The organism is Halonotius aquaticus (genome assembly GCF_003605575.1).
In the GTDB taxonomy this organism is placed as follows: Archaea; Halobacteriota; Halobacteria; order Halobacteriales; family Haloferacaceae; genus Halonotius; species Halonotius aquaticus.
On sequence record NZ_QKNY01000018.1, the window covers coordinates 1 to 223,769 of the forward strand.

231 protein-coding genes, 4 tRNA genes and 2 pseudogenes (1 of these 237 running past the window's edge) are annotated in these 223,769 nt (G+C 62.0%); 100 read left to right on the plus strand and 137 right to left on the minus strand.

Going from position 1 to position 223,769, the window contains the following annotated elements; all coding sequences use genetic code 11:
* The 6 genes from DM826_RS09540 to DM826_RS09565 all read left to right on the plus strand — a co-directional run.
* Positions 1–618 (plus strand): FGGY-family carbohydrate kinase (locus DM826_RS09540; protein ID WP_267899976.1); only part of this gene is annotated, 618 nt, incomplete at its 5' end.
* A 2-nt stretch (positions 619–620) separates the two neighbouring features.
* The gene (locus DM826_RS09545) at positions 621–1,634 is read left to right on the plus strand and encodes a hypothetical protein (protein ID WP_233735761.1); all 1,014 of its coding nucleotides are present in this window, start codon (positions 621–623) and stop codon (positions 1,632–1,634) included.
* 199 nt (positions 1,635–1,833) lie between these two features.
* Positions 1,834–2,997, plus strand: a complete 1,164-nt coding sequence (locus DM826_RS09550; RefSeq protein WP_120103165.1) for a Cdc6/Cdc18 family protein — start codon at positions 1,834–1,836, stop codon at positions 2,995–2,997.
* Between the two features lie 205 nt (positions 2,998–3,202).
* Positions 3,203–5,863: an extracellular solute-binding protein gene (locus tag DM826_RS09555; RefSeq protein WP_165853295.1), complete on the plus strand. Its 2,661-nt coding sequence runs from the start codon at positions 3,203–3,205 to the stop codon at positions 5,861–5,863.
* A 47-nt stretch (positions 5,864–5,910) separates the two neighbouring features.
* The gene (locus DM826_RS09560) at positions 5,911–6,207 is read left to right on the plus strand and encodes an HPr family phosphocarrier protein (protein WP_120103167.1); all 297 of its coding nucleotides are present in this window, start codon (positions 5,911–5,913) and stop codon (positions 6,205–6,207) included.
* A gap of 71 nt (positions 6,208–6,278) precedes the next feature.
* The gene (locus DM826_RS09565; RefSeq protein WP_120103168.1) at positions 6,279–6,953 is read left to right on the plus strand and encodes a phosphoglycolate phosphatase; all 675 of its coding nucleotides are present in this window, start codon (positions 6,279–6,281) and stop codon (positions 6,951–6,953) included.
* A 46-nt stretch (positions 6,954–6,999) separates the two neighbouring features.
* On the opposite strand, the gene DM826_RS13075 is transcribed toward DM826_RS09565, so the two are convergent.
* A complete protein-coding gene (locus DM826_RS13075) occupies positions 7,000–7,176 on the minus strand; it encodes an HEWD family protein (protein ID WP_165853296.1) in 177 nt (58 codons plus the stop codon).
* 227 nt (positions 7,177–7,403) lie between these two features.
* Between DM826_RS13075 and DM826_RS09570 the strand changes: the two genes are divergently transcribed.
* A complete protein-coding gene (locus tag DM826_RS09570) occupies positions 7,404–7,559 on the plus strand; it encodes a rubrerythrin-like domain-containing protein (RefSeq protein WP_120103169.1) in 156 nt (51 codons plus the stop codon).
* A gap of 20 nt (positions 7,560–7,579) precedes the next feature.
* Here the strand turns inward: DM826_RS09570 and DM826_RS09575 are convergent, their stop codons facing one another.
* The 3 genes from DM826_RS09575 to DM826_RS09585 form a co-directional block, all read right to left on the minus strand.
* Positions 7,580–7,804: a hypothetical protein gene (locus DM826_RS09575; protein WP_120103170.1), complete on the minus strand. Its 225-nt coding sequence runs from the start codon at positions 7,802–7,804 to the stop codon at positions 7,580–7,582.
* Between the two features lie 156 nt (positions 7,805–7,960).
* On the minus strand, positions 7,961–8,494 hold the full coding sequence (locus DM826_RS09580; RefSeq protein WP_120103171.1) for a DUF5815 family protein: 534 nt from the start codon (positions 8,492–8,494) through the stop codon (positions 7,961–7,963).
* Positions 8,495–8,548: 54 nt separating this feature from the next.
* Positions 8,549–9,160, minus strand: coding sequence for a DUF6149 family protein (locus tag DM826_RS09585; protein WP_120103172.1), 612 nt, complete (start codon positions 9,158–9,160; stop codon positions 8,549–8,551).
* A gap of 227 nt (positions 9,161–9,387) precedes the next feature.
* Between DM826_RS09585 and DM826_RS09590 the strand changes: the two genes are divergently transcribed.
* From DM826_RS09590 to mptA, 5 genes are all read left to right on the plus strand, one after another.
* The gene (locus DM826_RS09590; RefSeq protein WP_120103173.1) at positions 9,388–10,632 is read left to right on the plus strand and encodes an NAD(P)/FAD-dependent oxidoreductase; all 1,245 of its coding nucleotides are present in this window, start codon (positions 9,388–9,390) and stop codon (positions 10,630–10,632) included.
* A gap of 80 nt (positions 10,633–10,712) precedes the next feature.
* Positions 10,713–11,126: a DUF7124 domain-containing protein gene (locus DM826_RS09595; RefSeq protein ID WP_120103174.1), complete on the plus strand. Its 414-nt coding sequence runs from the start codon at positions 10,713–10,715 to the stop codon at positions 11,124–11,126.
* Positions 11,127–11,200: 74 nt separating this feature from the next.
* Positions 11,201–12,271, plus strand: a complete 1,071-nt coding sequence (locus tag DM826_RS09600) for a S1C family serine protease (RefSeq protein ID WP_120103175.1) — start codon at positions 11,201–11,203, stop codon at positions 12,269–12,271.
* Positions 12,272–12,342: 71 nt separating this feature from the next.
* Positions 12,343–13,374 (plus strand): sodium:calcium antiporter, encoded by a 1,032-nt coding sequence (locus tag DM826_RS09605; protein ID WP_120103176.1) that lies wholly within the window; start codon positions 12,343–12,345, stop codon positions 13,372–13,374.
* Positions 13,375–13,469: 95 nt separating this feature from the next.
* On the plus strand, positions 13,470–14,402 hold the full coding sequence (mptA, locus tag DM826_RS09610) for a GTP cyclohydrolase MptA (protein ID WP_120103177.1): 933 nt from the start codon (positions 13,470–13,472) through the stop codon (positions 14,400–14,402).
* A 6-nt stretch (positions 14,403–14,408) separates the two neighbouring features.
* Here the strand turns inward: mptA and DM826_RS09615 are convergent, their stop codons facing one another.
* From DM826_RS09615 to DM826_RS09645, 7 genes are all read right to left on the minus strand, one after another.
* The gene (locus DM826_RS09615) at positions 14,409–15,224 is read right to left on the minus strand and encodes a TrmB family transcriptional regulator (protein WP_120103178.1); all 816 of its coding nucleotides are present in this window, start codon (positions 15,222–15,224) and stop codon (positions 14,409–14,411) included.
* Between the two features lie 71 nt (positions 15,225–15,295).
* Positions 15,296–16,012 (minus strand): ABC transporter ATP-binding protein, encoded by a 717-nt coding sequence (locus DM826_RS09620; RefSeq protein ID WP_120103179.1) that lies wholly within the window; start codon positions 16,010–16,012, stop codon positions 15,296–15,298.
* Positions 16,013–16,014: 2 nt separating this feature from the next.
* Complete coding sequence (locus DM826_RS09625) at positions 16,015–16,806, minus strand: ABC transporter ATP-binding protein (RefSeq protein ID WP_120103180.1); 792 nt, start codon at positions 16,804–16,806, stop codon at positions 16,015–16,017.
* Entirely contained in the window at positions 16,799–17,851 is a 1,053-nt protein-coding gene (locus tag DM826_RS09630; RefSeq protein WP_120103181.1) for a branched-chain amino acid ABC transporter permease, read from the minus strand. Before DM826_RS09630 ends, DM826_RS09625 begins: the two co-directional genes overlap by 8 nt.
* Positions 17,841–18,734, minus strand: a complete 894-nt coding sequence (locus DM826_RS09635; RefSeq protein WP_120103182.1) for a branched-chain amino acid ABC transporter permease — start codon at positions 18,732–18,734, stop codon at positions 17,841–17,843. The genes DM826_RS09630 and DM826_RS09635 overlap by 11 nt, the downstream gene beginning before the upstream one ends.
* A 5-nt stretch (positions 18,735–18,739) precedes the next feature.
* Positions 18,740–20,014 (minus strand): amino acid ABC transporter substrate-binding protein, encoded by a 1,275-nt coding sequence (locus tag DM826_RS09640; protein WP_120103795.1) that lies wholly within the window; start codon positions 20,012–20,014, stop codon positions 18,740–18,742.
* A 144-nt stretch (positions 20,015–20,158) separates the two neighbouring features.
* Positions 20,159–21,829, minus strand: coding sequence for a DUF255 domain-containing protein (locus tag DM826_RS09645; RefSeq protein WP_120103183.1), 1,671 nt, complete (start codon positions 21,827–21,829; stop codon positions 20,159–20,161).
* Positions 21,830–21,909: 80 nt separating this feature from the next.
* Between DM826_RS09645 and DM826_RS09650 the strand changes: the two genes are divergently transcribed.
* The 4 genes from DM826_RS09650 to DM826_RS09665 all read left to right on the plus strand — a co-directional run bounded on the left by DM826_RS09650 (position 21,910) and on the right by DM826_RS09665 (position 23,646).
* A complete protein-coding gene (locus DM826_RS09650; RefSeq protein WP_120103184.1) occupies positions 21,910–22,527 on the plus strand; it encodes an FxsA family protein in 618 nt (205 codons plus the stop codon).
* A gap of 107 nt (positions 22,528–22,634) precedes the next feature.
* Positions 22,635–22,708: transfer RNA gene (locus tag DM826_RS09655), tRNA-Ile, on the plus strand.
* 246 nt (positions 22,709–22,954) lie between these two features.
* Positions 22,955–23,224, plus strand: a complete 270-nt coding sequence (locus DM826_RS09660) for an AbrB/MazE/SpoVT family DNA-binding domain-containing protein (protein ID WP_120103185.1) — start codon at positions 22,955–22,957, stop codon at positions 23,222–23,224.
* Complete coding sequence (locus DM826_RS09665) at positions 23,221–23,646, plus strand: type II toxin-antitoxin system VapC family toxin (protein ID WP_120103186.1); 426 nt, start codon at positions 23,221–23,223, stop codon at positions 23,644–23,646. The genes DM826_RS09660 and DM826_RS09665 overlap by 4 nt, the downstream gene beginning before the upstream one ends.
* 6 nt (positions 23,647–23,652) lie before the next feature.
* On the opposite strand, the gene DM826_RS09670 is transcribed toward DM826_RS09665, so the two are convergent.
* Together DM826_RS09670 and DM826_RS09675 are read right to left on the minus strand one after the other, a co-directional pair.
* Entirely contained in the window at positions 23,653–24,237 is a 585-nt protein-coding gene (locus DM826_RS09670; protein WP_120103187.1) for an LURP-one-related/scramblase family protein, read from the minus strand.
* 145 nt (positions 24,238–24,382) lie between these two features.
* Positions 24,383–24,616 carry a hypothetical protein gene (locus DM826_RS09675; RefSeq protein WP_120103188.1) on the minus strand — a complete coding sequence of 78 codons (234 nt, stop codon included), beginning with the start codon at positions 24,614–24,616 and terminating at the stop codon, positions 24,383–24,385.
* 102 nt (positions 24,617–24,718) lie between these two features.
* On the opposite strand from DM826_RS09675, the gene DM826_RS09680 reads away from it, so the two are divergent.
* Positions 24,719–25,366, plus strand: a complete 648-nt coding sequence (locus DM826_RS09680) for a hypothetical protein (RefSeq protein WP_120103189.1) — start codon at positions 24,719–24,721, stop codon at positions 25,364–25,366.
* A 115-nt stretch (positions 25,367–25,481) separates the two neighbouring features.
* Here DM826_RS09680 and DM826_RS09685 read toward each other — a convergent pair whose 3' ends face one another.
* From DM826_RS09685 to DM826_RS09695, 3 genes are all read right to left on the minus strand, one after another.
* On the minus strand, positions 25,482–26,447 hold the full coding sequence (locus DM826_RS09685) for a phosphotransferase family protein (protein ID WP_233735762.1): 966 nt from the start codon (positions 26,445–26,447) through the stop codon (positions 25,482–25,484).
* Positions 26,444–27,118, minus strand: coding sequence for an HAD family hydrolase (locus DM826_RS09690; RefSeq protein WP_120103190.1), 675 nt, complete (start codon positions 27,116–27,118; stop codon positions 26,444–26,446). Before DM826_RS09690 ends, DM826_RS09685 begins: the two co-directional genes overlap by 4 nt.
* An 89-nt stretch (positions 27,119–27,207) precedes the next feature.
* Complete coding sequence (locus DM826_RS09695) at positions 27,208–28,284, minus strand: AI-2E family transporter (RefSeq protein WP_120103191.1); 1,077 nt, start codon at positions 28,282–28,284, stop codon at positions 27,208–27,210.
* A gap of 286 nt (positions 28,285–28,570) precedes the next feature.
* Between DM826_RS09695 and DM826_RS09700 the strand changes: the two genes are divergently transcribed.
* Positions 28,571–30,172, plus strand: a complete 1,602-nt coding sequence (locus DM826_RS09700) for a hypothetical protein (protein WP_120103192.1) — start codon at positions 28,571–28,573, stop codon at positions 30,170–30,172.
* 19 nt (positions 30,173–30,191) lie between these two features.
* Here the strand turns inward: DM826_RS09700 and DM826_RS09705 are convergent, their stop codons facing one another.
* Both DM826_RS09705 and DM826_RS09710 read right to left on the minus strand, forming a co-directional pair.
* Positions 30,192–31,235, minus strand: coding sequence for a lysylphosphatidylglycerol synthase transmembrane domain-containing protein (locus DM826_RS09705; RefSeq protein ID WP_120103193.1), 1,044 nt, complete (start codon positions 31,233–31,235; stop codon positions 30,192–30,194).
* 112 nt (positions 31,236–31,347) lie between these two features.
* Positions 31,348–32,721, minus strand: coding sequence for a sulfatase (locus DM826_RS09710; RefSeq protein ID WP_120103194.1), 1,374 nt, complete (start codon positions 32,719–32,721; stop codon positions 31,348–31,350).
* A 137-nt stretch (positions 32,722–32,858) separates the two neighbouring features.
* On the opposite strand from DM826_RS09710, the gene DM826_RS09715 reads away from it, so the two are divergent.
* The 3 genes from DM826_RS09715 to DM826_RS09725 all read left to right on the plus strand — a co-directional run bounded on the left by DM826_RS09715 (position 32,859) and on the right by DM826_RS09725 (position 35,847).
* Positions 32,859–33,827: a glycosyltransferase gene (locus tag DM826_RS09715; RefSeq protein WP_120103195.1), complete on the plus strand. Its 969-nt coding sequence runs from the start codon at positions 32,859–32,861 to the stop codon at positions 33,825–33,827.
* Positions 33,828–33,955: 128 nt separating this feature from the next.
* On the plus strand, positions 33,956–35,029 hold the full coding sequence (locus DM826_RS09720; RefSeq protein WP_120103196.1) for a glycosyltransferase: 1,074 nt from the start codon (positions 33,956–33,958) through the stop codon (positions 35,027–35,029).
* A 137-nt stretch (positions 35,030–35,166) separates the two neighbouring features.
* The gene (locus tag DM826_RS09725) at positions 35,167–35,847 is read left to right on the plus strand and encodes a hypothetical protein (RefSeq protein WP_120103197.1); all 681 of its coding nucleotides are present in this window, start codon (positions 35,167–35,169) and stop codon (positions 35,845–35,847) included.
* A 5-nt stretch (positions 35,848–35,852) separates the two neighbouring features.
* On the opposite strand, the gene DM826_RS09730 is transcribed toward DM826_RS09725, so the two are convergent.
* A complete protein-coding gene (locus DM826_RS09730; protein WP_120103797.1) occupies positions 35,853–36,350 on the minus strand; it encodes a metal-dependent hydrolase in 498 nt (165 codons plus the stop codon).
* Between the two features lie 116 nt (positions 36,351–36,466).
* Between DM826_RS09730 and DM826_RS09735 the strand changes: the two genes are divergently transcribed.
* Complete coding sequence (locus DM826_RS09735) at positions 36,467–36,883, plus strand: hypothetical protein (RefSeq protein ID WP_233735764.1); 417 nt, start codon at positions 36,467–36,469, stop codon at positions 36,881–36,883.
* Between the two features lie 48 nt (positions 36,884–36,931).
* Here the strand turns inward: DM826_RS09735 and DM826_RS09740 are convergent, their stop codons facing one another.
* The gene (locus DM826_RS09740; RefSeq protein ID WP_120103198.1) at positions 36,932–37,285 is read right to left on the minus strand and encodes a winged helix-turn-helix transcriptional regulator; all 354 of its coding nucleotides are present in this window, start codon (positions 37,283–37,285) and stop codon (positions 36,932–36,934) included.
* Positions 37,286–37,445: 160 nt separating this feature from the next.
* Here DM826_RS09740 and DM826_RS09745 point away from each other — a divergent pair, with 160 nt between their 5' ends.
* A complete protein-coding gene (locus DM826_RS09745; RefSeq protein WP_120103199.1) occupies positions 37,446–37,904 on the plus strand; it encodes a DoxX family protein in 459 nt (152 codons plus the stop codon).
* Positions 37,905–37,907: 3 nt separating this feature from the next.
* Here the strand turns inward: DM826_RS09745 and DM826_RS09750 are convergent, their stop codons facing one another.
* The 5 genes from DM826_RS09750 to DM826_RS09770 all read right to left on the minus strand — a co-directional run bounded on the left by DM826_RS09750 (position 37,908) and on the right by DM826_RS09770 (position 44,133).
* Entirely contained in the window at positions 37,908–38,342 is a 435-nt protein-coding gene (locus DM826_RS09750; protein WP_120103200.1) for a VOC family protein, read from the minus strand.
* Positions 38,343–38,403: 61 nt separating this feature from the next.
* Positions 38,404–39,933 carry a heme-binding protein gene (locus tag DM826_RS09755; protein WP_120103201.1) on the minus strand — a complete coding sequence of 510 codons (1,530 nt, stop codon included), beginning with the start codon at positions 39,931–39,933 and terminating at the stop codon, positions 38,404–38,406.
* Between the two features lie 74 nt (positions 39,934–40,007).
* Positions 40,008–41,378 carry a DNA cytosine methyltransferase gene (locus tag DM826_RS09760; RefSeq protein ID WP_120103202.1) on the minus strand — a complete coding sequence of 457 codons (1,371 nt, stop codon included), beginning with the start codon at positions 41,376–41,378 and terminating at the stop codon, positions 40,008–40,010.
* A gap of 43 nt (positions 41,379–41,421) precedes the next feature.
* On the minus strand, positions 41,422–42,270 hold the full coding sequence (locus tag DM826_RS09765) for a TdeIII family type II restriction endonuclease (protein ID WP_120103203.1): 849 nt from the start codon (positions 42,268–42,270) through the stop codon (positions 41,422–41,424).
* A 66-nt stretch (positions 42,271–42,336) separates the two neighbouring features.
* Positions 42,337–44,133, minus strand: a complete 1,797-nt coding sequence (locus tag DM826_RS09770) for a site-2 protease family protein (RefSeq protein ID WP_120103204.1) — start codon at positions 44,131–44,133, stop codon at positions 42,337–42,339.
* Between the two features lie 126 nt (positions 44,134–44,259).
* On the opposite strand from DM826_RS09770, the gene DM826_RS09775 reads away from it, so the two are divergent.
* Entirely contained in the window at positions 44,260–44,487 is a 228-nt protein-coding gene (locus DM826_RS09775; RefSeq protein WP_120103205.1) for a hypothetical protein, read from the plus strand.
* Between the two features lie 4 nt (positions 44,488–44,491).
* Here the strand turns inward: DM826_RS09775 and DM826_RS09780 are convergent, their stop codons facing one another.
* Genes DM826_RS09780 through DM826_RS09790 form a run of 3 tightly spaced genes read right to left on the minus strand, consistent with a single transcriptional unit; the run spans position 44,492 to position 46,872 of the window.
* Positions 44,492–45,070, minus strand: a complete 579-nt coding sequence (locus DM826_RS09780; protein WP_120103206.1) for a DUF192 domain-containing protein — start codon at positions 45,068–45,070, stop codon at positions 44,492–44,494.
* Between the two features lie 48 nt (positions 45,071–45,118).
* Positions 45,119–46,105 carry a 5,10-methylenetetrahydromethanopterin reductase gene (locus tag DM826_RS09785; protein ID WP_120103207.1) on the minus strand — a complete coding sequence of 329 codons (987 nt, stop codon included), beginning with the start codon at positions 46,103–46,105 and terminating at the stop codon, positions 45,119–45,121.
* Entirely contained in the window at positions 46,105–46,872 is a 768-nt protein-coding gene (locus DM826_RS09790; RefSeq protein WP_120103208.1) for a coenzyme F420-0:L-glutamate ligase, read from the minus strand. The genes DM826_RS09785 and DM826_RS09790 overlap by 1 nt, the downstream gene beginning before the upstream one ends.
* Positions 46,873–47,040: 168 nt before the next feature.
* Between DM826_RS09790 and DM826_RS09795 the strand changes: the two genes are divergently transcribed.
* Together DM826_RS09795 and DM826_RS09800 are read left to right on the plus strand one after the other, a co-directional pair.
* Complete coding sequence (locus tag DM826_RS09795; protein WP_120103798.1) at positions 47,041–48,282, plus strand: translation initiation factor 2; 1,242 nt, start codon at positions 47,041–47,043, stop codon at positions 48,280–48,282.
* Positions 48,283–48,443: 161 nt separating this feature from the next.
* The gene (locus tag DM826_RS09800) at positions 48,444–48,659 is read left to right on the plus strand and encodes a YgaP family membrane protein (protein ID WP_120103209.1); all 216 of its coding nucleotides are present in this window, start codon (positions 48,444–48,446) and stop codon (positions 48,657–48,659) included.
* Positions 48,660–48,664: 5 nt separating this feature from the next.
* Here the strand turns inward: DM826_RS09800 and DM826_RS09805 are convergent, their stop codons facing one another.
* The 9 genes from DM826_RS09805 to DM826_RS09845 form a co-directional block, all read right to left on the minus strand.
* Complete coding sequence (locus DM826_RS09805) at positions 48,665–48,913, minus strand: hypothetical protein (protein ID WP_120103210.1); 249 nt, start codon at positions 48,911–48,913, stop codon at positions 48,665–48,667.
* A gap of 288 nt (positions 48,914–49,201) precedes the next feature.
* Positions 49,202–49,918, minus strand: a complete 717-nt coding sequence (locus DM826_RS09810; RefSeq protein ID WP_120103211.1) for an urease accessory protein UreF — start codon at positions 49,916–49,918, stop codon at positions 49,202–49,204.
* On the minus strand, positions 49,915–50,604 hold the full coding sequence (gene ureE, locus DM826_RS09815) for an urease accessory protein UreE (protein WP_120103212.1): 690 nt from the start codon (positions 50,602–50,604) through the stop codon (positions 49,915–49,917). The genes DM826_RS09810 and ureE overlap by 4 nt, the downstream gene beginning before the upstream one ends.
* Entirely contained in the window at positions 50,601–51,491 is an 891-nt protein-coding gene (locus tag DM826_RS09820) for an urease accessory protein UreD (protein ID WP_120103799.1), read from the minus strand. Before DM826_RS09820 ends, ureE begins: the two co-directional genes overlap by 4 nt.
* Before the next feature lie 89 nt (positions 51,492–51,580).
* Positions 51,581–52,201 (minus strand): urease accessory protein UreG, encoded by a 621-nt coding sequence (gene ureG, locus DM826_RS09825; protein ID WP_120103213.1) that lies wholly within the window; start codon positions 52,199–52,201, stop codon positions 51,581–51,583.
* A complete protein-coding gene (locus tag DM826_RS09830) occupies positions 52,201–52,527 on the minus strand; it encodes an urease subunit gamma (protein ID WP_120103214.1) in 327 nt (108 codons plus the stop codon). Before DM826_RS09830 ends, ureG begins: the two co-directional genes overlap by 1 nt.
* Positions 52,524–54,236 (minus strand): urease subunit alpha, encoded by a 1,713-nt coding sequence (gene ureC, locus DM826_RS09835; RefSeq protein WP_120103215.1) that lies wholly within the window; start codon positions 54,234–54,236, stop codon positions 52,524–52,526. The genes DM826_RS09830 and ureC overlap by 4 nt, the downstream gene beginning before the upstream one ends.
* Positions 54,233–54,616, minus strand: coding sequence for an urease subunit beta (locus DM826_RS09840; protein WP_120103216.1), 384 nt, complete (start codon positions 54,614–54,616; stop codon positions 54,233–54,235). Before DM826_RS09840 ends, ureC begins: the two co-directional genes overlap by 4 nt.
* 373 nt (positions 54,617–54,989) lie before the next feature.
* On the minus strand, positions 54,990–55,760 hold the full coding sequence (locus tag DM826_RS09845; protein WP_120103217.1) for a hypothetical protein: 771 nt from the start codon (positions 55,758–55,760) through the stop codon (positions 54,990–54,992).
* 520 nt (positions 55,761–56,280) lie between these two features.
* On the opposite strand from DM826_RS09845, the gene DM826_RS09850 reads away from it, so the two are divergent.
* The 5 genes from DM826_RS09850 to DM826_RS09870 are packed head-to-tail and all read left to right on the plus strand — an operon-like array spanning position 56,281 to position 61,167.
* The gene (locus DM826_RS09850; protein WP_120103218.1) at positions 56,281–57,564 is read left to right on the plus strand and encodes an urea ABC transporter substrate-binding protein; all 1,284 of its coding nucleotides are present in this window, start codon (positions 56,281–56,283) and stop codon (positions 57,562–57,564) included.
* 3 nt (positions 57,565–57,567) lie between these two features.
* A complete protein-coding gene (gene urtB / locus DM826_RS09855; RefSeq protein ID WP_233735769.1) occupies positions 57,568–58,521 on the plus strand; it encodes an urea ABC transporter, permease protein UrtB in 954 nt (317 codons plus the stop codon).
* Complete coding sequence (gene urtC, locus DM826_RS09860; RefSeq protein WP_120103220.1) at positions 58,518–59,702, plus strand: urea ABC transporter, permease protein UrtC; 1,185 nt, start codon at positions 58,518–58,520, stop codon at positions 59,700–59,702. The genes urtB and urtC overlap by 4 nt, the downstream gene beginning before the upstream one ends.
* Positions 59,699–60,472 (plus strand): ABC transporter ATP-binding protein, encoded by a 774-nt coding sequence (locus DM826_RS09865; RefSeq protein WP_120103221.1) that lies wholly within the window; start codon positions 59,699–59,701, stop codon positions 60,470–60,472. Before urtC ends, DM826_RS09865 begins: the two co-directional genes overlap by 4 nt.
* Positions 60,469–61,167 carry an ABC transporter ATP-binding protein gene (locus tag DM826_RS09870; protein WP_120103222.1) on the plus strand — a complete coding sequence of 233 codons (699 nt, stop codon included), beginning with the start codon at positions 60,469–60,471 and terminating at the stop codon, positions 61,165–61,167. Before DM826_RS09865 ends, DM826_RS09870 begins: the two co-directional genes overlap by 4 nt.
* A gap of 21 nt (positions 61,168–61,188) precedes the next feature.
* Here the strand turns inward: DM826_RS09870 and DM826_RS09875 are convergent, their stop codons facing one another.
* The 6 genes from DM826_RS09875 to DM826_RS09900 all read right to left on the minus strand — a co-directional run bounded on the left by DM826_RS09875 (position 61,189) and on the right by DM826_RS09900 (position 69,235).
* Positions 61,189–62,010 (minus strand): ABC transporter permease, encoded by an 822-nt coding sequence (locus tag DM826_RS09875; RefSeq protein WP_120103223.1) that lies wholly within the window; start codon positions 62,008–62,010, stop codon positions 61,189–61,191.
* Positions 62,007–62,864, minus strand: coding sequence for an ABC transporter ATP-binding protein (locus DM826_RS09880; protein ID WP_120103224.1), 858 nt, complete (start codon positions 62,862–62,864; stop codon positions 62,007–62,009). The genes DM826_RS09875 and DM826_RS09880 overlap by 4 nt, the downstream gene beginning before the upstream one ends.
* A gap of 77 nt (positions 62,865–62,941) precedes the next feature.
* The gene (locus tag DM826_RS09885) at positions 62,942–64,855 is read right to left on the minus strand and encodes a NosD domain-containing protein (RefSeq protein ID WP_120103225.1); all 1,914 of its coding nucleotides are present in this window, start codon (positions 64,853–64,855) and stop codon (positions 62,942–62,944) included.
* Positions 64,856–65,466: 611 nt separating this feature from the next.
* Complete coding sequence (locus DM826_RS09890; RefSeq protein ID WP_120103800.1) at positions 65,467–65,979, minus strand: CNNM domain-containing protein; 513 nt, start codon at positions 65,977–65,979, stop codon at positions 65,467–65,469.
* 562 nt (positions 65,980–66,541) lie between these two features.
* Positions 66,542–68,968 (minus strand): heavy metal translocating P-type ATPase, encoded by a 2,427-nt coding sequence (locus tag DM826_RS09895; RefSeq protein WP_120103226.1) that lies wholly within the window; start codon positions 68,966–68,968, stop codon positions 66,542–66,544.
* A gap of 81 nt (positions 68,969–69,049) precedes the next feature.
* Complete coding sequence (locus DM826_RS09900; protein ID WP_120103227.1) at positions 69,050–69,235, minus strand: cytochrome-ba3 oxidase subunit; 186 nt, start codon at positions 69,233–69,235, stop codon at positions 69,050–69,052.
* Positions 69,236–69,337: 102 nt separating this feature from the next.
* Here DM826_RS09900 and DM826_RS09905 point away from each other — a divergent pair, with 102 nt between their 5' ends.
* The 5 genes from DM826_RS09905 to DM826_RS09925 are packed head-to-tail and all read left to right on the plus strand — an operon-like array spanning position 69,338 to position 72,696.
* The gene (locus tag DM826_RS09905; RefSeq protein WP_120103228.1) at positions 69,338–69,493 is read left to right on the plus strand and encodes a cytochrome oxidase; all 156 of its coding nucleotides are present in this window, start codon (positions 69,338–69,340) and stop codon (positions 69,491–69,493) included.
* Positions 69,494–69,496: 3 nt separating this feature from the next.
* Positions 69,497–70,000 carry a cytochrome c oxidase subunit II gene (locus tag DM826_RS09910; protein WP_120103229.1) on the plus strand — a complete coding sequence of 168 codons (504 nt, stop codon included), beginning with the start codon at positions 69,497–69,499 and terminating at the stop codon, positions 69,998–70,000.
* Positions 70,000–71,787: a b(o/a)3-type cytochrome-c oxidase subunit 1 gene (locus DM826_RS09915; protein ID WP_120103230.1), complete on the plus strand. Its 1,788-nt coding sequence runs from the start codon at positions 70,000–70,002 to the stop codon at positions 71,785–71,787. Before DM826_RS09910 ends, DM826_RS09915 begins: the two co-directional genes overlap by 1 nt.
* A complete protein-coding gene (locus DM826_RS09920) occupies positions 71,784–72,002 on the plus strand; it encodes a hypothetical protein (RefSeq protein WP_120103231.1) in 219 nt (72 codons plus the stop codon). Before DM826_RS09915 ends, DM826_RS09920 begins: the two co-directional genes overlap by 4 nt.
* Before the next feature lie 28 nt (positions 72,003–72,030).
* Positions 72,031–72,696 carry a DUF7546 family protein gene (locus DM826_RS09925; protein ID WP_120103232.1) on the plus strand — a complete coding sequence of 222 codons (666 nt, stop codon included), beginning with the start codon at positions 72,031–72,033 and terminating at the stop codon, positions 72,694–72,696.
* A 2-nt stretch (positions 72,697–72,698) separates the two neighbouring features.
* On the opposite strand, the gene DM826_RS09930 is transcribed toward DM826_RS09925, so the two are convergent.
* Positions 72,699–73,319, minus strand: a complete 621-nt coding sequence (locus DM826_RS09930; RefSeq protein WP_120103233.1) for a nitrous oxide reductase accessory protein NosL — start codon at positions 73,317–73,319, stop codon at positions 72,699–72,701.
* 157 nt (positions 73,320–73,476) lie between these two features.
* Between DM826_RS09930 and DM826_RS09935 the strand changes: the two genes are divergently transcribed.
* The 3 genes from DM826_RS09935 (at position 73,477) to DM826_RS09945 (ending at position 76,251) form a co-directional block, all read left to right on the plus strand.
* Complete coding sequence (locus DM826_RS09935) at positions 73,477–74,169, plus strand: SCO family protein (protein WP_120103234.1); 693 nt, start codon at positions 73,477–73,479, stop codon at positions 74,167–74,169.
* A gap of 8 nt (positions 74,170–74,177) precedes the next feature.
* Positions 74,178–75,002, plus strand: coding sequence for a sulfite exporter TauE/SafE family protein (locus tag DM826_RS09940; protein WP_394338553.1), 825 nt, complete (start codon positions 74,178–74,180; stop codon positions 75,000–75,002).
* Positions 75,003–75,213: 211 nt separating this feature from the next.
* Positions 75,214–76,251 (plus strand): two-component system sensor histidine kinase NtrB, encoded by a 1,038-nt coding sequence (locus DM826_RS09945; RefSeq protein WP_120103235.1) that lies wholly within the window; start codon positions 75,214–75,216, stop codon positions 76,249–76,251.
* 5 nt (positions 76,252–76,256) lie between these two features.
* On the opposite strand, the gene engB is transcribed toward DM826_RS09945, so the two are convergent.
* Complete coding sequence (gene engB, locus DM826_RS09950; protein ID WP_120103236.1) at positions 76,257–76,883, minus strand: GTP-binding protein EngB; 627 nt, start codon at positions 76,881–76,883, stop codon at positions 76,257–76,259.
* A gap of 90 nt (positions 76,884–76,973) precedes the next feature.
* On the opposite strand from engB, the gene DM826_RS09955 reads away from it, so the two are divergent.
* Positions 76,974–77,684: a 5-formyltetrahydrofolate cyclo-ligase gene (locus tag DM826_RS09955; protein WP_120103237.1), complete on the plus strand. Its 711-nt coding sequence runs from the start codon at positions 76,974–76,976 to the stop codon at positions 77,682–77,684.
* Between the two features lie 15 nt (positions 77,685–77,699).
* On the opposite strand, the gene DM826_RS09960 is transcribed toward DM826_RS09955, so the two are convergent.
* Positions 77,700–78,671, minus strand: coding sequence for an NOG1 family protein (locus DM826_RS09960; protein ID WP_120103238.1), 972 nt, complete (start codon positions 78,669–78,671; stop codon positions 77,700–77,702).
* A 117-nt stretch (positions 78,672–78,788) separates the two neighbouring features.
* Between DM826_RS09960 and DM826_RS09965 the strand changes: the two genes are divergently transcribed.
* The 4 genes from DM826_RS09965 (at position 78,789) to DM826_RS09980 (ending at position 82,741) form a co-directional block, all read left to right on the plus strand.
* Complete coding sequence (locus DM826_RS09965) at positions 78,789–79,241, plus strand: peroxiredoxin (RefSeq protein WP_120103239.1); 453 nt, start codon at positions 78,789–78,791, stop codon at positions 79,239–79,241.
* Between the two features lie 260 nt (positions 79,242–79,501).
* Entirely contained in the window at positions 79,502–80,776 is a 1,275-nt protein-coding gene (locus DM826_RS09970; protein WP_120103240.1) for a HEAT repeat domain-containing protein, read from the plus strand.
* 143 nt (positions 80,777–80,919) lie between these two features.
* A complete protein-coding gene (locus tag DM826_RS09975) occupies positions 80,920–81,369 on the plus strand; it encodes a Mut7-C RNAse domain-containing protein (protein ID WP_120103241.1) in 450 nt (149 codons plus the stop codon).
* Between the two features lie 97 nt (positions 81,370–81,466).
* On the plus strand, positions 81,467–82,741 hold the full coding sequence (locus DM826_RS09980) for a HEAT repeat domain-containing protein (RefSeq protein WP_120103242.1): 1,275 nt from the start codon (positions 81,467–81,469) through the stop codon (positions 82,739–82,741).
* Here the strand turns inward: DM826_RS09980 and DM826_RS09985 are convergent.
* The 8 genes from DM826_RS09985 to DM826_RS10020 form a co-directional block, all read right to left on the minus strand.
* Entirely contained in the window at positions 82,731–82,937 is a 207-nt protein-coding gene (locus DM826_RS09985) for a hypothetical protein (protein WP_120103243.1), read from the minus strand. The two genes, DM826_RS09980 and DM826_RS09985, sit on opposite strands and share 11 nt — an antisense overlap.
* Positions 82,938–83,045: 108 nt before the next feature.
* Entirely contained in the window at positions 83,046–84,344 is a 1,299-nt protein-coding gene (gene hisS, locus DM826_RS09990; RefSeq protein ID WP_120103244.1) for a histidine--tRNA ligase, read from the minus strand.
* Positions 84,345–84,442: 98 nt separating this feature from the next.
* A complete protein-coding gene (locus DM826_RS09995) occupies positions 84,443–84,838 on the minus strand; it encodes a universal stress protein (protein WP_120103245.1) in 396 nt (131 codons plus the stop codon).
* 109 nt (positions 84,839–84,947) lie between these two features.
* The gene (locus DM826_RS10000; RefSeq protein WP_120103246.1) at positions 84,948–85,829 is read right to left on the minus strand and encodes a DMT family transporter; all 882 of its coding nucleotides are present in this window, start codon (positions 85,827–85,829) and stop codon (positions 84,948–84,950) included.
* Positions 85,830–85,914: 85 nt separating this feature from the next.
* Positions 85,915–86,505: a DUF7411 family protein gene (locus DM826_RS10005; protein ID WP_120103248.1), complete on the minus strand. Its 591-nt coding sequence runs from the start codon at positions 86,503–86,505 to the stop codon at positions 85,915–85,917.
* Between the two features lies 1 nt (position 86,506).
* Positions 86,507–86,863, minus strand: a complete 357-nt coding sequence (locus DM826_RS10010; protein WP_120103250.1) for a DNA-binding protein — start codon at positions 86,861–86,863, stop codon at positions 86,507–86,509.
* 48 nt (positions 86,864–86,911) lie between these two features.
* A complete protein-coding gene (locus DM826_RS10015) occupies positions 86,912–87,367 on the minus strand; it encodes a 30S ribosomal protein S19e (protein WP_120103252.1) in 456 nt (151 codons plus the stop codon).
* Between the two features lie 112 nt (positions 87,368–87,479).
* Positions 87,480–88,520, minus strand: coding sequence for a lysylphosphatidylglycerol synthase transmembrane domain-containing protein (locus tag DM826_RS10020; RefSeq protein ID WP_165853297.1), 1,041 nt, complete (start codon positions 88,518–88,520; stop codon positions 87,480–87,482).
* A 108-nt stretch (positions 88,521–88,628) separates the two neighbouring features.
* Between DM826_RS10020 and thiL the strand changes: the two genes are divergently transcribed.
* Entirely contained in the window at positions 88,629–89,507 is an 879-nt protein-coding gene (thiL, locus tag DM826_RS10025; protein WP_120103256.1) for a thiamine-phosphate kinase, read from the plus strand.
* A 15-nt stretch (positions 89,508–89,522) separates the two neighbouring features.
* Here the strand turns inward: thiL and DM826_RS10030 are convergent, their stop codons facing one another.
* The 7 genes from DM826_RS10030 to DM826_RS10060 form a co-directional block, all read right to left on the minus strand.
* Positions 89,523–91,463, minus strand: a complete 1,941-nt coding sequence (locus DM826_RS10030; RefSeq protein ID WP_120103258.1) for a PAS domain S-box protein — start codon at positions 91,461–91,463, stop codon at positions 89,523–89,525.
* Positions 91,464–91,609: 146 nt separating this feature from the next.
* Positions 91,610–92,638, minus strand: coding sequence for a metal ABC transporter permease (locus DM826_RS10035; RefSeq protein ID WP_120103260.1), 1,029 nt, complete (start codon positions 92,636–92,638; stop codon positions 91,610–91,612).
* Positions 92,638–93,375: a metal ABC transporter ATP-binding protein gene (locus tag DM826_RS10040; protein ID WP_120103262.1), complete on the minus strand. Its 738-nt coding sequence runs from the start codon at positions 93,373–93,375 to the stop codon at positions 92,638–92,640. The genes DM826_RS10035 and DM826_RS10040 overlap by 1 nt, the downstream gene beginning before the upstream one ends.
* Entirely contained in the window at positions 93,375–94,481 is a 1,107-nt protein-coding gene (locus tag DM826_RS10045; protein ID WP_120103264.1) for a metal ABC transporter substrate-binding protein, read from the minus strand. The genes DM826_RS10040 and DM826_RS10045 overlap by 1 nt, the downstream gene beginning before the upstream one ends.
* Before the next feature lie 211 nt (positions 94,482–94,692).
* Complete coding sequence (locus DM826_RS10050) at positions 94,693–96,618, minus strand: PAS domain-containing protein (RefSeq protein WP_165853298.1); 1,926 nt, start codon at positions 96,616–96,618, stop codon at positions 94,693–94,695.
* 166 nt (positions 96,619–96,784) lie between these two features.
* Positions 96,785–97,921: a site-2 protease family protein gene (locus DM826_RS10055; protein ID WP_120103802.1), complete on the minus strand. Its 1,137-nt coding sequence runs from the start codon at positions 97,919–97,921 to the stop codon at positions 96,785–96,787.
* 81 nt (positions 97,922–98,002) lie between these two features.
* On the minus strand, positions 98,003–98,821 hold the full coding sequence (locus DM826_RS10060; protein WP_120103269.1) for a molybdopterin synthase: 819 nt from the start codon (positions 98,819–98,821) through the stop codon (positions 98,003–98,005).
* Between the two features lie 129 nt (positions 98,822–98,950).
* Here DM826_RS10060 and DM826_RS10065 point away from each other — a divergent pair, with 129 nt between their 5' ends.
* The 4 genes from DM826_RS10065 (at position 98,951) to DM826_RS10080 (ending at position 102,272) form a co-directional block, all read left to right on the plus strand.
* Complete coding sequence (locus DM826_RS10065) at positions 98,951–99,505, plus strand: hypothetical protein (protein ID WP_120103272.1); 555 nt, start codon at positions 98,951–98,953, stop codon at positions 99,503–99,505.
* A 78-nt stretch (positions 99,506–99,583) separates the two neighbouring features.
* Positions 99,584–100,303 carry a UMP kinase gene (gene pyrH, locus DM826_RS10070; protein ID WP_120103273.1) on the plus strand — a complete coding sequence of 240 codons (720 nt, stop codon included), beginning with the start codon at positions 99,584–99,586 and terminating at the stop codon, positions 100,301–100,303.
* The gene (gene lysS, locus DM826_RS10075; RefSeq protein ID WP_120103275.1) at positions 100,300–101,970 is read left to right on the plus strand and encodes a lysine--tRNA ligase; all 1,671 of its coding nucleotides are present in this window, start codon (positions 100,300–100,302) and stop codon (positions 101,968–101,970) included. The genes pyrH and lysS overlap by 4 nt, the downstream gene beginning before the upstream one ends.
* A 65-nt stretch (positions 101,971–102,035) precedes the next feature.
* Positions 102,036–102,272 (plus strand): DUF7573 domain-containing protein, encoded by a 237-nt coding sequence (locus DM826_RS10080; protein WP_120103276.1) that lies wholly within the window; start codon positions 102,036–102,038, stop codon positions 102,270–102,272.
* Positions 102,273–102,286: 14 nt separating this feature from the next.
* Here DM826_RS10080 and mutL read toward each other — a convergent pair whose 3' ends face one another.
* Together mutL and mutS are read right to left on the minus strand one after the other, a co-directional pair.
* Positions 102,287–103,954 (minus strand): DNA mismatch repair endonuclease MutL, encoded by a 1,668-nt coding sequence (mutL, locus tag DM826_RS10085; protein ID WP_120103278.1) that lies wholly within the window; start codon positions 103,952–103,954, stop codon positions 102,287–102,289.
* A gap of 59 nt (positions 103,955–104,013) precedes the next feature.
* On the minus strand, positions 104,014–106,683 hold the full coding sequence (gene mutS, locus DM826_RS10090; RefSeq protein WP_120103280.1) for a DNA mismatch repair protein MutS: 2,670 nt from the start codon (positions 106,681–106,683) through the stop codon (positions 104,014–104,016).
* Between the two features lie 178 nt (positions 106,684–106,861).
* Between mutS and yciH the strand changes: the two genes are divergently transcribed.
* The 3 genes from yciH (at position 106,862) to DM826_RS10105 (ending at position 111,047) form a co-directional block, all read left to right on the plus strand.
* On the plus strand, positions 106,862–107,155 hold the full coding sequence (gene yciH / locus DM826_RS10095; RefSeq protein WP_120084435.1) for a stress response translation initiation inhibitor YciH: 294 nt from the start codon (positions 106,862–106,864) through the stop codon (positions 107,153–107,155).
* A gap of 97 nt (positions 107,156–107,252) precedes the next feature.
* On the plus strand, positions 107,253–109,058 hold the full coding sequence (locus DM826_RS10100; protein ID WP_133304671.1) for a COG1361 family protein: 1,806 nt from the start codon (positions 107,253–107,255) through the stop codon (positions 109,056–109,058).
* Between the two features lie 69 nt (positions 109,059–109,127).
* Positions 109,128–111,047, plus strand: a complete 1,920-nt coding sequence (locus DM826_RS10105; protein WP_120103283.1) for a hypothetical protein — start codon at positions 109,128–109,130, stop codon at positions 111,045–111,047.
* Here the strand turns inward: DM826_RS10105 and DM826_RS10110 are convergent.
* Positions 111,044–111,397 carry a rhodanese-like domain-containing protein gene (locus DM826_RS10110; protein ID WP_120103286.1) on the minus strand — a complete coding sequence of 118 codons (354 nt, stop codon included), beginning with the start codon at positions 111,395–111,397 and terminating at the stop codon, positions 111,044–111,046. The genes DM826_RS10105 and DM826_RS10110 overlap by 4 nt on opposite strands.
* 74 nt (positions 111,398–111,471) lie before the next feature.
* Entirely contained in the window at positions 111,472–111,750 is a 279-nt protein-coding gene (locus DM826_RS10115) for a hypothetical protein (RefSeq protein ID WP_120103288.1), read from the minus strand.
* A gap of 103 nt (positions 111,751–111,853) precedes the next feature.
* Here DM826_RS10115 and DM826_RS10120 point away from each other — a divergent pair, with 103 nt between their 5' ends.
* A complete protein-coding gene (locus tag DM826_RS10120; RefSeq protein WP_120103290.1) occupies positions 111,854–113,275 on the plus strand; it encodes an FAD-dependent oxidoreductase in 1,422 nt (473 codons plus the stop codon).
* 72 nt (positions 113,276–113,347) lie between these two features.
* Entirely contained in the window at positions 113,348–113,860 is a 513-nt protein-coding gene (locus DM826_RS10125) for a universal stress protein (protein ID WP_120103292.1), read from the plus strand.
* On the opposite strand, the gene DM826_RS10130 is transcribed toward DM826_RS10125, so the two are convergent.
* Positions 113,857–114,456, minus strand: a complete 600-nt coding sequence (locus DM826_RS10130) for an NUDIX hydrolase (protein WP_120103294.1) — start codon at positions 114,454–114,456, stop codon at positions 113,857–113,859. The two genes, DM826_RS10125 and DM826_RS10130, sit on opposite strands and share 4 nt — an antisense overlap.
* Entirely contained in the window at positions 114,453–114,863 is a 411-nt protein-coding gene (locus DM826_RS10135; RefSeq protein WP_120103296.1) for a hypothetical protein, read from the minus strand. The genes DM826_RS10130 and DM826_RS10135 overlap by 4 nt, the downstream gene beginning before the upstream one ends.
* A gap of 104 nt (positions 114,864–114,967) precedes the next feature.
* On the opposite strand from DM826_RS10135, the gene DM826_RS10140 reads away from it, so the two are divergent.
* Positions 114,968–115,924, plus strand: coding sequence for a DUF5787 family protein (locus DM826_RS10140; protein ID WP_120103297.1), 957 nt, complete (start codon positions 114,968–114,970; stop codon positions 115,922–115,924).
* Between the two features lie 37 nt (positions 115,925–115,961).
* On the opposite strand, the gene DM826_RS13080 is transcribed toward DM826_RS10140, so the two are convergent.
* Entirely contained in the window at positions 115,962–116,132 is a 171-nt protein-coding gene (locus tag DM826_RS13080; protein ID WP_165853299.1) for a hypothetical protein, read from the minus strand.
* 123 nt (positions 116,133–116,255) lie between these two features.
* Here DM826_RS13080 and DM826_RS10145 point away from each other — a divergent pair, with 123 nt between their 5' ends.
* On the plus strand, positions 116,256–116,999 hold the full coding sequence (locus DM826_RS10145) for an SDR family oxidoreductase (protein ID WP_120103299.1): 744 nt from the start codon (positions 116,256–116,258) through the stop codon (positions 116,997–116,999).
* A gap of 49 nt (positions 117,000–117,048) precedes the next feature.
* A complete protein-coding gene (locus DM826_RS10150; RefSeq protein ID WP_120103301.1) occupies positions 117,049–118,068 on the plus strand; it encodes a hypothetical protein in 1,020 nt (339 codons plus the stop codon).
* A gap of 18 nt (positions 118,069–118,086) precedes the next feature.
* Here the strand turns inward: DM826_RS10150 and DM826_RS10155 are convergent, their stop codons facing one another.
* Both DM826_RS10155 and DM826_RS10160 read right to left on the minus strand, forming a co-directional pair.
* Positions 118,087–118,971 (minus strand): MBL fold metallo-hydrolase, encoded by an 885-nt coding sequence (locus tag DM826_RS10155; protein WP_120103803.1) that lies wholly within the window; start codon positions 118,969–118,971, stop codon positions 118,087–118,089.
* Between the two features lie 15 nt (positions 118,972–118,986).
* Positions 118,987–120,444 (minus strand): ATP-binding protein, encoded by a 1,458-nt coding sequence (locus tag DM826_RS10160; protein WP_120103303.1) that lies wholly within the window; start codon positions 120,442–120,444, stop codon positions 118,987–118,989.
* Between the two features lie 438 nt (positions 120,445–120,882).
* Between DM826_RS10160 and mobA the strand changes: the two genes are divergently transcribed.
* Positions 120,883–121,572 (plus strand): molybdenum cofactor guanylyltransferase, encoded by a 690-nt coding sequence (mobA, locus tag DM826_RS10165; RefSeq protein ID WP_120103306.1) that lies wholly within the window; start codon positions 120,883–120,885, stop codon positions 121,570–121,572.
* A gap of 5 nt (positions 121,573–121,577) precedes the next feature.
* Here mobA and DM826_RS10170 read toward each other — a convergent pair whose 3' ends face one another.
* From DM826_RS10170 to DM826_RS10190, 5 genes are all read right to left on the minus strand, one after another.
* Positions 121,578–122,066: a DUF4870 domain-containing protein gene (locus DM826_RS10170; RefSeq protein ID WP_120103308.1), complete on the minus strand. Its 489-nt coding sequence runs from the start codon at positions 122,064–122,066 to the stop codon at positions 121,578–121,580.
* Between the two features lie 24 nt (positions 122,067–122,090).
* Positions 122,091–122,681 (minus strand): helix-turn-helix domain-containing protein, encoded by a 591-nt coding sequence (locus DM826_RS10175; protein ID WP_120103804.1) that lies wholly within the window; start codon positions 122,679–122,681, stop codon positions 122,091–122,093.
* Between the two features lie 75 nt (positions 122,682–122,756).
* The gene (locus DM826_RS10180; protein ID WP_120103310.1) at positions 122,757–123,149 is read right to left on the minus strand and encodes an ArsR/SmtB family transcription factor; all 393 of its coding nucleotides are present in this window, start codon (positions 123,147–123,149) and stop codon (positions 122,757–122,759) included.
* A 164-nt stretch (positions 123,150–123,313) separates the two neighbouring features.
* The gene (locus DM826_RS10185; protein WP_120103312.1) at positions 123,314–124,228 is read right to left on the minus strand and encodes an MBL fold metallo-hydrolase; all 915 of its coding nucleotides are present in this window, start codon (positions 124,226–124,228) and stop codon (positions 123,314–123,316) included.
* A complete protein-coding gene (locus DM826_RS10190; RefSeq protein WP_120103315.1) occupies positions 124,228–124,797 on the minus strand; it encodes a cysteine hydrolase family protein in 570 nt (189 codons plus the stop codon). The genes DM826_RS10185 and DM826_RS10190 overlap by 1 nt, the downstream gene beginning before the upstream one ends.
* A 93-nt stretch (positions 124,798–124,890) precedes the next feature.
* Between DM826_RS10190 and DM826_RS10195 the strand changes: the two genes are divergently transcribed.
* Positions 124,891–126,762: an ATP-binding protein gene (locus DM826_RS10195; RefSeq protein WP_120103319.1), complete on the plus strand. Its 1,872-nt coding sequence runs from the start codon at positions 124,891–124,893 to the stop codon at positions 126,760–126,762.
* 72 nt (positions 126,763–126,834) lie between these two features.
* Entirely contained in the window at positions 126,835–127,692 is an 858-nt protein-coding gene (locus DM826_RS10200; protein WP_120103321.1) for an NAD(+)/NADH kinase, read from the plus strand.
* 40 nt (positions 127,693–127,732) lie between these two features.
* On the opposite strand, the gene carB is transcribed toward DM826_RS10200, so the two are convergent.
* The 5 genes from carB to DM826_RS10225 form a co-directional block, all read right to left on the minus strand.
* Positions 127,733–130,948 (minus strand): carbamoyl-phosphate synthase large subunit, encoded by a 3,216-nt coding sequence (carB, locus tag DM826_RS10205; RefSeq protein ID WP_120103324.1) that lies wholly within the window; start codon positions 130,946–130,948, stop codon positions 127,733–127,735.
* A 230-nt stretch (positions 130,949–131,178) separates the two neighbouring features.
* The gene (locus DM826_RS10210; RefSeq protein WP_120103326.1) at positions 131,179–131,619 is read right to left on the minus strand and encodes a type II toxin-antitoxin system VapC family toxin; all 441 of its coding nucleotides are present in this window, start codon (positions 131,617–131,619) and stop codon (positions 131,179–131,181) included.
* On the minus strand, positions 131,616–131,891 hold the full coding sequence (locus DM826_RS10215; protein ID WP_120103328.1) for a hypothetical protein: 276 nt from the start codon (positions 131,889–131,891) through the stop codon (positions 131,616–131,618). Before DM826_RS10215 ends, DM826_RS10210 begins: the two co-directional genes overlap by 4 nt.
* A 102-nt stretch (positions 131,892–131,993) precedes the next feature.
* Complete coding sequence (locus DM826_RS10220; RefSeq protein WP_120103329.1) at positions 131,994–132,953, minus strand: DUF368 domain-containing protein; 960 nt, start codon at positions 132,951–132,953, stop codon at positions 131,994–131,996.
* A 27-nt stretch (positions 132,954–132,980) separates the two neighbouring features.
* Entirely contained in the window at positions 132,981–135,974 is a 2,994-nt protein-coding gene (locus DM826_RS10225; protein WP_120103330.1) for an oligosaccharyl transferase, archaeosortase A system-associated, read from the minus strand.
* Between the two features lie 294 nt (positions 135,975–136,268).
* Here DM826_RS10225 and DM826_RS10230 point away from each other — a divergent pair, with 294 nt between their 5' ends.
* The 5 genes and pseudogenes from DM826_RS10230 to DM826_RS10245 all read left to right on the plus strand — a co-directional run bounded on the left by DM826_RS10230 (position 136,269) and on the right by DM826_RS10245 (position 141,464).
* Positions 136,269–137,843 carry an alkaline phosphatase family protein gene (locus DM826_RS10230; RefSeq protein WP_120103331.1) on the plus strand — a complete coding sequence of 525 codons (1,575 nt, stop codon included), beginning with the start codon at positions 136,269–136,271 and terminating at the stop codon, positions 137,841–137,843.
* Between the two features lie 85 nt (positions 137,844–137,928).
* Positions 137,929–138,627 carry a glycosyltransferase family 2 protein gene (locus tag DM826_RS10235; RefSeq protein WP_120103333.1) on the plus strand — a complete coding sequence of 233 codons (699 nt, stop codon included), beginning with the start codon at positions 137,929–137,931 and terminating at the stop codon, positions 138,625–138,627.
* The gene (locus DM826_RS10240) at positions 138,624–140,075 is read left to right on the plus strand and encodes a sulfatase (RefSeq protein ID WP_120103334.1); all 1,452 of its coding nucleotides are present in this window, start codon (positions 138,624–138,626) and stop codon (positions 140,073–140,075) included. Before DM826_RS10235 ends, DM826_RS10240 begins: the two co-directional genes overlap by 4 nt.
* Before the next feature lie 147 nt (positions 140,076–140,222).
* Positions 140,223–140,305 (plus strand): annotated as a pseudogene (locus DM826_RS13385) (IS5/IS1182 family transposase); the annotation flags it as partial.
* A 463-nt stretch (positions 140,306–140,768) separates the two neighbouring features.
* Positions 140,769–141,464: a TVP38/TMEM64 family protein gene (locus DM826_RS10245; protein WP_120103335.1), complete on the plus strand. Its 696-nt coding sequence runs from the start codon at positions 140,769–140,771 to the stop codon at positions 141,462–141,464.
* On the opposite strand, the gene DM826_RS10250 is transcribed toward DM826_RS10245, so the two are convergent.
* Positions 141,456–142,433 (minus strand): lysylphosphatidylglycerol synthase transmembrane domain-containing protein, encoded by a 978-nt coding sequence (locus DM826_RS10250; RefSeq protein WP_120103336.1) that lies wholly within the window; start codon positions 142,431–142,433, stop codon positions 141,456–141,458. The two genes, DM826_RS10245 and DM826_RS10250, sit on opposite strands and share 9 nt — an antisense overlap.
* Positions 142,430–143,068 carry a PHP domain-containing protein gene (locus DM826_RS10255; protein ID WP_120103337.1) on the minus strand — a complete coding sequence of 213 codons (639 nt, stop codon included), beginning with the start codon at positions 143,066–143,068 and terminating at the stop codon, positions 142,430–142,432. Before DM826_RS10255 ends, DM826_RS10250 begins: the two co-directional genes overlap by 4 nt.
* A gap of 403 nt (positions 143,069–143,471) precedes the next feature.
* On the opposite strand from DM826_RS10255, the gene DM826_RS10265 reads away from it, so the two are divergent.
* The 3 genes from DM826_RS10265 to DM826_RS10275 are packed head-to-tail and all read left to right on the plus strand — an operon-like array spanning position 143,472 to position 146,007.
* Entirely contained in the window at positions 143,472–144,005 is a 534-nt protein-coding gene (locus DM826_RS10265) for a methyltransferase domain-containing protein (RefSeq protein WP_120103338.1), read from the plus strand.
* A gap of 2 nt (positions 144,006–144,007) precedes the next feature.
* Positions 144,008–145,045: a glycosyltransferase family 4 protein gene (locus DM826_RS10270; protein ID WP_120103339.1), complete on the plus strand. Its 1,038-nt coding sequence runs from the start codon at positions 144,008–144,010 to the stop codon at positions 145,043–145,045.
* A 41-nt stretch (positions 145,046–145,086) separates the two neighbouring features.
* Positions 145,087–146,007: a glycosyltransferase family 2 protein gene (locus DM826_RS10275; protein ID WP_120103340.1), complete on the plus strand. Its 921-nt coding sequence runs from the start codon at positions 145,087–145,089 to the stop codon at positions 146,005–146,007.
* 15 nt (positions 146,008–146,022) lie between these two features.
* Here DM826_RS10275 and DM826_RS10280 read toward each other — a convergent pair whose 3' ends face one another.
* Positions 146,023–147,195: a sulfatase family protein gene (locus DM826_RS10280; protein ID WP_233735773.1), complete on the minus strand. Its 1,173-nt coding sequence runs from the start codon at positions 147,193–147,195 to the stop codon at positions 146,023–146,025.
* 265 nt (positions 147,196–147,460) lie between these two features.
* Between DM826_RS10280 and DM826_RS10285 the strand changes: the two genes are divergently transcribed.
* The 3 genes from DM826_RS10285 to DM826_RS10295 all read left to right on the plus strand — a co-directional run bounded on the left by DM826_RS10285 (position 147,461) and on the right by DM826_RS10295 (position 151,933).
* Positions 147,461–148,870 (plus strand): sulfatase-like hydrolase/transferase, encoded by a 1,410-nt coding sequence (locus tag DM826_RS10285; protein ID WP_120103341.1) that lies wholly within the window; start codon positions 147,461–147,463, stop codon positions 148,868–148,870.
* Between the two features lie 56 nt (positions 148,871–148,926).
* The gene (locus DM826_RS10290) at positions 148,927–150,321 is read left to right on the plus strand and encodes a sulfatase-like hydrolase/transferase (RefSeq protein ID WP_120103342.1); all 1,395 of its coding nucleotides are present in this window, start codon (positions 148,927–148,929) and stop codon (positions 150,319–150,321) included.
* Positions 150,322–150,490: 169 nt separating this feature from the next.
* Positions 150,491–151,933 carry a lipopolysaccharide biosynthesis protein gene (locus DM826_RS10295; RefSeq protein WP_120103343.1) on the plus strand — a complete coding sequence of 481 codons (1,443 nt, stop codon included), beginning with the start codon at positions 150,491–150,493 and terminating at the stop codon, positions 151,931–151,933.
* Positions 151,934–151,962: 29 nt separating this feature from the next.
* Here DM826_RS10295 and DM826_RS10300 read toward each other — a convergent pair whose 3' ends face one another.
* Positions 151,963–153,009 (minus strand): glycosyltransferase family 4 protein, encoded by a 1,047-nt coding sequence (locus DM826_RS10300; protein WP_120103344.1) that lies wholly within the window; start codon positions 153,007–153,009, stop codon positions 151,963–151,965.
* Positions 153,010–153,011: 2 nt separating this feature from the next.
* Positions 153,012–154,169: a glycosyltransferase gene (locus tag DM826_RS10305; protein WP_120103345.1), complete on the minus strand. Its 1,158-nt coding sequence runs from the start codon at positions 154,167–154,169 to the stop codon at positions 153,012–153,014.
* Between the two features lie 91 nt (positions 154,170–154,260).
* Between DM826_RS10305 and DM826_RS10310 the strand changes: the two are divergent.
* Positions 154,261–154,979 (plus strand): annotated as a pseudogene (locus DM826_RS10310) (ABC transporter ATP-binding protein); the annotation flags it as partial.
* A 72-nt stretch (positions 154,980–155,051) separates the two neighbouring features.
* Positions 155,052–155,975, plus strand: a complete 924-nt coding sequence (locus tag DM826_RS10315) for an NAD-dependent epimerase/dehydratase family protein (RefSeq protein ID WP_120103346.1) — start codon at positions 155,052–155,054, stop codon at positions 155,973–155,975.
* A 25-nt stretch (positions 155,976–156,000) separates the two neighbouring features.
* Here DM826_RS10315 and DM826_RS10320 read toward each other — a convergent pair whose 3' ends face one another.
* From DM826_RS10320 to DM826_RS10335, 4 genes are all read right to left on the minus strand, one after another.
* A complete protein-coding gene (locus DM826_RS10320; protein WP_120103347.1) occupies positions 156,001–157,410 on the minus strand; it encodes a class II fumarate hydratase in 1,410 nt (469 codons plus the stop codon).
* Positions 157,411–157,478: 68 nt separating this feature from the next.
* Complete coding sequence (locus DM826_RS10325) at positions 157,479–157,742, minus strand: BolA/IbaG family iron-sulfur metabolism protein (RefSeq protein ID WP_120103348.1); 264 nt, start codon at positions 157,740–157,742, stop codon at positions 157,479–157,481.
* Between the two features lie 46 nt (positions 157,743–157,788).
* On the minus strand, positions 157,789–158,769 hold the full coding sequence (gene fen / locus DM826_RS10330; RefSeq protein ID WP_120103349.1) for a flap endonuclease-1: 981 nt from the start codon (positions 158,767–158,769) through the stop codon (positions 157,789–157,791).
* 56 nt (positions 158,770–158,825) lie between these two features.
* Complete coding sequence (locus tag DM826_RS10335) at positions 158,826–159,467, minus strand: GNAT family N-acetyltransferase (RefSeq protein ID WP_120103350.1); 642 nt, start codon at positions 159,465–159,467, stop codon at positions 158,826–158,828.
* Positions 159,468–159,528: 61 nt separating this feature from the next.
* Here DM826_RS10335 and DM826_RS10340 point away from each other — a divergent pair, with 61 nt between their 5' ends.
* Both DM826_RS10340 and DM826_RS10345 read left to right on the plus strand, forming a co-directional pair.
* Complete coding sequence (locus DM826_RS10340; protein ID WP_120103351.1) at positions 159,529–160,140, plus strand: class I SAM-dependent methyltransferase; 612 nt, start codon at positions 159,529–159,531, stop codon at positions 160,138–160,140.
* Between the two features lie 30 nt (positions 160,141–160,170).
* Positions 160,171–160,572, plus strand: a complete 402-nt coding sequence (locus DM826_RS10345) for a DUF3054 domain-containing protein (RefSeq protein ID WP_120103352.1) — start codon at positions 160,171–160,173, stop codon at positions 160,570–160,572.
* 16 nt (positions 160,573–160,588) lie between these two features.
* Here the strand turns inward: DM826_RS10345 and DM826_RS10350 are convergent, their stop codons facing one another.
* The gene (locus tag DM826_RS10350) at positions 160,589–162,196 is read right to left on the minus strand and encodes a hypothetical protein (protein ID WP_120103353.1); all 1,608 of its coding nucleotides are present in this window, start codon (positions 162,194–162,196) and stop codon (positions 160,589–160,591) included.
* Complete coding sequence (locus DM826_RS10355) at positions 162,197–163,018, minus strand: ABC transporter ATP-binding protein (protein WP_120103354.1); 822 nt, start codon at positions 163,016–163,018, stop codon at positions 162,197–162,199.
* A 261-nt stretch (positions 163,019–163,279) separates the two neighbouring features.
* Between DM826_RS10355 and DM826_RS10360 the strand changes: the two genes are divergently transcribed.
* Positions 163,280–163,495, plus strand: a complete 216-nt coding sequence (locus DM826_RS10360) for a hypothetical protein (RefSeq protein WP_120103355.1) — start codon at positions 163,280–163,282, stop codon at positions 163,493–163,495.
* Between the two features lie 55 nt (positions 163,496–163,550).
* Positions 163,551–164,549, plus strand: coding sequence for an ornithine cyclodeaminase family protein (locus tag DM826_RS10365; RefSeq protein ID WP_120103356.1), 999 nt, complete (start codon positions 163,551–163,553; stop codon positions 164,547–164,549).
* Positions 164,550–164,565: 16 nt separating this feature from the next.
* On the opposite strand, the gene DM826_RS10370 is transcribed toward DM826_RS10365, so the two are convergent.
* Positions 164,566–165,633, minus strand: a complete 1,068-nt coding sequence (locus DM826_RS10370; RefSeq protein WP_120103357.1) for an mRNA surveillance protein pelota — start codon at positions 165,631–165,633, stop codon at positions 164,566–164,568.
* 122 nt (positions 165,634–165,755) lie between these two features.
* Between DM826_RS10370 and DM826_RS12870 the strand changes: the two genes are divergently transcribed.
* Entirely contained in the window at positions 165,756–166,664 is a 909-nt protein-coding gene (locus DM826_RS12870) for a hypothetical protein (protein ID WP_133304672.1), read from the plus strand.
* Between the two features lie 42 nt (positions 166,665–166,706).
* On the opposite strand, the gene DM826_RS10380 is transcribed toward DM826_RS12870, so the two are convergent.
* The 4 genes from DM826_RS10380 to DM826_RS10395 form a co-directional block, all read right to left on the minus strand.
* The gene (locus DM826_RS10380) at positions 166,707–167,780 is read right to left on the minus strand and encodes a guanosine monophosphate reductase (protein WP_120103359.1); all 1,074 of its coding nucleotides are present in this window, start codon (positions 167,778–167,780) and stop codon (positions 166,707–166,709) included.
* 247 nt (positions 167,781–168,027) lie between these two features.
* Positions 168,028–169,023 (minus strand): phosphoribosylformylglycinamidine cyclo-ligase, encoded by a 996-nt coding sequence (gene purM, locus DM826_RS10385; protein ID WP_120103360.1) that lies wholly within the window; start codon positions 169,021–169,023, stop codon positions 168,028–168,030.
* Positions 169,024–169,074: 51 nt separating this feature from the next.
* A complete protein-coding gene (locus tag DM826_RS10390) occupies positions 169,075–169,725 on the minus strand; it encodes a zinc metalloprotease (RefSeq protein ID WP_120103361.1) in 651 nt (216 codons plus the stop codon).
* Positions 169,722–171,422, minus strand: coding sequence for a TraB/GumN family protein (locus DM826_RS10395; protein WP_120103362.1), 1,701 nt, complete (start codon positions 171,420–171,422; stop codon positions 169,722–169,724). Before DM826_RS10395 ends, DM826_RS10390 begins: the two co-directional genes overlap by 4 nt.
* Before the next feature lie 128 nt (positions 171,423–171,550).
* Between DM826_RS10395 and DM826_RS10400 the strand changes: the two genes are divergently transcribed.
* On the plus strand, positions 171,551–172,051 hold the full coding sequence (locus tag DM826_RS10400; protein ID WP_120103363.1) for a bifunctional nuclease family protein: 501 nt from the start codon (positions 171,551–171,553) through the stop codon (positions 172,049–172,051).
* Here DM826_RS10400 and DM826_RS10405 read toward each other — a convergent pair whose 3' ends face one another.
* Positions 172,052–173,194 (minus strand): S1C family serine protease, encoded by a 1,143-nt coding sequence (locus DM826_RS10405; RefSeq protein WP_120103364.1) that lies wholly within the window; start codon positions 173,192–173,194, stop codon positions 172,052–172,054.
* A 100-nt stretch (positions 173,195–173,294) separates the two neighbouring features.
* Between DM826_RS10405 and DM826_RS10410 the strand changes: the two genes are divergently transcribed.
* Together DM826_RS10410 and cobT are read left to right on the plus strand one after the other, a co-directional pair.
* Positions 173,295–173,756 carry a hypothetical protein gene (locus DM826_RS10410; protein WP_120103365.1) on the plus strand — a complete coding sequence of 154 codons (462 nt, stop codon included), beginning with the start codon at positions 173,295–173,297 and terminating at the stop codon, positions 173,754–173,756.
* Complete coding sequence (gene cobT, locus DM826_RS10415) at positions 173,749–174,813, plus strand: nicotinate-nucleotide--dimethylbenzimidazole phosphoribosyltransferase (protein ID WP_120103366.1); 1,065 nt, start codon at positions 173,749–173,751, stop codon at positions 174,811–174,813. Before DM826_RS10410 ends, cobT begins: the two co-directional genes overlap by 8 nt.
* 18 nt (positions 174,814–174,831) lie before the next feature.
* Here cobT and DM826_RS10420 read toward each other — a convergent pair whose 3' ends face one another.
* Complete coding sequence (locus DM826_RS10420) at positions 174,832–175,242, minus strand: hypothetical protein (protein WP_120103367.1); 411 nt, start codon at positions 175,240–175,242, stop codon at positions 174,832–174,834.
* Between the two features lie 212 nt (positions 175,243–175,454).
* Between DM826_RS10420 and gpmI the strand changes: the two genes are divergently transcribed.
* The 3 genes from gpmI (at position 175,455) to DM826_RS10435 (ending at position 178,267) form a co-directional block, all read left to right on the plus strand.
* A complete protein-coding gene (gene gpmI, locus DM826_RS10425) occupies positions 175,455–176,975 on the plus strand; it encodes a 2,3-bisphosphoglycerate-independent phosphoglycerate mutase (RefSeq protein WP_120103805.1) in 1,521 nt (506 codons plus the stop codon).
* A gap of 71 nt (positions 176,976–177,046) precedes the next feature.
* A complete protein-coding gene (locus tag DM826_RS10430) occupies positions 177,047–177,775 on the plus strand; it encodes a type I 3-dehydroquinate dehydratase (protein WP_120103368.1) in 729 nt (242 codons plus the stop codon).
* Positions 177,776–177,799: 24 nt separating this feature from the next.
* Entirely contained in the window at positions 177,800–178,267 is a 468-nt protein-coding gene (locus tag DM826_RS10435) for a zinc ribbon domain-containing protein (protein WP_120103369.1), read from the plus strand.
* Between the two features lie 39 nt (positions 178,268–178,306).
* On the opposite strand, the gene DM826_RS10440 is transcribed toward DM826_RS10435, so the two are convergent.
* The 4 genes from DM826_RS10440 to DM826_RS10455 all read right to left on the minus strand — a co-directional run bounded on the left by DM826_RS10440 (position 178,307) and on the right by DM826_RS10455 (position 181,503).
* On the minus strand, positions 178,307–179,503 hold the full coding sequence (locus DM826_RS10440) for a cation:proton antiporter (protein WP_120103370.1): 1,197 nt from the start codon (positions 179,501–179,503) through the stop codon (positions 178,307–178,309).
* Between the two features lie 84 nt (positions 179,504–179,587).
* Positions 179,588–180,073 (minus strand): cation:proton antiporter regulatory subunit, encoded by a 486-nt coding sequence (locus DM826_RS10445; RefSeq protein WP_120103371.1) that lies wholly within the window; start codon positions 180,071–180,073, stop codon positions 179,588–179,590.
* A gap of 73 nt (positions 180,074–180,146) precedes the next feature.
* Positions 180,147–181,316, minus strand: coding sequence for a 3-dehydroquinate synthase II (locus DM826_RS10450; RefSeq protein WP_120103372.1), 1,170 nt, complete (start codon positions 181,314–181,316; stop codon positions 180,147–180,149).
* Positions 181,317–181,429: 113 nt separating this feature from the next.
* Positions 181,430–181,503: transfer RNA gene (locus DM826_RS10455), tRNA-Lys, on the minus strand.
* A 57-nt stretch (positions 181,504–181,560) separates the two neighbouring features.
* Between DM826_RS10455 and DM826_RS10460 the strand changes: the two genes are divergently transcribed.
* Positions 181,561–183,105, plus strand: a complete 1,545-nt coding sequence (locus DM826_RS10460; protein WP_394338550.1) for a DHH family phosphoesterase — start codon at positions 181,561–181,563, stop codon at positions 183,103–183,105.
* On the opposite strand, the gene DM826_RS10465 is transcribed toward DM826_RS10460, so the two are convergent.
* A complete protein-coding gene (locus DM826_RS10465; RefSeq protein ID WP_120103374.1) occupies positions 183,102–183,392 on the minus strand; it encodes a PRC-barrel domain-containing protein in 291 nt (96 codons plus the stop codon). The two genes, DM826_RS10460 and DM826_RS10465, sit on opposite strands and share 4 nt — an antisense overlap.
* Before the next feature lie 114 nt (positions 183,393–183,506).
* A complete protein-coding gene (locus tag DM826_RS10470) occupies positions 183,507–184,310 on the minus strand; it encodes a helix-turn-helix transcriptional regulator (RefSeq protein ID WP_120103375.1) in 804 nt (267 codons plus the stop codon).
* Between the two features lie 354 nt (positions 184,311–184,664).
* Between DM826_RS10470 and DM826_RS10475 the strand changes: the two genes are divergently transcribed.
* The 6 genes from DM826_RS10475 to DM826_RS10500 all read left to right on the plus strand — a co-directional run bounded on the left by DM826_RS10475 (position 184,665) and on the right by DM826_RS10500 (position 189,645).
* Positions 184,665–185,267 carry an FAD-dependent oxidoreductase gene (locus DM826_RS10475; RefSeq protein ID WP_120103376.1) on the plus strand — a complete coding sequence of 201 codons (603 nt, stop codon included), beginning with the start codon at positions 184,665–184,667 and terminating at the stop codon, positions 185,265–185,267.
* A 77-nt stretch (positions 185,268–185,344) separates the two neighbouring features.
* Positions 185,345–186,832 (plus strand): 4-alpha-glucanotransferase, encoded by a 1,488-nt coding sequence (gene malQ, locus DM826_RS10480; RefSeq protein WP_120103377.1) that lies wholly within the window; start codon positions 185,345–185,347, stop codon positions 186,830–186,832.
* Positions 186,833–186,889: 57 nt separating this feature from the next.
* A complete protein-coding gene (locus DM826_RS10485) occupies positions 186,890–187,804 on the plus strand; it encodes a DNA-3-methyladenine glycosylase family protein (RefSeq protein ID WP_120103378.1) in 915 nt (304 codons plus the stop codon).
* A 74-nt stretch (positions 187,805–187,878) separates the two neighbouring features.
* Positions 187,879–188,283, plus strand: a complete 405-nt coding sequence (locus DM826_RS10490) for a DUF555 domain-containing protein (RefSeq protein WP_120103379.1) — start codon at positions 187,879–187,881, stop codon at positions 188,281–188,283.
* A 49-nt stretch (positions 188,284–188,332) separates the two neighbouring features.
* A complete protein-coding gene (locus DM826_RS12875) occupies positions 188,333–188,671 on the plus strand; it encodes a hypothetical protein (protein ID WP_133304673.1) in 339 nt (112 codons plus the stop codon).
* 59 nt (positions 188,672–188,730) lie between these two features.
* Positions 188,731–189,645 carry an HFX_2341 family transcriptional regulator gene (locus DM826_RS10500; RefSeq protein ID WP_120103381.1) on the plus strand — a complete coding sequence of 305 codons (915 nt, stop codon included), beginning with the start codon at positions 188,731–188,733 and terminating at the stop codon, positions 189,643–189,645.
* Here DM826_RS10500 and DM826_RS13305 read toward each other — a convergent pair.
* The 3 genes from DM826_RS13305 to DM826_RS10510 form a co-directional block, all read right to left on the minus strand.
* Positions 189,642–189,770 (minus strand): hypothetical protein, encoded by a 129-nt coding sequence (locus tag DM826_RS13305; RefSeq protein WP_267899979.1) that lies wholly within the window; start codon positions 189,768–189,770, stop codon positions 189,642–189,644. The two genes, DM826_RS10500 and DM826_RS13305, sit on opposite strands and share 4 nt — an antisense overlap.
* Positions 189,771–189,825: 55 nt before the next feature.
* Positions 189,826–191,325, minus strand: coding sequence for a molybdopterin-dependent oxidoreductase (locus DM826_RS10505; RefSeq protein WP_120103382.1), 1,500 nt, complete (start codon positions 191,323–191,325; stop codon positions 189,826–189,828).
* 77 nt (positions 191,326–191,402) lie between these two features.
* Entirely contained in the window at positions 191,403–191,729 is a 327-nt protein-coding gene (locus tag DM826_RS10510) for a hypothetical protein (protein ID WP_120103383.1), read from the minus strand.
* A 284-nt stretch (positions 191,730–192,013) separates the two neighbouring features.
* Between DM826_RS10510 and DM826_RS10515 the strand changes: the two genes are divergently transcribed.
* Together DM826_RS10515 and DM826_RS10520 are read left to right on the plus strand one after the other, a co-directional pair.
* Positions 192,014–192,289 carry a winged helix-turn-helix domain-containing protein gene (locus DM826_RS10515; protein ID WP_120103384.1) on the plus strand — a complete coding sequence of 92 codons (276 nt, stop codon included), beginning with the start codon at positions 192,014–192,016 and terminating at the stop codon, positions 192,287–192,289.
* 2 nt (positions 192,290–192,291) lie between these two features.
* Complete coding sequence (locus tag DM826_RS10520) at positions 192,292–192,591, plus strand: hypothetical protein (protein WP_120103385.1); 300 nt, start codon at positions 192,292–192,294, stop codon at positions 192,589–192,591.
* Positions 192,592–192,620: 29 nt separating this feature from the next.
* Here the strand turns inward: DM826_RS10520 and DM826_RS10525 are convergent.
* The 22 genes from DM826_RS10525 to purK all read right to left on the minus strand — a co-directional run bounded on the left by DM826_RS10525 (position 192,621) and on the right by purK (position 211,685).
* Positions 192,621–192,691 (minus strand) — tRNA-Pro (locus DM826_RS10525).
* Positions 192,692–192,764: 73 nt separating this feature from the next.
* A complete protein-coding gene (locus DM826_RS10530; RefSeq protein WP_120103386.1) occupies positions 192,765–193,124 on the minus strand; it encodes a hypothetical protein in 360 nt (119 codons plus the stop codon).
* Positions 193,114–193,488: a MarR family transcriptional regulator gene (locus tag DM826_RS10535; protein WP_120103387.1), complete on the minus strand. Its 375-nt coding sequence runs from the start codon at positions 193,486–193,488 to the stop codon at positions 193,114–193,116. Before DM826_RS10535 ends, DM826_RS10530 begins: the two co-directional genes overlap by 11 nt.
* Before the next feature lie 54 nt (positions 193,489–193,542).
* Positions 193,543–194,496 (minus strand): RNA-guided pseudouridylation complex pseudouridine synthase subunit Cbf5, encoded by a 954-nt coding sequence (locus DM826_RS10540; protein WP_120103388.1) that lies wholly within the window; start codon positions 194,494–194,496, stop codon positions 193,543–193,545.
* A gap of 11 nt (positions 194,497–194,507) precedes the next feature.
* Entirely contained in the window at positions 194,508–195,086 is a 579-nt protein-coding gene (cmk, locus tag DM826_RS10545) for a (d)CMP kinase (RefSeq protein WP_120103389.1), read from the minus strand.
* A 96-nt stretch (positions 195,087–195,182) separates the two neighbouring features.
* Positions 195,183–196,067: a DUF106 domain-containing protein gene (locus tag DM826_RS10550; RefSeq protein WP_120103390.1), complete on the minus strand. Its 885-nt coding sequence runs from the start codon at positions 196,065–196,067 to the stop codon at positions 195,183–195,185.
* 60 nt (positions 196,068–196,127) lie between these two features.
* Positions 196,128–196,745 (minus strand): adenylate kinase, encoded by a 618-nt coding sequence (locus DM826_RS10555; protein ID WP_120103391.1) that lies wholly within the window; start codon positions 196,743–196,745, stop codon positions 196,128–196,130.
* A gap of 67 nt (positions 196,746–196,812) precedes the next feature.
* Complete coding sequence (locus DM826_RS10560; protein WP_120103392.1) at positions 196,813–197,601, minus strand: CBS domain-containing protein; 789 nt, start codon at positions 197,599–197,601, stop codon at positions 196,813–196,815.
* A 40-nt stretch (positions 197,602–197,641) separates the two neighbouring features.
* Positions 197,642–199,096, minus strand: coding sequence for a DHH family phosphoesterase (locus DM826_RS10565; protein WP_120103393.1), 1,455 nt, complete (start codon positions 199,094–199,096; stop codon positions 197,642–197,644).
* Between the two features lie 57 nt (positions 199,097–199,153).
* Complete coding sequence (locus tag DM826_RS10570) at positions 199,154–200,683, minus strand: NADH-quinone oxidoreductase subunit N (protein ID WP_120103394.1); 1,530 nt, start codon at positions 200,681–200,683, stop codon at positions 199,154–199,156.
* Positions 200,680–202,209: a complex I subunit 4 family protein gene (locus DM826_RS10575; protein ID WP_120103395.1), complete on the minus strand. Its 1,530-nt coding sequence runs from the start codon at positions 202,207–202,209 to the stop codon at positions 200,680–200,682. Before DM826_RS10575 ends, DM826_RS10570 begins: the two co-directional genes overlap by 4 nt.
* Positions 202,209–204,239 carry an NADH-quinone oxidoreductase subunit L gene (gene nuoL, locus DM826_RS10580; protein WP_120103396.1) on the minus strand — a complete coding sequence of 677 codons (2,031 nt, stop codon included), beginning with the start codon at positions 204,237–204,239 and terminating at the stop codon, positions 202,209–202,211. Before nuoL ends, DM826_RS10575 begins: the two co-directional genes overlap by 1 nt.
* Positions 204,240–204,242: 3 nt before the next feature.
* Positions 204,243–204,545, minus strand: coding sequence for an NADH-quinone oxidoreductase subunit NuoK (nuoK, locus tag DM826_RS10585; protein ID WP_120103397.1), 303 nt, complete (start codon positions 204,543–204,545; stop codon positions 204,243–204,245).
* Positions 204,546–204,923 carry a hypothetical protein gene (locus tag DM826_RS10590; RefSeq protein ID WP_120103398.1) on the minus strand — a complete coding sequence of 126 codons (378 nt, stop codon included), beginning with the start codon at positions 204,921–204,923 and terminating at the stop codon, positions 204,546–204,548.
* On the minus strand, positions 204,920–205,186 hold the full coding sequence (locus DM826_RS10595; protein WP_120103399.1) for an NADH-quinone oxidoreductase subunit J: 267 nt from the start codon (positions 205,184–205,186) through the stop codon (positions 204,920–204,922). The genes DM826_RS10590 and DM826_RS10595 overlap by 4 nt, the downstream gene beginning before the upstream one ends.
* 141 nt (positions 205,187–205,327) lie before the next feature.
* Positions 205,328–205,789 carry a NuoI/complex I 23 kDa subunit family protein gene (locus DM826_RS10600; protein WP_120103400.1) on the minus strand — a complete coding sequence of 154 codons (462 nt, stop codon included), beginning with the start codon at positions 205,787–205,789 and terminating at the stop codon, positions 205,328–205,330.
* Entirely contained in the window at positions 205,786–206,859 is a 1,074-nt protein-coding gene (locus DM826_RS10605; protein ID WP_120103401.1) for a complex I subunit 1/NuoH family protein, read from the minus strand. Before DM826_RS10605 ends, DM826_RS10600 begins: the two co-directional genes overlap by 4 nt.
* On the minus strand, positions 206,859–208,517 hold the full coding sequence (locus DM826_RS10610; RefSeq protein ID WP_120103402.1) for an NADH-quinone oxidoreductase subunit D: 1,659 nt from the start codon (positions 208,515–208,517) through the stop codon (positions 206,859–206,861). Before DM826_RS10610 ends, DM826_RS10605 begins: the two co-directional genes overlap by 1 nt.
* On the minus strand, positions 208,514–209,218 hold the full coding sequence (locus tag DM826_RS10615; RefSeq protein ID WP_120103403.1) for an NADH-quinone oxidoreductase subunit B: 705 nt from the start codon (positions 209,216–209,218) through the stop codon (positions 208,514–208,516). The genes DM826_RS10610 and DM826_RS10615 overlap by 4 nt, the downstream gene beginning before the upstream one ends.
* Entirely contained in the window at positions 209,215–209,628 is a 414-nt protein-coding gene (locus DM826_RS10620) for an NADH-quinone oxidoreductase subunit A (protein ID WP_120103404.1), read from the minus strand. The genes DM826_RS10615 and DM826_RS10620 overlap by 4 nt, the downstream gene beginning before the upstream one ends.
* A 109-nt stretch (positions 209,629–209,737) precedes the next feature.
* Positions 209,738–210,361: a 5-(carboxyamino)imidazole ribonucleotide mutase gene (gene purE, locus DM826_RS10625; RefSeq protein WP_120103405.1), complete on the minus strand. Its 624-nt coding sequence runs from the start codon at positions 210,359–210,361 to the stop codon at positions 209,738–209,740.
* Positions 210,362–210,404: 43 nt separating this feature from the next.
* A complete protein-coding gene (purK, locus tag DM826_RS10630) occupies positions 210,405–211,685 on the minus strand; it encodes a 5-(carboxyamino)imidazole ribonucleotide synthase (RefSeq protein ID WP_321167530.1) in 1,281 nt (426 codons plus the stop codon).
* Here purK and DM826_RS10635 point away from each other — a divergent pair.
* Complete coding sequence (locus DM826_RS10635; protein WP_233735775.1) at positions 211,671–213,314, plus strand: phospholipase D-like domain-containing protein; 1,644 nt, start codon at positions 211,671–211,673, stop codon at positions 213,312–213,314. The two genes, purK and DM826_RS10635, sit on opposite strands and share 15 nt — an antisense overlap.
* A gap of 20 nt (positions 213,315–213,334) precedes the next feature.
* On the opposite strand, the gene DM826_RS10640 is transcribed toward DM826_RS10635, so the two are convergent.
* Complete coding sequence (locus tag DM826_RS10640) at positions 213,335–215,233, minus strand: DHH family phosphoesterase (protein ID WP_120103408.1); 1,899 nt, start codon at positions 215,231–215,233, stop codon at positions 213,335–213,337.
* Between the two features lie 97 nt (positions 215,234–215,330).
* Between DM826_RS10640 and DM826_RS10645 the strand changes: the two genes are divergently transcribed.
* From DM826_RS10645 to DM826_RS10660, 4 genes are all read left to right on the plus strand, one after another.
* Positions 215,331–215,849: a Mov34/MPN/PAD-1 family protein gene (locus tag DM826_RS10645; protein WP_120103806.1), complete on the plus strand. Its 519-nt coding sequence runs from the start codon at positions 215,331–215,333 to the stop codon at positions 215,847–215,849.
* Positions 215,846–216,283 carry an adenylyltransferase/cytidyltransferase family protein gene (locus tag DM826_RS10650; protein ID WP_120103409.1) on the plus strand — a complete coding sequence of 146 codons (438 nt, stop codon included), beginning with the start codon at positions 215,846–215,848 and terminating at the stop codon, positions 216,281–216,283. The genes DM826_RS10645 and DM826_RS10650 overlap by 4 nt, the downstream gene beginning before the upstream one ends.
* A 77-nt stretch (positions 216,284–216,360) precedes the next feature.
* A complete protein-coding gene (locus DM826_RS10655; protein WP_120103410.1) occupies positions 216,361–216,540 on the plus strand; it encodes a DUF5786 family protein in 180 nt (59 codons plus the stop codon).
* An 83-nt stretch (positions 216,541–216,623) separates the two neighbouring features.
* A complete protein-coding gene (locus DM826_RS10660) occupies positions 216,624–217,040 on the plus strand; it encodes a DUF5830 family protein (protein WP_267899981.1) in 417 nt (138 codons plus the stop codon).
* 20 nt (positions 217,041–217,060) lie between these two features.
* Here the strand turns inward: DM826_RS10660 and DM826_RS10665 are convergent, their stop codons facing one another.
* Positions 217,061–218,260, minus strand: coding sequence for a DUF7115 domain-containing protein (locus tag DM826_RS10665; protein ID WP_120103411.1), 1,200 nt, complete (start codon positions 218,258–218,260; stop codon positions 217,061–217,063).
* Positions 218,261–218,433: 173 nt separating this feature from the next.
* Here DM826_RS10665 and DM826_RS10670 point away from each other — a divergent pair.
* Positions 218,434–218,584: transfer RNA gene (locus DM826_RS10670), tRNA-Met, on the plus strand.
* Positions 218,585–218,656: 72 nt separating this feature from the next.
* Here DM826_RS10670 and DM826_RS10675 read toward each other — a convergent pair.
* The 6 genes from DM826_RS10675 to DM826_RS10705 form a co-directional block, all read right to left on the minus strand.
* The gene (locus tag DM826_RS10675; RefSeq protein ID WP_120103412.1) at positions 218,657–218,839 is read right to left on the minus strand and encodes a hypothetical protein; all 183 of its coding nucleotides are present in this window, start codon (positions 218,837–218,839) and stop codon (positions 218,657–218,659) included.
* Positions 218,840–219,575: 736 nt separating this feature from the next.
* Positions 219,576–219,866: an ArsR/SmtB family transcription factor gene (locus DM826_RS10685; RefSeq protein ID WP_120103414.1), complete on the minus strand. Its 291-nt coding sequence runs from the start codon at positions 219,864–219,866 to the stop codon at positions 219,576–219,578.
* A 68-nt stretch (positions 219,867–219,934) separates the two neighbouring features.
* Complete coding sequence (locus DM826_RS13245; RefSeq protein ID WP_233735776.1) at positions 219,935–220,243, minus strand: alpha/beta hydrolase family protein; 309 nt, start codon at positions 220,241–220,243, stop codon at positions 219,935–219,937.
* 1,196 nt (positions 220,244–221,439) lie between these two features.
* Positions 221,440–222,342, minus strand: a complete 903-nt coding sequence (locus tag DM826_RS13180) for a hypothetical protein (RefSeq protein WP_205738832.1) — start codon at positions 222,340–222,342, stop codon at positions 221,440–221,442.
* A gap of 1 nt (position 222,343) precedes the next feature.
* Complete coding sequence (locus DM826_RS10700) at positions 222,344–222,580, minus strand: hypothetical protein (protein WP_120103416.1); 237 nt, start codon at positions 222,578–222,580, stop codon at positions 222,344–222,346.
* 194 nt (positions 222,581–222,774) lie between these two features.
* Positions 222,775–223,365: a DUF1684 domain-containing protein gene (locus DM826_RS10705; protein WP_120103417.1), complete on the minus strand. Its 591-nt coding sequence runs from the start codon at positions 223,363–223,365 to the stop codon at positions 222,775–222,777.
* Positions 223,366–223,483: 118 nt separating this feature from the next.
* On the opposite strand from DM826_RS10705, the gene DM826_RS10710 reads away from it, so the two are divergent.
* Positions 223,484–223,769: the 5' portion of a transcriptional regulator gene (locus tag DM826_RS10710; RefSeq protein WP_120103418.1), read on the plus strand. The gene runs 5 nt beyond the window's last position; only the first 286 of its 291 coding nucleotides appear in the window; it begins with the start codon at positions 223,484–223,486; its stop codon lies off the right edge, out of view.

Sequence of the window (223,769 nt, forward strand, 5' to 3'; positions counted from 1 at the left end):
GACGTGCAGTACGCCCTCGAAGGCTCGATCTTCATTACCGGTGCCGCGATCGAGTGGCTCGAAGACATGACGCTCATCGAGGACGCTGCCGAGTCCGAAGAACTCGCACGCAGCGTTGATTCAACGGATGGCGTCTATGTCGTTCCTGCGTTCACTGGTCTCGGTGCCCCCCACTGGGATCAGCGCGCACGCGGGACGATCGTCGGCATGACCCGTGGTACCCGACGCGAACACATCGTTCGCGCCACGCTCGAATCCATCGCCTACCAGACCAAAGACGTCGCCGAAGCGATGGTGTCGGATGCGGACATCGACCTGTCGAGTCTGCGTGTCGACGGCGGTGCAGTCAAGAACAACTTCCTCTGTCAGCTACAGGCCAACATCATCGGCACGGAGATCGTCCGCCCGGTCGTCGACGAGACGACCGCTCTCGGTGCCGCCTACGCCGCCGGCCTCGCCGTCGGCTACTGGGACACGGTTGACGAACTCCGCGACAACTGGCAGGTCGACCGACGCTTCCCACAAGACCCCGACGCAGACATCGAGGTCAACTACGGACGCTGGAAGGACGCCGTCGAACGGTCTGAAGACTGGGCCCGAGACGAGGGAGGTGACTAACGATGGCATTCTCACTTGGAATGCTGACTGATCCGACGTGGCTAATCGCCTCATTCGCTGGCGGTGCCTTCGGTGCTGCAATCGGCGCGCTCCCAGCATTCATTTTCACCGGCTTCATGGTGATCGCTGGACAGGCAACAGCATCCCTCGGTCTCGATGGTGCTGGTGAAGGTACTGCACTGACTGCCTCCGGATTTACCGGTGTGCTTGGTTTCGGTCCTGTCTTCGGCCCACACATCAGCTTCGCCGCTGGTGCGGCCGCAGCCGCATACGCAGCCAAGCAGGGCTACATTGATGACGGTAAGAACATCCTATGGGCTGCCGGTACCCAGAAGACCGACGTACTACTCGTCGGTGGTATCTTCGGCATTCTGGGACTTGCCTCACAGCAGATCCTCAACGGGATCGGCTTCCCGACAGACAACATTGCACTAACGGTGTTCCTCTCTGCACTTATTCACCGTATTGCATTCGGTTACAGCGTCATCGGTGAGATTACTGGTGACGGAATGTTCGATGTCGGTCCGTGGGAGCGAGATGAGGATGAAGCCCCTGGCATCTGGCTGCCGTGGCAGTACAAATGGAGCGGTGTTGCCTTCATTGGCATCATCGGCGGGCTTCTTGGAGCGTTCGCATACCAAGCAACTGGCAGCGGGCTGATCGGCTTCGGTATCAGTGCGGCCAGCCTTGTCTTCCTGCAGTGCGGCGTCGATAACATTCCGGTCACACACCACATCACCCTGCCGGGTGCCGTTGGTGCAATCGGTGCATCAGGTGGTGTTGCTTCCGGGAGCCCGACGCTCGTGCTTATATTCGGCGGCCTCTTCGGTCTCTTCGGTGCCCTCATGGGCGAGATCTGTAACCGTGTCTTCTACATGCACGGTGAGACGCACGTTGACCCGCCGGCGTTCGGTATCGCAGCTTCAGGGTTGCTAGCGACGGTACTCGCCATCGCAGGTGTGTTCGGGACGGCGTTCTGGAACTACCCGAACTCGCTCCTCGGCGTACTCTACTAACGAGATACGTCTGAAGCAACCTCCGCCAACCACTCCTTGCTCACCCCGTTGGTGAGCCGGAGTCGCTGACACCCGTCGCTCGACGACGGCTGTTTGGTGATGCGGTTTTCGCTTTTTCACTCATTCCAACGCACGGATCATCCACACTGTAGTACTGACCACGAACCACACCGAGCACTGACCACGCCGGGAGCACACCATGGAACTACACGACCGAATCGCCCGTCGACAGCGTGCCGACGACGCCGACCCGGAGTACGACGCGATCAGCCCGCTGGGCCATCCCAGCGAGCCGGTCGGCCGGGGCGCCGTCATCGAGCAGCTACTGGACATCCTCAGCCCCATCTTCGAGGCCGATCGGCCGGCCGACAGCTACATCTGGGGGCCGAAAGGCGCGGGCAAATCCGCGATCGTCCGCGCGCTGTTTGCCGAATGTAGCCGCCAGCACGGCGAGCGGTCGACACAGATGTACACCTCGACGCGAGCGGCCCCGACAACCGAACTCCGATTCCTGTATGTTGACAGCCGACGGGCCCAATCGACGTTCGCGCTCTTACACACGGTCGTTGCGGCACTCTCCGCGGAAACGGTGCCAAAACAGGGGGTCGGCAGCGCGGCGATGCGTGACCGCCTTGCGACCCAACTGACACAGCGAGATCGACAGGTTGTCGTCGCCGTCGATCACGTCGGCGACCCCGAGACACTCGACTGTGAGACAGTCTTCGAGCAGTTCGCGCCGTTTCGATCGTCGGTGAGCTGTCTGGCGATCGGCCGCGAGAAGCCGGGGGCTACCGCGATCAGCGACCGATCGACGATCAAGCGAATCCACGTCGAGCCCTACACCCAACACACGCTGATCGAAGTGTTGACCAGCCGAGTCACCGACGCTCAACTGCGAGCGGCGACGACGACCGAGCTGCTCACCGAGGTGGCGACATGGGCCAACGGCGATGCCCACGACGCGCTTGCGGCGTTGTTCGGCGCGGCGGTGACCGCTGGTGCGGATACCGACACCCGGATCGACGACGAGGCGTTGGCGACCGGGATGGCGGCGGTGCCCCAGCCGTGTGTCGCACTCGGCCGAGTCATGTCGCTGCCGACGAGTCGGCAACGCATCGTCGGGCGGTTGATCGGGCTGCCGGAGGCCGCACGCAGCTCGGTGAAGGCAGCCGCCGAAGCGATCAGCAGCGACGGACTTGATCTTTCGCGGGCGACGATCGAACGCGTGCTGTATGAGCTTGCGGAGGCTGGGATCATCCGTCGAGTGAAAGCCGAACAGCCCTCCGAGACCGGCCGCCCGCCGTCGCGCTTAGAGCCGCGGTTCCCGACGCTCGTCTTCGAGCAGTTGACCGAGACAGTCTAATCCCGGCCCGCAGGCGACACGCCGAGACGACTGTCGCAGTCGGTGCGGGTGGCACATCGGTCGAGATGAGTCGGGCGATTGGACATAATAATCCGATACACACATTTATGTGGCCCATACTGTAATGGTCGTAAGTATGAGTCTACGGTGGATCACGTCTCGTCGGGGTCAGAGGGTCGACACCGGCATACGAGCCGGAAACGGGGTGCGTATCGGCCTCTGTGCGGCCGCACTCGGGCTCGCGTGGCTCGCGCGCGACCCGACAGCCGGCCTCGCGACTGCCGGCCTGTTCAGTTTTATTCCGGCGTTTTGGCGATCTGAACACGATGAGACAGCCGACGAGAACGCGACGACCGACGAACAATCGGGCTCGACCGCTGAGACGGAGCCAACGGCTGCCGAGGACACAGCGACAGCCACAACGGCGGCATCGACCACCGAGACCGGCGTCACAATCGAGGGACAGCCGCCGGGCGTGACCACCGACGGCGGCGAGGTTGTGCCGAATCAAGGCGACGACAGCGAGTCAGTCGACGAGTGGAAGGCATTTTGCGAACAGCTGACCGACGCGATGGCCGAGGGTGCTGATGGGGATCTGACCGTCCGGGTCGATCCGGACGACGCACCGGCGGAGGCGACCGAAACCGCCGAGATGTTCAACGAGTTGGTCAATGAGTTCAGCGAAACGGTACAGACGGTCGATGACTTCAGCGATCAGGTGACCGGCGCGACAAATCGCGTCACCGGGCGGGTCGAGGAGGTCAAATCCGCCAGCAAGGATATGAGCGGTGAGGTCAACGCGATCGCAGACGACGCCAGCAAGCAGAACACCCAACTGGAGGAGCTCTCCGATGAGATCCGATCGCTGTCAGCAGCTACCCAGGAGGTTGCCTCCTCGGCCAGTGAGGTCGCCGAAGCGTCCGAACAGGCCGCCGAACGCGGCGAGAAGGGCCGGGAGCTGGCAACGGACGCGCTGGCCGAACTCGACGATATCGACACCCGAACGACCCGGATGTTGGAGGCCACCCAAGAGCTCGACAGCCGGATCGACGAGATCGAAGAGATCGCGGAATTCATCGGCGATGTCGCCAGCCAGACGAACATCCTCGCGCTCAACGCCTCGATCGAGGCCGCCCGCGCGGGCGAGGCCGGCGAAGGGTTCGCCGTCGTCGCCGACGAGGTCAAAAGTCTCGCCGAGGACGCCGAGGAGGCCGCCGGCGACATCGAAAGCTCGGTGAGTACGATCCGCGAGCAGGCCGATACCACCGTCGAGGAGATGCATGAAACCCGCGAGCGGATCGATTCGGGTGTCGATACGATCGAAGGCGCGGTCGAAAACTTCCAACAGATCGCCGACGATGTCGAGGAGACAAACGTCGGCGTCCAGGAGATCAGCGAGGCGACCGACCAGCAGGCCAACTCACTGCAGGAGGCGGCGGCGATGGTCGACGACGTGAGTGCGATCGCCGACGATACGGCCAGTCGAACCGAAAACGCCGCCTCAGCCGCCCAACAGCAGACGACAGCCTTAGCTGAGGTGTCAACCGCGGCGACGACGCTGGATGAACGCAGTAGTTCGCTCAACCAGCTCACAACCAACTACGAGTTCGGCGGCGTGAGCTCACAGCTGGCCGCCGACAGCGACGTGACCGTCTTCGAGTTCTGGCACGCGATGGGCGGCGACAAGGGGCTGCTGTTGGAGAACCTGATCCGGGAGTTCGAGGAACAGGCCGACGGGATCCGGATCGAGGCGACCAACAAGGGCAGCTACCGTGGCAACCTGGAGTCGACGCTGAACGCCGCCGAGCGCGGCGACACGCCGACACTGTCACAGATCTACGAGATCGGCACCGCAAAAGCCGTCGACAGCGGTGCCTTCGAGCCGGTCGAAAACGTGTTGCCAAGCCGAACACAGCTTCGTAACTACCTCGATCCGGTCTTGAGCTACTACCGCACCGACGGCACACTGTACTCGATGCCGTTCAACTCCTCGGTACCGATCTTGGCGATCAATCAGGATGCCTTCGAGGCCGCCGGACTCGACCCGAACAACCCACCCGAAACCTTCGCGGAGGTCACCGCGGCCGCCGAGAAACTGGTCGATGCCGGCGTCACCGACACCGGGATCACCTTCGCCAACTACGGCTGGTTCGTCGAGCAGTGGTTTGCCAGCGCGGGCCAGGAGATCGTCAACAAACAGAACGGCCGCGCGGGGACGCCTGATACAGCCTTCTACGACAGCGAGGCCGGCGTCGAGCTCTACGACTGGTGGACAGGCCTCGACGAGCGTGGGCTCTATCATAACCCCGGAATCGAGGCCCGCGGAAAGGCCAAAGAGGCCTTCCATGATGGCACCGCGGCGATGTTGGTTGGTTCCTCCTCGTCGTGTGGCTCGATCATCGAGGGCGCGGAGTTCGAGACGAATGTCAGCGGAATGCCCGCGGCCGGCGAGCGCGTCGGGCTCATCGTCGGCGGCGCGTCGCTGTGGGTCTCCGAGGATGCAACTCGCGACCAACAGGAGGCCGCCGGCGAGTTCCTCGCGTGGATGACCGCGCCGGAACAGCAGGCACGCTGGCACCAAGAGACCGGGTACCTGCCGGTACACGAGCAGGGCGTCGAGAAGCTGCGCAACGACGGCTGGTTCCGCGAGAATCCGGGCCACGAGGTCGGGATCCAAGAGCTGCTCGGCAGCCCCGACACGCCAGCGACCAACGGCGCGCGGATCGGGCCGTTCGATACGGTGCGGACGCTTGTCGCCGAGGCCTACGAGGATATCAAGAACGGCGACACCGAAGAAGAGCTCGCCACCCTCAGCAATACGGTCGAACAACAGCTTGCAAACTACGCCGCCGAGCAAGGTCGATAACGGCGGCGACCACCCACTACTAAGCCACAGGCAGCCGCAGGAAACGTATGGAACGAACAGTAACGGTTGTCCCGGAGGATGGACTGCACGCACGACCGGCAACCACGTTCGTCGAAGCCGCAGGCAACTTCGACGCCGAGATTACGGTCGAAGCAGCCGCTGACACCCGACCACCCGTCGCCGCCGACAGTATTCTCGGTGTCACCGGGCTTGGCGTCCGCCGCGGCGACGACGTAACGCTGCACGCCGAAGGGCCGGAGGCCGAACCCGCACTCGACGCGCTGGAAAACGTTATCACGACGCCAGCGGGTGAATCCGATTTTGCCGGCGATGCCACCGCGTGAGCGAATGTGAGCCCACGCAGGTGAAACGGGGGCGGCGGAGCGGTTTTTTATCCGGGTCGCCGAGAGGCGGTATGGTACCGCCGCTGGCACTCGATATCGACGGCACACTGACGACTCGCAGCGACCAGATCGACCCACGGGTCTTTGAGGTGTTGCCGGCGTGGGAGGCACCGATCGTAGTGGCAACCGGCAAATCATTTCCCTACCCGGTTGCGCTCTGCCACTTTTTGGGGATTCCGGAACAGGTCGTCGCCGAAAACGGCGGCGTTGTGTGTGCCGACGGGCAGGTCTCGTTTCAGGGCGACCGCGACCGCGCCGAACAAGCGATCGAAGCGTTTCGAGACCGCGGCGGCGACCTTGGCTGGGATGCCGCTGATACAACAAACCGGTGGCGGGAGAGCGAACTCGCCGCCCACATCGACGCCGACGAGGAGTTGCTCCGAGCAGTCGCCGAGGAGTTTGGGCTGGAGGTCATCGATACCGGCTACGCCTATCATCTGAAGACGCCAGGTGTTGAGAAAGGCGATGGCTTGGCTGCTGTTGCCGATATACTCGGGCTGGACGCCGGGTCGTTCGTGGCGATCGGCGACAGCGAAAATGATGTCTCGCTGTTTGGGGCCGCCGGCGACTCCTATGCGGTTGGCAACGCCGACAAGCGCGCGAAAGCGGCCGCCGAGACGGTGATCGACGGCGAATACTTCGACGGAACGCTTGGCGTCCTTGAGTCACTTCAAGCAGAGGCGTAGGCTGGTCGCGTCCGACTGCGGCACACAGGGTGGCGGCAGCGCGTGATTACTCTGACTCCGCAAACGGGACAAACGAGCCGTTGATGTCCCATTCGTGGATGCAGTAGATGCTCCCGACGCTGTCGGTGGCGACCTGCCACGATTCGGTGTCAGCATCCCACTGTTCTGTCCGCCCACACCGTTCACAGACGCGCTCCGTGGGGTGGCGGAGACTAATCGACATACCTAACGGGGAGTCGTCCACCGAGTTAACGCTTTCTCAGTCGGCGACAGCCACGTCGACAGCGATCCTCCAGCCGGCTATCGGTGTAAATGCTCAAATAAGAAATTACACATTCAAATTTATTGGGCTAAAATAAGACAAAATAGAATTAATATACCCTAAAGTATGGCTATTCATCCCCACAAACCCGCCGTGAGTGTTATATACACAATCATCATTGTATCTGTATGGCACTCCACTTCCCCACGCTCCACTCGGCAGCAGATACCGGGAGCCGATTTGAATGCACAGACTGCGGCACGCGGCTCGAAGAAACGGACGGCAGCCGACGGTGTCCAACCTGTGGGGCAACCGTCAGAAACATCGCTGTCCCACGAAACTGACCCGTTTGCGGAGCCAGCGGTCAGTCCTCGCTGATCGTATACCGGTAGGGCTGTTGAGCGATCACCGTGACCTCACCGGTTTTCGCCCGGCGGCCGAGCACCGTCGCCAGCTGGTGTGGGCTCTCAAACGTTGTCTCACCGTCATCAGCTTCAAGCGCCGCAAGAATCTCACGCGCCGTCAACGGCTCATCGGCGGCCGCAAGCACACCTTCAACACGGTCGAAATCGCTCGGTGTGGTCTGCATACACACACTTACGGTGCGATCGGTTTCAATCTGTGTGTGACGACTGTCAGACATCCGGCTGGATGGCCGATAAGAGCGCCAAGCTAGCTGTTTCGACGAAATAAGTTCGTAACAATAAAGAAACCAATAGGCGGCGTGTGACCGTCGAGCGAGCGACTACGGGGTGAACGTCTCCTCTTCGAGGTTTCGTTCCTCGCGGTACTGCTCGACAAACTCGGCCACGTCAAACTCGTGCATCTTCGCCTCAAACTCGGTGAGCGCGCTGGTGTCGTCGGCGTGGCTGACCGCATGCTCCATCAACTCGATGACGAGTTCGACGATGCGTTCATGCAGCGTTCGGGAGTCAAAGTCGGTGATCCACAGCAGCGCGAAGCCGACATCCGGCTCCTCGGTGGCGTCGTAGGAGACGACCTGTTCGGGAAACTCCTCAAGGACAATCCCAAGCAGGTGTGGGGTTCCAAACTCCGGCATCTCCTCGCTGGTGGTTTCGATCGCCTCCTGGAGTACCGCGACCAGAAACTCCGGGAGGAACCGATCCGGCGGATGAACGTCCATCACCACAGCATGGGTTGCGCCACAGTCACAGTCGTACTCGCGCATCCCGAGATCGAGATCGGTGACGGCAACTGACTCACCGCAGGGGAGGTCGAGCTGCTCGCCGCGGTCGCCCGGGACGCGTGGGGTAGCCATGGATGGTGTTCGGGTGAGGAGTGATTAAATCCCGTGTTATCGAATCGATCGCGCTTAGCTGTCGGCGCGCTCGGCGTCGTCGACAGCATCGCTCAGTCCGGGGGCGTTGCTCGGATCGGCGTCGGCAGGCTCAGCGGTGCCATGGCCAACGTGGAGTTCACCGTCACCGTCCTCGACGTATACGTCGTCGGCGAAGCCGGCGATGGCGTTCTCGTAGGCCGGCTGATCGCGTTTCTCTGGCGTTTCGGGGGCGTCAGGAATCCCACCGGCCGGCCGGAACTCGCCGAGTGGGTCGTCAACGCTGATCCCGTAGCGTTTGAAAAACTCCTCGTAGCGGCGGAAGTGCTGTTCGAACTCCTCGGCAGGGATCTCCATCATCTCCGTCCAGCCGTGGTTGAAGAAATCGAAGTTGGCCTGAATGTGGGTGATCTCACGCGCTTTGGCCTCCGAGAGCCCGGCTTCGAGCGCGGCGACGTAGGTGTCCATCGTCGCATCAAAGAAGCCATCGAGGTGGTCGCGGCGGGCCTCGCGGGCCGCTTCGTCGGCTTTCCCGAGGAAGATGTCCGTGTGCATATCGACGAGCTTGTCGTTGGCGATGTCGCCGATCACCGGTGCGGTCAGGGCGTTTTTTGCGGCCCAGTGACGGAGGTTTTGGCGGATTTTCATCGTAGCCACTGTTGGGGATGGACAGGCTTGAAGGCCACGGCACGGCGGTTACATCGTCAGCGTCGACAATCGGGGGCACCGGCGGCGGGATGAAATCGGGCGGAAACCCGCCCACAGGAGCGACGAGAAACACGTATTTGTCCGGTCGCAGCTCCCCGGTATGGACGGTTGTCAACGGTTCCGCGTCGATAGCAACCTCCTTTACCCCGGATCACGAACGCGGGGATATGACAGCATCGTACGTCGTTATCGGTGACGGGATCGCGGGCAGCTCCGCCGCGGAGACACTCCGGGAAGAGGCCCCGGACGCCGAGATCACCGTCATCACCGAAGAGGGCGAGGCCCTCTACAACCGGATCCTCATCAAGGAGTACGCCAAGGGCAAACTCCCCGAGGCCCCCATTTCGATCCACGACGAGAGCTGGTATGTCGACCGCGATATCGACCTCCGGCTCAACACCGTCGTCACCAACATCGATCCCGACGGCCACACCGTCTCGACCCACGAGGGCGAGACGATCGGCTATGACAAGCTGCTGGTCGCCACCGGCGGCACCCCAACCCAGCTCCCGGTCGACAACAGCGACGCCGACGGGATTCATCACTTCTGGACGTTCCAAGACGCCCGGAACATCCGTGAGCATATCGAGGACGCCGACTCGGCGACCATCGTCGGTGCGGGGCTGCTCGGTGTCGACCTTGCGGCGATCTGTGGCGAACAGGAGGTCGAAGCCAACTATCTCATGCGCGGTGACTGTTGGTGGCGGTATGCACTCACCGAGGAGGGCGCGGAGATCATGCACGACGCGATGCGGGAACGCGGCGTTACCCCCGTCTTCCAGAGCGGCGTCGATCACTTCGAGACCGACGACGAGGGCCACGTTGAGGCGACGATCGACCCCAACGGCGAGCGGTTCGAGTCGGATTTCGTCGGCATCGCTATCGGCCTCAACTTCAACGTCGAACTGCTCCAAGATCTCGATATCGAACAGGACGACGGCGTCGTCGTCGACGAGTATATGCGCACCAGTCTCGACGACGTGTTCGCCGCCGGCGATCTGACGCGGTACTATGATACAATTCTCGGCGAGTACGCACAGAATGGCTCGTGGGGGTCGGCCAAAGAGCAGGGCACCATCGCCGCGAAAAATATGATCACCCCCGAAAGCGATGCGTTTCGCTGGGTCTCCTCATATTCGATCACACACTTCGATTTCCCCTTCCTCTCGTTTGGCCACCCGACGATCGGCGACGAGTACGTCTCACGATCCTACGGCGACAACGAGTGGCGGCGCGTCGCCATCAAGGATGGCAAGGTCGTCGGCGGCGTGCTAATCGGCGATCTTGCCCCCCAGAGCGGCTACAAGGAACTCATGCGCGAGGAGATCCCGGTCGGCGACCAGACGGAAACGCTGCTCAACGAGGAGTTCGAGGCCGACGACATCGCACCGGTACAGGAACAACAGCAGTAGCGACCACGTCGGCGAGTCACGTCCGGCACCGACAGCCGGTGAAGCGAAGCGGTTTTCGGCACCCGTAGGTTACCGCAGGTATGGACGGAGGCAGCGGCGAGATGACCCTCGCATTCGAGCTTGCGGCCCTGCAATCGCTGGCGGATCCAGGGGTTGTAGTGACTGACGCCCGACAGTGGACAGAATATGTCGGCGTCGTCAGCGAGAAGCCGACCTACGTCGTGACAAATTTTACCCGGAAACACCGGGTGCGACAGGACTTCTTTTCGGGGCCCCGCGGTGTCGGTGAAAGTCTTGAAAACGTCGCCGAGCAGTTCGACACCCCTCGGCACGTCTTCGTCGGGACAGACGAAGACGACGCAGCCATCGCCGAGGAGGCTGGCTGGGAGTACCTGCCCTTAGAGGAGGCCGCCGAGGCCGCCGGGTGGGAACTCGCCGCGGAGTCGGCTGACGAGGATCACTTCGAGGGCGAGACGAGAGACGACTGGCCCTAACGGTCGACAGCAACGGGCAGCCGATCGGCACGACCAGAAAATATTCACATACCACCAGCCGATTTCAATCCAGTATGAGTTCTCAGCCAACGCGGAGAGAGATCATTCTCACAGGCGGAGCCGCAACACTCGCCGGGCTCGCTGGCTGTGGCTCACCGCTGTCAACGTCGGCACCAGAGCCGGCTACGGGCGGCGACAGCGAGACACAACCGGACGCACAGCCCGATGACTACACTGAAATCTATGAGGCGACGATCGACTCGGTTGTTCTCGTTGAGACCGACGGCCAAGGAACCGGGTTCATGTACGACGACCAGCACATCGTCACCAACGCCCACGTCGTCGGCACCGCACAGTCGGCGAGGCTTAGATTTACTGAAGGCCGGTGGAGCACCGCCAGAGTCGTCGGCAGCGACCCCCACAGCGATCTTGCGGTTCTCGCTGTCGACGATGTGCCCGAGGCAGCAAGCCCGCTGTCGTTTGCCGACGATGACCCCGAGGTGGGCCAACGGGTGCTGGCGATCGGCAACCCATACAACCTCAACGGGACGATGACAAACGGGATTATCAGCGGCGTCAACCGCTCAATTCCCTCTCCGGCCGGCTTCGAGATCCCGGATGCGATCCAAACCGACGCCCCGGTCAATCCGGGCAACAGCGGCGGCCCGCTGGTCGATCTCGACGGCGATGTCGTCGCCGTCATCAACTCCGGTGGCGGCGACAACATCGGCTTCGGCATCTCGGCCGCGCTCACCCAGCGTGTCATCCCCGAGTTGCTCACCACCGGCGACTACGAGCACGCCTACATGGGCGTCTCCTTCGAGGACGTGACGCCAACGGTCGCCCGGGTCAACGATCTGCCAGCCTCTCGTGGGCTACTCGTCGTTGGCGTCGCGCCCGGCGGCCCAAGCGACGGTCGACTGCAACCAAGCAGCGAGATCTCGATCGTCGACGGCGAGCGTGTCCCCGTCGGCGGCGACGTGATCCGCGCGGTCGACGACACCACAATCGAAACGAGCGAGGCGTTAGGGAGCTATCTCGCCTTGGAGACCAACCCCGGTGAGACGGTCGATGTGACGGTGTTGCGGGATGGCCGTGAACAAACCGTGCAGATCGAACTTGGAACACGCCCGACTGGGGTGTAGGGAGCCACCCAGCACGCGGCGCACCCGCTGAGTAAACAGTATTAACACCCCCGACACGGAAGCCGAGGGTAATGCTCGGTGGCCTGTTGCCCGCGTCGCCGGCCGTCGCCGTCGGGATGATCGTCGTCACAACCGCGGTCATCTGGGTCGGCAGCGGCTGGCTGGAATCATCCGCCGAACAGCTGTCGGCACACTATGGGCTGCCGCCGGTCGTCCAGGGGTCGATCGTCGTCGCCGTCGGCTCAAGCTTTCCGGAGCTCTCCAGTGTCGTCTTCACCGCACTCGCTGGCGTGTTCGATATGGGCGTCGGCGGGATCGTCGGGTCGGCCATCTTCAACATTCTTGTGATCCCCGCGTTGGCCGGGCTGGCGGCGACCGGAAACCTCGAAACAAACCGCGAACTCGTCTACAAGGAGGCCCAATTCTACATGATCGCCGTCTCAGCGTTGGTGATCACCTTTGCACTTGGCGTGATCTACATTCCGGCCCCCGAGACACCGCCGCTTGTCGGGCAGATCACCCGCCCGCTGGCGATGCTGCCGCTGTTGCTGTATGGGCTGTATCTCTTCATTCAGTGGCAGGATGTCAGCGAGTACACCGGCGACGTCGAGCTCAGCGATGCGATCGGTCGGCAGTGGGCGACGCTGGCCGGTGGGTTGCTGTTGATTCTTGTCGGCGTCGAACAGCTTGTGAGTGCTGTTGAGATCCTTACGCATACCTTCGGTATCCCGGAGTTTCTCGCCGGCGTGACGATCATCGCCGCGGTGACGAGCCTACCGGATACGCTGGTCAGCGTGCGGGCCGCCCGCGAGGGCAGAGGGCTGACCAGCCTTGGCAACGTCTTGGGCTCAAACACGTTTGATCTGCTCGTGGCGATCCCGATCGGCGTCTTGCTCATCGGCACCGTCTCGATCAACTTCGCCGTCGCCGTCCCGATGTTTGGCGTACTCACGCTGGCGACCGTGCTGTTGTTCGGATTCCTCCGCACCGATCTCTCGTTGACAACGCCGGAGGCGTACGCGCTGCTTGTCGCCTATGGGCTCTTCGTCGTGTGGGTGATCGCCGAAACCATCGGCGTCATCAACCTCGTTGCGGCGACGTAGGTGGTGGGCGGCACACGGTGGTCGTCGCTGACGGTTGTGTCCGACCCACTCAGGGCACCGAAAGTCCTAATCAGGCGACACGCCTATCAGGGTTGATGAGTCACCAGCTGCCCGATGTCCAGGCCACCCAGCCGGATGTGGCCGTCGGGCTCAGTCAGGTTGGCGTAACGGGTGTCGAAAAACTGGTCAAACTTGCACGCGAGGACAAACGGCCGATCGTCCTCATGGCCGAGTTCGAGGTCTTTGTCGATCTCCCCGGCGGTCGCAAAGGGATCGATATGAGCCGCAACATGGAGGTAATCGACGAGATCTTAGAGGAGACGACCGAGGCTGAGGCCTACCGGGTCGAGGATGTCTGTGGGGAGGCCGCCGAACGCCTGCTGTCGAAACACGACTACACCTCAACGGCGACCGTCGAGATGACCGCCGACCTCGTGACCAAAGAGGAAACGCCGGCCAGCGGCAAGCCGACCCAAAACACCGCGACGATCATCGCCAGTGCGACCGCCACCGACGACGGCACACACGAGGAGATCGGCGCAGAGGTTACGGGGATGACCGTCTGTCCCTGCTCACAGGGGATGTCCGAATCACGCGCCCGCGAGAAGCTCCAAGAGCTCGACGTCGAACGCGAGGTCATCGATGAGTTCCTCGATACCGTCCCTCAGCCCGGCCACTCACAGCGCGGTCACGCGACGCTGACGATCACCAGCGAGGGCAGCCCCGACGTCGACCTTGGCGACATCATCGACATCGCCCGCGATGCGATGAGCGCGCGGATCTACAACATGGCGAAACGGCCAGACGAGGATCATATGACCTTTGCCGCCCACTCTGACGCCAAGTTCGTCGAGGACTGCGTTCGCTCCCTCGCTGAAGGCGCCGTCGAGCAGTTCGACCAGCTCTCTGACGACGCTGTCGTCTACATCCGGCAGTCGAACGATGAATCGATCCACCAACACAACGCCCACGCCGAACGCGAGGTCACAATCGGGCAACTCCGCGCCGAACTGAACGGTACCGCCTAAGACTTCTCAGTGCTGTTTTGGCAGTTGGAGCGGATCAGCATGCTCCCACCGCGGCTGGAAGACCTCGCGGACGTCGGCCGCGAAGCTCCGATCCTTGAGGTCGATCATCGCAAACGCCTGCTGTGGATCCAGCGGGTTCGGCACCTCCAAGCAGACCTCAACGCCGTCGATCAGCGTAAACGTCCCCTCGATTGTGTCGTGGGTGCGAACCGCGTAGTTGTCGTGGTCACTCAATCGTGCGTCGTATGTCTCGATCGTGTCGTCGGGAAGGTTGGCGACAACCGCCGGGGTCACCAGTAGTTTCACGTCGACACCGCGCGCTAAGGCAGCTTCCAAGCCATCGACGATGCGGCCACTTGCGTTTCGAAGGTCAAGGCCGGCTGCCGGTGTGCCGCCGACAATGTGTAACGAGTCGTCAGCGGCATCGATCCGCTCGACGAGCAGCTCCAGTGTCTCCTCGGGGCCGACCGCAGCCGTCCAAAACTGGCCGTTGACCGGGGCAGTCGCCTCCAGATCGTTCGTCAGCGTCTCGACGGTTTCGGCGTACTGCTCGGCCTGTTCGTCAAGTTCCCGCTGTTTGGCCTCCAGTAAGCGGTCTAACCCGACATCGGGCTCGACGGCAACGTACTTTTTTGGCCGGCTGGCGGCCTGACTCCGAACGAGTCGGTGTTGCTCAAGCCCGTTGAGCACGTCGTAGATCCGGCCCATCGGCACCTCGCTTGTGCGTGACAACTCCTTTGCGGTTGTCGGGCCACTGCGGAGCAGCGCACGATACGCTCGGGCTTCATACTCCGACAGCCCGAGATCGCGGAGACTCGCCATACATCGGTGTCGTTGCGTGGTGATAAAAACGCACCGGCGGTTTATTTGGGTCGTGCGGAGCAGATGGAAGGTCAGCCGCCGAGGTAGAGTCGGCCGACCTCCTCATCGTTGAGCAGTTCCTCGCCGGAGCCGGTGTATTTGATCTCACCACTGGCCAACACAAAGCCACGATCAGCGACCGACAGCCCCTTTTGGGCGTTCTGTTCGACCAGCAGGATCGTTGTGCCCAACTCGTTGAGCTGTTCGATCCGCTCGAAGACATCGTCGATGAACTTCGGTTCGAGCCCGATCGATGGCTCATCCAGCAGCATGACCTCGGGGTCGACCATCAACGCCCGGGCGAGTTCGAGAAGTCGTCGCTGCCCACCCGACAGCGTCCCCGCCTGCTGGTCGCGGATGTCGCCGAGGATCGGGAACTCATCGTAGAGCTCCTCGGCGCGGGCGAGCGCGCGGTCGTCGTCCTCGAAAACGTAGCCACCCATGAGCATGTTTTCGTGGACACTCATCCCGGGGAAGACGCTGGCGTCCTGGAGGACGTAGCTCATCCCGTTGGCGAGATTCTCCTGGGGGGATCGCCCGGTGATCTCTCGATCACGGAGCGTGATCGTCCCATCCATTACGTCGGCGAAGCCATAGATGCTCTTCATCAGCGTCGACTTCCCAGACCCGTTGGGACCGATGAGACAGGCGATCTGGCCGTCCTCGATCTCGATGTTGACATCGTGGAGGACAGTCGTGTTGCCGTAGCCGGCAACGACATGTTCCATTTCGAGGATGGGTTCGGCCATGCTTATTCCCTCCCAAGATAGGCGTCGATGACGTGTTGGTTATTTTGGATCTCGTCTGGTGTGCCGGTGGCGATCCGCTCGCCGTGAGCCAACACGTAGATCCGATCGGCGATCTCCATGACGAAATCCATGTTGTGCTCGATGAGGAAGATCGTCGCCTCCTCCTCGTCGTTGGCGGTTCGGATGTAGTCGATCAGATTCTCCAGCATCGTCGGGTTGATCCCGCCGGCTGGCTCGTCCATCAACAACAGATCGGGTTCAGCCATCAACTCCATGGCGAACTCGATGAGTTTCTGTTGGCCGAAGCTCAACCGACCGGCACGGGTGTCAGCGAGCCCGCCGAGATCGACGTACTCAAGCAGTTCGTTCGTTCGCTCCATCAGCGAATCGTCCGGCCGCCGGAGCAGCCCTCCGATGTCGGCACCGCCCTCTTGGGCGGCCAACAGCAGGTTCTTCCGGACGCTCATCCCGCCGAAGATCCGGGTCTCCTGGAACATCCGGCCGAGGCCGGCCCGAGCGATCTTGTACTCCGGCCAGTCGGTGACATCCTCGCCCTGCAGGGTGACCCGGCCCTCATCGGCGGTGAGCGTGCCGGTGATGCAGTTGAACAGCGTCGATTTTCCGGCCCCGTTGGGGCCGATGAGTCCGACGATCTCGCCTTCGTGTACCTCAACATCGACCTCGTTGACAGCGGTGAGGCCGCCGAACCGCTTGGTGATCCCCTCAGTTCGGAGGACAGTGTCGTCAGCGGTAGCTGTCGCCGCGTGATCGTCGGTCTCAGGTGTGTTACTCATCGGTCGTCACCTCCTCGTCGTCAGTGGCGGCCATCCCGCCGCGTTCGTAGTAGTCCATCTCATTCGCATACGCTCGGAGGGTGCCAACGACCCCTTTCGGGAAGCGGATCACGGTCACGATGATCGCGACACCGAGCAAGACGAGTTGCCAGCCGACAAAGCTGGATTCGACGTACTCGATGATCGTATGCAGCCCGAAGGCCCCGATGACCGGGCCGGCAACGGTGCCGGTGCCACCCATCAACGCCATCGCGATCAACTCGACATTCCACGCGCCGTTGTAGGCGGTCTGTGGATCAAGGAACGTGTTGAACAGCCCGTAGGCACCACCGGCAAGGCCGGTGAACAGCGCGGCCAGCATCCACGCCGCCGTCTTGTAGTAGGTCGTGTTGAACCCCATCGCGGTTGCCTTCCCCTCATCGTCGCGGATCGCATTGAGGATGAAGCCAAACCGCGTCTGGGTGAGATAGTAGACGACCGCCATCTCCACCACGAGGACGGCGAGGAAGAAGTAGTAGAACACGATCCCCGGCGGCACGTCGAAGAGGATCTTCCCGCTGGCACCGCCGGTGATATCAAGATTGCGGGTGACCTGCTGGATCGCCAGCAGAATCCCGAGGGTGGCGATCGCAAAGTAGTGGCCGCGCAGTCGCAGCACGATGAGCCCGTTGATCGCCGCAAAAACGAGAACGGCCACAACGGCGCCGACCATCGCGATCGGGAACGAGACGGCGGCATCCTTGACCAGGATCGCCGTCGCATAGCCACCGATCCCGAAGAAGGCCATATTCCCGAAGCTGGGGTAGCCGGTTTGTCCACCGACGATATCCCACGACAGCGCGAGGATCGCAAACAGGAACATCTCCGAGAGGACGGTCATCATATAGCCCTCGCGCAGCCCAAACACCGGCGGCAACGCGCCGACAACCGCGCCGGCACCGATAAGCTTCCAGCCGTGGGCCCCGCAGAGATCGAACAGCCGATCAAGTCGCTTGGGCGGCAGGATCGACCGCAGCAGGCCACTGGTATCAGGATCAGTGCTCATTGTCAGCCCCCGTGCCGAACAGTCCCTTTGGTTTGACCACAAGCAGGACGATCAGCAGCGTGAAGCTCACCGCGAGCGTCCACTGCGAAGAGACCAACCCGGCGGTCAACTCTTCGACGACACCGAGCAACAGCCCGCCGGTGAGCGCGCCAGGGATCGAGCCGACACCGCCGAAGACGACGATGACGAAGCTCTTCAGCGTGTAGATCAGTCCCATCTGCGGCTGAATGTTGAGGATCGTCGCGATGAACGCCCCGGCGCCGCCGGCAACTGCCGAGGAGATACCGAACGTCACCGCACGCGTGTGCTCGACATCGATCCCGACAAGCGCGGCAGCCTCGGGATTCTGTGAGACCGCACGGATCGCCCGTCCGGTTCTGGTTCGCTGCAAGAACAGATACAGGATCCCCGTTAGGACGATCGCGCCAGCGAAGGCGACCAGCTTCATCTTCGGGACGACGAGTCCGCCGACGACCATCGACGGATCGGCGAAAGCGACCTGGATCGATCGGGGGTTGGCCGTCCACGCCTGAATCGCCAGTTGTTGGATCGCGATACTGATCCCGAAGGTGACCAACAGCGTCAGGAAGATGTCGGTGCCGATGACACGCGACACCAGCGTTCGCTGCAGCGCGTAGCCGACGATAAACAGGACGCCGACGACAACCGGGATCGTCGCCAAAAACAGCAGCACCGACCCCTCGGCGGTGCCGGTGGCGATACTCAACAGCCAGTAGGCGGTGTAGCCGCCGAGCATCACCATCTCGCCGTGTGCGAGATTGATGATGTCGACAACGCCCCAGATGAGCGCGAAGCCGACAGCTACGGCCGCAAACAGCGCGCCGACGAGCAGGCCGTTGACCACGAACTGCGCGATGGCCATCTGTCTTATCGCTCGCTCCAGTCCGGCATTGGGTAGAGGGGATCGGACTGTGCGACCGAGGACGGATAGACCGTCTGGAGGCCCGGCTCAGGCTGCCATTGCCGGATCAGCATGTTCTTGGCGATGACGCCGCTGTCGTCGAAGCTCACGTCGCCATACACCGTCGAGAATGGGTCACTATCCCGGATCGCGTTGCGGACGGCGGTCGGGGTGAGTTCGTCGACCGACTGGAAGGCGTTGACAAACGTCATGATGACCGCCTCACCGGCCGCGCTGTGGTAGTCCGGCGTGTAATCGTAGTTGTCCTCGATGGCCGCCACGAAGTCCTGCGTGCCGCCGTAGACCGGATCCTCGAAGTCGGCGTTAATGTCCCAAGAGGTCGGCCCGTAGATGTAGTCGCCGTTGGGTCCGACCTCGCCTTTGAACGAGTCGTTGAGGCTGCCGACCGTCCCCATCGCGGCGTCAACGTTGACGCCTTGGGACTCCATCTGGTTGGCAAGGATGATGTTGTGTTTTTGGTGGGCACACAGCAGCAACACATCGGCACCCTGATCGCGGACACGACCGAGGTTCGTCGAGAGATCTGAGGTTCCCGAGGGGAACGTCTGGTCGACGACGAGCTCCAGATCGGTCTGCTCGATCTTGTTGCGCGCACCCTCCGCGGTCGACTGGCTGAAGGTGCCGTCCTCGGCGAGGATCGCGATCGACTCCGGTGTCGGGCTCTGGGCGAGCGCCATATCGATGTAGCTCTTGGCGTACTTGTTTGCCGTCGGCAACAGCCCGAAGATCCACTCGTTGCCCTGACTGAAAATCTCGGGGCTCGCACCGCCACCCTCGACCATCGGCTTCTCGTTTTCGGCGGCCACCGCACTCGCCGGCAGCGTCACCGAACTGGAGTACGGTCCCAGCAGGTAGTCGATCCCCTCGCGGTCGATCAACTCCTGATAGATGCTCCGCGACGTGGAGGCATCGGTGCTGTCGTCCCGAAGCACCATCTCAAGTTCGTAGGTGTTGCCGTCGCCGGCCTCAACGCCACCGCTTTCGTTGATCCGATCGATCGTCTCCTGATAGGCGTCCTTATACAGCCGACCGAGGTCGGCGTTGTCGCCCGTGAGGCTCATCGAGCCGCCGAGAGTGATGGTGTCGCCGCTGCCGCCGCTGTCGCCACCACCATCGCCGTTAGAACTGTTGCCGGCACAGCCGGCCAGTCCAGTGAGCCCCAGTGCGCCTGTCCCTCCCGCAACCTTCAGAAACGTGCGTCGGTTGTGATTGTCAGTCATAGGTTCTTCCATAGGAGTGCCGTAGCGAGACACATCCCATAAGGGAGAATCATGAAGGTCTCCGGATAAAAGTAATGATTATCTATGTAAGTTATATATCGCTATACGGCTCGGTGTTTTCGGTGTGGTGACATGAGCCAGCGGCTATGTTGCCGGCGGCTCAATTGATTCGCTGACCTGTGTCATCAGTTCCTCGGGGGTCGACGCCGTCATGTCGCTGCCGCGGACACGTGCGGTTCCGGGCTCCACGTCCGCAGCGTCAGGGACAACCACCGCTTCGTGGTCGGCGATCCGGAGCGCCGCACGGTGGAGATCCGAACCGGCTGGATCGCCAACGTCGACAACGAGATCGCCGCCGGTGAGGCGGGCGGCGACACTACCGTAGTGAGCAACCTGCACGCCGATCCGATCCCACGCGCCGGCGAAGGCCTCGACGGCGTCGGTGGCGGCCTCGCGGTAGCGATCCTCGCCGGTGATCGCCGCGAGATCCAACAACCCCTCGGCGAACTCCATGCCCGTGTCGATGGGTCGCAGCGGGCGGTCACAGAGCCCGTGGCCACTGGCGGGGCCATCCCGGAATGCCGCGCCGTCACCCAGTGTTTCGAGGGCGTTGTCGGCGACAGCCCTTGCGACCGCGGTGTAGTCGTCATCACCGAGCACCTGTCGGGCGGTGCTCCACGCCGTGACAACGCGAGCAGCATCCTCAAGCAGGTCGGTGTCGCCGACCGCATCATCGGTGCGATAATGGGTGACGACGCCGCTGTCGGTGTCGATGAGATCCGATTCGACGGCATCGAGAACCCGCTCGGCGTACTCGCGGGCGTGGTCGTCATCGGTGTAGGCGGCGTAGGTCAGCAGGGCGTCGGCGGCGAGTGCGTTGCCGCCGGCGAAGACTGTCAGGTCGGTTCGGGGGCCCGGCTGATCGGCACGCTCGTCGGCGTCGGCGCTGTAGTAGCTTGCGCCCTGTCCAGGGCCTTGGCTGCCGCCGACAGCGACGCCCGTCCACAGTGTGTCGGTGAGATAGTCGATTGTGGCCCCGGCGGGTTCACGGTAGGCGTCCTCGCCGGTGTACAGATAGCCGTTGGCGAAGGCGCGGACGAGCGCGGCGTTCGTCTCAAGGACTTTCTCGTGGCGAACGTCCGACCAGTCGCGTTCGGTGGCAAACCGGAAGAAACCGCCATCGACGGTGTCATAGAGGTGTTGGGCGATAGCGTCGAGGGTCTGGCGAGCCTGTTGGGGTTCGCGTTTGAGTGCGAACTCGATGGTTCGGGGGAGCGGAAACTTGGCGTCGGTGCCCCAGCCGCCGTGGTGTGGATCGAACTGTTCGGTGAGTTGGCCGGCAATATGTTCCTCAATTCGGGTATCGAGGTCGTCGGCTGGTGTCGGCTCGTCGGCGACGGCGCGGGGCACCCGACCCGCGTCGGCGCCTTTCTCGTCCCACACCTGGCGGATGCGGTCGACGATACTCCGCATCCCATCGGGCCCGAGATAGGTCGCACCCGTCAGGAGCTCGCCGGTTGGGGTGAGAAAGGCGGTTGTCGGGAAACCGCCCATGTTGTAGCGTTCCCGGACGCGTGGATTGCGGTCGACATCGACCCGAATCGGCACGAAGCTATCGTTGATGTTGGCAGCGATCCGTGGCTCACTGTAGGTGCGGGCGTCCATCTCGTGGCAGGCCCCACACCATGTCGCCGACAACGACAGCAGGATCGGGGTCTCGGTTGCGTCCGCCTCGGCAAACGCGTCGGCACCCCACGCTCGCCACTCAACCCGTGTAGACTCCGCGGCTGCCGCGGCCGCCGTCGAATCATGCATACCAGTGTTCGGGTGGGCCGCCGCCTAAGGCCTTCGTCCGCGACGAAAGACGTTATCACCGATGGCCCGCAACTGGTGGTATGCGCACGCGCTCCCTGCTCGCGCTGTTGCTGTTGATCCCGCTGGTCGACGCCTTCGTCCTCGTCGCCATCGTCGGCTCAGGGTGGCTCACGCCGCTCCAAACGGTCGCGTTAGTCGTCCTGACGGGGCTGATCGGCATGATCCTCGTTCGCGCGGAGGGCCGCAACACGCTGGTGCGGTTCCAACAGAAGGCCGCCGCCGGGTCGGCACCGACCGACGAACTGCTCGACGGCGGGCTGTTGATCGCGGCGGGGGCGTTTTTGCTCACGCCGGGACTGGTCACCGACCTCATTGGGTTTCTGCTCGTGTTGCCGCCGACACGGTACCCGATCCGGATCGCGCTCAAACGCTGGGTGGTCGTCCCCTACATCGACAACAAGACCGACGGGTTCGCCACCGGCAACGTCTGGACGTTCGGCTTTCCGGACGGCGATGGTGACAGCGACCCGTTCGGCTCCGGCGGGTTCGACGTTGGTGGCTCCGGCCCCGGAGCGGGCGGCGGCGCAGGTGACACCGGTAGCGACGATCCACTGGGTGCCAGCGGGTCGGCGACAGACGACGAGGAGTACGTCGATGTCGACTTTGAGGTCAACGACGACAACAACCGAGAGTCGTAGTCGACCCGCACCGAGACGCAAACTGTGTTCTCCGAAACCGACTGACGGAACCGCGGTGGCGAAAGGAAACTGTTAAACAGAGTCCCCCGCTACGAGCAGTTGCGTTGGGGCCGATAGCTCAGTCAGGTTGAGCGCTCGGCTGATAACCGGGAGGTCCACGGTTCAAATCCGTGTCGGCCCATTCGTTTTCCACTCGATTATAAGCCGAGTAGAGACGTTTGCGTAAGGATCTGAAGCCACCGATATCGACTGTTCCACACATCTCTGCGTGCGCTTCGTGTGGATGAGTTCAACTGTTTCCCGAACACGGGTCTCCGCCGTCTACGATTCGTCGTCGCCGGAGTCGTCAAGAGCCGACAAGGATTGGGCTGATCCACACCCGTGAGTAATGTAGATTTATGTGTGTAAGGATTACATATACAGTAAGATGAGTGTTTCAGAGAGCGCCACCCTCACGAGCAAAGGACAGGTGACGATCCCAAAGCGGATTCGGGATGAACTCGGCCTTGAAGCAGGGGCGGAAGTTGAGTTCATCCTCGATGACGACGGGTCACTCCGCGTCCAACCGAAGGAGCCGCCGATGGAGCGGTTGCGTGCGATTCAAGACCAGCTGTCGACTCACGAGATCGACATCGATCAGCTGCGCCGAGAATCGAAACAGGCCTGGGAGTCACAGCTCACCGAGGAGGAGTCGTGATCTTTCTGGATTCGTGGGTCTGGCTTGAATACGTCTTCAGTGGTGAGAAAACCGAGGCGGCGGAAGCCGTTATCCAGCGGGCGAACACGGTCGATACCGGCGGGCTCATCGCCCCAACGGTCATCGCCGAAGTCTCCTACCGTGTTCGGCGTGTCGAAGACAACGCAACCGCCGCCGAAACCGTCAACGCGATCCACGATTTCGAGCATATCGAGAGTCTGCCGCTGGTCGACGAGATCGCCGAGTACGCCGCCGAGCTCCGGGCGAAGTATTACGACCCCGGCGAGCGGGAGCTGTCGTACGCGGATGCGATCCACCTCGCCACCGCGATCATTCACGATGAGTGTGACGCCCTCTATTCCGGTGATCCGGATTTTGGCGGTATCGACGATCTCGATGGGATCGAGACGGTCGTGCTGTGATCGTGGTCAGTTGCCCTGAATCGCGTCGATCACCATCGCCGCCGCGAGGATCGGCTCTTTCGGCACGCGGCTGGCATCGTCGATGGTCACCTCGTAGGTATCCTTGAGGAGCGTGAACTGGCCGTCGATCGAGCCGACGTGACCGCCCTGTGGATCGGTGATCTCGTATTTGTGTAGGATCAACTCACCGAACGGGAGCAGATTCCGGGCCAGCGTCACCCCTGCACCGCGGGAGTCGATCTCGGCTAACGCCTCCCGCGTGTCGGGATCGCGGATCGTCCACGTATCCTGGAGCAGCGAGAAATCGTTGTCGAGGATCACAACCGGCTCGTCGGTGGCAGCATCCGAAAGGACGTAGTCACCGGCGATGTCGATGATGCCGCTGGCGGTGACGGTGAACACCTCCGTGCCGTCGCCGTCGACAAACGGAAACTTCTCTTTGAGCTTGAACAGCTCCTGTTTGCCGCGCAGAACCGTCTGTCCGGCGGCGTCGACGGCTTTGTACTTGTTCCGGAACACGCCCTGGATGACGGTGTAGGTGTCGTCCGCAAGCGCGATGCCACTGATGTCGTAGCGGTCTTGGAGGGCCATTGGTCGCTCCTACGTCTGTGGCAACTTGAAACCACTCGCCGCCACTGCACGGTGGACGATTTGGGTTGCTCTATCTTATAGCAAATAAAACGCACAGCGCGTCGTGCTCACGGAGTTCCTGTCGAAAAGGTGGGTAGCGACCAGCTCACCCCGTCGTCGCCGTTTCGGTGCCCTCCGACAGTGCCGCCTGCTCGTGGGTGTGGTGATAAAAGTACACGCACGGATCGCCGTCCTGTGATGTTGGCTCGAAACAGACCCGCTGATATCGCTCGTTGTCGAGGAGATTCACCATCAAACTGCCACTGTGAGCGCTCACGGATGCATACGGGCGGCCACAGGCCGGGCACCGCGCCGGCGCGTCCCCCGGAACATCGTTCATGGTTTTGCATGCCGACACGGACGCTAAACGGTTTCGCCGCGCGCGGTCGTCACCCCCACGCCAGCAGATACGGTTACATAGCTCGCCGACCTCTCTCACCGTATGTCTACGACACGACGACGCTACCTCCGGTATGCGGGCGGGAGCGCCATCCCTGCCGCACTTGCTGGCTGCATCGGCACCGTTCCCGACGACGGGCCGGACACCCCGATTGACAACGAGACAGACAACGCGACCGACGGCGACAACGAAACCCGTCCCACAGGCACTGGCGGCCCGGGAGTCACCATCAGCGCGACCGACGACGATCCCGACCTCCCGATCCGACCAGCCGTCGCGGTCGTCCGCGAGGCTGCCACAGCCGACCATCCCCCACAGCTCCGAACGACGCTCACCAACACAAGCGATGCGGCTGTCAGCGTCGGCGAGGGCCGAGCCGTCCACTTCGAGTACGTGACCGCCGACGGCGGACTCCTGACGCTCTTGCCGCCCGCGGGCGATGACGGCTACCCCGCCGAGGCCGACTGCTGGCGGCTCACCGAGGGGATCGTCACGACCGAGGAGTACCGCACGATCGAGATCGCAGGCGGCGGTTCGAGCAGCCGACCCGTCGACCTGTATGCGACGACCGAGGCCGACGGCTGTCTCCCGGTCGGTGAGTACCGCTTCGAAACGACGATCTCGCTCACCGGCGACGACGCCGAGACCGACGACTCAGCGACGTGGGGGTTTTCGATCGTGGTAGAGTAGCCACGGTGAAACCAGTCCTGAGTCTGTCTTCCGATTGCTCGCAGCAACCACACGGTGCGGTGATGGCCACATCCACCGGAGACAATCGTTCCTGTATCCGGCTTTCACCGTCGTCTTAGGCGGTCGCCAACACCGAATGCAGCGCGTCCCGGTGGAACGCGATCGCCGCCTCGCGGTCAACCGGTGGATACTGTGGGTTCGTCACCCGACCCTCAGAGTCGACCGCACTGGCGGCGATCGCGGCGGCGCGATGGGCGGGACTAATCGACGGGTACTCTCGAACCGACGCATACCCCTCCCTGAACGCCGCCCGCAGCGGTTCGAGATCGTCGACGTACCAGTCGGCGACGAGGTATTCAACTTTGGCGACCGACAACGCGGGCGGGGCCGCCAGCGGGGCCTCCCAGTCGACGACAGCCGTCACTGCGCCGTCGGCGACTAAGACGTTGCCAGGCCGAAAATCCCACGGGAACAGCCGCGGCGTGCGGTCGGTCGCCGGCGATGACGCAAGCAGCCCTCGAAGGTCGGGGGTGAGATCATCAAATGCCGACGGCAGCCGACTGATAGCGCGGCTGCCGTAGCCCGCAACCCACCCCGCACAGTCCTGCTGGCTCGCGGTTAGCCCCGCCTCGCCGCGTTCAAGCCGACCGCAAGCATCGAATCGAAAGGCCTCATGCAGGCGGGCGAGTGCGCGCCCAAACCAGCGAGCGAGATCACACCGCATCGCGTGGTCAACCGTTGAAAACGACGCATGGAGGTCGCTGCCGGCCACGTAGGCGGTGAGCAGATAGGCAACCCCTTCGTGGCTACCCGCCGCCAACACGGGCGGCACCGGCACGAACGTACGCTGTCGGATCTCTTCGAGTAGTGCCGCCTCGGTACGGAGCCACATCGGCTCTGTCGACAGTTGTACGACGACCGGCCCGCGGGTCGGGAACCGCGCGACAGCCGTCTCCTTGCGGTTGCCACGGGTGATCAATTCGAGGGCTGTCGGCGACTCGCTGAGTGCTCCGAGCGCGAGTTCGGCCGCGGCCCGAACTGAGTCATCGCCAAACGTCTGTGCCACCAGCGGGTCGCTCACGACTCACCCCGCAGGACCGCTGGCAACTCCGCGAGCGAGTCGATCACATACTCCGGGTCGTAGTCGCCACGCTCGTCGTCGCCGCACAGCCACGCGACCGGCAGCCCGGCGTTTTGGGCACCAGCCACATCATAGGCCAACGAGTTGCCGACGTACAGCGTTCGCTCCGCAGCAACGTCAAGGTCGGAAACAGCCTGCTCGAATGGCTCGGCGTGGGGCTTCGAGCGAGCAAGCTCCGCCGCGTAGACGGCTGTCTCGAAGCGATCGACGATCCCCAACGCATCGAGTTTTGTCTGCTGGCGAGCTTTCGGCCCATTGGTGATAACGCCGATCGGCCCGATAGCCGATGCCGCGTCAAGTGCATCGGTCGCACCTGGGCGGAGCCCGACGGCGCGGTCGTCGATCACCGAGCGGAGCGCGCGGGCGACAGCGAGCGTGTCGAGATCGGGACGGCCGTGTTGGGCGGCCACACGAGCAAACCCTGCCGCGAAGTAGCCGACCGGATCGTCGTGATCCGGCGGGCCAGATAGCGCGGCCCAGAGGGCTGCTGGCTCGCCGACGAGCGGTTCGCCAGCCCGGTCGAAGGCCTGCTCATACATCGCGTGGGTGTCCTGTGTATTCTGACACAGCGTGCCGTCAAGATCGAAGCAGACCGCGTCAAACGGTGCCACAGGTGATGGTGGTGCGAGCGGAACAAAAACCTCGCGTCGACACCACAGCACGTAGTGGGGCGTCGACACCAAAACTGGGTAGTCGCGTGTTACCTTGGATCAGCACCGAGCAGCCGCGGCAGTGCCGTATCGGCAAACGTGAGCGCGATCACCAACACCATCGGGGCAAAAAACAGGCCATAAAATCCCAACACGACCGGGCCGAAGATATACGCCAGCATGAGCAATCCGACATGCGTTCGGTCGCCGCTCAGATACGGTCGGAGGACGATATCCGGGATGGTATCGACGACAACAACCGCAAGCAGGAGGAAGCCGACGAGATACGCCAACAGCGGGTACTGTCCATCGAGGACAACCGGGACAGCCGCGAAGAGCGTCAGCGGGACGTAGACGATCTTCATCCCGATCACCGGGATCAGACTCGCAATCCCCGTCAGCGCGCCGGATAAGACAGGGTAGGGCACCTCGACCGCACTGGGTGCCACGGCGTTGTATCCCATGAAGACGATAGCCCCGATCAGCGAGATCACGATCACGTTCAGCAGGTTGCCGAACAACACCGCCTCCAGCTCGTCATCAGCGGCCTCGAAAAACTCGCGGGCAAGATCGTCGTCATCGAACCGGAGCAGCCACGCCCGAAACGTCGACCCCTCGATGAGCAGGTAGTAGGTGACGACAGCGATAATAAAGAGGTTCAACAGCAGCCCGCTGACGAGGCTCGTCGCGAACGACGCGTGGTCGACGCCGAACTGGATGAACGGCTCCAGTTGCCCGGCTTGATACGCACTGATGAGCCCGTTGAACGTCAGGGCAGGAAGTTCGTTGACCCCCTCAAACCACGCCACGCTGTCGGGCACCGATTCAATCACGGGGTAGGTTTGGACGAAGTTCCGCACTTCGAAGACGAGTAGGACGATCGTATAACTGATCAACAGTACGAAGGGCACCACGAGCAGTGAGATCGTCGTGAGCGCCCGAAGCTGTCGCGGCATCCCGAACCGATTCAAGAGCTGTACGCGACTGAGCTTGTGATAGAACCCACGCGAGGAGTAGTACAGAAACACGGCGATCGTGAAGGCGGCAATGAACCGAGAGATGAGATAGCCGATGATCGCGGCCACCCCGATCCCGAAGGCGGCGACAACGACGCGTTTCTCATTCATATCTGGGTGCTATCGGTGATCCTACATAAACAGCGTGTCATCGCGCCGATATCGACACCGTGGTGGTGTGCAACCAGTCGCGATCAGCGTGAAACGACTCGACACCAGGTGTTCGCAGCCATCGGATACAACGCCACCAGGTGGGAAACCGAACGATATCGACCATCAATGCAGCAAGAATTATGCCACGACCTGCCGTTCGCTTGCCATAGTAGCCAATGACGGACGTCTCACAGCGACCATCTGCCACCTGCGTCGTGGCGACCCTCAAGAGGAGCAGCATGCGATGACCGACGAGCAGGCACGCACCGTCGAATTGGTCACCCAGTCGCTCAGCCCGGAGACAGCGGCGACGTTCCGCGAGCGACTTGAGGAACAAGCCGAGTGGCTTCGCACCGCCATCAACGACGGACAGTTTGACAACGCCGACTTCGCGGTCGGGCTTGAACTGGAAGCCTACGCGGTGACCGGCGACGAGGCTGTCAGTGACGGTGGACAGCCCACAGCCGTCGATGACGTGGGTGCCGGCGACACCTCCCACCCGCACCTTGCTCGCCTCCCGGCGACCGTCTTCGAGGAACCGGCAGCCAACAAAGAACTCGGCCTCCATAATATCGAAATCAACACCGATCCAACGCTGCTCAGCGAGGCCGGCCTCGCTGCCCAAGCCGATGAGATCCGCGAGCGAACCGCGGCGGCGCGGGCGGCCGCAGACGACCACGAGAAAGAGATCGTTCTCGATGCGATGTGGACGGTACCGCCGGCGGAGGGGGCTGCCGCCTACCTCTCGGCGACTGAAGAGCGCGATAGCGTCGTGTTTGCCGACAACATGCGGCAGTACCCTCGCTATGTCGCCATCGACAACGATGCCCTCGCCCACGCCGACGGCGAGATCCCGTTTTCGGCCCCCGGCGTCGAGGCCACCTTTCCCTCAATCCTCTTCGAATCGCTGGCAACCTCAATCCAGCCACACCTACAGATTCCCTCGGCCGAGGAGTTCCCGGCCTACTACAACACCGCGATCCGAACCCTCGGGCCGGTGCTTGCGTTGTCGACAAACTCGCCGTTTTTGCCGGCCGAGTTCTACGACGGGAGCGATCCGGCAGCCGTCGTCGACGAGACACCACACGAACTCCGGATCGCAGTCTTCGAGCAGTCGGTCAATCAGACCTCCCACGCGAAAGTCAGGGTGCCGCAAGATATCGAGGCCACGACCGATATCGTCGATCGCGTCCTGGCGGACGACCCCTACGCACCGTTCCTCCGGGAGTGGCTGGCCGACGACGACCGCGAGACGCTCGCGGATCGGCTCTGGGAGTTCACCCACAAACGCGGTACCTACTGGCGGTGGCTGCGCTGTGTGGTCGGCGGCGACCACATCGACGACGCCAACGACACCCACTCGCTGCGCATCGAGTACCGTCCGATCCCAACCCAGCCGACGGTGACCGACATCGTCGGGCTACAGGCGCTTGTCGTCGGCGGGGTTCGCGGCCTCGTTGCCGCCGATCACCCGCTGACGACACTACCCTGGGCGGCCGCCGAGGAGAGCTTCTATGCGGCGATGGCCGACGGGATCGACGCCGAGTTGGCGTGGGTGACCGCCGACGGCGAGCAGACCGCCGACAGCGATGAAATCTTCGCGGAGCTGTTCGAGTACGCCCGCCACGGCTTGGAGATCAGCGGGCTATCCAGCGAGGCCATCGACGACTACCTCGCGCCGATCGAAGCGCGGGTGGATGCTGGTCTGACGCCGAGTGCGTGGAAGAAACAGCAGGTTCGGGAGCGACTCGCAGACGGCGATGGCTTCGAGAACGCAATCGAAGGCATGCAACACGAGTACATCCGGCGAAGCCGCAGCACCGACTCGTTTGCGGAATGGCTGTAATCGACCGGAGAAATCCAATCTACAACTCGGCGTCCTGTGGTGGCTCGACATCACCCTCGCGATCGAGCGTGAGCAGCGTCAGAAAGCCGACAAGCAGTCCCGGCCAGTATGTCGTCAGCCGGAACAACACCGCCGCCGTCAACGCTGTCGCTAGGTCAACCGAGTAAAACAGCGTCATGAGCCACGAGAAGGCGGCCTCGTAGGTGCCGCTCCCGCCGGGCGTCGGCGACAGCGTGGCGATCGTCGAGAGGTTGACGATGAAATACAGCGGAACGAAGGTTGGCTCAAGATCCATCGCGAGAAAGACGACATACAGCGAGATGATCTGGGCGACGATCGCAAGATGTGAGCCGGCGATGGTCGTCAGCAGAAACGTCCGATCCCGGCCAGCCCGCTCGAAGAGAGCCTCGGTTCGGCGCACGCGATCCTGCAACGACTGCAGGACGCCCTCACCCCAACTCACTCGGCGTTCGATCGCCGAAAGGAGGCCCAATGCTGCCCGACCGAGGGTTCCATCGGGCGACCACAGGAGGTAGGCCAGGCCGCCGCCAACCAGCAGAATCAGCAGGGCGATCCAGCCAACATCGAACAGAAAGCCATGCAGGGAACCAAACAGGTAGAGGTAGACAACCCCGCCGATCGTGAAGGTGAAAAACGGCACCGCGTTCACCATATCCGAGGAGACGACCGCCGCCAGCGCGCCCTCATACTCCGTGTCGGTTGTATCGGCGATGATGTAGGCCATCACTGGCTCGCCGCCGAACTGTCCCAGCGGCGTAATCGAGTTGAGGAAGTGGCCGCTAAAGAACAGCCGAACCGTTTTCGCGGCGGTGGCGGTGATCCCCAGTTGCCCGAAAAACCGGTGCCAGACCCACGCCCAAACGAACAGCGACGAGAGGCCAACCGCGACAGCGATCCCAAAGGTCGAGCGGTCGACACGAGCGATCGCACGTAGGAACTCGCGGGTGTCAGCGAAATATAACAGCCCGGCAAACAACAGCAGGGTGACAGCATACCAGCCGAGTTCCTGCCACGACCAGTCGGGACGGCCCGGGAGCGACATCGATCAGGCGACCTCCCCAGAGGGGGTTGGCGTGGCGACCACAGTGTGGAGGGCGGTGGCAAGCATTCGGTGGCTGGGCAAACACAGGGGAGCCACTTAGATTAGACGGACATCACCGATAGCCTAAGGCTTCGAGTCGCTGTTGGATCTCCTCGTCGGCCTCGGAGGCTGCCGCATCAGGCGGGCCCCCTTCGGCTGTGCTGTCGGCTCCGGCGTCGATGTCGTCGATAGCTGCCCGCAGTGTATCGGGGAGCGCCACGGCCGCACCCGTCTCGCGGTCGAGGGCCTGATACCGCGCGTCGCCGTGCTCGCTGACAGATTTGCGGACGGTGATGCCATCGCGGATGAGATACCGGTGTTTTCGGTAGTATTCGTCCCACGCGTCACTTGGAATGAAGCCCGTGAAGTTCTCCGGGAACTGACAGCCGCCGCGAGCCGTGTCGGCGAATATCTCGTCGGGTTCCGGCGCAAGGCCGGCGTAGTACGGCACAAGCTCGTGAAGCCGCCGGAGTTCAAACAGCTGGTCGTGACGGGTGCCCGCAAGGTCGGGATGATCGACGAAGAGAACCGTCTCGATAACGGGATCGATCGTCGTGAACTGGTGGCCGAACAAGCCGTCGTCCTCGCCGAGGGCTTGGCCGTGATCAGAGAGGACGACGACGACGGTGTCATCAGCAACGCCATTGGCCGCAAGGCTGTCGGTGATTCGGCCAACCAGGTCGTCGGTGTAGTCGACAGAGGCGTTGTAGATCCGCCGGAGCGCATCGAAGTCGGGGTCGTCCATCGTAAACAGATCCTTCTGTCGCTGGGGAATGTCAGCGGTATCGCCCACGCCGTGTGTGTCGAGATACTCGGCTGGCGGGTGGTACGGTTCGTGGGGCTCCATCAGATTGACATAGCAGAAAAAGGGATCGTCGGCGGGTTGGGCGTCAAGATAGGATTCAACCGCGGCGACCGTCTCCTCGGATTTACAGGAGTCGTCGACGCCGAACAGCCGGAAAGCCCGATCGAGTTGCCGGCCGATCACACGTTTCGGCAGCGTCCCAAGCGAGTCGTACAGTTTCGTCGAGAGTTTTGAGAGTCGCTGGCTGATAGTGTTGTCGGCGGTGCCGAGGAAGTTTTCGACGAAATCGAAGTCGTCGGTCATCCCCTTATGTGGGGTGATCCAGATGTTGGAGGTGATCGCGGCGGTGTCGTAGCCGGCGTCGGCGAATTCCGAAATGAACGTCTCGTGGCTTCCATCGAAGTAGCTCCGGGCGTGGGTTGTGCCGTGTTCCCACGGGTAGCGCCCGGTGAACATCGAGGCGTGGGAGGGGAGCGTCCACGGAGCCTGGGTGACGGCGTCATCGAAGACGACAGCGTCGTCGGCGAGGGCCCCGAGATTGGCGGTGAACTCGATGTCGTCGTTGTAGGCAGAGAGCCGATCCTTCCGCAGGGAATCCAACACGAGGAAGACGACATTCTTCGGCCCCGTGATCTCGGTCATACACCCGGCTACGCCCAGCGGGTAATTAGTAACTCTGATCCGCGATCGAGGGAGCCACAGCTGTTGTTGCTGACGACGGATGGCGTGGACTCTCACGGGCGGCTTATATGCGCGGAGCGGATTGACACAGCCAGCGAATGATCGAGAAGGTCGCAATCGTCTACTGGTGTGACGGCGCGGGCCACGCAGCCCGGAGCATCCCGGTCGCCAAGGAGTTCCGATCACGGGGGATCGAGGTGGCGATCGGTGGCGGCGGCCCCGGCGAGCGGTTCGTTGATCTCAACGGCTTCGAGCAGCCGGAGTTCACCACCGTTACTGTCGAAGGAAACACCCCGAAAGCGTTCCTCGAACACACGCTGTTTGATCTGGTTCCTTCCTCGGTGCGACGACTGCGAGAGGTCACGGCGTGGCTCCGCGAGGAAGAGCCAGACGTGTTGATCACCGACGACGTGTTTGCCGGCCTCGCCGCCGCTCGCCTCGGGATCGACTTCTACCGGATCGACCATCTGACGACCGATCTCTTCGGGACGGTCTGGGGGCCACCGCTGGCGTTTTACAATCAGGTCTCCCTCAAATTTGCCGAGGGCATTATCGTCACCTCGCTGTGGCCGGATGATCCCGCACCCGAGGGGACGACCCGGGTCGGACCGCTGGCACAGGAGGGCGACCCCGAGGAGGCGGTCGAACCGTACGACGTACTCCTTAATCCCGGCAGCCACGGCGACCACTTTGGGGAACTCCGGGAGCGACTGGAAGTGAAGGGGTACGACGTGCGCACCGTCGGCGACGACGATTGGGAGACCAAGCCGACGATGACGCCGTACACCGCCGCCGCCGATGTCGTCGTCTGTACCGGCTTTTCATCGATCGCCGACACGGTCGTCGCCGGCACGCCGTGTGTGATCTATCCGTTCCTGCCGTTTCAGAAGGCCCTCGCCGAACGCGCCGAGGCCAAGCATCTCACCGGGATCTCGATGGCGACGACTGTCGACCGCGTGATCGACCGCGTTGAAGAATACGTCGGAAGCGATGTCGCACCCGACTACGACAACGGTGCGCCCGCATTTGTCGACACGGTGTTGGCCGGCCTCGACGACCCAACGTGAGCCGATACCGCAGACCACCCGCAATCACCGATCGACCCGGATAGCCGTCTATCACGGTCGATCAGCGGGGATACCGCAAGATGCCGGCAGATTGAAACCGGATGACAACAATGAGCCGATAACGCGCTATGCATATCGGCTTTTTTACGGATAGCTATTTTCCGGGGATCGATGGCGTCACCTACACGATCAAGACCTGGCGCGAGCGGCTGGAAGCCCGCGGCCACGAGGTCTCGATCATCTACCCCGACAGCAGCCACGAGCCGGGGCCAAACGAATACCCGGTGCCGTCGCTGCCGAACCCGTTCTATGCCCCCTACCGACTGCCGATCGGTCGGCGGCTGTCGACGCTGCCCGATCTTGATGTCGTCCACTGCCACGGCCCGGCAACGACAGGGCTGTTGGGCCGGCGGTATGCGGCAAAACACGATCTTCGATCCGTCTACACTCACCACACCCCGATCGAGGACTACCTCATCCGCGCGCTCAAATTCGACGGGCTCGCACAGGTGGTCGGACAGGGCTACGTTGCCTACGAAACCCAGTTTCTCCGGTCGTTCGACTGTGTCACCGCCTCAACCTCAAAGATCAGGCGCGATGTCGACCACGAGAAGCTCCCGGTCGGCATCGAGCTAGACACCTTTAGACCGCAATCCGAGTCGCTGTTTACCGATTCCCGGCCGATCATCGGCTACAGCGGCCGGATGACAGAAAAGAAAAACGTCGACGAGATCCTCCGGGTCGCCGCCGAAACACCGGACTACCGCTACGTGTTGGTCGGCGAGGGGCCAGCACGACCGGAGCTCAAACAGCAGGCCCCCGACAACGTCGAGTTTCGTGATTTCCTCCCCCGAGAGCAGTTGCCGACCTTCTACAGTTCGCTGGATGTCTTCGTGACCGCCTCAACCTGTGACACGCTGGGGCTATCGACGCTGGAAGCCAACGCCTGTGGAACGCCTGTGGCCGCCGCCAACGTCCAGCCGTTCCGGGAGACAATCGGCCCCGACAACGGCGCGCGCTTCGAGTATGGTGAGCTCGATGAGATGCAGGCAGCGATCGAGGACTGTCTCACCACCGACCGTCAGACGCGGGCCGCAGTCGAGCGGTTCGCGGTCGATCGGACGATCGATGATCTGGAAGCGATCTATCGCGGCGAGCCTGTCGCTGTCGATGACCGCCAGCGAGTCCCATCGTCGATCTGACCGCGCGAGGCGGCGGGACAGTGAACAACACTTAATTTGATTCCCGAGTCGACATAGGGTATGCACACGCTCGCCCGCGCCGCGTCGCCCGCCGGCTGCGACCCGGCCTCATCGCGCCGCCGGCCGCTGATCGCCGGATGATCTTCGGTGCCTTGGTGACCGTCAGCCTCCGGGCGGTCGCCACAGCGGTCGCCTCAGCCCGCAACATCGTGGTGACGACGACCGCACTCGACACCGTCGACCCCGAGGAGCCGGTGACGATCCTCGCGCCGGTTGTTGCCGTGCTCGGCGCGATCGGTGCCGTCTTCAAACCCGGCGCGGCTCTCGCCGACAGCTACCTATTTCGGTGGATTCGAAGCCTGCTACCGCACGCTGAGCAGGTCGCAACCGATCGGGGCTTCTACACCACATACACGATCCGCCCAGAAGCGGAGGCCGTCGGCACCTGGCAGGGCTCGCTGGACGAGCTTGAGGCGACGCTTCGAGAGAACGGCTATCATTTCGGGCTCCTGGCGTCGCACAAACAGTTACCTGATGGGCGGCGAGAGGTCAGTAGCTGGGTCGATGTCGGCGGGCCGGTCTGTTCAGGGCTGCTCGGCGTGCTCGAACTCCAGTTGCGAACGTGGCAGACCCACATTACGGTCTTTGAGTGTACTGACGGCGACGGCTATCTCGTAACAGCCCACCACGAGCGAGCGGCGTATTCGGCGCTGACCGCCTACTGGCATCTCCGCGGCCGGGATCTCAACGTCGAGAAGGGTCGTCGGATCGTTGCCGAGCAGTTGGCCGACGAGGCACGCTTCGAACCGGTCGGCTGACCACACTACGCGTCGGGAGAACCACGATAATATCGCAGATAACACGCCGACGCCGCGAGGCCGGCAGCAACGACGACCGGCCATCGATCCGTCGAGAGAAACAGCCCATCGAAAACGGGTCGATAGGTCGTCAACGGCCACAGCACAAATTTCATGCGGCCGGCTGGAAACGCCAACAGCGAGTCGAGAACGAGATGTGAACTCGCACCCACGGCGAGCGGTCCGAACACGCGCCGTCGATCGGTGCGGCGGACGACGGCGACACCGATCAGCACCGACACCAGTGTGCCACCGACCGTGTGGAGCGCACCCCAATCGAAGGGCAACCCCAGCCAGGCCTCCAGCTGCCACGATGGAACGAGGAGTCGGATCTTGGTGAGATCCGGGATGAACGCACCCATCATAGCGACGGTCACGTACGGTGGCGTCAACCACTGATACCGGACAGACAACCCCACCGCAAGCGTGTAGGCGGCCAGCGCATGGGTCAGCAGATCCGGCATTGAATGACAGTTTTCGTCGTCGTGTTTTGTCGTTGTGGTTTTGTTTTCGGTGTCGACGGCTCCCACAATCAGTGTAGCTCGGTAGATACAAATGGACAGCCCACAACACCAGAGACGTGTCGAACCCGCCACGCGATCCTGACCGGCCTGCGGCCGCCGTCGACGAGGCCGCCGATCCCGCCGACAATACGCCGACGGTCACGTGTAGTCAGTGCGATCGTACGTGGGCCCTTGAGTACGAGCTTGACGCGCTGTATGCCGGCAACCAAGCCTTCGAGCAGTTCGCCCTCGACCACAAGCGGCATACAGGCCATTTCCCCGACGACGTAACCCCCTGGATTGCCGACTGCGATCGGTGTCCCGCGACTGAACAGTATCTCGACGAGGAGCCGGCCCGGCGGTGGGCCGAGACTCATGCCCGCCACACCACCCATCCGGTGTCGCTGACTCACAAGCCAAGCGACGTGGCCGTAACCGTTGCTGCAGACGAAACGCAGGACACGGCACCGACAGCCGAACACGACGTAGAGTAGTCGGCGTCGGCATCGCCGGCTATGTTGTTGTCGACGACGCCTAACCAGCTAGTCGCTGGTCGCAGCCTCAGCCGTCTCCTTGGCCAGCCAGTCGTCGGCCCACGACTCGATTTCGTCGAAGACAGGACACAGTGACTGCCCTTTCGCTGTCAGGCTGTAGTAGGTTGCCACGGGGGCGTCCTCCTCCAGTCGGCGGTCGACAAAGCCAGTCTCTTGGAGGTCATCAAGCACCCGCGAGAGGGTTCGGGAGTTGGCGTCTGTTGAGCGTTTCAACTCGTTAAACCGTTTTTCACCCTCTTGGAGGTCATGGAGGATCACAAGCCGCCACGGCGAGCCGATCTGTTCGATCGATTCGACGACCGGACAGGGGTCGGTCGCCTCGACTGTCGAGTGCGTTGCCATTAGGTGTGTGCTGGCACCGGATCAGCAAAACCGTTCCGCCGGTCGCACCGCCGTGGCTGTGTGGAGGCAACGAGGCGTATGCCGGTATCACAGCCGTTACCCGGTTGCTGTCGTGTCCGGGAATCGATATATAGGTTGCAGCCGTACAACTGGTTGCAAAATGTTAGTAACTGAAGCTGCGGAACTGGCGATCGGACTCACACCACTCCAACTTGGCGGCGACGGGCCGCTAACCGGCGAGCTGTTTCTGCTTGGCCGACTCCTGTTCGGCGGCGTCCTCGCGTTCAACGGGCTGAACCACTTCCTCGATGCTGAGTCGATGGCGGGCTACGCTGGCGCGAAAGGCGTACCTGCACCCGGACTTGCGGTGCCGGCGACCGGCGGGCTCCTCCTGTTTGGCGGCCTCGGCGTCGCCGCAGGCGTCCTTCCGACGTTGGCGGCTGGCGCGCTGGTCGTCTTCCTCCTCGTCACAACGCCCGTAATGCACGACTTCTGGGCGGCACCCGAAGAGCAGAAACAAAACGAGATGATCAACTTTCTGAAAAACGTCGCCATGACCGGCGCGGCCCTCGCACTGCTGGCGATCAGCACGACCGCCTGGCCGTACTCCCTCGCCTAACGCTCACGACGAATCGGCGTTCGGATTGAGCACTTCGATCAGCGTGCCAGCAGGGTCACGCAGGAAGCAGATTTTCGTCCCCGTCGCGGTCGTCTGCGGCGGGCTCAACGTCTCGACTGACGCCGGTAGCGAGTCGTAAAAGTCGTCCACGTCGTCGACCTCGACACCGAGATGTGTCGCGCCCGCGTCGTTGAGGGCAGCCGGGGAACGGTCGTCACCGGCTGGGTCGTAGGCGACGAGTTCGAGCCGCACCGAGCCAAGGTCGAGGTGGACGAATTCCGCGCTTGCGTTTTCGATGTCGACACCGGTGGCGAAGGCATCGCCGTCGACGCTGAACTCGGCGAGGCGGTCACAGTCGAAGACGGACTGATAGAATTCAGTTGCGGCATCGAGGTCGGCGACGGTGATACCGACGTGATGGGCGGTTAGATCGGCCATGGTACTGCTCGGCCGTCATCGCATCAAAACGCTTCGAAGACGATCAGCGACAGTTCTTGGCTTACGCGAGGAAGACGTGTCGCGGGCGGTCGGCCAACACGTCTCGACCCCACTCAACGGTATCCTGGAAATCATCCGACCGGAAGAAGCCCATGGCGTCCTCCTGGGACTCCCACTGGCTGGCGATGAACATGTCGTTTTCGTCCTCCTCGTTGATCATTAGATCCGTCTCAAGGTGGCCGTCCATCTCGGCGAGAACGCCGCCGACGGTCTCGAATTTGTCGACAAAGTCTTCTCGGGAGTCGGGTTTGACCGTGTAGAACATGCCCATGGTGCCGAAGCCGGATTCCTCGCCGGCGCGTTCGACAATCCCCGGTAGCTCCGAGAGGAAGCCGGCGGCGGTGTCGGCCGCGCTGGCGGTGTCCCAGATCGAGACTACGGCCGATCGATCGCGGTCGGCGGCCTCGTAGACCGCGGTTTTGACGTGGGTGCCGTAATGTTCGAAGTTGCCGCGGAGCCCCTCAACCTCCTCGAAGAGTTCCTCGGTGTCGGCCTCCGAGTACAGCACCGTCGCGTACACGTCCTCGCCGTGGGGTTGGCCGGCGTAGATATCCATATCCGCGAGCTGGCCGCGGATCTCCTCGTCGTCAGCGTCGTCGTCGCCATCGTGGTGCCCGTCACCCTCGTGATGGCCGTCGTCGCCGTGGTGGCCGCCGGCATCGCCGTGATGGCCACCATCGCTGTCGCCGTGGTGGTGGCCCTCACCGTGACCCTCGCCGTGGTGGTGGCCACCGTGGTCGTCGTGCTCAGCAGTCGGCACCGCCTCGCCGTTGAGGTAGGCCAATAGATCCTCGGGTGGGAACCGCCGGCCGATGTAGAAGCCGGGGAACTCGCCGTACTTCGAGGTCGCCTCGTCGAACCGCATCTCGTAGACGATATCCTTGATTTTGACGGGATCCTCGGCGAACAGCGTGACGCCCCACTCGTGGTCGTCGAAGCCGATCGAGGAGGCAATGATCTGGTCGATGTCGCCGGCGTATTGCTTGCCGGTCGCGCCGTGGCCGCTCATCATCTCGGCGCGCTCCTCGAAGGGAAGGGTGTACCAGTTGTGCTCCTCGCCGCGGCGTTTGCTCATCGGGTAGAAACAGGCGTACTCGTCGTCGGGGATCTCGGGTTTGAGCTTGCCCTCGATATACTGCCGGAGGCCCTCGTTGATCTCATCGCCTTTGAAGTAGTCATCGGAGACATACCCCGAGACCTCCGTAACTGACACGTAGGAGGTTGGCTGGGTGGTAAACTCGGCGAGAGCAGTGCGTTCGAACTGGCGTTCAGCCTTCGAAAGCAGATCAAGCGTCGGGCGAAGATGGACGATCATGAGGTCGGCCTTGTGGCCGATGATCGAGAACACCGCCGAGGTACCCTCGCCGTCGGGGCTGTCGGCGGCCGACTCGTGGCTCGCCAGATACTCACGCCCGGCGCGGGCCGCCCGCTCGCGTTTCTGCTCGGGCGCGTTTCGCCAGGCGTCCCAATCGATCTGCCGGAAGTCATGCAGCATATACCAGCCTTCGTCGGTTTGCGGGACTTCGACCATGCCTGCGGTTCGCGCTACGCGGGTATGGAACTTACGTGTCTTTTCACCAGGTGGCAACCGACAACCAGGGAGAATCAGTCGACAACGGTCGCTTCGCTGTCCGAGGCGGCGAGTTCCTGGAGATGCGAACCGAGGTGTTGAGCCAGCAGTGGTGGGACGGCGTTACCGATCTGGGTGGCGATCTCATCGAACGATCCGATGTATTCGAAGGTATCAGGGAAGCTCTGGATACGAGCGCCTTCGCGGAGCGACAGCCCGCGATTTTCGGTCGGGTGGAGCTTATCGCGTGGCACAAAATCAGTCGTCAGAATCGTATTCGACTGCCCGTCGGGATCGAGCCGCATGTATCGCGGCCGAATCCCGGATTTCGTGTTGAGGTCGTAGCCGAGGGTGTCGCCGTCCTCGTCGGTGCGGAGCCAGCCGTCGTCGTGAAGCCGCGTGAGTGCCGACTGTACCGCCGCGTCGGCGGCGTCGAGATGGTCGGCGATAAGCTCGTCTGGCACTGCCCCAACTGACTTCCCGCTCATACGGAACTCTTTCCGAGAGCGATGACGGGCGATAAATTCGAGGACAGCCTGCTCGGTGTCGCTGAATCGATGGGCGAGCAGTTCCCAGACCTGACGATACCGGTCGCCGAACCGACTAGAGCGGTACATCTCACCGGGGTTCAGCTCGGCGACGATGTGTTGGGTATCCGCGTCGCTGGCTGGCTCCTTGGCGACGTGATTCCACGTCGTGTCGGCTCCATCACGAATCTGTTGGAGATAGGCGTTGTCGGGGAACTCGGACAGCGGCGGCAGGTCGACCTCGCCGGTCTCAGTTGGCTCCGGTAAATCCGTCAGCGCGTCGGCAACGGTCGTCCAGCTTTGTACCGGCTCGCCGGTGAGTGTCTGTTGGCCGTCGCTGTGTTCGGTGTAGGGGCCCTCGGGCAAGGACGGCTCGGCTGGGAGGTCGGTTCGGACGCCACAGTAGATCACCCGCTCGCGTGTCTGTGGCACGCCGAAATCGGCGGCATTCAGCGTCTCCCAAGCGACCGTGTAGCCGGCAGCGTCGTATTCGGATTCGATGGCGTCGAGAAAGGCGTCGCTGATCGTCGTCATCCCGGCGACGTTCTCCATCAACACATACCGCGGCTGGAGCTGTTCGACCGCCTGAATAAACGAAAACACGAGTTGGTTTCGCTCGTCGTCAAGGCTGCGTTCGCCGCGAGCGTCGCTGAACCCCTTGCAGGGTGGGCTCCCGAAGACAATGTCAACGTCCTCGTCGTGGAGTTCGGCGGGCAAACCGTCGCTGAGGTCGTGGGTGATCGCTGTCGCCGCGTGGTTGGCCTCGAAGGTCGCCAGCGCGTCGTCGGCGATATCGACGCCGTAGTCGACATCGATGCCGGCCGCTTCGAGTCCAGCACTAAAACCTCCGGCCCCACAGAACAGATCGACGGCGTGCATGTCGTATGCGGTGTTACAGACGCCCGTATTTAGCCTCCCGGGACTACAGCGTCTTGTCGCCGGCCAAGGCCTGCAGCTTCTCGATGTTGTCCTCGGATTCCTCTAAGAGGAAGTTGAACAGGCCATCCATCGTACCCGGGCCGCCGAGTGCATCCCAAAAGTCCTCGGCGATCAGCATGCCGTCGCTGGCTTGCACGTCGAAAAACGCCTGTGGCGGCCACCACTCGTAGTCAGCCAGGCTGCCGTAGGGGTTGAACGGAAACACATACCGACAGATCGGCGTCGGCTCCTCGCGGTGGCTGTAGGCCGCGACGGTCTTCAGCATCTGGCGTTTCGACTCCATCGTCTGATCGCGGTTGGGTTTCGGCGTCTTGATCTCCGCGGCAAGCGGTCGCCCGTTCTCGAAGTCTTCGACCCATAGATCCCAGGTGATCTTCCCGATCGATTTGCGGTCGGTGTCGGCGGCGGCACCATCAGTAATCTCCGCCTGCTCCTGTTGCCAGTCCGGTTCTCTGTCGCCGTCAGCCAGCTCGGCGATGATCGTCTCGATTCGGTTCTCCGCTGCATGGCTAAGGTGGAGATCGGTACAGGCGTGCTGTGTTGCTGCCGAACCAACCGCATCGTTCGTCTCCGCAACCGCCTGCCCGAAGGCCTCGTACATCTGCTGGCCGAGTTTCTGGGTGAAGCTCCGCTCAAAGTTTGCCAACACCCAAAACAGCGGCGACGGCATCATGATCGCCTTGAACGCCTCGTTGCGCTTGAATTCATCCCAGTCGAACTGTTCGGCCTTTTCCAATGGTCGCTCGAAGAAGCCGTTTGTTACCGCACGAAGCTCCTCTTTTGTGGCCGCATCAAGTTCGTGGTCGCCGATGTGGTCGAAACGCTGCTCCATCGAGTAGGCATTGCCGGGTAGCGGTAAAACAATTCGTCGCGAAAAAGCGGGGTGCCAGCGGGCTATTCAGTTCAACAGCCGCGGGCCAAACACCATCAACACCAGGCTAATGAGCATCATCAGCCCGACCCCGGTTGTCACAACCCGCGTGAGCGTGGGCTTCGCCGTCGTCGGCAACCGCGAGACGATCGCCTCCGTTGAGGTGCGGAGGATGTGGCCGCCATCAAGCGGGAACGCCGGGATGCAGTTGAACAATGCGAGGTTGATATTGATCCAACCAGTCCAAAACAGTAGATTTGCCAGCAGGAACACGCCGCCGTCGCCGAGGGCGGCCAGCGGGCCGACAGCCTCGTAGAAGGCCATGTTGCCGTCGACAAAGCCGGCGAAATTGTAGTTCAGGGTCGGATCGACGACCGCCGCGAACGGCAGGATCAACAGGAACAACAGGACGACAGCGACCCCATCGGCGATCTCACCGCCGAGAATCGAGAGATACGTGCTCGCGGGATACGGCTGAATGCCAAAGCTGTCGACGCCGATGCCACTCAGCCCTGTCGCGTCGGTGATCCCGATGTAGGTGCCTGTCGGCTCCTCGGGGTGTTCAGCCAACTCGATCGTGTAGGTGTCGGCCTCGCCGTCAGCGTAGGCGACAACCTCGATCGTCTCGCCGACAGTCGTGTCGTCGAGTGCCGTTTCAAGATCACCAAATGTAACGGTGCGCTCGCCGGCAACCTGCGTCAGGATGAGCCGGTTACCTGCTTCGGCGGGGGTCGTCGACAGCGGCCCCTCAGGGGCGACACTGCCGAGGACGCCGACCGGGCCGGTGAGGCGTTTGGTCTCACCGGTTTCGCCATCCTCGGCAGCGATCTCGACAACCGGGGAGTCGGCGTCAGCGGCCGCCGCGTGGATCTCGGCGTTGGTCTGGACGGCCGTCCCGGCGACCGCGGTGATCGTATCGTCGGTGGTGAGCTGTGGGCTCTCACCGGTCGCAAACGGCGAGTCGGCGATCATGCGAGTCACAAGCGGCCGTTGTTCGACGGTTGTTTCGGTGCCGTCGGCGAGGGTCGCTGAAACGGTGGGCGACCCGGCAGCCGCCAACGCGTCATCGAGGGCGGCGTTGGAGTCGACCGGCTGATCGTCGATCATCACGATCTGGTCGCCGGCGGCGATGTCGGCGTCGGCAGCCGCGCTGTTCGGATACACGCCACCGACACTCGCGCCGTCGGCGACGGCGATCGCACCGACGACCGGGCCGAACAGCAGCGCGAAGGCGAGAACCGTGATAATGAGGTTGTTGAGAATCCCGGCTGCGTACATCCGCGTTCGGGGGCCGCGGGCGGCGGCGTCGACGCTGTCCTCGTCGGGTTCGACGAACGCGCCGACCGGGAGGAAGGCGAGCAGCGCGACCCCCATCGAGTCGATCTCGATGTCCTCAACGCGGCAGAGCAAGCCGTGGCCGCCCTCGTGGACAACCATGCCGACCAGCAGCCCGAAGACGATCTCCGGGGCGACAGACAGCGGTAGAAAGTCGTTGACGCCGGGGATCACAAGGACATTTTGCGGGCTCTGGAGAGTGCTTTCCATTGGCGGGGACTCGATGATCTGGGCACTCTGATAGATCAACAGCACGAAGGTGCCAACCATGATGACGAGGGCGGCCCCGACGCCAACGTTGCCGATCGCGCGCCAGAACCGCTTTGGCCGCGCCAGTCGGGTCAGAAACCGACGACCGCGTTTGGTATGGATCGTCAGCAGCGGCCCGCTGACCGAGATAGCATCGGGAAGTAGTCCCCGGCGGTCGGCTGCAAGCACCACCGCGGTATAGATGACGACGCCCGCAAGAACCCACGACAGCGTACTCATTGGCTGGTATTAGAGACCGGTACGGAAAGGTAATTCGGGTCACCACGACGACTGGTGGGTGCGACGACCGCCGCCAGCGCGATCAACACCTGAACACACATATACCGGGATCACAAAGGGTGAGGCATGAACGCATTCGGCGGCTTCATCCTACGGCTGTTGGGTAACCTCATCGAGATGCCGGTCGTCTTCGTCGAGCAGGTGATCAACGGCGATCCGATTGCGGCGATCCTGATCGCCTTCGGCAGTCTGTTTGTGCTTGGGGCGGTCGGCGGCTTCGGCTATGTTGTCGCTGGCGCGCTGGGCGTTCCGCTGCCAAATCTCGGCCGTGGGCCGTCTGATCCGGTTGAATAGCGCGTTATCGCTCAAACACAAGTCGATCGCCGACTGCGACGTTGTTGTCGGCTGTCCAGTTGCGGTTGACCTCGAAAACATACTGTCCGCGCCCTGGATACGTCTGCTCCGCGCCGTTTTCGTCCGGCCCCGGTTCGGGGGCGTTGTGAATCTCCGTGATCTCGCCGTCAGCGGTAGCATAGATGATGTCGAGCCCGAAGCTCATATCTCGCATGACGTACGTGTGATCGCCGACCGACTCGTAGGTGAATAGCATTCCGCCAGCAGATGGCATCGACTCGGCCGCACTCAATCCGAGGCGTCGCTTATCACGCGTATCGGCCACAGCAGCCACGACCGCCCCGCGAACGCCGCCGTCCGCGCCGCGGACGACAACCGGTATTGTTTCGTAGGCAGCGTATGGACCGGTCGGCCAGTCGGGATCAAGTGCGTCAGCAGCGGCTTGTTCCTCGGTGGTAAAGTCGGGGATCCCGCTGGTAGTGTCGTTGATGGCAGTCTCGTCGGCGGTGCGATCGGTCTGACAGCCAGCAAGCGCCAGCGGCAGGCTTCCAGCAAGCAGGGCCCCCAGTCGTCGCCGGTGCATGGCGATGTCTCAACTGGTGGCCACTTAGAAGTTCGCCGCGACGGGGGCTCAGTTCGTCGCCTGCTCGTAGGCCTCGGCTGCGAGTTCGACAGCGTCCTCCAAGTCGGGGCCGAGTGGCGACCCAACAACGATGCTGTCGGCGTGGTCGGTGACCGCGGCCATCTGTGCGGCCACGTCGTCGACCGTGCCGGCCATACAGAAGGCGTCGATCATCGCCGGCGTCACCAGCTCGAAGGCCGCCGAGAACTCACCCGCGCTGATCTTTGTGCCGATCGCCTCGGCCGTCTCGCCGTCGATATCGTGGCGGTCAAGGACGGGCGGGGCCGCACCCGCGGTGATGTAGGCGACCGGTGGGCGGGCCGCCTCGCGGGCGGCGTCGCGCTCGGCGGCGACACTGACACTGGCGTAGGCCGCGAGGTCGAACTCGCCGCGATGGTCAGGGCGGTCGGCCTTGCCCTGTTCAGCTTGGTCGCGTGCCCACGCGAGATCGGCTTCGTGAGAGCCGTTGAACAGCAGCCCGTCGGCGTGTTTCGCGGCCATCTGGCACATGTGCGGCCCCTCGCCGCCGACATAGACCGGGAGGTCGGCCCCGCTCGGTGGCGCGTAGTTGAGTCCGGCGTCGTCGGCCGCGAAGGTACCGTCGTTGTCGACGCGCTCGCCAGCCCACAGCTTCTGGGCGGTTTTGAACGCCTCAAGCACGGGGCGCAGCCCGCGGTCGTCGGCGAAGCCGAGGTTCCGGGCGGTTGATGGATCGCCGGGGCCGATGCCGAACACGCCGCGACCGCCGGTGGCCTCGTCGACAGTGGCGACCTTCGAGGCCAGCGTAACGGGGTGGATCTCGAAGGGGTTGGCGACGCCCGGCCCCAGTCGAACGTCGTCGGTTTCCACGCCGATGCGGTGGAGCGCGGCGAATGGGTCGCGGTTGTTGTAGTGTGAGGAGACAAACACCGTGTCGTAGCCGGCGGCCTCGGCCTGCACGCCGAGGTCGGTGATCCGATCGATCGGGTGCTCCGGCGTGAGTTCGATCCCGAACATCAGGCCTCACCTCCTGCCTGGTACGACCAGCCGCGCAACGCCTGTCGAACGTAGTCACCCTCGATTTCCCGAAAGTGGTTGTCGCTGCCGGGGAGGTCGCCAAACTCGAAGTCGCGGGCGACGACCGCCGGCGTCCCGCCCGCTCCCTCGCCGGCGACGAGGTTGGCGGCGGCGGCGAGTTCGTCGATCACATTTTGCACTGTGACTCCCATCTCACGACCGTCGCGGTCGCGTTGCCCGCGCCAGTCACGGCTTGCCGGCAGGCCATCCCAGCCGATGGCGACGCCGCGTTGGCCGTAGCGGAACGGTCGCCCGCAGGTGTCGGTGATGACAACGCTGTCGGTCGGCAGGCCGTCAGCGATCCGAGCCGCGCTTTCGGAGGGTCGTTTTGGCAACAGCAGCAGATCACCGTCGGGGACGTTCGAGCGGTCGATGCCGGCGTTGACGCCGATATGGCCGAACCGGGTTTCGGTGAGGAGAAACGGGGCTTCCATCAGGAGGTCGACGCTTTCTTCGAGGACGGCTTGGGCAAAGCGGGGATCCTTCTCCTCGCCGGTGATCGCTGCGAGACGGTCGGCGATTTCGCGGGCTCGCGGGCCGGCCGGGAAGTCAGCAAGATCGGCGATACGGCCCTCAGCCTTCGAGACGACCGTGCTGGCGACACAGACCACATCGTCTGCTCGGAGGTCAGCCCGGTCGGCGATGATCGCCGCGAGATCGTCGCCCGGTTCGATCTCGGGGATGTCGGCGACGGTAAACAGTTCCATACATTCCGGTAGGGATGCGGGCTAAAAAGGCCGGCCATAGGGGTCGAACGAACCGGTGTTGCGGGGAGCGGTGGTGCCGACAGTTGCGGTTGTCCGCGTCGCTACCGCCGACCTGTCGAAACCCCGAGAGATGGAAAGCATAGTATGGTGGGGCCCCAAGCATGGCTGATGACACACGTCGTCACCACCTTCCTCAAACATCGTGGTGCGGTGCTGTTGACCCAACGGGCAGCCGACGCCGACACTGATCCCAGCCGATGGGATGGGCTGTCCGCGCCTTCTGCGGGCGGTTCGGCGGCCGCCGCAACAGAAGCCCGCAGCCTCGTCCGCGAGGCGACCGGCAACCCGGAAGTGCCGTTGGCCTCCGCAGGCGAGCCGGTGACCGTCAGCCGCGACGGCGAGGAACGCACCCACTACCCGTTCTGTTTCACCGCCCCGAGCCGCGACCTCGCGGGGCTTGCCGACGTTGCCGACACCGAGTGGACGACGCCAACCGCGATCGTCGACCGCGAAACCGTCCCCGGGCTCTGGGAGGCCTACCAGCAGATCGCCCCCTCGCCGGAGACGATCGCCGCCGACACCGCCCATGGCTCGGCCGCATTGTCGATCCGTGCCCTGGAAGTGCTTCGTGATCGCGCCGCTGTCGTCGACGACTGGGACGCGCTGGCCGAGGTCGCCGCCGACCTGCAAGCCGCCCAGCCGAGCATGGCGGTGCTCGCCAACCGCGTCAACCGCGTGATGAACGGTGCCGAGCAGTCGCCGGCGGCCGTCCACGATCGCGCCATCGAGGAGATCGACGCCGCTCTCGACGCCGACGCCGCCGCGGCCGCAACCGCCGCCGACCGGCTCTCCGGGCCGATCGCAACGCTGTCGTGGTCGGGAACGGTCAAAGACGCACTACTCGAACTCGACGCACCGGTCACTATCGGCGAGGCCCGGCCAAACCGCGAGGGGATCAATCTCGCGGAAACCCTCGCCGACGACGGTGTCGACGTGACAGTGACGACCGATGCCGCGCTGGCGTCAGTGCTCGCCCGCGAGGAGTTCGGAGCCGTCCTCGTCGGGGCCGATACGATCCTCCCGACCGGTGATGTCGTCAACAAGGCCGGGACACGCGGGCTGGCACTCGCGGCGGAGGCAGCCGATATCCCGGTGTATGTGGTCACCGCCCGCGATAAAGTTTCGAAGGACGACACGTTCCATCCCGAGGAGGGGCCAGCCACCGATATCTACGATGGCGAGGCCGAGTTGAACGTGGCGAATCCACAGTTCGATCTCACACCGGGTGATCTCATCGAGGGTGTGCTCACCGAGGATGGCCTGCTGGATCAACGCGGGATCGAACTCGTCGCCGCCCAACATCGCTCAAACGCCGAGTGGCGTCCAGCGGCGTCGACAACGAGCCACTGAGATAGGTTACTGTAGCAGTGGGCACATCACACAGCATCGAGCGAGGGTGACAAACTGTGCGGTACGTGTCTGCCCTGCTGGCGCGGGTGGTGAAGAACCTAGCTCGTACTATTGTTTGGCTAACACACAACCGTTTTACCAGCAGGGAACGAAGTATATGTATGGAACAAAACGTCGGTGGCTTTGATCGGACGGCCCGCCTCGTGGGCGGCCCCATTGTCGCGCTTGTTGGGATCTTGGCACTACTACAGTTCGTTCCCGTTGGTACCGCTGTCGGGGCCGCACTCCTTGCGGTCGGACTCGTTGTCTTCGGAACCGGAGTGACACAGTTCTGCCTGCTGCACCGGCTGTTAGGCATCAACACCTGCCAGCGGTAGGCCAATTAGACTGTTCGCGCCGTCGACCGATCGGTGACCCGTTTGGTGAGCCACGCGGCGACACCGACGAGTCCCGAAAAGAGGATCGTCCCAAAGATGGCTGGATTGATGCTTTTGAGCCCTGATAGGCCGCCAAGCGAGACGTAGAGGATCGCCGCAAGGACGACCGCCGAAAGGCCGACCAGCGCGATCCCGATGGCGTTAAACAGAAGCTCCATGCGACTGTTCGGTGTTTGTGACTGGTGATCGGTCATATCCACGCATAGCTGTGTCACATATAAAATCGGTACTTGGATTCCCAAAATCTGAAACTCACTCAGACAGGGCTCACTCACCGAGGATGATGGTAGCGTACCGCTGGTTGCTGGCGATTTGATCGCAGATTAGGGTAGTAACGGTGGCTCAGGAAAATCCCTCGTCACACGGGGCTCGGTGGGGGTAACTATCATCATCGCCACCATCGGAACTTTGCTGTGGGACAGTAAGAACCCACGCTTCTATGATCGATACGAAACAAAAGATGGCAGTGTGACTGGCGACCGTTAACTCATGAAGAGCCGCCGATCCGCGCGTTCGTGGGCCATCCCTCGCACGTCGGCCAGCGGCGCGAACGAGCACATCGCCGTGAGGTCGGCGTCGTAATACTGCTCGCAGACCTCCTCGATCACCGGGAACAGCGTCGATAGCTGCGCTTGGATCGCGGTATGGCCGAACCGACCGAGCCGCTGGGCCGCGCCGAGCAGTCCAGTGACCGAGCCGTAGGCACTCACCAGTGCGGCCTCCCGACAGCCGAGGCCAGCCTGCTGACAGACGACGCCGAGCACGACTGGGTAGTGACCCTCAGCGAGACCATCCTCACAGGCAGCCGTGTACTCGCCGAGGAATCCAGTGGTCTCGGTCGCAGCGAACGGGCCGTCGTCGATCTCATCGAGGAGTTCCAGTAGCTTGCCGCCGGCCTTCATCGAGCTATCGCGGAACTCAGCCGGCAGCGTCGCCGCGCCGAGGCGTTCGTCAGCCGCGAGCACACCGACGAGGTCGTCGGCCGCTGCCGAGCGGTGGGCATGACCGAGCGCGACAATCTCGGCGGGGCCAATAACCCCTCGAAGATAGCCTTCGATGAGCTCGCCGAGCTCGTCGGCCGTCTCGATGTCGTCCTCGTTGAGGTACTGTTCGACGCCGTAGGAGGCGGTGTAGGTACCGACCGGCAGCATCGAATCCGAGAGCCGCAACGCTGTCAGCAACGCCTCAGAGGAGGTCATTGCGGTTCACCCTCCGGGGGCGCAGTCGCCGATTCGGCGTGATCGTGATCATGTTCATGCTCGTGGTCGTGGCCATGGTCGTGGCTGTGTTCATGTTCGTGATCGTGCGTGTGGCTGTGGTCGTCATCGCGGTCGGGGGCGTCGTCACCGTGTGCATGGTCGTGGTCGACGCCGTGCCCACCTGCGGCGGTGTCGTCGCCACCGCCGTCGATGAACCGTTGGGCGTCGACGGTCTCGTAACGTGTCATCGCTGAATCTGGAATGTAGGGGCCCAACACGTCCTCGATGATCGCGCGGTCGGCGTCGACCGGAATGTAGAGTGTCGCGCCGTCGACGGCGATATCCCAGTGTTGATTGCCGATCCGGTGGCCGAGTTCGACCGCCGTCGACACCGCTGCCTCGGCGGCCGGGAGCTCGATGACGAACGTCTCACGCTCCTCAAACGCGACGACGACAGCGCGGTCGTCGTTGCACAGCAGCACGTCGCCAGCGACGAGTTCCGGCTGATCGACGAGCACGCCGAGATCGGTGCCCGCATCCGTCGTCACGCGGAGTCGGGATCGTTTGCGCTCGGTGTCGTCAAGCACGACCGTCTCCAGCGTGCCGGCTGCCTCGTGGGCGTCGACCTCGGCAGCGAGGTCTGGATCGTCGGCAACATTGCCGACGACGCTGTCGACGCGTTTCATCGGCCGCGACCCTCCAGTGGCGCGCCGGTACCGAGCAGTGTTTCGCGGGCTTCGTCCCACGCAGCCTCGACGGCGGCGGTCACGTCCGCGCTCCGGTCGCCGAGGGCGCGGACGGTCACACCGGCGTCGTCTTTGAGGACTGACGCACCGGCAGCGACCTCGTGGTCGGTCAGCCGGTCATGGATGGCGTCGGCAAGTGCGTCGGCATCGGCCGATGGTGCAAAGACGTACAGCGTGCCGACGACAGCGTGCTCGCCGACGGTCGCCGGATCGCGTGGATCGCGTTCGTCCGGTCGCAGGTCGACCGCGTCAGCACACACGAGCGAGTCATCGACGCGGGCTTCCAGCCGACTGTGGAAGTGGTCGAAGCTGAACGGCTCGTGGTCGGTCAGCCCATCAGGAACAAAAACGTCGCCGACGATGACGGTCGCATCCGCGGCCACATCGACGGTCGTCGTCTGCAGACAGCGGGCGTCCTCGTTGAGAATTGTTGGCCCAGGGATGTATTCGAGATGGGCTCCCGACTCGGCGACGAGTGTCGCGTCGAGATGGGCGTAGCTCGCCTTCATCGTCTGGATTTTCGTCGCACTCTGTGTCGTGACGTGTGCGCGCGAGCAGGGGCGGGCCTCGACTGAGAGCGTCTGGCGGTCGCCTTGGGTGACCGCGCCCGTGGGATCCTGTAGACAGATCGTTGTCATCCCGTCGACTGGGTCGCTGTCGAGCGTCCCGGTCAGGTGGTACGGCACCTTCACGAGATCCGAAATCAGCCGCGTCGGGTTGTCACCCTCGCGGGCGACGACGAGATCAGCGATGCCCTCTTTCCCGTGACCGAAGGCCGGCGACTGCGGCAGGTGCTGAGTGCCGTACTCGCGGAACGCCGGTGGGATGGCAGGGTCGTCACTCCCGGCATCAAGATCGGCGTCGCTGTCGGTTGCCTCGCTGGGGGCGTCGCCGTCGGTACCGTCGCTGTCGGTGCTCACGCGAACAGAACGCTCCGTTCGATGTTGTCGATAACCTCCTCGATTCCTTCCTCGGCTTTGCAGTTCGTGAAGATCGTCGGCTCCTCGCCGCGAACGGTTTCGGCGTCTTTCTCCAGTACGTCGAGATCGACATCGACGTGCGGGGCGAGGTCGGTTTTGTTGATGACCAGCAGGTCAGCCTGCGTGACGCCTGGCCCGCGCTTCCGTGGGATGTCGTCGCCCTCGGCGACCGAGATGACGAACATGAAGTAGTCGGCGAGTTCGGGGTTGAACGTTGCCGCGAGGTTGTCGCCGCCGGACTCGATGAGGACGACATCCAGCTCGGGGTGGGCCTCGGTGAACTCGTCGATCTTATCGAGGTTCATCGAGGGATCCTCGCGAATGCCCGTGTGTGGACAGGCCCCGGTTTCGACGCCAGCGACGAGCTCCTCGTCGATCCGGCCGGCGAACGACGCCTGGAGTCGCTCGGCGTCTTCCTGTGTCATGATGTCGTTGGCGATGACGCCGACGTTGTAGCCGGCATCGTCGAGCCGGGGGACAAGCTGCTGGACGAGGGCGGTCTTCCCCGAGCCGACGGGGCCGCCGAGGCCGACCTTCGCCACGTCTCTGTATCCCATCAGTCGAGTTGCTCCTCGGTATCGGCGCGGATCGGCTCGTGGACGGTCACGAGTTTGGTGCCATCAGGGAAGGTGGGTTCGACCTGCACCATATCGACCATCTCGGGAACGCCCTCCATCACGTCTTCCCGGCTCAGTAGGCTCGTCGCTTCCTCCCGAATCTCGGCGACGTTTTCGCCCTCACGGGCGCGTTCACAGACCCAATCGGAGATGTAGGCGACCGTCTCCGGATGGTTGAGTTCGATACCGCGTTCTTTCCGTCGTCTGGCGAGCTCTGCCGCCATGAAGATCGTCAGTCGTTCGTTGTCCTTGGGTGAGAGTTTCATAGCGTGTACCTCTGTGCGAGTGGGATTTCCTCGGCCGGTTCACAGGTGACGTGTTCGCCATCGACTTCGACCTCGAAGGTCTGGGGGTCGATTTCGATGTCGTCGGGTGCGTAATCGTTGTGCAGCATGTCGGATTTGCCGACCTCGCGGGTGCCTTCGACGGGGCGGACGGTCGAATCGAGATCGAGTTCGTCGCCGATATCGTTCTCGTAGGCGGCCTTGCTGACGAACGTCGTGCTCAGGGCGTTTTTCGCCTTGCCGACCGCGCCCTCCCGGGAGCGCTGCATCACGGGTTCGCAGGTCATCAGCGAGCCGTTGGCCTCGCCCATCTCGCTGTGGACGGGGAAACCGCTCTTGATGACGTATTTCGGTTTGATGCCGAAGAATTCGGGTTCCCACAGCGCGATGTCGGCCATCTTGCCCGGTTCCAGCGAGCCGATGTACTGATCGATGCCGGCGACCTTCGCGGGGTTGATCGTGTACTTCGCAATGTAGCGTTCGATCCGGGCGTTGTCCGCGTCGGTGCCCTCGTCGGCCGGCAGCGGGCCGCGCTGGGCCTTCATCTTGTGGGCCGTCTGCCACGTCCGGCAGATGACTTCGGCCATCCGACCCATCGCCTGGGAGTCGGAGGTCATCATGCTGATCGCGCCCATGTCGTGGAGCACGTCCTCGGCCGCAATCGTCTCGGAGCGAATCCGCGATTCGGCGAAGGCTACGTCCTCCGGGACATCCGGATTCAGGTGGTGACAGACCATCACCATATCGAGGTGTTCGTCGAACGTGTTGACCGTGTAGGGCATCGAGGGGTTCGTCGACGACGGCAGCATGTGGTCGTGACCGATGAGTTCGAGCACGTCCGGCGCGTGGCCGCCGCCGGCACCCTCGATGTGGAAGGTGTGGATCGTCCGGCCGTCGATAGCGTCGAAGGTGTTCTCGACGAAGCCGGATTCGTTCAGCGTGTCGGTGTGGATACAGACCTGCACGTCCTCCTCGTCGGCGACATCGAGTGCGCTGTCGATGACGGCAGGCGTCGAGCCCCAGTCCTCGTGGAGCTTGAGTCCGGTCGCGCCGGCCTCGATCTGCTCGTAGAGCGGCTCGGGCTGGCTGCTGTTGCCCTTCGCGTAGAAGCCGACGTTCATCGGCCACTCCTCGGCGGCTTCGAGGAACCGTTTGATGTTCTCGGGGCCGGGCGTACAGGTGGTCGCGCCGCCGCCGTAGCCGCCGCCGAACATCGTCGTGATCCCGCTGGCGAGGGCGTGTTCGAACAGTTCCTTGCTGTTGAAGTGGACGTGGATGTCGAACGCGCCGGGCGTGGCGATGAGCCCGTCAGCCGGCACCGCGTCGGTGCTCGCGCCGATGATCAGGTTCTCGTCGACGCCGTCCATCGTGTCAGGGTTGCCGGCTTTCCCGAAGCCGGCGACTTCGCCGTCCCGAACGCCGAGATCGCCCTTCTGGACACCGAGAACGGGATCGATGAGAACGACGTTCGTATAAACGTAGTCGAGTGCGCCCTCGGCTTGGGTCGTGCCGGGTTGCATCCCCATCCCGTCGCGCATCGTCTTCCCGCCGCCGAAGACCGCCTCATCGCCGTAGGTCGTGTGGTCTTTTTCGATTTCGGCCAGGAGGTTGGTGTCGCCGAGCCGAATCCGGTCACCCTCAGTCGCTCCGAAGAGATCGGTGTAGGCCTTTCGGGAGAGTTCGCGGCTCATTCGTCAGCCTCCATGTACCCCTGCTCGCGGGCGCGTTCGAGAGCTGCTTCCTTGATTTCCTCGTCGTCGAGGTCGCCCTCAACGAGGCCACCCATCCCTTTGAGGATGCGGTTGCCGCCGTAGGCGACGAGGTCAACGTCCTCCTCACAGCCGGGTTCGAACCGGATCGCCGTGCCGGCCGGGATATCGAGTCGCATCCCGAAGGCGGCTTCGCGGTCAAAGTCGAGTGCGGGATTCGCCTCGAAGAAATGGAAATGTGAGCCGACCTGCGAGGGTCGGTCGCCGGTGTTCTCGACGGTGACCGATGCCGTCTCGCGGTCGGCGTTGATCTCGACCGGTTCGTCGGCGGTCAGCAGCTCGCCAGGAACCATGTCACTCATCGAGCCGCTCCCTCCGTGTGGGCCAGTGCAGTGTGGCTGGTGAACAAACGGACATAACAAGAGCGGATTCGACCAACACTACTAAAAATATTGGCTTTAGTGTAGTAATAGTCATTGTGGCTGCGAAAAATAAAACAAAAGTATAAAATAGAGAATCAACTGAACAATATCCGATTCTGGACGCCGATACCAGCGGTAAATTCGTCGTGTGCAAACTCTCGGGGCGTTTGCCGCCATTGCGTGGAGGTGCCGGAGCGGCCGCCGGCACAGGTGTCGGGGCTGATCATTGGGGTGCCACGATGATCGCAACGGATAGCAACGCAGATCCTCAACAGGGGCAGAAAACTGGTCGACAACGGGGGAACCCTGGTCGTCAGCCAACCAACCCGGGGGTGAGGCCAGCGAGAACGTTGACCGCAAAGCCAAGGACGACCACGCCGGCAATGACCTGTGAGATCGCGTGGACACGCTCGCCCTGTGCCTTTGAGAGCCGGAACAGCGAGCCTGCCCCGCCGCCGATCAGTGCCATCGTCGCGATGATCGTCAGCGTGTAGGCGGCGACGATCCCGATCATGAGTGGTTGGCTCCCGTTGGGGATCGTCACCGAGATGAACGCGATCATCGAGACCGGCGGCGAGAGGGTAAACAGCGCGCCCACAGTACCGATCTTGAGGTATTCAAGCGTCGTATGATCGTGTGTGTGCGCCCCGTGGCCCTCGGTGGTTGGTCGAATCGATGCCGGTAGATGGAGATGATAGTGCGAGTGTGGCTCGCTCCCGTGCTCGTGGCGGTGGCGATGAACGAGCTTCCGCGTGCCGGTCACCCCGAGATACAGGCTTAGCCCCGCAAGGACGATCCCGACGAACAGTGTACCTACCTGTTCGAAGGCCGGCGGGAAGCTAGTCGTACCGAACAGTGCGTAGGCGGCTGCGATCCACACCACGACCAGCAGGGCATGGCCGGCGGCAAAACAGCCACCGACCAGCGCCGAGAGCTTCGGATCGCCTGCCTCGTGGGTGAGCGCGGTGATCCCAGCGACATGGTCAGGTTCGATCCCGTGGGTGATCCCTAACAGCCCGGCTGTGAGGAGATACCCGACACCCGCAGTCAACCCGAGCCCAAGGTCGGTCAGTGGCTCAACCATCGTCCCTCACGTGCTGGCGCGACTCGCGCGGCCGCTGTCGACAGGGATCGCTCCCGTCTTTCCGATAGTCGTTGAATTTGTGTCTCTACGTTCATATGACGCATTCAGTCGTCGGTTTTTCAGCGAGTGGCATAATCATTGACGATATCGCAATATCTGCTCGAACGTGCAGCATGATACTACTCTTGTGTACAGCCGATATCGCCCAGTGAGCACGAGAATCTACGCTGGTTGTGGCCACTATTGAGCAAATAACAACTTAGCGAGCTATTTATTCTGCATTCCGTATTTTGATTCGATATTGGTTCAACCGATTTGGACAATTATTTACTATATAAGGATATATTTAGTGTAATCATTCCCTCTAATCGTATATTGTCTGGTATTGATTAAGATAGAAGCGTTTATATACACTCTTTATCTCAACGGGAATGTCGACAATGAGCAGACAAACGCTTCGGAATGCAGCTGACCAAGTTGTATATGCACAGAAAATTGTTGAATGCATGGAGGGACGTAAATGAGCGATAATCGTGTTTCTCGGCGATCAGTACTCGCAACCGGTGCAGCCGGTGTCGGCGCGGCACTGGCCGGGTGTTCTGGCGGCGGTGGCGGTGGCAGCTCGGAAAGTGACACGATCAAGATCGGCGTGCTTGAAGATCAGTCAGGTAACTTCTCACTGGTTGGGACGCCAAAGTGGCGTGCCAGCAAACTCGCCATCGAGGAGATCAACGACAACGGCGGGATCATGGGCAAACAGATCGAGCTGTTCGATCCCGATCCACAGTCAGATAACCAACGCTACCAACAGCTTACCGAACGGCTCATCCAACAGGAAGAGGTCGACGCGCTGTGGGCCGGCTACTCCTCGGCGACACGAGAGGCGATCCGACCGATCATCGACCGGGAAGATCAGCTGTACTTCTATACGACCCAATACGAGGGCGGCGTCGCCGACAAGAACGTCTACTGTATGGGACCGACAGCCCGCCAACAGCTCGGCAGTGTCGTCCCCTACATGATCGAGAACTTCGGCACCGACATCTACACCATCGCGGCCGACTACAACTTTGGCCAGCTGTCGGCCGACTGGGTAAAGGTCATCGCCCAGGAGAACGGCGCGTCGGTCAACAACGAGGAGTTCATCCCGCTATCGAACCAGAACTTCGGCTCGACAATCAGCAATATACAGGACGCCGATCCGGACTTCGTGATGGCGATCCTCGTCGGCAACAACCACTCCTCGTTCTGGAACCAGCGAACCTCCGCGGGCCTCGATATCCCGATGGGCACCTCGACCGTGATGGCCCAGGGCTACCAGCACAAACGCCTCGAAGCGCCGGCGCTCAAGGACGTCTACGGCGGGTTCAACTACATGGAGGAGATCCCGACCGACCGCAACGAGGATTACGTCAGCCGGTACTACGACCGCTGGCCGGACGCCGGCTACGCCAACGAGGAGTCCGTCAACAACTACTTCTCGATCTACATGTACAAGAATGCCGTCGAAGAAGCCGGCACGACCGATCAGGAAGCCGTCAAAGAGGTACTGAACAGCGGCATGGAGATCACCGGCGACAAATCGCCGGAAGGAGACATCTCCCTGCAGGGGCCGGTTCACCACATGACCCACAACATGCGGGTCATGAAGTGCGACGCCGACCACAACATCACCGTCGAAGACGAACGGATGATCCCCGAGCAGTTCCTCTCGGAGACGGTCGGCATCGATCTGTCGGGCAAGGACAGCGAACTGGAAAAACAGTTCACGCCGACCGAATACTACGACGCCGCAGGAGAGTAACTGATGACATCGGGCTTCGGCGCAACTGGCATGCTCACACCCCTCATCATCGGCGATGTGTTGGGGACACTCGATAGCGTTGGTGTTCCGATCCCACAGCTGCTGCAGATGGCCGATAACATCGCCTTCATCGCGCTGGCGGCGATCGGCCTGACGATCATCTTCGGGATGATGGGCGTGATCAATCTCGCTCACGGCGAATTCATCATGATGGGCGCCTACATCACAACGCTGTCGGTCAACGTGGCGTCGATCCCATTGCCGATTGCGATGCTTCTCGGCGCGCTCGGAACCGCCATTTTCGGAGCGATTGTCGAGCGCACCATCGTGCGACGGCTGTACGGCCGACTGCTGGATTCGATGATCGTCACCTTCGGGCTTGGGTTGATCCTCACACAGGGTACCAGGATCATCTTTGGCAACTCCCTACAGTCGATCGGGACGCCATTCGGACAGGTTCCGGGGTACACCTACTCCGGCTACCGTGTCCTGTTGTTGTTTGCGGCGATCGGCGTGCTGGGGGCCGTCTATCTCGTGTTTACCCGCACCGAATTCGGTGTGCAAGCACGGGCGACGATTCAGGATCCGGAGACAGCGCAGGCGATGGGGGTCGACACCGATCGCATGTACACGATTACCTTCGCAATCGGCTCCGGGCTAGCTGGCTTGACTGGCGCGCTGTACGCGCCCTCGGCGACGATCGTGCCGGGGATGGGACAGTCGTTCCTCGTTGAATCCTTCGTCACTGTCGTCACCGGCGGGTCGTCGGTACTGCTCGGAACCGCCTTGGCTGGTGGGATCCTCGGGACGATCAACGCGATCTTCTCGAATCTGTACGGGAATTTCATCGGCCAGATCGCGCTGCTCATCACGGCGATTATCGTTATCCGGCTGCTGCCGGATGGGCTGACCGGACTCGCAAACACAGTTCGTGATAAGCTAGGTGAACGCCAATGACTGACGGACGCCTGCCGTCACGACTCGACGGGATCGCTCGCAAACTAAACGGCCCGAACACGCTCGGCAACTCGAAGGCGTTCTGGATCGCCTTCGCTGTCGGGATGGTTGGGATGATCGCTTATCCCCTCATCCGTGGCTCCTACGCAGCGGGACAGACCTCGCTGTTTCTGGTCTACGGGCTGCTCGCGCTGTCGCTGTCGCTCATCTGGGGCTACACCGGCATTCTGAGCTTCGGGCAGGTCGCTTTCTTCGGGATCGCTGGCTACACCTACGCGATTGTGAGCCTCAATCTCGGCGGCGCGTTCGGGCAAACAGTGGCCTTGCCGGTCGCCGTCGCGGTTGCGACGCTGTCGGCGTTTGTGCTCGGCTACTTCATGTTCTACGGGGGCGTCAAGAACGTCTATGTGGCCATCCTCACGCTCGTCGTCACGCTTGTACTGGAGACGTTTATGGCCCAAACCGCTGGCGCGGAGTGGGCGATCGGAAGCGTCCAACTCGGCGGGTTTAACGGGATTCCCGGGATTCGGAACTTTGCCCTCGGCGTTGAGGGGGCCTCGATCAGCCTGTCAGGGTCGGGGTTCTACTGGTTTGTGTTGGCCCTGTTGCTCGTCGCCTACCTCGGTGCCCGAATGCTTGTTAACAGCCGCTTTGGCTACACGCTGGTAGCGATCCGGGAAGACGCCGAGCGAACAACAATGCTCGGCTACAACGTGAAGCGAGTGAAGCTAGCCGTCTTCACGCTGTCCGGCGCACTCGCCGGGCTTAGCGGCGTGCTGTATGCGACGTGGGGCAACTACATGGATCCGAGCGTGTTCACCATCGTCTTCGCCACCATCCCCATCGTCTGGGTCACCCTTGGCGGCCGTGAATCGCTGCTCGGGGCGATCGTCGGTACGGTCATCATCGAACGACTCCGGCTGTGGTTTTCGGTCAACGCCTCGGAGTTCGCGATCGTCTTCGTCGGCGTGATCCTCATGACAACGGTGCTGCTGGTTCCGCGAGGGATCCTCCCGGGGATCAGAGACGGCTACGTGTTCTTCAGCGAACACGGCATCCGCGAGGGGATCGAACGCGGTCGGCTGACGATCCAAACACGGCTCCAAGCGCGATTGGCGTCACTTGGAGTTGGAGGAACAGAAACAGAGACCCCACCCAGTTCGGAGGCGGTTCGTGAATGAGCACCCCACAAGATCCAAACGTCAGAGAGCAGCCAGCGGTCGCCGCTACCGGAAGCAGCCGCGAGGCGATCCTCTCGACGAACGGGCTCAAGAAAAAGTTCGGCGGCCTCACCGCCGTCGACAGCGTTGATTTCACCGTTGACGAGGGTGAGATCCGCTGTCTGATCGGCCCCAATGGGGCTGGCAAATCCACGCTGCTTGAACTGATTACGGGACAGCTTTCGCCCACGGATGGCGACATCTACTTCGATGGTAACGATCTGACCGATATGGAACCCCACCGGCGGATGGACGCCGGCATCAGCATCAAGTTCCAATCGCCACACATCTACGAGAGCCTCACCGTCGAGCAGAACCTTCGGGTGCCGCTGCAGCGAACCGACCGCGATATCGAGGCCGTGTTGGAGCGAACACTTGCTCGGATCGCGCTGGCCGAGAAGGCCGACGAGCCGGCCAGTGATCTCTCCCACGGCGAGAAACAGCGGCTTGAGATCGGGATGGCGGTGACGCTTGATCCAGCACTCATGCTGTTGGATGAGCCCGTTGCAGGGATGTCAGTCGACGAAACGGCTGATATCGCCGAGCTGATCCAGTCGCTGCACGACGACGGGATGACGTTCCTCGTCGTCGAACACGACATGGAGTTTGTTCGGAAGATATCCGAGCAGGTGACGGTGTTGAACCAAGGCTCGGTTCTCACACAGGGCCCGATTGAAGCCATCGAGAACAACGAAGAGGTTCGCCGAATCTACCTGGGTGAAAACGCATGAGCCTTGAAATCTCGAAGCTCAACGCCGGCTACGATGGAACACCGATCCTCAGAGACGTTTCTTTCAGCGTCGACGACGGCGAGATCGTCGGGATCGTTGGCCGTAATGGCGTTGGGAAAACAACGCTGTTGAAGTCGATTATGGGGCTGCTTGAGCCGGAAACTGGACGCATCCAGTACAACGGCGAGGAGCTAACGGGTCGTTCACCCGACGAACACGCAAAGCGCAGTATCGGCTACGTCCCACAGGGGCGTGACGTGTTCCCAGATCTCTCCGTTGAGGAGAATCTGCTGGTTGGTGAATCGGTCGGCGACGATGACGAGACACGCTACGAGCAGGTCTACGACTACTTCCCGATCCTCGAAGAGCGCGCCGGGCAGGACGCTGGGACGATGTCGGGCGGCCAACAGCAGATGCTCGCTATCGCCCGCGCGCTCGTCGGCGATCCCGACCTGCTGTTGGTTGACGAACCCTCGGAGGGTGTCCAGCCCTCGATCGTCCAGTCGATCACCGAGGATCTCAAGCAGATCAACGACGAGTTCGGCACGACGATCCTCTTTGTCGAGCAGAACCTGTCGGTGATTCAGGGCCTCGCCGAGCGGTGTTACGCCATCGATCACGGCACCATCGTCGACGAGATCACCGGCGACGCCGTCTCCGAGCGCGACCAACTCGAGGAGTACCTCGTCGTCTAAGCGATCGCTGCCACGGTTTTTTTACCCGATCCGCCACCGGAGGAGCCCGGCCGCCGCCCCGAGTGACGCAACCGTCCACAACACCAAGCCGATCATGCTGATCAGCGGCGACGCGTAGCCGGACTCACCGGCCGACAACACGCCGACAACAGTCTCGAAGACAAGCCCCCGATACGCACTGTTCGGGACGAATCCAAGCGCCAGCCGCAGCGTCGCCTCGTTGAACACCCCATCAAGGACACCAAGCAGGATCGCCGCCTCACCGCCGACTACAACGACAAGGACGGCCCCGATCGCAGCAACGATCGCCGTTCGCGCGCTGGTCACAGCGATCGAGGCCACGAGCACGACAGCCACAAGCGCGTTGCCAAACAACAGCGTCACCACCAGAAACCGGCCAAAGAGGATCGGCGAGTCGACGCCGGAGTGTGTCGCAAACACGCCGGTATCCGGGGCGGCGACGGCAGCGACGACGAGCCCAACAACAAGGAGAGCAACACCAACAATCGCTGAGAGGACAGCCGCGCGACCAAGATACACCGCACCAACGTAGGCAGACGGCGAGACGGCGTAGGTATCGAGCATCGCCACCTCACCGCGGTCAAGATCTGAGGGGACTGCCCGGTAGCCGATGGCGACTGCGACGATCGGAACGAGCACCTCCAGTGGCAACAGCAGATCAACAACAGTCGGGATGTAGCCCGTGGCGGCCCCACCGCCGCCGAACGTTAGCCCGAGCAGAATTCCGCCGACTGCAAGGCCAAGCAGATAGTAGCTCCGTGTTCGGGCAGCCGTGCGGAGTTCACGACGGATCAGCGTAGACATGATCGTCAGCGAACTCATGACTGTCCTCCCGTGTCAGCAGTCGCATCGGACGCCACCGACTCTCGCTCCGTGGGCCCGTCGTCGCCGCGACGAGCAGCCCCGTCACTCGTCGCCGGATCGTCACCAGCCGTCGGGTCGATGACGGTGTCGTATACGTCCCAGAGATCAGCGGCGTCGTACCGCTCGATCAAATCAGTGGGTGAGCCGGCCGCGGCAACACCGCCTGATTCGAGAATAACGACGTGATCGGCGTACGTTTCGACCAACGACAGCGTATGGGAGGCGACGACGACCGCCATCCCGTCGGCGGCTCGCCCAGCAAGACTCTCGAAGACCCGCCGGGCCATGCTTGGGTCGAGCCCGCTGGCGGGCTCATCACAGCAGACGACCGGTGGGTCGCCAAGGACAGCCTGTGCGACCGCCAGCAGTCGACGCATCCCGCCCGAGAGTGCGGACACCCGCCGGTTTCGAGCCTCGGAGAGGTTGACCTCACCTAAGAGGCGCTCCGTGTCGACGGCGGCGTCGACCAGCGAGGCGTAGAAGTCGACGGTTTCGTTGACGGTGAACTGCGGGCGAAACGCCGGCTCCTGTGGCAGATACCCCATCGGTCGATCCACGTTTGGGCCGGTGTAAGTCACCGTGCCGGCCGTGGGGTCGACATGGCCCAACAGTGTCTTCAACAACGTTGTTTTGCCGATCCCGTTGGGGCCGATCACAGCGGTCATCGCGCCGGAGGCGATATCGAGGTCGACACCCTCGAAGATGGGTCGGCCCCCGTATTCTTTCGTCAGTCCTGTGGTCGTGACGACCGAGGTGTCTCCATCGTTGTCGGTCGGTTCACCCCTGGATGTGGCTTCGTCAGCGTCGGTCATGAGAGATGAGAGTGTGCGTGCTGCGCGCGATCTTCGTATGTGCCGTTGCCATCGCTACTGTGGAGTGGTATCATTGGTTAGGGTGGTGATGCTGTCTCAGAGACGCCAGCAAGCCCGTCGGTGTGGAGGGCCGCTGTTGTCTCAACGAGCTCAGGATTCTGTGGGGTCTCGACTGGGTCAGGATCGAGGATGCTCCCGGATCGAAGCCCCGGCGAGGCACCGGTGAGTTCGCGGAGGCCCTGGTACACCGGCGAGGCGGCGACCGTCCGGCGGGCCATCGAGCGGTGTCGTTGGCCATCGACCGGATCGGTCGGCATGTACGCCCGGTCGGCCGTCCGACCGCTTGGCGTCGTCAACGCATCCTCCCAGTAGTTGCCACGCCAGACACGCAGCGGGCCGGCACTCGCGCCGGCGTGGCGATCGTTGTCGACGAAATCGTTAGCGGTCACCTCGCTGGTCGCCACGACCGACCCGGTTCGCATTCCCTGATTGTTGTGTCGGACGACGTTGTGCTCGTACAGCGAGTTGATCGCGGTCGTCGTGATCCCGATCCGGCTGTCGGTGACGCCGTTGTGAGCGATATAAGAGTTCGAGCCGCTGGTCGAGATCCCGGTCGCCGTGTTGCGAACGAGGTTGCCGACGATGGCGTTGCGGGTCGGATCGGTCATCACCGTGATCCCACCGTACTCCTGGCCGGCCATGCGGTTGTCGGCGACCAACACCGTCGAAGAGTACATCAGGTGGACGCCGTAGCGGTTCTCCCGAAAGGTGTTGTTGCGGATGATTGTCCCATCAGATCGGTGGAGATAGACGCCGTCACGCCCATCGGTGACCGCCGAGTCCTGTATCACAGTCGGGGAGTACATGGCGATAACGCCCATGAAGCCATCGTGCCAATCCTCGGGGCCGGCCACCGAGAGATTCGTCACGACCCCACCGGGGCTCCGTCGCAACAACACGCCGTTGGCGGGTGTGTGTGGGACGGTCACGTCGGAGATGAGTGTCTCATTTGCGCCGGTCGCTTTGATCGCCGCATCGCCGTGGCCGTAGCCGAGTTCGATATTCGCATCCCAAGCGTCGCCGGCGACAGCGTCGGGATTGCGGGTTTGGTTGCCAACACCGGTGATCGTGAGCCCGTGGATCGCAACCCTATCGGCGGTAACATGGAGCACGCTGCCCGCACCGTCACCAGCGATCGTCGCTCCCGGGCCGCGAAGCGTGATCGGGTGGTCAATCTCGATGGGGCCCGGATACTGTCCGGGGGCGACGGCGACCGTTGTCCCGTTTGGCGCGTCGTCAATAGCGGCTTGGAGGTCATCGTCCGGCCCGACTGTGACCGATCGCTCACGGTCAAGCAGTTCGGTTCTGTCAGCAACCCATGCGTCAGCGTCAGCCCGTTGCTCCGCAACGCGGTCACGGACGACCGCGCCGTCGTCGGTCTCGAAGGACTGCTCGCTGAGGGTTGCCCACGAGACGACCCGCCCGCCGGTGTCGTCGGCAAATGTGGTGGCGTCGTCGCGGTCGCGAAACGGGACGATCGCCTCGCCGACCGGCGTCGTCGCGCCGCTGTCGACGACGAAGACGGCGTCGCTGGCGGCCGTCCACGCAGGGAGTCGCTCGGTGTCGATCCGGCCGTCGTCGCCGACGCTGGGAATCGTGTTGCTGTAGTCGGTGACGTAGGTCACAAGCGGGTGACCGTACTGCTGGCGAGTCGCTGGCTCATTGATCGCCGCCAGCGCGGTCGGCAGCCCGTAGTAGCCGATGACATACTGGTACTGGGAATAAAACACCTGGACGCGGGGGATCGCCGCTGTGTCGTCGGCGACGATCTCCTCGGCGGAGGCGACCCCGATCGCGCGGGTGTCCTGGAAGGGAACCGGCTCCGGGGCTGCCGAGTCAACGGAAACCCCGAACAGCGCGACCGGAATGACGACCACGAGCACGAACAGCGTGAGGCCGACCTGCCACCGCCGGGGGAGCCGCCAGTCCATATCTTCGGGTCAGCGCGTCACAGACTTAGCCCGTGTGGTACGTGATCCGAAGGGCGTCTGGCCTTGATTTATGAGAGGTCGTGACCACAGGCGGGACAGGTCGGGTTCGGCTCCTCGGTTGGTTCGACAGCGAGTTGACAGCGGGCACACCAGCGAAGCGTTTTGTCTTGAGTGGGTGTGTCGTGGGTCATGATGGTGTATTGAACCCCGATCGATTTCAGCACCAGGGATGGTTGGGGCGTGTCAGTGGTTCCTCGAAAGGTGTGGGACGCTGCTCGGCACCTGTTTGAGGAGCTACAACCACGAATTAGATGTCGATCCTATATAACACCGCATTCGGCGGCGCTGCGTGGCAAAAACGGGGAGTACCTCTGTGCCCGGTGGTTGTTGTCTACCAAAACAACAACCACCAGAATAACATATTAGATCTCTATTAACTTTGGTGGATTTGCCCAGAGTTATAGAACCAGTTGGCACCGCGCTACCTGAGTAACACAGCGATCAGAGTAGCGGTATCAAAGCTAATGGCGCACAAGATGGTGGGTGTGTCTCTCGTAGTGCAATCGATACGAAACCCAGAGAAGCGACAGGCGCGACTGTGGCGCTCACCCTCAGTCCAGATATGGCTGTTCGATATCAGTTTCGACGGTGATGAGGGCACTCATACGTCGGGTGATCCCGTCAAAGAGTGTGATGAGGGGAGCAAGTCCACGTTCAACGTATCCAATCGGTGCGGCAATGGTCAGTGCCCAGTGTTTCGCGTTCCCAAGCCCGAACGCCTTTGGGACGATCTCGCCTAAGATCAAAATCAGCACACTGGTCACGACGGTCGTGGCGATGACCGCCGGGCCGGGAGCGAGATAACTGGCTACTAACACGGTCATAATACTCGAAATCGCAATGTTCACGATGTTGTTGCCGACCAAAAGCGTCACCAAGAGACGGTGAGGATCGTCGTGTAACTCCTTCAGAACATGAGCCCGACGATCCGATGTCGTCGCTTGCTGTTCGATCCACTCCCGAGACAAAGAGAAAATCGCCGTTTCTGAACTCGAAAAGAACGCACTTAACAACAGGAGTACCATGATTGCCAGTCCGCCAGCAACGACGACGAGACTATTCATGGATTGCATTTGTCCAGAGACCGCAAGAATCCATTGACACCGCTTCGCTTTTGCCTTCGTACGGGTTCCGCTGGGATGGCTCGCTGTATCGGTTGCAATACTGAATGCATCACCTACAGCGTACACGGCAATGCTAGCAGAACAGATCGCAATCTGTCGTTGCTGAAGCAAAGTACGCACGCGAATCGAGTTGGTGTAGTGATCAGTCGGGCTGCTCAGTGTGACAGTCTATTCGGTGGATATACAAATAATATGACATATATCCCAACAAACATCCAGCTCTTATCGGAATTAAGGTGTATAATCGAGTCCAAGGACAGCAAAGCTGCTAGTCACTAAATTTATTACCACCGGCTCTGTTCCACATAACATGATACACACAGTCAAAAAGGTGGTTTGTTCCCACGAATACGAGGTTCGATCGGTCGAAACGTCCGAATTTGTTGTTTTTGAACGGTGCTCGGACTGTGGGAAAACGCGGCAACGTGACGGCACTGAACTCACAGCCGAACAGAGCGACACGACGCACACGGCGGCATCATAATCCTCCGCCTATTGCCGATCAATCCAGCGGCCGGAGCGTTGAGTTCACCACGACCAACAGACTACTTGTCCCCATTGCCACCGCGGCCAACAGCGGATTCAGGAGGCCAGCGACCGCAAGCGGGATCGCCACCGCGTTGTAACAGAGCGCCCACCCGAGATTCTGGGTGATGCGGCTGTTTGTCTTTGCGATAATTGTCAACAACGAGGGTACCGCCTCAAGCGTGCCATCGGCGACGATCACGTCGCCGGCGTCGGTTGCCAGCTTCGTTCCTGTTGCCAACGCGATCCCAAGATCAGCCGTCGCCAACGCCGGGGCATCGTTGCTGCCGTCGCCGATCATCGCCACCCGACCCTTCGATTGGAGTTCGCGGACGGTCGCCGCTTTCGCCTCCGGCGGCACACCTGCGAACACGTGGTCGACGGCCGGATGCTCACCGAACGCCTGCGTTGCGGCCTCGTTGTCGCCGGAGAGGACAACGATCTCGCGGTCATCAGCCGCAAGGTCGTTGACGACGCCCTCCCAGTCGGCTTTCGGCTCGTCGCCGACGGCGATCACGCCTTGGATCGTCTCCGACCAGCCGACGACGACGGCGACCGCACCCTCCTCGGCGATGCGGTCGGCGGCCGCCAGATAATCTTCGGGATCGTTCCAATCCCCCTCGCCGAACAGTGATCGATGGCCAACGAGTGTGTCCGCGCCGTCGACCTCGCCACGGACACCGCGCTCCAGGGTATCGACCGTCTCGATCGAGGCGTCGGTGTCGGCCCAGCCGGCGGTCGCCACACCGCCATCAGTCACCGTTGATTGCGACGCCCCGTCGGTCGGCTGGCTCGCTGCCGACGTGTCGGGGGCGGCTGCCGCGACGATCGCATCGGCGACCGGGTGGGCGGCCGCGCGTTCGAGGGCAGCGGCCGCCGACAGCACGGCCTCGGGGTCGTCGGCGACCGTCTCGGTGACCTCCATCTCGCCGGTCGTCAGCGTCCCCGTCTTATCGAGGGCGATCACATCGAGATCGATCGGCCGCTCGAAGACGGTGTCGCTGGCGACGACCAGGCCGTGGTCGGCAGCTGTCCGAATCCCACGAGCGACCGCCAGCGGCGTCGCCAACCCCAGCGCGCAGGGACAGGAAACGATGATCACCGTGAGCCCGGTAAGGAGTGCGGCTGTCGGCGGCGTACCGATTGCGATCAGACCAACCGTGGCGACCGCGCCGATAGTCAACACGAGTGGGACGAAGATCGTCGCCAACTTGTCAGCAAATCGCTGGACACCGGGGGAGCTGCTCTGGATGTCCCACAGGAGCTCAACGAGGCGATCCAGCGTGCTGTCGGCGTCCTCGCCGGCCTCGATCGTCAGCGGCTGATCGGTGACGACGGTGCCGCCGCGGACAAAGTCGCCGGCGCGTTTCGTGCGGGGCAGTGACTCACCGGTCACCAGCGCCTCGTCGACGGCGGCGACACCCTCGACGACCGTGCCGTCGACCGGGATCCGATCGCCCGGCCGCACGAGGAGTTTGTCGCTCGGTTGCACCTCAGCGACAGGAACGGTTGTTCCGTCGGGTCGGCGGGCTTCGTCGACCTGAATCGCCGTCAACTCGGAGAGCAGATCCGACGCCCGGCGTTTGATTCGGGTCTCGTAGTAGTTGCCGAAGGTGACGACCAGGATGATAGCGACGGTGACATCGAAATAGAGGTCGGTACGACCCAACCCCATCGCGAGCGTGCTGTAGCCGTAGGAGCCCAAGGCGGCGACAGCGATCAACAGATCCATATTCGGCTCGCCGGCCTTGAGGCTGACATACGCCCCCCGGAGGATCGGATACCCGGTGTAGAACAACACGAGCGACGCCAACAGCCACAGCTGGGTGAACAGATACAGCCCGTCAAACCCGCCGAGATCGATCAGCGGCTCGAAGCCGAAATACTTCGGATAAATAAAGAGAATATACCACATCATCGTCATCATCCCGAAGAGGCCGCCGCCGATGAGGAACTTGGCGACGGCGACATCGCCGGCCATCGCTGAATCTTCCTCAAGTGAGCGTTCGGTGGCGTCGTAGCCGTACCCCGAAACCAGCTCCGGTAGCCGATCATCGTCGACGGCGTCGGGATCGTAATGAAGTTTCAGCGTGTCCGTCGCGTAGCTCGCTGTCGCCGCGCCGACGCCGTCGTTGTCGACAGCGGTTGATTCGAGAAACGCCTCACAAGTGGCACAGTGCATGCCATCGACATGGAGATACTGCTCGTCGTACTCGTCCGGCAGATCGTCAGGATCGGTGTCGGATTGAAGTTCTTCGCGTGCGTCTTCCGGGCTCGCATCCTCGACAGAGCCAACCGATCGGGCGACCGCCAGACAGCCGCGACAGCAGAATTCGCCGTCGACGTCCTCGCCAGTGATCGGCGGATCGGGCGTCGGCAGCTCACAGAGCGTACAGTGGCTCATATCGGGGAAGCCGCGTTGATGCTGTCAAGACAGCCGCAGACGGCTGTCACCAGCGAGGCCAGCGTTGACCTGGGGGCGCAGTTAGGCGTGGTCGTGGCTGTGGTCGACGTCGTCGGAGAGCGGGCCAAACGCGATAAACAGCGCGGCGGCGATGATGAGGATGTTGACCAGCGAGACGGCGACGATCTGTTCATCGACAAGCGTGTAGTAGCCGATCGCCGGCAGCGCGGCGAGGCTGACCAGGGTCGCAATCCGTGGTGAAACCATTGGGACGATGATTGCGACTCAGCGTTCATAACTGTTTGTCCCATTCCTATCGACTGAGCCACCCCGCTACCTTTATGTGCTATTTGGCGCAAACGCCGAAATATGGGAGAGGAACAAGTGGTCAGAGAGATCGGTCACGACGAGTATGATCCGAAGGGCACACTCGCATTGATCGGCGTGTACTTCGTGATCTTGCTCGTGATGTGGGTCTTCATGTACTTCGTTGAGTTCCTCGGCAACGAACTAACGGTTGTGTGACAAATGAACATTCACAACTACGAAAAGATCTGGCTGATGGCCGCGATCCTGTTGATCGTCGGCTTCATCAGTACGGTCACATACGGCGCGACAGCCGTCGGGGTCGACATGATCTCCGACGATGGTGGCACAGTCAACGCAAGCGCACTAGACGAGGATCCGCGGTTCAGCGAACCGCGGGTCGAGCAGGTCGGCGAAAACGAATACGAGGCCTACGTCATCGCCCAGCAGTTCATCTTCAGGCCTGATCCGATCACGGTGCCGGCCAACAGCACGGTGACGTTTTTCGTCACCTCGCCGGACGTGATCCATGGCTTCGAGATCGTCGGCACGAACGCCAACGCGATGGTCGTTCCCGGGCAGGTGACCGAGCTGACCGTCGAGTTCAACGAGCCCGGTGAGTACGGACTACTCTGTCACGAATACTGCGGGGCAGGCCATCACACGATGGAGGGCTCGGTCGTTGTCCAACCACAGGATGAATTCACCCAAGGAGGTGACGAATGATGTCTGAGGCACTTGAAACCGGCACGCCGAGCTTCATGGACCGCTTCCCACAGGAAGCGGCGGTCGTCAGAGCATCGCTGATCAGTTCCTTTATCGCGCTGTTTTTGGGCGCGGTCTTCGGGCTCATTCAAGCACTCCACCGAACCGATGTCTTCCGATTCCTCGACTCACAGTACTACTACACCGTGTTGACGGCCCACGGCGTGCTGATGGTGGTGTCGTTTACCATCTTCTTCCTCGTCGGGGTGTTCACGTGGGCGACCGTCAGAAGCCTCGACCGGCCGCTCGTTGATATCCGGTATACATGGGCTTGGTACGGGCTGATGGCCATCGGCACGCTGATGGCGGTTGTGGCGATTCTCGGCGGATTCATCCCGTCGACTGACATCAGTGCCGACGTGCTGTTTACGTTCTACGCGCCGATGCAGGCCCATCCGTTGTTCTACGGTGGGCTGGCGATCTTCATCATCGGCACATGGCTGGCCGGAGCTGACTACTTCCGGGCGTGGTACGCTTGGAAACAAGAACACCCCGACGAGCGGATTCCACTCCAGACGTTTATGGTGTTGACGACGATGCTGATGTGGTATATCGCCACCATCGGCGTCGCCATCGCCGTCGTCGTCTTCCTCCTGCCGTGGTCGCTCGGCCTCCTCGATAGCGTCAACCCACTGCTGACGCGAACGCTGTTTTGGTTCTGGGGCCACCCGGTCGTCTACTTCTGGCTGATGCCGGCATACCTGCTGTGGTACACCGTCCTGCCGAGCATCTCGGGTGGGCGGCTGTTCAGCGACCCGCTGGCCCGCGTCGTCTTCGTGTTGTTCCTGCTGCTGTCGACGCCGGTCGGGATCCACCACCAGTACGTCGATCCCGGCATCGCTGAAGGGTTCAAGATGATCGCGATGACGAATACGATGTTCCTACTGCTGCCAAGTCTGCTGACGGCCTTCACCGTCGTCGCCAGCATGGAACACGGGGCCCGCCAGCGCGGCGGCACCGGGCTGTTCGGTTGGCTACGTGCGCTGCCGTGGCGTAACCCGGCGTTTACCGGCATGGCGCTGGCAGGCCTGATGTTCGCCGCGGGCGGCTTCAGCGGGATGGTCAACGCGGGCATGAACATCAACTATCTCGTCCACAACACCATCTGGGTGCCGGGGCACTTCCATCTCACCGTCGGCACCGCCGTCGCGTTGACGTTCATGGCGGCGACCTACTGGCTGTGGCCGCAGGTCACGAACAAGCCGATCTTTAGCCGACCGATCGCGCTCGCGCAGGTCGTGCTGTGGTTTGTCGGGATGGCCCTGATGTCGAATGCGATGCACGTGATGGGGCTGTTCGGCGTGCCACGCCGTACCGCCGAGCCACAGTATCAGGGCTTTGACTTTGTCGCCTCCTTCGGCTCGATCACCGAGCTTCGGATGCAGTTGGCCCTCGGGGGCACGCTGCTGTTCCTCTCGACGATCCTGTTTGTGAGCAACATCGCGCTGTCGACCGGCTCGCCGCGGATGAGTGGTCTCGGCAAGCCGTTGTCGGAGCCACTGTCGCCGGCTGCGGATTCGCCGAAGGTGCTCGATAACCTAACCCTCTGGTTCGGCATCGCCATGGTGTTGGTCGTCTTGGCCTACATCCTCCCGCTGGCCAGCATCATCACCGACAGTGGGATCGTCGACCCCGGTGTCAGACCGGTGCCGATGCTTGTTGATGCAGCCAACGGGCTTGGCCCGATCAGTGCTGTGACCGATGCCGCCAGTCGTGTTGTCGCCGCGGTCGTGGGGGTGGTGCCATGAGAGACGCCTCCCCCGGCGGCATCCTCCTTGGGAGTGCCGTGCTGTTTGTCGTCCTCTGGGAGATCCGCAGCGCCCTTGGCCTGCTGGCCGGCGTCGACACCAACGGAACGGTGTTTTTCGTCGGGACGATCATCTTCGTCGCCTTCGTCGCCTTCGGGCTCAGCGTCGGGCTGTTTCAGGTCTCGGCGATGATCTTCAACGAGCGGCGGTCGTAACCGCACCAGGAGCCACACCCTGATTTTCATGTCCCACTCAACCGCCGTCTGGCCGTCGGTGCGGTCGCCGATCGGGGCGGCGGTTGCCACCGCAGTTGTCGCGACGGTCGTACTCCTGACAGCGATCGCAACGTATCTCCGACTCACCGATGCGGTGATCACCACGGGTCGCTCCCTCAGCTATCCGGTCATCTGGATCGTCACCAGTCTCACAGCCGCGGTCTGGATCGGCCTGACGGTACGGGGTCGCCCGTACCGATGGCGAGGGGTCGCTATCGGTGGCGGCTACACGCTGGTGATCGCCTGGCTCACCGGCCTACTCGGAGCGACGACCGGCGGCTTTCCGCTGCGGGTGCATGCGGCACCGCCGGGGTGGGGCCCGATCATCCTCTATGACAGCGGGCTGCTTCGACTGTCGATCGTCCCGTTCAAACTGATCGCGTATCTCGCCTTGGGGTACGTCATCTACGCCCTTGTGGCCGCCCACCGTGGCTCGGTTCGAGCGGCTGCGCTCGGTGTTGTCTCCTGTGTGAGCTGCACCGGGCCGTTGCTGGTCGTTGTCATTGGCGCAATCGGTGGGACACAGGCGACGACCGCGGTGGCAACCGCCGGCTACGACATCGCAACGGTGGCGTTGGTGGCGACGTTCGGGCTGCTCGTCGCGGTCGTTGCGCGACAGCAGCCGACCGGCTGACGTTACCGACCGGTTGAGGCCTTGATGCCGTCGATCAGATCGCGGTCGACAGCGGTTGCTTGCCGGACGCTTCCGCCGTGTGTCGACGCAAACGAGTCGGCATCCTCGCGGACGGAAAACGGGATCACATCCGGCCCCATCGCGCCCCGCACATCACTGCCGGCGACAACGAATAGTTCGGATTCCAGCGCAAAGGTGTCGGCGGCGAGTGCCGCCGAGATGAACGGGTCGGCGTCGTCGCTGAGGTCGTACTCGATCGGGCTGTAATCGGTGAGATAGGTGCCGATCGGCGTCGCCCCCTCCTCGACACGGTCGAACCGATAGCTGTAGGCACAGATGCCACTGCAGAACCACGCCGGGCCGTCGCGGTCGTCATGCAGCGATTCGAAGTAGACCTGGCCGGTTGGCCCAGGGTAGTCCTGGATGATCATCCCACACTCATCGCAGGCCTGACCCTCGTCAAGCGAGACAGGGGCTGGCACCTCGCCGCCAGCCGAGGAGCCGCCAAGACAGCCGGCGAGGGCGGTGGCTGCCAGCCCACCGCCGGCGGCGACCATCGACCGCCGGGACAGCGGTGTCGACAGCGGGCGATCGGAGACCGATCGATCGGGCGGGTGTGACATACCGACGGGTATGGGCCGGTCGAGCAAAACCGGTCTGGTGTAGCCCTCCAACAGCGGTCGACAGGCAGTGGTTACAGGAACCACCACGAGACGCGAGGGAGCTACTTCGATACCCACACCAGAGGCTACTTTCGCGTTGCAACAGTAGGAAGACGTAATGAATCGACGGTCGTATCTCCGTGCAGGCGCGGCGATGGCCGCGGGTGCGTCGACAGCCGGCTGTCTCGGCGGTCTCTTCGACAGCGGGCCGCAAAACGTTGTGTTATCACCACCAGACGATCAACTCGCCGACAGCAGTTCGCTGGCGTATCCGGCCTACGGTGAGTCGTTTCCGGCGTTTACGCTGCCAAACCCCTTCGCCGAGGAGCCGTTTTCCGTCGCCGACTTCGAGCAGCCGTTTCTCTGTACGGCGTTCTATGCGTTCTGTCCCGCCGAGTGCATCCTGTTGTTGAACTCGTTTGCGAAGGTGCAAGCACGGCTGCTTGAACAAAACCGAGCCGACGAGATCGGCCTCATTGCGATCACATTTGATCCCGAACGCGACACACCCGAGGCGTTGCGGACGAATGCCGATCGACGAGGGATCAACTATGAGCATCCGATGTGGTACTATCTGCGACCCGAATCGGCCGACGCCGCCAAACAGGTCGTCGAAGAGAAACTCGGGTTGGCCTACGAGAAGATTGGCGATGTCAACGGCGACGCCTACGAGTTCAACCACATCAGCGTCACCTTCCTCGTCAACCCGGACGGGATGGTCGAGCGCGCCTATCGGGGCCAACAGCCCGATGTTGAGCGGCTCGTCGACGACAGTCTCACGGTGCAGGACGCCTATAGCCAAGATACCTGATCGTGAGCCTGCTTCTCCAACACACCTGTAGCGCGCCGAGTTCGGCCAGCAGCCTTGCCGGCCAGCCGGTGAGTCTGGGGGTGTTTTTGCTGATCGGCCTCTTCGGTGGGGCCCACTGTCTGGGGATGTGTGGGCCGTTGGTGACAACCTACGCCGACCGCATGCGCGAGCAGTCGGCGGAGCCCGATCGTCAGGCGGGCACTCGGCTGTCGGTCGGAATGGTCAAACAACACGGGCTGTTCAATCTCGGGCGGGCAGTCAGCTACACGCTGATCGGCGGCCTGTTTGGCCTTGCCGGCTCACTAGTCGTCGTCTCAGCGAATCAGCTGACGACAGCGTTCCGCGAGCTGAATATCGTCGTCGGCTTCACGATCGGCGTGCTCATCATGGCCGCTGGGCTGAACTATCTGGTTCGCGGGCAGGTCATGTCGCTGCCCGGCGAGTCGCTGGTGACGCCGGTGACGACGGCGGTGCAATCGCGGCTCATGGCGCGGGTCGACGACTACGTCGGCGGCCCGCGGATCGCGCTGCTCGGCGGGCTCCACGGGCTGTTGCCGTGTCCGCTGCTGTATCCGGCGTTTCTGTACGCCTTTGCCCAGGCCGCGCCGGTGCGGGGCGCGCTGTCGCTGGCTGCCCTCGGGTTCGGCACGATCCCGTCGCTGTTCCTCTATGGGACGCTGTTTCAGTCGGTGTCGGTGTCGACCCGGGTGAAACTCCATCGGGTACTCGGCGTCGGGTTCCTCGTGTTGGGGTATATTCCGTTCCAACACGCGCTGATGCTCATGGGGCTAGAGTTGCCACACCTGCCGCTGCCGTTCTATCAACCGCTGTGAAACCCCGGAGGGAGGGGAACCGCGGCTCCAGCCGGGGAAGCACGACGAAACTTGAGAGGTAGGTCGCTCCCCTCGGGCTAGCGGGGCGACCATCAGATCCCTCTTGCTGGAGGGGTTAAGCCTCGCCGAATCATGTCAATGCTGCCGGCTTTTGGCCGCGTGCTGGTGATCAAACCATGGTGGTTATGACCATACCCAAACAACTACTGGTATGAGCGACTCGGTACATGAATCGATTGTTGAACACAGCAACGACGGGATCTTCGTTGCTCAGGACGGCGAGATTGTCTACGCAAACCAGCGACTGTGTGAGCTGACGGGCTATGAGCCAGGTGAGCTTGTTGGGGCCTCAAAGCGGCAGATCGTTGCCCCCGACGATCGTGAGCTCGTAGAGGGGTATCATTTCGCCCGAATGAGCGGTGATACTGCTCCCTCCCAGTATGAGATCGAGCTACAGACGGCCGACGACGAACTGGTTCCGGTTGAGTTGTCGGTGAGCCGCGTCGACTACGAGGGCGAGCCCGCCGCCGTCTCGATCTGTCGGGATATCACCGATCGACAGCAGTACCAACAACGACTGGAGGAACAGCGAGATAATCTCGAACTGCTGAACCAGGTGGTGCGGCACGACATCCGCAACGATCTCCAGATCGTCGTCGCCTACAGTGAGATGTTGGAGGGGAACGTTGAGGAGGACGCCGAGGGATATCTGCAGTCGATCCGCGAAAGCGCACGCAACGCGGTCGATCTGACCGCGACAGCCCGAGATCTCGCCGATGTCATGCTCCAACAACACGAGCGGGGGACAATCGAGCTTGCCCGACCGCTCGAACAACAGATCGAATCCATTCGGACAGCCCATGCCGCCGCGGTGATCAACGTCGAAGACTCGATCCCGTCGGTAACGGTCTACGGCAACGAGATGCTCGATGCCGTCTTTCGGAATCTCCTCCAGAATGCGATCCAGCACAACGATACGGAGGTGCCGGAGATCTCCGTCAGCGTCGATCGCGACGACGACACGGTTCGGGTTGCGATCGCCGACAACGGCCCGGGCGTTCCCGAGGGCCAACGCGAGGAGATCTTCGGGAAAGGCGAGAAGGGCTTGGAGAGCGACGGCTCCGGGATCGGCCTCTATCTCGTCTACACGCTTGTCGACAGCTACGGCGGGTCGGTGTGGGTTGAAGACAACGAACCCGAGGGGGCCGTCTTCGTTGTCGAACTGCCGGTCGCCGACGTCGACGAGTGAGGCAACTATGCTGTCACAAACTGCAACAGCTCGTCGCGTTTGGCGTCTCGAATGTGCCCTTGTAGCGCGGTTCGGAGGCTGTCGATCCGGCCGGCCTTGGCGGTGATCGGTGCGATAACCTCCTCGTCCCACTGCTGCCATGGCGGAAACAGGCCGAGACGGTCACAGAGGTCGTTGAGTCGTTCGTCTTTGTCGTCGACTTTGTCCATCTTGTTGACCGCGACGACGGTCGGCACCCCGAGTTCCTCCAGAAAGTGGTACATCTCCACATCGTGGGGGATCTCCCCGCGGTCGCTGTGGCGGTCGATGATGTCGATGACGCTCTTGCCGTCAACAACGAGGACAGCCGCCAGAATCGACTCGGCGTTGTTCTCGATGTAATGGACGATGTCGGTCTGGATCGCCTCGCGGTGCTCGCCCTCGACGCCAGACATGAAGCCGAAGCCCGGCAGATCAGTGAACATGAAGCTCTGGCCCGACCAATCGAAATGATTCGGCTCGCGGGTCACCCCGGGTTTTTGACCGGTCGGGACGCTGTGGCCTGTCAGCTCCCGCATGATCGTCGATTTCCCGACGTTTGACCGACCGACCAACACGATCTCGTCGTCACGGTCGGGGCGACCTTCGAACATACCAGCAGTCGGCGATGGGTAGGGAAACGGTTTGCGTTCAGGCATGGTGCTATCACCCGGAGTTTTCACCGATCACGCTGACACTGAGCTATGTCCAAAGACGATCTCCGTGACCGCATCTGGGATCACCTCGAAAGAGAGGGGATCGCCCGGTTTCCGTTCCCGCCGCACGGCCGCATCCCCAACTTCGTCGACGCCAGCGACGCCGCCGACCGACTGGCCGACACCAACGCGTGGCAGGCCGCCGACACGCTCAAATGCAATCCCGACGCCCCACAGTTGCCGGTGCGCCGGCAGGCACTCCGCGACGGGAAAACGATCTACATGGCTATTCCGCGGCTCAGCGAGCCCAAACCGTTTCTCCGACTCGCGCCCGACGAGGTCGACGACATCGACGACGCGACAACGGTCTCCGGCTCATCGAAACACGGTGTTCCCGTCGATCCTGAAGCAATGCCACAGATCGACCTCATCGTCGCCGGTAGCGTCGCCGTCGACGAGGCCGGACATCGCGTCGGCAAAGGCGAGGGGTTCAGCGATCTGGAGTTTGCCGTCCTGCGTGGTTTCGACCGCGTTGCTGCCGACACCACCGTCGCCACAACCGTCCACGATAGCCAAGTCGTCGACGACGGCGACATCGAGCCCGACCGCCACGACGTTCCGTTGGATCTGGTCGTGACGCCGACGCGAGCGGTCGAGACCAACGCTGTCACGAATCGGCCCGACGGGCTCTACTGGGACGATCTCGCTGCTGAGAAAATCGAGGAGATTCCGATACTACAACGGCTCCAGCCCGACTAAACCGTGTTGCCGTGTTCAGGCGTCCCGCGACGGGAGTTCCGGCTCGTAGCCGACCGCATCAATCGCCAAGTCAAGGACATCTTCGATACCTTCCTTTTCGGTGATGCTCATGTAGGCGTCGGCCTCGACATCGGTCGAGCGGTCGCTTTTGTTGCAGATCGTCAGCACGGGGATATCGCGGTCGGCGAAGCGGTCGACGACGGCGTCGCGGAGTTCCAACTGTACGTTCAGCGGGTAGCCACAGTCGCCGGAGGCGTCAACAAAGAATAGCACCGTATCGGCCAGATGTTCCAGCGCGCCGGCAGCCTGTCGTTCGATGTCGTTGCGCTCGTCCTCGGGGCGATCGAGCAGGCCGGGCGTGTCGATCAACTGGTAGCGGATGTGGTCGCGTTCGAGGTGGCCAACTTGGACGCCGCGGGTCGTGAAGGGGTATTCGGCGATCTCGTTTGAGGCCCGCGTCACGTGGTTGACGAAGGAGGATTTGCCGACGTTGGGGTAGCCGGCGATGACGATCGCCGGCTCATCGGGCCGGATATCGGGGATGGTTTTCAGTTGATCGCGGGCGTCGCCGACCGCCCGGAGGTCGTCTTTGATCTCGTCCATGATGTCGGCGATGCGGGCAAAGGCCTGCTTGCGATGCTTGCGGGCGGTATCGGGATCGGTTTTGCGGAGTTTCGACTGGTACTCGCGGCCCAACTCCTCGATCTGTCGGCTGGCCCAGGTGACCTCAGAAAGGGATTGGCGGAGTTCGTTGACATCGACGATGGCGTCGGCGAGTTCGTAGTAGAAGGGATCGATGTAGTCGAAATCCGGCCACGCCGTGACGACGTTTTCGAGGTTATCGGAGGTGATGTTGACCGCGACGGTCAGCATCGACTGCTGGGCCTCAAGGCCGCCTTTGGCGTTGCCCGCGCGGGCGGCCCGCGAGAAGGCCTTATCGAGGAGCTCCTCCGATCGGGGAGCTGTCGGGAGGTTCTCGAAAATCATTTCCAGAGCGTACAGCCCCAACGCGTAAAAGCACGTTCGTTCGCGGTGTTGCCCCGACTGTGGTCATTCGACCGCCCCGATCACAACCGGTATGCCGGGCGCAAGTGAAAGTGTCGTATGCTCAAAGGCGGCGATCCAGCCCCGGCAGTGACAGCGCGCAATCAACACGGTGAGACGGTGTCGCTCGATTTCGACGACCCGACGGTTGTCTTCTTCTACCCGAAAGATTTCACCGGCGGCTGTACGATCGAAGCAACCGAGTTTCAAGCGGCCCTCCCAGAGTTTCGAGAGGTCGGCATCGGCGTCTATGGTGTCTCGATGGACGGCGTCGAGAGCCACGCCGAGTTCGCCGACGAGGAAGGGATCATCTTCGATCTGCTCGCTGATCCGGACGGCGACCTCGCCGACGCCTTTGGGCTCGCTACCGACGATGGACACACCGACCGCCGGACGTTCGTGGTTGCTGATGGCGAGGTCGTCGCGGTGTACGATCCTGAACTGGCCGATCCATCGGGCCACGCCCGCGAGGTATTGCGAGACACGCGAAATGAGTTCGTCCGCGGCGGCTAACGGTCGTGCCCGCTGTGGGGTCGTTCATATGGGACGCGCTCACCAACCGGAAAGCTGCTTGAGACGCTGACGACAGCCGACCGCAGGCTGATCGGCCGACTCGGAGTGGAATCCTGTTGTCGACGCTGGTGGACTCGATTGCGGTGACGGACTGTGAGGCTGTCCTTTAGCCCACACTGCCACACACAAATTTTCACACATACAAACATGTTAGACCAAAATAATTATCTTTTTCAGCAGTACCTGCATAGTGTCGTAAAATGGCACAGTCTCCCTCACCAAACACAGCAGACTATCTGTATTCGCTCGCAAATCGCGGCGAGTACGGGGAGCTCATCCGCCATATCCGCGACCACGACGACCAACACGTCCGCTACGGCGCGGCCGGGATCTTAGCCGAGTCGGCTGACTCATTCGCCGAGGCGGTGACACCACAGACACAGCAGGCACTCATCGACTGTGTCCTCTCGGAGCCATCCGATGCGGTGCGGGCCAACATCCTCGATGTCCTCCTCACCGTCGATGAATCAACCTTCGACACGATCATTACCAGACTTGAGGCCAGCCCCGAGTCGACACCGACGGAGACGCCGTATCCGCTCATCCTGACGAAATGGCATTCCTCGGGCCGGCCATCGCTGCGGTTTCTGGCCGTTGTTGGCTTCGGCCGCGTGGGGAGTCAAAGCACGATCAACAAACTACGCACGACGCTCTCACGGGAGACGGATCTCCGCGTGCTTCGGCGGGCGATCGAAGAGGCCGGCACCGTTGGCGATGAGACCTTTGTGAGCCCGATCCAAGAGCACCTGCGAGCCGGCAACGACGACTTCCAGCAGTCCGCCAACAGCGAGCAGATTGCGGCGGTCAAAGAGGCCGCGGTCGAAGCTCTCGTCGAGATCGGCACCGACGCAGCCTACGAAGCCCTCGTTGCGGCCTCCAGAAGCACCGATGATGAACTGAAAGAGCAGGTCATCGGCAAGATCGGGCGGTTCGGGGCCCAAGAGACGGTTGATCTGGTCGTCGACGAACTGGACGACGACTCCAACGAATCGATACGCGAGGAGGCGGCGGAAGGCGTCATCACGACGTTCACCGAAACGGAGTTTGACGAGGGCGATGCGGTTCGCCAGCAGGCCATCGAGAAGATCGCCGAAGACGTCTCAACTGATGTCTCCGAGGAATTTGCCTCGATCGTCGAGGAGTCACCACACAAATCGGAGCAGCGTAACGCCGCCTGGCTGTTGGGCCAACTGGAGGGTTCGAGTGAGGAAGCCATCGACTCGTTGGTCGATGCGTTGGACGACGACGATCCCGATCTCAGACGGATCGCCTCGGCAAGCCTCACCAAGCTTGATGAAACCAAGGTTGAGGAAAAAATCGAGTCGTTCCTTGAGACAGTCGACGAAGACTCCGAAGCCCAGACCCTGGCCGCGTTTGTCCAGTCGAATCTGCAGAACACCGCCGCGGAAGCGAAAAAGGAGTTGGTGGAGTACACCCATGTCACAAATCCCAGCGACTACACCTCATCCGAGTGACCGACAAAGTCGGTGACAGCCACCGCAGTCGAGGGTCGTCAGGTCGGCCGGAGCCGTCTCAGAACAGAAGCTAGCTTTGCCGGTTGGAACTCCTGAGCCCACACCCAAGTACCAGCGGTGACAAGACAAGACAAGACAAGACTATGGAACAACGCTTTCTCGTCGACGTGATGCTCGGCAAGCTTGCCACCTATCTGCGGATGTGTGGCTACGATACGCTGTACGCCAACGAGGAGGAACTCGAAGCCGACGACGCGATCCGCAAGCGAGCCCAGACGACCGGGCGAACACTGCTCACACGAGATCAGACACTCGCCGCACAAACCGAGGGCGCGATCTGTCTGACAGCGACGGCTATCGAGGCTCAGCTCAGCGAACTACACAAACAGGGGATTCCGATTGAGCTCCCGACAACGCCCACACGCTGTAGTCTCTGCAACGGGGGCATCGCACAGATTGATTCGAACCAGCACCCCAACCACGCCCCAGACACGGTGGATCATGTCTGGCAGTGTACCGACTGTGACCAATACTTCTGGAAGGGGAGCCACTGGGAGCGTGTTCAGGAGACAATCGCTGCCGTCACAACGTAGCCAGACCACCGGGGCGGACACGACGGGAGAGCGTGGTCGCTACTGTCGAGAGCCCTGATCAGTATCTTTTTTGTCATCACTGACATCAGAGTCGATCATGGCCGAGTCGCCCGCACCAAGCCAGACGGATCATCTGTACGCGCTGGCGAACAGGGGTGACTACAGTCAACTCGTCCGGTATATACGGAACCACGACGATGAGAACGTTCGCTACGGCGCCGCCGGGATTGTCGCTGAATCGCTCGAGGAGTTCACCGCCCAAGTGACCCCACAGCTCCGACGGCTACTCGTCGAATCAGTGCTCAGCGACCCGAGTGATGCCGTTCGGGCCCAGGTCGTCAACATCTTACTTGCGATCGACGAGTCGACGATCGATAACATCATCACGCAGTTGGAGATGGATCCCCAAGCAACGCCGACCGACACGCCGTACCCACTTATTTTGACGAAATGGCACTCCTCACCGAGGGCCCCATTGCGATTTCTCGCCGTCGTCGGCTTCGGCCGTGTTGGCAGTCAGAGCACGATCGCCAAGCTGCGGACGACAATCACACGCGAAACGGATCTGCGGGTGCTTCGGCGAGCGATCGAGGAAGCCGGCACCGTCGGCGACGAAACGTTTGTCAGCCCGATCCAAGACCATCTGCGGGCCGGTAACGCGGAGTTCCAGCAGTCCGACACCGAGCAGATCGAACGCGTCAAAGAGGCCGCGGTCGACACACTGATCCAAATCGGCACGGCAGCAGCCTATGAGGCCCTCGTGACGGCGTCCAGAAGCACGGATGAGCAACTGAAAGAGCACGTAATCGGTGAGATCGGGCGGTTTGGCGCGGAAGAAACAGTCGATCTGGTTGTCGATGAACTGGATGCGGAGACCAACGAGGAGTTGCGAACGGAAGCCGCCGAAGGCGTCATCACGACGTTTACCGAATCCGATTTCGAGGAGGGGCATGCGGTTCGACAGCGCGCGATCGAGAAGATCGCCGAGGACGTATCGATCGATGTCTCCGCGGAGTTTGCCTCGATCGTCGACGACTCGCCGTACGAGTCGGAACGGCGCAACGCTGCCTGGCTGTTGGGGCAATTGGAGAGTTCGAACGAGGACGCAGCGTCGTGTTTGGTTGATGCGCTCCAGGCCGACGATGCCTATCTCAGACAGATCGCCTCAGCCAGTTTGACACAGCTTGAAACCGCCGAGGTGGAATCCGAGATCGAATCAGTGCTGGAGACGGTTGAGGAGGACAGCGAGGTACATACGCTTGCATCCTTCGTGCAGTCGGCCCTCCAGAACACTGCCGCGGAGGCGAAAAAAGAGCTGATCGAGTACACGCATGTCGTCGACCCGAGTGACTACGGGACAGCTAGCGAGTAACCCATAGCTGAGCGACAAGAGAGATCGCACTCCCGGCAGCGAGAGCCGCACCGACAACAAATGGGGCGTCAGTGCCAGCGGTCGACTGATACATCGTCAGCAGTCCGACCACGATCCCCAAACCGCTCAGATACGCTTTCAGGAATCGTGTCGACCCGACACCGGAGTCCTTCTCGTATGTGTCGCGGCTGCTCATAGCAAAGATACTGAAACGAACTCTCCTAACGGCTTATCCTTCGATGCGTACAGGTGGCCCACCACATACGTCGCCGTCGACAGACAATGGACGCTGTTGTACAACCGCTTACGCCCAGTCCTCGTAGGTCGGCCGCTTCAGATCACCGGGGAAGTCGTCAACGGGTGCGGTCGTCTGGTCGCCGGTTGCCATGTCTTTCACCGTCACGTCGCCGTTTTCGAGATCACGCTCGCCAACGATCACGACCGTCTCGGCGTTGATCGAGTCAGCGTAGTTCATCTGGGCACCGAAGCTCCGGTCGGCGATGTCGGTTTCGACGACGTGGCCACGGTCGCGGAGTTGGCGAGCAACGTCGGCGGCGACCGCCTGAGTGTCGCCGACGCTCAAGACGTAGTAATCGGTCGCGGGGGCTTCCTCGGGCCAGACGCCAGCGCGCTCACAGAGCAACTGGAGGGTGGCGTGGCCCGGGGCGACGCCGACGGCGGGGGTGGGTTGGCCGCCGAAGCTTTCGATGAGGTCGTCGTAGCGACCGCCGCCGAAGACCGACCGCGAGACCTCACCCGTCGAGTCAAAACACTCGAAGACGACGCCGGTGTAGTAGTCCAACCCACGGGCGGTCTCCAATGACACGTCACAGTACTCGCGGACGCCAAGCTCCTCAGCCGCCGCCAAGACGGCTTCGAGGTTGGCGACGGCGTCGGCGACGCGATCGGTGCCGGCGAAATCGACCAGATCGGCGAGATCGTCGGTGCTAAGCAACTCGTCGAACGTTTCGGCCTGCTCGTAGCGTAGGCCGGCGTCCTGTAAGAGGCCGTAATACTCCTCATCGTCGATCTTCTCGGATTTATCGACCGCGCGAATCGCCGCCTCAGTGTCGACATCGGCGTCGAAGGCAGCCAAGAGACCGCCCAGCAGATCACGGTGTGAGACGCGGAACTCGAAATCATCGCCCGTGAGACCGAGATCGGTCAGTGCGTCAGCCGCGAACGCTAAGACCTCGGCGTCGGCAGTCGGCTCACTGGAACCGAAGATATCGACGTTGGTCTGATAGAACTCCCGGAAACGACCCTGTTGTACCTGTTCGTACCGCCAAAACGAACGCGTCGAGTACCACTTGATCGGCTTCGAGAGGGCCTGCTGTTTGGCGACGACCATCCGGGCGACTGTCGGCGTCAACTCCGGGGTGAGCGTCACATCACGACCACCCTTGTCGGTGAAGTTGTACAGTTGGTCGACGATCTCGTCGCCGGATTTGTCGGTATAGAGCTCGGTCGCCTCCAGTGTCGGCGTTCCGATCTCGCGGAAGCCATACCGGGCGGCGGCGGCCTCAACGGTGTCGATGACCTCCCGGCGAGCGGTCATCTCGTCGGGGTAGAAGTCACGAAACCCTTTGAGTCGGTCGTACATAGCCGGGCGTTTGCGAGGGCCGCGCTTGAATGCTGTCCTTTGGCGGTTCGGTCGGCGGCGACAAATAGATCGGAGGTACCGTTGCCGCCGGGTGTCGACTACGCAACGACTTCGAGTCGTGTCCCGAGATTTTCGGTAAGCGCGGCTTCGAGATCCGGGTACAGCCCGAGCAGTTGCCCCACCCAACGACGGAACCGCCCGCGTTTGGTCTTGCCGACGAGGACGCGGTCGGCGTTTTGTCTGGCGGCTTCGTCGATGATCGCCTCCTCAAGGACGTACCCCTGCCGAACGATGTAGTGGGCACCGATCTCGCCGAGTTCGTCCTCGACGGCCGCCTGAAGTTCGCTCCGGGTGGCTCGCTCGCCGTTCTGCAGCAGTGAGATATGAAGCACAATCAGCGACCCGCCGTCGTCGGTCAGCTCACGCCCGCGTTGGATCGTCCGATAGCTATCCGCCGTGAGGGGATAACGCACCGAAACGAGCGTCGTTGTCATACGGGCGATACGTCGAGCGCGTATATCTGTCTTCCTGTCTGTACCCTTGCCGGCGTGGGGGTTTCATGCACACCGCGATGTGGATTCTTCACACCGCAATCCGGATGTCTCACACCGCGATCATCGTCACACCGATCACCGCGAGCACGGCGGCGACGATCCGAATCCCGAACTGCTGTTCGTCGAGCAACAGCCCGCCGAGTAACACGGCGACGATGGCTTGGGTGTTGATGATCGGCGAGGCGATACTCGCCGGCACCAGCGAGAAGGCGACGTTGGTCAGCCCCTCACCGGCAGCGACGAACAGGCCGCCGACCGCAAGCTTCGGCAGATCCGCCCGCAGCGTCGCCGGCGGAGTCGCCCGCAGCGCGACCGGAAGCAACACGACCGCGACGCCGCCGAGTACGATCGGGATCCAGACGCCGACCGGGATCGCCATCTCTTGGAGGGCGATCCGTCTGGCAACATCGCTGACGCCGAACGCCATCGCGCTGAGAATCGCCAGCCGCGCGGCCGTCGACGTGGTTGCCTGGCGAAGTGGATCAAGCAGGGAGCCGCCACGAAAGTTGGCGACGTAGACCGCGGCGGTCGCAACGAGGACGCCAGCGACCTGCAGCGGCGTCAACACCTGCCCAAGGACGACAACCTCAATCGGGAGCACAAACACGGGAACGATCTTGCTGATCGGCGCGACATAGGAGACTTCCCCGATGGCCAACGCGCGCAGAAAGGCGATCATCGCCCCGGCAATCATCGTCGTCGTCAACACGATGATGCCGAGTTCACTGGCCCCAAACGTCGTTAGCGCCTCGGTCGTCGTCGCCGTGCCGACGCGAAAATACCAGACCGGCAGATACCACAGCAGCGCGAAGCTGTTGATCCCGACAGTTAACAGCGAGGCTGCATAGCCCTCGAAGGCTCGTTTGAGATAGTAGAGATAGCCACCCCACACGAGGGCTGCGGCCACCGCGACGACGATCCCACCGACCATTCACTGCATCGAACCCCGGGAGGGAGTTCAAGCGTTCGGTCTCGACGTGAGGCTGTTCGATCTCGGCGTGGGGCGTAGCGCGTCGCTACCGGCGCCCGTGGACGTAGGTCTGTTCGTGATCGGGAAAGACCTCGTCGACGGCGTCATCGCCGTGGCGGTCGGCCAGGATCGCCCGCAACTCGCCTTCGTAGTCGGCTTTTGGCACCGTCTCACTGGGGCCGGTTTCGACCGCAAGATTCGCGGCGACGAGATCGTCGACGGCGTGGCGACCAAACCCTGATAACGGCGCAATGTAGTCGACACTGTGGCGGTCTTCGAGGCTTTGGGCCGCCGCCCGGGAAACCGTCGGCACGCGGTCATCACGGCGGCTCCCGTCGGCGATGGCGTCGACAGCGAGCGCAGCCACAGTTTCGAGCGCGTGGTCGTGGACACGCTGGATGCCGTTACGCGGAAACCCATCGTCGACCATCTGTTCGACGGCGTCCTCGGCGACCGATTCATCGAGCGTGACCGTCTCGAACGGGAAGCCGAGTTCGGCAGCGGCCTCGCGGGCGTGCTGGAAGTCGTCGGTGACGCCGAAGTGTGCGGTCACGAGCCGAACGTCGTAAAACTCGTCTAAAAGGAGGGCTGCAAGCGAGGAGTCCTTGCCACCGCTGTACAGCAGCGCTAACTCCATGTTAGCGGTGTTGGATATCGAAGGATTGCGAGTCCGGCTGGAGTTCCTTTAGCAGCTCTTTCATCTGGGCTTCGTCGATCCGATCTTGGACGCGACCGCTCTGGGCGAGGGCGACGATCTGCTGTTTGACCTGTTTGGCGACCTGCGGTTTCGACATCTCGACAGCGTTGAGCCGCTGGCGCGCCCCGTCGGTCAGGTGCTTTTTGAGGACGGCCTCGCGTTGGGCCTCGGCCTGTTCTTGAGCGGCCTGCTGGCGGTCAGCCGCGTCACCCTCGCCGCCCTGCTGTTGCTGTTTGAGCTCTTTCCGCTTTTGCTCGCGGAGTTCTTCGAGTCGATCGTCATCAGGGCTGTTGCTCATACATGTTGTGTCGTCGTGCAGCCGCAAAAACGGTTTCGGACGGCCGAATTAGGCGTAGCGTTCGAGTTCGGGGTTGTCGAGGTCGTCGAAGACGTCTTTGGCGACCTCATCGAGGAAGGCGTCGCCCTCGGCGGTGGTGCGGCGACCCTCACCCTGGGCCGTCTGGATGAGCCCGTCGTCTTCAAGTTGGGTCAGGAGTTCGCGGATGATCTTCGTCGAGCCGTCGACCTGTTTTGCGGGGGCAACGGCGTAGCGGTTCGAGCCGCCTTTCGTGCCGCCGTACCCAGTCGAGAGTCGTTCGACGCCGATCGGGCCCTCGATGGCGACCTTTCGGAGGAGGCTGGCCCCGCGTCGCTCCCAGAAGTCGTCCTGTTGGGGTGGCAGTTCGCGGTCGTGGCTCGTCTTCGTGTACTCAACCCACTCCGGCGTTTCGAGCCGGTCTGCAAGCCGGTCGGCGAGCTCCTCGATGAGCTCCTCCGGCGGCACGTCGTAGAGAGTTACCATAGGGCCGTATTCCGGTTTGGCGCCTTTAAAGGCATCGTATCGACGCCGCAGCCGCCGTCTGCCGGCCGATTTCGTGCGAGACGATCACACGGCCAACGGACTGAGATCGGTGTCAGCGACGCGACTGACGATACCAGCCGACGGCCGACTCCGCAAAGACAAGCCCGCCCAGCGTCGTCGGCAGCCAGTAGGCAAATCCCCGAAACAAGACGACCCCGGCAACAGCCGTCGCCGGCGACACCGTCGTTAGCGGCGTCCCGACGAGAACGGCGACCAGCGCGCTCTCGATGCCGCCGGCTCCACCCGGCAACGGGAGAGCCAACGCGACCGACGCCAGCGGCAGCGCGACGAAGGCGGCCACCACCGAGATCGGCGTACCGATGGCCGCGAAAGCGGCCCACAATGCCAGCAGTTGACACAGCCAACCACCCACTGAGTAGCCGAGCACAGCTAGAAGTGTTCGGCGGTCGGCCGCGATGTGTTCGAGATCATCGACAAAGCCCGCAACCCGGCCGGCGACAGTCGCCCGATCCGGGGCCGAGAGCCGCGGGACGACTGCCGCAAGCCAGCCAAGAAGCTGTGTCAAGCCGTCGATAAGTCGGGTTGTGATACCGCGGCGACGGCGCCAGAGCCCGACCGCGGCACCGCTCCCCACGACGACCGCGGCGGCGACAGCGGCAGCCGCAACGGTGAGTTGGCCCGCAAGCGAGCCGGCGACCGCGAGCCATGTCAGCCCAACAAGTGCAAAACTCACCGATGAAACGATGTTGACCGCGTCGACAGCAGCCATTGCCGCCAGCCCGCGCTCGTAGGGGACGCTGGTACGCTCGGCGACTAACAGCGTCGTCAACGGTTCGCCGCCGGCGTTGCCGAAAGGGGTGACGTTGTTCGCAAACCCCGCGCCGGCCGACAGCAGCAGGCCTGTCCACGGCGAGACGGCCGCGTCATAGCTCCGGAGCGCAGCGCGCATTCCTAACCCCCAGCAGGCGACCCAGCCAACGATCAGGGCGGCGACGGTGGCGACGCCACTGCGGTCTGCTTGCTGGAGCGACTGCACCACATCGTCGATACCGACAAGCCACGCGAGGACGGCGATGACGGCGGCTGCCAGCAGAAAGCCCGCCAGCGTCGTCCGCAGCCGGTCGCGTGCCATACCGTGGCGTCGGGCAGGGCGGCAATCAACGCACCGATCGGACACGTGGCTGGAGGCAATCCGAGAGCATACGCTTTTGTCGCCGAGGGCAAAACGATGGATAACCTGATGGACGAACGTGCGGCCCTCCGACAGCTCGCGGCGACCCTTCCGCATGCCGGCGATGACGCCGCCGTCGTCGACGACACGGCGATCACGACCGACATGCTCCACGAGACGACGGATTTTCCCGCGGGAACGACCCGCTACACCGCGGGCTGGCGGTCGGTCGCCGCCTCGCTGTCGGATCTCGCGGCCGTCGGCGCAAATCCGACCGCGGCGGTCGCTGCCTACGCTGACACCGCCTTCGAGGCCGACGCCCTCAGCGATTTCATTGACGGCGCGCAGGCGGTCTGTGCGGCTGTCGACGCCGAATACGTCGGCGGCGATCTCGATACCCACAGCGAGTTCACCGTGGCGACAACGGCGATCGGAGCGGTCGATGAATCGGTCGACCGCGCGGGGGCAACCCCTGGCAACCGCGTCGTCGTCACCGGTGGGTTCGGGCGAAGCGCAGCCGCCCTCCGCTATTTCGAGCGCGAGGCGTTCGACGCCGCCAACGACCGCTTTCAGTTCACCCCGCGAGTCGACGCCGGCCGGGCGCTTGCTGGCTCGGCGACAGCGATGATGGACTCAAGCGACGGGTTGGCGCGGTCGCTGCACCAACTCGCCGAGGCCAGCGACTGTGGGTTCGCGATCGACCGCGCGGCCGTCCCCATCGCCGACGCCCTCAGCGAGGTTGCCGACGACAGCGAGGATCGCTGGGAGGCGGCCGTCCACTTCGGCGAGGACTTTGAGTTGGTGGCGACGGTGCCGGCCGACGCTGTTGCCGATGTGCGGGCGGCCTCGCCGACACCGATAACCGAGATCGGCCGCGTCGTCGAGCGCGAGGCGGGCGTCACCGTCGACGACGAACCGCTGGCTGATCGTGGCTACACACACGGCTAACCCCGAGCGACCGCGCTACCGGAACAGCACCGTCGGCCGTCGGACGACATCGGCGACGGTGTCGGCATCGGTGATCGCCGGGAGCCGGATCGTCGCGGTTGTCCCGTCGTCGCCGTCGATCTCGAAGGCCCCACCGTAGCGGGTGACGATCCAGTTGATCAGCCAGAGCCCAAGCCCCGAGCCGTGTTCGAGTGGAGTTTCGCTGCCGGCGGCGACAACGTCCGCCTCCATCGGATCGATACCGGGGCCGTCGTCGGCGATCTCGATGTCGATCCACTCGTCGACATCGCTGACGGTCACTGAAACACCCGGCTCGGCGACTGGGTTATGCGTGATCGCGTTTGTCATCGCCTCCGAGAGCGCGTCTTCAAGCTCCGCGCCGGCACAGATATCCCGGTCGGTCGTGAGCGTCACGTCGATGGTGGCCGCCGGATGTGCCTCACGGTGGCTGGCGACGATCCGGGCGAGCATCGTGGTCGGATCGAGCCGTCGCGGCTCCCGCTCGATGCGGGCGTTTGCTTCGAGCGTCTGGGCGTGCTCGCTCAGCGAAACGAGGTCGGCGGCGACGCCTTCGATCCGACCGGCGGTTGCGCGCGGCGATTCAGTTTCGCCCGTATTGATGAGGTTCGCAAACCCCATGACCTTCGACATATCGTTGCGGAGGTTGTGCCGCAGCACACGGTTGAGTAGCGCGATCAACTGCTCCGTCCGGCGGCGTTCGGTCACGTCCGTCTGAAACCCAAGGTAGTGAGTTAGCTCGCCGTCATCATCGAAGATCGGCGTGAGTTGGGTGCGATTCCAGAACGGCGTCCCGTCCTTGCGGTAGTTGATAAGTTCGACCGTGACCGACGATTCAGTTTCGATCGCCGAACGGAACCGCTCGGCTGCGTCGGGATCGGTCGCCTCACCCTGGAGAAACCGGCAGTTGCGACCGATGGCCTCGTCGGCATCGTAGCCCGTAATTCGCTCAAAGCCACCGTTAACGTAGACCAGCGGCTCGTCGGGCTGGCTTGGATCGGCGATCGTGATCCCGATGTCGGCGTCGTCGATCGCCCTGGTTTTGATCCGAAGCTCTTCTTCTCGGGCTTTCCGGGTGGTGATGTCGCGACCGACACCTTGCACGCCGACGATCTCGCCGGCCTCGGTGATCGGCGTCGCATTGACCTCGATGACGACGATATCGCCGTCGGTGGCACAAAACTCGAGTTCGATGTTTTCGATCGGTTCACCGTCCAGCAGTTGGTCGTAGGCGATGGCTGCATCGCGGGCTGATTCGTTGGTGATGAACTCGGTGAAGGGCTCACCGGTCAGTTCCGCGGGCTGATACCCTAAGACGCGTTCTATGGCCGTCGAGACGTAGCTAAACTGCCCGGCGTCGTCGACACGAAACAGGATGTCGAAGCTGGTTTCGGCGATGCCCTCAAACCGCTCTTTTTCGCGACGCAGTCGCTCGTTTTGCTCACGGAGATCACGCTCATAGGCCTGTTGTTCGAGCGCGCTCCCGACGAGTTTTGCCAGCAACTCCACGAACAGCGCCTCGGATTCCGCAAACGACTCGGCTCGCTGGTCGTGGTCGGCGAAACAGACAGTGCCGTAGACCGCGTCGTCGACGACGACTTTCGCGCCGATGTAGGTGCCGAGCCCAAAGGTTTCGATGGCTTGCTCGTTGATCGCCGACACCGACACGTCTTGGATGGCAAGTGCCCCGTCGAGTTCGATGGTGCGGCGACAGTACGCTTCGTCGAGCGGGCAGGTTTCACCCGGCTGGATGAGATCGTGGTCGCCCGTGGCATGGACGATCTCCTGTTGGCCGTCCTCGATCCGCGTAAAAAAGCCGACCGGCAGGTCGAGATACGCCGTCCCGATGGCGAGGGCGTCGTCGATCCGAGCACCAAGATCGACACCCGGCTCCGCGAACGTATCATAGAGCCGTTCGCGGTAGGCGGCAGAATGCATAGGCGTAGTTGTCAGTGAAAGGACTTAACCTATGTGACACACCGCGTCGCATGATTTCACCCGCACTTGCTCCCAGTACAACCGTACGGGAGGACGAAGCGATCGACGGCGAGCTGGGGATGACCAGATCCAAAACGCTTCCAGCGTTATTTGTCGTCTCCGCCGTCGGCTGTGACCGGCTGCGAAGCGGCTGCCGCCGAGGACGCCTGCGTTCGCCGAGCGAGCCGGTGGCGAACCCGCACGCTGAGTTTGCTTACCGTATAGAGCGCGATCGCCACGAGCACGATCGTCCCGCCGGCGGCGATGTCGTACTGATAGGAGAGTGTCACACCGGCTGTCGTGGCAATGAGACCGACTCCGACGGCAACCCCGATAGCTCGCTTGAAGCCTCGAACCGGCGTTGCCGCCGCAACCGGGATCACGAGCATCCCGGCGACGAGAATGACGCCCATGATCTGCATCGCGCCGACAACGACGACCGCCGTCAGCACAGCAAGCAGCTGGTTGTATCGGGTCACGTGTATCCCGGCGGCACGGGCCCCGATCTCGTCGAAGGTGACGAAGACGAGCGGCCGGTAGGCGACGGCGACGGCGGCGGTTACGACGACGCTCAACCCCAGCAGGATCGCCGCGTTCAATCGGGAGACAGTGGCAAGCGAGCCGAAAAGGTAGGCGTTGATGCCGACAGCGATTCCCCCATCGGTCGCGGTCACGAGGATGCTCCCAACCGCAAACGATCCCGTCAGGACGATCGCGAGTGAGGTATCACGGTAGGCCCCAGCGTAATCGACCAACGACTGCACGAGCAGCGCGGCGACAGCGGCGACCAGCAGTGCGGTCACGAACGGTGCGACGACGACCGAAAACGTCGCGTTGACGAACAGCCCGACGGCGACGCCGGCGAACGCCGAGTGGGCGAGCGTGTCGCCGATCATCGCCATCTCTCGGTGGACGAGGAAGCTGCCGACGAGCGCGCCGATAATCGCGATACAGATCGCAGCCAGATACGCCCGCTGCATGAACGGCGAGGCAAGCATGTCGATCCCGGTGAGCCCAGCGATCCCATCAAGGGCGGTTCCCCACACGCTATCGAGGACGAACTGCACGGCAGCGTCGACACTCAGTTGGGCGAGCACTGCAGGCGGTGTCGACGCGGAAAGTGAGAGTGGTGTCATCAGTGCTGGTGGTGAATGAGTGATTGGCCACCGCCGTAGGCGTCGGCCAGTGCGTCGGTTTCAACAAACGACTCGGGGTCGCCGTGGAAGTATAGCTCCCGGTTGAGGCAGGCGATCTCCGAAGCGTGTGTGGTGACGATGCCGATATCGTGTTCGATGAGGATGATCGTGATCCCCTCCTCGTTCAGCGCATGGAGGAGATCGTAGAACGCCTCCCTGGATTCGGCATCGACACCGACAGTCGGCTCATCCAACGCGAGGAGATCGGCCTCGGAGGCGAGGGCGCGAGCGATAAACGCCCGCTGGCGTTGCCCACCGGAGAGCCGGCCGATCCGGCGATCAGCGATGTCGGTGATCCCGACGCGTTGTAAGGCTGCATCGATCGCGGCGCGGTCATCGTCGGTGAATCGACCCAGCAGCGTGTGTGCGTACCGCCCCATCCGGACAGCCTCTCTGACGGTGATCGGCATCGCGCCGTTTGTGTCGCTCACCGTCTGTGGGACAAAGCCGATCCGCTCGCCGTGATTTGATTCGTGGGTAGGATCGCCGAACAGCCGGACCGTGCCGGAGTCTGGACGGCGCAGCCCAATGATGAGTTCAAGCAGCGTTGTCTTCCCCGAGCCGTTCGGCCCAACGAGTCCGAGGAACGCCCCCGATTCAACCGCAAGTGAAACACCATCGATGACCGGCTGGTCGCCGTAGGCAAACGTGACGTCATCGACATCGAGGAGCACCATTATGCGTCAAAAACTCGTTCGAGCGTCGGGAGGTTGACCGTTTCCATGATCTCGATGTAGCCGAGACCATCCTGTTCCCACTCGTCGGTAAGTCCCGGAATCGCCGTCAGCGGTAGCACCGCCTCGGCGTCGGTGTCGGCAACAAGCTGGGTGGCAGCCCGCTGTGATTCGAGTGGATCCGCACAGATGTACTGCAGGTCGTGGGTCTCAATGAGTTCCTGTGCGCGCTGAATATCGCGGCTCGTCGGCCGGTCGTCCGGCGAGACATTCGTGAGGGAGGCAACGGTCACGTCGTAGCGGTCGCTGAGGTACTGGAAGGCGTTGTGTCCCGCCACGAGAAGCATGCCACTCGATGCGTCGGCGACTGTCGACTCAATCTGTTCGTGGAGGCCGTCAAGGTCGTCTTGGAACGCCGCGGCGTTGTCGGCGTAGGCCTCGGCGTTGTCGGGGTCAACAGCCGCGAGGGCCTGCTGGACGGTATCGGTCGCCGTCTTCACGCGAAGCGGATCCATCCAGAAGTGTGGATCCATCCCGGAGCCGTGATCGTGTTCCTCGTCGCTGTGGTGGTCGGTTTCCTCGGTGTGCGCTGTCTCGTTGTGGCCGTCGTGAGTTGTCTCATTGTGCGCTGTTTCGGTGTGGTCGCCATCGGCTTCTGTCTCATTGTGGTCGCCGTCATGTGTCGTGTCGTGTTCGCCGGCAGGCTCATCGTGACCACCACTGATCGCCAGCAGATCAACATCCGCACTCGCATCAACGGTTGCCACATCGGCACCGTCGGCGTCGAGATCGGCGGTGATGTCGTCAACCCACGGCTGGAAGCCGGTCATGCCGTGGACGAACAGGTCAGCATCGCGGATGGCCTCCCGAACACGCGGGCCGGGCTCCCACCCATGACCGTGTTGCCCGACAGGAACAAGCAGCTCAGCGGTCGCCGCATCACCGGCAACATGCTCGGCGATATCCCCGAAGACGAAAAACGAGGCTTGGGTGGTCGTTGCTGTCGTGGCTGATTCGGCGGCTGATCCATCGTCAGTACACCCTGCAAGCGCGCCGCTGCCGGCCGCTGTCGCGGCGGCAGCCAACACCTGGCGTCTATTGAGGTTCATCTGTAGTTATTAAAATAAAGCTTTGATATAATAATATTTGGTATTTAGTTTTAGTCAGTAATAACTCGGTGCGGAAGCACGTACTGAGAGCCTGAGCTGACGCGCATGAATCCGAACAAGTGGTACCACCCAGAAGTGGTACCAACCAGGTGAGACTCACGAGCGGTGGCCGCGGCTCTACGACGCTGGCGATCACACAGCAGTAAGCGGGTTACTCTGCGGAGTTCGGTGGCTCCGCCGGCGACACCGGCCGGTCGATCCGATCGGTCACATCCTCCTGAAAGCCGACCATGCGCTCGTCGTCGCCGCTGGCGACCGGGACGATGGTGATGTGATTCCAAAATGGGGTGCCGTCAGCGCGGTAGTTTCGCAGCGTCACCGATGTTGACTCGCGGTTTTCGATCCCGGCGCTGAGCTCGGCGACCCGTTGGTCGTCGGTGGCTGGCCCTTGCAGAAACCGGCAGTTCTGCCCGAGCATCTCCTCGGCCGTGTAGCCGGTCAGTTCACAGAAAGCGTCGTTGACGTAGATGATGGGGTTGTCCGGGGCAGTTGGGTCGGTGAGGACGATCCCGATCGGGGCCTCGTCCATCGCCTGTGTTTTGCGGGCCAACTCCGCCTCGCGGGCGACCTGTTCGGTCACGTCACGGCCAACAAAGAGGTGATGGCCGGTGACGATCTCCGGGGTAGCGGTGTATTCGATAATACGCCTCCAGCCGGCGTCGTCGACGGCGGTGACCGTGGCCCGCTCGCTGAGATCGGGGTCGGCCCAGATCGTCTCGACGGTGACCCCCTCGGCGAAAAAGTCCGTGAGAACACGGCCGAGCAGCGCGGTCCGATCGGCGCCAAAGAGCTCGCCGGCAGCGGGATTGGCCTCAACGATTCGGCCGTCGTCGGTGACGACGACGATCGCATCGCAAGCCCCCTCGACGGCCGCCCGATAGGTGTCTCGGGCCCGGGTCAGCTCCGGAAGGTCGTGGCTGATCTTCATCGCGGGTTTTTGCGGCACCGAGACGGTCATAACCGTTCCCGCGTCGGTGGCCATCGCGTCGATCGTGCCGTCGTGGCTGCTGACGATCCAGTGGGCCAGCCAGAGGCCGAGGCCGCTGCCGTGGGTAAACGGCGTTTCGGTGCCGGTATCCAACACGTCGATCTCCTGCTCGCTGAGGCCAGGGCCGTCGTCGACAATCTCGATCTCGACGGCATCCGGTACCGTCTCAACGGTCACGGTGATCGTCGGCGCGTCACCGCCGTGTTTGGCGGCGTTGTCGAGCAACTCCATGAGCGCGCGTTCGAAGCTTGGTAACACGGCTGTCGTGATCGAGCCGTCAGCGATAACCGAGATCGACGCCGCCGGGTAGTCGTCGTCGACAGCGTCAACGAGACTGTCGACGAGGGCGACGATATCAACGGTCGTGCGGTCGGCGTCGCTGGTGACGATCCGTTCAAGCTCGCGGGCTTTCTCCGAGAGTTGGAGGAGGTCGTCGATATGTTCAAAGACGGTATCGTCGTGCCCGGTGTCGGTGTCGGCGGCCATGAGCTGTGTGAACCCCCGAATGACCGACATCTCGTTGCGGAGATTGTGCCGCAGCACGCGGTTGAGCACCGTCGCCAGCGTCGTCTGGTTGGTGAGCGCGGTGGCGACAGTCTCACGTTCAAGTTCGCGTTCCAGTAGACAGGCCAGCAATTCGGCGAACTGACGGTCGGCGTCGGTAAAGGGCTCGCGGCCCTCGGCAGCGACAAAGCAGACGGTGCCGCGTGGCTCCCCGTCGAGGACGATCGGCGTCCCGAGATAACAGCCGAGTTCACGGGTGTCTCGGGCCGGATCGTCGGCCCACTCGCTGGCCGACACGTCGGGAACGGACTGCTGGTCGCCCAACTCGATCGCGTGCCGACAGTAGGTTTCTCGGAGATCAAGTTCGAGTTCCGGCGGGGTGTGACCGTCGGCGGCGTCGGTGCTGACCATCGCCTGCCAGTCGTCGGTCGCGGTGTCGATCCGCGTAAGATGACCGTTGTCGACGCCAAGATACGAGACGCCGAGTTGGAGGGCGTCGCGGGCCTTCTGGTCGAACGGACAGTCCCGGCGAATGATCTCGAACAGTTGCTGTTGAGCGGCCGCCACATCGTCCGGGTCAGTCATGGCTGTCCCCCGAACCATGGGACGTCGTCGGTGCCAACGCCGCCAGCGGTCAGCCGCGATCTGGGGTGTTGGGGACTGGCTGTCATACTACGACACAACAATTACTAGTCAGAGAACAAAACCATGTGCCCTCACCAACACGATCTCAGTCACTCTAAGCGAGCGGTCAACCGACCTGAATCGGCACGAGCATGAAACACAGCGAGCCGAGAGCAAAGGTCAGCAGGCCGACCACCAGACGTGGCAGCCCGATGGCCGTCTCGTCACCTGGGTCTGCCGGCCCCTTGTAGGCGATAACCAGCGAGAACAGCCCCCAAAACGCCCAGAGCCCGACCGAGTCGTTGAGCCCGAGATCACGGACGTAGTACAGATAGCCGGCGATCGTCACGAGGACAGCCGGCACCAACGCGGCGATCGTCTCCTGTCGCTGTCCAACCATCGCGCGCACCATGTGGCCGCCGTCAAGTTGGCCGACCGGGAGCAGATTCAGGAAGGTGAAAAACATCCCAACCCAGCCACCGATGATGACCGGATGGGGATTGAGCCCCGGATCGCTGTAGACTACCGGCTCACCGATCGCCCACGCGATGAGATCCATCAGCGGCGGATTGTTGAACACGATCGACTCGGCGGATTGGGACTGTTCGACGACGCGGGCTGGTAGTTCAACCGGGCCCAACGAGAGCCCGATGGCGGTGACAACGATGGTGGCGACGAGACCGGCGATCGGGCCGGCAACGCCGATATCGAAGAGCGCTTTGCGATCCGGCATCCGGCTTTTCATCTTGATGATCGCCCCCAGCGTGCCGAAAGGAAACACGAAGGGAATGACATACGGCAGCGAGACGGTCACGTCGTGGTACCGGCCCATCGCGTAGTGACCCAACTCGTGGGTCATGAGCACGCCGAGGACAGCGGCGGTAAAGGGCCAGGCCTGTAGCACCGCCAGCGGATTGGCAACGAGCTCCGAAAACGGGACGAAATACCAGCCGACAGCCCCGACAAACAGCGTGGAGATGATCGTCGCAGCGAACAGCGCGATGTTTGTCCACGGCACGCCGTCGTTGCCGACGCTGCCGGACTCGATGGCGACGAGGGCGGTACCATCGGCTCCACGGGGGGTCGCAAGCTTGAGTTCGTAGCCGGCTTCCTGAAACGCCGGCCACAGCTCCTTGTGGAGTCGTTGTTCGGGAATCAACGGCTCACCGTAGTAGATAATCCGATCGCCGTCGATCCGCACGTCACTGAGCTGGTACCACGTCTCAAGCCCCTCCGGGCGGGGAATCGACTCCGGCTCAGCCATCGTCACCCATTACCCATGAGTACGTGACTGAGAGGCATAAACGCTTGTCGTCGTCGCCATGCCTGCCGGCAGCAACGCCGCCTACCCCCCTCGCTCGTGGAGCCAAAACTCGTCGGCCTCGGTTGTTTCCTTCTTGAAGATCGGCACCTCGTCTTTCAGGCGGTTGATGCCATCTTCGACGGTCTGAAACGCCTCCTCGCGGTGGCCCGCCAACACAACGACAAAGACGATGTCCTCGCCCGGGCCCATGACGCCAACGCGGTGGTGCATCAACACCTCGAAGACGCCCTCACGGTCGGTGAGGTCGTCGCTGATGGCGGCCATCCGTTCGTCGGCGACACCCTCGTATTTCTCGAACGCGAGGTGTTCGGTGCGGTCGTCCTCGGGGCTGTCTTTGATGCGAACGCGACCGGTAAACGTCGCAATCGCGCCGGATCGCTCGGCCAGCGGCGAGGCCTCTGCCCGGTCGATGAGCGTCTCTAAGGTCACGTGTGGCTCGAAATCATCAACCCGGGTGGCGAGCGCGGCGATATCGACGGCGTCGGCGGTCGGTGCCTCGGCGACAACGTTCGCTGGCTCAGGGTCGCTGTCGCCAACAACGACAGTCGGCAGCCGATGATGGCTTGTGCCGGCGACGACGGCGTACTCGTAGTCGGGCGCAAGCGAATCCAGGAGGTCGACAAGCGAGCGGTCATCGCCGCGACCAACCCACTGACCCTTGCTTGTGAGGCTGAATCGGCCGTCGGCGTCGGTGGGATCGCCTTCGTCGACAGCGACGTTGTCAACAGCATCGCCGTAGTCGACGGTGGCGACCCGACCCTCGTACGTCTCGGCGATCCGGGTAGCAAGCGCGTCGGCGACCGCTGAGGCGTCATCGCCGACCACACAGAGCGTCTGCATGGGTCATCTGCCGCCGCCGATGTCCTTGAGTGTTAGCGTCTCGGTGGATCCGCTCACGCAACGACCACTGTTTCACACCGAGAAACACCCCGCCCCGGTTTTTGAGTCGAGGGAGTCTACAAGACACCAATGGATTCGAACCGATCGCCGCGCAGTGACAGCCCACCCACCGACCAAGCGACCGAAAGCCCCACAACAACTCACACAACCCGACGCCGGCTGCTAGCCGCCGGCGGGGCGACGGCCCTCGCAGGGCTGGCCGGCTGTACTGATATCATGAACAGCATCGCCGGGGCGATCCTCAAGGACGTCAACGTGCTCAACGGTACCAATCAGGAACAGAGCGGCAGCGTCACCGTCGTCGATCCGAACGGCGAGACGCAGCTCTCGGAGTCGTTCACGGTCGCGCCAAGCGACAGCGACGACGAGGAAAACACAGATGAGCCGAGTTCGACACCGGCCTACGGCGACGTGTTTACCGACGCCGGAGAGTACACCGTCACGGTCGACCTCGACAGCGCGATCAACGAGACGAGCAGCCGGCAGGCGAGTGTCACCGTCGACAACACCGACGACCAACACATCATCGTCGGCCTTGGGGCCGACGGCGCGCCGAGCCCGATCGAGATCCTTGTCATCGACGAGTTCAGCGACCTCGCCGATCGGTTCGGCGACGACGCATAGCGGCTGACAATCGCGGTGAACCGGTCGCGGCTCCCCGTGTGAGAACGCTTAAGGCCGACTCGGGGATACCGGATGGCAATGAAGGTCATCCTTTCACTTGGCGGGAGCGTCCTCGCACCGGATCTCGACGCCGAGCAGGTGGCAGCCCACGCCGCGGCGATCGAATCGCTTGTCGACGCCGGTTTTGAGGTCGGCATCGTCGTCGGCGGTGGGGAAGTCGCCCGCGACTACATCGCCGCTGGCCGCGAGCTCGGCGGCAACGAGGTCGAACTCGACGAACTCGGGATCGCCGCCACCCGGCTCAACGCTCGACTGTTGATCGCCGCCCTCGATACCTGCACAAACCCGACGCCCGCGGAAGATTACGCCGATGCCGGCGAGGCGCTCAACCGCGGCGATGTGGCGATCATGGGTGGGGTGATGGCCGGCCAGACCACCGACGCCGTCGCCGCCGCCCTCGCCGAGTACGTCGATGCCGACCTGCTGGCCTACGCGACCAGCACTGACGGTGTCTACGACGCCGACCCCAACGAGGATCCCGAGGCGATCCGCTATACGACGATGTCGCCGGCGGAACTCGTCGAGTTGGTCGTCCCGATGAGCCGGGATGCAGGCTCCTCGGCACCGGTCGATCTGCTGGCCGCAAAGCTCATCGAGCGGGCAGGGATGCGGGCGATCGTTTTCGATGGCACCGATCCCAGCAACATCACCGATGCGGTGCTCAACGGGAGCCACACCGGCACCGATGTCATCCCTGAAGGCGGCGAGGAACCAGCGGAGTGGATCACGACAGAATGAGCACGGACGACACTGACGCCGACAGCAACGACGAGACAGCCACCCCAGTCGACGAACCAGACGACGAGCACCACGACTTCTGGGCCGAGGGTGTCGCCGACGAGATTGAGCAGCGAGACCCCAACGACCCGATCGTCATCAAGGGTGGCGTCTCGCCGTCGGGCGTCGCCCACCTCGGCAACGTCAACGAGATCATGCGCGGCTATTTCGTCGCCGAAGCCCTCCGCGATCGCGACCACGAGGTGCGGCAGGTCTTCACCAGCGACGACCGCGATCCGCTCCGCAAACTGCCCCGCAAATTAGCCGATCCCGACGGACAGATCGTTGGTCTCGGCGAGGTTGATGCCGGCGCGCTCGGCCGCAACCTCGGCAAGCCCTACACCGACATCCCCGATCCCTTCGGCGAACGCGACTCCTACGCCGCCCACTTCGCCGCATTGCTCGAAGCCGACGCCGATCGACTTGGGGTCGATATCGAGATGTACTCCAACACCGAGCTCTACGGCGAGGGAGCCTTCGATCCGGTTGTCGAGCGCGTCCTTGACCGCGTTGACACCGCCCGCGAGGTGCTCAGTGAGTATCAGGCCAAGGCCGACGACGACTACGTCCCGTTTAATCCGATCTGTGAGGAGTGCGGCAAACTGACCGAGACGGTCACCGACATCGACCTCGACGCCGAAACCGTCGACTACGTCTGTACCGACATGGAAGTCGGCGACGAGACCATCGAGGGCTGCGGCCACGAGGGGACTGCGACGTTCCGCGAGGGCAAACTCCCGTGGCGGTTCGAGTGGCCCGGCCAGTGGCAGGTGCTCGATGTCGACTTCGAACCGTTCGGCAAGGATCACGCCGAGGGCTCGTGGCCCTCCGGCGTCGACATCGCCGAGAATGTCCTCGGAATTGAGCCGCCGGTGCCGATGGTCTACGAGTGGTTCACGCTCAACGGCGAGGCGCTGTCCTCCTCAGCGGGCAACATCGTCACCGTCCCCGAACTGCTTGAGCTACTGGAACCCGAAATCATCCGCTACTTCTTCGCGCTGCACCCGAAGAAGGCCCGCGACCTCGACCTCTCGCGGCTCGACCAACTCGTCGACGACTTCGACCGCTTCGAGGAAGCCTACTACGAGGGCGTCGACGACGAGTCGGTGACCGCCTTCGCCGAGGCAGCCTACCCCTACGTCGTCGGCAACGTTACCGACGAGCGACCGATCCGACTGCCCTACACCTTTGCGGCGGTGCTCGGCATGGTCGACGACCGCGACCTCCGCGAGAAGTTGGCCCGCGACGAGGGCCATATCCCCGATGACGCCGACGAGGCGACCGTCGAAGCCGCCCTTGCTCGCGTCGAGCAGGCCCGCACCTGGGCCGAGCGGATGGACAACGCCTACAACTACCGCCTGCAGGCCGAGTTACCCGATGTGGCATTCGACGACGCGACGAGCGACGCTCTCGACTCGCTGGCCGATGTCGTCGCCGCGGGCCACGACGGCGAGACGATCCAATCCGAAATCTACGACACCGCCCGCGACCACGGGATCGAACCGGGCGACCTCTTCGAGGCCGGCTACCGGCTGTTTTTCGATGAGACCCAGGGCCCACGGCTCGGCGAGTTCCTCGGCGATCTCGAACAGGAGTTCGTCGTCGGCCGGCTCCGCCGCGAACGCTGACCGTAACCGCTGGCGACAACGACTGATCGCCCGGTTTTACTATGCCGTCGCGCCACTAGCGACCGATGAGTGAGGACCGGCCACTGACTGAGTTTACTGACGACAGTTCGGAATCCGAAGCCAACGACGATCCTGACAGCGACGACGAGGTGACTGCGGCGGCTGATCCAACAGCTGATCCGGTAACCGCCACCTATCGCTGGGAGCCCGACGGCACGGCGTGTGCCCGCTGTGGCGCGACGACCGAACGGCAGTGGCTCGATGACGGCGAGTTCGTTTGTCCCGACTGTAAGGCATGGTAACGTCGCCAGTGTGATTACTCGAAGCGCGTCGCTCCACGGTCGAAGCCAGCCGCAAGCGTTGTCTCGTCGATCGAGCAGATCGTCGGCCGCCCATGTGGACACGCGAATGGTTGCTCACACTCACCGAGCCGCGCCAATAGCGACTCTGCGTCCTCCAGTGACAGTTCCGCGCCGGCTTTCAGCGACGGCTGACAGGCCAGCGTCGCCAGCAACGTCTCGCGTGGATCGGCCGGCGACTCACCGGCAGCCAACTCGTCGAGCGTCGCTCGCAACGTGTCGGCGTCGGCGACGCGACCGAACGGGGCCGGCACCGCCGACACCCGTAGCGTCCCGCCGCCGAACGGTTCGACATCGAACCCGAGGGCCGCAAGCAGGTCGGCGTACTCCTCAGCGAGCGATGCAGCTGCCGGCGACACCGACACCGATTCCGCCGGCTCAAGTGTCGCCGTCGGAATCGCGTCGTCGCCGACGGCGGCCTGCAGTCGCTCATAGTTGACCCGCTCGTGGGCGGCGTGTTGATCGATCACCAGTAGCTCGTCGTCATCCTCACAGAGTAGATAGAGCTCTCGAAAACTGCCGATGACACGGAGGTCGGCGAAGGGATCGCTGCGGTCGACACCATCGAGTTCGGTTGTGAGATCGGTCGCGGCCGCCTCGGCGCGGCGCGCGTCGGCCGTTGACAACGCCTCCGAGACGGCGTCTTCGACTGCGGCTTCGAGGGCGTCTCGATATCGGAGTCCGACCCGTTGTTTCGCCGGGTGGACGTTCGGGTCGACGGCTCCGGTCGGCGGCTCGATATCGACCGCGGCGATCGGGAACTGGTCGCCGGGCAACAGCGATCCGTAGCCGTCGATAACTGCTTGCCGGAGTCCGGAATCCGAGACGGGCCGGCCGGCGACGCTGATCCGGACGTGCTCGCGGGTCGAGCGCGTGACCGAGGGATAGGTGAGAATCCCGCGGAGATCGAACGATCCGGTTCCGTCCTCGATATCGATATCTGTCGCGCGTTCGACGACGGTCGCGTTGCGAGCGATATCCGCGTCGTAGACGCCGAGGAGTGCGTCGCGCAGGCCGCCGCCGGGGGTCGAGAACGTCTTTGTGCCATCGTGGCGCAGCGAGAACCCGACATCGGGGTGGGCCAGCGCGTAGTCGGCGACGAGATCGCTGATCCGGCTGAACTCGGCGGCTGCAGAGGCAAGTGACTCTCGGCGGGCCGGGCGGTCGGCGAAGAGATCGGTGACCGTGACCGTCGTCCCCTGTCCGCGGGCGGTGTCGGTAACAGTCACCTCGCCGTCCGCAGCGCGGAGTTCCGTGCCGACGGCGTCGCCGTCGTTGGTCACGATCTCGACGATGGCGCAATCGCAGATTGCGGCCAACGCCTCGCCGCGAAAGCCGAGCGTCGAGACCGCTGTCAGCGACGCGTCCGCGTCGGCTGGGAGCTTGCTCGTCGTGTGTCGCTGGACGGCGAGTTCGGCGTCCCCCCGCGAGAGGCCGTGACCGTCGTCCTCGACGCGAATCCGCTCGGTGCCGTCGCCGTCGACGGCGATATCGATCCGGCTCGCGCCCGCGTCGAGGGCGTTGTCGATGAGTTCGCTGACGACGCGTGCCGGGCGGCTGATGACCTCACCGGCCGCAATTTTGGCGACCGTCGCGTCGTCGAGCCGGGTGAGTTGGGACGGCATGCTGTTTTAGCGTGGTTGGAGGCGCGACCGGTTTAGCCGCTTCGGGTATTTGATTCCGATCACTCTTCGTCGAGTTGGGATCGAAGCGAATCCAGCGTATTGAGTGCTTCCAGCGGCGTCATCGTCGCAATATCGAGTTCGTGGAGTTCATCGACGACTGCGGCGACGGCCTCCGCGTCGAGTGCCTGCTCTGCCAGCACATCGGCGATGGCGTCGTCAGTGGTTGGCACGCTGGCTGCCGGTTCAGTCGGGGTATCGGCACCTTCGCTGTCAACATCGTCGCCACCAGCGTCACCGTCGCCAGTTGTCGTTTTGACGACATCGCGAGCGCGATCAACGACGGGTGTCGGGACGCCAGCCATCCGAGCGACTTCGATCCCATAGGAGGCTGACGACGCGCCAGGCGCGACGCGGTGGAGGAAGGTCACGTCGTCGCCCTCGCGTGTCGCCGCGAAATGGAGATTGTGGACGCCAGCGCGCTCGTCGGCGAGTTCGGTCAGTCCGTGGTAGTGAGTCGCGAACAGCGTCGTCGCGTCGAGTTCGTCGTGGATGAACTCGGTCGTCGCTTGAGCGATAGCGAGGCCGTCGGCCGTGCTCGTTCCGCGGCCGACCTCGTCGAGAAGAACGAGCGAGTTGTCGGTCGCGTCGTGGAGAATCTCGGTGAGTTCGCTCATCTCCCGCATGAACGTTGACTGGCCGCCGGCGATGTCGTCGCTCGCGCCGACACGGGTGAAGATCCGATCGAGAACCGGGAGGGTGGCGGCCTCAGCAGGGACGAAGCTTCCCGTCTGAGCGAGGAGGCAGATTAGCGCGACTTGGCGCATGTAGGTCGATTTCCCGCTCATGTTCGGGCCGGTGATGATCGCCACGTCGCCGCCAGCGAGGTCGGTATCGTTCGGGACGAACTCCGCTTGCGTGGTCTCGACGACCGGATGGCGGCCGCCGTGGATCGAGATTTGGGCGTCGTCGCTGGCGGCTTGGAACTCGGGGCGGACGTAATCGCCCTCCGTCGCGGCGATAGAGAGGGAACACAGCGCGTCGAGTTCCGCAATCGCGGTCGCTAACGCCTGAATCCGGTCGGTTTCGGCGGCGACCGTCTCCCGAACCTCACAGAACAGGTCGTATTCGAGGCTGTCGGCGCGTTCGGCCGCGCCGAAAATCTCGTCTTCGCGCTCTTTGAGTTCGGGCGTGTAGAACCGCTCGGCGTTTTTCAGGGTTTGGCGGCGCGTGTAGTCGTCGGGCACCGCATCGAGGTTCGGGTTCGTCACCTCGATGTAGTAGCCGTGAACCTGATTGTGGCCGACCGACAGCGAGTCGATACCGGTGCGCTCGCGTTCGGCGGCTTCGAGGTCGGCGACCCACTCGCGGCCCGCCTGTTCGGTCGTTCTGAGGGCATCGAGTTCGTCGTCGAAGGACTGCTTGATGACGCCGCCCTCGGTGAGTTCCATCGGCGGCTCCGGGCTGATCGCCTCGTCGATCAATGTGGCTACGTCGTCCAGTTCGTCGAGGCGGTCATGGTGGTCGCTGAGCGCGGGGATGTCGGCAATGAGTTCCTTCAGGTCGGGGACAATCGACAGCGTCGCGTGCAGCGCGCGGAGGTCGCGGGCGTTGGCGCGCTCCCGCGAGACGCGGCCGGCGAGGCGTTCGAGGTCGTAGGCCTCGGCCAACAAATCGGAAAGATCGCTGCGGACGACGCCGTCGCTGACGAGGGACTCAACCGCGTCGAGACGGGCTTCGATGGCCGCGCGATCAACCAGCGGCCGGCGAAGCCAGCGGTCGAGACACCGCCGGCCGAGCGCGCTCGCGGTTTCGTCGAGCACGTCGAAGACCGTCGCACCCGATCCGGGGCCGCGATTATCGAACAGTTCGAGACTCCGGAGCGCGGCGGCGTCGAGGCGGAGTTGATCGCGTTGGTCGTGCCGACGAATCCGCGAGACGTATTCGAGCGGGCCGTTGTCGCCCTGCGTGTACTCGGCGTAGGCCAACACCGCGCCACAGGCCCGCTGCTCGGCGTGGTTGTCGAGACGGCGGTCGGGGTCGGCGACGTACTCGGTCAGGCGATCGCGGGCAACAGTGGAGTCGAACAACTCGGCATCGACCGCGCTTTCCATCCAGTCGCCGTCGGGGGCGACCGTCGGCGCGTCGTCAGCGACGAGCAGTTCGTTCGGTTGGATGCGGTCGAGTTCTTCGCGTACGTCGCCGCGGGTCGGGACGGTCGTGACCAAACACTCGCCGGTCGAGGCATCGACCGCGGCGATACCGTAGCCGTCTCGATCTCCGTCTGCCGCGTCGCGTTCGACGACGCTTGCGACGTAGGTTGTCGACCCCGCCGCCAACAATTCGTCTTCGACGACCGTGCCGGGGGTGATGACCCGTGTTACTGCGCGGTCGACGAGTCCGCTCGCTTCCTCGGCGTCTTCGACCTGATCAGCCAGCGCGACCCGGTAGTCAGCCTCGACGAGGCGTTCGAGATAGGAGGCCGCGTTGTCGATGGGGATCCCCGCCATCGGGTATTCGCCGGTCGAATCCTCGCGTTGCGTTAGCGTCACCTCACAAACGCGGGCGACTTCCTCGGCGGCCTCACAGAAGGCTTCGTAGAAGTCGCCGACCTGAAATAAAACGAGTGCGTCGGGGTGTTGCTCACAAAGCTCGACGTACTGACCCAACATGGGCGTCACCTCGTCCTTGCGGTCGACCATCATCGGCGGCAGCCCCGTCACCGCAGTCATAGCCGGGAGGCCGTCCGCGAGCGGTATAATCGCTCGGATGTCGGTTCCGAGGCCGCAGAGAAACGCCTGGAAAGCTCAATCTGGCCGGTTTGGACAGCTGTAGCTCCCAACACGTGCCGTGAGACCGGTTGTAAATCCCGACACTGTTTAATATGACCATCCTGTAGTGCCGATTGTAATGTCGGAAGTCTGCTCGACGTGCGGATTGCCTGATGAACTCTGCGTCTGCGAGGACGTTGCCAAAGAGTCTCAACAGATCAACATCCGCATCGACGAGCGCCGCTACGGGAAGGAGGTAACGGTCATCGAAGGATTCGACCCCGGTGACGTGGATATGAGCAGCCTGTCGTCGGATCTCAAATCCAAGTTCGCCTGCGGTGGTACCATCGAGGATGACGCCATCGAACTCCAGGGCAACCACCAGGGTCGCGTGGAGGACTTCCTCCGCGATAAGGGGTTCACGGTTGCGTGAGCTAGTGACCTAGCCGCCTCCCGTCCGACGCCTGCTTTTTATCCAGCACCACTCACCGTCGGGAACCGTTATGCGGCTTCAAGGCGTTGAATCAGCTATGTCGACGTGGCGGGCCTCAGTTGTTGCACTTCTAGTACTTGCGAATCTACTCACAGCACCGGTCGCGGCTGCGGCCGCTCCAGCAAGTCCGACCGCAGCAACAGCAGCAACACCAGCTACGTCAACAACCGCATCAAGCGCGTCGATGTCGCTTGAATCGGCGACAACCGACACGCCGTTACCAACACCGCTGTCGACACACAACGAATTACGGTTGACGACGACGCTGGATCGAACCCCCGATCGGGTCGGGGAAATCACCGCGACCGTCACCGCCGATATCCCCTCGCAGTTCACCGAACTAACACTCGAATTGCCAGCGGACGCACAGGTGGTTGCGACCAGCGGCTTCACCCGCACCGCCGACGGCAACGTTGAATGGGACAGCAACAGCAACCCGGCAACGGTCACCTACCGGATCGACGCAAACGTTCGTAGTGCAGCCGATCAGCCCGGAGCCGAGGGTTCTTACCGGTTTGCCGACACCGCCAACTGGTCGCTCGTTCAGATCCCGTCGGTCGGCGACATCAGCGGCCGGATCGTCGGCGACGACCCCGAGATCATCCGAGAAACCGTCATTGATGGCCCCGGCGTCGCCGGCGATCGGATCGCGTTCCTCGGCTCCTACGAGCAGCGGACACAGACAGCCCACGGCCAGACATTCACGCTCGTCGTTCCCGAAGCTGCCGACCTCGAAGCCGAGCCACGCGAGGTCTTCGAGTCGGTGACGACCGCCTCCGACCGACTTCGGGTCGGAGCCCGCGACGACGAGGTGCTGATGATCGCCGCCCCAACCGGTGACATCGAGTGGGCCGTTCGAGGGATTCAGACCGGCGACAGCGACTTTTGGGTGCGGGCTGACGAACCACTCGACACGCCGGCAAACAACTGGGTTCACGAGTACGTCCACACCCGGCAGGATTACAACGCGGCGACAGACGCCCGGTGGATCACCGAGGCGACAGCAACCTACTACGCCGCGTTGCTGACGCTGGAGGCCGACCGCGTCGACTTCGATCGCTTCCAGCGGTTTCTCGCACAGGGAGAAGAGGAACCCCAAGCATCAGCAGTGATGACCGACCCCGACACCTGGGAGAACTTCGCCAACTATCGCAAGGGCGCGCTCGTCGCTGGCGATCTTGACCGCCGGATCAGGGTAGCGACCGACGGCGAGGCCAGCCTCGATACCGTCATCCGGGCGATCAACAGCCACGACGGCGAGTTGACGGCCCGAGACGTTTCGGGGTATATCGACCGCATCGCCGGCGAGGGGGTCGCCAACGAGGCCGACGCAGCGACGACCGCAGCGACAGTCGACGCCATGTGGGGCAGCGACGCCCATGTCGTCGCCTTCGGGGGCGAGCCCGCCCGCTTTGCCTTCCGGTTTGCTGACGACACGCCGCTCAGCGTTAACGGGACGAGCCGCCCGCTCCCGGCGGCTGGCGAAAATCTCACTGTCGCTGTCAACGAGACGGTTTCGGTGGGAGTCACCGTCGAAAACGTCGGCGGGACGACCGGGGACTACCAACTTCCCTTCGATGTCGGCGACTACGAGACGACGCGGACGGGGCGGCTGGCTCCGGGAGAGACGACAACGCATCGCTTTGACCAGCGGTTCACCGAACCCGGGAGCTACCGGATCGCTGTCGGCGGCGAAGAGATTCGCGTGACAGCAACCGAGAATCCACCGGCGACGCAATCGCCAATTGAGGTGCCCACAGAAATCGAGATCCCCGGCTTCGGGATCGGTGGTGCAGCGGTCGCAGTCGGGCTGTTTGCGCTTCGGTACAGTCGAGAGGTATAGTCGTCGTCAACACCGAATAGGCACCGATCGCTGCCAGAGATTTATCCTTCCCCCAGTTGTCCGATGCGTATGGACGCTGTTCGGGCCACGCTTGTCGTCTGTTTCGTGGCCGGCTGTTGTCTTGGGATCGTTCCGGCAGTTGGAGTTGGTGAAACGCCAGCGGCAACTGCGACAACACCGTCAGCAACGACTGCAGCGACACCGACAACGCCGCCAGCAACAACGCCGACAACGACCCTTCGACAGCAGGCCGATAACGGGGCGACGTTACAAGCGAGTTCGGATGACAGTCTCACGGTGACGACAACACTGGATCGGACACCAGACCGAGTTGGCGAGATCACCGTGCAGGTCGCGGTCTCGATCCCCGACCGTGTCACCCAACTCACTGCGTCGGTGCCGGATCGAGCCCGTGTCACCGACACCGATGGCTTCAGCCACGCCAGCGACGACGACTACAGCTGGGATGGTACGGACGCGAGACCCACGGTCACCTACCGCGTCGATCCCAACCGGCTCTCCGATCGAGAGGGGCCGCTGTCGGTCGATGGCCAGTATCTCTTTGCCGACACCGACTCATGGGCGCTCGTCCGGATCCCTCAAACTGGGATCACCGGCCGCTACACCGGGAGCAGTAGCCTCGAACTCGATCGAGAGACCGCCATCGATGGCCCCGGCGTCGCCGGCGACCGGATGGCATTCTTGGGGCCAGTCGACGTTCGCACCCGGCGGGCCCACGGTCAGACCCTGCGACTCGTGATCCCCACGGCGACCGATCTCGAAGCCGAGCCGGGAGCAATTCTCGATTCGGTCGCCAACGCAGCCGGTCGACTCCAGGTCGGCGACCGAGACAAAGAAGTGCTGATGATCGCGGCCCCGACCGGTGCGGTCAGGTGGACGGTTCGCGGCCTCCAAGTCGGAGATTCGGATTTCTGGGTGCGCGACGCCGAGGATGTGGCGACGCCCTCGAACGTCTGGGTACACGAGTACGTCCACACCCGGCAGGACTACACCGCCGCTCCGAGTGCCGAATGGCTCACCGAGGGAAGTGCAACATACTACGCTGCGTTGTTGCCGCTTGAGACCGGCCGCATCGACTTTGAGGCGTTCCGCCGGCAGTTGGCGACCGGTGCAGCCGCAGATCAGCGGCGAGCAGTACTCACCGATCCGGATCGGTGGGATGACTTTGCCAACTACCGCAAGGGCGGACTCGTCGCCGGCGACCTCGATCGTCGGATTCGGGTAGCGACCAACCGAGAGGCCACCTTCGATACAGTCTTCCGGGAACTCAACAGCGCCACAGCGCCGATTGACGACCGAGCCGTCCGGCAAGCGGTCAGAAACGCAGCCGACCGCGACGTGGCCGCCGTCGCCGACCGCTACACGACAACGACCGCTGGGCCGCAGATGTGGAACCGCACCGCCCACGCCGCTGCCTTCGGTGGATCACCGGCCCAGTTTCGCTACCGGCTGGCCGACGATAACCCGATAACCGTTGCGGGGCCAACGCGGACAACGGCGCTCAGCGGGCAGGAACTGGCCGTTGTTGCCGGCGAAACACTCAGAGTCAGGCTGACAGTCGAAAACATCGGTGGGACGGTCGGCGACTACGCGCTTCCGTTCCGTGTCAATGAGACAGAAACGGTCGCACGCGGGCGATTGCGACCCGGCGAGAGCGCGACCCACACAGTTACACAGATATTCACCGAGCCGGGAACCTACCGGGTCACAGCCGGCGTCGACAGCTTCACCGTTACCGTCAGCGCAGCCGACAGCACGAGCGGTGGAACGATCGACAGCGACCCGCCAGCCCTCGATGAGGATGATATCGAAGGAACCACCGGCAACGAGACAGGCGACGATCAGAACAGTACCACACCACCCACGGCGACCGACGACGACACACCCGGGTTTGGTGTCGGCGTGGCGATGCTCGCTGTGGCGATGGGTGTGCTATCACTCACTGCGAGCCGCCGACAGCAGGATTAAAACGGAGCCTCTGGGCCTTCGTCGGCGGACTGCGTCGTCGACGCCAGCGGCCCATCCCACGCGGTGAGACCGCCTTCCATACTCTCGACTTGGCAGTCGGTGGTGCCTTCATACGAGCCGATCAGCCGGGCAGCCTGCACGCTCGCCTGCCCGTGTGGACAGACGGTGATGATCCGGTCGGCGTCGGTGAGTTCCGCGACCCGATCCGGTAGCTCCTCGAAGGGGATGTTCACGCTCTCCGGGATATGTTCGCGCGCAAACGCAGTTGGGTTGCGGATATCGACGATGCGGGGTGGCGCGTCACTTGCATGGAGGTCAGCCACCGTCGACGGGGAGATCTCGCCATCCATACCGCGTGGGTGCCGAGCCGCGGTGAAAAGTCTCTCGGCGACCGGTGGAACCCGAGACGGACGTGCGAGAAGACTCAGGGCAGTGGCAACTCTCGGGTGTCCTTGTAGTAGAAGATGATCCCAAAGAGGATCGTCATGAGGAAATACACCGCTGCGAAGATCACACCCATCAGCACGCCCATCAGCGGGCCGGTGTTCCACACCAACAGCGCATACAGCGTCAGCGGAAAAATCAGCGTCGTCGAGATGAGCACCAGCGCGATCGACGGCGAGATGGTCGCATCACGGATGGCTATCAGCACGCGTCTGGTGCGACCCGTGGCGAGAAACCGGATGACGCGCTCCTGCACCATACCGATGGCAACGACCTGAGATGCTAAATACTCACTGGCTGAGCGACAGTGTGACACGGAGCGCGGGGGGAGTCTTTTGTCGCCACCAGCCGATCTACCAGCTATGACAGATCCGTTTGTCGTCGTCGGAGCCGACGCCGCCGGCCTAAGCGCCGCCAGCAAGTGTCGCCGCGTCGACCCCGACCAGGAGGTCATCGTCTTCGAGAAAGGTCGGTGGATCTCGTATGCCTACTGCGGGATGCCCTACTTCATCGAGGGCCGCATCGAGCAGTTGAGCGACCTGCTGTCGCTGTCGCCAGCCGAGGCCGACGAGCGCGGGATCGATCTTCGGCGTGGCCACGAGGCGACCGCTGTCGACCCCGACGCCGGCGTCGTCACCGTCGACGCCGACGGCGAAACGATCGAACAACCCTACAGCGACCTCCTTGTCGCCACCGGTGGCCGGGCGACGACCGGCCCCTTCGATCTCCGCGACCTCGATGGCGCGTTCACGTTGCACAACATGGATGCGGCCGCCGCGATCGACGCCTACATCGCTGTCCCCGAGACCTACGACGAGGCACGGATCGCCGACACGCCAGCCGACCGCCAACGGGTCGCCCACAACGCCGAACAGCCAGCCCCCGAAACCGCAGCCATCGTCGGCGGCGGCTACGTTGGCGTCGAGATGGCCGAAGCGCTTCGGGGCCGCGGACTCGATGTCCACCTCTTCCAGCGTTCGGGCCACGTCCTCCAGCCGTTTGGCCAGGCTGTCGCCGACCGGGTCGAAGCCGAACTGGAAGCCGAGGGCGTCCACGTCCACACAGACACCCCCGTTGAGAGTCTCGTTGGCGACGACAAAATCGAGGCGATCAGCTACGAGGGCGGCCAGCAGCCGGTCGATCTCGCCGTCGTTGGCGTCGGCATCACACCAAACACCGAGTTGGTGGCCGAGACCGACATCGAGTTCGGTGTCGGCGGCGCGATCGCGACCGACGAGTACGGCCGGACAAATCTACCGAATGTGTATGCGGCCGGCGACTGTGCGACCGCACGGCACACGGTTACAGGCGAACCCACATGGATGCCGCTTGGGCTGACCGCCAACCGTGGCGGGCGGGCGATCGGTGCGACCGTCGCCGGCGAGTCCGAACCCGTCGGCGATATCGCCGGGACAGCCGTGGTCAAAGCCTTCGATCTCGAATGCGGGCGGGTCGGGCTTGTCGACGCTGACGCCGCCCGTGAGGCTGGCTTCGATCCGGTTCGCAAAACGATCACCGCCGGTTCCCGCTCCGGCTACTACCCTGGCGGGGCCGAAACCGACGTAACACTCGTTGCCGACCGTGAAACCGGGCGGTTGCTAGGTGGCACCATCGTCGGAGCCGACCGGGCAGCCGTCCGGATCAACACGCTGGCGACAGCGTTGGAGTCGGGGCTGACCGTCGCTGAGGTTGAACGGCTGGATCTCGCCTACGCGCCGCCGTTTAGCCCCGTGTGGGATCCGGTGCTTGTTGCCGCGAAGGTACTGCGAGGCGCGCTGTCGTGACCTGCAATCCATCGAGAATGAGCACTACACTTATGTAATGATCCTTCGTATGTCAAAAAGGAGGCAGTTCACATGTACGATAACATCCTCTATCCAACGGACGGTAGCGAGGCCGCAGAGACAGTGATGGATCACGTTCGGACGCTTTCGAATACCTATGATGCGACGATTCACGTCCTGTATGTCGTCACACCCGACAGCGGCGATGCCTCACTCACACTAGACAAAGACGAGCAAGGCAACTGGCGGACGGGCATGTTCAAGCGGAAAGGCGAGCCAGCCAGCACCAGCGGCATGGCGAAAGGCAGCGTCGATGTCAACGAGGTGCTCCGGGCCGAGGGTGAAGGCTACACTCAGGCGATCGCCGACGAGTTGGAAGCCGACGGCTGTGACACCGTCTGTGTCTGTCGTGAGGGCAAACCCGATCAGGAGATCCTCGCGTACGCCGAGGAGAACGATATCGATATCATCGCGATGGGCACCCATGGGCGCAGCGGTGTCGAACACGCCTTCCTCGGCAGTGTCACTGAGAAGGTCGTCCGAAAGTCAGCAACGCCGGTGCTGACGATCCGCCAGGACGACTAAGCTGACAGGACTCCATGTTCTTTTGCTAGCAAGATACCTTCGAGAGTAGCATCGTTCGTTGGCTGGGCCCGCGCGACTGATAGTGCCTCTTCGACAGGTACAGACTTCGGTACCAGAAACTCGTTGGAGTCGAGTGTTCGCTCAGCCGGTGTCAACTCGGTGGCGAGGACGATCCCACGGCGGTGTCGCAACAGTCCGGTCGAACACCAGAAATCCTGGAGCAGTTCGGTCTCGCCAGGTTTGAATCCGACTTCTTCTTGGAGTTCGCGGGCTGCCGCCTCGGTAAATGATTCGTCGGGTTCGACAATGCCAGCCGGGAGTTCATACTGGGTTTCCCTGATAGTCGGACGGTACTGCTCGACGAACAGCAGCTCGCCGTCGGTGACCGCCACGATCACCGTTGCCGGCGGAAGCTCCGCCCAGTAGTAGCGTTTCGTCGAGCCATCCGGCTGTTCGACCAGATCGTAGCCACCAGTGAACCAGCCGGTGTCGTACTCGGCGACCGAGTCGATAACCGGCCACTCGGGGGCAGTGAGCGTCGATAGCTCGTGGGTGTCGACCGATCTGTCGCCACCATTGTCGTCAGAATCGCTCATTGTTGGTCACCACCGGCCCCGTCGCTGGCAACGGTAACGCTGTAGCGATCACCCTCGTAGGTGACGAGGACGCGGTCACCATCGTCGCGGACGGCCTCGCCATCGAGTCGCTGGAGGGCGTCGAACTCGTCGAACGGCGAGTGGGTAAACCACGTTTTGGCACCGCCGAGGGCGCGCTGGTAGCCGGCCGAGCGGCCGTCATCGGCGGTCAAGGCGGTCGTGAGATACGGGAACCGCCGCTCGCTGATCGCGGTGGCGTTGACCGCGGCTCCGGTTTCGTCGGTCGGGGTTGCTTCGAGATAGTAGGCCTCGCCGCTGCCGAGATAGCTCGGGACGGCCCCGACCGCCAGCAGCGCGACGACAACAAAGCCCGTCAGCAACAGCGCGTTCCGCATGATCCGGCGCATACCGATCGTAGGCGACCCCCCGGGATACGGATTTCGGGACGCCAGCGACCGCTCGAAGAACGCGGTGGCGACCGGTTTTTGTCTGCCGAGAGCCAACAGGGAGTATGGAGTTTCGCTTCGAGTTGGCACTGGCGGCCCATCTCGAAGCCACAACCGACTGGCTGATCGCTCGCCAACTCGGCGGCACGGTCGCCACCCCCGGTGGTCGGATCATGGATCTGTGCTGTGTCCGCCCGACCGACGCGCTCGCCGACCGAGCAGCGATCACGAGCCAAACAATCCCGCCGCTGGCGATCGAAAGCGACGTTGGCGCCGGCGAAGCCATCGACTGGCGACCCGCCTTCGACTGCAGCATCGACCATGCCCGAAGCGTCGTCGACCGCGCCGTCGACTGCGGGTTTTTCGAGGTCGAGCGACACAACGGTCGGCGATATGTTCGGCAGACGACCCGCTATCCAGACTGGGTTGACTCGCTGGTCGGCATCGAGAACAAACCCGATCTCGACCAACCGGGCGACCTTGACCGCCAGCTTCGCGTCGACATCGCCTTGGGGATCTTCGATAAGGTGATCCTTGCCACCGAGAGCTACGTGACACGGGCGCATCTCAATCGGCTACCTGAGGCGGTCGGTGTCTGGCGATTTGATCCCGAGGAGGGCGAACGCACGGTTGTCCGTGAGCCGACGCCGCTGTCGACCAGTGAGCCAGGAATTGAGCCCACAAACGCCGAGCCGCTCCGCACCGATATCGCCGTCGTCGACGCCGAGGCGAAGGCACGCAAGCGACGACGGATCGCCGAGCGCGCCTACGGGAAGGGGTGGCGCACGTATGACCTCCCGGCGTGTGAGCACGCCGATCCTACCGACGATGGGCGCCCGTACTGTGCGTTCTACGATCACGTCGTCGACCCGGCAACCGACTGCGGCGAGTCGTGTCCGGGCTACGAGCCAGCCGATCCGCACGAGATTGATCAGGAAGCGATCCGCGAGGAGCGAAGCCCGTGGGTCGCCGATCCAGACGGTATCAGTCGATCACAGAGTGGGCTAAATCGGTTCCTGTAGGATGTCGTCGCCGGCTCAGATCGACGCCACAGGCAGACTATTTAGCGAAATAGCTGGTGAAAAATCCCGAGAGGAACGCCGAGATCGCCACCGAGAGTGTGACATCGCTGAGCGTGTAGCTGTCATCGTCGCCAGCCAGTGCGACGGTGATTGCGACACTGATTACGAGTGAGATGATCCCGTTGAGGAAATCCTTGCTGAGGCCCATACAACAGTAATCGAGCGATAGCAGTATAGGTTTTATGCGGCCTGCTGGCTCTGGTCGTTGCTACCCGATCATGTGGGGCCGTGATTCCAGAACAGCTTCTACCGTGGCGATGCTGGAAGACGTATGCCCACCACAGCAGTTGCCGGACAGACCGCTATCGTCACCGGTGCAAGCAGCGGGATCGGCGCGACAACCTGTCGCACCCTCGCCGCCGCGGGAGCCAACGTCGTCCTCGCCGCGCGCAGCGAAGACCGTCTGCGGGAGCTAGCCAACGAAATCGACGCCGACCATTCGGTCGACACGCTGGTCGTGCCAACCGATATCCGCGATGAGACCGCTGTCGACAGCCTGATCGAAAAGACGGTCGCCGAATTCGGCGGGATCGATATCCTCGTCAACAACGCCGGACTCGCCCGCGAGAGCGATGTCGAAACGATGTCGACGGCGGCCTACGAGACGATGCAGGAAACCAACATTGACGGGATGTTCTATGCAACGCGGGCGGCGATCCCACACGTCCGCAGGCGAAACGGCCATCTCATCTTTCTCGGCAGCTTCGCCGGGCAGTACCCGCGGTCGTACAACGCGGTGTATGCAGCCTCAAAGTGGTGGACGCGAGGGTTCGCCAAGAGCGTCGCCGCCCAGGTCGGCGACGACGGCGTCGGGGTGACCGTCGTCAATCCCGGCGCGGTTCGCACCGAGTTCGAAGCCGCGGATGGGCAAGCCTTCGAGGACGTCTTCGAAGAAGGCGAGGCCAGCGAACCCGAGGAGGTCGCCGAGGCGATCGTCTTTGCCGCGAGCCGGGACGGCTCAAGCGTCAGCGAGATCGACATCAACAACCGTAGCAAGTTCGCCGACGACTTCTGAGCCGGCAACGGCCAATGATTAATGTTGGTGTCGGTAGTTAGACAATCCAATGCAAGCGACACCCGAACTCAGTGACGACCTGCTGCAGTGGCCGTATCTGTCCCTGCTAGTGTCAAGTGTCGCTGTTGGCGTTGTCTATCTCCTCTATCTGTTCGAGCTTGCGCCGACGCTGATCGGTGTGGTGCCGCGGTCACAGCTGATCTTTCTGTCGGGGCAGCTGTCGGTGACGCTCTTCGGGGCGTATCTCGTCGTCGTCTTCGTCGACCGATCGGCTACGGCGGCACCCGACACCGGGCAGTCGACAGCCCGATCCGACACCTCGGGCGGTGCTGTCCGACACGCTGCCGACGCCCAACAGCATAGCGATGGCGACAGCGACGCCGACAACACCGACCGCGACGGCGAGGCCACCGATATCGGCGATGACGGCGGCAGCGGTGACAACAGCGACGACGAGAACAGCACCCACGAGACGGCGATGACCCAGTTCACACAGGCGTTGGACGAACACCTCGGGATGCTGTGTGCGTGGTATGTCGCCGCCCATCCCGATTCGATAGGTGAGCCGCCAGCGAGCTACGACGCGCTGTTCGATGGCGACTTCGCCGAAACCGTCCGGCGACTCGACTTTGCGGCCCCTCACGAGGGGGAACCACATGACGGAACGTGGATCGCCTGGAGTGCGGTGCGGCTCACCGAGTTCCGACGCGAGACGATGGCGATTATCGATGTACACAGCGATTCCATCGACCCAACTGTCGGTGCGTCTCTCCACAACCTTGCGAACTCCCGGCTTACGAAACGCGTGATCACTGCCGATGAAGCCGCACTACCCGATCACCTGCCAGCCGACACCGCACTGGTGTTGTTTACCGAGGCCGACAGCGATGACCCACTGCACGCACATCTTGAATTGCTCCGTGAGATGCTGGCAACGCATGAAACCCACAGTGCCATGGCAGTAACGCCACCCGCTGAGCGAGACTGCTGGAGCGGCGACAATCCCGAAGCCGGCGTCGCGCGAGCAAACGCGGCTGGCGACGCCGAGCAGTACTACAAATTATTCTGAGTGGCCGCGGCGACCGAATCAGTCCGTCGTCGTCCCGGATTCAGCTGTCGCGGTATCGAGGCGGGTCACACCGGTTCCATCGAGGCGGTACTGCTCGCCGTCGACGGCCAGCGGCTCCTCGAACGCCTCGTCAGCCGGATAGTAGTGGGCTGTGTGTACCAGCCGTGTCACGTCGGCTCCGAGCTCGTCGGCCAACGCCAGCGCGCCCTCACGAGTCATATGTTTGGTGCCGAAGCTTCGCGGGACGCCGTCGGCGTCGTGGTGGCTCCCGCCAAGCGGGTGGCGATCACAGAGCGCTGCCGGCACGATGGCGTCGGCAAGAAACAGGTCAGGGTTGCGGAGTCGATCGCGAGAGTCAACAGGGATATCGTAACTGGTGTCACCCGACAGCGAGAGTTTGGCACCCGTTTCGGGGTCGACGACGACAAGTCCAAAACAGAGCAGCGGTGGGTGTTCGACCGGTACCAGCGTGAGTTCGAGCCCACAAATCTCAATCGACGCCAGTGGCGTCACATCGTGCACCGACACCCGATCGAGGTAGTCGTACTTACGGCGGATCGTTTCGGCGACCGATTCGCCGGTTTCGGGGTCGACCTCGTTGGCAGCGTAGACGGGTAGGTCATCGAAGACGCGGTAGGCGTTACCAAGGCCGTCGAGATGATCGAAATGAATGTGGGTGACGACCGCAGCGTCGGGCAGTGGTACGGCGTGGCTGAGAAACTGCTGGCGAAAATCCGGGCTCAGGTCGACAAGGATCGACTCGTCGGTGCGTTCGTTCTCGATGTGGACGGAAAACCGGCTGCGTTCGATACCGCGAGCGCGGGCGTCAGCGCAGGTTGCACAGTCACAGCCGACGGTCGGCGTCCCCGTCGTATCGCCGGTGCCAAGCAGAGTGACGCGCATGCTCATTGAGGTTCCCTACTGCGGTGGCGTTTCGGCGTCGTCAGTGGTGGCTGCCCCGTCGTCCACATCGTCGTGGTCGTGATCGTGCTCGCTGTGATCATGATCATCGTGATCGTCGGCACTGCCGGTGAGCGCCGCGCCGTCGCCGTCGATCATGTCCATGTTCTTGAGGTTGTCCCGCTCCTCGAAGTCCTCGACAGCGGCGATCAGATCGTCCTGGGTGAGTTCGGTTCGTTCCTCGGTCAGGGCCTCAAGGACAGCCTCTCGGAGCACCATGCGGAGGTCGCTGCCGGTTAGGCCCTCGGTGTGTTCGGCGATCACCGCGGGATCGAAGCCATCGATCTCCATCGGCTGGGTGATGACTTCAAGGATATCCGACCGCATCCCGCGATCCGGTTTCGGGAAGTTGACGATCTCATCGAAGCGTCGCCACGCTGCGGCGTCCAGTTGGTCTGGGTGATTGGTGGCGCCGATCAGGAGGACATCGTCGCGGATCAGCGAGATGTCATCGATCGATTTGAGCAGGGTGTTGACCGCGCGCTTCAGCGCGGCGTGTTCGTCGCTGCGGCGGGTTTTGGCGACCGAATCGAACTCGTCAATAAAGAGAATACACGGCGAGAGCCGCTTTGCGACCTCGAAGGTCTTCTCGACGTTTTTCGCCGTCTCACCGAGATACTGGCTGGTGATCATCGAGAGCTTGACCTCGACAAACGGCAGGCCGAGTTCGTGCGCCAGCGCGCGGGAAATCGTCGTCTTGCCGGTGCCCGGCGGGCCGACAAAGAGCAGTTTGCCGATCTCGCGAAGTCCGATCGAGGCGAGGTAATCGCGGTGTTCGATCGCCTTGACGATCTTCTGGATCTCCTCTTCCTGATTGGTTGTGAGCACGAGGTCGTCGAGGGTCATCTCGATTTCCTCGGGGGCACGCACCGAGACGAGATCCAACATCTCGGCGTCGTCGTCCTCGTCGAAATACTGCGAAAGCAGCGCGTCGATCCAGACACGGTCGGCCTGGATCGGGCGGGTGTTCTCACGGGCGTCCTCGTAGGTCACCGAGACGCCGTCTTCGTCCTCGGCCGCGGAGGCGATCGTGGGGTTTGTTGCCAACTGCTCGTCGTCGGCGCGTTCGAGATACCACTCCATGGCCATCTCCGGTTGGGTCAGCGAGATCTCCCCGGAGAAGTCATCGCGCTGGGTGAACAGAAGGCCGGAGACGGCCTCCCATGGGCGTTCGACGCCGGTGGCCGTGCGCGCGACCGACTCGGTCACTTTCAGCGGGCGGGCAATCTCACCCGGTGGGGCTGGCTCGTCGGCTGTCGATGCATCGGTCTCGTCGGTATCGTCAGCCGTGTCGGTATCGGTCCAAAACACCTGCCGGAAGCGCGGCGGGAGATCGTTCTCGTCTAACGAGCGTGTCTCGTTGTAGACGTGGGTCGTCAGGAGGAACTCGACAACGGTCAACGCCGGGTCACTCATCCCACACAGCTTCTAGCTAAGTTCGCTTAAGACCGTCGAAGCAACCCACGCGTGGGCGGTCGAGCGCCACGACAAACACGACCCGACGCGTACGCAGTTTCGAAACCACATATACTGATTCCCAATTCCACAACAAAAACAGATATTATGTGAATTGAATAGACACTAATCCCTAATATATAATTATAGGCCAGATAATTATCGACCAATAACCATACAAATCGACACACATTAACGGGCAGTATTTTACCCCGCCGGGCCGAGGAGTATGATAGTCACAACCGAGATGAGGGCCATACCATCACCCAAATGTCGACGGCCGAACAGTCCCCAGATCACACACAATACCTCACCCACAGACAGCGACCGATACCGACAGAAAGCAACGATGCGGTCAGCCGACGACAACACTGATCGTCGGCAACGCGAGGAGCTACCGTGTCGCTAACCGACGATGACGATCTCTCGGAGACACCGTCGAGCGAGGACAATAAGGCAGCAACCCACAGTGACACCGGTCGCGCAGGGCTGATCCTCGCCGGGGGGCGCTCCGAGCGATTTCCGACCATCGACAAGGCGTTGGCACCGCTTGACGGCGCGCCGTTGCTCCGCTGTGTCGCTGACGCGTTGTCGCCGGCGGTTGACGAACTCATCATCAACTGTCGACAAGACCAGCAGGCAGCGTTCGCCAAAGCGGTCGACGACGACCCCCGGTTTGCGATCGATCCGGTCGCTGATCGCGGGCCGCTGGCCGGGTTGCGAACCGCGCTGTCGGCGACCGAAGCGACGTATGCGGCGATCCTACCCTGTGATATGCCATTTGTCCCGGCGGGATTCATCGAGTATCTGTTTGGCCAGGCACAGAACAAAACCGGGGCGGTGCCGTGTGTTGGAGGGCAACAGCGATCATTGCCGGCAGTCGTGCATGTGCGGGCAGCCGCCGCGGCCTGTGAGACAGCGCATAATCATCGCGACGGGGGGCTTGCGGCATTCATCTCGGCGCTTGATCCCATCGTTGTCTCAGAACGAACCGTGACCGCCCACGTCGATGCGAAGGCCTTCACCGATATCGACACCCACGAAGAGCTGGCCGCCATTCGTGAGGTGAGTCACCGAGCTGAGCAGTAGCGAGGTCAGTCGCCTCTGTCACCGAGATCCAATCCACCGAGCCACGCCAGCAGATCCGGGGCGAACGGATAGGGCCACGCGCTGCCGAAGATGGCTTTGAACGTCGCGGCGATGCTGAACACGATCGTCAGCAGCCCGCCAACCCCTCCCAAAAAGAGCAGTATCGCACCGATGATGACGGACGGAGTCGCTAATGGCTCCGGCAAGATCGGCAGCGAGACTACCTCAGTGGTGGCTGCCGTGCCCTCGTCGGCACCGAGAATAAACAAGATCACACCGATGAAGGCGACCAAAAACACCGAGAGATGCCAATTCAACGCGTTGCGAGCGTTGGCTCGGGTGAATTGGTGTGAGGAAAGCAAGTAGACAACGGCGGCGACCACGATACCGACGCCGAAAAAGCCGGTAAACAGTGTAATCGGGTGAATGAAAATACCCAACACGGAGCGTTCAGCGAGCAGTTCAGGGCCATCAGGAGAGTCAGGCGGGGACATCGGGTAGGTCGTTAGTATACATACTCACATCCCCGGTATCAAATCACTGGATCCGACCCGCTGACGCAGCCACCGGACAAGTCGTTCGATAACAAGGATTCCGAGACTGATCGCCAACAGGTCAAATGCTGTGCCCCAGAAGACAACATCGCTGGTTGTCGACCCAATATCGAGACCAGCGATCGTAAGGACGGCCCCGAGAGCTAACAACAGCAGTGTCAACTGGAGACCAGCAAGCGCGAGCGTCCGTATCCCAGCGGTATCGCGCATCGTGAGAAAGCCACGGGTTGAGAGCCGATCCAGCGGTGAATCACTCGCCAGCTGACGTTTGCCGGTCGGCGACAGCGGCCACTCGGCTTCTGGGTGGTTGATATAATAGAGCGTAATCGACTCAGGATAGGTTTCGGTGGCAACGATATCGATCGCCTGGAGTTCGTTCAGGCGGTTGCGAACGGTCGCCGTCGACACGTCGGGTTTGATCCGCGCCTGGAGCTGGCGGATCGAAAAGAAGGGTCGATCGGCGTCCAGCATCGTCTCGACGACGTGGGCTTGCGTCAGGGTGTTATCGAGGTTGCGGTCGATCCGCTCGTCGATCCACTCGGGCAGCGACGACACGGGCGGGGATTTGCCGGCAAGCATTATAAACCTCCCAGCGTCGTCTCCGTGGCTGAAACGACCGATGGGGTGGGATCAATCATCGCCCACGGTCGACGCCGGGCGATGCCTGTAGTCGCCGGCAGGCGGCTCAGCTGTCGACTCAACCGTGAGGTCGCCGGTCAGTCCCGTCTCGGTGATCGAGACAGCGATCGATGCCGGGCGAGCGCGGTACTGCGCGCGGTGGTTGCCATCGGGGGCGATCTGTGTCTCGACGGCGACGAGCCCGGCGGCTTCGAGGCGGTTCAACCGCCGGTAGATCGTGACGGTCGATGCCGAACAGTAGTCGGCGATCTCGGCTGCTGGTTTCGGGCCGGCAGCCAACGCGTCCAGAATCGACCGGACGTAGTTGTCGGCGAGCAACGACAGGATCTCTTCGACAGCGACATCGTCGATTGATTCCGGCGGGCATGATTGGGAGGGCTGCATACATCCCACCCATGGCTGAGAGGGTGATAAATACAGCCGAGAATTCGGCGTCGACAAACCGTGATTGTACCGCCGTAAATCGGCGTTTTGCGGGCGTAAAATCACCCGACAGCAGCATAATTCGACCGTATCTGTCTCTGCTGGGTCGTTCGCCGTTTTGGTGCCTACGACGGGTCGTCGATATCGACACGGCCCTGATCGAGGGCGGCCAACACGCCGCGAACGTTGAGCCGCGTTTCGGCCCACCCTTTCTCGGTGCCCCAGATCTCGGTGAGATCGGTGTTCGTGACGAAGTGATCGATGACCGCCTCGTCGTCGGACTGCCGGTCGCGCTGTTGGCGGATCGCCTCAACCCATTCGATGAGACCCCGTTTGTAGCCATCGAGCAGCCCCTCGTCGTAGCTCCGCGGCCCGAAGTGAGCGAAACAGAGGGTGTCGGGATCAAGTGACTGGATCATCGAGACGTCGTCGATACATTGCTGGACATCAAACTGCGGCGGCGGCGACGTGACGCGGATCTCATCGCGGGCGGCAACGTAGATGCCGGCGGCATCGCCGGTGAAGACGAGCCCGTCGCTCTCGAAGACGAGTTGGTGGGGAGCGTGACCCGGTGCCGCATGCGCTGTCAATGTTCGATCACCGAGATCAACCTCATCGCCATCGGTGAGGCCGGCGATCCGACCGTCGGGAACCGGCTGTGGCTCGGTGTAGTAGGGCCACATCTCGTCGACAGCGGCCTTCGTTCCCTCGATCAAGCGACCCGGGTCGATAAGATGGTCGACCCCGCGGTCATGGACAAGTACCTCGGCGTCCGGAAACACCTCGGCGAGAAAGCCCGCGCCACCGGCATGATCGAGGTGGACGTGGGTCGGCAGGATGTAGCTCAACGAGTCGATACCGAGGTCATCGAGGGCGTCGAAAATGTACTCGCGGTTGGTGCCGATCCCAGTGTCGATGACCGCCGGCTCGGCGGTATCGAGGATGTAGACCGCGCCGTAGCCGGCGACATCGTACATGCCGGTGTCGACGTAGTAGAGGTTCGGCCAGTCGGCAACAGCTTCGAGATCACCCGGGGCCATCAGATCGACAACTCCTGGCTGGTCGTAACCTCACCAAAGAGGAACGCACAGTGATCGACCGCATACTCGCGGTCGCCCTCTTCGATGTAGCCCAGCGCGTCCTCGATAACGACCGGCTTGAAATCCCGCACCCCAGCACTGCCGGCGGTGTGGAACACACAGACGTTGGCGAGGGTGCCACAGATCAGGAGGTCGTCGATCCCGTGAGCGTTTAGCCACCCCTCCAACTCGGTCTGATAGAAGGCGTCGTAGGTGTGTTTGACGACGACGTGATCGTCGTCGGCAACAGTGAGGTCGTCGACGATCTCGGTGTCCCACGAGTCCTCGACGACGTGTTCGCCCCACCGATCGAACTCGTCGTAGTAGTGAGCATCATCGAACTGCTCCGGCGGGTGGACATCCCGGGTGTAGACGACCGGCATCCCTGCGTCGTGGGCGCGGTCAACGAGGTCGCCAACCGGTTCGATAGCGTCCTCGCTGCCGGGGGCATACAGCGAGCCATCCGGGTGACAGAAGCCATTTTGCATGTCGACAACGACGAGTGCGGTGCTGTCTGCGTCGTAATCCATACCCATCGGTACTGTCGCCGGCGAATAAAAGCCAGCGACCCCGCCGTCGACAACAGGGGAAAGGAGTTTACCCCCAGGGTGGCACCCCACTGTATGACGCTGGAGGATTTTAGTGACGTGACCGACGACACCGGCGGGAGCGAGGCAGAATCCGACTCGGTGTCGTCGGCTGACGGCGGGACAGCCACAGGCGACGCGGGAGCCGACGTGGCCGACAGCCAAGGCGACAACGACACAGACGACCGCGACAGCTTCGAGCGCATCGCCGCCGACGTGGAGGGCGACGACACCGGCATGGGCGCGCTATCGGTCTCTCAGGGACTTCGCGTCGCCGAGGACGACGATGAGACGACGCTGCGGGCATTCATCACGACCGGCAACCGCGAGGCCGTGCGGATCGGCAAATACCTCCTTGTTCCCTATCCGGACGACGAAACGCTATTCTGTCGGATTACAGGGTTGGAATACGCCCAGGAGTTCCACGCCGACGACGCCACCGAGATCCACGCCCGCCGGATGATGCGGCAGTCGACCTTCGAGGAACGCGACTACAAGTTCATGGCCGATCTTGACCCCGTCGCCGTGCTCTACGAGGAGTACGACGAGGAGGGCGAGGTCGAACTCAACCGCCGGATGACCGACCGCGTCCCCAAGCCGGGGGCGATCTTGAAACAGGCGACCGACAGCGAACAGATCAAAACCGGGCTCAACATCCCCGAGGAGGGTGTCTTCCTCGGGCATCTCTCGGTCGGCGGCGAAAAGGTCGAGACCGCCGCCCAGCCGCCGACGATCGACTACCGGCTAACCGACGACTACGAGGCTGGCGATCCGCTTGTCTTCCGGCATACCCTCGTCGCCGGCGGCACCGGTTCGGGAAAAACGCATGCCTCGAAAAACATCCTCCGGCAGTACCTCAGCGACGAGCGCGCGTATCCGATGGACGACGGCCGCACCGTCTCGCCGGCGGTCGTCCAATTCGACCCCCAAGACGAGTACGCTCAGATGCACGACGACAACCCCGAACTGGACGACGCCTTCGCCCGCAAACTGGAGCGGGAGAACGTCGCCTACGGCGGCGTCGACGACACGATCGCGCTCGTGCCAACCGAGGACGGGACGAGCTATCCGGGCGAAGGCCACCGCGCCGAGCAGATCCAGTTTACAGTACCGTTCTCGATGACCAAGGAGCGGCCGTGGCTCGTCGCCGGCAGCAGCCTCAACGACAACCAGTATTCGGGGCTGCAAACGCTGCTCAATCGGTTCTTCCGACAGTACGGCGAGTCAGGTACCTACAGCCAGTTCAAAAGCTTCCTTGACGACCCGGCCCTGAAAGAGGAGCTCGACGAGTCCGGCCGCGTCCACGAGGCAACCTTTGACGCGATCAAGCGACGCGTCTTCGGGATGCCATCGGGGATTTTCGACCAATCAGCAAAGCCGATCACCGACCTCGACCACCAGCTTGTCCGCCCCGGCGGGCTGACGGTGGTGCCGACCTACCACCTCTCATCGAGTCGCGCAAAGGAGCTGTGTGTGCTTGCCGTTTCGGCGTATCTGATCGACAACAAGCTCTCGAATGCGCCTGTCAGCGACCGAATCAAGGAGACACCGGTCGTGTTGGGGATGGACGAGGCACACAACTTCCTTGCGGATGCCGACACCGTCCAGGCCCGCAAGGTCGTCCAGAAATTTACTGAAGCCGCCAAACAAGGTCGCAAGGAGCGGCTTGGGCTCTTTCTCATCACCCAGGATCCACAGGATATCGCCGATCCGGTGTTCAAGCAACTGAATACAAAGTTGGTGCTCAACCTCGGCGACGAGGATGCGATCAACAGCGTCAACATCCCCGCAAATCTGCAGTCGAAGGTGCCCTACATGGAGAAAGGCCAGTTCGTCGTCTACTCGCCCGACAACTCCGAGCCCGTCGAGCTAATCGGCCTCCCGACCTGTCTGACACGCCACGACTGACCGACGCTAGCGAGGCGGGCGGACACAGTGGGCTGACACAGCCCTTTTGCCACCTCGGTGAGAATCCGCAGTATGGAAGTCGGCCTCGTTGCACAACGAGACAACAGCCGGGCGGTGGGTGTCGCCGAGTCGATCCAAGCCGCCCTCGCCGACGACGGGGTGTCGACACGGCTCGATGCTGCCACCGCCGCCGCGCTGGGGGAGCCGACGATGACGGCCGACACGGTCGGCGACGCGGCCGCCAACAGCGACGTGGGCGCGTTTGAGGCCTGTGATCTGGTCGTCAGCATCGGCGGCGACGGTACCTTTCTATTTGCCGCACGAGCCGCCGGCGGCACGCCGATGTTGGGCGTCAACCTCGGCGAGGTTGGGTTTTTGAACGCTGTCAGCCCAGAGAACGCGGTCGCCGCCGTTCGGGAGGCCGTCGACGCAATCGAAGCAGACAGCCACGAGATCAGAGAAGCACCACGGCTTACCGCCCAGTGTGGGAGTTTCGAGAGTATCCCCGCGGTCAACGAGATCGTCGTTACCGGGCCACGGCGCGGCCCCGGCGGCGGCGCGACGTTCCGGGTGACGATCGACGGATCGGAGTACACCCACAGCCACGCCGACGGCGTGATGATCGCCACACCAACCGGGAGTACGGCCTACAATCTCAGCGAGGACGGCCCGATCGTCCACCCCTCAATCGGCGCGCTGATCGTCAACGAGATGTGCAGCGTCGACGGAATGCCGCCGCTAGTCGTTGGGGGTGACTGTGAGGTAACGGTAGCTGTCGACGATGCCGACCACGCTGTCGTCGTCAGCGACGGACGACGCCCTCACGAGATTGAAACACCCGCAGAGATCACCGTTTCGCGGGCGGAAACACCGGTGCGACTCGTCGGGCCGGTAGCTGATTTCTTTGCGGCGCTGGATAAACTGTCGTAAGTCGTCAATCAGTCAAGCAACAAAGTGCGGCAGTGTTAGCCTACTTGCCCCACTGCTCGACGCGTTTCGGGCGGCTGGCGATCGATTTCACGTCGATCGGTTCATCACTCGCCTGGAGCGCTTCAAGCGCGGCATTCGCGCTGGCCGGCGTCGAGAAGTAGGTGATTTCTTCCTCGACAGCGACTTCGAGCAGATCGCGGTCACGCGAAACGATAATATCGAGTTCGCCAGCGCGGGCGGCATCGATCAGATCGACGGCCTCGCTGAACTCGAAGAACTCACCGAAGCCATCAGCCAGTTCCTCACCGGCCTCGGTATCGGGGTCTGGGAAGGCCTCAGCTGAGAGGTCAAGCGCGATGGTGCCAGATTTCGGGATCGGCTTGCCGGTGGCATCTTGGGCTTTGTCGTAGGCCTTGCCAAAGGTGTCGGCACTGCCCATGACCTCGCCGGTCGATTTCATCTCCGGGCCGAGGCGTGGATCTGAGCCCTGCAGGCGGTCGAACGGCAACACGACTTCCTTGACGCTGGTCTGTTCGGGGATCTGCTCGGCGGCGTCGATCTCATCCAGCGAACGGCCGGTCATCACCTTTGCGGCGAGTTTGGCGATCGGGACGCCCGTGGCCTTCGAGACGAAGGGGACAGTACGCGAGGAGCGCGGATTGGCCTCAAGCACGTAGACCTCGCCATCGCGGACAGCGAGTTGGACGTTGAGCAGGCCGACCGTTTCGAGGGCGGTGGCGATATCCTCGGTCACTTCGCGGACGCGTGCGAGCGTTTCTTCGCTGAGCGAGCGCGGCGGGATCATACACGCCGAGTCACCGGAGTGGACGCCCGCACTTTCGACGTGTTCCATGATACCGCCGATCAGCACGTCCTCGCCGTCGGCGACGGCGTCGACATCGAGTTCGACCGCATCGCTGAGGAACTCGTCGATGAGGATCGGCTTGTCGGGCGAGACGCGAACGGCCTCCTCGATGTAGTGTTCGAGTTCGGCGTCGTCGTGGACAACGCGCATCGCGCGACCGCCGAGGACGTAGCTCGGACGGACGAGAACTGGATAGCCGATGTCGTGGGCGAGTTCGAGGGCCTCGTTTTCCGAGGTCGCCGTACCACCCTCCGGCTGGGCAATGCCGAGATCGTCCATCAGTTCGTTGAACCGGTCGCGGTCTTCGGCGAGATCCATCGCCTCGACGGTCGTTCCCATGATCTCACAATCCAGCCCACGGCGGTCGATCTCGTCTTTGAGGGGGTCGCCGATGTTGACAGAGGTCTGGCCACCGAACTGCACCATTACGCCATCCGCGCCGGTGGCTTCGACCACGTCGGCAACCTCCTCGGCCGAGATTGGATCGAAGAACAGCCCATCAGAGGTGTCGTAGTCGGTCGAGACCGTCTCTGGGTTGTTGTTGACGACGTGAGCTTCGACATCCAGATCGCGGAGTGCTTGGACAGCGTGGACTGAGCAGTAGTCGAATTCGACGCCTTGGCCGATCCGGATTGGGCCGCCACCGACGACAACGACGCTTTCGGTCTCCTTGTCAACGCGGAGTTCGCCGGCGGCTTCGTCGCCGAGCAGCGGGCCGCTGTGGAACTCCGGTAGGCGCGCGGAGTAGTAGTATGGAGTTTCAGCTCTGAACTCGCCGGCGCAGGTGTCGACCTGTTTGTAGTTGCGACCCGGGACTTCCTGTTCGATGGTGTCGACATCGACGCCGCCGTCAGCGATCTCGGCGATCTCGTTGTTCGTATACCCGGATGTCGCTGCGGGCGTAAAGTCGCCCTCTTGGGCGGCCTGTGCGGAGTCGGCAATGCGTTTGAACCGCTCGACGTACCACTCCTTGATTCCGGTGAGGTCGATGATCTTCTGAACGGAGTAGCCGCGATCGAAGGCCTCAAACATGGCATAGGGACGGTCGGGCGAGGGCCGTTCGAGATACTCGGCTTCCAGGGTTTTGCCGTCGATCTCGTTCCAGTTGACCGCTGGATCGTACTCCGAGGAGCGCAGGGCCTTCATCAGCGATTCCTCGAAGGTCGAGCCGATCGCCATCGCCTCACCGGTCGATTTCATCGCGGTGTCGATCTCGAAGTCCACGTCGTCGAACTTGTCGATCGGCCAGCGCGGCACCTTGGTGACAACGTAGTCGATGGCGGGCTCGAAGGCCGCGGTCGTCTCACCGGTGATCTCGTTGGTAATCTCATGGAGGCGTTTGCCGAGGGCGACCTTCGCGGTCACACGGGCAATGGGGTAGCCCGTCGCCTTCGAGGCGAGTGCCGAGGAGCGCGAAACACGGGGGTTGACCTCGACGACACGGTACTCGCCGCCTGGGGTGCCGTCGTCGCGCCAGGCGTGTTGGATGTTACAGCCGCCTTCGATCCCGAGTTCGCGGATGACCTTCAGCGCGGAGTCGCGCATCTCCTGGTGGCCTTTGTCGGGGATGACCTGGGAGGGTGTGACGACGGTTGACTCGCCGGTGTGGATCCCCATCGGATCGATGTTCTCCATGTTGCAGATGATGACCGTCGAGTCGTCGGCATCGCGCATGACCTCATATTCGAGTTCGACCCAGCCCTCGATGGATTCCGTCACGAGGACTTCGCTGTTCCGCGAGAGACGCAGGCCCTTGCGAACGCGCTCGACAAGTTCCTCGAAGTCGTCGACGATGCCCGACCCCGATCCGCCGAGCGTGTAGGTCGTGCGGGCGATGACTGGGAGGCCGCCGACCTCCTCCAAGGCGTCCTCAACGCGGCCGCGGAAGGCTTCCTCGTCGAAATCAGTGACAGATTCGTCCTCATCGAGCGAGATCGTCGTCGATTTGGCGACCGGTTCGTCGATTTCCTCCATCCGCTGGCGGAACAGATCACGATCCTCGGTCGCGTAGATCGTGTCGAGTGGGGTGCCCATGATCTCGACATCGTACTCCTCAAGCACGCCCTCCTCGGCGAGTTCAGCGGTAACGTTGAGGCCGGTCTGGCCGCCCAGTCCGGCGATGACGCCGTCGGGGTTTTCTTTTCGAATGACTTCGCTGATCGCCTCGGTGTTGATCGGTTCGATGTACACCTCGTCGGCCATCTCTGGATCGGTCATGATCGTCGCCGGGTTGGAGTTGACGAGGACGACGCGTGCGCCCTCCTCCTGGAGTGCCCGGCAGGCCTGCGCGCCGGAGTAATCGAATTCGGCGGCCTGTCCGATCTGGATCGGGCCGCTGCCGATCAACAGGATCGTGCGATCCTCTTCGTCTGTCGCTGACTCATCGCTCATTATCCTCGGGGAATACGCTCATCGTAATAAGGCCGACGAAAAGTTGCGAGATCCGCATCTTCGTTTCGAAATTCGAAGTCGTGTGGTACCACGACCCGTGGACAACTCAGGGTTCTCTCGTTTCGGTAGATTTCAGATCAACACTCAACAGGGTTTCGAGAGAAACAGGAGCGTACAGAGGGGATCAGCACGTTGTTCAGCCTGTTGAGTTCCGGTTGATCAAACCACCATCATTCCGAGGCAAGGGTTTCTGGAGCGAGTCGATCAATGACCCCATCAAAATCATCATCGAAGCTCAACAGGCAATCAATATCGTTGGATTCCACCATGGCCACAGAAAAGGCGTCAGTGAAACTGAGTTCGTGGTCGGCGTAGGTATGCTGGACGGTCACAGCACGGTCGAACAATCGCCGCGAAGAGTACAAGAGTTCGATCGCTGACGGATAGCCATCACCTCGAATCCGTCGGCCAAGCTCAAGGCCGGCCTCAACATCACCGGTTCGCATCTGAGTCAGCGTGACCGCCTCGTCGTAGATATATTCGCTTGTCATGACCCGGCCGTATTCGGGTGACCGGAGAACCTCGGTCAACGCTTCGGCACCAACCGCATGTCGGCTGGCGTCGGTATCGTGGTGAGCGTAGAAAACGCCGGTGTCGACGAACACGCTCATCCGTAGAGGATCTCGTCAATATCGGTTTCATCCGTCTCAACACCTGAGGAAATCTGCCCCTTGTTGAACTGTTCAATGGCAGCCTCGTTCAGAGCCACTTCTCCGTCACGAAAGGAGTCAATAAAGGTGGATCTATCGTCGGTTACTGAGCGTATTAATTGGGAGAGGATCTCCTGTTGGGTCACCTTCTTTCCTGTTTTGAGTTTGATCTCAGCCTGCAGTGCCTCAAGTTCAGCTTTCGCCTCCTCATCCATTTTAACAGCGGTCGACATACCAATTGGTTGTAGATGCAACGTAGTTAATTTTTCTACGGTAAGTCGGAGGCAAATATAGTTTTGATTGACGAGGGGTAGCTGCACAACCTCGTTACGGTTTCATGACTGGTCTCCAACCCCAACACCACCAGCGAGTCGATCGATGCTGACGACGACAGCGGCACCAACGACGGCGACAGCAACGAAAAGCCCGATCAATTCGAGCGTCCAGCCGCGTCCGGCCTCAGTAAGTTCGATCCCGGTTTGGACGACCGGGGCACGCAGCGCACCAACGATGAGACTCACCAGAAACACCAGCGTCGCCTTCCGGTAGTGCGCAAGTGCCCACTGCACCGCGTGGGCGACCGTAAACAATCCGACGATGCCACCGAGCAGAAAGACGACAATCGATGGTGTCGTCTCACGAAGGGCAACCGTGCCGTTGCCACGAACGGCGGCGACGAGCCCATCAGTGAAGGTGCTGAGCGTCGTCGACATGTAGTCATACTGACCGAGCATGAGCAACAGCAGCGAGCCCGATACACCGGGCAACACCATCGCGGTGACAGCGATCGCACCAGCGACGAAAACAATCGGCAGCGACGTGCCGACCGCGGTCGCAGCGTATCCCGAGAGACTGAACGCGAGGAAGACACCAGCGGCAGCAACGATCTTCCGGCCCCGCGTCGCCAGCGAAACCTCACTGTAGAGGACGGCCGCCGAAGCCCCAATCAGGCCGAAAAAGAAGCCGTAGGTGCCGACAGGCGCAACGTCGAGCAGGACGCTCACCACGCGGAGGATCGTCACCACGGCGGTGAGAATTCCTGCACCAACTGCAAGGAGAAACCCCACATCAAGCTCTCGAAGCGCGTCGGCGGCATCAGCCCGGTTTGCCGGGTCGATCCCGGCAACAATCCGACGAAGGCGGCTCGGCTCAACGGCGGTGATCGCGGCGATCAGGCGTTCGTAGATGCCGGTGATTAGGGCGATCGTCCCACCGGAGACGCCTGGGACAGCGTCGGCCGCGCCCATACAGAGCCCACGTAGGTAGATGCCAACAAACGCACGAAGCGTAATCATCGCCGGGCGTCAGACCTCATCTGCGGATTACCCACTCGCTTGGATCGATTGGCCGCCGAGTTGGAGCGGCTGTTCCTCGCTCAACTCGACATCAACGGCCGCGTCGTCGACACCGACCACCTGTGCCTCATCGACAGTCGCGGTGCCGGTGTAAAGCGCGCCGTCACTTGTTGCTTGGAGGCGGTACTCACTGTTTGCGCGCACGCTGATGTTCGTGTAGCCGTTTTCGGGGCCAAACTCGTCGTAGCCCGTCGTCGAGTACGGCACCGTGAGCTCGAAGGTACCGTCTGCGTCAGCAGTGGCGTACTGGGTGTAGACAAACTGTCTGTCACTGACGGGGATCTGCATCTGAACGGAGGCCTGTACCTCGCTGCCGGCTGGCGCGCCAGAGCCCTCGATCGTTGCACCAGGCACCTTCTCGAAGGTTTTCACCCACGAGGGGTTATTCCGGAGCAGCGAGCCGGCAGAAGCGTTTGTTTGCTGTTGGAGTCGGCGGTAGCTGCGAAGATAATTGCGGCTCGTGGTGTCGCTGGCTTTGATAAGGCGATAGTGCTCAAGGGCGTCAACGCGTTCGGTCGGGTTATCGCCGATGCCACCGAGTTGTGCGCCAGGGTTCTCTTCGACGTAGTCTCTGGCTGCTTCAAGCGTTTGGAACCGCTGAACGCCGTTTTCGAAGGTTCGAACCGTCGTTTGGCCACCGCCTCGTGTTGGCACGGTCTGTCGTTGAGTATCGAGGACAACCGGGGCTGGATTGACTGCACTGCCATGATAGGCGTACAACCGGATCATCTGACTCTCGTAGTACCGCTGTGTGCGAAGTCGAACCGGTTGGAGTTGTTGGCCCTGCGACTTGTACACAACGTCAATGAACTCATTGAAGCTTACATTATCGTTGAACACTGTCGGCGCAGAGAACTTCGAGTTCGGGTTGGCCATCTGGGAGTCGATCATGACGTACCGCGTTTGGCCGTCTTCGCCCATCTTCTCGTCGAGGGCGTCTTGTGCGGCCGTCGCATTTGGTGCGAGTAGATAGTTCGCGGCCTCAGTCGCACCTTGCTGGAACGGGTTGGCGTTTGGGATGCGTTCGCCGTGGACAGTTATCCAGTGACCGTAGTCCCACCACGATTGGACGCCGTACGCCCCGTCTGGATAGTCGTAGTCACCATTGGCGGGTCGTTCGTAGGTTCCTGTTGGATCCATGGGTTCGGCGTCAGGATCTTCGAGTGTTCCAGGGGCTGGAGTCTCCTCGTTCATCCACTCTAAGCTGCCATCCCAGATTTCCACGGCACCGGGGCCATTGCTGTTCGGCCCAGCGGTGTCCCATGCCGCAACCGTCGGGAACACAAATGGCGCGAGGACAAGGAAGACGATCGTGACACCGGCCATGACTTGCCACCCTTCGAGTGATTCGACGGATTCCCGTACTGAACCAACGGTCGAACGAATGTCAAGCAAGTCAGAGACTTGGGCGATGAAGATTGCGTTGAACACAGCGACGACGACGGCGAGGTAGTAGTTGAACCGAACCTGGGTGAACGCCGCGGAGATAATGAACGCACCCCAGACGAGGAGATAGAGCTCGGTCGCCTCATAGCGATGGCGGAGGGTGGCACCGACGATCAGGCCGGTGCTGATGAGCAAGCCAAGCACCTGCCAGCTCGTTCCGAAGATCCCAGCGATCTGGTCGACGACAGGTGAGCCGAGATATATCAGGCCGACCGTTGTGAGGGCGGCGGCGACGTAGCCTGTGTCGCGTGTATCGTTGCTTTGGATCAGTGGGCGAGCGAGGATAACGAGAGCCGCAGCGATTGCAGTGAATAGTGCAAGTCGATACTCGCTGTAAATGAATTCGAAGGGAGGGTTATCTGCGAGTGGTGGAGTCGCTTCACCGATCGTCCTCGAACCCGCACCGGCACTAAACCCGATACGGGCGATGAGTGCACCAGTCAAATCAACAACGAAGGTAGAGAAAGCTGTCGCAGACACAATGATCAATATACCGACAGAAATTGGATACCAGGTTCGATCTAACTCTCGTGTTTCCCACTGTCGAGCAAGATACGCAAGGAATAGAGATCCGAGCCCAACACCGAGCGGAAGAATCACTTGGAGGAGTGAATGTTGAGTCGCACTACCGATTGTGAAGCTCTTTAGCGGCACTAACATCAATAATCCGGTGACCATCATCGAAACTGTACCAACAAACGCCATCGGTTCTGGACTCCGGTCGTGGTATACATCGGTTGTGATTTTGAGTGCAAAGAAGATGCCAGTGAATCCGACGAGAAGCACACCGGGCGGCCACGCCCACATGTAGAGTGCTGCCGCAACGCCGGCACCGACGGAGTAAACCAGTGGCCGACGGAGCGCGTCAAGATCACGGTCGACGACGAGTTCCCAAACTGGCTGTGATTGTTGGGCGACGGCGATCGCGGTTACGAAGCCAAATACCCCGAGTGTCTGGAAAAAGACCTCAGCCGCGCTATGATCGTAGTAACCGACCAAGCTGTATCGAAGCACCGTCCCAGGAAGAAGGGCGAAGACCGCAGTTCCGACAAGTGCCGGCCATCGGCCGGTGAATCTGGCTGCGATAAGGTACGCGGGGACGACAGTCGCAGTAAGGAACACCGGCGCGGCAACAAGCATGATCAACCCGGCATACTCGGTTGAGGGGTCTCCAAAGCTGGTAAGCAGAATAAAGCCGGAAACGAGCTGGTCGTAGAGCGTCCCGAACTGATCGACGCTCGTGCCAGTTGGATAGTTCGTCATCGGATCGAACGGCATCGTCGTCGGGAAGTGCTCAAGCAGATAATTGGTCTGCCGGAAGTGATACCACGGGTCGTTGCCGCGGAACGTCACGCCGCCATCGGTTTGGAAATTCTCCAATGCGCGGAGTCGGACGGCCAACATGAACGCGATGAGAGCCACCAACACTGGAATGTGATACACTTGTTTCAACACATCAGCGGGAGAGTCAGCCTGTTTTACTCCCCGGATGTAGTCGAGCACGGCATCTTTCATTAGTTTGCCACAGTCTCAATCAGTCAATAAGGCTTGTGAAAGAGATGCCCAAAAACACCTGAAAACTGTTCATCAGGTATGTTTGTAGTGCTCTGTTGAATAGTAGTTCTTATCGAGGGTAGTAGAAATTGAGCCGGGTATGGACAACTGAGATCTGTGATCTCAGAATTAATGTTGTCCAACTTCTGCTCAGTGGCCGCTATTCAACAGAGCAGTTTGTAGTAGACCGAATATCGGTCTGGCAATACTGGGTAGCTCGAAACTCTTATTATTTCAACTCGAACATCAAGAGGTATGAAGATGCTTGTCATCGGTCTTGATGGTCTTTCGTACAATATGTTAGAAAGATTTGATGTTTCATTTCCGTACTTAGAACATGTGAAAGATACGGGAATCTCTGGAGATTTGATGAGTGTCGACACACCGACAACAATTCCTGCGTGGACATCATTTGCGACTGGAAAAGATCCGGGAAGCCATGGTGTCCACAATATGAATCATGTATCAGATGAATATGAATATGGTCCAGTGAAACCAAATACAACGGATGCAGCAATATACGATTTTCTTGATAATTCACTCTTTCTTAATCTCCCCGCTTCCGCGGGCCGTGTTCCAGCTAGTGATGGTACACTCGTTGAGTCGTCAATGTTGGAGAAGACAAAATCAGAGATGGTTCCGGAACCGCTCCATGATCTTGATGCATACGAGAAATACAATCCAATGCATGACCACTCAAAAAAACAGCGACAGGATGTTTATCGTGATCACCTTCGTGATATCATTGCATCGCGAGAACAGTTCGCCAAAGAAGCATTTGAAAAACACGACCCTAAATTTGGTTTTGTATTATTCTCATCTACTGACTGGGCAGGACATATGCTCTCAAAAATCACTTCAAAAGAAAAACAAGAAAGGTTTTATCGGACTATTGTCGAAGATATTGCAGACTCAGTCGAACAGCTCGCGAATATGGGTGAGAATGTCATACTGATGAGCGATCACGGATTCGAACATAAACACCATACAATACATCTCTCTGATTGGCTGTACGAACAGGATTATCTCTCGTTAGCATCCAATAATAACAATCAAAATCAAAGTGTTAGCGGCCGCATCGCTAATCAAGCAGTAGAACTTGGTGTCTCGACCGCACAGGCATTATCAAGTCAATCGGAACGGTTATACGACTTTTTTCGATTGATCCACAATCGGCTTCTTGGGAGTGGATTGGGTGATCGAATTCACCAAGCTTCCACACCAGATATAGACTATCCCGAGTCGACAGCATGGCAGCTCCGGTATGGCTGTTTATATCTCAATGATGATCGCTTTGAGAGCCCACAAGTGAGTTCCGATCAGCGTGATCAGCTCCAAGAGCAACTTGTCTCTGAGCTTCAAGCATTGGCTGTCGACGGCGAGCCGATTTTCCGTGACGTACTCACACCTGAAGAGGCATACGCTGACCCGAGTCCCGATATGCCAGACGTAATCTCGCGGCCCGCACCTGGGCATCACGCGATCACTCACTGGTCGCCAACCGGCGGCTACACGAGCCCGACCGAGAACTTCGAACACCGTTACCGGGGGCTGATCGCCGCCAAGGGGCCACTGTTCGGCAGCGGCGAGATCGAGGGGATGTCGATCGTCGACCTGCTGCCGACGCTATTCGCTGCGATGGGCGAACCGCTCTCCCCGGAGTTCGACGGCACGGTGCAGTCCGGGCTGTTGGCCGAGGAGCCAACCGTCAGCTATCTCGATCCAGAGGCGATCCCAGCGCCACAGGTGCGCGGCGAGAGCCGGGCGGAGGAAGCCGAACGCGAGGCGGTCGTCGAGGAGCGGCTCGCTGATCTCGGTTACATGGAGTAGGAGAGCGGGAAGTCCGTCTTCCCACGATAAACTTGCCTCGCAGAGCTTATACGTAGGCGTTATCAGAACTACTAGCAACAAGCGCATGGTCAGCGAGTCACAGTTCGAAGCGGAACGGAGTCGGAACCAGCGGCCACACGACGCAGTTGACCCCGAGTCAGTCTTCGAGTCGGTTTCGGTCGTGATCCCGACCGTACGGGAGCGGAACTTCACAGTCGAGAGTCTGCCGGATTGGATCGATCCGATAATCGCCACCGAAGAGGGGCTTAACGTCGCTCGGAACCGCGGCATCGAGCGGGCCGACGGCGAGTGGATCGTCCTCGTCGACGACGACGTGACATTCCCGACCCGGCTCACCGCGTGGCTGATCGATGGGATGCATCCGCTCCATCTGGCTGGACTCGAAGACTACTGGCCGATGGACGGCGTCCTCGGTCGGTTTATCATCTTCCACAAGTCGCTCTGGAAGCGTATCGGCGGCTTCGATGAATCCCGACCGCACGGTGGCGACACCGACTTCGTCGTCCGGTGTCGAAACGCCGGCGCGTCGGTCATCCGGCTTCCCCGGCGGCTGATTCCCCACCACGACGCAGCCGGGGAGTTTTCCACCGCCGAACACGTCGAGTGGCTCTCGTATCTCGTCCGTCGACACCCCCGACAGATGGTGCCGAAGGCGGCGAAACTCCTGTTGCGGAAGCTCGGTCTCCTCTCGCCGAATCGCGGCGAGTATCCCGACGGCTGGGAGAGTGCCGTCTGGCGACCGCCCGCTGGAGGTGACGAATGACGAACGTTCTGTTAATCATCATGGACAGTGTCCGTGCGCGGAACACCTCGCTATACGGTCACGAACACGAGACAACACCGTATTTGTCCGAACTTGCCGACGAGTCGACCGTCTACGAACAGGCCCGCAGCCCCGGAACGTGGAGCCTTCCTAGCCACACCAGCATCTTCACTGGCTACCACGTCGTCGAACACCGTATCACGCGGGCGCGTCACAAGCTTGAAGGCGGTCATACGATCTTCGAGGAACTCCACGGTGATGGGTATACCACGGGCGTGTTCTCAGAGAACACGTGGATCACCGATATGGACTGCGGGCTGCGCGACGTCTTCGACACCGTCGAAGGCGCCCGGAACCTGCTGTTCCCCGACGCTATCGACCCCTCGAACTTCGTGCTCTCGGAGGGACAGGGACAGTACACCCAGTTCCTCCGGGAGTGTCTCGGTCGCGACGATACGCTCCAGTCGCTCGCAAATGGCGCGTTCACCAAACTTGCGTGGGACTACCCGCGACTGCTCCCGGATCGGTTTACCTCGTCGACGCCTGCCGAGGTGTACGGCGAGCTGTTCCTCGATTGGGAGGCCGAACAGTCGGAACCGTGGGCTGCGACGATCAACTTCATGGACGCCCACCTCCCGTACCTCCCGGCCGACGAACACGACCGGTGGGGCGGCAAACAGCTCCGGGGGCTCCAAGACGAGATGGACGATCAGGTCTGGGAGTTCAACGGCGGCCAGCGACCGTGGTGGCAACGGAAGGCACTGGAGGGGTTGTACGACGGGACGATCCACCAGATGGACAGCCAGATCGAACGCGTCGTCGAAACCCTCCGCGACCGGGGCGTCCTCGACGACACCCTCCTCATCGTGACCAGCGACCACGGCGAAGGGTTCGGCGAGCCGAGCCGAATCCGTGGCGACCGGGACAGTCCACGACCGAACGCCCGCGTCGCGGCCCACGGCGCTGGCATCCACGAGGTACTGTGTCACGTCCCGCTTGTCGTCCGTCCGCCCGGCGGCAGCGAGGGCGACCGCGTCGACGAGCCGGCGAGCCTCACACAGTTCCCAACCGTGGTCGAAGAGACGCTCGCCGGCGAGGAGGCATCGTTCGTTCCCGACGAGCCGGTCGTCGTCTCGTCACACGGCCTCGAAGAGCCGATGGAAGAACGGGCCTCCCGGTATGCCGGGGATCTCTACCGGTTCAACGGGGACTGTCGGGCCGTCTACGAACCCCATGAGGAGACGGTTCGAAAGTACCTCTCGTGGCGCGAGAAACGAGGGCGTGTCGACCTCGTGGGCGCGTCGGCATCGTGGCTCGCCTCGGGGACCGACGATGGTGTTGTCGACGAGCGGTTCGGTTCGATTTCGGATCGCGGGGTGCAAACCGACTCTGGTGCCGAGGTCGACGAGGCGACACAGAAGCGACTTGAAGACTTGGGGTATATGTGAGACAATATTTTTACATATATTGTTGTCAAGTCCCAACACAGTTTCGAGAATGTTTTTGAGTGCTTCTTTACCCTACTCTGTTGAATATCGATCTGTTCGGCTGAATTCAGGGGTTAGAAGAGTGAAGACAAGGAATCGACTCTGTCCATGGAAATCGATCTACTCGACTTCGTTGAGCAGTGTCGACGGCTAGTCAAACAAGATTGGGAAAGCATGCGGGCTCGTCCGCTGGAAGCACGTCATTACAGTACCTCAAACTCTGTTTCTTGGTGAAATTAAAGAGCGAGATAAACCCTGTAAAATCAGTCGTGGATAAACCCTCCTCGCTCACAGAACGGCTCTGGCGATGGACATGTGTCAATAAGTGTGCCTATCGGAGTCGCAAGCTCGATCAAGGTATTAGCGTGGCCGCAACGAGAATCTGGCCTTAGGCCGCTACCTTCCCCCGGTACATACAGTAGTACGCGGGAGCTTGATGTACTGGCAGAGGTCGAGATCGTAGTCCTCGGCCGTTGATTCCGGGGTTTCACCGATCACACTGCAGATGTGGTGTATATCCATGTTGACGCAGATTTTGAACACCCAGACGGCATGTGGAACACAAACTCTGATACCGTAGGATGAATTTGCCACGAAGTGAGTGCGACAAAACAATGCACTGTTCTATTTTACAACGAACGTATATGCACCACGATGACCAATCTACCCCGTAATCAGCTCTTGCGTACGCTTTTCCTGTTTCTGGGCCTCTGCCTGTTCGCTCTCGTTGGATTCCTCTATACGCCGACAGAGTTCTTTCCTCTGACACAGTTAGGTGATCGGTATTGGCTCTTTCTTACCGTCGGGCTGGCGGTATTCTATCTCGTACGGCCGTTCCTCCTATGGCCACTCAGTATATTTTCTGTTTTCATCGGCTATGCCTTTGGGTTCCCAGACGGGATTCCGTTAGTGTTGCTTGGAACGCTCCTCACGTGCTTTCCCCCGTATCTCATCGCTGCTCGGTTCGACGGCAAATTCGGGTATTTCAACCGATTTGTAGAACACGGGACAACATTCGTCGAGACAACGGGCGAACTTCGTGGAATGGTCGCGGTACGACTCTCACCCGCACCCGCAGACGCCGTCTCGTATGGTGCCGGACTCGCAGGAGTCTCGGTACAGGCGTTCGCTGCTGGGACACTCATCGGTGAACTACCGTGGGCGATATTCTATGTGCTCCTTGGGCGTTCGCTTCGGACGTTTTCAGCTGGTGCGATTCAACAAACGGATATTCGACTCATTCTACTTACTGCAGCAGTGTCAGTTCTCCTCATCGCCCGTCCGCTGTACGAATTCGTCCGTGGACACGGAGGCCAAGACGATGAAACATCTGGCGATCATTCACGATGAATCGATATCTTCGCGATCCCGAACATACCGATAGCTGACGAATACTACAGTACCGAGCACAGCCCCATACCAGAGGGTGCCCACTCGGATTACCAGCGTTGAACTGACAGCAATCGCCCGCGAGTAATTGAGGACGACGAGCATTCCGACCATACTGGCCTCAGAAGCACCCAAACCACCGGGTAACAGACTCGCAGCACCAACCACGGAGCCAAGCCCGAACACGAATAGTGCCACCAGCACCGACGCGTCCGCGACGAACCCTTCCAACACGATCCAGAGTGCGAGCCCTTCGAGACCCCACGCGACGAGACTGATCACGAGTGCCACCCCCAACGGTTTCGGTTGGAAGAGACTGTATGTGCTCTCGTAGAACTCTCGGATTTCATCGGCATAAGAACCCACAACTGGTACTGTTTCCAAGAGTACCAAAATTCGAAGACAGATGGTTCGCCATTGGAGGAGCGCAACCCCGACGAGAAAGACCACAGTGACGCCGATCAACGTCGTGGACGATTGTCGGTACACCACGACTCCGAGGAACGCAAACGCTGCTAACGCCAAGAGGTCGGTCACGCGTTCTGCACCGACAACCGGTGCCGTCTGATTCACAGGGACATCCTGCTCGTCACGGAGAAACCACGCCTTCCAGACTTCGCCTGCTTTCCCCGGCGTGATCACCATCATCAATCCACTCACGAATACCAAGAGACTGGTTCGAACTGGGACATCGATCCCGAGTTCACGAAGGTAATATTCCCACTTCAGAAAGCGGATGCCGTAACTCACGGTCACGAGAGCAAATACGGCACCGATCCGCCACAGCTCAAGTGAGTCAAGCGCGTCAACGACTGCGGGGGCATCTCCAAACAAAAAGAGCCCGAAAAAGACAGCGACTGTCAACAGTGCTGTTACCCAGAGCCCATGCTTCCGCACAGCGTTCTGAATCCGATATAGATAGCCACTCATATGTTCAAGCAAGTTAGCGCATCGTTGAGTTTGGTTGCAATATGGCCGGAAAGATAGCCTCCTCGACCACCAGTCTCTGTTAAGTCTTCCCGAATCGCATCAAGGACCGGCCCATCACATTTCGTGTAAGCCCGTCCTACTTCCATCGGAAAGTGGGCATCACTTCCGCCCGTGAGAGAGAGGTCATGTTGCTCTGCGAACGAGCGTGCATTCCGATTGTAATGGGGAACGATACAGCGTGAGTTTAGTACTTCGACGCCGTCGATGTGGGCCGCAATCTCGTCTAACTCGTCGGTGTAGTATTCCCGGAATTTGTCAAACGGGTGCGACAGGATAGCAAGCCCCTCCTGCTCGTGAATCGCGTGAATGACCGTTAACGGATCGGCCTGTGGCGGTACCTCGGTCACATCGAGAGCGAGCAAATGTCCCTGTGTCGTCGTTACCTCAACGCCGGGAATCACGGTCAGACTCTCCGGTGCGAGTGCGTTTACCGCATCGTACCCTTCAAGCGTGTCGTGATTCGTGATCGCAAGCCCGTCCAGCTCAGCGTCAACCGCCGCCTCAACGATATCCTCGGGGCTGGCTCGCGAACAGGGGGACGCGTCAGTATGTACCTGCAAATCATACCGATTCATCGAAGCACCTCAACTGCGAGTTCGGGGACATTATAGAGGACAGCAATAGCGACGAGGCCCCAGAGGACAAGGTTCACGATCGAAGGACGGTCTGTGAGGAGGTATTCCGGTTGTCCAGCGACCGCATCAATCGTTAGATATCGAACGCCAGCTGAGAAAGTCGCTAACTAGGCAGTGCCAATTGAGCCGATCGATCAGGAACTTGTCTTGGAAAACCAACTACCGAGCAAACAGAGAGACCGAGATCCGGTGACTGAGTTGCTCGAAGAGCTGATAGGTTGTAGTTCACTTGCCGAAGCCGAGGCAAAGAACTTACCAACAGCGATAAGCAAACGTATTTAAGTAACACTCGATATCGTAATAAAACCCATGTTCTTAATGCAACCTCTTCAGAATTAATTCTATGGAGGAGTCAGAGCCAGTCATCATTGACTTGGGCGCCGGTACAGATCCCGATCCACGAGCTACAATAACGGCAGATATTGCCCAACTTCCCGGTCTAAATATCCAATTCGATCTTGATTCTCAGCCGTGGCCGATCAAGAACGGAACCATTGATGGCATCATTGCGAGACATGTGTTCGAGCATCTTGTCGATGTCGAAGGCGCGCTAGAAGAAGCTTCAAGAATATTGAAACCAGGGGGATGGTTGGAATTTGATGTTCCTCTTGGACGTCCGAACAAGACGGATCCGACGCATAAGAACACATGGACATGGACGACGCCGGAATTTTTCGCAAGCGGTGGGACACGTAACTATTACTATGATCTTCCTTTCGCACTTGAAGACCGCTCTATGACGGTCTGGTTCGAAGGCCCATTATCGAAACTATCACCACTGTATCGAACGTTCGTTGATGTATACGGGCCTGGAGATTGGGTATCCGGTACCCCATATATGGCCGGTACTCTGACTGTCCGATTTCGGAGAGACTAGTCATGAGAATCTGTCTGATCGGGACGCTTCCAGAAGCAGATCGCGAGGCACACAAAGGGCCTGAGCGAACCACGATTGGATTAGCTGAGTCACTCTCTAACCGGGGTCACGAAATTGTGGTTGTCTCGGATGAAGGCGAGAGTGCAACCGTTGATGTTCCGGCGCGGATTATCGGTGAAAATCTATCTCCGGGTGTAGACCGTCTCGTTCGGTTCTATCTCAGAGTTCGTCGAGAGATCGATTATAATTCGTTTGATATTATCCATGCATGGCGGCCAGTTCCTGATGCGGATGTCTTCTCGATTCACTCCGTGGATGCCGCAAACTCTGTAGAGGAACACCGTCCAGGTAGCTTTTCTTTACGTTTCAGGGCCGGAGCGAAGCTTGAGCTATTAGGAAAAAGATTTGCAGCTTCCCGAGCTGCACGTACCGTTGTGACTGCCGTCCAGAACGTTATTGACGCGACGAATCATGGTATCGAACCAAATCGTGTAATTCCGGTCGGTGTGAATAAATCATTCATCCAGCAGAACGAGGTGATTGACAACGAGATAGAGATTCTCTGCGTAGGTCGTATTGAACCGAGGAAGAATCAAGCGTTTCCGGCTGCACATACCCCAAAGAGATACTCCCTTCGACTCGTTGGCCCGTGTTCAACTGATTATATATCGGAGGTAGAACAATTTGAAACCCGTTGGGAAGGAAAACTTTCCTCCGAAGAACTGATGAGTGCCTATCGGGAGGCGGACGTATTTGTACTTCCGAGTATTTTTGAAGGTTTCGGCCTGACTGCGGTCGAAGCGATGGCTGCCGGCACTCCTATTGTGGTTGCTGATACGTGTGGCGTGGCAGAACACGTATACGACGAACCCATTGGTGGTGTATATAAATTCGGTGATATCGAATCCTATCAGCGTCAACTCGAACGCATCGTCAACAACCGAGTAGAGTATGGACAGAACGCACAGAGATACGTCAAGGAGAATCTAACTTGGGACACCATCGCCGCTCAGTACGAACGAGAATATGAGAGGGTTTAGTATCATTGGCTACCTAGAGAGTATTCGGTGACTCTTGACCGATGACGAATCCGATCTACTCTATTGCTGTCTGCAACTTCAATATGGCAGACACACTTGAGCCCTCACTCCGGAGTATGGTGAACCAAATTCCTGAAGACGACTATGAAGTGGTAGTTGTCGATGGAGGCTCTACGGACGGTAGCCGTGACATCCTCCGCTCACTGGAGGCCGAATACCCTAATCTTCGCGCCATTCTCGACCGCGCCGACGAATGCAATCATCTTGGCGGTGACCGGAATATTTCCTTCGAAGAAGCTCGCGGTGAATATGTGCTTGAATCAATGGACACCGACGATTGCTATTTTGAGGGTATCGTCAGGGACTTCGTCTCTATTTATCATCAGATCGAATCGGTCGTCGACTACCCGTACTTCCTATCCGGGACTGGCATCAACATGGCACCTCGCAAACTCCTGCTTGACGTGCCGTACTACGATCTTGGAGGGGCCGAAGATCGTGATCTGTACAGACGCCTATTCGTCCGTGACACACCCTTATGGATCGATCATGGTCCCATCTCCGAGGAGATCGGATATCACATGAACTGGCGGGACGAACTCCGGCGTGATATACATGGAAAGATCTGTGATTTCCAGTCAGGCATCACACTCGCGTCCGCGCTCCGCTGGTCGCTCTCCCACGAGCGACACTGGATTCTCGAACGCAACCGTGGTTTTATTTTAAATACACTCAAGAAACCGTATGATCTTTTCACACACTGCTACGCCTATTGGAAGGCCAACGGTCGGGAACACCATGACGCACCACCCAGTTTTGAACGAAAAGGAACGCTAGAACAGAAGATTGCTGAGGTGAAAAAAACGCTCCCCGACCTCGAATCGGCATACGGGTTCGAAGTCGACCGCGAATCGTTCAGCGAGGCAGGATACGAGGCGTTCGTGGAATACGCAGAACCGTAGCCGTGCCACCAACGATCAGTCGAGATGGCCGAGTTCTTCCAACCGCTGTCGTGCCTCGTCGGTGACATCGTCGGGGACACCGCCGTCGCCGTCTTCAAGGAGTCGGTTGGGAATCTTCGACCGATACGCACGGCGTTTTTCCGGGTTATCGGCGGAGAGATCGGTTCGTTCGGCGGGATCGGCTGCGAGATCGTACAGCTCCGCGTCGTCCCCGATATTGATATATTTCCAGCCGTCAGCCCGAACGGCGACAACTGGAACATCAGCAGCGAACGAGCCACGCGTGATCGGTTCGCGGGGAGCTGACTCCCTGAGATCCGTTCCGAGGAACGCTTCCGGTGGGTCGACATCGTGTAAGCGACAAACTGTCGGTGCGATATCGACTAACTCACGGGTCTCGTCGACCTCCAGCGGAAGGTTCGATGTTCCCTCGGACGTTTTCATGAACATCGGCACCCGAATCAGCTCCTCATACGGATGGTTCCGGTGGAAGTAGAGGCCGTGCTCGCCGAACTCCTCGCCGTGGTCCGCCGTGAGAACCACCGACGTGTCCTCCCACAGTCCATCGTCGGCCAGCCCGTCGAACAACCGCGAGACGTGTTCGGAAGTGTACCGGATCGCCGAGTCGTAGAGGTCGACCAGCAGCGATCGCTGGTCGTCGTCGATCGTCTCCGGGTCGACGCCCGCATTCGCCATCAGATCGAGGATTTCGGATCGGTCGAGATCAGGGCCGTAGGCCGGAGAATCGGCGTTGATCGCGTACGGTCGGTGGGGGTCCATGTAGTGAACCCATAGGCAGAACGGCTCCTCCGCCTCCCGGATGAATTCGAGTGCCCGATCAGTCGTGGTTTCGGCACTCTCGAAAACGGCGACCTCGTGGATGAGCGAGGCCGGGACGACAGCCTCCTGAACCGTACGGGCGAGATCGAACACACCGAGTCGTTGTAGGGCTGGACGAACCGTATCGAACAGCCCGCGGGCGAGTTTGTTGGTCGTCGGGACGGCTTCGTCGTGGCTTGCCTGACCGACAAAATCCTCGTAGACATCCATCCCGTGGACATCGTCGAACTTCGACGCGAAAAACGTGTTTGAGTGGATCGCCCCGGTTCGAACATCGTCTGGCAATGCCGATCCGATCGTCGGGCCGGAACGGACGGCACTGTTGCCATCGTATCGGGAGGTGAGCATGGACGGCACGAGATGCCAGTGTACGTGCCGTTGACGATCGTTTGGTCGAACTTGACACCACCGGCCTCAAGCAGCCGGTTGGCAACCGGGAGTGTGTCCCGCTCGTAGCCATACTGCGAGAGGTGGTCACGGCGAACCGCATCGAGCGTGACAATAAGCGTGTTCACGAAAGGCGGAACGAAGAGTAGGGTAAAGTAATGAACAGTTATCGGATCGAGTGGACAGACCACTCAATTTAATATGGCGCCATTGAAAGCTGAGATCAATGCGTAATGTCGTGTTGGTCTGTCTCGACGCGATCCGGAAAGACTTCTTCGACGAGTACGCGGGACGACTGCGCGACCGGGCGGGCATCGAGTACGTACAGGCCAGAGCGGTCAGCGGCTGGAGCGTCCCGAGCCACGCCTCGATGCTCACCGGGACATTACCGCACGAACACGAGATTCACACGTTCGACCGTGACTTCTCAGGACTGAAACGAGAGGAGACGTTTCTCGGCGACCTCCCTGACCACGAGGCACTCGGTGCGAGTGCGAACGTATATGCGAGCGACGCGTTCGGATTCGACGGGTTGTTCGACGCCTACCGGAGCGTCTCGCCGGATCGACGGTTCCCGGAAGGGTTGGACGCCGAACGCTGGGGGCAAAAGGCCGACGAGACCGGCCTCGCACGATACCTCGCGTTTCTCCGGTCGGCACTCAGCCACGAACACCCACTCTCGAGTATCGCCAACGGTGTGCTCGTCGAGATCGACGACAGGCTCGCGGATGCCCCCTTCGAGAAACCGTTGGACGACGGCGCAAACATCGTCGCCCGTGAAGCGAGACGACTCGTTTCAGCGGCCCCCGAACCGTTCGTCCTCTTTACCAATTTCATGGACGTTCACGGACCGTTGACACCCGTTCGGGCCTACGACAGCAGTCTGTACGACGCCTCGCCGTCGTGGTCCTCGCGGGCTTTCGACGGCCGAGCCGTCGAGCACGGCGAGATTGACGAGATCCGGGACGATATCGAACACCACCGGGATCTGTATGCCGCCGCGACCGACTACCTCGACCAGGTCGTCAACGACCTCGTCGACTGGCTCCACTCGAAGACCGACGAAGAGACGACAGTGGTCGTCACCGCCGACCACGGCGAGAATCTCGGCTACGAGGCCGACCGCCGGCTGTTCGCCCACCGGAGCGGGCTCACGGAGGGACTGTTACACGTCCCACTGCTCGTGTTGAATCCACCCGAAGGAGTGGATCAGATCGTCGACGACTACGTCTCGCAGCTCCGTCTCGGCGAACTCCTGACGGGGCTGGCTACCGGAACCGTTCTGGACGTGACCGACGACGTGATCCCGGCCGAACGGATCGGGTTCAACATCCCGGTGAACCCGAACGCGACGCCGCTCCGTGACGAGGATCGTGCGATACGGGTCGCCTACGAGGGCACCGCGAAATACCAGTGGGATTCCCTCGGCAACCGGTATCGGTACCGGCTGGATCGGGACCGACCCTCGTGGCAGCAGCTTGAGGCGGAGGACGTAGACGTCTCCGACTACGAGTCGACGCTGTTCGGGGTTCCGATAGAGGAGTACAGACAGCGGGTCGAAACGTCGTCGGCGGATCGAACTGCCAGCGTCGACGACGCCGTCGAACAGCGACTCACGGACCTCGGCTACCGCTGAACGACCCGAAAACAGTCTCGAAGAGTACTTACTAATCGACCGGACAACCATAGCCAATGAGGAATATTGTTTTGCTGTGTCTCGACACGGTTCGCAAGGATTTCTTCGACGAGTACGCGCCACGACTCGTCGACCGAGCGGATATCGTCTACGACGGCTGCCGGGCGGCGAGTTCGTGGAGTGCCCCGAGTCACGCCTCTATGTTTACCGGACAGCTCCCCAGCGAACACGGGATCCACGCCTACCAGCGGAACTTTTCGGTCATCGATCGGGAAGACACGTTCCTCGGTGAACTCCCGGAATATCAGGCACTCGGTGCGAGTTCGAATGTGTGGGCGGGGTCGTCGTTCGGGTTCGACAGGCTGTTCGATAGCTTCTCCGATGTTTCTCCCGATCAACGGTTCCCGGAGGGAATCGATGTCGCCCGGTTCGGTCAGGAGACGGAAGTAACTGGACTCTCTCGGCAGGTGGCGTTCCTTCGGAGTGCGTTGGCACACGACTACCCACTGAAGAGCCTCGCAAACGGCGCAGCAGTCCAACTCGACCGGATATTCCAACGGCTTCCCCTCCCGAAACCGTTCGATGACGGTGCCTCGCTGCTCGAACGGGAGCTTGGGACGCAGATCGAATCTTCGAATGAGCCGTTCTTCGGCTTCGTGAACTTCATGGACGCCCACGGACCGGTTCACCACGCTCGCGGCTACGACCGATCGCTCCACGACGCCCCGCTGTCGTGGACGGCTCGGACTGTCGACCTCGAAGGGCGGATTCGGGCAGGCGACGAAGAGACGCTGGGCTGGTACCGGGATCTGTATGGCACATCGATCGATTATCTCGACCGTCGCATCATCGACTTCGTCGACCGGATACAGGCGGCCACCGACCGCGAGACGACCGTCGTCGTCACCGCGGATCACGGAAACGACCTCGCGTTGACCGACGAACAACACTGGGGCCACAACGGGACCCGGCTTACAGAAGCGTTGCTGCACGTCCCGCTGGTCGTTCTCAACGCACCGGGCGACCACGAGGAGCAACAGACCGACCTCGTCTCACATCTCGAACTGCCGGAGCTACTGGTCGGACTGGCGAACGGAGAGCGTCCGGATATCACCGGCACCGACGTTCGCGCCGAGCGGATCGGGAACAGTGGCTCGATGGAACAGCTCGAAGCCGGGGAGATGCCGCCGGAGGACAACATGGTCACACGGGCACTGTACGGAGACGGCGTGAAACACGTCTGGGACCACCACGGCAACGGGGCAACCTACCGACTCAATCCCGACCGGCCCTGTTGGGAACAGACGGGGGCGGGTGAGTTCGATATCGACGAGCTCGATGCCGCCTTCGAGACGGATATCGAGACGGTCGCACAGGCGAGCCGGTCGGTAGATTCGCTTGAACTCGACGACGGCACCGCAGACCGACTGCGGGAGCTAGGATACCTGTGATTAATACACAAACCCCTCAAACGGTAGTTACCGGCGAACAGTCTCCATCTCACAGTCTATGGATAAACTGTAGCGTCGGCAGACACAGCCGCCGACAGAATATCAGCATCCACAGCGCACTACCAGCCGACGGATCTCGTTCCCATCATCAGTCTAAGGAGGGTATGTGATGGTCGGACGAGATACCACAAACATATCGATCGGCCGAGAAGCGTTCCTCAATGTCGGCGCAAAATTCATCCAAGCCGTACTCGGGTTCGCGGGGGTTATCGTCCTCACTCGGTCACTGGGGAGCGACGGCCTCGGACGCTACCGGACGGTTCTCGCGGCAGGATTCTTCATACTGTCGCTCTCCGAGAGTATCGCAGATGTCATCAGAAAACGGATTGCAGAAGTCGACACTAACCCCGAAAAATATCTGACGTTCGGACTGCTAATTCACGGAGGAGTAACAGCTGTTACCGTCGTGGGGTTATTCGTGGCACATTCGATAGCCGTCCCGTACTTCGGATCGATTCCACTGACAGCCGGCGTCGCCATCGTCGTCGCATCGCTCGGATTCTTTACTATTATGAACTCTTATCAGGCAGGTATCGGCTACCCGGCGAGAGGAACGTGGTTTGATAGTCTTCGATCAGCCTTAACGCTCGGCGCACAGGTCGCGGTGCTGGTGGCAGGATTTCAGGCGTTCGGTGTCATCATCGGGTTCGGTATCGCTACTGTCGTCACAGGAGTGTTCGTCTGGCTCTCAGTTCGTCCCTCTGTAAAGATTCCGACAAGGCAAACAGTCGACCGGACGTTTGAGTATGCTCGCTACTCGGTGCCTTCTTCATTTCTGGGACGGTTCTATCAATCCGCGGATCCGCTTTTGATCCGTTCGTTTGCCGGGGCCAGTGCTGTCGGCTACTATACGCTTGCCTCACAACTCGCACAGCCGGGAGCCCTGTTCGCAAGCACAATCAGCAGTGTGCTCTCGGTCAAATCGAGCGGTGTCGACTCAGTGGGCGGAGATGTTCGGCGGGATCTCATCAACTCGGCCACGTATTCCGGGCTGATTTCGGTTCCGGTTCTGTTCGGCGCGTTTGCGATCTCGGATGCCATCATGCAGTCGGGGCTCTTTGGATCGACCTTCGGGAACGCTCCCGGAGCCGTTCTCGTCGGGATCGCACTAATGCAGGTGTTGACCGCATATCAAAAACCATTCAGTTCGGCTATCGGCGGTGTCGACCGCCCAGACATCATCTTTCGGGTAAGTCTACTCGTTACAGGTATCTATGTGCCAGCAGCAGTCGGTCTCGGGCAGTTCTACGGTCTGCTTGGCGTCGTCGCAGGAACCGTGATTGCAGAGACAGTTCGCCTCGTTGTGTACCAGTATATGGCCGTTAAACTGTTCGATGGGGCCGTGTTCCCGAAACCAGTCGGACACCAGTTGTTCGCTGCTGGCGTGATGTTCGGCGTCGTCGAAGGGCTCTCGCGGGTGACGAACCCCGACCGACTCACAGTGCTCGGCCTGCTCATCGGTATCGGGGTGGGTGTGTACTTCTCCTCACTACTGCTCGTCAGTCAACACTTCCGTGCAACGATCAGCCGGACACTCGATGAGTTCCAGTGAGTCGACCGCCTCACGACTGAACGTCCGCATTAGTCGGCCGACTCGACCGCGTTTTGGTAGATGAATTCGAGATCGTCGACCGCCTGATCCCACGTCGGCAGTGGCTCGTTCGGCGCGCTCAATGGCTGGGCACGACCGACAGCGTCAGCCAGCGACGCAGGGTCGGCACTAACGCAGTCGTCCCGCCGGGCCCAGTCACGGAGCCCTTTCGAGGGCCGAACGACGGCCGGTGTCCCAGCGGCCAGCGCCTCGCCGACGGTGATCCCTGCGGCTTCGACCGACGACATCGAGACGAACACGTTGGCGCTGGCGTACTGTTGTGCGAGCTCCGAATCGGGAACGTAGCCGAGGAACTCCACGCGGTCGTCGACGCCTTCCGCACGGGCACAGGCTTCGAGAGCATCGCGATACGGCCCGTCGCCAGCCACACGAAGCCGATACTCGGGGAGGTCGATCAGTGCTCGAATTACGTGTTGGACGCCTTTGTACTCGACTAGCCGACCGACCGTCAGGAGAGTCGGATCAGTGTTGTCGACTGGGGTCACCGACTGGAACCGGTCGACATCGATCCCATTGGGGATAACCGTCGACCCGACATCGAAGTCCGCTGCCAACTGATCCCGTTCCCACGTCGAGACGGCGACGACTGCAGCAGCCTTTCCGAAGACAACCCGACCGACAGGCCGATAGAGCGACAACAGTCTGTCACGGAGCGAATCAGCCGAACCACCATGGTAGTGAGGGGTACAGACGACCGGTACGCGGCTCCCGAGAGTGCCGAGCGCGAACGGAAACGAGTGGTAGTTGTGTGCGTGGACGATATCGAACTCGCTGCGTCGAACCAGCGGGGCGATTCCGACGGCGAGATGGAAGGCGTCGGTCGGGCCGACCGGTGTGAACCGCCTGACAAAGACGCCGTCACGAACGGTCGTCTCCGCGAGTCCGGAGGCGGCGTCGGAAGCGATCACGGTGACGGTGTGGCCGCGGTCGACCAGCCGGGTTGCGAGCTGTTCGACGTGAGTTTCGACACCGCCGGTGTGTGGACAATACTGTGAGGTAACAAAGCCGATGTGCATACTCAGAGTCCCTCCCGCATCGCGTCATCGATCTCCCATGCCACGTCGACGTCCCCCCACACCAATCGCAGGCTGGCGATGAGCAACGAGAGGTAGGCGTCGACAACCGCATGCAGCGGCTGCAGTGGACCGAGTAGTTCCTTCGATCCGGCGATCAAAAACAGCCCCCCGAGAAGGGGAACCAGCAGTCCAGCCGGCCCGGCAGCGACCAGCCCGAACAGCGTGCCGACAGCGGCAGTCGCTGCCACCATCCACGGGCCGACGATCATCAGGCCCCAGTTGAGTGGGAGCACGAGCCAGCCGTATCGACCGTAGTTCCCCAGCGCGTCACGGTGTCGAAGGAGTTGCTGGAGGAGGCCGACCGCACGCCGGTCCTTCCGCGTGCGCCGCCCGGAGAGCGAGGAGCTACCGCACTCGGCGAACTCGATCGCCGGATCCATCACGATGCGACCGCCGTTCCGACGCAACTGGACGGCAATCGCCGTGTCGTCGGCGATGGTGTCGACCGAGAGGGGTTCGAACTCGGCCCGACGAAACGCGAAACACGGGCCGTGAACGAGAAACGTCGAATCGAGACGAGTCTCGAACGACTGGAGCATCGCAAGCAGGTCTCGGTAATCCGACTCAACGATCGAGCCGCCGATAACGTCGGTCTGCCGACCAGTAACACCCGAGACTGACGGGTCAGCTAACACGGCGACTGCCTTGGGGATCGCATCGGGTGCGAGCCGTGCATCCGCGTCCGTACGGAAAATAACCTCTCCGGACGAAGCGGGTATCGCCTCGTTGAGGGCAGCGGCGACGCCACCCCGGTCACCGGTGTCGACCACACGCAACGTCGCAGCCGTCTCCCTTCGATGGAAAAACGCTCTCGCTCGGACAGCGGTGTCATCCGTACTGTCATCAGCAAGGACGATCTCCAGTTGTGCCGCCGGATACGTCGTCTCCAACAGGTTTGTGAGCCGGTCTTCGATAATGGCTGCCTCGTTGTACGTCGGGATAACTAAACTGACCGTCGGGATCCACGTCTCGTCGCGGGCGACAGCCGGGCGGTTGTTCGAGAGCCGAGAGAGACACAGCAGCAGGAGCAGAACGGGGACGACAATAACAACAGACAGACAGAGCCACGCACCTGTTGTCAATTCTGTTCGCAGTGCCACAGGAAAGATAGTATGTGGAAATATAAATCTCTGCTGATATCTGGTATGAGACGATCCGAGCGGCGGGAATCTCGGTATCCGGCCTGTGTTGTCAGTCGAGGAGATCACCTTCGACGATGTCGCCTTCAGCTACAACAACGACGAGCAGGTGCTCGATGGCATCTCCTTCGACGTTGCTCGCGGCGGGTTTGTCGCCTTCGTCGGCTAATCCGGGGCGGGCAAATCGACGATCGTCTCGCTACTGGCTCGCTTCTACGAGCCCGATGCCAGCAAGATTCTCGCCGACGGCACGCCGATCAGGACGTTCGATCTCCAGGGGTGGCGTGAGCAGATCGCGGTTGTCCGCCGATGACTGTTCATCTTCGATGATACACTTGAAGGAAATCCGACAGTAGGCAACCGTGAAGCGACCCGAAAAGAGGTCGAACGGGTCTGTGAGATCGCCATGGTCGATGAGCTCCCAAACGGCTATAACTCACAGCTCGGCGACGATGGCGTCCGGCTCTCTGGCGGTCAACGCCAGCGGATCGCCGTCGCTCGCGCGCTGCTGACCGACGCTGACTTTCTCGTCCTCGATGAGGCGACCAGCGATCTCGATTCGGGTATCGAAGCCAACCTCCAAGCGTCGATCGAATCGATGGATCGAGAGGTTGGGATCATCGCCATCGCCCACCGGTTGTCGACGATCCAGAACGCTGATCGAACTATACCCTTGAGAACGGCCAGATTGTCGAATCCGGGACACACAGCGAGTTGATCGAGGCGTCGGGAACGTACGCCGCACTAATTGACATGCAGTCGAGACGCTGATCCTCTCAGCAGGAGGTATTTCACCTAACGCAGAATCAACATAGTCATTAATCGCGGTGGTAAGATGCGAGTATGCAGAACCAACGCGTTCTCGTCACTGGTGGCGCGGGCTTTATTGGCTCGAATCTCGCCAACCATCTTGCTGCGGACAACGAAGTAATCGCTGTCGACGATACCTATCTCGGGACACCGGAAAATCTCGACGACACTGTCGAGTTCGTCGAAGCCTCGGTGCTCGATGACGACTTGCCGGCCGATGTCGATGTGCTGTTCCATCTCGCCGCGCTTTCCTCGCGGAACATGCACGAGGAAAACCCACAACGCGGCTGCCGTGTCAATATTGAGGGCTTCGTCAATACCGTCGAACAGGTCAAAGAGTACGGCTGTGAGACCGTTGTTTACGCCTCAACATCCTCGATCTACGGGAGTCGAACTGAACCCTCGCCGGAAAGTATGGCTGTCGAATCCCAGACTGCCTACGAGGCCTCAAAGCTCGCCCGCGAACGCTACGCCGAGTACTACGCCCACCATCACGACATGAACATGGCCGGGCTGCGTTTCTTCTCTGTGTATCAGGGGTTCGGCGGCAACGAGGAACACAAAGGCGAGTACGCCAACACGGTCGCGCAGTTCGCCGACGCCATCGCCAACGGCGAGGCTCCGGAGCTGTTCGGCGACGGCAGCCAAACGCGGGATTTCACCCACGTCAAGGATGTCGCCCGCGCCTGCGAACTCGCCGCCGACCACGAACTGACGGGCGTCTATAACGTCGGTACCGAGGAAGCCTACACATTCAACGAGATGGTCGAGATGATCAATGACGCGCTTGGTACCGACATCGATCCCGAATACATCGAGTGCCCCTTCGACGGCTACGTTCACGATACAATGGCCGACATCTCGAAGTTCCACGAAGCGACCGGTTGGGAGCCACAGATCAGCTTCGAAGAGGGCGTCGAACGCGTCTGTGAGCCATATCTCGGTGAGAAAGCCTAAGCCGAAAATAGAGAAGATACCGGTTCTATTCGTCGGTGCCAAGAATGACGCGGTGGGTCATCGATTCGGGATCAAGCACCTCGTCGGCTTCTTCCTCGGTCAGATATCCCTCGTCGACAGCGACTTCTTTCACGGTCTTGCCTTCGGCGAGTGCCTGTTTTGCCACCTTGCTAGCCTTGTCGTAGCCGATGGCCGGATTGAGCGCGGTCGCCAGCGCCATGCTCTGCTCGACTTGGTCGGCGCAGTGTTCCTCGTTGGCTTCCAGTTTGGCGACGAACCGCTCGGCGAAGACCTCGGAGCCGTTGGCAATGAGCTCGGCCGACTGCAGGAGGTTGTGGGCCAACACGGGTTTGTAGAGATTCAGATCGATCTGGCCGTCGGCTGCGCCAGCCGAGACGGCGGCGTCGTTGCCGACAACCTGTGTGTGGAGTTGGTTGACTGCTTCGGCGACGACGGGATTGATCTTGCCGGGCATGATCGACGATCCCGGTTGGTTCTCCGGCTGTTCGATCTCGCCGAGGCCGTTGCGCGGCCCGGAGGCCAGCAAGCGGAGGTCGTTGGCGATCTTGTTCAGCGAGCCGGCCACGGTTCGGAGCGCGCCGTGAGCCTCGCTCATCGCGTCGTGGGCAGCTTGGGCTTCGAAGTGGTTGTCAGCCTCGCGGAACGGCAGCCCGGTTTCCTCGGCGATATACTCGGCGGCGCGCTCAGGGAACTCGGGGTGGGTGTTGAGGCCGGTGCCGGTCGCGGTGCCGCCAAGCGCGAGTTCGGCAAGGTGGGGCTGTGCGCTCTCGACGCGGTCGACTCCTTTCTCGATTTGGGTGCGGTAGCCGCCGAACTCCTGGCCGAGTCGAACCGGCGTTGCGTCCTGGAGGTGCGTGCGGCCGGTTTTGACCACGCTATCGAACTCGTCTTCTTTCTCTGCGAGTTCGTCGGCCAGCGTTTCGAGTGCGGGCACAACGTCGTTAGCGAGGGCTTCGAGGCTGGCGACGTGCATCGCCGTCGGGATCACGTCGTTGCTTGATTGGCCGTAGTTGACGTGATCGTTCGGGTGGACAGCGCGGTCGCCGATCTCGTGGCCCATGAGTTCGGCGGCGCGGTTGGCGATGACCTCGTTGGCGTTCATATTCGAGGAGGTGCCCGACCCGGTTTGGAACACGTCGACTGGGAACTGATCGTCGTGGTCGCCGGCGATGACCTCGTCGGCCGCATCGATGATCGCTTGGGCGATTTCGTCGTCGACGAGGTCGAGATCGCGGTTGGCCTGCGCCGAGGCTTTCTTCACGATGCCGAGCGCGCGGACGAACCGGCGGCCGAAGCTGATCCCTGAGATAGGGAAGTTTTCGACGGCGCGTTGGGTCTGGGCACCCCAGTAGGCGTCGGCCGGGACTTGCATCTCACCGAGACTATCGGATTCCGTACGGTAGTCGTCTGACATACCAAAACCAACGGTCGAATCCGGGGTAAAAGCTACTGATTGCCGTGCAGGTGTTGCGTTTCGCTCCGTTACTCGGCGTGGGCCTCGTATTCCGCGGGCGTGTAGGTCGTGAGCTCGATGGCGTGGATGTCGGTCGTCATGTGCTCGCCCAGCGCGTCGTAGACCTGCTGGTGTTGATCGACCAGCGTTTCACCCTCGAAAGCCGGCGAGATGACAGTAGCGGCGAAATGGGCGTCCTCGAACTCCTCGTCGACGCTGCGGGGACGGCTGACGGTTGCCTCACAATCCTCGATCCCAGCTTCGATAGCGGCCTCGATGTCGGCGGCGTCCATACCGGATACCCGGTGGCAACCCACAAAAACGCGCGGACTTCGAGAATCAGCTCCAGCGGTCGAGGCCGGTCTGGACGACAGCTGACTCGATCCGCTCAAAGCCGCGTTCGACTTCGTCGGCGTCGACTTCCCACTCCTCAGTAACATAGGCGCGAGCGGCGTCGAGATCCGGGTCGATGTCGCTCTCTATCTCGTAGTCGTCGGTGACCGGCGGATCGAAAAACAGCTCCCGGATTCGGTCGGCGAACTCGATGTGCTCGCCGCGGGCCTCCAAGACGCCGAAGAGGTCGCCGTGTTCCGTGATCAGTTTGACGCCGGTTTTCGGCCCGATCCCGCTGATGCCCTCGTTGAAATCGGTGCCACAGAGCATCGCCACGTCGACCAACTGTTCGTAGGTGATCTCGTGCTCGTCGAGGGTCGGCTGGAGTTCCATCAGTTCGGGATGGCCCTTGCTCGTCAACTCCCGGAGGGTGCTGGGCGCGCCGAACAGCAGCGTGTCGTAATCCTCGCTGCCGACGTAGTCGGCGTCGCCGATCTTGTTCATGTAGGCCGCTTGGGCCTCGCCCTCGGCGGGGGCGTCGATGTAGGGCACGTCAAGCAGGGCGAGCAGGTCACGGGTCGTCTCCTGAATCGTCTCGGTGAGTTGGACGGTGCGGGCCGACAGGCGAGCGGCTTCGATGCTGTCGCCGGCGGCTTCGGCTTCCGCGAGGCGTTCTTCGGCCTGCTCGCGTTGCTCGCGGCGTTTCTCGACCTCGTCGTCCTTGAGTTCGGTGACGCCGCCATCGAAAACGAAAATCGGCGTCAGGTCGTGTTCGAAGAACTTCGGGAGGCCCTGGACGACGCCGATCAGGTTAGCGACCTCAGTGCCGTCATCGGTGGTGTAGATCGCGTCATCAGTCCATTTGACCGTTGTCGTTAGATACCGATACAGCCAGTTGTGGGCGTCGACAGCGACGGTGCTGCCCTCAATATCCGCGAACGGACACTCCGAGAGGGCCGCCAGCGAGCGAAGATCCGAATTTCCCATATCGAGCGAACGGATGCCGGCGGCTTGAAACTCTCGAGTCAATTCGTAAAAGTCAGCTACTGATCATCGACAGCCGACAGCAACATCGGTGGCGCAACGTCACCGTGCTCCGCGAGAAACTCGGTTTCCGCCGTCGACAACCCTTCGCGCTCACGGAAGACGTCGAGCCCGCGCTGGTAGCCCGATTGCGACGCGACGGCTGGCTCACCGATGGGACGATCAAGCACAAGCTCGGCCAGTCCCGTCTCCCGGTCAGTGTAGGTGAAGCCGGCCTTGTAGAGCGCGTGATACGAGAAGGCGTTGTTGACCGCGATGGCGATGCGGTCGTAGCCAGCCGCGGCTGCCTTCGAGGTCAGAAATGCGACCAGCTGCGGGCCGAGTTGTTGGCCGTCACCGCGAAGATCGTCCCGCACCGTCAGATAGCGGATTTTCAGCGTCGATGGATCAGTTCGATCCGGACTAAACGTGATCGCGGCGAGGATGTTGTCGGCAAAATCAGCTTCGTCGACGCCGTCCGGCAGCGACGCCACCGACTCGGGATCGGTATCCACAGTTTCTGTCGCGCGCTCGGCAGTGTCGCCGCGGATCACCGCCACGCCAGTCCCGCCGGTGACGAACTTCCCGGCGTAGCTGAACCGGCGGTAATCGAGCCGCAAGGTGGGGTCGGCCTCGGCCCAGCCCAGCAGCGCGAACTCCATACACCGGCATAGCGGCGGCACCGACAAGAGTGCTTTTGCCGACGGCCCCCGAGGACGACGTATGCACGGCCTCGGCGACGTTCGCTTCTTCGATCGGGTTGCCCGCCTCTACGATTGGGTGATGCCGGCAGCTGATCAGCAGTCGCTGGCGGCAGCCCTCTCGCGGGCCGACGGCGACATCGACCGCCTACTTGACTTCGGCGGCGGCACCGGCCGGGCGACCATCGCCGTCGACGCCGCCGAGCGCACTGTCGTCGATATCTCTCGACCGATGCTGCGTCGCGCGCAAGCACGGACGGCCAGTGGGCCAGGACGACCAGCTGATCCATCTGGCCCGCTGGCGACGGTGCAGGGCGATGCCGGTCGGCTGGCTGTTGGCGACAATACTATCGACGCCGCAATCGTCGTCGACGCATTCCACCATATGCCAGCGCAGGCAGCCGTCGTCAGCGAGGCCCAGCGCGTGCTTCGACCGGGCGGCGTCTTCGTCGTTCGTGAGTTCGATCCGAGCCACCCGCTTGGCTGGCTGCTGGCTCGCGGCGAACACAGCATCGGCATGAACTCGACGTTCCACACGCCGGCCGAACTCGCCGAGCTGCTCGCCGACGCTGGGTTTGAAGTCGAGATACTCGACGCGGGATTCGAGTACACCGTCGTCGGGACGAACCGCTGAACGTTTTACCGCCCAGTCGAAGGGGTTGGTATGCTCAACGATCGCGTCGATACGGCCGGCCTCCCGCTGGCCGTCGGGGATCTGCTGGCGATCCTCGGCGTGTTGACGATTGGCATGGTACAGCACGGCTCACTGTTCGATCAGGGCGGAATCGATTTCGCTCACGCGGGCGGCGTCTACGCACCCTTCGTCATCGGGTGGCTCATCGGTGCTGTCGTGATCGGGGCCTACTCCGCGGGCGCAGGCGAGTCCGCGAAGGCGGCGATCCCGCTGGGGCTCCGGGCGTGGGTAGTCGCCGCATTCGTGGGATTCGCGCTGCGAGCGACGGTGTTTACGGGTGGGCTCGCGCCGATCTTCGTGGCGATCACGCTCCTGCTCACCGGCGCGCTGATCGCCGGGTTCCGCTGGCTCTTTTTCAAGATCGTCGGTTAAGAAGCCGCGACCGGTTCTACTCCATCCGGTAGCCTTCGACCGTTCGGCGCGCATAGAGGAACGAAAACAGGCCGAATGCGACGCCCAGCACCGCCGTTATGGCAATCCCAACGCCGCCGAAGACGACCGGCGAGACGCCGAGGGTGTCGGCGACGAGGTGGGTGATGACACCGGTGTGCGTGAGCAACAGCGGGAGCGCAACGATGGAGACGATCAGCGAGTAGATGACGAAGGCGAACGTACTCGGAATAATCGCCTTCCGGCTTCGGGAGACGCTGACGGCCTCGTGTCGCGGGAAGGCCGCGCCGATCCCGGTCGCAATCGGGCCGGCACAGCCCGCCAGCACGACTGTCCCGACGGTCAGCGTCGCAACCGACGCGAGCGACTGCGGGCCGGCAATTCCGAGCGCGACGACCGCGAGCGTCGTCGCCGGCAGGCCGAGGAGCGCGCCCGCAACGAGGTGGCCGCCAACGAGTGCGCGCGCCGGATCGGGGCTCAACACCGTCGCTGGCAACACCGCCCCCTCGTTGCCGACGACGTTGAGCGTGAACAACGCACCCGTGATCCACGCCCCACAAAACGCCACCAACACCGGGAACGAGCCAGCAACGCTGCCGGTCTGGACGGTTTCCATGATCGGCGTCACCAGTATGAACGCCGGGTAGATCGCATACGACAGCGAGATCGGCGCGCGGCGGGCCCGCGTCCAATCGACGGCGACGACGCCGGCGATGGGCTGGGGAAGCCAACTGAGAACTCGCCCGCCGGTCGCGTCGGTCGGCGTCGCCGTCGATTTCGTCGTTTCGAGCCCGTCGGCGTACCAGAGCCAGCCCGCCAGCCGCGTCAGAACGGGTGCGCCAACGACGAGCCCACCGGCAACGACGACCAGCCCACCGCCGGCGCGGCCAGGGGAGGCGTCAACGCCGGCGGCGAGCAGTGCGGCCTCGCCAACCCAGCCGATGGGCGTCGGCGTGAGAACCCCGATCAGCGGGCCGAGGACGTCCGAGGTCGAGTTCGAGAAGAGAACCGCAAAGTACGCCAGAAAGCCGGCGACGAAGGCGACCGTTCGCAGCCGGTAGAGCAGCCGGGAGCGAACACCGCCGTTCTTGACCAGGAGGGCGACCCCGACCCCAGTGGCAAAGCCGGTCGCTGCCAGCAGTGTGGCCGCCACAAAGACGACCGGCGCGGCAGCCAGCGAGCCGGAACCGACAGCGAAGGCGATGGCCGCCAGTGCGAGGACGATGACTGTTGGAGTCCCAAGTACCGTCGCCTCGGCAGCGAACAGCCCAGCCAACAGCTGGCCGTGGGAGATCGTCGTCAGCAGCCCGTCGCGGTTGTCGGGATCGAGCAGCGACGTATAGCCGCGGATCCCGCCGAAAACGGCGGTAGCCAGCCAGATCCCGACGGCGACCTGTCTGGCGAAACGGATCGGCGTCGATACCGCGCCGGTGAGCGCGCTGCCAGCGAAGTAGGCACCGCCGACAATGACGCCGACGGCGGGGAGCAGAAACAACACCATCAGCGCGATCCCGAGCAGTTGGCTCGGATTGTCCCGCAGGGTCCGCCAGCGACGACGGAGTTCGGTACGACCGACCGTCCGGGTTCGCTGCCACGAGACCGACATCTATCGCTCCGTCGCCGCCGCGTCGGGCACGCCAGCGGTGTCGACATCGTTGTTGTCGGGGACAGCCGTCGCCGCTGTCGACGATTCGGTCGTCACCGACAGGAACACGTCTTCCAGCGTCGAATCGTCGCCGGCTTCGGCGGCTGCCGTCAGTTCCGCCGGTGCGCCCTCGGCGACGATTTGGCCCTCGTAGAGCACGCCGACGGTGTCGGCGAGTTCCTCGACGACCGAGAGGATGTGCGTCGAGAGGAAGACCGTCTGGCCGTTGTCGGTCAAGTCGTCGATGGCGTCGATGACGGTGCGTGCGGCACGGGGGTCGAGCCCGCTGGTCGGCTCATCGAGGAAGACGACATCGGGTTCATGGAGGAGCGCCTGAATCAGCCCGATCTTCTGGCGCATCCCCTTCGAGTAGTCGTCGAGCCGGCGGTCGGCGTCGTCGGTGAGATCGAAACGGTCGAGCCACTGAGTGATTCGGTCGGTGGTCGGCCCCGGTGGGAGGTCGCGGAGGCGGGCGAAATACTGGAGCTGTTCGCGGCCGGTGAGTTCGTCGAAGACCGGTGGCTCCTCGGGCAGATAGCCAACGTGTTGCCTGACGCCCTCGCGGTCGGTGATCGATGTGTCGAGGATCGCAGCGTCACCGCTGGTCGACGCGGTCAGCGTCGTCAACATTCGCATCGTGGTCGTCTTGCCCGCGCCGTTTGGCCCAAGAAACCCGTAGACTGAGCCCTGCTCGACGGTGAGATCGATCCCGTCGACGACCGGCTCCCCGTCGAAGGTCTTGGTCAACTCGCGGGCGGTGATCGCCGGTGGCTCGTCGGTCATCGGTGGCCCGTCGACACGAGTGTGGTTACCAGCGACGGCGTCGATACTGGACGCTCGGAGGTGGGAGGGCCGAACATGCTGTTGGGTGTCTGTTTCGGAAAGAATCGCATAAACGCTGTGATGTGAGCGATTGAACCTTCCGCACAGTCGGGAACCGTAGCATTGCTATAAGTTATAGAAACGTTTGATGTGGCCACGTAGAAGTCACGAACAAACCACGAGAAAAATTTATTAGTGATTTTGCCGTAGTATACAATAGCCATGGCACAGTACTACGACTACGTACTCGGCGTGATTCCGCTGGTGTTGGTCGGCCTCACCACCCTCCTCACGCTCGCCGGGTTCGAGCTCACCACCGCGATCCCGGTCGGGGCTGGCGTTGCCGCGCTCATCATCGGCCACGCGCTGTTCGTCAACATGCCGACCCAGCCGACGGCGGAATCGGCCGAGGCGTCCCAGCGAGTCAACGCCGAATAGCGCGCGAATCGTTCCGTGACGACCCTTTTTGCCCGTGTGGCGTCGAGATGGATGTGTGACTGAGACGCTATTTCTCACCAGCGACGATGTGGCGGGACTGGCGACACCAGCGGAGTACGTCGAGCGCGTCGTCGACGGCTATCGGCAGCGCGGGGAGGGCGCGCCAGCCGAGCCCCGCACCGCGCTGTTCGGTGACGATCCGGCAGGCATGTTGACGAGCTACAGTGCGATCCTCCCCGAAGACGGCTACATGGGCGGGTATACCTACAGTGCCGGCTTCGGTGCGGGCGACGCATGGTTCATGACACCGCTGTTCGACGCCGACAGCGGCGAGCCGCTGGCGCTGCTGGACGGCGCGAGCATGAACCCGTTCAAAACCGGCGCGACCGGCGCGGTCGCCGTTGACACCTTAGCCCGCGACGATGCCGAGACGGTCGGCCTCATCGGTTCCGGCCCGCAAGCGCGTGGGCAGCTCCGCGCGACGGCGACAGTGCGGGATCTCACCGCGGTCGACGTCTACTCGCCGACACAGGCCAACCGAGAGGCATTTGCTGACGAGATGACCGAGACGCTCGGCGTCGATGTCACCGCCGTCAATTCGAGTGCGGCCGCCGTCGCCGACGCAGATATCGTCATCACCGCAACGACCGCTGGCGAGCCGGTCTTCGACGGCGACGAGTTGGCTCCCGGGACGCATGTGACCGCAATGGGACAGTACAATCCGAGCAAACGCGAACTCGATACCACGACCATCGAACGGAGCACCTATGTCCCGGATCTCCGCGATCGCGCCACACAGGACGCCGGGGCACTGCTGCACACAATCGAAACAGGGGTCGTGACTGAGTCGCATATCCATGCCGAACTCGGCAATATCGTCGCCGGCAACGCCGCGGGCCGGACGAGCGACGACGAAATCACCGTCTTCGATAGCGGCGGGACAGCCATCGAGACAGTGGCGGCGGCGGGCATGCTCTATGAGCGTGCTCGCGAGCAGGGTCTCGGTTCGACAATCGAGTTCGCCCCAGCGAGCGACGCGTTGACTGGAAAATAGATCGCGGGAGCAGGAATTACTGTAGGCGATACCGTAGTAGCGCGGCGATTCCGCCGAAACTATCGAGCTGTTGGCCGGGCTGGAAATCCGACGAGAACACCGTGATCTCGCCGCCCTGCTGTTCGACGGTTTCGATCACGTCGTTGATGTCGAGCTCCCAGTCGCCGTCGCCCTGTCGTTCGTCCCGCAGGCGATTGTCGAGGATCAACAGTTCCTCGACCGCGCCGAAGTCAGCGGCCTTCTGGACTTCGTCGATCCCATAGGCCGCTTTCGCGCCGTCGGCGATCCGCTCCATCAGTTCGTCGATGGTTTCGGCCTCGCGAGCGATCCGGGTTTCGTCCTGTACCTCCTCGACCGCGCCGCGTTTCAGCACTTCGTGGACGCCGCGGCCGCCCGCACTGGAGGTGTCGACGACGGTGATCAGGTCGGCGAGGTTGCGGTACTCCTCCTCAATGTAGTCGCGGGCGTCCTGCTTCGTGAACCCGGGGCCGGCGAGGATGATCGCGTCGGTGTCGAGGTGGCCGAGGGCGTCGCCTAACTCGGCGAACAGTTCCTCGCGCGGGCGGGAGTACTCGCCCTTGCCCGTGGGTTTGGTGAAGGAGGCGTACTCGTCGACGCCGTACTCCTTGACGAGGTGGATGTAAGCCTCGCCTTCCTCGACGGTGGCGATAGCGACATCGGGGCTGTCGGCGGCCTCCTCGGCCTCCTCGATGCGCTCGATCTGGTCGGCCTTGAACTGCTTTTCAATCGTCAATTCGTCGTGGGCTTCGACGTTGAGCGTGTGGTGGTGGCCGAGTTGATCCTCGCGGGAGCAGCCCGTGATCTCGCCGCCGACGCGCAGCCGGTTGGCGAAGCGCGCGAACTCCACATCCGAGACCTCGATGGTCACCGAGAGGTGTTCGCGCTGACCGCCGGTGTCGCGCATCTGGTCGTCGTCGCGTTGGATGCGCCGGGTGGTGTCGCCGGAGACGAGATCGCCCGGTTCGAGGACGTAGGAGAGATGCCAGAGGTCGTCGACGGTTTCGGGCGTGAGCGTCAGCCGCTCGCGGCCGGCCTCGCCCTGCCCGCGACTCGAAATTCGCATAGCGGGTGTTCAGGTGGCGCGGTAACAACGCTTGTGTTCTGGCGTGAATCATTCGTCAACACCCACCATGCAAACAAACGTGGAGACTAATATTATGACAATGGGATTATTTATTCGTAGCAATGACTCGGGATAGAGACAAGGACAAGGATCTTGCTGAAGACTTCTGGAAAAAATCAGACACCGAGAGCGTAGTTGATTTTGAAATCGCCTTAGCGGCTTTCTTAGCAACTGTAGTTCTAACATTTCCAACTCAGGAAGCACCTTGGATTGGAAAAGTTGCTGCATCAGCAGTCTTATTAATCACCTTGATTCGACGTATCGCAATAGCCAGTCCTTACGCGCAAGAAGACAAAATCATGAACCGGACAACACGGTTGATCGAATTTTTTACAGCGACTTGTGTGATCGTGATTTTTATTTCACTTTCCGAATATTTTTCAGAGTTGTCCGGTAGTTCGGTTCTGCTACACTTTTCGGTAACAACGGTAGTTATCTTGTTTATTTTAGTTATTTTGCATGAATTTGTATTTCTTGATTATCTAATCTGGTGGTATGCTAAATTTGACCAAAAAGAAACTCGTGGAGATAAGTTTGAGCCAATTTGGAGAGACCTCAAGACAATTTCATATTGGGGAACCAGGGCAAGAAGAAATCGAGAATCTTGGAAGGAGTTATCTAATAATATCGATTCTACGCTTGCAGAACCATCTGATCTACTCGATGATTTTGAGTTTTCTAAGTTCATAAGAAGTGTGTTTGTTCTAGTTCTCTTTTATTTCGCTATTAGTATCCCATCTGGACTATTTACCATCTCATCAGGCAATATTTTGTTATTTCTAGCCTTTCCAGCAGTTGTCTTTGCTCGTGACCATGCCTGTTTTTTGTATGTAGGCTATGGCAATACCTCATATGAGGAGTTTAGAAAACCGGTATGGGAGATTTCACTCTGGTCTGCAACGTATATGCTAATCGTAATTCGTTTACTCGGTTATACACCATTCGGTAAATTGCTGAATTGGTATTGGTGAATCGGTAAAGCAATAAGAGTGGATGAGAACCAAGCTGATCCCTTAGTCCGATTCAACGACCTGCTCAAGCCCCGACTGCTCCATTCCGGACTCCACGAGCACGCCGTGGGCACTCTCGCGTTCCTTCGCGCCGTCGGAGACTTTCACGAACACCGCGTTCTCGCGGGCCTCAGAGATCGTCTGCCCGCCGCAGTAGCTCAGCCCCGAGCGAATCCCAGCGAGGAACTCCTCAGTCAACGGCGCGAGCAGGCCTTTGTACGGCGTCAACGCCTCGACGCCCTCGCCGGAATCGACGTTGATGTCCTTATCCTCGCGGTCGTCGTTGGCCGCCGTCGAGGCCATCCCGCGAGAGCGTTTGAACCGCTCGCCGTTGCGCGTGACGACGCGGCCCGGTGCCTCATCGGTGCCGGCGAAGAAGCCGCCCATCATCACCGTCTCCGCGCCGGCCATCAGTGCCTTCGCGGCGTCGCCGGAGTTCTGAATCCCGCCGTCGGCCATGACCGTGATGCCGAGTTCGTCGGCGCGGTCAGCACACTCATCGACCGCCGAGAGCTGTGGGTAGCCCGCGCCGGCGACCTCACGGGTCGTGCAGTGCGAACCCGGCCCGACGCCGACTTTCACGCAGTCCGCGCCCGAGTCGTACAGATCCTCGACAGCATCGGGCGTGACGACGTTGCCGGCGATCAGTTCGGGATCGTACTCCGCGCGAATCTCCGCGACGGCGTCGAGTGCGCGCTCCATGTGTCCGTGAGCGACATCGAGGACGACGGCGTCGCCGCCAGCGTTCAAAATCGCCTCCGTGCGGTCAAGATAGTTCTCGTCGATGCCGACCGCCGCGGCGACGGGGCCGCCCTGCTCGGCGACCTCGCGGACTTCCGCGGCCTGCTCCCCGATCGAGAGGAAGCGGTGGATGACGCCCAGTCCGCCGAGGTCGGCCAGTGCGGCTGCCGTGTCGGCTTCGGTGACGGTGTCCATCGCCGCGCTGACGACGGGGATGTCCAGCGAGAGCGACGGCGTCAACCGTGCGGTGAGGTCGATTTCGCTTCGACTATCCACAGCCGACCGCTGTGGAACCAGCAATGCGTCTCCGTACGAGAGTCCGGTGCGAATCTCCATGTGTAACCCTCGTGAAGGACGGGCTAAGCGATATTAACGCTGTCCCTGACGACCCATGCTACCGCGTTACAAACGATTTAGTAGCTGGGGTGTATATATTGAAGGAACACACGTCACGCCTGCGGGACTCCATGTGTAACCAACCCCGTTCTGTGACGTGTGTCTCTAGTCGTGAGCAACGGGTATGTTTTAGCCGCCAGCAACGCAATTTTCAGCCCGCGAGCGACGCTGCTATCGGTCGATTCTGCTACAGATCGAGGCCGCGAATCGAGACGCCAGCTCCGGCGTCGTGGTCGTCGCTCGCTTCGACGTGACCGATCACCCGGCCGTCGGTCGCGGCTGCGAGATCAGCGGCGGTTGCGTCGTCGCCGACGGCAGCGACGAAGCCGGTACCCATGTTGAACGTCGTGTGCATCTCGGCGTCGGAAACGTTGCCCTGCTCTTGGACAAAGTCAAAGACGGGCTGGGCGTCGAAGGGGTCGTCAACGACGTAGCGGTGCTCGCCGAGCCGCTGGAGGTTCCCCCAGCCGCCGCCGGTGATGTGGGCCGCGCCGCGAACGCCGTGGGCGCGCATCGGTGTCAACAACTCAGTATAGATCCGCGTCGGCTCCAGTAGGGCCTCGCCGATGGTCTCGTAGCCCTCAAACGGGCAGCGGTCGGTGTACTCGTGGTCGCGGGTCGTCGCCGTCCGCGCCAGCGTGAGCCCGTTGGAGTGGATTCCCGAGGACGCCCAGCCGACGAGCGTATCACCCGGTTCGGCCGCGCCGTCGAAAAGGCCGTCTTTGTCGGCGAGGCCAACGCAGGCACCCGCGAGATCAAGGCCCTTGACCACTTCCGGCATCACCGCGGTTTCGCCGCCGACGAGCTCGATATCGGCCTGGTCGGCTCCGGCGGCCAGCCCCTCGCCGATCTGTTCGGCGAAGTTGTCGTCGGGCTCGTCGATCGCGAGATAGTCGACGAAGGCGACCGGCCGGACGCCGGCGGCGACGAGGTCGTTGACGTTCATCGCGATGCAGTCGATACCGACCGTCGAGTAATCGCCGAGGGCTTCGGCGACGAGCAGTTTCGTCCCGACGCCGTCAGTCGCTAAGGCGAGATATCGGTCGCCGATATCGAGTAAGCCGGCGTAGTCGCCCTCGCTGTCGCCGACCGCGTCGATCAGCGCGGCCGTCGCCGACTCGCTGGCTTCGATATCGACGCCCGTGTCGGCGTAGGTGAGTTCGTCGTCCGCGTCGTCAGTCATACCTCACAGCGCGGGCAGCGAACACAAAAGCGCGATGATTCGGCGGGTCGCTTAGATGATGCTGATATCGAGCGTCGTCCACGCGATGTAGGTCAACGCCGCACTCAGGAGGAACGTCCCGCCCCAGACCGGTTTGCTCCACCCGATAACGGTCTTCCCATCAAGTGGGCCGAACGGCACGAGATTGAACGCCGCCAGAAACAGGTTGACGATGATCCCGAGTTGGCCGAGCAAGACAAGCAGCCCTAGATTTAGCCCGATGCCACCGAGATACACAGGCAGAAAGACCGCCGCCAACACGAGATTCATCACCGGGCCGGCGATGGCGATGTGGCCGTGTTCTTTTGCGTTCAGGTAGCCGCGGTGGTGTACCGCGCCGGGCGCGGCAAAAATGAACCCGAGTAGCGCGCTCATCACAGCCAGAAACAGCATGTTGTAGTCGGCCCGAAACTCCGCGACCTGGCCGTAGTTGACGGCGACGACCTTGTGGGCGAGTTCGTGCAGCAGGAAGGCAACACCCGCCGTCAACAGACTCACGCCGAGCAACACGACCAGCGGAAGGCCGACCATCGCCAGCAGGTTCGGCCCACCGCCGGCGAAAAAGATCGTGAAGGCCAGCCCCAAGGCAGCCCAGGCGACCAGCAGATCACGCACCTCACGCGTGCTGAACTCGTAGTCGCCGATCTGATAGGCGGTGCTCATGTGATCGTCCTCCAGATCAGTTCCGCACTGTTGCGCGCGCCGTCAAGCATGAGCTGTGAGATCCCATCGACACCGCCGAGTTCGGTGCCAAGCAGAGGGAGGATGTAGCTCACAAACAGCGCGCTGGCGACAATGCTCCCGACGTTCGTCAGGGCGACAACCATGATCAGCTTGAACAGTGGGACATCGAACATCTCACCGAGGATCTCGCCGATCGGTTTCCTCTCATCGGAGAGCAGATCGTTGAGCGTCCCGATATCGCCGACGTTGACCGTCAGATGCCGAAGCTCGACGTAGCCGGCAAACCAGCCGGGCGCGAGGGCGGGATTGATCGAGGTCATCCACGCGACCGCACCGCCGACGCCGGCCGACGACCACCGCGCGCCAGCAAGCTTGGCGAAGCCGGCGGCGAACACCGCGTTGATCAGGAACCACGCGCCGAACACGCGCAGCAGGAAGGCGTTTTGCACGCCGGCCATCGCCAACAGCACGAAGAAACTCACAAACGCGACCGAGAGCACGATCCCGATGATCTTCCCCCACGGGATCCCGCGACCGGTCTCTTCGCCGACCAGCGTGTTCATCGGCGGCAACGAGGCGGGATCGTCAAGATAACCCTCGATCCCCGCGCGGTGGCCGGCACCAACGACCGCCAGCACGTCGTAGCCAGCATCCCGAAGGCCGACAAGCTGGTGGGCGATGTAGGCGTCGCGCTCGTCGATCAACGCTTCCGCGCCGCCGGGGCTGAACTGCCGGAACTCCTCCATCATCACCGTCACCACGTCGGCGTCGGTCAGCTCTTCGATGTCCATCTCGTCGATGCCACCTTCCGGTGCTGGGCCACTCGGGCCAAGCAGCCCGATCACCACAGCAGCGACCAGCCCGAGTGCGAGCCCGCCGACGAGGCCAAGCGTGAGGCTGCCGATGATCGTCACAGCGAAGCCGCCAAGCAGCGAGCCGACGAGGGCGTCGGCAACACCGGAGGCGGCAACGACGGAGGCAACCGCCCAGCCACCGCCAAGCGAGGCAACTAAACGGCGATCAGCACCAAGCGCGAGGCCGGCGAGTTGATCAATGAGGAGGGCAGCAGCGAGGCCGAGCAGGCCGCTTGCGGCAGCGCGAAGATAGACCGCCTCGGTGATACCGACCGCGCCACCAAAGAGGGCGAGTGCGGGACCGGCGACCAGGCCGACGATGAGGCCGACCATCACGCCGACAACACGGCTGTCGGTGACGCCGAAGGCGAGGCCGCCGACCATCCGCAGCTTTTCGGTGATCGTCATCCGCGCCCAGAACCGCTGGATCGTCTCCTGAATGTCGCGGTCGACGAGGGCGACGTCGATGCCGTGTTCCTCGGCGGATTCGACGGCGGCCAGCATATCCGCGCCGGGGTCGATATCGAACTGCTCGCCAAGACGAGTTTGGACGTACGACAGCATCCAGTAGGCGAGAAATTGGAAGACAGTGTTTCCCTGCAGCAGGTCGCTGGCGTCGAGGTCGTCGGGCTCGTGGCCCTTCAGTTGGCGGTAGCGACCGTCGTCGAGTTCGACGGCGACGATATCCGGCTGCTCGTCGGCGATCGCGGTTTCGACCTCCTCGACGCTGGCCTGGGAGACGTGGGCGGTCCCGATGACCGATACCGACCCTTCGCCGTCGGATGGCTCGGTTCGGGGCGGTCGATCCGCGGGCTCAGTCATTGGCCGCGTTTGTCCACCGGCGGGTTTACCAGTGTCGGAGTCAGCGTTTGGCAGCCACAGCGAGTGGAGCGTGGAGCCACCACCACCCGCAGGAACAGCTATTCATACGTCCCACCCAAAGGGTGAGTATGTCACACGATGCAGCGGTCGAGGGGATCGGAATGGGCGTCGGTCCCGACGGAACCAACGTCCCCGCCGTCATCCTCACCGCACGCGACGAATACCTCCCGATCTTCATCACCAGCGATCAGGCACAGTCGATCCGCCATTCCCTCTCGGGCGAGCCCTTCGAGCGACCGCTGACACACGATCTGCTCGTCGAGATGGTCACCGAGTTCGGCGGCGCGATCGACGGCGTCCGGATCGACGAGTTGGCCGACGGTACCTTCTACGCCAAGATCGACGCCGAGCGATACGTCGACGGCCAGCCAGAAACGTTCGCCTTCGATGCCCGCCCCAGCGATGCCATCGCCCTCGCCGTCCGCAGTGAGTGTCCGATCAGCGTCTCGGATGAGATCCTCGATGCTGCCGGGCGCGATCCAGACGAGATCGAGGTCGAAAAGCCGGAACCTGACCGCGACGACGAACTGGTGCCGGACGATCTGTTTTCCGACGACCCCGACGAGTAGCTACGCGTCCGGTAGTTTTCCAAGCGTCACGTCGACGACGATCTCTTCGCCATCTCGGAGGACTCGGATCGGGACTGTCTGTCCGGGGCGGGTTTCCAAGGCAAGCACCCGGCTTAACTCGTCGGTATTGTCGATCTCGCTGCCGCCGATCGCCAGAATCACGTCGCCACCAGTCGGGATAGCCGCCGCGCCGGATTGCGGCTGGTCTGGCGTTGGCTCGTCAGGTGTCGGCTCGGAGCCGTTTGTTGGGGGGTCGTCGGCGTCGCTATCGTTGCTATCGTCAGAATCTGAGTCCGCGTCGTCGCTGCCGGTGATACTCGGCTGTAAGATCCCATCGCTGGGGCCGCCGTCAGTTGTTTCGACGACCAACACGCCACGCGGGCGATCGAGGCCGTTGGCGTCGGCGATCTGTGGTTCGACCGTGAGAATCGTCACGCCGAGATAGGAGTGGTCGTAGCTCCCCGTCTCACGGAGTTCGGGGATCACCCGCGTTGCCAGCTCAGCCGAGACCGCGAAGCCAACGTTGCCGCCCTGCGAGGCGAAGACGACGCCCGCAACGTCGCCCGCGAGGTCGACCAGCGGGCCGCCGCTGGAACCGGAGTTGACCTCGGTGTCGGTCTGGATCGCCGCCGGGATCGAAAACCGGCTGAGCCCTTGGACGGAGCGGCCGCGTGCACTGACGATCCCCCGTGACAACGACTCGCTGAGGCCGAACGGCGCGCCGATGGCAACGACCTCCGCGCCGACCGGCGTCGGCTCAGTCACGAATGACAGCGTCTTCGGCACCGACACCGATGAATCGAGTTCAAGTACCGCGAGATCGCTGTGTCGATCCGAGCCGACAACGCTGGCGTCAGCCCACTGGCCGTCAGCCAGCCGAACCGTGACCTCAGATCCGGGGTCGACGACATGGTGATTGGTGACGATCGTCCGCGGATCGATCGCGAACCCGGATCCTTGGCCTACCTTCCGGTCGTTTTCGGCAACGTGGACAACGACAACAGCAGGCAGTACCTCGTTGTAGACTCGGGTGTATGGGCTCTCGCCGCCCTCACTGTCAGTCCCTTGCGGCGCGGCGCAGCCGGCAACCGCAGCCGCACCCGTCGCAACCGACGCCAACAGCGCGCGTCGCGTCTGTTCCATACACGGAGGGGCGTCGCCGCCGGCAAAAACAGTCCGATCAGCGGCGGCGAGCCACCCAGGCGACGACCACACTTATTCCGCGCGTCGGTATAGCTGGGGTATGCCAGTCACCGCCGAGCCGCCCGACCCCCCAACGCTCGAATCGGTCGATCCAAACGAGTACGAGGACGCCGAGGTCGTCGGCGACACCGACTACCGACGCGAGGAGATCGAGACCTTTCTGCGGGAAGGCGCGTGGGCCGAGGCCTTCGAGGCGTGGGCCGCCGACACCGATCTCGACGACGACGGCTTCGAGATCGTCATCGACATCGAGATGCTCCAGCACTTCGATTTCTTCTGGGATGGGTTTGCCGACCGGGTCGGCTACCACGCCCCTGGCATCCCCGAGGACTGGAAACAGCGCGATCTCCATCCCGACCTCGATAGCTGGGCGACGGTGTCGGCGATCAACGCCGGGCTGACCGAACTCGGCCAGCAGGTCTGTGAGGTACTCTACGACGAGTATATCGACTGGGAATCGGAGTACGAAGCCCCCGACGATCTGCCGGATTTTGATGACTGACGCGTCGACATCGGCTGGGGACGACACCTCAATCGCGGTGTCGATCCCACCGCTGGATGAAACGGCCCACGAGGCGGCACAGGAGCGACAGACACAGCTACTCAAACCGCCCGGCAGCCTCGGTCGCCTCGAATCGATGGCCGTCGATATCGCCGCCATGCAGTCGACGCCGACCCCGAGTGTCGACCCCGCAGTGATCCTCACGCTGGCGGCCGACCACGGCGTCACAGCGGAGGGCGTCAGTGCCTACCCGAAATCGGTGACCGCCGCGATGGTCGACGCTGTCGCCAGCGGCGATGCCGCGATCAACGCGCTGGCTAGGGCCAACAAGATCACCACCCACGTCGTCGACATGGGCGTCGACGGGGACGTGCCAGCGAGCGTCATCGACCATCATATCGCCGATGGCACCGCGAACATGACGGTCGAGCCCGCACTGACGACCACGCAGGCACACGAGTCGATCGCTGCCGGGCGGGCACTCGTCGAGGAGCACGCCGCCGAGGCTGGTGTCATCGGCTTCGGCGATCTGGGGATCGGCAACACGACCGCCAGCGCGGCGATCACCGCCGCGCTAACTGAGACCACGGTCGAGGAGATAACGGGCCACGGCACCGGAATCGACGAGGCAACCCGACAGCAAAAGATCGAAACGATCGAGCGGGCACTCGCGGTGACCGATCCCAACACCGACGACCCGCTTGACGTGCTCCGGTGTGTCGGCGGCTTCGAGATCGGCGGACTCGTTGGGGTGACGCTTGCGGCCGCCAGCCGGCGGATTCCGGTCGTCGTCGACGGCGTTGTGACGGGGGCAGCCGCCGTCGTGGCCGCCGAAATCGACGAGCGCGTCAGCGACTATCTGCTTGGCTCGCACGTCTCAACGGAGCCGGCCCATGCGGTGCAACTGGACGCCCTCGACAGTCCGCCCTGTCTCGACTACGAGATGGGCCTCGGCGAAGGCACCGGTGCGGCGGTTGCGATCGGTACCTACCGGGCGGCCTGCCGGGCCCACACCGAGATGGCGACGTTCGCTGACGCCGGCCTCGACGACGCCTAACCGTGGCGATTGGCGCGATCACCCCTCGCCGGCCTGGTAGATCTGCGTCTCGGTGCCGTCCTCGTAGATCGCATAGACCTCGATCTGATCTTGATCGACGGTTTTCTCCTGGCCGGAGACCTGCAGTGTGTCGAGGAGGTTGCCCTCGGTATCACGGATTTCGACGTAGGCGGCGTCACCGGGGTTTGTCCATGTGACAGTCGTTCCGACCGCAGTCGACTGGGTATCGACCGAGACATCTCTGTCAGGAGTGTCATCGTCGGCCTGATTTTGTTGTAGGCCGCGGTCGTCAAACTCACCGCTAAACACCGCCGCACCGACGACAGCGGCTGTCGAGGAGGTGATGACCAGCAGGATCGCAACACTCAGAATGTTGATAATATCGATGACCGCGCGTTCTGACGAGCGGTCGGTGTGACTGATACTCATAGACAGGTGTGCTCCCCCGAGCAGCGGCGATTGGTCGATGTGAGGAGGCCAGTGGCAAAAAACCCACCGGCACGGCTGAATGGGTGGAAACCGGCGATTCCACCACAGTGGGCGTCGATACACAGCGACTGCTGGGTCGTTGCGCAGAAACGACGACCACAGGCATCGACACAAAGGGAACTGTCATTACCCCAGCGGGCGAGGGCCGACACATGCGAGGCGCGCTCATCGTACTTGACGGCTGGGGACTCGGCGATCACGACGGCCGCGATGCGGTGCGGGCGGCCGAGACACCGACATTCGACCGACTGCGCCAGACAGGCGCGTTCGGCACGCTGCGCACTCATGGCCGACGCGTCGGCCTCCCAGAGGGCCAGATGGGCAACAGCGAGGTTGGCCATCTCAACATCGGCGCGGGCCGGGTCGTCAGACAGGCCTACACGCGGATCGTCGACTCGATCGACGACGGCAGCTTCCGCGACAATGACGCGCTCAATGACGCCCTCAGCTACGCCGACGACCACGACGGCGCGGTACACCTGATGGGACTGGTCAGCGACGGCGGCGTCCACTCGGATATCTCTCATTTCCAAGCGCTCATCGAACTCGCCGCCGATCGCGGTGTCGACGCAGTCACCCACGCCTTCACCGACGGGCGAGATACAGCCCCGAAATCCGGCGCGGGCCATCTCGAAACGATCACAGAAACGGCCGCCGACCACGGCACCGGTGATGTCGCTACCGTCTCCGGCCGCTACTACGCGATGGATCGTGACGTTAATTGGGAGCGGACAAACCGCGCCTACGATGCGATCGTCAACCGCGAGGCTGACCACGAGGCCGACACAGCGGTTGCGGCAGTCGAGGACAGCTACGCCCGCGACGACACCGACGAGTTCATCGAGCCGACGCTGGTCGCCGACCAACCGGCACTGGCCGACGGCGATGCGATCATCTTCGTCAATTTCCGGGCCGACCGCGCCCGCCAACTGGTGCGGATGCTCGCCGACATCGAGCCGGAGTGGGGGGTCGAGACCAGCCCGCCGGATACCAAGCTGGTGACGATGACCCAGTACGACAAGACGTTCGACCTTGATGTCGCCTACCCGCCGGAACAGCCCGCAAACACCCTCGGCGAGGTCGTCGCCGACGCCAGCCTCGACCAGCTGCGGCTTGCGGAATCCGAAAAATACCCCCACGTAACCTACTTTCTCAACGGGGGCCGGGAGATCGAGTTCGACGGCGAGCGCCGCGAGATCATTAAAAGCCCGGCGGTGGCAACCTACGACCTCCAACCCGAGATGCACGCCGAGACGGTGACCGACACCGCCATCGACATCATCGAGGCCGACGACCCCGAGTTGCTCGTTGTCAACTACGCGAACCCGGATATGGTCGGCCACACCGGCGACTACGAGGCCGCCATCAGCGCCGTCGAGACGGTCGACGAGCAGCTTGGCCGGCTTGCCGAAACGATTCAGGCCGCTGGCGGCCATCTCATCGTGACGGCCGACCACGGCAACGCCGACGACATGGGTACCGAAGCCGACCCCCACACTGCTCACACATTCAATCCCGCACCCGTCATCTACATCTCGCCGGATGGCGACGACGGCGGGCAGACGATGCGGGACGGCGGCGCGCTCTGTGACCTTGCGCCGACGCTGTTGGAGTTGATGGAACTACCGACGCCCGAGGAGATGACCGGCGACCCACTGCTTGAGGACGCCTGAGGATACCTGACGGCAGCATCGACAGCTGCGAGAGACGGTACGGTTTTGCCGACCGGCATGCATCCACCTGTATGCCCGATTTTGCGCTCAGTTTTGATGAGTTTGTTCTCGCCGCCTCGACCGACAGCCTCGCCGATGAGCCGGCGGCCCGCGAGCACGCCGACGCCGTTGAGTTCCGACTTGATCTCGCTGATGACCCACTCGAACAGCTGAGCGCCTACGACGGCGAGCTTCCGATTATCGCCACCAACCGCGCCGCGTGGGAAGCCGGCGGCGCGAGCGATGAGACCGAGCGACTTCTCACCGTAGAGACGGCGCTTGAAGACGATGCCGTCGCCGCGATCGACCTCGAATGCCGCGCCCTCGATGGGAGTGTGGCTGCGGCCGACACCGAGACCGCTCAACAGGTACGGACGAGTGCCCGCGAGGCGGGAGTGCCCGTGATCGCTTCGATCCATGACTTTGAGGCGACACCGCCACGCGAGAAACTGACCGCGCTGTTGGATCGCGCAGCCGACGCCGGCACAGTTGGCAAACTCGCTACGACCGCCCACGACCGCGGTGACGCGCTTGCGTTGCTGTCCGCAACCCACGAGGCAACAGCAGCCGGCAAGACGGTGGCGACGATGGGGATGGGCGCGGCCGGCCAACACACCCGCGCGGTCGCCCCGATCTACGGCTCGGCGATCGGCTACGCGCCGGTCGAGGCCGCCGAGGCGACCGCGCCGGGGCAGTACCCGCTTGCGACACTCCGGGAGTTAGTCGACGGGCTAGCGACGCCGACGAACAACGATGTTTAACACGGACATGGTCTAATCCGGGGTATGGACAGCGCACGACGACGGGTGTTGGTGACCGCCCTTCTCGCCCTCGCCGGCGCGATGATTGGGGTGCCGGGGGTCGGTCACGCGTATCTTCGTCGCTGGAAACGCTCGCTGCTGTGGCTGACGGTGACGCTTGGGGCGGGAATCTTGCTACTCAGCTACTACGTGCCGGATCCCTCGACGCTCGATCCCTTTGATTTCGACGCCATCCCGATGGAGGTGCGGCTCACCATCTTCGTCATCACGGCCGTCAGCGTCTTTGATGCGACGCTGTTGGCGTATCTTGATGGCCGGTCGACAGCCGGGATCGGCAGCGACGACGAACCAAGCGAGGAGGGAACACGCTCGTGTCCGCACTGCGGTAAGCCGACCGATGCGGATCTCGATTTCTGCACGTGGTGTACCGAGCCGCTTGCCGACACCGACGCAGTCGACGACACATCGACCGAGCCCGATCAGCCGAAGTGAGCTACTGAGCAGGTAGGCGATACAGCCCGCTGTGTCAGATTACGTGGGTTGCGGCTCTGTTCCATCGAGTCGACCAGCGAGCCGCTCGAAGGGAGCCGAATATCGCATCAGCGTCGTCCCCACAACAGCCATGACCAACACGTAGCCGACGGCAAACGCGCTGATCCGGTCGGCGACCGGCTGTGGAAGCGTTCCGTTGGCAGCCCCCGACACCGCCAGCGTGGCGATAATCAACGAAAACTCCCCGCGAGTCGTCATCGCGAGTGCGACCCGCGTCGAGCGCCGAGTGTCGAGACCAAAGGTTTGCCCGCCAAGAAACCCGCTGAGGAGTTTCGTCGGCGTGGAGACGATAACCGCGGCTGCAATTGCCCCGGCGACGCCAGCGACCGCAAGTGGATCAGTGACAAGGCCGATCCAAAAGAAGAAGACGGCGGCGAAGACATCCCGAAGCGGTTCAAGCAGCTCCTCGATGTGAGTGACATGTGTCGTCGAGGAGACGGCCATCCCAACGAAGAAAGCCGCGACCGCCTCGCTGACACCGAGCGAGAGGGCGATCCCGGCGACAGCGACGGTCAATCCGATCGTCCGCAACACGACGGATTCGTTGGTGTCGCCATCGAGGAGTCGCTCCAAGACAGGGGTTCCAAACTGGACGCCGACGAACAACAGGGCAATGAAGCCGAGCCCGATACCGACAGCGGTCGCCGCCGCACGGATGTCGCCACCGCCAAGCACAACCGCGGTCGTCACCGCGAGATACACCGCGATCAACAGATCCTCATACACCAACGTGCCGAGTACCGGTTCGGCCTCGTCGTTTGCGATCCAGCCCAGATCCAACAGCGATTTCGTGATGATAGCTGATGAGGAGATGTAGACGATCCCGGCGACCAGTATGGCCGGGAGCACCGACCCAAACAGCAGCCAACCGAAGGCGAAGCCGACCGGGAAGTTGATGAGCGCGTCTATCGTCCCCGCGGTGCTGATTTGTCGCCGCCGCGCAAGCAGGCGATCGAGGTTGAACTCCAAGCCAAGAAAAAAGAGGAGAAAGACGATCCCAAGTTCCGCGCCGATCGCGATGAACTCGGTTTCGGCGATGTAGAGATCGCCGCCAGCGAGCGGGAGGCGACCAAAGACGTACTCGCTGGCAGCCATCCCAACGAGGATATAGAAGGGGATGACTGACTGGCCAAGCCGGTCGGCTCCCCAGCCGACAGTGGCGATTGCTGCGAACATGACGCCGACTTCGAGCAGGTTAGCCACACAGATCCACTCCTCGTCGGGAAAGGGTGTTCGCAACCGGCTGTAGTCTCATCGCAATCATGCCTCACCGGCAAGGAGGGCCTCGAAGGACGCACACTGCTCGTCGGTGCCGGTGACGACGAGGGTATCGCCCTCCTGCAGCGTCGTCTCCGGGCCGGGGCTTTCGACGGTCGCGCCGTCGCGCTCGATGGCGACAACGGTGGCACCGGTCGTCGCACCGATATCGGCCGCTCGGATCGTAGTCGCCGCGAGCGGGGAGCCGGGCGGCACCTCATACCACTCCAACAGCAGCCCACCAGGCAGCGTCGTTTCCTGTTTTTCGGCCTCGATGGGCTGGAAGTATGCGCCTTCGAGGATCGTCCCGATGGTACGGGCGAGGTCATCGGAGAGCTCAAACAGTTTCTCCGAATCCGCATCCGGATCGGGCCGCCGAAACACCTCCCGCTTTCCCGTGTTGTGAGTGACGATAACCAGATCGCCGTCGCCGATGTCGACGACGTGTTTCTTCCCCACGCCGGGGAGGTCGCTTTCTTCGATAGTCATACGCCTACAGGCAGTCGGCAGCGTCTAAAAACCGATGGTCGGTGTCGAGAGGCGAATCGACACCGGCTTGGGCTTATTTTTCGATAATGCTCTCTTCGACGGCCTCGCCGAAGTGCCGGGCGACATCCTCGTAGTACAGCAGCATCTCGTCGCCGGCTTCGAGATCGGTGACGGCCTTTCGGCCCTCGCTGGTGGCGACCTTGATCGTCTCGGCGTTTTGGAGCAGCGTCTCGATGCGGTCGCCGTCGATCTCCAACTCCACCCGAAACATCGGCCGTTTTTCGATTTTGACGCGGCCAACGATGGCTTCCCGGGTGTTGCCGTCGGTGTCGACGACCTGTACCTCGTCGCCGCTTTTGAGCTCCGAGAGGTATTTCGTGCCGCCGTCGGGCGTCCGAACGTAGGCGTGTACCGCGCCGGCGTTGACGCGGAACGGCCGGGAGGCAACGTAGGGCGATTCGGCGGTTTCGGCGTGGACGAAGAACAGCCCACGGGACATCGAGCCGATGAGCATCCCTTCATCGTGATCCATCAGGCTCCCGGTGTCGATACAGACTCGGTCGGCCATCCCGGCGCGTTCGACATCGAGAACCTCGCCGTACGTCAGATCGAGCGTTTCACGCTCGGCGGCATCACGGACGTCGACCGTGTTGCGGATCTCGTCGGGGTTGTCGGTGTCGAGCAGGACGCCATCCGCGCCGAGTTCCAGCGTCTCGAAGGCGGTTTGGGCCTCCTCGGCGGTGGTGACGCCGGCCAGCAGATCGGTCTCCTCGCCGATACGGGCGATCAGGTTTTCCAGCGGGATGATCGTCCAATCCTCGCCGATGACGACGGTGTAGTCGGCATCTTCGGCGGCGGCCTCGGCGAAGGCCTCATAGTTTTCATCGAAGATCCGAACGTACGCGCCCTGCGGGCCGGTGCGACCGCGACGGAGCGTCGAGAGGTCGGCGGAGCCGGCGAAATCCGAGGGGAGATCGACCGTCCCGTCGCCTTCGCCGTCTTTGCCGACGAAGTAGGCGTCGGCGGCCGCACCCTCGGCGGCTGGTTCAGCCTCATCGACCATGTCAGCATCCGAGCGGAAGGCGGCGACGTTGATATCGCCGAGTTCGCGGACGCGGTCGACATCGTCCTCGTCGACGAGTACCCAGTCGACGCCGGCCTCGATGGCGGTCGTGATCCGTTGTTTGCGCGTCTCCCAGTCGCCGACATCATCGTCGGCTTTGATCCAGACGGTGCGTGTCATTACCGGGCTGTCAGTCCGCGTCGGCTTGAACATGGCGGAAGCGCGCGGTTGGCAACATGGTGATGGCTCTATTGACGGTGATTCCATCAACTCCAAATCAATCGGTAAGAGAGCGGGCTGGACGCGATTTGAACACGCGACCGACGGATTAAGAGTCCGTCGCTCTGCCAAACTGAGCTACCAGCCCTCGGCGTAGGCTACCGGACACCGCCTAAAAGGGGTTTCCTTTCGACCCGCCTAATCGGTGGCGCTATCGCCACCGACCACCACCGGGTGCGGGGCGGCTGCTGTCGAAACGGACGCTGTTAAGTGCGTACCGCAGCGAGTATCGACAACAATGAGCCCTGGTGTGACCGGCTCCTCACGGTCGACCTACGCGATCCTTGGCTGTGGCAGCGTTGGCCACGCCGTCGCCGAGGATCTTGCCGAGGCGGATAACGACGTGCTCATCCTCGATAAGGACGCCGACCGGGTTGAGGCCCTGCGCGATCAGGATCTCAACGCGACGGTACAAGACATCAGCGAGCCCTCGGTCGCCGAGGCGGTCGCCGACCGCGATATCCTGCTGGTGTTGGCCTCCGATATCGAGGCAAACAAGGCGGCGGTCGCGGCGATCCGAGAGGCCGGCGGCGATCAGTACATCGTCGTTCGAGCCTCCGATCCCGTCAGCCAAGACGAGCTCAGCGAGCTCGGGGCGGATATCGTTGTCAACCCCTCGGAGGTGATCGCCGACTCCGCGCTGCGCAGCCTCGAATCCGGCGAACTCCAGTATAAGGCCCGGCAACTCGCCGATATCCTCGAATCGACGGAGGGCCGGCTGGCGATTCTCACACAGGACAGCCCTGATCCCGATTCGATCGCCAGTGCGACCGCGCTGCAGGCGATCGCCGCCGAGTTCGGCGTCGAGGCCGACATCCGCTATGAGGGCGATATCGGCCACCAAGAGAACCGCGCATTCGTCAACCTGCTTGGGATCGAACTGCTGGCCAGCGACGACGAGCCCGCAATCGAGGAGTACGACCGAATCGCCCTCGTCGATAACGTCCAGTCCGGCAGCGACGACCCGGCCTTCGAGATCGATATTCTCATCGACCACTACGAACCCGACGAGGAGGTCGACGCCCCCTTCGTCGACGTGCGGACAAACCTCTCCTCGACGTCGACGATCCTCACCAAATATCTCCAGGAGTTCGATCTCGGCCCCAGCGAGACGGTTGCTACCGCCCTGCTGTATGGGATTCGGGCGGAAACACTGGATTTCAAGCGAGATACGACACCCGCGGATCTGACCGCCGCCGCCTACCTCCACCCCTTCGCCAACCACGACACCCTCGAACAGGTCGAGTCGCCGTCGATGTCGCCGGAGACGCTGGATGTGCTGGCCGAGGCGATCCAGAGCCGCGAGGTACAGGGCAGTCATCTGTTTTCGACAGCCGGCTTTATCCGCGATCGGGATGCCTTAGAGCAGGCCGCCCAGTATCTGTTGGATCTGGAAGGGATCACTACCAGCGCGGTCTTTGGGATCGTCGACGAGAAGATCATCGTTGCCGCCCGCTCGAAGGATATCCGGATCGATATCGGCAGCGTCCTTGAGGGCGCCTTCGAAAACAGCGGCGATATTATCGGCCACTCCACCCAGGGCAGCGTCGAGGTACCGTTGGGGATCTTCACCGGCATCGAGGCCAGCGAAGACAACCGCGAGACGCTGCTGGAGTTGACCGAGGAAGCTGTCAGAAAGAAGCTCTTTGCGGCGCTGGGCGTCGAAGGCAGCGATACAAACGGGTCTTAGGCGACGGCTTCGTCGGTCTCGTCGGTCTCTTGGAGGCGTTCGATCGTGCTGTTGACGAGGACAACGTCGCCGACGGCTCGTACCCACCGATAGGGGATCAACACACCCTTGCCGGGGCCGACAGTGTCGGCAAACAGTTCGTCGTTGAGTTCGCCGACCGCCAGACTCGTGACCGATTCGGCATCCAAGTTCAGCTGTACGTCCTCGATCTCGCCGACAAACACACCATTGTTCGAGTAAACCTCGCGGCCGACGAGCGTCGTGATCTCTTGGGGAGTCCCGTCCATGCACCTACCGTTGGGGGCACCGATAATAAGATTTCGTGGTCGACAGACAGGTGTCAGACATTGGTGCGTTGATCACAGCAGTACCAACCCACTACCACCGACCGGGAGCAACGCTTACCGCAGCATCGATTCCTCGCCGTCAAGTTCGGTCAGCGGGAGGGGCGTCGACTCTCCGCGCCAGTGATCGAGGCGGCTGTTGGCCCACGAGACGGCGTCGTCGCCGCTGTTGCGGATCAGCGCGCGGCCGCCACTGTCGTCGATCACCAGCAAGCCGGCCGTCGATCCCATGGGGCGGTCGACGACGACAAGGCCGTGGGACGGCGTTGTATCGAGCAAGCGAAGGTCGGCACCGGCCTCCTGGAGTGCAGCCAGGGAGTCGGGGTAGGTGTCGACGAGTGCCGACACGACCGAATCGGTGACGACGATCTCAACGGTCTCCGTGTTGTCGGTCGCCAACGTGCAGGCTTCGATCAGCTGTGGGAACACCGCCGGACAAAGAATGCGGATCGACTGGGCCTCACCCAGCAGCGCGCAAAGCGCGGAGATCGGCTGATGGGGCGTCGCCTGCGTGGCGGTGATGATCGTCGCATCATCAAGCATTGACCGATCGATCTGCTGGGTTGGCGGGAGTTCAGCAAAGACATCGCCCGCCGAGAGCAGTTCGGCCGTCTGAGCTTTGAATCGGTAATACTCCGAGAGTAACAGTTCGCCGAGGAGCGTCCGCCGGTAGCCCTCCGGCGATCGGGTCACGAGGCCAGCGGCTTCGAGATCACGGATGCTTCGATCGACAGTCGAGCGTGAGGGTGGTACCGCCTCGACGATATCGCGTTTCTCACAGCCGGCGACATCGACAGCGTACAACACCGACTCCCGCTGAATAAGCGTCGATAACACATCGGATGGGTCAGTGGCAACCATTGGTGAACGTGCGGGAACCCCGTATACCGGTATAAACAACCGTGATATATTTAAACGTTCGTCACGCGGCGACGCGTTCGTGCAGACGGTGATGTAAAGCTATACCCCACTAACACAGTAATTGCCGGAGTGCCTCTGACAACCCGGCGATCCTGTCGGTCGCCCTGCCCGGACGACCGCGTTATGCTTGTCGACCCTGCCCGGATCGACAGGCTGCACCGGCCGACTTGCCCGGGTCGGCTTGGTACTGTCACGCTGGCTGCCAGTTGGCGGCCGCACGACACTTTTCAACAACCCACCAGTAACATCGATGTCGCCTGTAGTTCTTTACGGCTGGCGGTTCACTGACGTGACATGAGTCAGACTGACGCTGACGCGACTGTGAGTATCGTTGGCGGCGGCCCCGCCGGTCTGAGTGCCGCACTGTTTACCCAGAAAAACGGCCTCCAGACCCGCGTTTTCGACACTGACGGAACGTGGATGCACAAAGCCCACCTCTTCAACTATCTCGGCGTTGGCTCCCAGGACGGCACGGCGTTCATGGAGACCGCCCGCCGACAGGTCGATAGCTTCGGCGTCGAGCGACACCAAGGCGAGGAGGTCACGGACGTGACCGCGACAGACGACGCTTTCAGCCTCGAAACCGCCGAGGGCAGCTACGACGCCGACTACGTCGTGTTGGCGACGGGTGCCAACCGCGATCTCGCCGAGTCACTGGGCTGTGCCTTCAACGGCGATGTCGTCGATGTCGGCGTCGACATGGAAACCAGCGTCAACGACGCCTACGCGACCGGCGCGATGGTACGCGCCGAAGAATGGCAAGCAGTCATCTCAGCCGGTGACGGCGCGGCCGCCGCGCTCAACATCCTCTCGAAGGAGAAAGGCGAACACTTCCACGACTTCGACGTGCCCGCTGACGCCGATGGCGTCTTCGGTGCGATGAGCGACGAGGCGTAGGTCGACAGCGAGGCTCGTCGCCACCGCGGCCGCCGAAGACCACAACGTTTGACACGGATGCCCCCGACAATGAGGGTATGCAATTCGATCGAACGAGCGGCGTTTTCCTACATCTCACCTCGCTGCCGGGGCCACACGGTATCGGCGATCTCGGCGCGGGCGCCCGGGAGTTCCTCTCGTTTTTGGAGACAGCCGAACAGACCTACTGGCAGTTCTGCCCGCTGGGGCCGACCTCGGCGGCCCATGGCAACTCGCCGTACCAGTCGTTTTCGGCCTTCGCGGGCAACCCGCTGCTGATCAGCCTTGATCGACTCGTCGACGACGGCTGGCTGACCGACGACGATCTCGAACCTGTCCCCGATTTCGACCCCCACGCCGTCGAGTACGAGCGCGTCGCCGAGTACAAACGCGACAAGCTCAGAGCCGCCCACGAGCGGTTCGACGAGACGGCAACCAAGGACGACCGTGCGGCCCTCGCCGAGTTCCGCGACTCCGAGCCGTGGGTCGAGGACTACGCGCTGTTCCGCGCGCTCAAACAGAAATACGACGGCGTCGCGTGGATCGATTGGCCCGAGCCGATCCGCACCCGCGAAGATGACGCGCTCGACGAGGCGCGCGAAGAACTCAGCGGGGAAATCGAGTACCGCGTGCTCGTCCAGTACTGGTTCGACAAACAGTGGCAGGCGTTCAAAGAAGACGCCGAGGACACCGATATCAAACTTGTCGGCGACGTGCCGATCTACGTTGGCCTCGACAGCGCGGACGTGTGGGCCAGCCCCGAGGCGTTCCAACTTGACGACCAGAATCGGCCAACAGCGGTCGCCGGCGTCCCGCCGAACAGCGGCGACGATGGGCAAAAGTGGGGCAACCCGCTGTACGACTGGGGGACGCTCGCCGACAACGACTACGACTGGTGGGCCCGCCGGCTTGATCGGCTCTTTGGACAGGTCGATGTGACGCGACTCGATCACTTCCAAGGCTTTCTGGAATACTGGGCGATCCCAACCCATGCTGACTCCGCAGCGGAGGGCGAGTGGCGCGACGGCCCCGCCTACGACTTCTTCGAGACAATTCGGGATCGGCTTGGCGAACTCCCGTTTATCGCTGAGGATCTCGGGTTCCCGGACGCCGAACTCAACGCCTTAATGGACGAGTTCGGCTTCCCCGGCATGCGCGTCCCGCAGTACGCCGACTGGTGTCAGGACGGCAACACCCACCAGCCGATGAACTACCCAAAAAATGCCGTGGGCTACACGTCGACCCACGACACCAACACGTTCCAGGGCTACTACAACGATCTCGGTGACCGCCAGCGCGAGTGTCTCCACTACAACCTCGGTGTCGACGGCGGCGACATCCATTGGTCGATGATCGAGGCCGTCTGGCGATCCGATGCGGTCTTGGCGTTCACGACGATGCAGGATCTGCTTGCCCTCGACAGCCACGCCCGGTTCAACACGCCCGGCACCGCCGAGGGCAACTGGACGTGGCGGGTTACCAGCGATGGGCTTGACGAGGACATCGCAAACAAGCTCGGCACGATGACGATGATCGAGCTTCGATAACGACGCTCGGCCGCGGAACCGAAACCCCGAAACCCGCTGTTTGCGACCTATTGTGTAATGGAGACAGGCGTCATTCCGGTCGACGACCTCGACGGCCCCTTCGATCTGCAGTCGACGGTCGAAAGCGGCCAGAGCTATCTGTGGAGTCGGCTCGACGGGAAGATGTACACCACCGACGACGCCCACGGTGGGCAGGCGTGGTACGAAACAGTCGTCCCGCCGCTCGACGGCGTCAGCGACGAGCAGGCTGTCGTCCGTGTCCGGCAGGTCGACGACCGAATCGAGTGGGAGTCGACGACCGACGCCGTCCCGATCCTCACCCACCTCCTGCGGCTCGACGACGATCTCACCGAAATCACCGCTGACGCGCCCGACGAGCCACTGTTCGACCGCGCCTTCGAGCAGTACCGCGGGATGCGACTCGTCCGCGATCCGCCGTTTGCCTGCCTCGTTTCATTCATCTGTTCGGCCCAGATGCGGGTGAGCCGAATACACGGGATGCAACAACGACTCGCCGCCGAGTACGGCGAAAGCGTCGAGTTCGACGGCCGCACCTATCAGGCGTTTCCGACGCCCGAGGCGTTGGCCGCCCGCACCGAAGCGGAGTTGCGCGATCTCAGCCTCGGCTACCGCGCGCCGTACGTCCAACGGACGGCTGAGATGGTCGCCGGCGGCGAGGCCGACCCGGCTGATGCCGTTGGTCGGGAGTACGAGGCTGCCCGCGAGTATCTCACCCAGTTCGTCGGCGTCGGCGACAAGGTCGCCGACTGCGTGCTGTTGTTCTCGCTTGGCTACCTCGAAGCGATCCCGTTGGATACGTGGATTCGGACTGCTATCGAGGAGTACTACCCCGACTGTGAGCAGGGCACCTACGCCGAAACGTCGCGGGCGATCCGCGAGCGGTTCGGCGGCGAGTACGCCGGCTACGTCCAGACCTACGTGTTCCATTACCTCCGAAATGGCGGCGAGTAAGTCGAGAGCGACGGCTTCGGGGGAGCTGTCGTTGCAGCCGAACTTTCATACTTGCCGCCGTGCTACAGACGCACATGGACTGCCGAGTCGTCGTCGACGCTGCGGTATCGGTGTACGACGTAGAAACAGTCGATGAGGCTGTCCGCATTGCGATCTCGAAGACCGGCGAGCTGCTGAACCCGGATCTCAACTACGTCGAGATCGATATGGGGTCGCCGACCGGCCCCGACGGCGATGAGCTGCCGCCGGCCTACATCGTCGCCGATGAGGCCCTCGTCGCCCTTGAGTTGACGATGGACGTATTCAACGTCGAACAGGAGGAACACGCAAAACGGGTCGCCCGCACGGAGATCGGCCAACGACTCAGCGAGATCCCGCTGGAAGTGAGTGCGATCGAAATACTCCCCGACGAAGCAGGCGACACAGACGAAGACGACAGCGAGGTCGATGACGAATCCGGTGACGGCGGAAACGAATAAGGCAGCAAAGCAGGCGTTGTTTTAGCCGTGGGGTGGCGTACACGGAGCTATGGCAACGAGGCGAGGATTCAGTGCTGGCGTTCTAACAGCCGGTGTTGTCGGGATCGCCGGCTGCTCCGGGTGGGCTGGAACAACAAAGACGAGAGCAAGCGGGGCTGATCAGACCCAGGAAATTGAGGTTGCCAATGGAAAAATGATCAGCGTCGAGGTCGAAAACGAAGAAGGAGCGGTGACCGTCGCACGAATCGTCGCCCCAAACGGTGAGACGGTGGTCGAATCCGATGTCACCGGCGTCGCCACCATCACCCATACAGCGACCGAAAACGGTGTGTACACCGTCGATATCAGGCCGGCACGACGGGGGTATTATCATATCGACATCGAGTAGACGGCTCCCCGAGCCCGCCGTGTGAGGAGATATTTACCTACCCCAGCGTAGTGTAGGATATGCAAACCCACATCGTCCCGGTCGGCTTCGATTACGACCGGCTCATCGCGCCGCTGATCCGCGATCAGTTCGACGTGGATCGAGCGATCCTCCTTGAGGGCGCGGTCGGCAGCGAGGCCAACGTCGAGTATTCTCGGAATCTGGCCTCTAAACTCGAAACCGACTTCCAGAGCCTGCTCGGCGCGGAAACCGACCGGATCCGCCTCGAAGACGTGTACGACTACGATGCCGCTTTCGAGGGCGCGTTCGAACTTATCAACGAGCAACTCGACGGCGGCGCGGAGGTCTGGGTCAACGTCTGCTCGATGCCGCGGCCCGTCAGCTTCGCCTTCGCAACCGCGGCCCACTCGGTGATGGTCGAACGCCAAGAGGATAGAGACCGAATTCACACCTACTACACCGCCCCTGAGAAGTATCTCGAAACCGAGTTGGCCGAGGAGCTCCGGGCCGAACGTGAACTCCTCGGTGACCTGCTTGAGGCCGAGGAGTTCGACCGCGAGCGAGTTGAGGAACGGCTGGAGAGCACCGCCAATCTCTTGGCGGAGTTCGACGAACGCGGCAGCACCATCGGCGCAAAGGAGATCAACGGCCAGCATATCGTCGAGCTCCCGGTGGCCTCCTTTTCCAGTGTCAAACCCTTCGAGGAGCTCATTCTCTTTACCCTTGGCGAGCACGGCGAGTTCGATTCGGTCAGCGAGCTTGCGGAGGCACTCGCCCGCGATCTCAACGAGGAGTACACCGACAGCTTCCGATCGAAGGTGATCTACAACGTCGACCGCCTCGGTCCCGGCGGCAAGGGCTACATTGAACAGGAGGAGATCGGCAAATCCTACCGGACGACGCTCTCGCGGATCGGCGAGCTATGGGTTCGCTCACACGCGGATACGACGCGTGAGTCGCCGAACCTGAACTAGAGGAAGCTGCCGACGAGTTGGTAGAGCAAGCCGAGCGCAAACACCGCGACCAGCAGGGCCGTCGTCACGACGACCGCCGGCGAGAGCTCCGTTTCCTCCGTGGTGATGTACGAATCTAGTTCCATACTCCAGAGTGGTCGCTCCGGGATGTAATGTTTTGCTACTTCAGGATAACAGTTGTCAGCCCGATGCACCCATCATATTCACTGTCTGCCGAACCCATCCCGTCGCACCGCTTGGATAGGAATCCGACCGCTCTTCGGGCTGAACAGTGCCCTCACCATCGACCGCCCGGACGACCACCTCGTGGCTGCCGTCGGGGTCGAACTCGTGTCGCCACTGCCGCCATACGTCGTCGCCGGGCAGCGGCTCAGAGAGCTCGGCGTCCTCCCACGTCGACCCGCCGTCGGTCGAAACCTCGACACGTTCGATGCCGCGGGTGCCGGCGTAGGCGTGACCCGCCAGTTCGATCGCGCCGCTGTCGAGCGTGGTGGTGCTCCACAGCTTGGCGACCGTGTTGACCGGGCCGGTGCCGTGCCAGCCGCGCTGTTCCCAGTAGCCGTCCATTGCCTCGTCGAGTAGTTCGATCTCGCTGAGCCACTTGACGTTCGTTTCCCCCCAGTGACCGGGCACGAGGACGCGCACCGGATGGCCATGGGATTGCGGAAGCGGCTGGCCGTTCATCTCCCAAGCGAGGAAGGCATCGTCAAGCGCGTCAACGGGGAACTGAACGAAGTAGTCGTCCTCCGCCCGCAGCATCGCACAGTCACACTCGCCCTCCGGATCGGCTTCGTCCAACAGCGACTTGATCGGCGTCCCAGTCCAGACGGCGGTATCCATCTTTTCGCCGTTGAGATCTTCGCCGACACAGCGCAGCGTCACGTAGCGATGTTCGGTCGGCATCGCGGTCAACTCGTCGTAGCTGACGGTCACGTCGTCGCCGACCTCGCCGGTGATCGTCATCGACCAGTCGTCAGCTGGGACTTCGGGATCGAACTCGGCGATGTCAACGTTGTAGAACTCGCCGATCTCGCTGACTAACCCCGGTACGTCGCCGTCGATATCAAGCGCTTGGGCGTCGGCCTGTTGCAGCCGGTCGGCGACCGCCTCGCTGACCGGCTCGGTGGTACCATCGCCGCCGCCAGCATTGGCGAGGCGGCCGACACCGGCGGCAACGCCGATAAACGCGGCTGCACTGGCGAGGACGCGCCGCCGGGCAGGGTTGTGCTCGATTGCGTCGCCTGCTTGCACGCCAAGTGCGGTGAACACCAACACCGGCGCGGCCGCACCGACCGCCAGCGAGGGGTCGGCCGTGATCGCCGCGGTGACACCCCACGCAAGCCCGCCGGCAAGGACGATCCCGAGTGTCGACTGCGTGAGTCGGTCGGCGACACGGACGCCGAGTAGGGCAATCGCCCCAAGCAGGCCGACGGCGAGCCCCACTGAGAGAGCGATATGCAGCAGGTGACCCTCATCGCCGATGGTCTCGATGACGAACGCGACGAGTCGGCCGGGAGTGAGCCGAACGACCAGCGCGTCGATCGGCGCAACGATGAACTGGCGGGTGTAGCCAGCGACCGCATACGAGCCGGCGACGCCGGTGATGCCGGCAAGCAGCGCGACGAGCAGTTCGGTGCTGTGATCAGACACCTGTGCTCGGAATTGAGTAGAACGATCCATAGGTTAGCTCCCAACATCGGTGGTGTCGCCGCGCAGACGCACCAGTGGTGAGTGTGGCTGCAACATCAGGTGTCAACTCAGGTATCGTCGCTCATCGTTTCGTTGTCCATCGTCTCGTTATCCATCGAGCCGTCATCCATTGAGTCGTTCATTGTCTCGTTGTCCATCGATCCATCATCCATGGAGCCGTCCATTGTCTCATTGTCCATTGAGCCATCATCCATGGAGCCGTCCATTGAGTCATCATCCATGGAGCCATCCATTGTCTCATTGTCCATTGAGCCATCGTCAATCGATTCGTCTGACTCCTCATCAGGTGTGCTGTCGGTGCCTGCACAGCCGGCAAGCGCGACCACCGTTGCCGTGCCGGTCGCCTGCAGCAATCGTCGTCGTGTGCGTGCCATACCGTCACCACAGCCAGCCTCTCAAAGGGTATTTTGCAAGGTTCGACCAAACACTGTTCACACTCAGTTCAAATTTCGGTCGGCATCGAGGGCGCGAAGTTTGAACGGAGTTTGATCGCTTCTTGAAGAAGCTATTTAGCTACTTACTGTGACGAGACAGCTATCGTGCCGCCTGCGGGTGATCGAGTGCGATCTACAAACCAACGACAGAGTACCAGTCATGGAGAGCCCATCGTTCCATGTGGAAAGCGATTTGCCACTGCCGCATGGAGTACGCCTAACTAATGGAGAAATCCCTGTGGTACCTCTTTGCCGGGAGCCGTGGCGGTGTCAACAGGGTTCGCATCGTGCGGGAGCTCAGCGATCGCCCACAGAACGCAAACGAGCTGGCTGAAACACTGGATGTCGACTACAACACGATCACCCACCACATAGAGATGTTACACGAACACGATGTCGTCGAGCCGAGCGAGCATGACTACGGAAAGCTGTACTTCCTCACCGATCGGTTTGAGCAGTACAGCGAGACGTTTGAACAGATCGCCGCGGAGGTCGAATAGCGATGATCGCAAACATCGCAACCCCAGCCGCGATGGGCGTCGCCGGCATCAACAGCGTGCTGCTGCTGATTCTCGTTTCGGTCTGGGTGCGAAACTATCGGCAGTTCGGCTCGCCGATGATCCTCGGCCTGCTCGGGTTTAGCAGCGTTTTGCTCATCGAGAATCTGATCGCGCTTGCGTTCTTCTTCAGCAGTATGCAGGCGCTGTACAGCATGGATCCGCTGGCCGGGCAGGTCGTCTTGGGGATGCGACTGCTGGAGCTGATCGCCATCGGGTTCCTCAGCTACGCAACGCTGCAGTGACGGCTCCATCGTGTTGAACGGAAAGAGAGTGGGACTGCCGAGAGTCGAACTCAGGTCCTACGGACCCCATCCGCAGAGGATACCACTACCCCACAGTCCCGCACCCGAGGAAATGCGAGGCGGTCGTTTAACACCTTTGTTTCGCTCGTCGCCGCCGGCTGTGTCGGGTGGTTTCAGTGCTGCTTCTCGATGTCGCCGGACAGATACTCGCTGCTGCGAGCAATGATCCGCCGGGTGAACTCATTGGTCACTTGTCCCTGTGGATTTGCGACCGCGTCGTGTTTGATCGTTGCGAGCACCCATGGAGAACAGTATGAAAGCTTGTCAGGATTGAAGCCAGCAACCCAATCGCTCTCGGTGACCGCGATGTTTGCGGGAAGATCACTCAGTGTGAGCCCTGCACAGATATACTCCTCCCCTCGGTACGGAACCGCATCCGCGCTGAGAACGAGCCATGGCCGCGGATTCGAGCCGGTGCGATACGGATCAGGAGCCCACACCACGTCGCCAGCGAGAAACCGGTCACTCGTCATCGCGGAGCGTGCGCGGATCGACGGCGTGGGGTTCCCACTCGCTCAGCTGTGGCGGGTGATCCGCCTCCTCCCGCTCGGTAAGCGTTGCCGCTGCGTGTTCACCGGCGGCGTCGACGCTCTGTTCGTGGTCGCTGATGCGCCAGTAGGGTTCCCGGTGATCGACCTGCCCACGCTCGCGGAGTCGCACGAGCGTCGGGCCAACCGATCCGGATTTCACGCCGGTGTTGGCGGCGATCTCGCTTTGGGTGTACGCTGTCTCCGGGTGCTCTCGAAGAAAGGAGAGAATCCGATCCGCGTTGGTGCCGGCCGCGGGCTCGCCGGCGTCCACCGAGAGCTCCTCAAACTCGTCGCTGGTGATCGGCATACAGATGGGTTGTACTGGCGTGTATTGAATGTATTGCGCGATTGTGGATCGAGGTTACACCAACACGGCTTCGAGATCAACCACAACACCGCTGTCGGCGTCGGGGTCGCCGACGAGCCGCCCGAGACAGACCGCACTCCCGTTGGGCGTGTAGCAGGCCACAAGCGCGTCGTCATCGACCGCGCTGTCTGGCCCCTCGATCACACCCGGCGCGTACACCGGCGCGCCGGTGGCGACCTGTTCGGCCGCCGAGGGCGCGATGACGACACTCGGCAGATGCTCCAGTGCGCGCTCGGCCGGTTGGACAATCTCCCGCAGCCATTCGGTGTCGCCCTCGCGGGCGACCGCCAGCGCGTCGGTGAACTCATGCAGATCGACCAAGGAGGTGTCGTCGAAGGGGTCAGTCGCGGTGCGGCGAAGATGGCCCATGTGTGCGCCCGTCCCGAGTGCCAGCCCCAGATCGTGACACAGCTTGCGAACGTAGGTGCCGCTTTCACACGCGATCCGGAGCAACGCCTGGCGGTCGGTGTGATCCAACAGCTCCAGCGCGTAGATTTCTCGGACGCGAAGTTGGCGACGCACCGCGCTTTTCCGTGGCGGCTTCTGGTAGAGCGGTGCCTCAAACCGCGACAACACCGACTCGAAATCCGCCGGCTGTGGGCCGTGTAGTTCCAAGACCGTAACGTACTCCTTGCGCCCTTCGAGAAAGGCCTGCGCCATCCGGGTGGCGTCACCGAGCAGCATCGGCAGACAGCCCGTCACCTTCGGATCCAGCGTCCCCGCATGCGCCGCGCGGTCAACCGTGGGTGACTCCGTGTTCGGTGTCGACTCCTCGTCGTCAGCAGCCGAGGCAACGAGGTCGTCAACGGCGTCGCCGGCCAGATCCCGCACCCAGCCGGCGACCTGGTGGGCTGAGGGGCCGGCGGGCTTATCTAGGTTGACGACGCCGAACGCTAGCAACTCGGCGGGCGTGCGATCGTCGGGCGCGGCGCGAAGTGGATCACTCATTGGAGCTGGGCTCAGAAGTCGTAGACAACGCCCTCGACAGGGGCTTTCCCCTCATCGATGTCGGGATCGTAGGCCTCGACGGCGGTGGTAAGCATCCGCTGGACAGCCTCAGGGCCCCAGCGGGCGGTGTTGTAGGTGATGTCATAGATCGAGAGATCCGCGATGTCAATATTGTAATACTCCTGATACCGCTTGCGCTCGCTTTGTTCGCGGCGTTCGGTCTCCTCGCGGGCGACGGCGACCGATTTGTCCTCGCGGTCGGCGATGCGGTCGGCGCGGACGGCCAGCGGCGCGTCAAGCCAGATCTTCACGTCCGCGTGGTCGCCGGCGAGCCAACCAGCAAGCCGGGACTCCAGTACAACGTCGTCGTCTTCGACGGCGATCTCCCGCAGTCGGGCGTCGAGATCGCGGTCGATCTGATCGTCCTCCTCGGCTAACTCGTTGAACTCGACGGGCGAAAGGCCGCGTTCAGCGGCCAACTCACGGAAGATATCGCCGCCGCTGACGTGATCGAGATCAAAGGCCGCCGCGAGCGCGGCAGCGTTCGTGGATTTCCCGCTGCCGGGGGGGCCAGAGACGGTGAGTAACATATCCGTCCTGCGGCCGTCCACCTAAAAGAGATTACCCTTCAGCGCGCCCGTGGTGCGCGGTCGCACACGGACGCCAGCGGCACCGAAAGAGCCGGCTCAGTTCGAGGACGGCGTCATGCTGATGTTGAGTCCCTTCTGGATGATCTGGTTGAACGCCATCGAACACAGGAAATACCAGACGATCCAGATCTGCATCGGGCCGACGATCCCGGTCGTCCAGGAGACCTCACCCGCAAACGGGATGACGATGTTCTGGAAGGCGTAGTGTTCGACCCCACCGCGGAAGCCGAGCGCCCAATACATCCAGAGGAACGCCGGGATGGTGAGGAACATGATCCAGACCATCGGGCGGAACTGCTCTTTGAACATGCCGAGTTGGTCGCCCATCGCCTCCATCTGCTCCTGTTGAATCTCTTCGAGGGCCTCCTCGTCGCCGCGCTCCTTGGCATCCTCGCGTTTCTGCTTGATCTCGTCCATGCGGGCCTTGTACTCGCCCATCTTTTCGGTGTCCATCAGCGCGACCCGCAGCAGCGTCGAGTACAGCCCGGTCGCCAACGCGATGATCATCACAACGACGTAGAACGGCACAATGTTCGTCAGCGGGCCGAGAACGACATCGATCGCCCCGGCGACGACATTGCGGGCTGGAGCCCACGCGTAGCCGGCAAAGAGGCCGACAGTCAGCCCGGCGGCGCCCTTGTCCCACTTTGTCCAGGAGGACGATTCGATCTCGTCGGTTGCACTCTCCTCTGTGAGCCCCGCACGGACGGCATCGGGGGATTCGATCTGAAACCCGCTGTCGCCGTCGACGAGGATCCCTTTCTCGATCAGTCGGCCCCACTGGCCGCTGGTGATCTCATCGCGGACATCGACCCACTGCACCTCGTTGTCGGTGGCACTGTCGAGTACCGTCTCGATGGCCGCCTTCATCTCGGCGTCGGCGGTGACCAACGAGCGAACTTTGCGTTCGATTCGACTCATTGTGCCCTCGTTGGCAACGCGTGAATAAGAAGGTTGTACTCTGCCGGTGCCGCGCAGCGATCAGTCGTCGAGACCGACAGCGTCGACGATGCGATCAAAGACGCCGTCTGGATCGGCTTCGCCGTCAACCTCGATCAGGTCGCCGGTCTCTCGGTAGTGCTCGACGACAGGCTCGGTATTTTCGCGATAGACCTCCAGTCGTTCGGCGGCGACCTCTTCGGTGTCGTCGTCGCGCTGTTCGAGTCGCTCGACGATCTCGTCGTCGTCGGGCATGTTGAACTCGGTGTGGTACACGTCGCCCGTTTCGGGGTCGACACGGCGACCCGTCAGCCGGCGCAGGAGTTCGTCTTCGCCAACGTCGAGGAAGACAACAGCGTCAAGCTCGGTGATCGAGTCAAGATACTCGACCTGCGAGAGGTTTCGTGGGTAGCCATCGAGGATGAAGCCGTCGGCCTCGTCGATGGCGGTCTCGACGATCTCGTTGACCAGGCCGTCGGGGACGAGTTCACCGGCATCCATATACTCCCGTGGGGTGCCGTACTCGGTTTCCATGTCCTTGTTCGCCCGAAGCGCGTCGCCAGTTGTGATGTGTTCGAGATCGAATTCGTCGGCGAGCCGCGAGCTTTGGGTTCCTTTACCAGCACCAGGCGGGCCAAGCAACAGCAGTCGATTGCTCATACTGGTTCCACTCCGGGCTACCTTATAGGTTTGAACAATTCCCGCGCCAGCGATCAGTGGGCGGCTGCTACCCCTGTAGCTGCGTCGTCGTTTCGACCAGCGGGTGGCGATCCTGCTCGATGATAGTGATGTCGCCGATCGACGACAACCCCTGCTCGGCGGCGGTTTTGGCCATGCCCAACGCCAGTGGCTCAGCGGGAACGATCACGTAAGCGTCCATCTCATCGATCCCGAGGCGGTCGGCCGCGAGCACGCGGTGGTGACCGTCAGCGAGATACAGCTCACCGTCGCCGCCGGCATCGATCACAACCAACGGCTCGGCGAGGCCGCGTTCGAGTTCGTACCGCCGCCCGTCGAGTTCATCGGCGTACACCTCCGCCTGTGTTGGCACAAGCTCGGCGAGTGGCACCTGTCGGCGTTCCTGGGTAAGCTCGACACCGTGGAGATCGGTGAGCGTGCGGCTCAGCTTGGCGACCTTCTCCGGGGTCGCCCGCTCGATCTGACTGCGGATCACGTCCGTATTCGAGAGGATACCGACGAGTTCGCCGTCATCGACGACCGGCAGCTTCTGAATGTCGGAGCGGACGATCACCCGGGCGGCGTCGGTGATCGTCATCTCGGGATCGGCGACGATCGTCTCCTCGCTCATCACCGCCGCAACCGTTGTCTCGGGGTCGGCAGCAAGCAGATCCCGCCCGGTGACAAATCCCTCAACATGGCCGTCACGGGTGACCGGAAACCCGTTGTGGCCGTCCTCGCCGTCGATCTGCTCGCGGACAGCCCCGACGGTATCGGTTGGGTCGACCGTTGTGACCGACCGCGTCATATAGGCTGCTACCTGTGGCTCGCTGTCCATCAGCGGCTCTACAGGAAGCCACCTGAAAAAACCACGGTCGTTACTCCGGCGGGAACCGCACCAACGGATGGCCGTACTTGCCTGGTTCAGGTGCGGTATCGAGGGCTTCGAAGAACCGCCCGGCGATCGTGTCGTGGACGACAACCGATAGCGTCTCCCAGTCTTCGACAGCATCGAGGACACCGATCGGTACCTGCGCGCCGGCCATCGTCGCGTGGCCGCCCGCGCTGCCGACCTGATCGAAGGCCTCACGCAACGTTTCGCCGAGATCGACCGCCGAACCGCGGGTGCGGCCAGAAACATAGATGGTCTCCTCGTCGTAGCCGAAGACGATGACCGTCTCGACGCCGTCCATATCCAGCAGCTTGTCGGCAGCCTGCGGGAGTGCGTCCCGCTCGGCAAGCCGGCCGACACAGCTTGCCAGCGCGGAGCCACGAACCTCCCGGCCGTCGATGGCGGCCGCCAGCGTGTCGGCGACGCTGTGGCTCATCGTCGGCGATTCGATCTTTGTGAGCGCGCGTTCATCGGCGTACGCCGAGAGGAAGGCGGCAGCCTCGAAATCAGCGGGGGCGACCCCGCGGGTGAAGCCGTCGGTGTCGGTCTGAACCCCATACAGCAGCGCGGTCGCCAACGATTCGTCGGGCGTCAGGCCAAGCTGTTGGAAATACTTGACCATGATCGTACTCGTCGACCCCAGTGCCGGGCGGATATCCAGATAGCCGCCGCGCTCGTCGATCGGTTCGCGTTGGGGATGGTGGTCGACAACGAGGCGAACGATCGTCTCCGGCGGCAGCCCGTCGTTGACGCCGGGACGGGCGTGGTCGACCAGCGCGATCGCCCCAAAGTCATCGACCGCGAATGACTCCGGGGTCGTCGCCGTCAACGACAGCGACAGCAGGTTCACCAGCGCACGGTTCTCTTGGTGGGTGATCTCCCCAAAGTAGTAGGCCTCGCTGTCGACGCCGACATGGTCGGCGATCTCGGTGAGGGCGATCGCGCTGGCGATGGCGTCAGGATCAGGATTGTCGTGGGCGACAACCGCTAACGGCTCCGACAGCGGCCGGATCGCCGCCAACAGCCGTGCCATCCGGTCGCCGCGGTCGTCGCCGGCGATCGACTGGAGTTCGGTGGCTACCACGTCAGCTGGCTCGACAAGGTCGTCGGCAACGCGGTGGAAGGCTGCGCGTTGGGTCTCGTCGATCGTATCGGTACAGACCGCGATCAGCGTCGCGTCGGGAAAGGCCACCCGTGCGCACTCGGCGATCGCACAGCCGCGAGCGTCGTCGGTAGCAGCGACAACGACCACGTCGGCATCGTCGGGGTACTGTGTTGGATCGGTCGGATCACCCTCGGTCGCCCGAATCCCGGCCTCCCGGAGCGTGGTCGACCAGCCGCGGTCGTCGGTGACGACATACAGCGTCCCGGGCTCGTCGGCGACGCTGGTCGCGACGGCGTTGCCGACGGCGTGGTCACCGAGGACGAGCCGACGCATCATAGACGTAGGTTGGTGAGAGTTCGGGAAGACCCTGCCGTGTCGACGACAGGTGGGTGATCAGGCGAACAGCGCGGCCGCGGCGGCCTCGGCGGTCTCGATGACCGGCCCGAAGCCCGGCAGGAGCAACACGGTCACAACGCCGGCGACGATGACCGCGGCGTAGAGGCCGGTCGGTGCGTCGCCGATGGCGTCGAGATCAGTCGTCGCATCCTCAAGCCACAGCGCCTTGACGACCCGGCTGTAGTAGAACAGCGACAGCGCGCTGGTGACCGCACCAACCGCCGCGAGCCACCAGAAACCGGCGTTGATCGCCCCAAGGAAGAGGACGTACTTCGAGAGGAAGCCGCCGAACAGCGGGAGGCCGGCAAGGCTGAACATGAACACCGCCATGGCGAGACTCGCCATCGGCGCGCGCTCGGCGAGGCCAGCGTAATCCTCGAAGGTACGGCCGACGCCCCAGCGTTCGACCATCGCAATGAACAGGAACGCACCGGTGTTCATGAAGCCGTAGACGAACAGGTGGGCCATCGCCGCCCCCATCACCGTCGCGTTGGTGGCACTCGCGCCGGCGGTGATCGCCGCCAGCCCGATCAGCGCGTAGCCCGCATGTCCGATCGAGGAGTACGCAAGCATGCGTTTGACCTCGGTTTGGGTCGCCGCCGCGAAGTTGCCAAGCACCATCGTGACGACCGCAAGAATCCCGAACAGCAGCCCCCAGTCGATGCCGATGTCGAGGGCAGGCTGGAAGGCGGTCGCAAAGACGCGGAAGCCGACCGCGAAGCCGGCAGCCTTCGAGGCCGACGAGAGGAACGCCGAAACCGGCGCAGGCGCGCCCTCGTAGGCCTCCGGTGCCCAGAAGTGGAACGGCACCGACGCCGTCTTGAAGGCGACGCCGCCGGCGACCATCACGATCCCGACCCCGAGCACGCCGTTGAGATCGCCGACCGAGCCGATCTGGGCGGCGATATCGGGCAGCAGCAGTGAGCCCGTCGCCGCGTACACGAGACTGATCCCGAAGGCCAAGACAGCCGAGGAGACCGCACCGATAAGGAAGTATTTCAGGCCGGCCTCGACGCTGCCGCGATTGTCTTTGAGATACGCGACAAGCGCGTAGGATGGCAGCGACGCCATCTCAAGGCTGACGAAGACGGTCGCCAGCGAGTTCGAAACCGCCATCAGCCCCATCGCCGTCGTCGCCAACAGCAACAGCGAGTAGAACGACGCCGGGTTGGCGTCAGTCTCAAAGTAGTCGTAGCTGGCGGCGATGACGAGCGTGGCGACACTGGTGAAGATGGCCGTGAAGAACAGCCCGAGGCCATCGACGATGATCGCCCCACTGAAGAGGCTGATCGCGCCGCCGTGGGTCGGCTGGCCGGTGCCAGCGAGCAGATACCAGATGGCGACGCCCAGCGCCGACAGCGTGCCGGCGATCGAGGTCAGCGCCAACAGCTTGTTGTCACGGCCGTCGGGCCGGAGGCTGTTGATACCGAAGACGACGAGGCCGGTCAGCGCCAGTAGGACGACCGGCAGCAGCGCGCGCACGCTGAACACCCAGTCGGTCGCGGTACCTTGGAGAAGGAGGCTCATGGCGCCCCACCTCCCAACAACTCAAGCAGCGGAACGGTTGCATCGCGGATCATATCGAAGAACAACGAGGGGACAACGCCAAGCACGATGATCGCCGCCAGCAGCGCGACCAGCGGGGCGACATCGTGGATCGGCGCGCGGTCGAGGTCGTAGTCGGTTTCGAGGTTGAACGGGCCGAACAGGGTTCCCTGCATCGCACGCAGGAGGTAGCCCGCAACGATGACGATGCCGAACATCGCCACGGCGGTAAAGACCGGCGCGTACGGCAACACCGTCGAGCCAAAGGAGCCGACGAAGATGAAGAACTCCCCGGCAAAGCCGGCCATCAGCGGCAGTCCCATGTAGGCGAACGCGCCGGCGACGAGGATCCAGACGGCGATCGGCATCCGATCGGCCAGCCCGGACATGTCGCCGACGAGGCGGGTGTGAGTCGCGTTGTAGATGACGCCGACGGCCATGAACATCAGCCCCGAGATCAGGCCGTGGGCGATCATCTGGAACGTCGCACCACCAAGCCCAAACTCGGTGAATGCGACCAGCCCGAGGAGGACGTAGCCCATCGACGACACGGAGGAGTAGGCAACGATCCGTTTGAGATCCTCCTGGGCAAGGGCTAACATTGCGCCGTAGATCACGGAGACGACGGCGATGATGGCGATCGGCACCGCGAAGTACTCTGCCTGTGCGGGCAACATCGTGTAGTTGAACCGCAGCAGGGCGTACGTCCCCATCTTCAGCAGGACGCCTGCCAGCATCACCGACACCGGCGTCGGGGCTTCAACGTGGGCGTCCGGCAGCCACGTATGGACGGGTACGACCGGTACCTTCACCGCAAACCCGATGAACATGGCCGCGAAGGCGACCAAGGCCAGCGTCTCGCTTGGCAGCCAGAAGAAGTTGCCAAGCTCGCCCGCGGCCAGCGATTGGGTGATCTCCGGCAGCCCGAAGCTGTTGACCGGCAGGCCGATCACCAACATCATGAAGCCGATGAACATCACCAGCGAGGCGATGTTGGTGTAGACGAAGAACTTGATGGCGGCGTACTTCCGGCGTGGGCCGCCCCAGATCCCGATCAGGAAGTACATCGGGACGAGAACCGCCTCCCAGAAGACGAACCAGAGGAAGAAATCTAGGGCGGTGAAGACGCCGATGAGGTTCGCCTCCATCAGCAACATGAGGCCGTAGAACTGGCTCTTGCGGTCGTCGATCGGTGTCCACGCGCTGACGATCGCCAGCGACGTGAGGAACGTCGTCAGGATCACCAGCGGCAGGCTGATGCCGTCGAGGCCGACGTACCACTGCAGTTGGTAGCCGGCGACCTCCAGCCACGGGACAACGGTGTTAAACGCGATCTCGCCGCCGGTGAGCGCGTTGCCGCCGGTCTCGAAGGCCGACCACAGATAGAGGCTGCCGGCGATCGGCAGCAGGCTGAGGCCGAAGGCGAGTTTGGGTGCGTACTCGTCGGGGGCCGCAAAGACGAGCAGGGCCGCTGCGAACGTGACCGCCAGTAGTGCTTCGAGTATCATTAGAACCACCCTCCGATGAGGCCGAAGACAACAAGCAGTGTCGTCAGCCCCAAGGTCAACAGCAGGGCGTAGTTGCTGACGACGCCGCTTTGAATCCGTCTGATCCGCTCGCTGCTCAGCAGGCTCACCGAGGAGACACCGTTGACGACGCCGTCGATGACACCCTGATCGAAGGTGTCGGCACTCCCGGCGACCGCGCGGGTGTTGTCGGCGACCCAGACCTGGAACTCATCCTGGTAGTAGTTGTTGTACAACAAGGCTTTGAGCCCGCCGAGTTTGTCGGTGTGCTCGGCGGGATCAGCCACGTTGTACAGCGCCCACGCAAGCGCGAGGCCACCGAGGGCGAGCCCAAGCGAGACAGCCGCACCGGCGAGCACGGTCGACACCTCGCCGCCGAAGAGGTACTGGCTACTGTAGGGGTTGAGCTCGGCGTAGTGGTGTGAGGAGAGTCCCTCGATGCCGCCCCAGTGGTTGTCGAGCCAAAGGTGCAGGTAGTCGATGCCCTCGATGCCGAGGACTTTCTGTACCGGCACCATGTTGATGCCGCCGGTGACGACGGCCAGCACGCCGAGGACAGACAGCGGCCCTTTGACGTTCCACCGAACCGGATGAGGGTCGCGGGCGAGGCTGCTCCGGGGCTCGCCGTGGAAGGTGAGGAACACCATCCGGAAGGTGTAGAAGGCGGTGACGGGCACCGCGAGCAGCCCCATCACGTAGGCACCGAGGATGAGCGGCTCGTCGAGGCCGTGGATCAGCGCCTCATACAGGATCTCGTCTTTCGACCAGAAGCCAGCAAATGGGAAGATGCCCGCGAGTGCGAGCGAGCCCGCAAGGAACGTCCAGTAGGTGACGGGCATCTTGTCCTTGAGGCCGCCCATATCCCACATATCCTCGTTATGGTGCATGGCGATGATGACCGAGCCAGCACCGAGGAACAGGAGGGCCTTGAAGAACGCGTGCGTGGTCAGGTGGAAGACAGCCGCAACGTAGCCACCCGAGCCGAGTGCAAGCATCATGTAGCCATACTGTGAGATCGTCGAGTACGCCAACACCTGTTTGAGCTCGCGTTTGACGACACCCATCGTCGCCGCAAACAGCGCGGTGAAACCACCAACGAAGGCGATGATCGCCATCGTCGTCGGCGAGAGCACGTAGAAGCCGTACATCCGGGCAACGAGATAGACACCGGCAGCGACCATCGTTGCGGCGTGAATAAGTGCCGAAACCGGCGTCGGGCCTTCCATCGCGTCCGGCAGCCACGTATGCAGCGGGAACTGCGCGGATTTTCCGATGACGCCGCCAAGAATCAGGAGGCCAACGATCGTGAACCACGTCGACACCTCAAGGCCGCCGGGTGTCCACACGGTCGCCTCGCCGTTGAGCGCGGCCTCGGCGAGGGCAGGGAACGATTCCGTGCCGGCGAACGCCGCGGTTCCAAAGGTCGTGAAGACGGCGACGACGCCGACGAGGAAGAAGTAGTCACCGAACCGGGTGACGAGGAACGCCTTCTTCGCCGCCGACGGCGGGCCGGGCTCCCGGAAGTGGAAGCCGATCAGGAGGTACGAACACAATCCCACCAGCTCGAAGAACATGAACGCCATGAGCAGGTTGTCGGCGATGACGAACCCCAGCATGCTGGCGGTGAAGAGGCCGAGGCCAGCGTAGTACCGCGGCAGGTCACGCTCGTCCTCGTCGTTCATATAGCCGAGACTGAAGATGTGGACGAGCATGGCGACCAAGGAGACGATCACAAGCATGAGCGCCGACAGCGGATCGATCAGCGCGCCGAAGGTCAGCCCCCACGGCTGGCTGCCGACACCGGTCGCCCATGTGTAGTAGGTTTCCTGGAAGGCCGCGCCGTTGCGCACGGAGACAAGCACCCACAGCGACAGTGCCAGCGACCCCGCGGTCGCGGCGATGCCACCGTAGGCCCCCCGTTTCGGGAGGTTGTCACGGCCGAACAGTGCGACGATAAACGAGACGAACGGCAACAGGACGATTGCCGGAACGTATGCGGATGCTGATACCATTGGTTACCACCTCATCGAGTCGGCGTTCAGCACGTCAATCTCACCGAAGTTGCGGTACAGTACGAGGACGATCCCGATCCCAACGGCGACCTCGGCGGCGGCCAGCGCGATCACGAACAGCGCGAACGTCTGGCCGGTGAGGTTGCCCCACTGGAAGGAAAACGCGACGAGGTTGATGACCGCCGCGTTCAACATCAGCTCGGCGGACATCAGGAAGTACAGCGCGTTCCGCCGGGTAAGGATGCCGAACAGGCCGATACAGAAGATCGCCGCCGACAACACCAGATAGTATTCGGGTGGCACCATCTATCGGTCACCTCCCTCATCGGTGGGCTCACGCTCGGCCACGTCGCCGGCGACGATATCGCGGCCGCCGTCGGTGAGTGCCGAGACGATCGAGCCCTCATCCTCGCGTTTGGCGAGGTAGATCGCGGCATCGAGGGCGACATCGAGTGCCAGCGCGATGATCAGGAACGCGGCGAGAAAGCCTTCCGCAGGGATCTCGCCGATCCCGATATCAAACAGCGCGTAGCCGATGTTGTGGACAAGCGAGGCGTCAGCCGGGAAGCCAGTTGGCTCGGGGAAGCTGCCAGCGGCCCCAAGTGCCATCGTTGCCAGAACGGCAAACAACGCGGTCACAGCCAACGCCGCAGATGCCCTATCTGAGCCGTCGGTATCGGTCATACGTTGGTCACCTCCAGGTCGGTCTCGCGTCGCGTCAGCATCACGGCAAACGTGATCAAGATGAGAACCCCGCCGACGTAGACGAGGATCTGCATCGCTGCAATGAACTCCGCTTGCAGCAGGACGTAATGCACCGCGACGCTCAGCAAGGAGGCGCCCAACAGCAGCGACGCGTGAAACACGTCGTCGACGAGGACGACACCCAAGCTGAAGCCCACCGTCAGGAGGGCGAACAGCGCGAACGCGATGGTCTCATAAACCATTACCTGTATGTCCCGATGGAATCCCTTTGAAGATTTCGAGACTGATCCGCAAAACAGCCGTTTGTACAGACGGCCTCACGGCTCTGCGGGGGCAACACGACGCGGTGAGACAGCGCGGTCAGCGTGGAGCGGCTGGGGCGATTACTGGTAGTCGACTTCGCCGTCGCCCTCGCCGATCCAGGCGTCCCGATCCGGATTCCGTGAGTTCAGCGGGTCGATCCCCTTGTACCACGGCACGTTTTTGAGCTGTTCTTTGTTGTAGGCGAACTCATCCTTCGTATCCGCCGTGAACTCGAAGTTCTGGGTCAGCAGAATGGCGTCGACGGGACAGACCTCCTCACAGAGCCGGCAGTAGATACACTGCCCGATGTGGAGGTTGTACTGTTCTCCATTTCGTTGGTCGTCCATCACGATCTGGATCGTGTCGTTCGGACAGACGTTTTCGCACTGTCGACACCAGATACAGCGTTCCTGACTGAACTTGTGGACACCGCGGAACCGCGGGCTGACCTCAGGTGCTGTTTCGGGGTATTCGACCGTGAAGGTCTTCCCGTCCAATGCGTGTTTCATCGTCGTCGCCATCCCTTTGAGAAGTCCGATCATGCTATCACTCCCACGATAATGGCCGTGAGCACCAGGTTAGCGAAGGAGAGCACGAGCATCCCCTTCCAACCGATCTCGATCAGCTGGTCGATACGAACGCGTGGCAGTGCCGACCGCGCCCACTGGGTGAACAGGAAGAACGCCCAGATCTTGATCACAAACCAGACGAACCCTGGCAGCACCGGACCGGCTGGGCCACCGAGGAAGATCGTCGCCATGATCGCCCCACCGAGGAAGACGTGAAGGAATTCCCCGAGGTAGAACAGGACGAAGTACACCGACGAATACTCGGTCTGGTAGCCGGCAACGATCTCGGTCGGTGCCTCCGGAATGTCGAACGGATTGCGGCCGATCTCCGCCATGTTTGCTACGAGGAACAACACGAATGCGAAGGGGTTGACGAAAGCGAACCACGCCGGGATCGACACACCGGCGATCGAGACTAGCGTCGTGCTCTGTTCGGCGACGATCGTGCTCAGCTGCAGCGAGCCGGTGAAGACGACGACCGACATCGCCGTCACGATCAGCGGGATCTCGTAGGCGATGTTTTGGGCGACCGCCCGCAGCCCACCCATCAGCGAGTACTTGTTGTTCGAGGCGTAGCCGCCCATCACCAGCGAGATCGAGGCGATCGAGGCGAACGCGAAGACGAGGGCAAGCCCCGCCTCAGGGTCGGCAAGCTGGATGTTGAACGGGCCGAGACTCCCCATCGGAATGACGGCGAACCCAAGCATCGCCGACGCCGGCAGGATCAGCGGCGCGAGATCATAGGAGGGGCGATCGGCACCATCCGGGATGATCAGCTCCTTTGAGAGCAGCCGCACCGAGTCGGCGATGATGATGAACAGCCCAAACGGACCGATCCGGTTGACGGCGATCCGGTCGGTGAAGGCGGCCGTGATCTTCCGTTTCGCCCACGGGCCGGCGACACCGGTGAACGCCAACATGACGTTGCCGACGACGAACGCGCCGATGAGCGCGCCGACAGCCGCGCCGAGGGCGCCCTCAAGGCCGAGCAGGTCGGCGATCTGTTCCGGCAGCAAGACCTCGCCTTGGAGAACGCCAGCCATCAGCGATCCACCTCGCCGAGCACGATGTCAAGACTGCCGAGCGATGCGATCGCATCCGGGACGTACTCACCGTTGGACATCTCCGGCAGCGTCTGGAGATTCGAGAAACACGGACTCCGGATCTTAAATCGACCGGGCTTCTCGGTGCCGTCCGATCGGATGTAGATCCCGAGTTCGCCTTTCGCGCCCTCGACGGCTTTGTAGATCTCCGTGTCGTCGTCGGGTTTGATCGTCCGCGGGACGTTCGACTGAATGTTACGCTCGTCTTCCGGCCAGTCTTCAAGCAGGTCGATACACTGCTCGACGATCTTGGCTGATTCTTCGACCTCGCGCATCCGGACGAGCAGGCGGCTGAAGTTGTCACAGCCGTCCTCGGTGACGACATCCCAATCGAGGTTTTCGTAGTAGCCGTAGGGGTCGTCACGCCGCACGTCGTAATCGATGCCCGAACCGCGGGCGACCGGGCCGGTCGCACCGTAGCTTTTGGCGACTTCCGGCGGGAGGACACCGGTGTCGACCGTCCGCACCTGCAGGATCTCGTTGGAGGTCATCATGTCGTGGTACTCCTCCAGTGCGGTCGGCAGATCGTCGAGGAAGTCCCGGGTCATCTCGAAGAACTCCTCGCGGGGCTCCGGCAGATCCCAGACGACGCCGCCGAGCCGGAAGTAGTTGAACATGAGCCGCTGGCCGGTCAGCTCCTCGAGGATGTTCTGTACCTTCTCGCGATCCCGGATCGAGTACATGAACAGCGCGGTGAAGTCGCCGTAGATGTCGAGGGCGAACGTGCCCAGCGCGAGGAAGTGCGCCGCCATCCGGCAGAGTTCCGCGCCCATGGTTCGGATGATCTGGGCGTATTCGGGCACCTCGATGTCGGCGAGTTCCTCGGCCGTCCGCGCGTAGGCCCACTCGTTGAGCAGCCCCGCCGAGATGTAGTCCCAGCGGTCGGGGTACGGCATGATCTGGTAGCGGTAGGTGCTGTTCTGACACATCTGCTCCTCACACCGATGGAGGTAGCCGATGTCGGGTTCGAGATCGACGACCTGCTCGCCGTCGAGGACGGTCTTGATGTGGAGGACGCCGTGGGTCGCCGGGTGGTGCGGGCCGATGTTGAGGTACATCGTCTCGCTGTCGTTGTCGGCCTTTTGATCCTCCAACAGCGGGTTCTGGTGTTCCCGTAGCGGGACGACCTGCGGCTGATCTTGATCGTAGGATTGCCCCAGCGGATGGCCCTGCCACGTTTCGGGGAGGAGAATCCGGCGGAGATCAGGGTGGTCGTCGTACTCGATGCCGATGAGGTCGTAGGCCTCTCGCTCGTGCCAGTCAGCCGTCCGGAAGACCTCGTTGGCCGATTGACTGACCGGGTTTTCCTTGTCGGCAGGGACGACGATGCTGACCTCTTGAGTGCGGTCGTCGTAGCTCGTCAGATGGTAGATCGACTCGTAGCGATCCTCGTATTCCTCGGCGGTGACACAGGAAAGGTGATCGAAGCCGGCCTGATCGCGGAGGCGACGCAGGGCGTCAACGACTGTGTCGGGTTTGATCACGAAGCCCGGCGCGTTCAGGTGTTCCTCACGGCCGATGACGAGGTCGCCGAGGAGATCAGCGATTTCCTCAGGGGTCTGTACCGCGTCGGTGTCGGCAGGGAGTTCCACGCTCATGGTGAATCAGCCCAGTTGTACCGCATGACCAGATCCTCGACATCGATTTCCTGTGCGAGCTGGTCGACGATCTCATCGCGTTCGAGGTCACCGAACTCCTCAAGCTCGTAAGGTTTGACCGTCACCGGCGAGGACTCACCGTTGGCGATCCGCTCTTGGAGTTTGGCGACGCCGTAGATGAGCGCCTCCGGCCGCGGCGGACAGCCCGGGACGTGGATGTCAACCGGGATGACCTCCTCGGCACCCTTGACGACGTTGTACCCCTCCTGGAAGGGGCCGCCGGAGATGGTACAGGAGCCCATGCCAATGACGAACTTCGGCTCGGGCATCTGGTCGTAGACGCGTTTCATCCGCGGGGCGAACTTCGAGACGATTGTCCCGGGGATGATGATCACGTCGGCCTGCCGGGGCGACGCGCGGGGGACGCCGGCCCCGAAGCGGTCGAGGTCGTGTTTGACCGCGTAGGTGTGCATCATCTCGATGCTACAGCAGGCGATCCCGAACTGCAGCATGAACATCGAGGAGCCCCGCACCCAGTTCATGAACTTATCGAACTTGGTGAGGATGAACGGCGAGGAGCCAAACGCCTCCCGCAGTCGGGAATTAAACCGGTTGTCTTGTCCCGAGAGCCGTGCCTCGCGGGTCTCTGTGCCTACCTTCGAACTGTCGGTAACGAACGGTTGTTGATTGTCGCTGCTCATGTGTTCTGTCGCTCCGTTTTCTGCGTGGCCGCGCGAATACTCCGCGTCCACTGTACCGCACCGACGCGCCACGCCCAGACGAGACCAACGACGAGAATCCCGATGAAGGCCAAAAGCGGGAGCAGCGCCTGTGATAGGGGGACACCCGCCTCCAACGCGGAGCGGTACATGACCGCCCACGGGAAGACCATCACCGTCTCGATATCGAAGACGACGAACAGCAGCGCGACCATGTAGTACTGGATGTTGAGCTGGACGCGCCCCGAGCCGGTCGGGATCTCACCGCTCTCGTAGGTCGTTTTCTTACCACTTTCTGGGACGGCTGGACGCAACAACGCCGACACCACGATCATCGCAAGCGGGATCGCAATGCCGACCAACGCCAGTGCCCCGATAGCTAGCCATGACATTCGATATACTCCGTAACACACGAGCGTTTGCGCCCGGCCCTCATAAGCATTGATTTTCTACCGGCTAGGTGGGCATTCGTGGGCTGACGCAGCGACCGGCGATCAGAACCTACGCGTCGTGGTCGCGGAAGCCATCGATGCCGAGATCGTGGAGGGCTTTCGAGACATCGCCGACGCCGCCCTGCAGTGAGTCGTGGTACTCGATCAACGCCTGCTCGATCTCCTCGTGTTCACGCGCGATGATCTGACCCGCTGAGAGCCCAGCGTTAAACGACTTGCCGGCATCGACAGCCGTCAGCGGCGCGCCGGTCGGCATCCCGATGACGCTGTCGACGGACTTCTCCTGGACGGGGACGCCGATCACCGGAATCGGGTAGGCGATCGACGCGGTCATATTCGGCAGGTCAGCGGATTTTCCGCCCGCACCGGCGATGATGACGTCGAGCCCGCGGTCAGCAGCAGTCTCGCCGTAGACGGTCATGAGTTCCGGCGTCCGGTGTGCGGAGACCACATAGCTCTCGAAGGTGAACCGGCTCTCGGGTGGATTATCGAAGTCGGTCTGCTCGGCAAAGCCGAGTTCTTCGAGGGCCTCGTACGCGCCGGCCATCACATCGAGATCGGAATCCGAACCCATGATGATGCCAACATCCGGGGTCGTTTCCGGATCGCGCTGCTGGGCGGCTTCGGCTTCGAGTCGATCCATCAGCTCTTGGACTTCGGGTGCGGTTGTCATTGGTTTGGATGCTCCCAGCGGCGGCAAGTGTGTTGTGGTTGCGCTACTCGCCGACGAAGGTGACGCCATCGCGGAGCGATTCCGCGCGGTCGAGCAGCGCATCGCGGTCGCCGGGGTCGTCGGCGTCAGCGTCCGGATCAGTGACGGTGATATGCCCCATCTTTCGGAGCGGGCGAGCCTGTTTTTTCCCGTACCAGTGGAGATGGGCGTTCGGCGATTCAAGGACGCTATCGACGTTGTGGAGCGTCGCTGCCTCGGGCTCAGCCACGTCGCCGAGGATGTTTACCGAGACAGTTGGTTCTCGGAGGTCAGTCGATCCGAGCGGCCAGCCGAGGACGGCACGAACGTGGGTTTCGAACTGCGAGGTGCGCGCACCTTCGATCGTCCAATGGCCGGAGTTGTGTGGCCGCGGCGCGATCTCGTTGACGAGGATTTCGCCGTCCTCGGTTTCGAAGAGTTCGATCCCGTAGACGCCGTAGCCGTCGAGAAACTCCAAGACATCACGAGCGACCTCGCGGGCGCGATCACGTGTCTGATCGTCAGTGCGGGCCGGTGAAACGCTGGCCCGGAGAATCTCCTCCTCGTGGATCGTCTCGGTAACAGGATAGGTGGCGACGCCGTCGGCTCCCTTGACACCGATGACCGAGAGTTCGCGCTCGAAGGGGACGAATGCCTCGGCCATCGTGTCGACGCCGAGTTCGTCGAGGGCGGCGGCCGCCTCGTCAGGCTCCTGAACGGGTGTGTTGCCACGGCCGTCGTAGCCGCCCTCGCGGGCCTTGAGCATCACGCCGTCGAGTTCCTCGACTGCGAGCCGGAGGTCTTTCTCGCCGCCGATCCCGATGAAATCCGGCACCGGAATGCCGGCGTCGGCGAGGGCTTCCTTCTGGACGAGTTTGTCCTGAATCGTCCGGAGGGTGCCGGGATCGGGGTTGATCGGCACGTCGTACTCGTCGGCGACCGATTCGAGCAGATCAGGATCGGCGAGTTCGATCTCGAAGGTGAGCACGTCGCTTGCGGCGGCGAGTTCCCGTACTGCGTCGGGGTCGTCGAAGTCGCCGACGATCTGGTCGCGGGCGACAAGCGAGGCCGGACACTCGGGTGTCGGATCGAGGACGATCACCTCGACGCCGAGCGGCGCGGCAGCCTCGGCGAGCATACGACCGAGTTGACCACCGCCGACGACGCCGAGCGTCGGGCCGGGGAGCGTTGTCATACGCGGGAGATTCCGGCGGGCGAAAATAAGGGTTCTTACCTGCGGTGTAACCGGCTCCGACCGGATGTTTTTATCCGAAGCCGCAGCAGACCCCGCGTGGCATGGCACCACTGGCTCCGAGCGCTTGGCTGGCTCCTCGTCTGTGGCTGCCTCCTCATCGCCGCGCCATCTGTGGGGATGGCAAGCGCAACAACAGACACCGCAACGACAGGGGAGATTGTCGAACTCTATCCCAACCCGACGACCGACGAAAACCGCGGTGAGTATGCAACTGTCACGATCACCGAACCGGGCAACTGGACGCTCACCGACGGCGAGGGGGTCGTCGACCTGCCGGACGACCGGACTGGACGGTTCGCCGCGACGAGACACCCCGACAAAACCGCGACCTACACGAACGCAATCCCGGTCGCCACCGACGGCAGCTTCCAACTCGCTGTCAGCGGTGAGACGCTGACCCTTCGCCGCGGCGACAGCGTCGTCGACACTGTCAGCTACGCGGACGCCCCGGAAAGCCAGCAGTGGCGCGCCGATCGCGAGCCACGCTGGCAGCCCGCGGGCTTCGAGCCGCGAGCACCCACCACCGTCACCGACGCGTCAGTCGAGGCGTTCGTCCTCCCCGATAATCCAGCCGCACCGATCGAGGCGATCGACGACGCCGACGACCGACTCTATCTCGCGGCCTACACGCTGACCGATCAACGGGTCGTCGACGAGTTGATCGCCGCCCGCGACCGCGGGGTCGACGTGGCCATCCTCGTCGAGGGTGGCCCGGTCGGTGGCATGACGGAACAGCAGGCGACCGTCCTCGACGAACTCACCGCCGCCGGCGTCAACGTGCGTGTGATGACCGGCGATGCGGCACGATTTCGGTATCATCACGCCAAGTACGCCGTCGCCGACGACACCGCCGTTGTTCTCACCGAAAACTGGAAGCCATCAGGCACCGGCGGAGCCGACAGCCGCGGCTGGGGATTGATCGCCGACTCGGCGGGGGTCGCCAACGAACTGGCCGCGATCTTTGAACACGATACAACGTGGAAGGATACCCCGAAGTGGGAGACTGTCCGAGGAGAAATCGAGACCGTCGAAGCTGAGGCGGCGACCGGCTCGTATCCACAACGCCACCCGCCGATGTCGACGACAGCCGACAAGCTGCGGGTGTTGGCTGCCCCCGACAACGCTGAATCGGCACTGGTCGAACGCATCAACAACACTGAGGAGGAACTACTCATTATTCAGCCGTCGATCGGCGACCGCGACTACCGGCTGCTCCGGGCGGCGATCCGCGCGGCCGATCGCGGCGTCGAGGTGCGGATCCTGCTGAGTGGAACCTGGTACGCCGAGGAGGAAAACACGGCGCTGGCGGAGACGCTGCGCGATCGGGTGGTCGACGACACCGTCCCGCTCAGCGTTCGGGTCGCCGACGAGAACGACCGATTTGGGAAAATCCACGCCAAGGGGATCGTCGCCGACAACACCGCGGTCATCGGCAGTCTCAACTGGAACGACAACTCCGCCGAAAACAACCGCGAGGTGGCGATCGCCGTCACCGACGCCGCCGTCGCCGACTACTACCGAGAGGTCTTCACCGGCGACTGGCAGGCCGGCGGCGACGGCGGTGGGTTCAGTGTTCTCCCAAGCGGCGAGCTTCTGGCCGGGCTCGTGGTCGTCGCTGTCGCCGTGATCAGTGCCACCGCGCTGCTCGCGAAGCGGTGGCTGGTCTTTGTTGAGAACTGAGGAGGCAGTAGCCGACCGCGTTATTCCAGCGGAGCCGTACTCGACAGCGATTCGTCAAGGTCGGCGTCAGCCATCTTCTCGACCAGGAGGTCGATCACCGACTCGCGGCGACCCTTGACGAACTTGATCGAGCCGACGACGAGGTGGCCGCCGCCGGAAACACCGGAGCCGGGGAGTTCCTCGTTGAGCTCGGTCACCATCTCGGGGATATCGAGCCGGACGCCGTCGGAGCGGAGCACGGCGAAATCCGGGCCGTAGCCGATCGTGATCACGGGTTCGCCGGTTTCGGTGACCTTCCGGTCGTGGAGGTTGCCGGTCGTCTTGCCGGGCGCAGGGTAGGTAAACCGATGGGCGAAGTTATCGAGATCGATGCGGTAGAGATGCGCCTCGGAGTCGAGTCTTTCGTGTTCGACATGCGGCTCAAGGGCGTCGAGTTGACGTTCCACGTCACGTTCAGCGCGCTCAGCGAGGAACTCAATGAGGCGTTCGTGGCGATCGGAATCGTCACAGCCCACGTCAAGTACGTCGTTGACGAGGGTCTTGCCCTCGCTGTAGCGCAGCCAGTGGGCGGCGTAATCGAGGGCCTCGCCGATGGCTTCGAGATCGTCGCGATCGTAGCCGGCTTCCTTCGCGCGGAAGACAAACCGCGGCATCACGTCGGCTTTCGAGCGATCCGAGAGGCCGGCGACCGCCGGCACGTGTTCGACATCATCGCTGATCGAGGGGTCGATCAGCCGGGCGAGTTCGACCGACATCATGCCGGTCGTGATCCGGTAGTCCTCGCCGTAGAGGTAGGGGTTGATGTGGGCGTCCAGCAGTGGGTCGACCGCCTCCGGATCGGGGTGGTGGTGGTCGAGAACGACGATCGGGATGTCGTAGTGGGCGAGGTTCCGGTAGGCCGGCACATCCTCCTCGGTCGAGCCGTTATCGAGCATCACCAACAGCGGGAGCTTCTGGCCGTGGCGATCCTGGCCCTCAAGGGCGAAGTTGAGATCCCGCGTCACGTCCTCCATCTCGTAGTAGGGAGCCTTGCTCGGCAGGCGTTTACAGAGGTGTTCGGGGGCGTCGGGATCGGCGTGTACCTCGGTGATGAAGTTTTCTAGGGCGAGTTGCAGCGGCGTCGCCCCACACATCCCGTCGCCATCAGCGTGATGCCGGATACGGATCGGGCGACCCTCAAGAACTGTCCGCCGCAGCCGTTCGGCGAGATCCACCAGATCCTCGAAGATCGGCTCAAACGCGGGCCATTCGATCAGTGGCTCGATGTCGGCCGGTGTCGCCCGCTCGGAAAGCGTCTCATCGATCGACTCAGCCGCAGCCGCAGCCGTGTCGTCGGCGAGGATCGTCAGCGACTCGATTTCCAACTGCCGAACATCGTCGTGGAGTTCAACCGCCCCGTTGATCCGAACAACATCGTCGACAGCGGCATCAGGGTACGCTCGGACGCCAGCCTCCTCAAAGGCCGCACCGCTGACGATCCCGGTGCCGTCGGTGACCTCGAAGATGGTCGGCCCGCCGGTCTGTTTGATCTGGACGAGTTGCCCCTCGACGGTGACGGTCTCGCCGGTTTCGAGGTCATCGATCGCCGTGATATCCGGTTCGTGTTCGCGAAGCTCCGTCCGGTAGTCGTCGAACGCGGGAAGATCGAAGGCGAGATCGCCGTTGTCCTTTGCGGAATCAAGGGTGACAACGAGGCGGTCGCCCACGTCGTAGGCGCGATCAAGATTCGACTCGTGGATCAGCCCCGAGACGTTGTCGGAGATGTCAACGAAGACGCCGTAGTCGACGACGCCGTTGACGACAGCGTGGTAGTGTTCGTCCGGTGAGACATCGGTGATCGTACAGTCAGGGGCGAGATCGTACACGACGGGACGCGAATCATCCCGAACGCCGGAATCCCCGGCGGACTCATCAGTCATATACGTCCGATAGGAGTGACCAACGTGTTAAGCTTGTTATCTCCGCTCGCCGGGGCTTTCGGAACGCTTAGATGGCCGCCCGGCCGAAGAGATGGCAATGCGGCTGTTCCGTTCGAGTGAGATCCTCGGCATCGCCCGTGAGACCTTGGAGTTTGCACTCGAAGCCAGCGAGGCGACCCACCCCAACGAGTATATGGGCCTCCTTCGAGGCGAGGACGCCCGCAAGTTCGATCTCGAACGGCGCGGCCAGGTCATCACCGACGTGTTGGTGATTCCCGGCACCAAATCCGACCCCCAGAGTGCGACGGTCAAATCAAATATGATCCCCAACGACCGCAAGGCCGTCGGCTCGGTGCACTCCCACCCAAACGGCGTGTTGCGACCGAGCGACGCGGATCTGAAAACATTCCACAAGGGCAACGTCCACATCATCATCGGCTCACCGTACGGCTGGCGCGACTGGAAGGCCTTCAACAGCAATGGCGACCCCCGATCACTCGATGTGCTCGATGTCGACCTCCCCGAGGAGCAGTTTTTCGACTTCACACAAGCAGACATTGACGCCGAACTGCGGGCCGAGGGTCGCGACCCCGGCAGCGAGGAGTCCGAGCGATGACCGAACCGACACGCGCGGTCGCCCAGGGCACGTTCGACCTGCTGCATCCGGGCCATATCCACTACCTAGAGGAGGCTGCGACGTACGCCGACGAACTTCACGTCATCGTCGCCCGGCGAGCCAACGTCACCCACAAGGAGCCGCCGATCCTCTCGGATCGCCAGCGACAGGAAACTGTCGGTGCCCTCGGCGTCGTCGATGCGGCCCACCGCGGCCACCCCGAAGATATCTTCGTGCCGATCGAGCAGATCGATCCCGATGTGATCGTCCTCGGCCACGACCAGCATCACGACGCCGCGGCGATCAGCGAGACACTGGCCGACCGCGGCATCGACTGTGAGATCGAGCGGGCAAGCACCCGCGAGCCGAGCCACGACGCGGAACTGCTGTCCTCGCGGGCGATCATCGACCGGATTCTAAAGCAACGCGGCTGAGAGCCGGGTCGGTGCCGACGAGGCGACGGCATGGCAACATCGGTCGGTTTTTGTGGGCGACGGGTAGTTCGATCAGTATGGGATTTGGAAGCTACGACGAGTCCGAACAGCAGGATCAAGACGTCGAGACGGACGACAGCGACGGCGTCGCGGTGCACGAAAACGACCACGACGGCGAGATGTCGTTCGAATCCGATGCCGATACAGACAATCTCATTGATCAACTTTCTGAGATGAAAGACGACGAAGACGCGTAGTCGACGCCCACAGCAGTCGTTTGTAGACGCGATACCGACCCGGTTGACGGAACGATTATGCGCGCCGGCAGCGAAGCCGGGCTGTGACCGACGGCGATCCGGCGGCCGATGAGACACCCGACGGCGACGCTCCCCAGCGTCGGGCGGCGAAACGCGAACTCGCACTCACGCTTATCGAACACCTCGAAACCGACGAGCTGCCGCTGTCGGCGGTGATCGATCGGATCGAGACGGTGACCACGAGCCCATCGCTCACCCGGGAGATCCTCGATACCGCCGAAAAACGGGGGCTCATCGAGCGCGAGGATGGCCGGATTCAGGTGCGGCGCGGCGGGAGCTTCGTCCGCTTCGACCAGCAGGTCGTTGCCCGCGACGGCGAGTTTACCTGTCAGCGATGTGGTGCGGGGCTCTCAACGGGCCATTTCATCGTGTTTGAGACCGGCGAACTCGGGCCGTTTGGCTCGGCGTGTATTCGGAAAGTCGTTGGCCGCGACGATTAGATCAACAAGAAAAACGGCTGTTATCGACCGCGTCGGAGCTCTTCGATCAACGTCTCGATCAGTTCGTTCTGGCGGGCCAGTTGCTCCTCTTGGCGGTTCATCCGCTCGGCGAGGGTGGCGACCGTCTCAGACAGATCATCCTCATCGACAGGGCCAGCGGACTCAAACCCGGAGTTTTCAAAGCCACTCGATTGTGTCGTCTCGGGCGTCGCGGCGTCAGTAGTCGTCGTCGAATCGGCTGCGGTTCCGGTGGTAGTGGTCGTCGGCTGGCTTTCGGCCTCGCTGTCGGCGGTCGTCGACGACGGGTTCTCGCTGGTGGGCGTCGTCCCGCTGTCGGCGGTCGTCGTGGGCTCACTCTCGGCAGGGGTTGATGATTGGTCGCTACCGCCTTGGCCGAGCGACGCCGCGAGCGCCTCATCGCCAACAGACTCGCTTTCTGTCGACTCCGTGGCTGCGTCTGGGTTGCCCTCGGGGTCAACGTCTGGTGGATTCGCCCCAAGCGGATCGATCCCCTCGCCGAAGTCGAGTTGATCGGCCGAGGCCTCCGCATCGACTGGTGTGTCCGGCTCGTCGTCGGCCGCCGCAGCGACCTGCGCACGCAGCGCGTCGATACTGTCGACCTCGTGGAACGCACAGACCGCGTCGACGACAGCCTCTCGGACAGCGCGGGCGTCGTCGCTGGGGATCTTAAACCGATCCTGCCGACCGTCGTGGGTGAGGACGACCGTGGTGGCAACACTACCCTCCTCGAAGGTTACGTCGGTGATCGACGCGTACTCGAAGGTCTCGAAGTCCTCAGTCCAGACCGGTGTTCCGATATGTTTGACGACCTGCCGGCTGGTGATGATCAGCGTGATCTCACTAAATCGGAACGTCTTCAGGACGCTTTCGCCGGGCTCGGTGACGCCGGCAGCGTTGATGACGCCAGCGAGGATCGGGAACAGCGCGTCGTCGATCCGGGATGACGGCAGCGACAGCGTCTCGGTGCCATCGAGGCCGTACTCCATGGTCAGCTTGGCTTTCCGGCGGCCCTCCGACAGCGTGAGGCGTTCGGCGTCATGAGGGTACTCCTCGACGGCCTCATCGGAAAGGAGCCCCTCAGCACGGTAGACGAGCGTCCGCGTCGGCGTGACCGCAAGGATGTCGTCGCCACCCAGCGAGACCTCCGCGACGGCAGGTTCCTCGCCCAGTGCGGACGTAAGTGCGTCGGGCAGACTCATTGCTATATGATGCCGGTGGTGGGTCATAAATCCGGCTGTCTCATTGGGTATAAAAGGGGCATTGACAGCGAAAGCAACGGGCAGCCGGCGGGTCGGATAGCCGACAAATCGCCTGCCGAGAGACCGCCGTAGATGAGAAGGTTAAAGAACCGGATCAGGGTATATTGGGGTGCGGCCGGGTGGCTTAGCTGGACATAGCGCCGCACTCATAGGGTTACTGAGATTCGGTGCGGTACCGCCTTGGAAGCGTCCGCTCCCATGAGGCCTGCCGAGCCTCGTACCTGGGATATGCGGAGATCGTGGGTTCGGAGCCCACCCCGGCCATCATTCTACTGTCAGTCTCGCGTGACAGCGAGGGAAACCCGCTTTGAGCAGTTGAAAAAGGAACGTAAGCCGTTAGACCGGTCGTTCGGTGCCGCTGGTGCCAAAGAGATAGGTGCCGGTAGTCAACAACACAGCAGCGATAAGAAGAATGCTGTACGTTAGCAGTCCCTCCTGCCAGAGCAAGCTAGGGATGAAGAGCAACGCCCCGACGACGAACAGTGCGATCCCGATACCGGCCTGATTCGGTATATCCATACTGCCCGACAGTCTGGACGCAACTGTCTTGAGCGTTCTGCTCTCTCGACTTCACGTAGTGTCGGTCACTGACAGTCACAACAGCGGTGGCAGGTGCACTGATGCCCGGAGAGGTTCTTACCGAAGATAGTGAAACAGCGGTATTTGTCTCAAATCTGGGAGATCGAACTGTGCAAGATGTAGAGCGTGAAGTCAGTACGGACTTTGCGTGTGGGCAGTCGAAGTGAATCTTGGATTTCTCCACTTGTTCAGTTCTTGGCTAACTGATCAATACGCGTTACCCGCGGAGACTTGTTCGGATAAATGAAAACAGGGACGAAGTCATGTCTGGCTCTGATAGAGAAGAACCAGGATCGCGAGCCCAATGAAGAAATCCGGAATAAACACGAACGCACCGATATTTGGCCGGGGTCGGAAGCCAAATATGTTATGGACTAACGGATTTGAAGAAAACGCGTAGAGGAAGAGCGCAAGGCTCAGGACGAGTAGGCTTGCTGTGTACTTGTTCGGAAGATCGCGATAAAGCTGCACGTAGATGGCGAGGAGTACAACCAGTAACACGAGATTTAGGGTTGTGAAAAAAACCTCCATTCGAATAAGCAGTTCAACCTGGGAGGAGAGCGCCCTCGACGGTGGGCCATGGGATGGAATCGTTGTGAAGAGTGCAACTAAGAGTGCGATACCACTCGCGACGGTCGCACTCGCTACTGTCGTTCCAAGTGGACTCTTGATCCAGTTACGAATCATCATCAACTCCGGCCTGTTCCGCCACGTCTTCCATAATATCGAGGTTGTTCATCATTCTGTCTGAGAGGAAGTACATCTGCCCGTACTTGTCGCCCTCCGTGGTCACGATATTGCTCTCTTCGAGGACTTCGAGGTGGTGCTGTACTGTTTTGTAGTTCAAATCTAGGTCATTCGACAATTGATTGGTGTTTCGTGGCTGGTCGTTGAGTGCGCGGAGGATACGAAGCCGATTGCGGCCTCCACGAGAGCCACCAATGAGCCACCAGAGCAACTGCCGCATCTATTAAGTGTTCATCTGGTCGGTGCAAATATATTCTGTCTCGGTTCGAACGATACGACGGCCTCGAATTAATCACCAATCCAAGAGATAATTCGATCAGCGATTTCACCGTTATTATCGTCTTGCATCATGAGATGTGTATTTCCGGATATCCCTTCGTCCGGAAGGCTAAGCAGCGTCGATGCGGGACTTGTCTCTCCTGCGAGTTCTGCAGTTGTCTGTGTTGCTTCCTTGCGACCAGTCTGTCCACGCTCGTCGACATAATCGCCATACACACCCATAAACGGTGCATCGCCACCCATCTCCGCCACAGTTTGGGGGTCAGTCGGCGCACCGACTGGCTCAACTGCGACGATCCGTTCAACGAGGTCTGGCATAGCTTGTGCAACCGTGAATCCGGAACTACCGCCCGCTGAGTGAACGAGCAGCACCCCCGGACCAACACGATTGAGAAGCGCCTCTAAGGCGGCAGTCTCTTGGGGTGGTGCAAACCGACTCCCACCGCCACGTCCACCCGTCTGGCTTCCACTTTGTCTACCGCCACCTCCGCCACCAGTGCTAACGTATGCGGGGAATGACGCAACGAGTTGGTCGACTGACTCGACCGGGTATCGAACGTCCTCGTATGGGTCACCGACTTCAGAGCCGAACCCCCACGTCGGCCATGCTCGATCGATAGACCAGCGAGAGAGTGACGCAGAGTCAGAGTTCTGGAGGGCAGCAGTGTCTAAGCCACCTGAATCGACGTTTCGAGGGGGATTGAATACATACACTGGATGGCCAGCTTCGGCAAAGTACTCCACCCAGCCGCGTCGACCGTCAGGTGTCGTCCGATAAATGTACGGTGACAACCCAAGACCGGGCACCATTACGACGGGTGACTTGTCGGTGGCCGTATCGGGCCGTGTATATACGACTTCAGCACGTCCGTCGATGACCGTACTACTGCTTGTGTCTGCGTTGCCGACGTAGAAATTTCCGAACGTCGGAGAGTCGTCATTCTGTTGTTCGGATGGCGGAGAGGCCTGTGTACTGGTGTCCGGTTCGCTGTTGTCAGTTGTGCTATTGCACCCCGCGATAGTCGCAGCAAGTGCGACTCCAGTTGCGCGAAGAAACGCTTTCCGAGAGATACCCGATGACATACAGATCGTACTGGCCGGGAAACTGACTTAGTCGATTGCCGAAATCGGCCACAGGTTAGGCACAAATTCAGTCCAGTTCATGTAGAACGCCAGATATTGACAGATGATAATAAGTTGAGGTAACTACCATGTCGCTCAGAGCATATGCATTGAGAGCACCGGTCTCAACTTCTGCAAACCGATTTCTGTTGTTTGTAGAAGAACTATAACTTGGTTACTGTGTTGAAATTCTCCGATAGCGTGCTGAATATGCGCTCTCCATCTTGCATGCCACCCAATAACAATATCGCTAAGCTGATCGTTGTTTCACACAGTTAGCTAAGAGCCCCGGAGAAATAGGCACTTGAACGCGATCAACGTGATGCAAGCGTGGTGGTGAAATAGACTGGCTGGGAGGAACGAACGCATGACGGCAGCAACGGAGCGTTCAGCTATCCGTCAGCCGGTTTGATGACTGTCGTTGCACTGTCGGCAGCGGCGGGAATGAACACGTCGGTGTCGACCGTCTTTTTCTGTCCGGACGCGACAGTGCCAACCGGACAACTCCGACTCGATAGCAGTGTCTCGCCGTCATAGAACTCGACAACGAGGTCGATATCGATGGCTTCGCCGTCGTTGTCGATCGTGACCTCGGCACGCCCGAGTTCATCGTTGATATCGGCCACAGCGTGGTTGTCCCCCTTACTGTTGTAGAAGACCGGATCGGTAGCGGTGAAGTGCTCGGCAGCATCGCCAAGATAGCGGAACAGCCCCTCGCTGATCTGTTCGTAGTGATCGTAGGCTGGGCTCTCCGCATCAAGGATCGTCCCGATCGGGTTGAGCGCGGCCCGAAGATCACTGGCGATAGTCGATCGGTTACTAGGATTCGTTTTGAGCCGCTTGTACTCCGTGATAAACGGGTCGAACTGCTCAGGGAGATCGCCGTCATACTGCTCGCTGAGTGCCTGCAGTTGCTGATCAAAGTTGAGCATTGGCGGCAACGAAGCAGACACCGGTTCCGCCGGAACCCACGGTCGCTTTGCGTCGGTCGGACGGGGTGTCTCGTCACCTTGCTCCGGCGTCGTCGCATCGAAATACCCAAGCGAATCAAGGAGTGCGGCAAACCCGGCACTGACCACAGTGATGATGAGTACACCGGCGGTCAGCAGATGTGAGACCGGCGGCTCAACCGGGCCGAGTTGAAACAGCGCGATAAACACGCAGGTGACGCCGCCGATCGTCAACAGGAACGAGCCAAGATTTGGATCCTCGCCGGTCAGAAACTCAATGCCCGAGAGGAACCCTGCGTCCGTGGGTGACGTCGTACTGTCAGAGGAAGATTCTGGTGGACTCATGTTAGTCAGCCTGTGGTTGGCTGGCGGCACTGTTGGCGTCAATGGCCCGTCGAAGCACCTGCACGAGGTGCGACACCCAGATGCCGGCAGTAAACCCGAACAGGGTGCCAACGGTTGTCATCCGGAGCGTGTATTCGAACGGGGAAAACGCGGCAAGAATACAGAGCCCACCGAAGATGACCATCAACACATACTGAACACGGGTGTCGCTGTTTGCACGGCGTATCTCACTAAGCATCTCTACACAGTAGAGGACGTACAGTGGGTTAAATCCATTGTGTAGCACAGGTTCACAGATTGCGGCGGTGGTATCGGTAAAACAAGTCGGGCTGATAGCTATCGGCTATCGTTGTCGATCGTCGTTTACACTGGCCGGTGACAAAATTTGTCACGCGACAACCAGGGAAGGGTGCCGCTGTGTTCAACAGTTGGTTACTCGACGATTTCCTCGGGTGGCTTCCGCTCGCCGGCCGGCACGACGACATCAAGCCAGTTTTCCTCCGGCGGCAGCGGGCAGGCGAAGGTCTCGCTGTAGGCACAGAAGGGATTGTAGGCGAGATTGAAATCCAGCGTGACGGTGTCGCCGTTTGTGAGTTCCTCGTCGGGTTCGGTCTCCATATACCGCCCGCGGTGGTAGGTCTGCTGGCCGGTCGTCTTATCGCGGAACGGGATGAAGATCGTATCCGTATCATCGCCCTCTTGTTGATAGCCGGCGAGCTGTTGGCGTTCATCGCGGAGTTCGAATTCGAAGATATAGGCGCGAAGGTAGCGGATCGGTTGGCCCGCGGTCACGTCGAGTTCGATCGGTTCGGGGTTCCCGTAGACACGAACGCGTGTCGGAACACGGAATTCTGGCTTAGGTTCGAAGTACGACAGGCCATCGAAATCGTCCCGTACCTCGGGCTGGATCGGCGACTGTGAATGTTCGGTGAAGAACTCGTCTTTGTCCGCCCGCATCTGTTTGATCTCGCTGACCCAGCGTTCGTACTCTGCTTCGGCGTCAGTCGCGTCGGAATCGGTCATACCCCGGATTTGGGGCGAAGCTACCTAACGGCGTTGCACCGCGGCGCGCCTTGCTGTCGAAGATCGATGGGCGGCCCACAATCGAAGGGTCGTTACTGCCAGGAGGCGAACCCGGGGTATGGCCGATCTCAACCCGATCGCAAAGCGGATTCACAACGTGACGCCTGATCCGGTGCGGCTGACGCTGGACGATGGTACCGAAGCCATCTTCGAATTCGAATGGACGGAGTTCTTCCAACAGGAGTTTCAGGCAGAGGGCAGCCGCGTTGACGACGACGCCAGCTACCGACTTGTCTCCAGTGACGACAACGAGGACGTGCTTGTCGGTCGCCAACCCACTGACAGCGACGGCTGGGAGATGCTCGGCGCGATCGCCACCGCAGAAGCCGCCGACAGCGACGCGT

Excerpts from the sequence above, each read along its gene's own strand:
- DM826_RS09545 (WP_233735761.1), top strand. The coding sequence starts at position 621 with ATGGCATTCTCACTTGGAATGCTGACTGATCCGACGTGGCTAATCGCC.
- DM826_RS09550 (WP_120103165.1), top strand. The coding sequence starts at position 1,834 with ATGGAACTACACGACCGAATCGCCCGTCGACAGCGTGCCGACGACGCC.
- DM826_RS09560 (WP_120103167.1), top strand. The coding sequence starts at position 5,911 with ATGGAACGAACAGTAACGGTTGTCCCGGAGGATGGACTGCACGCACGA.
- DM826_RS09565 (WP_120103168.1), top strand. The coding sequence starts at position 6,279 with ATGGTACCGCCGCTGGCACTCGATATCGACGGCACACTGACGACTCGC.
- DM826_RS13075 (WP_165853296.1), bottom strand. The coding sequence starts at position 7,176 with ATGTCGATTAGTCTCCGCCACCCCACGGAGCGCGTCTGTGAACGGTGT.
- DM826_RS09570 (WP_120103169.1), top strand. The coding sequence starts at position 7,404 with ATGGCACTCCACTTCCCCACGCTCCACTCGGCAGCAGATACCGGGAGC.
- DM826_RS09575 (WP_120103170.1), bottom strand. The coding sequence starts at position 7,804 with ATGCAGACCACACCGAGCGATTTCGACCGTGTTGAAGGTGTGCTTGCG.
- DM826_RS09580 (WP_120103171.1), bottom strand. The coding sequence starts at position 8,494 with ATGGCTACCCCACGCGTCCCGGGCGACCGCGGCGAGCAGCTCGACCTC.
- DM826_RS09585 (WP_120103172.1), bottom strand. The coding sequence starts at position 9,160 with ATGAAAATCCGCCAAAACCTCCGTCACTGGGCCGCAAAAAACGCCCTG.
- DM826_RS09590 (WP_120103173.1), top strand. The coding sequence starts at position 9,388 with ATGACAGCATCGTACGTCGTTATCGGTGACGGGATCGCGGGCAGCTCC.
- DM826_RS09595 (WP_120103174.1), top strand. The coding sequence starts at position 10,713 with ATGGACGGAGGCAGCGGCGAGATGACCCTCGCATTCGAGCTTGCGGCC.
- DM826_RS09600 (WP_120103175.1), top strand. The coding sequence starts at position 11,201 with ATGAGTTCTCAGCCAACGCGGAGAGAGATCATTCTCACAGGCGGAGCC.
- DM826_RS09605 (WP_120103176.1), top strand. The coding sequence starts at position 12,343 with ATGCTCGGTGGCCTGTTGCCCGCGTCGCCGGCCGTCGCCGTCGGGATG.
- mptA (WP_120103177.1), top strand. The coding sequence starts at position 13,470 with ATGAGTCACCAGCTGCCCGATGTCCAGGCCACCCAGCCGGATGTGGCC.
- DM826_RS09615 (WP_120103178.1), bottom strand. The coding sequence starts at position 15,224 with ATGGCGAGTCTCCGCGATCTCGGGCTGTCGGAGTATGAAGCCCGAGCG.
- DM826_RS09620 (WP_120103179.1), bottom strand. The coding sequence starts at position 16,012 with ATGGCCGAACCCATCCTCGAAATGGAACATGTCGTTGCCGGCTACGGC.
- DM826_RS09625 (WP_120103180.1), bottom strand. The coding sequence starts at position 16,806 with ATGAGTAACACACCTGAGACCGACGATCACGCGGCGACAGCTACCGCT.
- DM826_RS09630 (WP_120103181.1), bottom strand. The coding sequence starts at position 17,851 with ATGAGCACTGATCCTGATACCAGTGGCCTGCTGCGGTCGATCCTGCCG.
- DM826_RS09635 (WP_120103182.1), bottom strand. The coding sequence starts at position 18,734 with ATGGCCATCGCGCAGTTCGTGGTCAACGGCCTGCTCGTCGGCGCGCTG.
- DM826_RS09640 (WP_120103795.1), bottom strand. The coding sequence starts at position 20,014 with ATGACTGACAATCACAACCGACGCACGTTTCTGAAGGTTGCGGGAGGG.
- DM826_RS09645 (WP_120103183.1), bottom strand. The coding sequence starts at position 21,829 with ATGCATGATTCGACGGCGGCCGCGGCAGCCGCGGAGTCTACACGGGTT.
- DM826_RS09650 (WP_120103184.1), top strand. The coding sequence starts at position 21,910 with ATGCGCACGCGCTCCCTGCTCGCGCTGTTGCTGTTGATCCCGCTGGTC.
- DM826_RS09660 (WP_120103185.1), top strand. The coding sequence starts at position 22,955 with ATGAGTGTTTCAGAGAGCGCCACCCTCACGAGCAAAGGACAGGTGACG.
- DM826_RS09670 (WP_120103187.1), bottom strand. The coding sequence starts at position 24,237 with ATGGCCCTCCAAGACCGCTACGACATCAGTGGCATCGCGCTTGCGGAC.
- DM826_RS09675 (WP_120103188.1), bottom strand. The coding sequence starts at position 24,616 with ATGAACGATGTTCCGGGGGACGCGCCGGCGCGGTGCCCGGCCTGTGGC.
- DM826_RS09680 (WP_120103189.1), top strand. The coding sequence starts at position 24,719 with ATGTCTACGACACGACGACGCTACCTCCGGTATGCGGGCGGGAGCGCC.
- DM826_RS09695 (WP_120103191.1), bottom strand. The coding sequence starts at position 28,284 with ATGAATGAGAAACGCGTCGTTGTCGCCGCCTTCGGGATCGGGGTGGCC.
- DM826_RS09700 (WP_120103192.1), top strand. The coding sequence starts at position 28,571 with ATGACCGACGAGCAGGCACGCACCGTCGAATTGGTCACCCAGTCGCTC.
- DM826_RS09705 (WP_120103193.1), bottom strand. The coding sequence starts at position 31,235 with ATGTCGCTCCCGGGCCGTCCCGACTGGTCGTGGCAGGAACTCGGCTGG.
- DM826_RS09710 (WP_120103194.1), bottom strand. The coding sequence starts at position 32,721 with ATGACCGAGATCACGGGGCCGAAGAATGTCGTCTTCCTCGTGTTGGAT.
- DM826_RS09715 (WP_120103195.1), top strand. The coding sequence starts at position 32,859 with ATGATCGAGAAGGTCGCAATCGTCTACTGGTGTGACGGCGCGGGCCAC.
- DM826_RS09720 (WP_120103196.1), top strand. The coding sequence starts at position 33,956 with ATGCATATCGGCTTTTTTACGGATAGCTATTTTCCGGGGATCGATGGC.
- DM826_RS09725 (WP_120103197.1), top strand. The coding sequence starts at position 35,167 with ATGATCTTCGGTGCCTTGGTGACCGTCAGCCTCCGGGCGGTCGCCACA.
- DM826_RS09730 (WP_120103797.1), bottom strand. The coding sequence starts at position 36,350 with ATGCCGGATCTGCTGACCCATGCGCTGGCCGCCTACACGCTTGCGGTG.
- DM826_RS09740 (WP_120103198.1), bottom strand. The coding sequence starts at position 37,285 with ATGGCAACGCACTCGACAGTCGAGGCGACCGACCCCTGTCCGGTCGTC.
- DM826_RS09745 (WP_120103199.1), top strand. The coding sequence starts at position 37,446 with ATGTTAGTAACTGAAGCTGCGGAACTGGCGATCGGACTCACACCACTC.
- DM826_RS09750 (WP_120103200.1), bottom strand. The coding sequence starts at position 38,342 with ATGGCCGATCTAACCGCCCATCACGTCGGTATCACCGTCGCCGACCTC.
- DM826_RS09755 (WP_120103201.1), bottom strand. The coding sequence starts at position 39,933 with ATGGTCGAAGTCCCGCAAACCGACGAAGGCTGGTATATGCTGCATGAC.
- DM826_RS09760 (WP_120103202.1), bottom strand. The coding sequence starts at position 41,378 with ATGCACGCCGTCGATCTGTTCTGTGGGGCCGGAGGTTTTAGTGCTGGA.
- DM826_RS09765 (WP_120103203.1), bottom strand. The coding sequence starts at position 42,270 with ATGGAGCAGCGTTTCGACCACATCGGCGACCACGAACTTGATGCGGCC.
- DM826_RS09770 (WP_120103204.1), bottom strand. The coding sequence starts at position 44,133 with ATGAGTACGCTGTCGTGGGTTCTTGCGGGCGTCGTCATCTATACCGCG.
- DM826_RS09775 (WP_120103205.1), top strand. The coding sequence starts at position 44,260 with ATGAACGCATTCGGCGGCTTCATCCTACGGCTGTTGGGTAACCTCATC.
- DM826_RS09780 (WP_120103206.1), bottom strand. The coding sequence starts at position 45,070 with ATGCACCGGCGACGACTGGGGGCCCTGCTTGCTGGAAGCCTGCCGCTG.
- DM826_RS09785 (WP_120103207.1), bottom strand. The coding sequence starts at position 46,105 with ATGTTCGGGATCGAACTCACGCCGGAGCACCCGATCGATCGGATCACC.
- DM826_RS09790 (WP_120103208.1), bottom strand. The coding sequence starts at position 46,872 with ATGGAACTGTTTACCGTCGCCGACATCCCCGAGATCGAACCGGGCGAC.
- DM826_RS09795 (WP_120103798.1), top strand. The coding sequence starts at position 47,041 with ATGACACACGTCGTCACCACCTTCCTCAAACATCGTGGTGCGGTGCTG.
- DM826_RS09800 (WP_120103209.1), top strand. The coding sequence starts at position 48,444 with ATGGAACAAAACGTCGGTGGCTTTGATCGGACGGCCCGCCTCGTGGGC.
- DM826_RS09805 (WP_120103210.1), bottom strand. The coding sequence starts at position 48,913 with ATGACCGATCACCAGTCACAAACACCGAACAGTCGCATGGAGCTTCTG.
- DM826_RS09810 (WP_120103211.1), bottom strand. The coding sequence starts at position 49,918 with ATGACCTCCTCTGAGGCGTTGCTGACAGCGTTGCGGCTCTCGGATTCG.
- ureE (WP_120103212.1), bottom strand. The coding sequence starts at position 50,604 with ATGAAACGCGTCGACAGCGTCGTCGGCAATGTTGCCGACGATCCAGAC.
- ureG (WP_120103213.1), bottom strand. The coding sequence starts at position 52,201 with ATGGGATACAGAGACGTGGCGAAGGTCGGCCTCGGCGGCCCCGTCGGC.
- DM826_RS09830 (WP_120103214.1), bottom strand. The coding sequence starts at position 52,527 with ATGAAACTCTCACCCAAGGACAACGAACGACTGACGATCTTCATGGCG.
- ureC (WP_120103215.1), bottom strand. The coding sequence starts at position 54,236 with ATGAGCCGCGAACTCTCCCGAAAGGCCTACACCGATCTCTTCGGAGCG.
- DM826_RS09840 (WP_120103216.1), bottom strand. The coding sequence starts at position 54,616 with ATGAGTGACATGGTTCCTGGCGAGCTGCTGACCGCCGACGAACCGGTC.
- DM826_RS09845 (WP_120103217.1), bottom strand. The coding sequence starts at position 55,760 with ATGGTTGAGCCACTGACCGACCTTGGGCTCGGGTTGACTGCGGGTGTC.
- DM826_RS09850 (WP_120103218.1), top strand. The coding sequence starts at position 56,281 with ATGAGCGATAATCGTGTTTCTCGGCGATCAGTACTCGCAACCGGTGCA.
- urtB (WP_233735769.1), top strand. The coding sequence starts at position 57,568 with ATGACATCGGGCTTCGGCGCAACTGGCATGCTCACACCCCTCATCATC.
- urtC (WP_120103220.1), top strand. The coding sequence starts at position 58,518 with ATGACTGACGGACGCCTGCCGTCACGACTCGACGGGATCGCTCGCAAA.
- DM826_RS09865 (WP_120103221.1), top strand. The coding sequence starts at position 59,699 with ATGAGCACCCCACAAGATCCAAACGTCAGAGAGCAGCCAGCGGTCGCC.
- DM826_RS09870 (WP_120103222.1), top strand. The coding sequence starts at position 60,469 with ATGAGCCTTGAAATCTCGAAGCTCAACGCCGGCTACGATGGAACACCG.
- DM826_RS09875 (WP_120103223.1), bottom strand. The coding sequence starts at position 62,010 with ATGAGTTCGCTGACGATCATGTCTACGCTGATCCGTCGTGAACTCCGC.
- DM826_RS09880 (WP_120103224.1), bottom strand. The coding sequence starts at position 62,864 with ATGACCGACGCTGACGAAGCCACATCCAGGGGTGAACCGACCGACAAC.
- DM826_RS09885 (WP_120103225.1), bottom strand. The coding sequence starts at position 64,855 with ATGGACTGGCGGCTCCCCCGGCGGTGGCAGGTCGGCCTCACGCTGTTC.
- DM826_RS09890 (WP_120103800.1), bottom strand. The coding sequence starts at position 65,979 with ATGAATAGTCTCGTCGTCGTTGCTGGCGGACTGGCAATCATGGTACTC.
- DM826_RS09895 (WP_120103226.1), bottom strand. The coding sequence starts at position 68,968 with ATGAGCCACTGTACGCTCTGTGAGCTGCCGACGCCCGATCCGCCGATC.
- DM826_RS09900 (WP_120103227.1), bottom strand. The coding sequence starts at position 69,235 with ATGGTTTCACCACGGATTGCGACCCTGGTCAGCCTCGCCGCGCTGCCG.
- DM826_RS09905 (WP_120103228.1), top strand. The coding sequence starts at position 69,338 with ATGGGAGAGGAACAAGTGGTCAGAGAGATCGGTCACGACGAGTATGAT.
- DM826_RS09910 (WP_120103229.1), top strand. The coding sequence starts at position 69,497 with ATGAACATTCACAACTACGAAAAGATCTGGCTGATGGCCGCGATCCTG.
- DM826_RS09915 (WP_120103230.1), top strand. The coding sequence starts at position 70,000 with ATGTCTGAGGCACTTGAAACCGGCACGCCGAGCTTCATGGACCGCTTC.
- DM826_RS09920 (WP_120103231.1), top strand. The coding sequence starts at position 71,784 with ATGAGAGACGCCTCCCCCGGCGGCATCCTCCTTGGGAGTGCCGTGCTG.
- DM826_RS09925 (WP_120103232.1), top strand. The coding sequence starts at position 72,031 with ATGTCCCACTCAACCGCCGTCTGGCCGTCGGTGCGGTCGCCGATCGGG.
- DM826_RS09930 (WP_120103233.1), bottom strand. The coding sequence starts at position 73,319 with ATGTCACACCCGCCCGATCGATCGGTCTCCGATCGCCCGCTGTCGACA.
- DM826_RS09935 (WP_120103234.1), top strand. The coding sequence starts at position 73,477 with ATGAATCGACGGTCGTATCTCCGTGCAGGCGCGGCGATGGCCGCGGGT.
- DM826_RS09945 (WP_120103235.1), top strand. The coding sequence starts at position 75,214 with ATGAGCGACTCGGTACATGAATCGATTGTTGAACACAGCAACGACGGG.
- engB (WP_120103236.1), bottom strand. The coding sequence starts at position 76,883 with ATGTTCGAAGGTCGCCCCGACCGTGACGACGAGATCGTGTTGGTCGGT.
- DM826_RS09955 (WP_120103237.1), top strand. The coding sequence starts at position 76,974 with ATGTCCAAAGACGATCTCCGTGACCGCATCTGGGATCACCTCGAAAGA.
- DM826_RS09960 (WP_120103238.1), bottom strand. The coding sequence starts at position 78,671 with ATGATTTTCGAGAACCTCCCGACAGCTCCCCGATCGGAGGAGCTCCTC.
- DM826_RS09965 (WP_120103239.1), top strand. The coding sequence starts at position 78,789 with ATGCTCAAAGGCGGCGATCCAGCCCCGGCAGTGACAGCGCGCAATCAA.
- DM826_RS09970 (WP_120103240.1), top strand. The coding sequence starts at position 79,502 with ATGGCACAGTCTCCCTCACCAAACACAGCAGACTATCTGTATTCGCTC.
- DM826_RS09975 (WP_120103241.1), top strand. The coding sequence starts at position 80,920 with ATGGAACAACGCTTTCTCGTCGACGTGATGCTCGGCAAGCTTGCCACC.
- DM826_RS09980 (WP_120103242.1), top strand. The coding sequence starts at position 81,467 with ATGGCCGAGTCGCCCGCACCAAGCCAGACGGATCATCTGTACGCGCTG.
- DM826_RS09985 (WP_120103243.1), bottom strand. The coding sequence starts at position 82,937 with ATGAGCAGCCGCGACACATACGAGAAGGACTCCGGTGTCGGGTCGACA.
- hisS (WP_120103244.1), bottom strand. The coding sequence starts at position 84,344 with ATGTACGACCGACTCAAAGGGTTTCGTGACTTCTACCCCGACGAGATG.
- DM826_RS09995 (WP_120103245.1), bottom strand. The coding sequence starts at position 84,838 with ATGACAACGACGCTCGTTTCGGTGCGTTATCCCCTCACGGCGGATAGC.
- DM826_RS10000 (WP_120103246.1), bottom strand. The coding sequence starts at position 85,829 with ATGGTCGGTGGGATCGTCGTCGCGGTGGCCGCAGCCCTCGTGTGGGGT.
- DM826_RS10005 (WP_120103248.1), bottom strand. The coding sequence starts at position 86,505 with ATGGAGTTAGCGCTGCTGTACAGCGGTGGCAAGGACTCCTCGCTTGCA.
- DM826_RS10010 (WP_120103250.1), bottom strand. The coding sequence starts at position 86,863 with ATGAGCAACAGCCCTGATGACGATCGACTCGAAGAACTCCGCGAGCAA.
- DM826_RS10015 (WP_120103252.1), bottom strand. The coding sequence starts at position 87,367 with ATGGTAACTCTCTACGACGTGCCGCCGGAGGAGCTCATCGAGGAGCTC.
- DM826_RS10020 (WP_165853297.1), bottom strand. The coding sequence starts at position 88,520 with ATGGCACGCGACCGGCTGCGGACGACGCTGGCGGGCTTTCTGCTGGCA.
- thiL (WP_120103256.1), top strand. The coding sequence starts at position 88,629 with ATGGACGAACGTGCGGCCCTCCGACAGCTCGCGGCGACCCTTCCGCAT.
- DM826_RS10030 (WP_120103258.1), bottom strand. The coding sequence starts at position 91,463 with ATGCATTCTGCCGCCTACCGCGAACGGCTCTATGATACGTTCGCGGAG.
- DM826_RS10035 (WP_120103260.1), bottom strand. The coding sequence starts at position 92,638 with ATGACACCACTCTCACTTTCCGCGTCGACACCGCCTGCAGTGCTCGCC.
- DM826_RS10040 (WP_120103262.1), bottom strand. The coding sequence starts at position 93,375 with ATGGTGCTCCTCGATGTCGATGACGTCACGTTTGCCTACGGCGACCAG.
- DM826_RS10045 (WP_120103264.1), bottom strand. The coding sequence starts at position 94,481 with ATGAACCTCAATAGACGCCAGGTGTTGGCTGCCGCCGCGACAGCGGCC.
- DM826_RS10050 (WP_165853298.1), bottom strand. The coding sequence starts at position 96,618 with ATGACTGACCCGGACGATGTGGCGGCCGCTCAACAGCAACTGTTCGAG.
- DM826_RS10055 (WP_120103802.1), bottom strand. The coding sequence starts at position 97,921 with ATGGCTGAGCCGGAGTCGATTCCCCGCCCGGAGGGGCTTGAGACGTGG.
- DM826_RS10060 (WP_120103269.1), bottom strand. The coding sequence starts at position 98,821 with ATGCAGACGCTCTGTGTGGTCGGCGATGACGCCTCAGCGGTCGCCGAC.
- DM826_RS10065 (WP_120103272.1), top strand. The coding sequence starts at position 98,951 with ATGGATTCGAACCGATCGCCGCGCAGTGACAGCCCACCCACCGACCAA.
- pyrH (WP_120103273.1), top strand. The coding sequence starts at position 99,584 with ATGAAGGTCATCCTTTCACTTGGCGGGAGCGTCCTCGCACCGGATCTC.
- lysS (WP_120103275.1), top strand. The coding sequence starts at position 100,300 with ATGAGCACGGACGACACTGACGCCGACAGCAACGACGAGACAGCCACC.
- DM826_RS10080 (WP_120103276.1), top strand. The coding sequence starts at position 102,036 with ATGAGTGAGGACCGGCCACTGACTGAGTTTACTGACGACAGTTCGGAA.
- mutL (WP_120103278.1), bottom strand. The coding sequence starts at position 103,954 with ATGCCGTCCCAACTCACCCGGCTCGACGACGCGACGGTCGCCAAAATT.
- mutS (WP_120103280.1), bottom strand. The coding sequence starts at position 106,683 with ATGACTGCGGTGACGGGGCTGCCGCCGATGATGGTCGACCGCAAGGAC.
- yciH (WP_120084435.1), top strand. The coding sequence starts at position 106,862 with ATGTCGGAAGTCTGCTCGACGTGCGGATTGCCTGATGAACTCTGCGTC.
- DM826_RS10100 (WP_133304671.1), top strand. The coding sequence starts at position 107,253 with ATGTCGACGTGGCGGGCCTCAGTTGTTGCACTTCTAGTACTTGCGAAT.
- DM826_RS10105 (WP_120103283.1), top strand. The coding sequence starts at position 109,128 with ATGGACGCTGTTCGGGCCACGCTTGTCGTCTGTTTCGTGGCCGGCTGT.
- DM826_RS10110 (WP_120103286.1), bottom strand. The coding sequence starts at position 111,397 with ATGGATGGCGAGATCTCCCCGTCGACGGTGGCTGACCTCCATGCAAGT.
- DM826_RS10115 (WP_120103288.1), bottom strand. The coding sequence starts at position 111,750 with ATGGTGCAGGAGCGCGTCATCCGGTTTCTCGCCACGGGTCGCACCAGA.
- DM826_RS10120 (WP_120103290.1), top strand. The coding sequence starts at position 111,854 with ATGACAGATCCGTTTGTCGTCGTCGGAGCCGACGCCGCCGGCCTAAGC.
- DM826_RS10125 (WP_120103292.1), top strand. The coding sequence starts at position 113,348 with ATGTACGATAACATCCTCTATCCAACGGACGGTAGCGAGGCCGCAGAG.
- DM826_RS10130 (WP_120103294.1), bottom strand. The coding sequence starts at position 114,456 with ATGAGCGATTCTGACGACAATGGTGGCGACAGATCGGTCGACACCCAC.
- DM826_RS10135 (WP_120103296.1), bottom strand. The coding sequence starts at position 114,863 with ATGCGCCGGATCATGCGGAACGCGCTGTTGCTGACGGGCTTTGTTGTC.
- DM826_RS10140 (WP_120103297.1), top strand. The coding sequence starts at position 114,968 with ATGGAGTTTCGCTTCGAGTTGGCACTGGCGGCCCATCTCGAAGCCACA.
- DM826_RS13080 (WP_165853299.1), bottom strand. The coding sequence starts at position 116,132 with ATGGGCCTCAGCAAGGATTTCCTCAACGGGATCATCTCACTCGTAATC.
- DM826_RS10145 (WP_120103299.1), top strand. The coding sequence starts at position 116,256 with ATGCCCACCACAGCAGTTGCCGGACAGACCGCTATCGTCACCGGTGCA.
- DM826_RS10150 (WP_120103301.1), top strand. The coding sequence starts at position 117,049 with ATGCAAGCGACACCCGAACTCAGTGACGACCTGCTGCAGTGGCCGTAT.
- DM826_RS10155 (WP_120103803.1), bottom strand. The coding sequence starts at position 118,971 with ATGCGCGTCACTCTGCTTGGCACCGGCGATACGACGGGGACGCCGACC.
- DM826_RS10160 (WP_120103303.1), bottom strand. The coding sequence starts at position 120,444 with ATGAGTGACCCGGCGTTGACCGTTGTCGAGTTCCTCCTGACGACCCAC.
- DM826_RS10170 (WP_120103308.1), bottom strand. The coding sequence starts at position 122,066 with ATGTCCCCGCCTGACTCTCCTGATGGCCCTGAACTGCTCGCTGAACGC.
- DM826_RS10180 (WP_120103310.1), bottom strand. The coding sequence starts at position 123,149 with ATGCAGCCCTCCCAATCATGCCCGCCGGAATCAATCGACGATGTCGCT.
- DM826_RS10185 (WP_120103312.1), bottom strand. The coding sequence starts at position 124,228 with ATGGCCCCGGGTGATCTCGAAGCTGTTGCCGACTGGCCGAACCTCTAC.
- DM826_RS10190 (WP_120103315.1), bottom strand. The coding sequence starts at position 124,797 with ATGGATTACGACGCAGACAGCACCGCACTCGTCGTTGTCGACATGCAA.
- DM826_RS10195 (WP_120103319.1), top strand. The coding sequence starts at position 124,891 with ATGACGCTGGAGGATTTTAGTGACGTGACCGACGACACCGGCGGGAGC.
- DM826_RS10200 (WP_120103321.1), top strand. The coding sequence starts at position 126,835 with ATGGAAGTCGGCCTCGTTGCACAACGAGACAACAGCCGGGCGGTGGGT.
- carB (WP_120103324.1), bottom strand. The coding sequence starts at position 130,948 with ATGAGCGATGAGTCAGCGACAGACGAAGAGGATCGCACGATCCTGTTG.
- DM826_RS10210 (WP_120103326.1), bottom strand. The coding sequence starts at position 131,619 with ATGAGCGTGTTCGTCGACACCGGCGTTTTCTACGCTCACCACGATACC.
- DM826_RS10215 (WP_120103328.1), bottom strand. The coding sequence starts at position 131,891 with ATGTCGACCGCTGTTAAAATGGATGAGGAGGCGAAAGCTGAACTTGAG.
- DM826_RS10220 (WP_120103329.1), bottom strand. The coding sequence starts at position 132,953 with ATGATTACGCTTCGTGCGTTTGTTGGCATCTACCTACGTGGGCTCTGT.
- DM826_RS10225 (WP_120103330.1), bottom strand. The coding sequence starts at position 135,974 with ATGAAAGATGCCGTGCTCGACTACATCCGGGGAGTAAAACAGGCTGAC.
- DM826_RS10230 (WP_120103331.1), top strand. The coding sequence starts at position 136,269 with ATGAAGATGCTTGTCATCGGTCTTGATGGTCTTTCGTACAATATGTTA.
- DM826_RS10235 (WP_120103333.1), top strand. The coding sequence starts at position 137,929 with ATGGTCAGCGAGTCACAGTTCGAAGCGGAACGGAGTCGGAACCAGCGG.
- DM826_RS10240 (WP_120103334.1), top strand. The coding sequence starts at position 138,624 with ATGACGAACGTTCTGTTAATCATCATGGACAGTGTCCGTGCGCGGAAC.
- DM826_RS10245 (WP_120103335.1), top strand. The coding sequence starts at position 140,769 with ATGACCAATCTACCCCGTAATCAGCTCTTGCGTACGCTTTTCCTGTTT.
- DM826_RS10250 (WP_120103336.1), bottom strand. The coding sequence starts at position 142,433 with ATGAGTGGCTATCTATATCGGATTCAGAACGCTGTGCGGAAGCATGGG.
- DM826_RS10255 (WP_120103337.1), bottom strand. The coding sequence starts at position 143,068 with ATGAATCGGTATGATTTGCAGGTACATACTGACGCGTCCCCCTGTTCG.
- DM826_RS10265 (WP_120103338.1), top strand. The coding sequence starts at position 143,472 with ATGGAGGAGTCAGAGCCAGTCATCATTGACTTGGGCGCCGGTACAGAT.
- DM826_RS10270 (WP_120103339.1), top strand. The coding sequence starts at position 144,008 with ATGAGAATCTGTCTGATCGGGACGCTTCCAGAAGCAGATCGCGAGGCA.
- DM826_RS10275 (WP_120103340.1), top strand. The coding sequence starts at position 145,087 with ATGACGAATCCGATCTACTCTATTGCTGTCTGCAACTTCAATATGGCA.
- DM826_RS10280 (WP_233735773.1), bottom strand. The coding sequence starts at position 147,195 with ATGCTCACCTCCCGATACGATGGCAACAGTGCCGTCCGTTCCGGCCCG.
- DM826_RS10285 (WP_120103341.1), top strand. The coding sequence starts at position 147,461 with ATGCGTAATGTCGTGTTGGTCTGTCTCGACGCGATCCGGAAAGACTTC.
- DM826_RS10290 (WP_120103342.1), top strand. The coding sequence starts at position 148,927 with ATGAGGAATATTGTTTTGCTGTGTCTCGACACGGTTCGCAAGGATTTC.
- DM826_RS10295 (WP_120103343.1), top strand. The coding sequence starts at position 150,491 with ATGGTCGGACGAGATACCACAAACATATCGATCGGCCGAGAAGCGTTC.
- DM826_RS10300 (WP_120103344.1), bottom strand. The coding sequence starts at position 153,009 with ATGCACATCGGCTTTGTTACCTCACAGTATTGTCCACACACCGGCGGT.
- DM826_RS10315 (WP_120103346.1), top strand. The coding sequence starts at position 155,052 with ATGCAGAACCAACGCGTTCTCGTCACTGGTGGCGCGGGCTTTATTGGC.
- DM826_RS10320 (WP_120103347.1), bottom strand. The coding sequence starts at position 157,410 with ATGTCAGACGACTACCGTACGGAATCCGATAGTCTCGGTGAGATGCAA.
- DM826_RS10325 (WP_120103348.1), bottom strand. The coding sequence starts at position 157,742 with ATGGACGCCGCCGACATCGAGGCCGCTATCGAAGCTGGGATCGAGGAT.
- fen (WP_120103349.1), bottom strand. The coding sequence starts at position 158,769 with ATGGGAAATTCGGATCTTCGCTCGCTGGCGGCCCTCTCGGAGTGTCCG.
- DM826_RS10335 (WP_120103350.1), bottom strand. The coding sequence starts at position 159,467 with ATGGAGTTCGCGCTGCTGGGCTGGGCCGAGGCCGACCCCACCTTGCGG.
- DM826_RS10340 (WP_120103351.1), top strand. The coding sequence starts at position 159,529 with ATGCACGGCCTCGGCGACGTTCGCTTCTTCGATCGGGTTGCCCGCCTC.
- DM826_RS10345 (WP_120103352.1), top strand. The coding sequence starts at position 160,171 with ATGCTCAACGATCGCGTCGATACGGCCGGCCTCCCGCTGGCCGTCGGG.
- DM826_RS10350 (WP_120103353.1), bottom strand. The coding sequence starts at position 162,196 with ATGTCGGTCTCGTGGCAGCGAACCCGGACGGTCGGTCGTACCGAACTC.
- DM826_RS10355 (WP_120103354.1), bottom strand. The coding sequence starts at position 163,018 with ATGACCGACGAGCCACCGGCGATCACCGCCCGCGAGTTGACCAAGACC.
- DM826_RS10360 (WP_120103355.1), top strand. The coding sequence starts at position 163,280 with ATGGCACAGTACTACGACTACGTACTCGGCGTGATTCCGCTGGTGTTG.
- DM826_RS10370 (WP_120103357.1), bottom strand. The coding sequence starts at position 165,633 with ATGCGAATTTCGAGTCGCGGGCAGGGCGAGGCCGGCCGCGAGCGGCTG.
- DM826_RS12870 (WP_133304672.1), top strand. The coding sequence starts at position 165,756 with ATGACTCGGGATAGAGACAAGGACAAGGATCTTGCTGAAGACTTCTGG.
- DM826_RS10380 (WP_120103359.1), bottom strand. The coding sequence starts at position 167,780 with ATGGAGATTCGCACCGGACTCTCGTACGGAGACGCATTGCTGGTTCCA.
- purM (WP_120103360.1), bottom strand. The coding sequence starts at position 169,023 with ATGACTGACGACGCGGACGACGAACTCACCTACGCCGACACGGGCGTC.
- DM826_RS10390 (WP_120103361.1), bottom strand. The coding sequence starts at position 169,725 with ATGAGCACCGCCTATCAGATCGGCGACTACGAGTTCAGCACGCGTGAG.
- DM826_RS10395 (WP_120103362.1), bottom strand. The coding sequence starts at position 171,422 with ATGACTGAGCCCGCGGATCGACCGCCCCGAACCGAGCCATCCGACGGC.
- DM826_RS10400 (WP_120103363.1), top strand. The coding sequence starts at position 171,551 with ATGTCACACGATGCAGCGGTCGAGGGGATCGGAATGGGCGTCGGTCCC.
- DM826_RS10405 (WP_120103364.1), bottom strand. The coding sequence starts at position 173,194 with ATGGAACAGACGCGACGCGCGCTGTTGGCGTCGGTTGCGACGGGTGCG.
- DM826_RS10410 (WP_120103365.1), top strand. The coding sequence starts at position 173,295 with ATGCCAGTCACCGCCGAGCCGCCCGACCCCCCAACGCTCGAATCGGTC.
- cobT (WP_120103366.1), top strand. The coding sequence starts at position 173,749 with ATGACTGACGCGTCGACATCGGCTGGGGACGACACCTCAATCGCGGTG.
- DM826_RS10420 (WP_120103367.1), bottom strand. The coding sequence starts at position 175,242 with ATGAGTATCAGTCACACCGACCGCTCGTCAGAACGCGCGGTCATCGAT.
- gpmI (WP_120103805.1), top strand. The coding sequence starts at position 175,455 with ATGCGAGGCGCGCTCATCGTACTTGACGGCTGGGGACTCGGCGATCAC.
- DM826_RS10430 (WP_120103368.1), top strand. The coding sequence starts at position 177,047 with ATGCCCGATTTTGCGCTCAGTTTTGATGAGTTTGTTCTCGCCGCCTCG.
- DM826_RS10435 (WP_120103369.1), top strand. The coding sequence starts at position 177,800 with ATGGACAGCGCACGACGACGGGTGTTGGTGACCGCCCTTCTCGCCCTC.
- DM826_RS10440 (WP_120103370.1), bottom strand. The coding sequence starts at position 179,503 with ATGTTCGCAGCAATCGCCACTGTCGGCTGGGGAGCCGACCGGCTTGGC.
- DM826_RS10445 (WP_120103371.1), bottom strand. The coding sequence starts at position 180,073 with ATGACTATCGAAGAAAGCGACCTCCCCGGCGTGGGGAAGAAACACGTC.
- DM826_RS10450 (WP_120103372.1), bottom strand. The coding sequence starts at position 181,316 with ATGACACGCACCGTCTGGATCAAAGCCGACGATGATGTCGGCGACTGG.
- DM826_RS10465 (WP_120103374.1), bottom strand. The coding sequence starts at position 183,392 with ATGGACGGGACTCCCCAAGAGATCACGACGCTCGTCGGCCGCGAGGTT.
- DM826_RS10470 (WP_120103375.1), bottom strand. The coding sequence starts at position 184,310 with ATGGTTGCCACTGACCCATCCGATGTGTTATCGACGCTTATTCAGCGG.
- DM826_RS10475 (WP_120103376.1), top strand. The coding sequence starts at position 184,665 with ATGAGTCAGACTGACGCTGACGCGACTGTGAGTATCGTTGGCGGCGGC.
- malQ (WP_120103377.1), top strand. The coding sequence starts at position 185,345 with ATGCAATTCGATCGAACGAGCGGCGTTTTCCTACATCTCACCTCGCTG.
- DM826_RS10485 (WP_120103378.1), top strand. The coding sequence starts at position 186,890 with ATGGAGACAGGCGTCATTCCGGTCGACGACCTCGACGGCCCCTTCGAT.
- DM826_RS10490 (WP_120103379.1), top strand. The coding sequence starts at position 187,879 with ATGGACTGCCGAGTCGTCGTCGACGCTGCGGTATCGGTGTACGACGTA.
- DM826_RS12875 (WP_133304673.1), top strand. The coding sequence starts at position 188,333 with ATGGCAACGAGGCGAGGATTCAGTGCTGGCGTTCTAACAGCCGGTGTT.
- DM826_RS10500 (WP_120103381.1), top strand. The coding sequence starts at position 188,731 with ATGCAAACCCACATCGTCCCGGTCGGCTTCGATTACGACCGGCTCATC.
- DM826_RS13305 (WP_267899979.1), bottom strand. The coding sequence starts at position 189,770 with ATGGAACTAGATTCGTACATCACCACGGAGGAAACGGAGCTCTCGCCG.
- DM826_RS10505 (WP_120103382.1), bottom strand. The coding sequence starts at position 191,325 with ATGGATCGTTCTACTCAATTCCGAGCACAGGTGTCTGATCACAGCACC.
- DM826_RS10510 (WP_120103383.1), bottom strand. The coding sequence starts at position 191,729 with ATGGCACGCACACGACGACGATTGCTGCAGGCGACCGGCACGGCAACG.
- DM826_RS10515 (WP_120103384.1), top strand. The coding sequence starts at position 192,014 with ATGGAGAAATCCCTGTGGTACCTCTTTGCCGGGAGCCGTGGCGGTGTC.
- DM826_RS10520 (WP_120103385.1), top strand. The coding sequence starts at position 192,292 with ATGATCGCAAACATCGCAACCCCAGCCGCGATGGGCGTCGCCGGCATC.
- DM826_RS10530 (WP_120103386.1), bottom strand. The coding sequence starts at position 193,124 with ATGACGAGTGACCGGTTTCTCGCTGGCGACGTGGTGTGGGCTCCTGAT.
- DM826_RS10535 (WP_120103387.1), bottom strand. The coding sequence starts at position 193,488 with ATGCCGATCACCAGCGACGAGTTTGAGGAGCTCTCGGTGGACGCCGGC.
- DM826_RS10540 (WP_120103388.1), bottom strand. The coding sequence starts at position 194,496 with ATGAGTGATCCACTTCGCGCCGCGCCCGACGATCGCACGCCCGCCGAG.
- cmk (WP_120103389.1), bottom strand. The coding sequence starts at position 195,086 with ATGTTACTCACCGTCTCTGGCCCCCCCGGCAGCGGGAAATCCACGAAC.
- DM826_RS10550 (WP_120103390.1), bottom strand. The coding sequence starts at position 196,067 with ATGAGTCGAATCGAACGCAAAGTTCGCTCGTTGGTCACCGCCGACGCC.
- DM826_RS10555 (WP_120103391.1), bottom strand. The coding sequence starts at position 196,745 with ATGAGCAATCGACTGCTGTTGCTTGGCCCGCCTGGTGCTGGTAAAGGA.
- DM826_RS10560 (WP_120103392.1), bottom strand. The coding sequence starts at position 197,601 with ATGGACAGCGAGCCACAGGTAGCAGCCTATATGACGCGGTCGGTCACA.
- DM826_RS10565 (WP_120103393.1), bottom strand. The coding sequence starts at position 199,096 with ATGATGCGTCGGCTCGTCCTCGGTGACCACGCCGTCGGCAACGCCGTC.
- DM826_RS10570 (WP_120103394.1), bottom strand. The coding sequence starts at position 200,683 with ATGAGCCTCCTTCTCCAAGGTACCGCGACCGACTGGGTGTTCAGCGTG.
- DM826_RS10575 (WP_120103395.1), bottom strand. The coding sequence starts at position 202,209 with ATGATACTCGAAGCACTACTGGCGGTCACGTTCGCAGCGGCCCTGCTC.
- nuoL (WP_120103396.1), bottom strand. The coding sequence starts at position 204,239 with ATGGTATCAGCATCCGCATACGTTCCGGCAATCGTCCTGTTGCCGTTC.
- nuoK (WP_120103397.1), bottom strand. The coding sequence starts at position 204,545 with ATGGTGCCACCCGAATACTATCTGGTGTTGTCGGCGGCGATCTTCTGT.
- DM826_RS10590 (WP_120103398.1), bottom strand. The coding sequence starts at position 204,923 with ATGACCGATACCGACGGCTCAGATAGGGCATCTGCGGCGTTGGCTGTG.
- DM826_RS10595 (WP_120103399.1), bottom strand. The coding sequence starts at position 205,186 with ATGGTTTATGAGACCATCGCGTTCGCGCTGTTCGCCCTCCTGACGGTG.
- DM826_RS10600 (WP_120103400.1), bottom strand. The coding sequence starts at position 205,789 with ATGATCGGACTTCTCAAAGGGATGGCGACGACGATGAAACACGCATTG.
- DM826_RS10605 (WP_120103401.1), bottom strand. The coding sequence starts at position 206,859 with ATGGCTGGCGTTCTCCAAGGCGAGGTCTTGCTGCCGGAACAGATCGCC.
- DM826_RS10610 (WP_120103402.1), bottom strand. The coding sequence starts at position 208,517 with ATGAGCGTGGAACTCCCTGCCGACACCGACGCGGTACAGACCCCTGAG.
- DM826_RS10615 (WP_120103403.1), bottom strand. The coding sequence starts at position 209,218 with ATGAGCAGCGACAATCAACAACCGTTCGTTACCGACAGTTCGAAGGTA.
- DM826_RS10620 (WP_120103404.1), bottom strand. The coding sequence starts at position 209,628 with ATGTCATGGCTAGCTATCGGGGCACTGGCGTTGGTCGGCATTGCGATC.
- purE (WP_120103405.1), bottom strand. The coding sequence starts at position 210,361 with ATGACAACCGCACCCGAAGTCCAAGAGCTGATGGATCGACTCGAAGCC.
- DM826_RS10640 (WP_120103408.1), bottom strand. The coding sequence starts at position 215,233 with ATGACTGATGAGTCCGCCGGGGATTCCGGCGTTCGGGATGATTCGCGT.
- DM826_RS10645 (WP_120103806.1), top strand. The coding sequence starts at position 215,331 with ATGCGGCTGTTCCGTTCGAGTGAGATCCTCGGCATCGCCCGTGAGACC.
- DM826_RS10650 (WP_120103409.1), top strand. The coding sequence starts at position 215,846 with ATGACCGAACCGACACGCGCGGTCGCCCAGGGCACGTTCGACCTGCTG.
- DM826_RS10655 (WP_120103410.1), top strand. The coding sequence starts at position 216,361 with ATGGGATTTGGAAGCTACGACGAGTCCGAACAGCAGGATCAAGACGTC.
- DM826_RS10665 (WP_120103411.1), bottom strand. The coding sequence starts at position 218,260 with ATGAGTCTGCCCGACGCACTTACGTCCGCACTGGGCGAGGAACCTGCC.
- DM826_RS10675 (WP_120103412.1), bottom strand. The coding sequence starts at position 218,839 with ATGGATATACCGAATCAGGCCGGTATCGGGATCGCACTGTTCGTCGTC.
- DM826_RS10685 (WP_120103414.1), bottom strand. The coding sequence starts at position 219,866 with ATGCGGCAGTTGCTCTGGTGGCTCATTGGTGGCTCTCGTGGAGGCCGC.
- DM826_RS13245 (WP_233735776.1), bottom strand. The coding sequence starts at position 220,243 with ATGCCAGACCTCGTTGAACGGATCGTCGCAGTTGAGCCAGTCGGTGCG.
- DM826_RS13180 (WP_205738832.1), bottom strand. The coding sequence starts at position 222,342 with ATGAGTCCACCAGAATCTTCCTCTGACAGTACGACGTCACCCACGGAC.
- DM826_RS10700 (WP_120103416.1), bottom strand. The coding sequence starts at position 222,580 with ATGCTTAGTGAGATACGCCGTGCAAACAGCGACACCCGTGTTCAGTAT.
- DM826_RS10705 (WP_120103417.1), bottom strand. The coding sequence starts at position 223,365 with ATGACCGATTCCGACGCGACTGACGCCGAAGCAGAGTACGAACGCTGG.